The following is a 225,537-nucleotide window of genomic DNA, read 5'->3' on the forward strand; positions in this document are numbered from 1 at the left end:
CGCTCCACGCCGATGACCAGCACGTACTCCGCGCTGCCCTCGGCGATCATGCCCTTGGCGAGCGTGAGGCCGTAGCCGAAGCCCGCGCAGCCCGCCGAGATGTCGAACGCGGCGGCCTTGTCGGTGCCCAGCTTGTCGGCGATCTCGGTGGCGATCGCCGGCGTCTGCTTGAAGTGCGAGACGGTCGAGACGACCACCGCGCCGATCTGCGCGGCCGTGATGCCCGCGTCGGCGATCGCCTTGCCGGACGCCTCGACCGACATGGCGGCGACGGTCTCCTCGTCGTTCGCCCAGTGCCGGGTCTCGATGCCGGAACGCGATCGGATCCATTCGTCGGACGAGTCGATCGTCTCCAGGATGACCTCGTTGGGCACGACGCGGACGGGGCGGTAGCCGCCCACACCGAGGATGCGCGCGTACGGATGACCCTTGCCGGGCTTGATCTTCGCCATCGGGATCTCCTCTCAGGCGCCGTGTTCCGCGATCAGCTCGCGGGCCGCGTCGAGGTCGTCGGGGGTCTTCAGGGCCAGTCTCGGGACGTCGGGCAGCGCGCGCTTGGCCAGGCCGACGAGGGTGCCGCCGGGCGCGGCCTCGATGATCGCGGTGACGCCCAGCTCCTTGAACGTCTCCATGCACAGGTCCCAGCGCACCGGGTTCGCGACCTGGCCGACGAGGCGGCTCAGCACCTCGGCGCCGGACGCGACGGCCTCGCCGTCCTTGTTGGAGACGTAGGGCACCGTCGGGTCGGCCGGGTCGAGGCCGGACGCGGCCTCTTCCAGCACCGCCACGGCCGGGGCCATGTGCGACGTGTGGAAGGCGCCCGCGACCTTCAGCGCGACGACCTTGCGGACGCCCTCGGGCTTGTCCTCGGCCAGCGCCGCGAGCTGTTCGGCGGTACCGGCGGCCACGATCTGCCCCGCGCCGTTGATGTTCGCCGGGGTCAGCCCCAGCTTCTCCAGATGCGGGACGGTCGTCGCCGGGTCGCCCCCGAGCAGCGCCGCCATACCGGTCCGCGTGACGGCGGCGGCCTCGGCCATCGCCAGGCCGCGCTTGCGGACGAGGGACAGCGCGTCGTTCTCGCTGAGGACGCCCGCCCACGCGGCGGCGGTCAGCTCGCCGACGCTGTGACCGGCGACCGCGCCGGGCGTGACGTCACCCAGCGCCGCGCCGGAGACGAGGCCGGCGGCGACCAGCAGCGGCTGGGCGACGGACGTGTCACGGATCTCGTCCGCGTCGGCGTTCGTGCCGTAGTGCACCAGGTCGAGCCCGATGACGTCGGACCACGCACGGAGGCGGTCCTCGACACCGGGGAGGTCGAGCCAGGGGGTCAGGAAGCCGGGCGTCTGGGCGCCCTGGCCGGGAGCGACGAGTACGAGCACTCTCACACTCTCTCTTGGGGACGGCCAAGGCCGCCCGTGGGGACAGGGACGAAGAACAGCAGGGGGTTTTGTGGAGCCCCGACAAAAGCCTAGGTCTGGGGATCTCCGTCGGCCAGGCGCCCCAGGATCAGCGCGATCCGCAGAGTGAAGGCCGAGCGTACATCGGAGGGTGACCATCCGGTGACGTCAGTCACACGTCGGAGCCGGTAGCGCACGGTGTTCGGATGGACGAAGAGCATCCGGGCCGCGCCTTCGAGACTGCTGGCTTGTTCGAGATACACGGAGAGTGTTTCCAGCAGCGCGGAACCGGCCTCCTCCAGCGGTCTGTAGATCTCCTCCACCAGCTGACCGCGCGCGGTGGGATCGCCCGCGATCGCTCGTTCCGGAAGCAAATCGTCCGCCAGTACCGGCCGGGGAGCGTCCTGCCAGGCCGAACACGCCTTCAGCCCGGCGGCCGCGGCCTGCGCGGAGCGGGTCGCCGTCAGCAGGTCCGGTACGACGGGCCCCGCGACGACCGGTCCGGCCGCGAACGGTCCGATCAGCGACTTGGCGACGGCGACCGGGTTGTCGCTGCCACCCGCGATGACGACGAGACGGGAGCCCAGGACGCCCGTGAGGACCTGGAGCTTGGCGTGCCGGGAGGCCCGGCGGATCGCCTCGACAGTGAGCTCCGAGTCGCCGTCCGGAGCCGTACCCAGGACAACGCACACGTGCTCCGGGGAGTTCCAGCCCAGCGCGGCCGCTCTGGAAACCGCCCCTTCGTCGGCCTCGCCGCTCAGCACCGCGTTCACCACCAGCGACTCCAGGCGCGCGTCCCAGGCGCCCCGCGCCTCGGCGGCCTGGGCGTACACCTGCGCGGTAGCGAACGCGATCTCGCGGGCGTACACCAGCAGCGCCTCCCGGAGCACCTGCTCGTCACCGGGGGCCGCCACCTCGTCGATCGCGGACTCCATGACCTCGATGGTCGTGCGGACCATCTCGACCGTCTGCCGCAGGGTGATCGCCCGGGTCAGTTCGCGCGGCGCGGTGCCGAAGACGTCCGTCGAGATCGCCTGCGGGGCGTCCGGACGCCGGAACCACTCCGTGAACGCCGCGATGCCCGCCTGGGCGACCAGGCCGATCCAGGAACGGTTCTCCGGGGGCATCGCCCGGTACCACGACAGGCTCTCGTCCATCCTCGCGATGGCCTGCGCGGCCAGCGATCCGGACGACTTCTCCAGCCGCCGCAGCGTCGCGGAGTGCGGATGGGCCGAGGCCGAGGGCGGGGGGGTGGTGGGTCTGGGTTCGGGCACGGGACAAGGGTGCCTCATCGGAGCGGGGTCATGAGGCGTGGGGATACCTTGGTCAGGTGATGGACGTGCGGCGCGAGGACTCGCGGTACCGGGGTGGCGATGCCGCGCGGGGCATCGAGACTTTGCACTCTTTTTCCTTCGGGCCCCATTACGACCCCGGCAACCTCCGCTTCGGCGCGCTCATCGCCTGCAATGAGGAACGGCTCGCGCCCGGCGCCGGGTTCGACGAACACCCCCACTCCCACACCGAGATCGTCACCTGGGTCGTCTCCGGCGAACTCACCCACCGCGACTCCGCCGGGCACGAGACCGTCGTGCGGCCCGGTGACGTGCAGTGCCTCTCCGCCGCCGCCGGGGTCCGCCACGTCGAACGCAACGACGCGGACGTCCCCCTCGTCTTCCTCCAGATGTGGCTGGCCCCCCTCGAACCCGGGGGCGAGCCCTCCTACGACGTCGTCCACGGCATCGCCGACTCCACGCCGTACGCCGTTCCGCGCGCGGGGGCCATGCTGCACGTGCGGCGGCTGACCGCCGGGGAGCGGACGGCCGTACCCGAGGCGAAACTCGGGTACGTGCACGTCGTGCGTGGTGAAGTGCGGGTGGGGGACGTCGAGTTGGGCGCCGGGGACGCGCTGCGGCTGTCCGGGGAGGGGGAGTTGGAGCTGGTCGCCTCCGGCGGGGGTGCGGAGGTGTTGGTGTGGGAGCTGGGCGGTTAGGGCTCGGCGGTTCAGGTTTCCGCGTTTCGCCAGATCGTCACGTCGACCGTGATGTAGCGGCTCGGATCCGTCTTCGGGGAGGTTCCCCGGTACGTCACCAGCGCGATGTGCCCGGCCGCCGAGTGCACGCACATCCTTGTGCCGACCGGGACTTGGGGGAGCGGGAGTTCCCTCGTGAAGCGCGTCTCCGTCCGGCACGTCTGGAGCGTGCCCTGCTGGTTCGCCCCCAGCACGACGACCTCGCGGCCCACACTGCCGATCAGTTCGTCGTCGTTGCCCTGGAAGAAGTAGAAGTCCGAGTCCTCGCCGTTGCGCGTCGAGCCGCCGTCGTTCACGGGCTTCGGCGGGGTGTCGCCGAAGCGGATGAAGTAGTCGAGGGGGAGGTCGATGTCCTTGTAGGTGCGGGCAGTTGGAGGCGCGGTGGGGGTGGCGCTGACCGGGGTGTCATCACCCGAGTCCTCCGTGGTGCCCGTGGTGTCCGTGAGGCGGTTGACGCCCCACAGGGCCAGGGGGACGAGAAGGACAGCGGCGAGGGCCAGGCCGAGCGGGCGGGCGAGGGTGGTGCGGCGGGGGGCCGGGGGATGCCAGACCGGGGGCGGCGGCTGGGGCGGGTTGATGTGGGTGGGGGTGTAGGCGAGTTGGGGTGGGTGGTAGGCGGGGTGGGTCGGGGCTTGAGGGGCTGCCGGGCCGAACGGGGTTGGGGTGTCAGGGAGTTGAGAGGTTGGCGTACCCAACGCCCTCGCGGTGTCCGTGGGTTGAGGAGCCGCCGCCGGTTCAGGGGCGTGCGTCGGGATGTCCGCGCCGACCGCCGCCGGCAGCCACTCGCCGGACTGGCGCAGGGGAGTCGGGGACGCCTGCTGGCAGAGGGCGATCACCTCGGCCGGGGTGGGCCGGTTCGCGGGGTCCTTGTCCAGGCAGCGGGCGACGAAGGCGAGTTCGGCGGGGAGCCCGGTGAGATCCGGCGTCTCGTGGACGATGCGGTACAGCAGCGCGTGCGCGGAGCCGTCCCCGTACGCGCCCCTGCCCGTCGCCGCGAACACCGCGATCTGGCCCAGCGAGAACACGTCCGACGCCGGCGTCACCGGCCTGCCCGCCGCCTGCTCCGGCGACATGAACGCCGGGGTGCCCGGGGCGACCCCCGTCCCCGTCAGCGACGTCGCGTCCGACGCCCGCGCGATCCCGAAGTCGATCACTCGCGGGCCGTCCGCCGCGAGGAGGACGTTGGACGGCTTCAGGTCCCGGTGCACCACATCGGCGCCGTGGATCGCCGACAGCGCCTCCGCGACACCGGCGAGCAGCAGCAGGACCGACGGCACCGGCAGCGGGCCGTGCCTTCCGACGGCCTCGGCGAGACTCGGCCCGGCCACGTACGCCGTGACCAGCCAGGGGTGGGTGCCCTCGACGTCGTGGTCGAGCACCGGCGCCGTGTAGAACCCCTGCACCCGCCGGGCCGCCTCCACTTCCTGCCGGAACCGCCGCCTGAACTCCGCGTTCTCCGCCAGCTCCGGCCGCACGGTCTTCACCGCGACGGGATGCCCGCCGGGCGTGTGCGACAGATAGACGGCCCCCATCCCCCCGGCCCCCAGCTTCGCCACCAGCCGGTAGGGCCCCACCGTCCCCGGGTCCTCCACCCCCAACGCCCCGAAGACCCCGCCCGCTTGTGCCCCGCTCATCGCTCCCCCGAGATCACCGTGTGCCGTGGGGCACGAGATTAACCGAGGGGGTGTTCTCAGGCGCCCTGGATCTCCCTCAGAACGCCGTCCGTGAACGCGGGCCACGCCTCGATCGCCCACGGTCCGAAGGGGCGGTCGGTGAGGGCGACGCAGGACAGGCCGGCGTCCGGGTCGGTCCAGAGGAAGGTGCCGGACTGGCCGAAGTGGCCGAAGGTGCGGGGGGAGGAGGAAGTGCCGGTCCAGTGGGGGGACTTGGTGGCGCGGATCTCGAAGCCCAGGCCCCAGTCGTTGGGGTTGTGGTGCCCGTAGCCCGGCAACACGCCCTTGGTGCCGGGGTATTGGACGGTCATGGCGTCGAGGACCGTGCGGGGGTCCAGGAGTCGGGGTGCCTGGAGTTCGGCGGCGAAGAGGAGGAGGTCGGCGACGGTGGAGACGCCGTCCTTCGCCGGGGACCCGGCCAGCGTCGTCCGCTCCATGCCCAGCGGCTCGCACACCGCCTGGTGGAGGTATTCGGGGAACGGGATGTCCGTCGACTTGGCGATGTGGTCGCCGAGCTGTTCGAAACCGGCGTTGGAGTAGAGACGGCGGTCGCCGGGGGGCGCCATCACGCGGTGCTCGTCGAAGGCGAGGCCGGAGGTGTGGGCGAGGAGATGGCGGACGGTCGCGCCGGGCGGCCCGGCCGGTTCGTCGAGGTCGATCGCGCCCTCCTCGTACGCGACGAGCGCGGCGTACGCGGTGAGCGGCTTGGTCACCGAGGCGAGCGGGAAGAGGTGGTCGGTCGGCCCGTGGGTGCCGAGGACGGTGCCGTCGGCGCGGACGACGCCCGCCGCGGCCGTCGGGACCGGCCAGTTCTCGATCTGGGTGAGGCTGCTCAGCGACATACGACGAGCCTACCGTCGTCTTTCTTACCGTTTCCGCTTGCTTCGAGCCCACTCCAAGGTCTTAGCGTGGGACGCATGACGGTGATGCAGACCTCGTCCCTGGCCATCGAAGCCCCGCAAGCCCCCGCCGACGTCTGCGCAGCCCCGCCGCCGCCCCATCCCCGTCCGGACGGGAAGGACAGCTACACGATCAGCGAGGTCGTCGCGCTCACCGGGCTGACGGCCCACACGCTGCGCTGGTACGAGCGGATCGGGCTGCTGGACCACGTGGACCGCTCGCACACGGGCCAGCGCCGGTACTGCAACCGCGACCTGGACTGGCTGGACTTCGTGGGGAAGCTGCGGCTGACGGGGATGCCGGTCGCGGACATGGTCAGGTACGCGGAGCTGGCGCGGGAGGGCGAGCGGACCTTCGACGAGCGCCGGGAGCTGCTGGAGTCGACGCGCAGGGACGTCCAGGCGCGGATCGCGGAGCTGAACGGGACGCTGGCGGTACTGAACCGGAAGATCCAGTTCTACTCCGCGTAGGCCCGCCCCCCTACAGCTCCGCCAGCAGTTCCGCCTTCTTCGCGGAGAACTCCTCGTCCGTCACCAGCCCCGCCGCGTGCAGCTCGCCGAGGTGGCGGATCCGGTCGGCGACGTCGGCCGGGTCGCGCCGGGCCGGTGCCGGGACCAGGGCCGCCGTCCCCCGCTGCCCGCGCACGGCGGCGAGGACGGCCGCGGCGAACGGCAGGGACTCGTGGACGGGCCCGTACCCGAGCCCGAAGACGACGGAGGCGGGGTCCTGGTCGGGCTGCGCGGCCGGTGTCTCGCCCCGCAGCAGCCGCAGGTGCCCCTCGAAGACCTCCGGCGAGCGCCACTCGACGCCGGTCAGCTCGGCGACGTCGAAGCTCTGGTCGCCCGCCTTCCACTTCGCGGAGGACGCGCCCGTCCAGAACCAGCGGAAGCGGACGGTGCGGCCGTCGAAGGACGCCTTCGCGTCGTACGCCTTGAAGGCGAGCGGGACCTCGGGGGCGTCGATGAGGAACCGTTCCGCCGGGCCCGTGGCGGTGAGCAGGCCGCGCAGCTCCTCCGCGTAGTACTCGGCGAGGGCGTCGCGCTCGGCGGGCAGGACGAGCCGGTAGGGGTCGGCGCCCTCCTTGAGCTGGCCGTCGGCCGCGGCGAGCAGCGGATCGGCGCCTTCGCGCAGGTCGAGGCTCAGGACGACGGTCCCGCGTCTGCCGGGGGACAGGGACACGCCCTCGACCGCCGCGAGCGGGACACGCCGTTCACCGAGCGCCGCGAAGAGCTTCGGCGCCCGCATCCCCCGTTCGTAGCGGATGAGCACGGAGTCGGACTCGAACTCCCAGGCGGCATGCGAACCGGCCAGTACATCACCCATGCGGCTCATCGTATGCGGGACCCGCATCTTCGTCCCCTCCTCGCGCATACCGCACTTCCTGCTGTTTCTACGCGCGTCCGACCGTGGTAGTAGCGGACAAACCCGCCCTGCAGGCGCCGTCATCTCCGGCGCACCGCACCGCGTCATACGCGCCAGTGCCGATCTCGGCGAAGTTGCGCAGGCTGTCGGTGCCGGGCTCGAAGTACCCGGCGTGCCCGCGCGCCTCCTTCGCGGACAGGCGGCGCGCGCCGAACCCCGCCGAGACGGGGTCCTCGCCGTGCCCGAGCCCGCCGAGTTCGAGGTAGGGGACGTCCTGGATCCAGTCGTCCGCGTCCCGCATCGCCCATACGCGCGCGGACGTGTGCAGGTGGGACGCCTTCTCGACGCGCATCCCGGGGCTCCCGGCGACCGCTATGTCGGCCACGCGCGCGGGCATGGCGTGCGCGGCGACCCCGCAGACGACGGAGCCGTAGCTGTGGCAGAACAGCGACACCGGCGCCTTCCCGGGCAGCGCCCGCAGCAGGGCGTTCAGGCGGACGGCGCCGTCCTCGGCGCGCATCGCGGTCGCCGAGTCGATGCCGAGCCCGGCGGGGGCGGTGTAGTCGGCCCAGGCGATGACGGCCGTCCCGGTCCGCGGGCTCGCCTCGCGCTCGGCGGCGTACAGGGCCTGGGCCATGCCGACGGGGGCGGCGTACCTGCGGACCGTCCGCTCGAAGGTGAGCAGGTCGGTGTCGACTCCGGGGACGACGACGGAGACGCGGGCGGCGGTCGTCAGGTCGCCGAAGACCTCGGCGGCCCGGCCCTCGCCCTCGGGGTCGAAGGCGAGGATCTGCCGGCCGCCGGTCGCCATGCTCTCGAAGCGGTGCATGCGGCGGCCCGCCTCGCGCTGGCCGTCCTCGCTGAGCCTGCGGTCGTGCATGCGGGCGCGCTCGACGGCGATGGCCTGGCCGAGCGCGACGCGGTTGGCGCGGTAGCGGAGCTTGACCGGGGCGCCGTTCATGTTGCCGACGGCGAGCGGGTACGCGTGCGCGAGCGCGTTGCGCTGCGAGCCGGTGAGGGTGGCGAAGAAGCGGGCCAGGAGCGCGGGCGCCTGGTCGGGGTCCGGCAGGCTGTGGCCGTCCGCGAAACCGTGCCGCCAGGCGGAGCGGGAGGCTTCGAGGGCGCTGTCGGAGTGGTGGTTGCGCAGGGCGGTCCACCCGGTGGTCGACAGCATCACGAACACCACGGCCAGCGCGAGGAGTGCGCGCCAGACGCCGAGCTGGGGAGAGGAGTCGAAGGAAGTCACTGGGAGGACACACTAGGAGAACGGAAGGGTCTCGGGGGCTTTCAGTGACGGGGATCACGTTTTGATAAATAGGGGTGTGGGCAGCGGTCCGGTCAGCTCTCCCGCCGGATTCCCTCAGCTCTCGCGCCAGGTCCCGAAGAGTCCGGGTCCCACCTGATCGAGGTACAGCGCCGTCCGCTCCCGCATGTCCGCCAGGCTCACGCTCCCGCCGTGGGCCCAGCCGCGCTCCGCGACCCGGATCACCCCGCTGAACAGCGCGACCACCAGGCGCGGCCGCAGATCCTCGGCGAGGTCCACGCCCTCGCGCTCCGCGACGATCCCGGCGATCAGCTCCTCCAGCTCCGCCGAGCGCCGCAGATGGGCGGCGAACAGCGCGGGCGTCTCCTCGATCACGCGGTAGCCGTGGACGTACAGCTCCATCGGGACGACGCGCTCGATCGCCTCGTCCATGGTCCCGAGGCTTTCGCGCAGCGCCCGGCCCATCGCCTCGAACGGCGGCTCGTGGGGCGGGCGCGCGCGTAGGCACGCCACGAAGTGGTCCTCGGCGACGCGCGGGACGAACAGGGCGACCTCCTCCTTGCTCGCGAAGTAGCGGAAGAAGGTGCGCTGCGAGACCTCGACGGCGGCCACGATCTCGTCGACGGTCGTGTGTTCGTATCCCTGGGTCGTGAAGAGCGCGAGCGCGGCTCTGACCAGGGCGTCCCTGGTGTGTTGCTTCTTGCGTTCGCGCAGCGTCGGCATAGGTGTCAGTCACCGGCTTGTGTAAGGGTTCGTCAATTGTCAGTAGCTGTCACTAGCGTAGAAGGCATGACTAGTCAGACCACGTTAAAAACGGCGGGCCACGGGGACGGGGCGCCGCCACCGGGCGGGACACCGGGCGAGGGAGCGCGCGGCGAGGGGCTGCGCGGGCACCCCTGGTTCACGCTGATCACCGTCGCCGTCGGCGTCATGATGGTCGCCCTGGACGGCACCATCGTGGCCATCGCCAACCCGGCCATCCAGAAAGACCTCGGCGCCACGTTCGCGCAGGTGCAGTGGATCACCAACGGCTACTTCCTCGCCCTCGCGGTCTCCCTGATCACCGCGGGCAAGCTCGGCGACCGCTTCGGGCACCGCCAGACGTTCCTGATAGGCGTGGCCGGTTTCGCGCTCGCCTCGGGCGCGATCGGCCTCTCCTCCAGCGTCACCACGGTCGTCGTCTTCCGTGTCCTGCAAGGGCTGTTCGGGGCGCTGCTGATGCCGGCGGCGCTCGGGCTGCTGCGGGCGACGTTCCCCGCCGAGAAGCTGAACATGGCCATCGGGATCTGGGGCATGGTCGTCGGCGCGTCCACCGCGGGCGGGCCGATCCTCGGCGGGGTGCTCGTCGAGCACGTCAGCTGGCAGTCGGTGTTCTTCATCAACGTGCCGGTCGGTGTCCTCGCCGTCGCGCTCGGCGTGTGGATCCTGCTCGACCACCGCGCGGACAACGCGCCGCGCTCCTTCGACCTCCTCGGCATCGGGCTGCTGTCCGGCGCGGTGTTCTGTCTCGTCTGGGCCCTCATCAAGGCGCCCGAGTGGGGCTGGGGCGGCGGGCTGACCTGGACGTTCCTCGCGGTCTCGGTGGCCGGGTTCGGGGTGTTCGCGTTCTGGGAGACGAAGGTGAAGGAGCCGCTGATCCCGCTCGGGCTCTTCCGCTCGGTGCCGCTCTCCGCCGGTGTGGTCCTCATGGTCCTCATGGCCATCGCCTTCATGGGCGGGCTCTTCTTCGTGACGTTCTACCTCCAGAACGTCCATGGGCTCAGCCCCATCGACGCCGGCCTCCACCTCCTGCCGCTGACCGGCATGATGATCGTCGGCTCGCCGCTCGCGGGCGCGATGATCACGCGCTTCGGGCCGCGCGTCCCCCTCGCTGGGGGCATGGCCTGCACCGCCGTCGCCATGTACGGCGTCTCCACGCTCGACACGGACACCGGCAGCCTCGCCATGTCCATCTGGTTCGCCCTCCTCGGCCTCGGTCTCGCGCCGGTCATGGTCGGCGCGACCGAGGTCATCGTCGGCAACGCGGCCATGGAACTCTCCGGGGTCGCCGGCGGGCTCCAGCAGGCCGCCATGCAGATCGGCGGCAGCCTCGGGACGGCCGTCCTCGGCGCGATCATGGCCTCCAAGGTCGACAGCGCGCTGCCGGGGAACTGGAAGGCCGCGGGGCTGCCCGAGATGACGCCGGCCCAGCTCGACCAAGCCTCCGAGGCGGTGCAGGTCGGGGCGGCCCCGATCGCGCCGGGTACGCCTCCCGAGGTCGCCGCGAAGATCACCGGCGTCGCGCACGACACCTTCATCGCCGGGATGAGCCTCGCGTCGCTCGTGGCCACAGGGGTCGCCGTGTTCGCCGTGCTGGTGGCGTTCCTGACGAAACGGGGGCAGAACGCGGGGGGTTCGGGGGGCGGGGTGCACATCTGACCTGGCCGGGAGCGCCTGCACGTCGACCTCTTTTCTGACACCCCGTCAACTCGCCGCCTGTCAACGGAACTGACGGAACGTCAATGAAGTTCCCCAATCAGGGTGACTTCCCTAAAGGTTCCTCGCGCGGCGTTCCCGGCGCGCGTCACAGTGGGTCATGCCCAGGGCTGCGGCGCGCTGCCGGAGGGGGACAGCGCGCCGCGGCCCCGGGGATCCGCCGGCCTGAGCCGGCTCCGCCGTCAGGCGGGGAGCGGCCAGCTCGGTCCGTCCGGTCGGTTCGGGTTCGGTCGTCATCTGGCGACGGCCGGGTCCTCCGGTTCGACGTGTAGGGGCGCGAGGCGCGTACTCCCGTGTGAAACCGCCTCATTGGGTACCCGGCTCTGTGAAGTGCCCCCACGCGCAAGGGAGTCGACCCATGTCAGGGTTCGGGCGCGGAACACGTAGGAACCCCCGTCCACGTGGCCGGATGAGGTCAGGGGACAGGCTGGACCGTGGGACGCTCGGGATCGTCGGGGTGGTTTTCGCCGTCGCCGGTTTCTTTGTGCTGGGGATCCTGCTGGGGCCGGTGGCCGTGGTGTGCGGCTGGCTGGCGATGGGCCGCCGCTGGGCACCCCGCGCGGTCGCACCGCTGGTCGCGGTGGTACTGGGCGCCCTCGACACCCTGCTCGCCCTGCTGTGGCTCGCGGGGACGCCGGGGAGCGGATGGATGTAGCCCCCGGAACCTTGTAGACCCCGGGACCTACAAGGTCCCGGGGTCTACAAGGGGGTCTGCGGGCCCCCGTCGGAGGGCTCACGTGCCGGAGGGCTCACGTGCCGGAGGGCCTACGCGTCGCCCCCCGCCGCCCCCGGATCCGCCGCCGCGACGTCGAGCAGCTGGTACCGGTCGATCGCCTGCTTCAGTGCCGACCGGTCCACCTTCCCCTCCTTGGCGAGTTCCGTGAGGACGCCGAGGACGATCGACTGGGCGTCGATGTGGAAGAAGCGGCGGGCGGCGCCGCGGGTGTCGGCGAAGCCGAAGCCGTCGGCGCCGAGGGACTGGTAGGTGCCGGGCACCCAGCGGGCGATCTGGTCGGGAACGGACCGCATCCAGTCGGAGACGGCGATGAACGGCCCCTCGGCGCCGGAGAGTTTGCGGGTGACGTACGGGATCCGCTGGTCCTCCTCGGGGTGGAGGAGGTTGTGGCGCTCGACCTCGACGGCCTCGCGGCGCAGCTCGTTCCAGGAGGTCGCCGACCAGACGTCCGCCTTGACGTTCCACTCCTGCGCGAGGATCTTCTGGGCCTCCAGCGCCCAGGGGACCGCGACACCGGAGGCGAGGATCTGGGCCGGCGTCGAGCCCGCCGTGCCGGACGAGATCCGGTGGACGCCCTTGACGATGCCCTCGACGTCGACGTCCTCCGGCTCCGCCGGATGCTGGATCGGCTCGTTGTAGACGGTGAGGTAGTAGAAGACGTCCTCGCTGTCCGGGCCGTACATGCGCCGCAGGCCGTCCTGGACGATGTGGGCGATCTCGTACGCGTACGCGGGGTCGTAGGCGACGCAGCCGGGGTTCGTGGAGGCCAGCAACTGCGAGTGGCCGTCGGCGTGTTGAAGGCCCTCGCCGGTCAGCGTCGTGCGTCCGGCGGTCGCGCCGAGGACGAAGCCGCGCGCGAGCTGGTCGGACATCTGCCAGAACTGGTCGCCGGTGCGCTGGAAACCGAACATCGAGTAGAAGACGTAGACCGGGATGAGCGGTTCGCCGTGGGTCGCGTACGCCGAGCCCGCCGCGATCAGCGACGCCGTGCAGCCCGCCTCGGAGATGCCGTCGTGGAGCATCTGCCCGGTCGGCGACTCCTTGTAGGCGAGCAGGAGTTCACGGTCGACGGACTCGTACTGCTGGCCGAGCGGGTTGTAGATCTTCGCGCTCGGGAAGAAGGAGTCCATGCCGAACGTGCGGTACTCGTCGGGCGCGATCAGCACGAACCGGCGGCCCAACTCCTTGTCCCGCATGAGGTCCTTGAGCAGTCGGACGAACGCCATGGTGGTGGCGATGGACTGCTGCCCGGTACCCTTCTTCACGGTCGCGTACGCCTTGTCGTCCGGCAGGGAGAGAGGCTTCGCGCGGACGACCCGCGTGGGCACGTACCCGCCGAGCGAGGTGCGGCGGTCGTGCATGTACTGGATCTCCTCCGAGTCCCGCCCCGGGTGGTAGTACGGCGGCAGGCCGGACTCCAACTGCTGGTCGGAGATGGGGAGATGGAGGCGGTCACGGAAGCCCTTGAGGTCGGCGACCGTCAGCTTCTTCATCTGGTGCGTGGCGTTGCGGCCCTCGAAGTTGGGGCCCAGCGTCCAGCCCTTGACGGTCTTCGCGAGGATGACCGTCGGCTGCCCCTTGTGCTCGACGGCGGCCTTGAACGCCGCGTAGATCTTCTTGTGGTCGTGCCCGCCGCGCCCGAGGTGCAGGATCTGATCGTCCGTCATGCCATCGACCATCGCCCGCAGTCGCTGGTCGTCACCGAAGAAGTGGTCGCGGATGTAGGCGCCGGACTCGGTCGCGTACGTCTGGAACTGGCCGTCCGGCGTGGTGTTCATCCGGTTGACGAGGATGCCGTCGCGGTCCTGCGCGAGCAGCGGGTCCCAACTGCGGTCCCAGATCAGCTTGATGACGTTCCAGCCGGCGCCCCGGAACACGGACTCCAGCTCCTGGATCACCTTGCCGTTGCCGCGCACGGGCCCGTCGAGGCGCTGGAGGTTGCAGTTGACGACGAACGTGAGGTTGTCCAGGCCCTCGCGGGCGGCGATCGTCAACTGGCCCAGCGACTCCGGCTCGTCCATCTCGCCGTCGCCGAGGAACGCCCAGACGTGCGACTTCGAGGTGTCGGCGATCTCGCGGGCGTGCATGTAGCGGTTCATCCGGGCCTGGTAGATCGCGCCGATCGGGCCGAGGCCCATCGAGACGGTCGGGAACTCCCAGAAGTCCGGCATGAGACGCGGGTGCGGATACGAGGAAAGCCCGTACGGGGCCCGGGACTTCTCCTGGCGGAACGCGTCGAGGTGCTGCTCGGAGAGGCGGTCCAGGAGGAACGCGCGGGCGTAGATGCCGGGGGAGGCGTGGCCCTGGAAGAAGACCTGGTCGCCACCGTCGCCCTCGTCCTTGCCGCGGAAGAAATGGTTGAAGCCGACGTCGTACAGGGACGCGGACGACGCGAACGTCGCGATGTGGCCGCCGACGCCGATGCCGGGGCGCTGCGCGCGCGAGACCATCACGGCCGCGTTCCAGCGGGTCGCGTTGAGGATCCTGCGCTCGATCTCCTCGTTGCCCGGGAAGAACGGCTCGCTCTTGGTGGGGATCGTGTTGACGTAGTCCGTGCTGCGCATCTCGGGGACGGCGACGCGCTTCTCGCGGGCGCGCTCGATGAGCCTCAGCATCAGGTAGCGGGCACGTTCGCGGCCCCGCTCGTCGATGGCGGCGTCGAGGGAGTCGAGCCACTCCTGGGTTTCCTCGGGATCGAAGTCAGGAACCTGACTCGGAAGGCCGCCAATGATGATCGGATTGCGATCGGATCCGGAAGCCACGCTGTTCCTTACCTGTCAGAGGGCCGCCGGAGGCCCGTGAGGGCCCCGGGAGCCGCATATTCCGGTATGCCTGCTGCACCGTTCCCCATCGTGTACCTGGGGGCGTCAAACGTCACCTTCTGCGAGTCGGCGATTTCCAAACGCGCAAACGGGGCAGAAGGGTGTGGTGTGTGTCACCTTTGCTGTGGAAACCGTGCCTGGAGTTGCGGCGACACGGCCCGGATCGTCACCGTTTAGGCGGTCCGAACCGCCGGGTACTTGCGCGATCCGCCCCGCCCGTGTGGACTACGGCCAACACCACGCGCGTACGCGTGGCCGAGTTGTCATCGAAGGAAACATGATCAGGAGGCAGACCGTGAGCGCGACCGCGGACCACGCGGAGACGAGCCTGGCCGTACGGCTGGGTTTCCAGCCCGACCAGGTGGTCCAGGAGATCGGCTACGACGAGGACGTAGACCAGGAGCTCCGTGAGTCCATCGAGGAGACCGTCGGCAGTGAGCTGGTGGACGAGGACTACGACGATGTGGCAGACGCCGTCGTCCTCTGGTTCCGTGACGACGACGGCGACCTGACGGACGCCCTGGTCGACGCCCTCGGGCTCCTTGAGGAGGACGGCTCCATCCTCCTCCTCACCCCGAAGACCGGGCGGGACGGCTACATCGAGCCCAGCGACATCAACGACGCCGCCCAGACGGCCGGTCTCTCGCAGACCAAGAGCGTCAGCGCCGGCAAGGACTGGGTCGGCACCCGCCTCCTGAGCCCCAAGGCCGCGAAGCGGTAACCCCTTCCTCACCCGAAACGGCGGGCGCGCATCCCCCTCCGGGGAGAGCCGCACCCGCCGTTTCGCATTCCCCGCCCCTTACGCGCGCGTGCCGCCGTCTCGGGGGCGGGCTCTGCTCGGGCGACCAGCCCGGATACGTCCGGATGTCGGGGCGCGGCGTGACGGGATGACGGGCCCCACGTCCCGTCGGCGCGGACCGGCTCGCGCGTTGCCGTCCCGACGGCCGGCACGGGAGCACAGCAGCCGGACCGGGGCGCCTCGCGGGCGCGCGGTGGGGCTGGCCTTGCGCACCCACCGGGGCGGGCCGACGGGGAACGCCGAGGGGTTCAGCCAGTCCAGGAGGGGGCCCCACGGCTTCGGCCGGAACCGCGGGCGCGCGGGTGCTCTCGCCTCGGGGTGGGCCGCACGTCCGCTCCCGGGCGGGAGCCGTGTCCGATCGGGGCAGGGCCCGCGTCCGCTCCCGGGCGGGCCCGCTTCTGTGTGACACGGGGCGCGCGTGCCCATCGCCTCGACGCCGGCGCCCGAGCCCCGGCGCCCGCCTCCGCAGCGTTCCCGCCCACGCCCCGACCTTGTGCTTGCGGCCTGCCCCTGGCTCTGCGTCCATGCCCCCGGTGCCCCTGCCCGTTCCCCGGCGTCCGACGGCGCCCGGCCCCGCAGGCCCGGCCCTCTGCCCGTTACCCGGCCCTCGGCCCCGTAGGCCCGGCGTCCGCCCCCGCGCGTCCCGGAGCTGTGTCCGGTGCTGGGTCCGTGGCCCTGGTGCTACCTGGCCTCCGTGGGCCTTACCTGCTCCCCGTACGCTGTTCTCCCTCGAATGGGTCAGTGGAAGGGAAGGGACGCGATGGTGGTGCAGGTCGGGGACGAGGCGCCGGGGTTCGAGCTCAAGGACAACCACGGGGCGACGGTGCGGCTCTCGGATTTCCGGGGCGAGAAGAACGTCGTGCTGTTGTTCTACCCGTTCGCGTTCACCGGGGTGTGCACGGGGGAGCTGTGCGAGGTCAGGGACAACCTGCCGAAGTTCGAGGACCGGGACACGCAGGTGCTGGCGGTGTCGAACGACTCGATCCACACGCTGCGGGTGTTCGGGGAGCAGGAGGGGTTGGAGTACCCGCTGCTGAGCGACTTCTGGCCGCACGGCGAGGTCTCGCGCGCGTACGGCGTGTTCGCGGAGGACAAGGGCTGCGCGGTGCGCGGGACGTTCGTGATCGACAAGGCGGGCGTCGTCCGGTGGACCGTCGTGAACGCCCTGCCCGACGCGCGCGATCTTGAGGAGTACGTCAAGGCCCTCGACACCCTGTGATTCTTCGGGGTCACGGCCTGCGGGGTCCGGGAACCCGTCACTAGGATCGGAACGTTGATCCGACATCCGAAGCACGACGGGGCTCCCCGCCCCAGAAACCCAATGGAGGACTCGTGGGAGTCAGCCTCAGCAAGGGCGGCAACGTATCGCTGACCAAGGAGGCCCCCGGCCTGACCGCGGTCATCGTCGGTCTGGGCTGGGACGTCCGCACCACGACCGGCACGGACTTCGACCTGGACGCCAGCGCCCTGCTGGTCGACTCGTCCGGCAAGGTCGCCAGCGACGCGAACTTCGTCTTCTTCAACAACCTCAAGAGCCCGGACGGCTCCGTCGAGCACACCGGCGACAACATCACCGGTGAGGGCGAGGGCGACGACGAGCAGATCAAGGTCAACCTCGCCGGCGTCCCGGCCGACGTCGACAAGATCGTCTTCCCGGTCTCGATCTACGACGCCGAGAACCGCCAGCAGTCCTTCGGCCAGGTCCGCAACGCGTTCATCCGCGTCGTGAACCAGGCCGGCGAGGCCGAGATCGCCCGCTACGACCTCTCCGAGGACGCGTCGACGGAGACGGCGATGGTCTTCGGCGAGCTGTACCGGCACGGCGCCGAGTGGAAGTTCCGCGCGATCGGCCAGGGCTACGCCTCGGGCCTGCGCGGCATCGCCCAGGACTTCGGCGTCAACGTCTGACGCGCGTTTGCGCACCCCGGCGCCGTCGCCCGTTTAGCGGCGGCGCCGGGAGCGCAGGACAACCTCAGGAGCACCACCAGGGGAGGACCAGCAACATGGGCGTCACGCTCGCCAAGGGAGGAAACGTCTCCCTGTCCAAGGCCGCGCCGAACCTCACGCAAGTGCTGGTCGGCCTCGGCTGGGACGCGCGCTCCACCACCGGAGCCCCCTTCGACCTCGACGCCAGCGCCCTGCTGTGCAACAACGGCCGGGTCCTGGGCGACGAGTGGTTCGTCTTCTACAACCAGCTGACCAGCCCGGACGGCTCGGTGGAGCACACCGGCGACAACCTCACGGGCGAGGGCGACGGCGACGACGAGTCGCTGATCGTCGACCTCACGAAGGTCCCGGCGAACGTCGACAAGATCGTCTTCCCGGTCTCGATCCATATGGCCGACGAGCGCGGCCAGACCTTCGGCCAGGTCTCCAACGCGTTCATCCGCGTCGTCAACCAGGCCGACGGCCAGGAACTCGCCCGCTACGACCTCTCCGAGGACGCCTCCTCGGAGACCGCGATGATCTTCGGCGAGCTGTACCGCTACCAGGGGGAGTGGAAGTTCCGTGCGGTGGGTCAGGGGTACGCGTCGGGATTGCGGGGCATCGCTCTAGACTTCGGAGTCAACGTTTCGTAAAGCCGAGTACGGCGCGGGGGAGACCCGTACCTACGGATTGGGTAGCCAGTGCTTCTGAAAACCTTTGGCTGGTCGTTCGCGGTCACCGCGATCGGTCTGGTCGTCGGGGTCCTCTACGACGGATGGACCGGCCTCGGCGTCGTGGCGATCCTGTCCATCCTGGAGATCTCCCTGTCGTTCGACAACGCGGTGGTCAACGCCGGGATCCTGAAGAAGATGAACGCCTTCTGGCAGCGCATCTTCCTCACGGTCGGCGTGCTCATCGCCGTCTTCGGCATGCGGCTGGTGTTCCCGGTCGTGATCGTCGCGATCAGCGCCAAACTCGGCCCGATCGAAGCCGTCGACCTCGCCCTCAACGACAAGAACCGCTACCAGGAACTGGTCACCGACGCGCACGCGTCGATCGCCGCCTTCGGCGGCATGTTCCTGCTGATGATCTTCCTGGACTTCATCTTCGAGGACCGGGACATCAAGTGGCTGGGCTGGATCGAGCGCCCGCTCGCCAAACTCGGCAAGGTCGACATGCTGTCGGTCTGCATCGCCCTCGTCGTCCTGCTGATCGCCGCGGTCACGGTCGCCCCCAACGCCCACATCCACGGCGGCGGACACGTCGACAAATCCGAGACGGTCCTGCTCTCCGGCATCCTCGGCCTGATCACCTACCTCGTCGTCGGCGGGCTCTCCGGATACTTCGAGGGCAAGCTCGAAGAGGAGGAGGAACGCGAGCACGAGCAGGAGGAAGAGGCCAAGCGCTCGGGCAAGCAGAAGCCGGTCATCCTGCTCGCCGGCCGCGCCGCGTTCTTCATGTTCCTCTACCTCGAAGTCCTCGACGCGTCGTTCTCCTTCGACGGCGTCATCGGCGCCTTCGCCATCACCAACGACATCGTCCTGATGGCCGTCGGCCTCGGCGTCGGCGCCATGTACGTCCGGTCGCTGACCGTCTACCTGGTCCGCCAGGGCACCCTCGACGACTACGTCTACCTGGAGCACGGCGCGCACTACGCGATCGGCGCCCTCGCCGTCCTCCTCATGGTCACCATCCAGTACGAGATCCACGAGGTCATCACCGGCCTGATCGGCGTCTTCCTGATCGCCTGGTCCTTCTGGTCCTCGGTCCGCCGCAACCGCGCGCTGGCGGCCGAAGAGGGAAAAGGCTCTGACGAGAAGGCGGAGGTGCCCTCCGGCGTCTGAGACGTGAGACCGGAGTGTGATCACCTTCCGGATGAGGAAAGCTTCTGACGGGGCGGCTGTCCGTACGGCCGCCCCGTCGGGCTATCCCGGGCGGGGCTGGACGAGAGGGACATGAGGCGGGCGATGGGGTTCTTCGACGGGCTGCTGGGCAGCCGCGCGGCCGACTTCGACTCGGGCAGCGCGGCGAGCAACGCGATCGAGCTGAGCAAACGGCATCCGCAGGTCTCCCTGACGAAACAGGGCGCGGCCAGCGGCAACCTCCGCGTCAACCTGACCTGGCGGATGCGGACGTCCGACTTCGGCGGCATGCAGCGCGAGAGCCTGCTGCGCCACCCCTTCAAGGCGCTCAAGCCGCCGGAGGTCGTCGGGCACAGCCAGAGCATGGTCAACGTCGACCTCGACCTCGGCTGCCTGTACGAGCTCTCCGACGGCTCCCGGGGCGTCGTCCAGCCGCTCGGCGGCTTCCTCGGCGACGTCAACGGGCCGCCGTACGTCAAGCTCAGCGGCGACGACCGGTTCGGGTCGGCGTCCGGCGAGACCATGTACGTCAACCTCGACCACCGCGAGAACATCAGGCGGCTGCTGGTGTTCGTCTACATCTACGACCAGACGCCCGCGTTCGACCGTACGCACGCGATGGTCACGCTCTACCCGAGCAACGGGCCCCGAATAGAGGTCGGCCTCGACGAACGGCACCCGCAGGCGCGGTCCTGCGCGGTCGTGATGATCGAGAACGTCAAGGGGGAGCTGATGGTGCGCCGCGAGGTGAAGTTCGTGTACGGGTTCCAGGCGGAGCTGGACCGGCTGTACGGGTGGGGGCTGCAGTGGGGGCGGGGGTACAAGGCGAAGGCCGAGAAGTAGTCCACGCCTCAGCCCTCAGCCCCGTCACTCCGAGCCCCGTGAAAAGTCCTATCGTCCGATGAACTGCGGTCCCTGCGGCGGCATCCGGAACTCCTGCGGGTAGCCGTACGCCGGGGCCGCCTGCCCGTACGTCGGCAGGGACGCCGGGTAGCCGTAGGCCGGCTGCTGCGGGGGCGCCGGCGGGCGCTCCGGCGGGGTGGGCTGCTCCGGCGGGAGGGGCTGGGAGAAGGTCTGGTGGCTCGCGGGGGGCTCCTCTGCTGCGGGGGAGTCCGTCTCCGGCTCCCCCTCCGACTCGTCCACCGAGATGCCGTAGTTGACGGCGAGGCCCCGCAGCCCGTCCGAGTAGCCCTCGCCGATCGCGCGGAACTTCCACCCCTCGCCCCGGCGGTACAGCTCGCCGCAGATCAGCGCGGTCTCCTCGCCGGTCTCGGGGCGGATCTCGAAGACGGCGATCGGGTCGGCGCCGTCGAGGCTCGCGTCGTACAGCAGGATCTGCAGGGACCGGACCCGGTCGAAGGCGACCCCGTCGGCCGAGGCGACGAGCAGGATTTGGCCGACGGCGGACTCGACGCCGGTGAGATCCGTCTGGATGGTGTCCGTGAGGGCGTCGGCGACGCGTTTCTTGCCGAGCCGCCACACCGTGCCGGAAGGATGCCGGGGCTGGTTGTAGAAGACGAAGTCCTCGTCGGAGCGCACCCGTCCGCCGGGGCCCAGGAGAAGCGCGGAGGCATCGACGTCCGGCACGTCCTGCCCGGGGTTCCAGCGCAGCACGGCACGGACCGTGTCGGCTTCGAGCGGGACGTTCGACCCCTTCAGCATCGCGTGCGTCATGCGGTCATCCTGCCCTCTCGCCGCTGATCACGACAACCAAGGGCAAGGCGCACGCAAGAGTCCATCGCCGGGTCCCGGTGGGCGTTACCAGAAATTCATGCCCGGCGGGAACTTTTGAACCGATCGGTACGTACTATTACCGGTCACCTGTTTCACAGAATCCACCAGGTTTGTCGTCCGTCACGGGGAGAGACATGCGTCACTTTGGGCACATCGCCCCGGAGGAGAGGCGGCGCCTCTTCCACCAGGAACCGTGCGAGTTCGCCGCGGACTCCCCGGCCCGGCTCCTGTCCGCGGCCCTCGGCGCCACGCTCTACAGCCCCGCGACCCGCCCCCGCCTCGCGGACGACGTCCTCAAGCAGGCCGCCCAGGGCGTCGTCTCCATGGTCCTGTGCCTGGAGGACTCCATCGGGGACGAGGACGTCGAGGCCGGCGAGGCGAACCTGGTCCACCAGTTCGCCGACCTCGCGACCCGCCCCGAGGGCCTGCCCCTGCTCTTCATCCGGGTGCGGACGGCCGACCAGATCCCCGACCTCGTCCGCCGCCTCGGCGACTCCGCGCGGCTGCTCAGCGGGTTCGTGTTCCCCAAGTTCACCGAGGAACGCGGCACCGCCTTCCTCGAAGCCCTCACCGCCGCCGAACTGGCCGGCGGACGCCGCCTGTTCGGGATGCCGGTCCTGGAGACACCCGAGCTGATGTACCGGGAGACCCGCGTCGAGGCCCTGGAGGGCATCGCCCGCGCCGTCGACAAGTACCGCGACCGCGTCCTCGCCCTGCGCCTGGGCGTCACCGACTTCTGCTCCTCCTACGGCCTGCGCCGTGCCCCCGACATGACCGCGTACGACGTCCAGATCGTCGCCTCCGTGATCGCCGACGTCGTCAACATGCTCGGCCGCGCCGACGGCACCGGGTTCACCGTGACCGGGCCGGTGTGGGAGTACTTCCGGGTCCCGCAGCGCATGTTCAAACCGCAGCTGCGCGCCAGCCCCTTCTTCGAGGGAGAGGCCGTCGAGCTGCGCGAACGCCTCATCGAGCACGCGATGGACGGCCTGCTGCGCGAGATCTCCCTCGACCACGCCAACGGCCTGCTCGGCAAGACCTGCATCCACCCCTCGCACGTCCCGGCGGTCCACGCCCTCTCGGTCGTCAGTCACGAGGAGCACAGCGACGCCGTCGACATCCTGCGCCCCGAGCGCGGCGGCGGGGGCGTGCTGCGCTCGCAGTACACGAACAAGATGAACGAGGTGAAGCCGCACCGCGCCTGGGCCGAACGCACCATGCTGCGCGCCGAGGTCTTCGGCGTGGCCCGCGAGGACGTCAGCTTCGTCGACCTGCTCGCGGCCGGGATCCCCGCCTGAGTCCGTGCGATGCGTATCGGTGACGTCATGAGGAGCGAAGTGAACGACGCGGTCTGGTCCGGCGATTGGGTGGCCAAGCGGCTCGGGGTCGAACTGGCCGGCGATCCGGCCCTGCCCGGGATGCTGGGGCTCGCCCTGCGCCGCAACCCCAAACGCGCGCACCTCCTCGTCTCCAACGTCCTCGGCAAGCACGTCCCCCAACTGCCGTCGGTGGTCTACGGGCACGGCTTCGCCCTCGGCCGCCGGGTCCGTGAACTCCTGGGCGCCGACGCCGAGTCGGCGGTGGTGCTGGGGTACGCCGAGACCGCGACGGGGCTCGGGCACTCCGTCGCGGACGGGGTGGGGGACGTGACGTACCTGCACTCGACCCGGCGGCCGGTGGCGGGAGTCGAGCGGGCCGGGGGCTTCGAGGAGGCCCACTCGCACGCGACGTCCCACCTGTTGCTGCCGGAGGACCCCGAACTCCTCGCGGGCGAGGGGCCGTTGGTGCTGGTCGACGACGAGTTCTCCACGGGGAACACGGTGTTGAACACGATCAGGGACCTGCACGAGCGGTATCCGAGACGCCGGTATGTGGTGGTGGCGTTGGTGGATATGAGGTCGGAGGCGGATGCGGGGAGGCTGGACGCGTTCGCGGGGGAGATCGGCGCGAGGATCGACTTGGTGACGACGGCGTCGGGGACGGTGCTGCTGCCGGAGGGGGTGCTGGAGAAGGGGCAGGAGTTGGTGGGGCGGTACGAATCGATCGCCGCTGAGGGCAACCCCCTAGGGGCGCGGGGCTGTGTTGAATCTGCGGCTACCGCCGCGTGGGCGCGACCAGCCCCCACAGACCCGCACCCGACGAACAACATCACCAGGGTCGACCTGCACTGGCCCCCCGGCCTTCCCGACGGCGGCCGGCACGGCTTCACCGCCCACCACCGAATACGCCTGGACGCCGAAGTCCCGGCCATGGCCGCGAGGTTGGCCGAGGCGCTACCGGCGGACGCCACCCGCGTGCACGTCCTCGGCTTCGAAGAGCTGATGTACGCCCCCCTCCGCCTCGCCCACGAGCTGGAGCGCATCGCCGACGCCGAGATCCGCTACTCCACGACGACCCGCTCCCCGGTCCTCGCCGTGGACGACCCCGGCTACGCGATCCGCACCCGCCTCACCTTCCCGGCGCACGACAACCCAGCGGACGGCCCGGGGGACCGGTACGTGTACAACATCGCCGGCGCCGGTTTCGACGCGGTGATCGTGGTCGTCGACTCGACAGCGGACACGCCCGAACTCCACGCACCGGAGGGCCTGTTGGCCCAGTTGGCCCAGCACACCCCGCAGGTGATCCTCGCGGTGATCCCGTCGTACACGCCCCTTTCGCACGACCTTGAAAGGCCCCGCATGCTGCCAGAGCCCCTCAGAGGCCCCGCCTTCTCCTCGTACGCCCCCGACGAGGTCGGCTGGCTGCTCCAGGACCTCTCGGACGTCACGCTGGAGGCGCCGACGGAGGAACGCGAGGAGGCGGTGCAGAGCGGCGGCGCGCACTACGCGGAGTCGCTACCGATCGAGTACCAGCCGAGCGAGGCGTACCAGGCCCTGTTCCAGGACGCGTTGACGGAGTCGGCGGCGCGGCTCGCGCAGGCGGTCGGCGTCGTCACCGAGACCGTCCTCGCGGAACGGTCGCCACGCCCCGTCCTCGTCTCGCTGGCCCGCGCCGGGACCCCCGTCGGTGTCCTGATGCGCCGCTGGGCCCAGCACCGGCACGGTCTCGAACTCCCGCACTACGCCGTGTCGATCGTGCGCGGGCGGGGCATCGACGCGAACGCGCTGCGCTGGCTGGCCGCGCACCACGACCCGGCCGACGTCGTGTTCGTCGACGGCTGGACCGGCAAGGGGGCGATCACGCGTGAACTGGCCGCCGCGATCGAGGAGTTCGAGCGGGCGGGGGGTGCGGTCGGGTTCGATCCGGAGATCGCGGTGCTCGCCGACCCGGGGTCCTGTGTGCGGACGTACGGCACGCGCGAGGACTTCCTGATCCCGTCGGCGTGTCTCAACTCGACCGTCTCCGGGCTGATTTCACGCACCGTGCTGCGGGCGGACCTGGTGGGGCCGGACGACTTCCACGGGGCCAAGTTCTACCGGGAGTTGGCCGGGGCCGACGTCTCGGTCGGCTTCCTGGACGCCGTGTCCGCGCGGTTCGCCGAGGTGGGGGACGCGGTCGACACGGCCGTCAAGGAACTGCTCGCGAGCGACCGGACGCCGTCCTGGGAAGGGTGGGCGGCCGTCGAGCGGATCAGCGAGGAGTACGGCATCCACGACGTGAACCTCGTCAAGCCGGGGGTGGGGGAGACGACCCGGGTGCTGTTGCGGCGGGTGCCGTGGAAGATCCTCGCGCGCGCGGGGGCCGGGGACGATCTGCGGCACGTCCGGCTGCTCGCCGAGCAGCGGGGGGTGCCGGTCGAGGAGGTCGCCGAACTTCCCTACACCTGCGTCGGGTTGATCCATCCCCAGTACACGCGCGGGGCCACCGGCGCCGACGGGAAAGCGGTGAGTGTCTGATGCGGGTTCTCGTCGCCAGCGACCTCGACCGGACGCTGATCTACTCGCCGTCCGCCCTCGCCCTCACGATGCCGGACGCGCGTGCGCCCCGGCTGCTGTGTGTCGAGGTCCACGAGGCGCGTCCGCTGTCCTTCATGACCGAGACGGCCGCGCAGTTGCTCTCCGAGCTGGGGGACGCGGCCGTGTTCGTGCCGACGACGACGCGGACGCGCAAGCAGTACCTCCGCATCAACCTGCCTGGTCCCGCGCCCGAGTTCGCGATCTGTGCGAACGGGGGGCATCTGCTGGTCGACGGGGTCAGCGACCCCGACTGGCACGGGGTCGTCACCGCGCGGCTCGCCGAGGAGTGTGCGCCGCTCGCGGAGATCCAGGCGCATCTGACGGCTGTGGCCGATCCCGTCTGGCTGCGCAAGCAGCGTGTCGCCGAGGATCTGTTCGCCTACCTCGTCGTCGAGCGGGAACTTCTCCCCGGTGAGTGGGTCAAGGAACTCACCGCCTGGGCCGAGGAGTTGGGCTGGGGCGTGTCCCTCCAGGGGCGCAAGCTCTACGTCGTCCCCAAGCCGTTGCGCAAGAGCGCCGCCGTCCACGAAGTGCTCCGCCGGACCGGTGCGGAGCTGAGCCTCGGCGCCGGTGACTCCCTCCTCGACGCGGACCTCCTCCACGCCGTCGACCACGCCTGGCGCCCCGGCCACGGCGAACTCGCCGACACGGGCTGGCTCGAACCGGGCGTCACCGCCCTCCCCGAGCGGGGGGTCCTCGCCGGCGAACGAATCCTCCGCGAGTTCCTGAAGGCGGCGCGTTCGGGGGTGTGAGGATTCGGGGGGCGGCTGCGGGTCCGCTGTGGCTGGTCGCGCAGTTCCCCGCGCCCCTAAAGGACTTGGGTGCTGCGCGTGGTCGAGTGCGGGTGATTACGCCTACGCGGCGGTAGCCGGATACAGCGTTGCGCCCCTGGAGCAGGTGGCGCGCGCCGCTCTGCCGCGTAGGCGTGATCGCCCACGCACGGCCTGCACTCGGCCATGGATGGGAACCACCCCACCCCTTAGCCGCAGCAGCCTCCGCCGCAACATCCCCCGCCTCCTTGGGGCTTCGGGGTGGAGGCTGTGCCGCCGACGGCTACCGTCGACAGCAGCTTCACCGTGTCCGCGTGGCCGGCGGGGCACTGTGCCGGGGCGGCGGACTCGGCCATGGGGCGGGACAGCTCGAAGGTGTCGCCGCAGGACCGGCACCGGTACTCGTAGCGGGGCATGCGCACAAGGTTAATGGTTGGGTGGGGAGTGTGGGGTAGGTGTGGTCGGGCTCCTGACCCCTGGTACCTGTAGTGCCCATAGTGTCCGTAGCACCTCTGAAGTACCTCTGAAGTACCTCTGACGTAGGGGTACTACGGGTAACACCCGTGCCGTGGACGTGTCTTGGGCCGGGGACTGTGACGAAGTCGCCCTCGCCGGTTTCCGCCGTACGCAGTGATTGCGTTCATTTCTGTCACTTTCCTGTGTGGAGAACTTGCGAAGAGCACTGGTAATTTGAGTGGGCCGCGAGAGCCGCGAGGTCGGGGGGACGCGGGGGGCTTCGCAACCGTGACCGGGTGACGAAACACCTCCCCGTGCGCCCGGTGCGTTCTTCTGCGCGGGCAGCCACGAATGCGGAGGGAGACGCTGTCGTGACCAGGCGGGGGGAGGGGGAGGAGCCCCAGAGGCCGGACGAGACCATGCAGTTGAAGGTCCCCGCCTCCTTCCGGGCGGACGAGACCATGCAACTGCGGGTCGCCGACCTGGAGATACCCGGGGCCGGGCAGCCTTCCGACGGGTCCAGCAGACTGGCCCGCAAGAAGGAGCTCCGGCCCTCCCCCTTGCGCCGCCTCATCGGCGCCGCCGCCCCCTACGTCCGCCGCCACCGGCCCCGCTACCCGCGCCCCGACCGCGACGGCTGGCGCCGCTGGGTCCCGTCCTGGCGGCAGTCGGCCGGCGCCGTCCTCGCCGGCACCGGCCTGAGCGTCGTCCTCCTCGGCGTCGCCTACGCGGCCACCGACATCCCCGACCTCAACTCGTACGCCAAACAGCAGGACAACGTCTTCTTCTGGGCCAGCGGCGCCCCGATGGCCCGTACCGGCTGGGTACAGCGCCAGGACATGCCCCTCAAGGACGTCCCGGAGGACGTCCGCTGGGCCGTCATCGCCGCCGAGAACGCCAGCTTCTACAGCGACCCCGGTATCTCCCTCAAAGGTATTAGCCGCGCCCTGCTGCGCACGGTCGGCTCGGGTGACACCCAGGGCGGCTCGACCATCACCCAGCAGTACGTCAAGAACGTCTACCTCAACCAGGACCAGACCATCAGCCGCAAGTTCACCGAGGCGATGATCGCGCTCAAGCTGGACAACCAGATGAGCAAGGACGACATACTCCAGGGCTACCTGAACACCAGCTGGTTCGGCCGCGGGACGTACGGGATCCAGCGCGCGGCGCAGGCGTACTACGGGAAGGACGTCGGCGAACTCAACGCCAGCGAGGGCGCGATGCTCGCCTCGCTCCTCAAGGGCGCCGGCCTGTACGACCCGACGCTCGGCGCCGCCAACCACGCGCGCGCGGTGGAACGCTGGAAGTGGATCCTCGACCGGATGGTCGACATCGGCAAGCTGTCGAAGCAGGAGCGCGCGACATACACGGCGTTCCCGGAGCCCCTGAAGCGCAACCCGCTTTATGACACGGGTCAACAGACCGACTATCTCGTCGAGTTGGCGACCCAGTACGTGAAGAAGTCGGCGAACATCTCCGACAAGGAATTCGACCTCGGCGGCTTTCAGATCTACACGACCTTCGACAAGGGCCGCGAGACGAGGCTCACCGAAGAGGTCACCAAGGCCCGCAAGCAGGCCCAGAAGGACGACCCGAAGAACGCCAAGGCCGCCCACTACGGCGCCGCCTCGGTCGGCGCCGACGGCCGGATCATCGCCGTCTACGGGGGCCCCGACCACCGTACGCAGGGCTACAACGAGTCCAACGCGACGACGGTGCCCGCCGGTTCGGCGTTCCAGCCGTTCGTCTACGCCGCCGGTCTCGAACACGGCGTCCGCAAGACCCGGGAGGGGCCGATCGAGCAGGTCTCCCCGCAGAGCCTGTACGACGGGAACGACGGGGCGCTGATCAAGACGCCCGAGGGGCCGTACTGGGACCGCAGTGGCAAACCGGTCGCGGCGAAGAACGACGCGGGCAAGTCGTACGGGAGCATCAGCCTGCGCCGGGCCCTCGCACTCGGCGTCAACGGGCCTTTCATGCAACTGGGGATGGACACCGGCCTCGACAAGGTGCGCCGGACGGCGGAGAGTTCGGGCCTGCTGTCCTCCAGCATCGGCGCGATGGTGCCCGCCCTGACCACCGGCAGCTCCACGCCGAGCGCGATCCGGATGGCCAGCGGCTACTCCACGTTCGCCGCGGGCGGCACCCACACCGAGCCGTACTCGGTGCGCAAGCTCACCCGCAACGGCAGCCAGGTCGACCTGGCCGTCCCGGAGAAGCGGCGGGCCATGAGCGAGGAGGTCGCCGGGCAGGTGACCGACGCGCTCGGCGACGCCTACCGCGCCGCCAACCCCTCGGCACCCGCCTCCGCGAACGTCGCCGGCAAGCACGGGACGACCGACAAGGACACCGCCTCCTGGTACGTCGGCACGGCCGACCAGGTCTCCACGGCCGTCGTCGTCTACCGCATCGACCTCACCAAGAGCCTCGAACCCCTGCCGTTGGAGGGCATCGCCGGTACCGCCGGCGACAGCGTCCCGTACGGCATCTGGTCGCGGGCCATGGACCCGCTCGACTGACCACCGGGCGCCTCGCCGACCAGCCCCCGTCCCCCAGCAGAATGAGCAACCGCACATGAAGCAACCGTCGGGCCGCCGCCGCAAGGCCCCCGAGCCGCGCCCCAAGTCCACGGGCACGGCACGGCGTTCGGGGTTCCTGTCCCTGGCCGCCTTCCTCGTCGTCGCCTCCCTCGCCGCGGGCTACCTGGTGCTCTCCCGCACCGACCGCACCACGCCGACGGCCGCCGAGGGGCCCGGCGGCAGACAGACGGTGAAGGAGACCGAGGAGCCCTGGGACGGCAAGGTGAAGGTGCTCGGCGACGGCTCGACCTCCTACACCGGCCCGCAGCAAGGCCAGTTGAAGCCCGAACCGCTCAAGCCCGGTGAGAAACCTCCCCAGTTCGTCGTCTTCTCCTGGGACGGCGCGCTCCAGGGGGACGACCAGCTCTTCTCCCACTACCGGAGTCTGGCGCAGGAGTACAACGCGCACATGACGTTCTTCCTCACCGGTATCTACCTGCTGCCCAAGGACAAGAAGAACCTCTACAGCCCGCCCCAGCACCCGCGGGGCAGCGCGGCCATCAGCTACGCGACCGACGAACACATCCGCACCACGCTCGAACAGCTCGGCCGGGCCTGGGAGGAGGGCAACGAGATCGGCACCCACTTCAACGGCCACTTCTGCGACGCCAAGGGCGGCAAGGACTGGAGCGTCGAGGAGTGGAAGAGCGAGATCGACCAGTTCTACGAGTTCGCGGAGAAGTGGAAGACCAACACCGGCTTCGACGAGATGGACCCGCTGCCCTTCGACTTCCGCAAGGAGGTCACCGGCGGGCGCGCGCCCTGCCTGGAGGGGCAGCCCAACCTCCTGAAGGCGGCGAAGAGTTACGGCTGGCGCTATGACGCCAGCTCGCCCGGCAAGTTCCAGGTGTGGCCGGAGAAGAAGGACGGCATCTGGGACTTCCCGCTCCAGATGCTCCCCTACGAGGGCGGCAAGTACCAAGGTCTGTCGATGGACTTCAACTTCCTCTACAACCAGTCGGGCGGCGAGGTGAACGGCGACCCCGCCAAGTACCCGCAGTGGGAGAAGGAGACCCTGGACACCTACATGGCGGGCTTCAACCGGGTCTACTACGGCAGCCGCGCGCCCCTGTTCATCGGCAACCACTTCGAGGACTGGAACGGCGGCATCTACATGCGGGCCGTCGACCAGATGATCAGGAACGTGTGCGTCAAGAAGGACGTGAAGTGCGTGTCCTTCAAGGAGTTGGCGGACTGGATGGACGTCCAGAAGCCCGAGACCCTGAACCGGCTGCGAACCCTTGATCCTGCCCAGAGCCCGGACTGGTCAACCGTCGTCCAGTGACGGTCTCGTAACAGCTTGCCGCTCCGAAGCCAACTCCCTTCACAACAGCCACACATGGCATGCGAGGATTCCGCTACCCGGCATCCCTCCCCCGCCGGGCAAGAGGGGAACTATCAGTGAAGTCAAGGAAATTGAGCCGTTCGCGGCGTCGCGTCACGATACTCACGGCGACCGCCGCGTCGGTCGCCGCGGGCGTGGCGCTGCTGCCGAACTGGTCCGCCGGCGCCGCCACCCCGAGCGACCCCACGGTGGACGCCAAGACCAGGGCGACCTTCCAGAAGCTGGCCGACGCGGTCTTCACCGACCGCACCGACGCGCTGGTGGACGGCAACCGCAAGAAGCCCACGGCCAAGGGCTTCTCGGGCCGCGTCAAGATGTCCTCGAAGCAGAGCAGCACCGAGAGCAGCACCCTCGGCACCCTGACCCAGCGCAAGAACACGCTGGCCAAGCTCGGTGAGAAGTACAGCAAGGGCGCCACCAGCGTCAGCCTCGACACCGTCAAGGTCACCGGCCGCACCGCCAAGGCCCAGGTCACCGAGACCACGGTCCTCACCTATGAGAAGACCAGCGCCAAGGAGCCGAACACCACCGGCTTCCAGGCCCACCACGAGCTGACCTTCAAGGCCGACCACAGCGGCAACTGGCAGCTCTCCGGCGTCCGCGCGACCGACCAGGGCGGCACCACCGTCAACCAGGTCGCCGCCCCCGCCGTCGCCACCGTCAAGCCGGCCGCCGCCGCGACCGACATGCCAGCCGCGCCGCGCGCCGCGACCACCCGCAACCCGGCCGCCGTCCCGAAGGTCCTCACCGGCGGGACGTACGACTACAAGGCGATGGCCGCGTACGCCGAGAAGCACTGGAGCAACTACAACCCCGACTACCCGAACTTCAACGGGCAGGGCGCGGGCGGCGACTGCACCAACTTCGTCAGCCAGGCCCTGAAGGCGGGCGGCTGGAAGCACGCGCCGGGCTACGTGTACGACTACACGAAGTGGTTCGGCAACAGCGAGATCCAGTCGTACTCGTTCGTCGGCGTCAACGAGTGGTCCTGGTTCACCCAGAACGCCAAGCGCTCCACGCCGCTCGCGAACGTCTACCAGATGCAGGTCGGCGACGTCCTCCAGGTCGACTTCGACCGGGACGGCTCCAAGGACCACACGATGATCGTGTCGTACGTCGCCAACGGGATGCCGTACCTGACGTACCACTCGACGAACACCTACCGGCGGTCGCTGTCCAGCGTGCTCGCCTCGTACTCCAACGCGTACTACTACGCGTACCGCACCTGATGTAACCCTCAGGTACGACGGGGCCCGTCACCCTCCGAGGTGACGGGCCCTCGCGCGTTCAGTGCCCCGTAGTACCCGTAGTACCCCGCTCCTCCCGGATCTGCGAGACGACCCGCGCCACGGTCTGCCGCACCGCGTCCGTCTCCGTCAGGAAGTGCCAGTAGTCGGGGTGACGGCCCTCCAGACCCGCGACCGCCCGGTCCAGGCGGGCCACCGACTCGTCCAGCGGGCGCGCGTGGCGGGGGTCCGGGGTCGTCCGGCCCGTCATCGCCAGCCGCTGCGCGTCACGGATCGCGAACCGGGTCCGGTCGATCTCCTGCCGAGGGTCCTTCTGGACGGCGTTCAGCCTGGTCAGCCGGTCCCCGGCGGCCGACACCGACTCGTCCGTCGCGTTCAGCAGCGCCCGCACCGTCGACAGCAGCGACGTCGCGTCCGGCCAGCGCTGCTCCTCCCGCGCGGACCGCGCCTCGCGCAGCTTCGCCTCCGCCTGCCGGACGTTCGCGGCGGCCTGCTCCGGCACGCGCTGGAGGTCCTGCCAGCAGGCCGCGGTGAACCGGCGCCGCAGCTCGCTGAGGACCGGGTCGACCTGCTCGGCGCGGGTCGTCAGCGCCTGCGCGCGGGTTCGCAGCGACACCAGCCGGCGGTCGATCTCGGCGGCCCGCTCCGGCAGCCGCTCGGCCTCCGCCCGGATCGTCTCCGCCTCCCGCGCGACCCGCTCCGCGCGCTCCAGGGTCCGCGGCACGCCGTGCTGCCCCGCGCCCTGGTTCAGCTTCGTCAACTCGGGCGCCAGCGCCGCGAGTCGGGCCGCGAGGTCGTCCGCCTTCAGGCCGCTCGCCCGGACGGCGTCCAGGGCGTTGGAGGCGGCCAGCAGGGACTGGCGGGCGCGCTCCACCGCCGGGGCGAGGCGGGCCAGTTGGGTCTCGGCCTTGCCGAGCAGGGGGCCGAGGCCGCTCGCGAAGCGGTCCAACTCCTCCTTGGCCCGGGTGAGTTCGTCCTTCGCGCGGGTGAGTTGGGCGCGGGCCTGGGACGCCGCCGAGGTCTCCAGGTCGTCGCGGTCCAGGTCGTGCGCGTCGACGGCGGTGATGTACTGCTGGCTCACCTCGTCGATGCGGCGGCCGATGTCGGTGAACCGGTCGACGGCCCGGCGGGCGGCGGGGGAGTCGTCCACCGCCGTGATCGTCTCGATCGAGATCCGCAAGTCCCGTTGCGCGGTGTCCAGTTCGTAGAACGCCGCCGCTGCCGCGTCCTTCGCCGCCTGCGCCTCCACCCGCATGCTCTCCGACCGGCCGCCGAACCAGCGCCGGGTGCCGCCGCCGGCGAAGGCGGAGGGGAGGGCGAGCGTGGCGATCAGGGGGAGAGCGGTGAGGAGCGCCAGGGTGTCCCGCAGGGGGGTGAGGGCGGCGCCCAGGGGTGTGGGGGTACTACGGGTCGTACTGGGGGTACTACGGGTCGTACGGGCATCCCTCGGGGGCCGGTCCGGTCGACTCGCTTGTGAAGGTGTCGCCGTCACGTCCCTCTCCCGCGCTGTCGTCCGTCCTGCCTGGCCCGGTTTCCATTCTCCCACCGGTGAAGGACGAACACACGGGGCGGTCGGTTCGCACGGACGGCGCGGTGATCCCGGCGTGCGGGCGGGGCGGTGGTCTCAGCCGGCGGTGCGGACCGTGAGGTCGCCGTCCTTGACCCTGGCCGTGATCCCGTGCGCGCTGTCGTCGGCGCGCGGCACGGAGACCCGCCGGTCGCCGTCGTTCACCTTCTCCGTCACCTTGTACGTCGCCTTCGGCACCTCGATCGTGACGTTCCCGTCGTTCGTCTTCACGTCGACGCGGTCCGGCACGGCGGACAGGTTCAGGCGGACGGAGCCGTCGGATGAGCGGGTGGTGACCGTGCGCGAGGAGACGTCGGCGCGGACCGAGCCGTCCTTCGTGTCGAGGTCCAGCGGGCCCGAGGTGTCGGTGATCCGCACGGAGCCGTCGCTCGACCTGACGTCGAGCGCGTTCCGCAGGCCGCGTGCCTTGACGCTGCCGTCGTGCGAGACGACCTTCACCGCGACGCCCCGGGGGATCTCGACGCGGTGCTTCGACGAGCAGTTCGCGACGAGGCCGGTGCAGCGCATCCGCAGCTTCAGCCGGTCGTCCGACATCGACCACGTCAGCTTCGGGTCCTTGCCGACCGCCACGGAGCCGTCGAACCAGCGGGTCACCTCGACGCGGCCCGCCTTGTTGTCCTCGGCGGCGACGATCTCCAGCGCCGTGTTCTCCGAGTCGATCGTCAGGGTCGACCCCTCGAAGCCGAACCCCTTGCTCTCCGGGGCGGTGTCGTCCGAGGAGTTCGCGCACGCGGTGCCCAGGACGGCGACCAGGGCCACGCCGGAGGCGAGGAGCAGGCGGCGGGTGCGGGTCGTACGGGCCATGTCGGGGTCCCCCTGATCGGTCGCTGCGGACACCTTCGACGCTAGGGCCGCGGGGGGTCGCGATCGATCCGGCTCCCTCCCGGAACGGGGGTGGGGTTAACCCCCGGGAACTGCCTTCGGGGTAGCCCTCAAGAGGTACGGGTTTGCGGGGAAGCGCCCCTGACAAGGTAGGCTGTCGACTCGTTCTGGGTGCGTAGCTCAGGGGTAGAGCGCCTGCCTTACAAGCAGGATGTCGGCGGTTCGAAACCGTCCGCGCCCACGCAGGTCGAAGGCCCTCCAGGTGACCCCTAGGGGGCCTTCGTCGTACCCGGTCGGGAGATTTTCAGGAGGCCGCCTCAAGCGTCCCCCGGCTTCGCGGCCCCTCGTACCTCAAGCCCCTCCAGCAGTTCCGCCGTCGCCGCCTCGATCGCGGCCACCGCCCGGTCGAACACCTCCTTGTTGTGCGCGGCCGGGGTCCGGAAGCCGGAGACCTTGCGGACGTACTGGAGGGCGGCGGCGTGGAAGTCGTCGCCGGTGGCCTCGTGGGGGAGGGCCGGCGGGCGGAGGGTCTTGATGCTGCGGCACATGACGCCAGTGTCCACCCCTCGGGAGGATTCCGCCGGGCCTTGGCAGGTTCCGGGCCGGTTGGCATGATCATCGGCGTGGCGGCCACCGGTGTACGGGGCCGACCGGCGAAAGGAACATGTCATGGCGAACGACAGGCTCACCGTTGCCGTCCTCGGCCCCGGCGGGGTCGGCGGGCTGCTGGCCGCGCTGCTGGCGAAGGCCGGGCACCGGGTGATCTGCCTGGCCGGCGAGGAGACGGCGGCGACGCTGCGCGCGGACGGGATCCGGGTGCGCAGCGCGGCGTTCGGGGAGTTCACGGCCGAGGTCGAGGCGGACACGCGGCTCCGGGCCGACGCCGACGCCGTCCTCGTCACCGTCAAGCAGACGGCGCTGGACGACGCGCTGCTGCGGGCTCCCTCCGAAGTACTAGGGGACGCGCTTCTCGTCCCGTTCCTCAACGGCGTCGAGCACCCCGCGGCGCTGCGCGCCCACCACCGTCCCGAGCTGGTCGCGCCCGGGGTGATCCGCGTCGAGTCCACGCGCACGGCGCCCGGTGTCGTCGAACACGCCAGTCCGTTCACGGAGGTCGACCTGTCCGGCGACCCGGTGGACCCGGCTCGGCTGGACGCGCTGTCCGTCGTCCTGAACGAGGCCGGTGTCAAGACGCGGGTCCTCGCCGACGAGACCAAGGCGCTCTGGGCGAAGCTCTCCTTCCTGGCGCCCTTCGCGCTCCTCACCACGCGTCACGCTCTCCCCATCGGGCCCCTGCGCACCGCCCATCGCGCCGAACTCACCGCCCTGGTCACCGAGACCGCCGCCATCAGCACCGCCGCCGGTGCTCCCAGCGACCCCGCCCAGACCCTCGCCCGCTACGACTCCCTCCCGCCCACCATGAAGTCCTCCATGCAGCGCGACGCCGAAGCCGCCCGGCCCCTCGAACTCGACGCGATCGGCGGCGCGTTGCTGCGGGCGGCGCGTGAGCACGGGGTGCCTGCGCCGGTGGCTGAGCGGGTGGTTGGGGAGTTGCCGGGCTAGTCGTCAGAGAGACGCCTAGCGAAAACAGGGCATTTCCGACTTATAGTCCAACCCTTTAGTGTGCTTTTGAAGAAAGCAGTAAAGGCGAAATTGAACTGGGCCGAAGCTCCGTACATGTCCAAGACATCAGACGCCGCCAAGGCCCCCGCATTCGAACTCCGCTGCGGCGGACTCCACTTGACCATCCAACGCGTCCCCGGCTGGCTGCTGGCCACCCTCGCCACCGCAGCCAGCAGCGGCCTCGCCGCCTGGCTCACGTCCCGCTGACGCGTGGGGCCGCACATTGACGGTGTCCGCCGGGCGGTGATGCGGGGCCGCGGCGCGGGCTGGGTCCGTCGCGAGTCCGCTGTGCCGGTTCGTGGTTCCCCCTGCCTGTCGGTCGCCTCACCGGCCCGCCGAGTGGTGTAGCCGCTCGGCCGTCGCGGCTTCGCAGGTCGTGGCCGAGTTCCGCCCGGCAGTCCGGGGCCGGGTGGTCCCGCTGCGCCGGCCGGCTCACGCGGCGGTGCGGGCTTCGGTCGGGCCGGCGATCGGGGCGCTCGGGCGGGCGCGGTCCGGATGCTCCGCATCACTCGGCGGGGCGCCGCCATCGCACATGCGCGCCGCCGTCCGTGTTCGTCGGCACGGCTCGACGGCGACCCCCTACGGAGGCGGTCACGTGCGGCGGGTGTGGCCCCCGTGGGCTGCTCGCCGGTGCCGGTGCCGGTGCTCCGCCGGGATGTGCGGGCGCCGGCCCGGCGGGGCGTGATCCGAGGGCGGCGCTGAGAGGTGAGGGCGGGTGCTCGGTTCACCGCGAGTCCGCTGTGCCGGTTCGTGGTTCCGCCTGCCCGTCGGTCGCCTCGCTGGTCCGCCTGCCCCGCTGCCCCGTTCGTTGCCCAGCCCTCGGCCGTCAGTCGCCCGTCGGCTTCCGCCGGTCCGTGTGTCCGGTGGGGCGCCTTGCCTCGCCTGTAAATCGCACACACGTGCGGCTCACTCGTTCGTGTGGGACTCGTGCGGAACTCGCTTCGATAAATCGAACAGGCGTACCATTGGGGGTGTGGCTGAGAGGTATGACTTTCCGAGTGATCTGCGGGCTGGTCAGGAGGAGCTGCATCAGGTTCGGGCGGAGTTGGAGGCCCTGCTGAAGCGGCTGCCCTGGTCGGTCGTGCCGTTGGAGGGGTTCAGTGATGCGGAGGGGTGGCGGAGGGTGGAGCGGCCGGCCTCGCCGGGGTGGTCGCAGGACGAGCAGGCGGAGGTGGAGAAGCTGCGCCGCAGGGAGCACGAGCTGGCGGTGTTCGTGACGGGACACCGGTTCTGGACGGAGGTGGGGGTGGGGGAGCGGGTGGAGGCCCGTTCGCTGCTGAAGCACGCGCACGAGCCCCCACCGCCGCCGTGAGCTACTTCTTCGCGAGGTAGCCCTTCATCTCGGCGATCTCGGCCTGCTGCGCGGTGACGATCGCGTCGGACAGGGCGAGCGCGGGCGCGTAACTCCCCTTCGCCTTCTCGGTCTTGGCCATCTCGATCGCGCCCTCGTGGTGCTCGATCATCATCTCCATGAACAGGGAGTCGAACTCCGCCCCGGACGCCTTCTCCAGCTTGTCCATGTCGGCCTCGTCCATCATCCCGGCCATCCCGGAGTGCCCGGAGTGGTCCGTCCCGCCCTCGGCGGGCACCTCCTCACCCCACCCCTTGAGCCACCCGCTCATGGTCTCGATCTCCGGGTCCTGAGCCTTCTGGATCCGCCCGGACAGCGACGTGACCTGCGCGGACGACGCCCGGTCGGCGGCCAGCGCCGCCATCTCGACGGCCTGCCGGTGATGCGGGATCATCCCCTGCGCGAAGGCGACGTCCTGCGCGTTGTGCGCGGACGCGGACGCCGAGCCCCCGGCGGACGCCGACGCGGACGCCGACACCGACGGCGACGCCACCGAGTCCGCCCCGCTGCTCCCCTCGTCGTCCCCGCCGCCCCCACAGGCCGCGAGAAGAAGCGCGGCGGCGACGGCCACGACGGCGAAACGGGCAGGCCGAATACGGCCGATCTTGCTGTTCATTGCGTGAACTCCTGCGTACGGAAAGGTCTTTCGGACGCGGCAGCACCCCACGCCGGCGTACGACGCGGTGGCGCGGGCGCCTCTAGATCCGCAGGAGTTGGAGTTCGGCGAGCGACGGCGGAGCCCGCGCCGCCTCGGAGTCCGCACCGACCCGGCAGCGGACGATTTCGTCGGGGACGGCGACGGCGACCGGGTCGGGAACGGGCCCCGCCGGCACCGGCGTCCCGCTCACCTTCGCGGCGGCACACGTCGCGTCGGCATGCCGGGCGTGCCCACCGCAGTGTCCGTCCTCGGAACACCCGCTCAGCGTCTCGGTGTCGAAGGCGTGCGCCGCGACAGAAGCGGACGGCATATCCGAACCAGCGGGCTGCGTATCCGAACCGGCGGCCGGCGCACCCGCCCCCGCGCTCATCCCGCCCGCCCGCTCGTGCCCGACCGCATGCGCCCCACCAGGCGCCAGCCCATGCATCGCCAGCAGCCCCACGAGCACCCCGAGCAGGCACACCAGCGACGGCCATCCCCTGAGGGACGACCGCACGGCACGCGGCTCGGCTCGGTTCACGCCCGCCATCCTAGGGGGTACCCGTACATCCCCCAGGGGGGTACCCCGAAACCGACCTAGACAGCCTCCGGCACCGACCTCGGCAGTCCCGGCGGATCCAGCCGAGGCCCCGCCCGAGCCCGCCTTCAGCCCGTCTTCGTCGGACGCATCAGAAACGCCGCCCCCGCCCCCGCCCCGAACAACGCCACCACGGACACCCCCGTCGACAGCCAGCTCGCCCCCAGCCAGTGCGCCCCGTAGTACCCCAGAGCCACGCTGTACCCCGCCCACGCGAGGCTCGCGAGGACGGACCACGGCAGGAAGTCACGGACGCGCCGGTGCGCGGCACCGGCGATGAGGGAGACGGCGGAGCGCCCGGCGGGAGCGAAGCGGGCGAGGACCATGAGGGGCCCACCGCCCCGGGCGAGCGCGTCGCCGAGACGTTCCTGCGCGGTGGTGAGCCGCCGGGAGCGCGCGATCGCCCGGTCCAGCCGCTCGCCGCCGCGCCAGGCGAGCCGGAAGGCGACGAGGTCGCCGAGGACGGACGCCGTCGTCGCGGAGAGGATCAGGAAGAGGATGTCGGGCACGTGCTCGGGGACCTGTCCGGCCACCGCCGCGCCGGACCCGGCGGCAGCGGCCGTCGCCGCGGTGATCACGAGGACCCCGCTCGGCAGCACCGGCAGGAAGACGTCGAGCAGCACGGACACGGCCACGACCGCGTAGATCCATGGACCGCCGGTCAGCGATCCCAGACTCTCCAACACCACGACTCCTGTGACTCCCCCGATGACAGCCATACAGCGTACGCCTTGGGAGTGACAGGAGATCCAAGGGGGGTACGTACGACACCCACGGAATGTTCACCCGTCCGGCACGTTTCGAGCGGCGCTCAAGTCCCGGGTCCGTTAACAACGGAACAAGGGGGTAGCGATCGCGCCAGAGCGTGTGAAACGTCGAATATCGCCGAACATCTCGGAAATGGTGAGCATCCATGCTGGCAGCCATCTGCGCGGGAGCCGTCGCCGCGACCCTCGCGGCCGGGCCAGGCGCGGCGCGTGACGTGGTCCTGCGGGCCGACGCCCGGTTCGCGCCGCCGACCGCCTTCGTCCCGTCCGACGCCGTCACCTACGACCAGGACCTCGTTCCCGCGGGGGCGTCGATCGAGGTCGTGCAGCGGACGACGCCCGGCGGCGCCACCGTCGTAACCCTCCGGGTGGGTGGTCTGCCCTCCGGTCGCGCGTTCGGCGCGCATGTGCATCAGAAGGCGTGCGGGGCGGATCCGGCGGCGGCCGGCGGGCACTACCAGCACGTGCCGGGCACGGGTCCGGAGCACGTCGACGCCGAGAACGAGGTCTGGCTCGACTTCACGACGGGCGACGCCGGGTCGGGCGTCGGCGTCGCGGTCCACCCCTGGACCTTCCGGCCGGGCGAGGCCGCGTCCGTCGTGATCCATGACGAGCCCGGCCTGAAGGGCAAGCGCGTGGGCTGCTTCACGGTCCCGTTCACCTGGACCGACGCGAGCTGAGCGAGGGGGAGGGGCGCCCCTTGGACACCGCACTCAGGGGACGCCCCACCCCGTCATACCCGTAGTACTTCAGACCCCTCCGCCCCCGAACCCGCCTCCGAGTCCGCCCCCAAGCCCGCCCCCGCACCCTCTCCCGCCACCACCCGCAGCACCGCCCGAGCCACCGCGTCCGCGTCCGACAGCGTCACCGAGTCCACCCCCGGCCGGGCCCCCGCGGCCGTCACCCAGTGGACCCCCTCCGTCGGCACGCCGAAGGCGAACCGGCGGGGATGGGGTGTCCCGTCCCGGTCGAGGAGGTGGTAGGGCCGGGCGGAGACGTCGACACCCCCCGTGGTGTACCCGTCGACGACGTGGGCCCGGCACTGCCCGGTCTCCCGGAGGTGGGCCAGCAGCGCGTCCCCGGTGCCGTGCAGGTCGGGCTCCGGCAGCCGCGCCTCGACGAGCGTCGTCACCCGTACCTCCGAGCCGGGCACGTCGGGGGAGCGGGCGAGCCAGGCGCCGTCCTGCGCGGTGACCTCCAGCCGGGGCCCCAGCACCTCCACGACCCCCGCCTCGATCAGCGCGGTCAGCTCCTCGATGCGGCGCCGGGGCGGCCCGATGGACAGGAACGCGTTGAGCGGCGTGTACCAGCGGTCGAGATGGTCGCGCCGCGACTGTCCGCGCAGCCCGCCGTGCTCGACGACGAGCCTCAACTCGTTGCGCAGGTCCCGCAGTACGTCGAGGGCGGCCTTCAGCGGCCCGGCCACATTGCCCTCGGCGGCGGCAGCGGCGTCCGCGCGCAGGTACGCGAGCAGCCACTCCCGCCACTCGCCCCGATGCGTGAACTCCCGCTCCGCGTAAGGCCGCGAGACCCGCTCCCAGTCCCACCGGTCCGCCTCGCCGACCCCGAACTCCGCGAGCAGTTCGCCCTCTTGGGGATCCCCGTACGGCACGGCGAGGTAGCGCGGCGCGAAGTCGGCCCGCCGCACCAGCGCCGCGTAGTAGACGGTCTCGACCTCCTTCGCCACCAACGGCCAGACGTCGCGCAGGAAGTCGGGCGCCTCACCGGAGTCCGCCCGCTTGCGCAGCGCGGAGACGGCCTCGGGTGTGAGGACGGCGGGCAGGTGCCGCCCGTAGGGCCCCTTCGCGTTGTCGCCGCGCGCCTGGTACGGCAGCCCCCGCCGCGACCCGGCGTGGACGCGCGGCTCGCGCCCGGACGGCAGGTACCGCAGCCCGCGCTCGTCCCGGACGTACCGGCCGCCCCGCCCGGTCGTCAACAGGGCCATGTGGTCGAAGAAGTTGAGCCCGAGCCCGCGCAGCAGCACCGGCTCCCCGGGCCGGACGGCGCCGAGGTCGACGTCGGCCGGGTTGGCGGGCGGTATGTACCGCAGGCCGTGCTCCTCGGCGTGCCCGGCGTCGCGCCGCTCGGCCGGGGTGGGGCGCAGCGGCAGGTGGCCCTGCGCGAGGACGACGGCCGAAAGCCCGGTCAGCGTACGGCCGTTGTCGAGGACGAGATGCTGACGGCCGTCCGCGCGGTCGTCGAGGCGGATCGCGCGCGCCGCGTGGGTCTCGACGCGGACCGAGGAGGGGGCCGCGCGCAGGGTGCGGGCGAAGACCCACTCCAGGTAACGGCCGTACAAGGCGCGGGCCGGGTAGTCGTCGGGGCCTATCTCGCCGTCCGCCCACTCGTGCAGGCTCGGGCCCGGCAGGATCGGGCCGGAGCAGTTCACGCTGTCATCGGTGAACAGGGTCACCTGGGAGGCGACGGTGTTCATCAGCAGCTCCTGGGACTGCGCGGTGCGCCAGACGCGGCCGGGTCCGGGCGGGGCCGGGTCGACGACGTGCACGGTCAGCCGGGCGCCCGGCGCGAGCAGGTCCGGTACCGAGGCGCAGAGGCGTTCCAGGACGCTGGTGCCGCGCGGACCGGCGCCGACCAGGGCGACCGAGAGCGGCGCCGGTTCGGCGCCCCGTTGCTGCGGCACGGTGAACACAGTGGACAAAGGTGGACTCCCAGGCGTGTGGGGGCGCGAGTGGCCGCCTCATCATTGCCCCCGCTCGTCACGGAAGCCAACGCGGACCCCAGCGGTCACAGTTCCCCCACACCGAAACGGACGGGAAACCTTTACGGAACCGCGCCGCTCCCGCCGTACGATCACGCCGCTGCCCCCGCGCGGACCGCGCTGGTCAGGCCGCTCCGCCCGCGCCGCGCCCGCCGCCGGGCCCCCGCTGATCCGCAAGCGGAACCGCGCTGATCCGACGCTGATCGGCCCTTGATCGGCTGCTGTCAGGCTGAGCACCTGCCCGAAGTCGCGCTCACGCGGCCCGGACGACCCGGATGACCTGGACAGAACGGGAAGAGGCAAAGCACCCATGGCAGCTCCTGAGTTCCCGGCGGCCGTCAGGCCGATCCCGCCGGACGCGCGCCGCCGGGCGCCCGTGGCCCTGGACCTCGACGAGAGGCAGCGCAAGCTGATCGCCCTGCTGTACGCCGGGCACACCGATTCGAGCGCCGCCCACCGGCTGGGCATCAGCCCCCGGACGGTGACCAACATCCTGCGCGCCCTCATGGACCGGCTCGGCGTCGACAACCGCTTCCAGCTCGGCATGGTGCTCGGCTCCCGGCTGCGCGTACCGGAGCGCGGCGGCGCACCCGCGAGACCCGCGCCCGCGCGCCCCGCGAACGGCCAACTCCCGGCCCCCCGGCGACCCCAGGGCGGACCGGGCCGCACAGCGCCCGCGTCCGGACGCACCTGACGCCGGCGTCGCGACGCCGGTCCGGCAGGCGTTCACCGCGACGAGCAGAGCCAGGCCACGTACGGACGGCCTGCGCGGGCGGCCTCGTGCCGCCATGACGCCCGGCGAGCCCACGGGGAGGCTCGCGGGATCCGCACCGCCGTGAACCGAGAGGCCACAGTGACGAGTTCAGTGCAGAGCGACGAGACCATCCGCACGGGGGAGGAGGACGTCCCGGGACGTCTCTACGGCAGGCTCACCGACGCATTACTGTGGACCGCGCTGCAGCAGTCGGTGTTCTCACGGCTGCCGCACCCGTTCACCTTCGTGGACGTCTCGGCCCGCGCGGGCCGCTGGGCGCGCCGGATCGCCTCCGAGTACCCGCACAGCAGCGGCGTCCACATCGCCCCCACCGCGCAGGCCGCCCGCGAGGCCCGCGCCCGTTCGGCCCGCGCCGGCTGCGACGGCCGGGTCCGCCATCTCGCCGCGCGGCCGGGGGAGTTGGCCGAGCTGCGGGACGACGGCGGCTACGACCTCGTCTTCCACGACTGTTCGCCGCTCAGCGCGTTCTCCCAACCGGAGGCGGGCCTGAGGGAGTTGGCGGGGCTGATGGCGCCGCGCGGGCTCATGGTGTCCTTCCTGCCGAGCCGTTGGCACACCGCCCTCGAATACCTCGGCTCCGGCGACCTCCAGGCGGCCCTGCACAGCCTCGCCGGACACGACCCGGGCGGACCCGGCGCGCCGCACGCGCACCTGTTCACCCCGGGCCAGATCCGCCTGCTCTGCATGGCACTCGAGCTGCGCGTCGACGCCCTGACCGGCTTCCCCGGGCTCGTCCTGCCCGCCTCCACCTCCTACTACGAGCGGTTCCCCAACGAGGAGGCGACCTTCGCCAACGTCCTCAAGATGGAACGGGAGTTGCTGATCGACCCCGACTCCGGCGCGCGCGGCGCGCACCTGTTCGCGGTGACCTCGCGCCAGCCCGGCTCACCGTGACCCGCTCCCGCCGGACACCGACACCGGTACGGCCAGCAGGAGTTCGGCCGCCCGGTGCTCCTCGGGCAGCCGCAGCTCGGCCATCATGCGCCGGGCGTCGGTGAGGGCGCTGCGCGCGGCCTCCGCCTCGCCGAGGTCCAGCCTGATCCGGCCCAGGACCAGCAGCGCCTGCGCCAGATTGCGGACGTCGCGCGCCCGCTCGCACATCTCGACGGCGCGCACGGCCTCCGCGACCGCCGACTCGGCGTGCCCGAGCGCCCGCAGCGAGTCCGCGAGCCGGAACCGGGCGCTGGCCTCCCGGCTGGTGAGCCCCGCCTCCAGACAGACCGACAGACACCGCTCGTACCAGGTCACGGCGAGCTGGTGGGCGCCGCGCGTGTGGTGCGCGTACCCGAGGACGTAGAAGGCGTACGCCGCGCCCGCCGGGTTCCCGTACAGCGAGGGCGAGTCGCCCATGAGCTGTTCGCAGACGTCGATCGCCTTCTGCGGTTCGCCCGTGTTCACGTGCAGGAGCGCCAGGTTGAGGGTCGTGGCGACCTCGCCGGTGACGTGGCGCAGGCGCCGGGCCAGTTCGATCGCCTCGCCGTAGCAGGCGATGGCCTCCGGGAAGTCGCCCCGCAACTGGTGCGCGAGCCCCAGGTCGTTGAGGGCCTGGCGGAGGATGACGTGGTCCTCGGTGTGCCGGGTCAGGGCGACCGCGAGCGTGGAGTGCTCGACGGCGAACGCGAGCCGGGAGCGGGCGAGATGGATGTTCCCGCTGAGGAACCGGGCCCGCCCCTCGGCCCGTTCGTCGCCGGCCAGCACCGCGGCCCGGGTCAGCTCGTGGATCGTGGTGTTCCACGCGACGTGACTGGTCTCGCCCCAGTAGGCGCTGAGCGCGATCAGCAGATCGGCGGCCGGGGTCAGCCACACCCGGTGGTCGCAGTGCGAGACCTCGTCCTCCGAGCACTCGCGGGCGATCTGCGCGGCCACCGCGAGCGCCGTCGGCGCCTCGGCGACCGCCCAGGCGCGGGCGTCGGCGAGGTCGCTGAAGCGCCGGCCGGGCATCCGGGCGGGAGTCAGGGCGTCCTCGATCGGGTCGCCGGGCACGGCGTGCCGGAAGGCGTTCACCGCCGACGCCAGCAGCGAGTGCAGCAGCCGCCGCAGCGGCTCGTGGTAGAGGTCGCGCGAGAGCTTGTCCCGGGCGAAGGTGCGCAGCAGGCTGTGGAACCGGTAGCGGCCCGCGCAGGGCGCCTCCAGGACGGCCGCGTCGACCAGCGACTCCAGGAACTCCTCGGCGTCCAGCTCGTCCACGTCGAGCAGCGCGGCGGCGCTCGCGAGCGACAGGTCGGGGCTGTTCGCGCACGACAGCAGGCACAGCGCGTGCGCCTGGTCGGCCGGGAGCTGGCGGAACATCACGTCGAAGACGGCGGACACGGTCAGCTCGCCCGCCTTCAACTCGCTGAGCCTGCGCCGCTCGTCGGCCAGCCGCGCGGCCAGCGAGCGGATCGACCAGCGCGGCCGGGCCGCCAGCCGGGCCGCCACGATCCGCACGGCGAGCGGCAGGTACGCGCACGACTCCATCAGCGCGGCGGCGGCCTCCGGCTCCGCGCGCACCCGCTCGGCGCCGATCGCGTGGGTCAGCAGCTCCAGCGCCTCGTCGAGGTAGAACGCCTCCAGCTCGACCTGGAGCGAGGCGGGCAGGCCGCCGAGCCGGGTCCGGCTGGTGATCAGCACCCCGCAGTGCGCGCTGCCCGGCAGCAGCGGCTGGATCTGCGCGGCGTCGCGCGCGTCGTCCAGCACGATCAAAACCCTGCGGTCGTTCAGCATCGTGCGCAGCAGCGCCGTACGGGCCTCCAGCGCCTCCGGGACGTCCTCGGGGCGGGCGCCGAGCGCCTGGAGGAAGCCGGCCAGCACGCTCTCCGGGGCGGCCATCGCGCCGAGGTCGGCGTACAACTGCCCGTCGGGGTACGCCTCGCGGACCCGGTGCGCCACGTGCAGCGCGAGCGAGGACTTGCCGACGCCGCCCATCCCGGCCAGCACGACGACCGGCAGCGTCGGCCGGTTCTCCGCGTTCATCGCCGAGGTGAGCGCCTGGGCGACATGCGCGCGGCCGATGAAGTCGGCGGGCTCAGGCGGGAGTTGCGCGGGGGGCAGCGCGGCCGGGGGCGCCGTCCGGTCGTCCGCCGTCCACCCGCTGTCGGGCGGGTCCGGGACGGCGTCCAGCTCGCCGCTGAGTATCTGCCGGTGCACGGCGGTGAGTTCGGCGCCGGGCTCCACGCCGAGTTCGTCGACCAGGAGTCGGCGTGCCTCGTGATAGGTCGTCAGGGCGTCGGCGCGGCGGCCGGATTGGACCTGGGAGCGCATGAGGAGGGCGTACAGCCGTTCCCGTAAGGGATATCGGCCGACCAGTTCCACCAACTCGGGAATGCACAACTGGCCTTGGCCGAGCGCGATGACCGTGTCCAGCCGCTCTTCCTCAAGGGCGAGCCGGGTCTCGTTGATCCGCTCGCGCTGAAGTGCCGCGTACGGGCCGGGAATCCCCGCGAGGGGTTCTCCTTTCCACAGGGCGAGGGCCTGTTCCAAGGAGTCCAGCGCGTGGTGCGGACCATTGGCCGCGACGGCTTCTCGGCTGAATCGTTTCGCCTCGTACCAGTCGATGTGTTCGTCGTGCACGACGAGGCGGTATCCGTCGCCCACGGAGACCAGAAACTCGGGGGACTTGCTGTTGGTTTCCAGAATCTTGCGCAGCCGCCAGGCATACGTGCGCAAGGTGGTGAGCGCCGAGGCGGGGATCTCCTCGCCCCAGATCGACTCCATCAGGTCCGCCGCCGAGGCGGTTCTTCCCCGGCGCAGCAAGAGGGCGGTGAACAGGGCCTGCTGCTGTGGGTTTCCGAGGTCCAGGGGGGTCGAGTCCCGGCGTACTTCGAGAAAACCGAGGAGGGACACGTAGAGGACCGCCACCGGGCCACCTCTCTGGTCGGACCAAGCACCGCGCGGTCATCCTAGCCGAGCGCTTGCGACTTCAAGCAATCGAGGCCGGAGGTTTTTCATTCAGTGGATGAGACAGCCGCGGGATTACCGCTAAGCAGGACGGATTGTGGAACGCATGAACAGATGAACACGTCCCGTTCGGAATCTCGCACCGGGGGTGAATTGCCCGACCTTCGCAGGCGTAGATCCTCCGTCCATCCTCCGCTGATCCTGTGCTGACGCACGGCGGTGAGGCTGTTCCCGTCAGCGAGACCTTGAGCGACAGGAATACCCAAATGCACCGTCAGGTAAGCACGTTGAAGAGCGCCCTCTACCGCGCAGCCGTCCTCGCGGCCCCCTTCGCCGTCATGGCGCTCGCCCTCACGAGCGCGCTCGTGTACACGCCTGACTGGAACAGTACCGGTTCCTGAAATACCCACATTCCCGTGTCCACGGGGATCCGCGACCAAATGCACCAAATGGATCCCCGTGGTACGGAAAGTGGTGCGTTAAGAAACCGGGTAAGTGGCGGCTGAATATGCGAGGGGCACGAAACATGTCTTCGTGCTGTCGATAACGTTGTCAGCGCGGGGCGGTCACCCGCGCCGGACGCGCCGCACCGCCCGGTCGACCGCCCACACGTCCGCCACCGGACCGAGGTGGCCCAGCTTGTCGGGGTTGATCGTCAGGTGGATCGCCCGGATCCGCCCCTCGTGGATGTCCAGCGCCATGGTGTGCAGCACCCGGCCCCCGGCGTCGCGGAACAGCGCGCCCGGCGCCGAGTTGACCACCTCGCGCGCGAACGTCACGTCCGCACGCGCCATTTGAGGGAAGGCGACGGCGAACAGGCGGGCCACCTGCTCGGCGCCGGCGAGCGGACGGGACAGCTGGGGCGCCTTGCCGCCGCCGTCGCTCAGCACGGCGACGTCGGCCGCGAGCAGCCCTTGCAGACCGAGCACGTCGCCCTCGCGCAGGGCGTCGAAGAAGCGCGCCGCCAACTCTTCTTGTTCCGTACGGGTCGTGGTGAACCGGGGCCGGTCCGCGGCCATGTGCCGCCGGGCGCGGACGGCGAGCTGACGGCACGCGGACTCCGAGCGCCCCACCGCCTCGGCGACCTCGGGGAACGGGAAGTCGAACACGTCACGCAGCACGAACACCGCGCGCTCCAGCGGACTCAGCCGCTCCAGCAGCAACAAGGCCGCGAGCGACACCGAGTCGGCCAGCTCCGCCGCCCGCGCCGGGTCCTCGTAGGGGTCGGTGAGCAGCGGCTCCGGGAGCCAGGGGCCGACGTAGCTCTCACGGCGTACCCGGGCCGAGCGCAGCACGTCGAGCGCGATGCGCGTCACCGTCGTCGACAGGAACGCCTTGACCGAACGGGGTTCCACGGGCGAGGCCGCGTAGCGCAGCCACGTCTCCTGCACCGCGTCCTCCGCCTCGCTCACCGAGCCGAGGAGCCGGTACGCGAGGGAGAACAGCAGCGGGCGCAGCTCCTGGAACTCCTCGGCCTTGTCCATGGCCACCACGGCTCCCTCCCCGTCCGTGCCACGCCCCGGACGGGGAGGTGACACGGGCCCTCAGCCCGCGAACGGCGCCGGGCCGAACCTGCCCCACGCCACGAACACGGCGAGCGCGAGGTAGACCAGGTTCAGCGCCACGAGCGCGGACTCGCCCCGGCGTCCGTGGGTGATCATCGCGCCGATCATGAGGAGTGTCCAGCAGACAGCCGTGACCGGCACGAGAGTCGGTGCGATATCCAGCAGCGCGGGGAGCGACAGCCCGGCCGCCGCGAGGAGTTCGAGGACACCGAGCGACTTGACGAAGCCCGTGGTGGCGTCCCCGGTCCAGCCCCCGCCGTGCGCCGCGGCCAGCTTCTGACGGGGGACGAACGTCTTGGTGAGACCGCCGAAGAACGAGACGAACGCCAGCAGTCCGGCCGAGATCCACAGCGCGAGGTCCATCGTCCACTCCTTGATCGGGAAGCTCTGTCGCTCCCTGGGACGAGACAGCCCCTCGCGCTGTGACATCTCCCGCTGAAGTATCAGCAGTTGGCGAGGTAGCCGGTGAGCGCGGACTTCTCGGCGGAGTCGACGGACAGGTCGTAGTAGTACTTCACCTGCACCCACGCGCGGACGTACGTGCAGCGGTACGAGGTGACCGACGGCATCCAGGTCGCCGGGTCCTGGTCGCCCTTGGCCTGGTTGACGTTGTCGGTGACCGCGATGAGCTGCGGGCGGGTGAGGTCGTTGGCGAACGCCTGGCGCTGCGAGGTCGTCCAGGCGCTCGCGCCGGAGTCCCACGCCTCGGCGAGCGGCACGAGGTGGTCGATGTCGAGGTCGGAGGCGACGGTCCAGGTGGCTCCGTCGTAGGGGGAGTACCAGCTGCCGCTGGTGCTGGCGCAGGCGGAGTCGGTGACGACACCGGACCCGTCCCTCTTGAGTACGGTCTCGCGCGTGTTGCAGGTCCCGGAGACGGTGATCCAGTGCGGGAACAGGTCCCGGTCGTAGCCTGTCCGGTTCTCGGTGGCCACGGTGAGCTGGGACAGGTAGGTGCGGGCGGTGGCGGCGCTGACGGGGGTGGGGAGCGCGGCCGAGGCGGTCGGCGCGTTCAGGGCGCCGACGGAGGCTATGAGACCGGTGAGGGCGGCGAGTACGCTGAGCCGTCCACGCGCGTAGAACTTTCGCATGCGAACTCCCTGGTGGTGTGGGGGTGTTGGAGTGCGGGCGAGGGAATGCTCGCGAGGGCGTGTTGCCGTGGGGTGTGCGATCGGTAAGAAGTTAGTGACGCGAGCATGACAAAACAAGGTCCGCGGCGGGGGAAGAGTGTGAAGGGGCGGGGGCGTGGAGGCGGGGGACCTTCGGCCCTGGGGTGCGGTGCGCGGCGTCGCGTACGATGGACGGCGCAGAAGGGGAGTAGCTCTTCGCCGGACCGTCGACATACTGCTCAGCCCGCCTGAGCCGGCGCCCGGAGGTGACCCCTAGGGGTTCACCAGCGAGACCTTCGGCAAGCAGTGCACGTCCGTGTCGTACGACACGGGCCCCACGTGTGCTGTCTCGCCGAGGTGCCCTCGTACGAAGGCTCAGCACTCTCGGTGGGGCGGCCCCGACCGATTGAGGAACCCTTGATCAGCATCAGCGTGACGGCGCTCGTCTTCGGCGTCGTCTTCCTCGCGGAGCTGCCGGACAAGACGGCGCTCGCCGGGCTCGTCCTCGGCACCCGCTACCGCGCCTCGTACGTCTTCGCCGGTGTCGCCGCGGCCTTCCTGCTCCACGTCGTCCTCGCCGTGGCCGCCGGCAGCGTCCTCACGCTCCTGCCCCAGCAACTCGTCCACGCCCTCACCGGCGTCCTCTTCCTCGGCGGCGCCGCGATGCTGCTCATGAAGAAGGACGAGGACGAGGAAGAGGTCCGCCGGCCCGAGGACCAGTCCTTCCTCAAGGTCGCGGGCACCGGGTTCATGCTGATCCTCGTCGCCGAGTTCGGCGATCTCACCCAGATCATGACCGCGAACCTCGCCGCCCGCTACGACGACCCCCTCTCCGTCGGCCTCGGCGCCGTCCTCGGCCTCTGGGCCGTCGCCGCCCTCGGCATCGTCGGCGGCAAGGCCCTCATGAAGCGGGTCCCGCTGACCCTGATCACCAAGATCGCCGCCCTGCTGATGCTGGGGCTCGGGGTGTGGAGCCTTTGGGAGGCGGTGGCGGGGTGAGGGTTGGCGGGGGCGGTGGCTGTGGAGGGGGGAGGGCGGTGGTGGCTGTGGAGGGGTGAGGGGCCGCGGTGGCGGTGACGGCGAGGGGGTGGGTGTCGGTGGCGGGGTGAGGGCCGGTGATGGCGAGGTGAGGGCTGGCGCGGGGTGAGGCGCGGCCGTGGCGGTGGCGGTTTGCCGGACCGGCCCGCATCAGTCGTCGGACGTGGCGTGGCGCCGCACGGGGGCAGGCTCCGCCGACGCCCGACGCCCGACGCCCGACGCCCGACGCCCGACGCCCGACGCCCGACGCCCGACGCCCGACGCCCGACGCCCGATGCCCGATGCCCGATGCCCGACGCCCGACGAAACGGCGCGTCGCGCGGCCGTGGGCTCGGCGGCTGTCGCCGTCCGCCGTGCCCGCTGCGGCGATGGCGGTGCCGACCGGGGTGTCCGCTGTCGCGGTGACCGTGTCGGCCGAGGCGTCCGGGGTGTGCTGTGGGTTCAGGCCGGGGCGGTTGCCGCCGGTTCCGCTCGGCATGCGGCCTTTCGCCGGCCCGGTTCGCGGCGTGGGGTCGGCTCGGCTCGTGGTGTGGGTCTGCCGGGGGCGTGGGCTCGGCCGGGCGAGGTGTCCGCTGTCGCGGTGACTGTGCTGGCCGGGGTGTCCGGGGTGTGCTGTGGGTTCGGGTTGGGGTGGTTGTCGCCGGTTTCGTTCGGCGTGCGGCCTTTCGCCGGCCTGGTTCGCGGCGTGGGGTCGGTCCGGCTCGTGGTGTGGGTCTGCGGGGGGCGTGGGCCCGGCCGGGCGAGGTGTCCGCTGTCGCGGTGACTGTGCCGGCCGGGGTGTCCGGGGTGCGGTGCGGGTTCGGGTCGATGCCGGTCCGGGCCGGTGCGGCGGTCTCCGGTTCCGCTCGGCGGGCGGCTCTTCGCGGGTTCGGCTCGCGGCGTGGGGCTGCCGGGGTCAGCGGGCGCGGGCGGGGCGTGGGTCCGGGGGCGGGCGAGCTGAGCGGCTGGGCGAGCTGAACGGGCGGTGAAGTTTTCGGCGGGTGGTGGCGGGGAGCGGGGTTCGTTTTGTACCGTGGGGAAACAAAGTGGTTCCCGCTCGTTTTCCCTGACCGGCGGGCGGGGCCACCTTGGTCCTCGTATCCGGCGTCTGGAGTGATGCATGTCGGTCTCCGAGCCTGTCGTCCTCGCCGCCCGCGCCCTCCTGCTCGACATGGACGGGACGCTCGTCAACTCGGACGCGGTCGTCGAACGGATCTGGCGGCGCTGGGCCGAGCGCCACGGGCTCGACGGCGGCGAGGTGATGCGGGTGGTCCACGGCCGGCAGGGCCACGCGTCCATGGCCGTCCTCCTCCCCGACCGGCCCGTCGAGCAGAACCTCGCGGACAACGCGCGCATGCTCGCGGAGGAGACCGCCGACATGGACGGCGTCGTCCCCGTCCCCGGCGCGCCCCAGTTCCTCGCCGCGCTCGCCGGCGTCCCGCACGCGCTCGTGACCTCCGCGGACGTCCCCCTCTCCACCGCCCGCATGGCCGCCGCCGGCCTCCCGCTGCCCGCGCTGCGCATCACCGCCGAGTCCGTCGGCGCCAGCAAGCCCGACCCCGAGGGGTTCCTCAAGGCCGCCGCCGAACTCGGTGTCGCCCCCGCCGACTGCGTCGTCTTCGAGGACTCCGGCGCGGGCATCCAGGCCGGGAAGGCGGCGGGGATGCGTGTCGTGGGCGTCGGCGCACGGGCCGCCGCGCACGACGCGGACGTCGTCGTCCGGGATCTGCGGGAGGTCGCGGTGGAGGTGGGGGACGGCGGGATCCGGCTGCACTTCTGAGGAAGCGCATTTCGAGGAGGCGAGGCCGGTCGCCCACCTCACACGGCCGTCACGGCTCCTTCGTCTCCTTCTCCAGCCGCTCACGGGTGGCCGCTCCGTACACGCCCAGCTCGTCGCCCGTGATCTCGCGGGACCACTGGTAGTTCTTGAGCGCGCTCTCGACCTGCTCGTCGAAGACGCCGTCGGCTTCCTTGTCGTACAGGTACAACTGCGTGAGCCGGAGCTGGAGTTCCCGCACCTCGGGGCCCGTGTCACCGCGTCGCAGGGGCGCGACGGTGAGACTGGGTATCTGCCGCTGGTCACCCGCTTCGCCGACGGGGGACTCGGGGGCCGAGGGTGACGGGCTCGCGGAGGACGACGGGGACGGGGAACCGGCGGACGGAGTGGGGGAGGGCGAGGGCGCCGCGCTCGCGGACGGGGCCGGCTCGGCGGGCGTCGGAACGGGCTCGGCGGGACGCTTCGCGGGCGGCTCGGACGAGACCGCGACAGACGCGGCCGGCGCCGGAACCGCCGCCCGGATGTCCTCCGGCGGCGAAGCGTCACGGACAGGCGCGTCGTACGCGAACAGGCCCGTCCCGAAACCGGCGACGGCGAGGATCGCGACCACCGCACCGCTGGTCGCGAGGAGGACGGTCCTACGCCGCCGGTTACCGGACGACGCGCCGCCGTCCGCGTCCCCTACGCCCCGTACATCCCCTAGGTCCCCTACGGCCCCGGAAGCCGCCGTACCCTCCGCACCCCCTAGTACCTCGGAGCCACCCGCCCCCGTCCCCCCTGCGGGAACCGCCGGCAGCGGAGCCGTCGGCGCGTCCCCGGCCGGAAACGATTCAGCAGAGGTGGGAGCGGGCGGTACCGCCCGTAGGGGCATCGTCGCGTCGACCGGTGGTTTCACGCCGCCGGCGACAGGGGCACCCGCGGTACCCGCCAGCTCCACGTAGGGGCGGATCCGCAGGGGATCGAAGTCCTCGGCGGCGGCCGCGTCGGCGAGGCGCGCCTCGCGCAGCGCTTCCGTGGCCCGCTGGGCGCAGTCGCACGACGGCGTGCTGTCGGGCGCGCGCAGGGCGCCGCACTCCGGACAGGGATGCCCGTACGGCCCCCGCGGCGTGCGTGGCCCCTCACGCTCCTTCGGCTCGTTCATTTCTTCATCCCTCCCCGTTGGAACTCCGGAAATTATGCAGATCCCCCACAGTCATGGCACGCCTCCATCGCACCACACGCCACAGCCCGGTAATTGGCCGAAAACCCCCTCCCTCATGTCTCGACGGGCCGTTCCGGGTGACACCGACCACCATGGAAGGGACACGAGAGCCGAAGGAGGTCTCCATGGCCTTGGACGCACGGACGGCCGCGAAGGATCCACACCGAGAACACGTTGGCGCAAACGTCATGGTGTCGATCGGTGCCCTGCTGCTGGGCATGTTGCTCGCGGCCCTCGACCAGACGATCGTCTCGACGGCGCTCCCCACGATCGTCAGCGACCTCGGCGGCCTCGAACACCTCTCGTGGGTGGTCACCGCGTACCTGCTCGCATCCACCGCCGCGACACCCCTGTGGGGCAAACTCGGCGATCAGTACGGCCGAAAACGACTGTTCCAGACGGCGATCGTGCTCTTCCTGATCGGTTCCGCTCTCTGCGGAACCGCGCAGAACATGCCCCAGTTGATCGCGTTCCGGGCGGTGCAGGGCCTGGGCGGCGGCGGGTTGATGGTCCTGTCGATGGCGATCGTCGGCGACCTCGTCCCGCCCCGTGAACGTGGGCGCTACCAGGGCCTGTTCGGCGCGGTCTTCGGCGCGACCAGCGTCCTGGGCCCGCTGCTCGGCGGCCTGTTCACCGAACACCTCAGCTGGCGCTGGGTGTTCTACGTCAACCTGCCCGTCGGCGTCGTCGCGCTCGCCGTCATCGCCGCCGTCCTGCACATTCCGCGCCGCACCACCCGCCACGTCATCGACTACCTCGGCACTCTCCTGATCGCCTCGGTCGCCGCCTGCCTCGTCCTGGTCGCCTCCCTCGGCGGGACGACGTGGGCGTGGGGCTCGGTCCAGGTGATCGGCCTGCTGGTGCTGGGAGTTGGTCTCGCCGTCGCCTTCGTCGCGGTCGAACGCCGGGCCGCCGAACCGGTGTTGCCGCTGAAGCTGTTCGGCATCCGCACCTTCACCCTGTCCGCCGTCATCAGCTTTGTCGTCGGGTTCGCGATGTTCGGCGCGATGACCTACCTGCCGACGTTCCTCCAGGTCGTGCAGGGCGTCTCGCCGACGATGTCCGGCGTTCATATGCTGCCGATGGTCGCCGGGCTGCTGCTCTCGTCCACCCTGTCCGGGCAGATCGTCAGCCGCACCGGCCGCTGGAAGGTGTTCCCGATCGCCGGGACGGCCGTCACGACCGTCGGGCTGCTCCTGCTGCACCGCCTCGAACCGGGCACCTCGACCGGCGAGATGAGTGTCTGCTTCTTCGTGTTCGGGCTGGGGCTCGGGCTCGTCATGCAGGTCCTGGTGCTGATCGTCCAAAATGCCGTGTCCTACGAGGACTTGGGCGTCGCCACCTCCGGCGCGACCTTCTTCCGCTCGATCGGCGCGTCGTTCGGCGTGGCCGTCTTCGGCGCGATCTTCGCGAACCGCCTCTCGGACAAACTCGCCTCCGCCTTCAGGGGAGTTGACGGCCTCCCGGCGGGATTCGACGCCGGCGCGCTGACGTCGGACCCGCGCGGCATCGCCCAACTGCCCCCGGATCTGCGGCCGTCCGCGCTCCAGGCGTACGCGTCCGCCATCACCGACGTCTTCCTGTACGCCGTGCCCGTCGCCGTCGTCGGGTTCCTGCTCGCCTGGTTCCTCAAGGAGGACCGGCTGCGCGGCTCGGTGACCGCGCCCGACGTCACCCAGACCCTCGCCACCAACCCCGTCGAGCGCTCCTCCTACGACGAGGTGTGCCGGGCCCTCTCCGTCCTCGGCACCCGTGAGGGGCGCTGCGAGATCTACCGCACGATCACCGCCCGCGCGGGCTACGACCTTCTCCCGGCGGCCAGTTGGATCCTCCTGCGGATCCGCAAGTACGGCAGCGTCGAGCCCGGCAGGCTCGCCGAGCAGAGCCCCGTGCCGCTCGCCGTCGTCATCGAGGGCGCCCGGCAGGCCGAGGAGACCGGGCTCGCGCGCCGCGAAGGCCCCGACCTCCACCTCACCGCGCGGGGCCGCGAAGTCGCCGAACGGCTCGCGGAGGCCCGCGAGAAGTCCCTCGCCGAGCTGCTGGGGGACTGGTGGGGGCCCGACCGGCCGACCGATCTGACGCTGCTGGTACGGGAGTTGAACGGGGAGCTGTGCGGGTCGGTACGGGAGCGGCCGGAGGCGGTGCGGTGAGGTGAGGTGAGGGGCGTGGACGGGAGTTACCGTGCCAGTGGCTTCGTGAACCAGTGTTCCGCGTACACGTCGTCGTTGTGCCGGGCCGTCTCCGTGTAGCCCAGCCGCGCGTACAGCGCCCTCGCCTCGGTCAGGTCGCTGCGGGTGTCCAGGATCATGCGGGTGGCGCCCAACTCCCGTGCGGCGTGCTCCGCTTCGCTCACCAGGAGCGCCGCCCCGCCCCTGCCCCGCAGCGCCGGGAGCAGGAAGACGCGGGTCAACTCGGCGGTGTCCGCGTCCAGTAGGCGTACGCCCGCGGTGCCGGCCGCCTCACCCTCGTACCGGGCCACCAGCAACGTACCCTTCGGCGGGGCGAGTTCGGCTCCCGTCCGGGCGTCGATCTCGCGTTCCAGTTCGGCGGGGTCGGTGCGCCGGCCCTCGTGCAGGAGGTACCAGCGGTCGCTGACCTCGGTGTAGTACGCGCGCCAGAGGGCCGTGGCGGCGGGGGAGTCGGGGGACTCCGGGGTGATCGTCCAGGACATGGACGTCATTGTCCGGAGGGGGAGGGGTGGCGCAAGCGGAATACGTGGCGGGCGGGGTGTGCGGCGGCCGTTCGTGCCGGGGGCGTTCGTGCACGGGCCGTTCGTGCGCGGGCTGTTCGTGCACGGGCCGTTTGTGCGGGCGGTTACGGGCAACCCGGAGGGTGAACCGGCCCGCCTGGGCCGACACACCGGAAGGCAGCCATGTCCACAGGCGTGATCATCGCTCTGATCGTCATCGGCGCGGTCGTCGTTGTCGCGGCGGCTGTGCTGGGGATTCGTCGCACGCGGCACGGCGGGGGGTCGCTCAAGCGGCGGTTCGGGCCCGAGTACGGACGGGCCGTGGCCCGGCACGACGGGGATGTACGGGCGGCCGAGCGGGAGTTGACGACCCTCGTCGAACGACACGGAGGCTTGCGGGAACGGCCCCTCGAAGCCGGTGAGCGCGAGCGGTACCTGGCCCGGTGGCGGGCGGCGCAGGAGGACTTCGTGGAGTCGCCCCGCGAGGCCGCCGCCGAAGTCGACCAACTGCTCGGGGAGTTGGCGGGCGCACGCGGGTTCCCGCGCGCCGACGACTTCGACGAGCAGGTCGCCGCGCTCGCCGTGCACCACGCTCCGCACGTCGACGGGTACCGGCACGTCCGGCACGTGGTCGGCGAGGGCGGCGGCGACACGGAGGAGGCGCGCAAGGCCGTCCTGGAGGCGCGGGCGCTGTTCATGGAGCTGGTGGGCGAGCCCAAGCGGCCGTCGCGGATGGCGTCGCGGGGGACGGAGAAGGCCGGGAGCGGGCGCGTTCCGGCGATGTTCCAGCGGTCTCATGCCAAGTGAGCGAGTGAGGAGGGGCGAGCGATGAGTGAGAACACGGGAGCACAGGGGACGCCGGAGGCGCGGACGGGGGGTGCGGCCGGGGCGGCGCCGGCAGGCACGCCAGGCGGCGCGTCCGGGGGTGCGCCGCTCGCCGCCGGGCCGCAGGCTCGTGCGCGTGCCGGTTCGCCGATGCCCACGCCGACACCGGCCGGGGTGAAGGCGGAGGGCGCTCGCGGCCGTGACGGTCGGGACGGTCATGTCGAACAGGCCGGTCAGAGCGGTCAGTTCGGCCACACCGGCACCGGTCACACCGCCGGCACCGGGCAGGGCCGGCACGGGGCCCAGGCCGGCCGTGGTGCCCCGCTCCTCGCGCACGACGAGTGCGACAAGCTGGAGGAGCGGATGCGGCACGCGGTCGCCGAGTTCGTCGACCAGCCCCGCGAAGCCGTCGCCGAGGCGGACCAGGTGCTTGAGGAACTGGCGGCCCGGTTCACCGAGGCGGTCACCCGGCGGCGCCGGACCGTACGCGGCGCCTGGCAGTCGCCGGACGGCGACGGCGCGGCGTCCGGCGACACCGAACAACTCCGGCTGGCGCTACGGGACTACCGGGAGCTGTGCGAGCGGTTGCTGCACGTGTGAGTCGCCGCGTGTGAAGGGACGAGCGGGTCTGGTCCGTTGGGGAGGACCGGGCTCGCTCACTCCTGTGTCGACGCGCCGACGCGAGAAGGCCGGCGCGAGAAGCGGGCCCGCTCAACTCTCCCTGCCTCGCTCAACTCTCCCTGCGCGCACGCCACTCCGCCACGACCGCCTCCACGTCGTACGGCTTCTTGCCGAGCGGCGGGCCGGGCGGGGGACGGAACATCATGTCGCGGATCTTCGCGTTGACCTCCGTGAGGATCTTGCGGACCGTGTGCTCCGACGGGGCGTCGAGAGCGGCCTCCAGGGCGTCCTCCGCCTCCTTGCGCAGGGCCAGCGCCGGCGGGAGCGCGGACAGGCCCTCGCGCGCCATCTTCCGCTTGATCCACCACAGTTCGTCGTACGTCGACGTCAACTCCGTGGGGAGCGGCTGCCCCGAGCCCGTCAGGCCGTCGAAGTCCCCGCGTCTTTGCGCGTCCTGGATCTGCTTGTCCACCCAGGACTCGAACGGCACACCCGGTGGCTTTCGCTCGGTCATGCGTCCATTGTGCCGGACGCGCTGCCGCCGGGCGATTTATCATTTCCGCCGCTGTGCAATGCCGTTTCGGACGCCGTGTGTCCGGGGGGTTGGGACATGCCGGGCGGACGTCCGGCGTACACAAGGGGAGCGCACGTGCTCGAACTCACCATGGCCTCCGTCTCCGCGGTGGAGGAGGGGGCCACGGCAGGGATGCTCATGGCCGACGCGCCCAGTGAGCCGGGGACGGTGCTGCGTGTGGGCCGCGACACCTCCGTCTGCCGGCTCGTCACGCCGCAGGACTGGCTCTTCGTCTCCCGCGTCCACCTCGAATTCCTCTGCGGCCCCGAGAGCGTCTGGCAGGTCACCTGGCTCCGCGGCTCCCAGGACGACCCCTCCTCCGAGGTCCGCCTCCTCTCCGGCCAGTACGCCCAGCCCATCCCCTACGGCGGCACCGTCACCCTCCCGCGCGGCGGCTCCGGCGAGATCGTCGTCGCCGACCGCACAAGCCCGCGCAGTGTCAACGTCGGCTTCTACCACGAGGGCTGAGCCCGGCCGGGGGCACCGCGTGTGCCTGACGCGGGCCGGACAGGGCGCGGACCCGGGGGCGTCCCGGTGTACGCGCGGGGCTTTCCGGCCCCGGTCCTGTCCGGCGGCGTCATTCGTCCCCCCGCCCGTGTCGGCCCGTCGTCTCAGGACACGACCCGTGCGAGGGCGAAGCCGTCGTAGCCCTTGGTGCCGACTGTTTGGATGGCGGTGCCGGTGAGGCGGGGGTGGGTGGCGATGAGGTGGAGGGCGGCGCGGGTGCCCTGGACGTCGGACGCGGTGCTGTCGGCGTCGATGACCCGGCCGTCCCGGACGACGTTGTCGACGACGATGACGCTGCCCGCGCGCGTGAGCTTCAGGGCCCACTCGACGTAGTGCGGGTTGTTGGCCTTGTCGGCGTCGATGAAGACCAGGTCGAAGGGGTCCGGGTGCTCGTCGGCCAGGGCGGGCAGGGTGGTCAGGGCCTCGCCGACCCGGATCTCCACGACCTTGTCCAACCCGGCCCGCGCGATGTTCCGTTCGGCGACCTCGGCGTGCTTCTGGCTGTACTCCAGCGTGACCAGCCGGCCGTCCTCAGGGAGCGCGCGGGCCAGGCAGATCGTGCTGTAACCGCCCAGCGTCCCGACCTCCAGGATCCGCCGGGCGCCTTGGATCTCCGCCAGCATCCGCAGAAACTTGCCCTGCGCCGCCGACACGCTGATCGGCGGCAGCCCGGCGGCCTCGCTCTCGCGCAACACCGCCGCCAACACCTCGTCCCCCAGGCCCAGTTCCTCCTCGACGTACCCGTCCACCGCTGACCACACCTGCTCGTCGCTCACAGTCCCCTGCCTCTCCACGTCGTTGACCCCCCAACGCCTACCACGCCGCCCCCGGTTCCCACCCGTCCTCTCCAGCCCCCTGATTCACCCGATCGAGATGCCCGCTCACCCGGCCGTCCCCCTGCCGGGGCACCTGCTGCACGCGTCTGTGCTTCTGCCGGCTGCCGAAGGTGTCCCGGTTCAACGGCGGGGCACAGAAGGGGTACTTGTGGAGGTGCGACGACCCACCCGCGCGCGGGTCGTACGAGGGCACCGGCGGAACCACCGGCGGAACCACCGGCGGAACCACCGGCGGAACCGTCGGCGCCGCACTCGGCATCGGAGGCACGCGGGGCGTGGACCGGTCGGCCGAGGGAGCGTCGTACACCGCGAACCCCTCACCCGGCGCACCGATCACCGGCGCACCCTCGGGCATGGGCGGCACCCCCACCGTCGGCATCACCTCCGGCATCGGCGGAAAGCCGCCCGCCGGTGCCGTCCCCGGCCGGGGCGGAACCCCCACGGTCGGTGCCTGCGCCGGCATCGGTGGGATGCCGTTCGTGCCCGCGCGCAGGGCCCCGGTGTCCGACGGTTCGCTGCGCACGCGTGCGCGTAGCGCCTCCAGCGCGTCGGTCACGCGCGCGGTGAGGCCGGCCGGGCGGGGCTCCTCCGTGGTGGCGGTCATGGGTGCCGTGCTCCTTTCTTGAGGTCCTGGAGGGTTGAGGGTCGTCGACGTCCGCAGGGCTCCGCCCGTCCGCTCACCCCGGAGGGCGAGCCGGATCGCCGTCGCGGCCAGCGCGAGGATCACCGCCGCCACCGTGAGGAGCCACGCGGGGATGCCGGCGAATGTGCGGAGCTGGTCCGCGTAGACGGTCTGCCGGACGGGCGCGTCGGAGGGCGCGCGGTGGAGTGCGTGGTCGGTGGCGAGGGTCGCGGGGAGTTCCTGGGCGACCACCGTCAGGTAGGGGGTGCCGTTGACGCGGAGCCAGGCGGCGGGGTCGGCGGCGGAGAGGTGCGTCACGTCGAAGGGGCCGAGACGGCGGAGCCGCCGCTCACCGAGTTTGACCGTCGCGCGCGCGGGGACCGGTAACAACCAGGCCGCCCGCCCGGCGTCCCCGGCGACCGTGAGACGGGTCACGATCTGCTCCCGCGCGCCGTCCCAGCGGACGACGGACACCTCACGCGTCACGGTGAGCCGGCGGTCGGCAGGAACGATCAGCGCGCCACCGGCGTACGCGGGCGCCACCGGCAGGAGGACGGCCGGCAGCAGGAGGGCGGCGAGCGCACGCGCGCGTGCGGACGTGGACCCCTTTCTCGCCGCTGAGCCCCCTCCCGCCGCTGAACCTTTTCGCGATCCCAGCCGTCTCCACGGAAAACCGACCGCCATGCCAGAAGCCCTCCGTAGTCATCCGTCACTACTCGTAGTGCTGTGACCCGCGCGGGTCTACGACGGTACGGGCGGAGCGGGGCCCGCGTTCGGCGGCGGTTCAAATCACGTCCATGAAGAGCCGGAAAACGGCCCCCGAGGACGCGAGGGTCCCTCACACGCACTACTGTCTTCCGGACAAAAGGAGAAGGGCTGCCAGGTGAAGCGGGCGTGACCTGCGTCTCTGTCAGGGGGAGGGGCGTACCCGTAGGGTTCGTCCGGAAGAAACCCCTGGTGGGCCTCCGGGAGAACCACCAGACAAGCAGAACCGAACGAACGGGGCGGAGGCCAACCAGCCGTGGCGAATGCGGAGCACAGCGGGCGACCGGTGGAACCCTTCGGGGGGCCGTCGGACCCTGCGGACGCACGACAGGCGCGTCTGCGCGCGGCCCGCATCGGCCTGTGGCTGCTCGTGGCGGTCCTCGCCGTCCGGCAGATCGCGGTCGTCCTGTCCACCCCGCGCGGGGAGCGCCTGACCGACCTGGAGACCTGGGTCGGGCCCAACGGCGTGCTCCATGTCAACGGCTCGCTGTACGACTCCTCGCAGTTCACCGGCACCCCCTTCGGCGGCCTCGTCCTCAAGCCGCTCACCAAGTCCGCCGAACAGGCCCTGGGCTGGGGCTGGACGTTCGGGACGCTGCTGCTGGTCGTCGCCCTGGGCATCGTCGTCGCCCGCGCGCTCCCGCAGCCCGTGAGCCGCCGGACGGCCTTCCTCGCGGCGCCCGTCGCGATCAGCCTCCTGATGGTGTCGCTGCCGGTCCGCAACACCCTCTGGCTCGGGCAGACCAGCGTCATCCCGGTCCTGCTCGTCCTGCTCGGCTGCTTCGTCGCGCGCGGGCGCTACGCGGGCGGCGCGCTGATCGGCGTCGCGGCGGCCCTCCAGCCGACGGTGCTGCTGTTCGCCGCGCTCCTGTGGTTCACGCGCAGGCGCCGGGCCGCCGCGACGGCCGTCGGCACGTTCGTGGGGGCGACGGCGCTCGCGTGGGCGGCGATGCCGCACGACTCGTACACGTACTGGGTGCACCACATCGCCGGCACGGGCCTCGGCGGCAAGGCCGACGACCTCGCCAACCAGTCCCTGCACGGCGCGCTCCTGCGCCTGGGGATGACCGGGCCCCTCGAAATCGCCCTGTTCCTCGCGCTCGGCGCCACCGTCGCCGTCCTCGGCGTGCGCCGCGCCGTGCGGTACGCGCGCGACGGGCAGTTGCTGCTCGCCGTCGCGATCACCGGGTGCGCCGCCGTCGCCGTGTCGCCGACGACCTGGCAGCACCAGTTGCTGTGGGTGCTGCTCGCGGTCGTCGGGCGGGTCGGGAAGCGGGCCTCGGACCGGTACGTGTGGCCCGTCGCCGTCGTCCTGGTGATGACGCTTCCGGCCAAGATGATGCTGCCGAACATGGCCGCGCTGTACCCCGTCCGCGACAACATCGTCTTGTTCGCGGCCATCGCCGCGGCGACGTTCCTGCCGTTCCTGTCGCGCAAGGACCCGCTGTACGCCGCGCCGACGCCGACGGAGTACGCGGCGCCGGTGCCCGCGCGCTGGCGCTGGGTGCCGCTGCTGCCGTTCATGCGCCGCGTGCTGAGCCGCCCGAACCTGCTCCTGGAGCTGCTGCTCATCCGCGTCACGTACGCCGCGTACCAGAAGGTCCGCCTCGCGGCGACCGGCGGCAGCAACTCGGCGGGGCGCGTGCGCGCGGAGGAGCACGGGCAGCAGATCCTCGACATCGAGCGGTTCCTGCACATCGACATCGAGCACACGGTCAACCACTGGGTCGTCGGCGTCTCCTGGCTGCGCAACTACTTCGACTTCTACTACGAGTCCTTCCACTTCGTCGTCCCGCTGTCCGTCCTCGCGGTCCTGTACTGGCGCAGACCTGTCGACTACCGCTGGGCGCGCGCGTCCCTCGGCTTCGCGACGCTCCTGGCCCTCGTCGGCTTCTGGCTCTACCCCCTCGCCCCGCCGCGCCTGATGCCCACGCTCGGCATCATCGACACGGTCCACGGCGTCCAGGACTTCTCCAAGCCCGACTACGGCACCCTCACGGCCCTCACCAACCAGTACGCCGCCATGCCGTCCCTCCACTTCGGCTGGTCCCTCTGGTGCGGCCTCGTCATCGCCATCGTCGCCCCCAAGTGGTGGATGAAGGCCCTCGGCCTCCTCCACCCCCTCTTCACCGTCTCCGCCATCGTCGCCACCGGCAACCACTGGATCCTCGACGCGGTCGGCGGCGCGGCCGTCGTCCTCGCCGGCTTCGGCCTCTCCTACGCCCTCATGGGCCCCCGGGCGCGGACGGTGACGAAGACGGCGACGGACGAACCCGACAGGGAACCGGAGAAGACGACCACCGCACCTTCTCCTTCGCCGAGCTGAGCGGTGACCCGGTGGAAGTCGATCAGTTCTGGAACTTCTACAACGCGATGTGAGCGGCGAGCCGTGTCCGGACTGCGGTCGGCGTCGGCTTGAGATTCGATACGTCGTCGACGGCGACAGCGGTATCGGCTACGTGTTGTTCTGGTGCGGAGCGTGTCTTCATGGCATCTCGGTCTCCCGTGTCCGGACTCCGGAAGGCGTGCCGGCAAGGCTGCTCGATGATTCGTCCGCTGTCGCGGACGTTCCGAACTTCGTTCGCCACGACGTGGGATGAGGTCCGCGAACGCGGTAGCCGGAGGGCCTCGTGGCGGTTGCTGTGAGGCCCTCGGTGGGGTTCAGGGCATGTTGTCCAGGTCCATCGGCGTCGCGCACTCGAACCACACCGTCTTGCCCAGGTCGCGGATCGGGTCGGTGCCCCACTTGTCGGTGAGGGCGTCGACGAGGAGGAGGCCGCGGTCGGATTCGGGGTCGAGGGGCAAGCCCTTCCTGAACAAGGGGAGTTGGGGGCTCGGGTCGGTGACCTCGACGCGGATCGCGTTGGGCTGGCGGAGGATGAGGACCTGGCAGCGGCGTTCGGGGACGTGGCGGTGGACGTTCGTGACCAGTTCTGTCAGGGCCAGCTCGACCGTGTCCGTCACCTCCTCCGTGCCCCACTCCTTCAGGAGCGTGCGGACGATGCGCCGGATGTGCAGCGGGGAGTGGGTGCCGACCGTGAGGATCAGGCAGTACGTGGGAAAGAGGGGGCCACCCACTGGGATGGGGGGAAAGTGTTCGTTCACGGTACGAGCCTGGACCCTCTTCCCTACTCTGGGCTACCAGATGAATACAACCCGTCCCGTTGTTTGCGGGTTGTCGAAACTCTGTGCCAGAGAGGGGACTTGGGTGACCCACATCAACGTTCTCGACCCGGGGGCGTCGCCGCTCGACTACTACGGCTTCGAGCTGCGCCGATTCCGCGAGGCCGCTGGGCTCACACAGGGGCAGCTCGGCGACATCATCAACTTCACGGGCTCGTTGATCGGTCAGATCGAGAACGCGCGCAAGGTCCCCACGCTCGACTTCAGCCAGCGGATCGACGCCGCGCTGAACACGGACGGCTTCTTCTCGCGCCTCGTCATCCTCGTCCTGCGCTCACAACTCCCGGCGTGGTTCCAGCAGGTGGCGGAGCTCGAGGCGCGGGCCGTCGAGATCCTCACGTTCCAGATCGGCATGATCCACGGCCTCCTCCAGACCCCGGCGTACGCGCGCGCCACGCTCGGCACGATGGACCAGGTCGACCTCGACAACCGCACCACCGCCCGCCTCGCCCGCCAGCGCATCCTGGAGAAGGACGAACCCCCGGTCTTCTGGGCCATCGTCAGCGAGGCCGCCCTGTACCAGGAGATCGGCGGTCCGAACGTCATGCGGGAGCAACTGGCGCATCTGTTGTCCTTCGAGGACAACCCCAGGGTCAACATCCAGATCCTGCCGTTCGCGGCTGGCGCGCACGCGGGACTCACGGGGTCGTTCACGGTCTTCGGCTTCTCGGACGACCCCACCATCGTCTACACAGAGGGGTACGGCACCGGGCATCCCACCGCCAACCCGGACACCGTCAAAGACTGCTCGCTCCGTTACGATCATCTCCAGGCCGCCGCACACTCCATCAAGGACTCGGCGGAGTTGATTCGGCGGGTGATGGAGGAACGCTATGGCGCGGAGCGCGGAGATTCTGTGGCGTAAGTCCAGCTACAGCAGCGACCAGGGCGGCGAATGCGTCGAGGTCGCCTCAACTCCCCCCGCCCGCATCGCCGTCCGCGACTCCAAGAACCCCGCAGGTCCCCGACTCGCCTTCCGGCCCACGGTGTTCTCGGACTTCGTCGACTGGGCTCAGAGCCGCTGAAGGATCGTTCCGGTGGCCAGCGCGCCCCCCGCGCACATCACGACCAGCGCGAATTCCTTGTCGGAGCGCTCCAGTTCGTGAAGCGCGGTGGTGATGAGGCGGGCGCCCGTCGCGCCGACGGGATGGCCGAGGGCAATCGAACCGCCGTTGACGTTCACCTTCGCCAGGTCCTGGCCGAAGACCTTGGCCCAGCTCAACACCACTGACGCGAACGCCTCGTTGATCTCGACGAGGTCGATGTCCTTGAGTGACATCCCGGCCTTGCCCAGCACCGCGTGCGTCGCGTCGATCGGCCCGTCGAGGTGGTAGTGCGGGTCGGCCCCCACCAGCGCCTGCGCGACGATCCGGGCCCGGGGCCTCAACTTCAGCGCGCGGGCCATCCGTTTGGACGCCCACATGATCGCGGCGGCGCCGTCGCTGATCTGGGAGGAGTTCCCGGCGGTGTGGACGGCCGTCGGCATGATGGGCTTCAGGCCGGCCAGCGCCTCCAACGACGTGTCGCGCAGCCCCTCGTCACGGTCGACCAGCCGCCACATCCCCTGTCCGGCGGCCTGTTCCTCCTCCGTCGTGGGGACCTGCACGGCGAACGTCTCCCGCTTGAAGCGCTCCTCCGACCAGGCGGCGCCCGCCCGCTGCTGGGAGAGCACGCCCAGCCCGTCGACGTCCGCGCGCGTCAACTCCCGCCGCCGCGCGATCCGTTCGGCCGCCTCGAACTGGTTCGGCAGGTCGACGTTCCACTCGTCGGGGAACGGCTTCCCGGGCCCGTGCTTGGAGGCCGAGCCGAGCGGCACCCGGGACATCGCCTCGACGCCGCAGCTGACACCGACGTCGATGACGCCCGCGGCGATCATGTTGGCGGTCATGTGCGACGCCTGCTGGGAGGAACCGCACTGGCAGTTGACGGTCGTCGCGGCCGTCTCGTACGGCAGGCCCATGGTCAGCCAGGCCGTCCGCACGGGGTTGGCGGACTGCTCGCCGGCCTGGGTCACCGCGCCGCCGACGACCTGTTCGACCGCGTCGGCGGGAATGCCGGTGCGGCCCAGGAGTTCGCGGTACGTCTCACCCAGGAGATAGGCGGGGTGGAGGTTGGCGAGCGCGCCGCCGCGCTTGCCGATGGGGGTGCGGACTGCTTCCACGATCACGGGTTCGGCGGCCATGGGTGCGGATCCTTCCGGGGGCCGGGTGCGGAACCGGGGGTAACTAGTACGTGTTCTAGTTCCGCTGCCAGTCTGCGGATGTGGCGTACATCACCGCAAGGGTCTTGCAGCCTCAAGCGCCCTGAACTACGGTCACCGCACCTATTTCTGATCAGCCGTCAGATTGCGGGAGCTGTCTCATGCCCTGTCCAGCGCTTCCCGACGGGTTCGACTTCACCGACCCCGACCTGCTGCATCACCGAGTCCCCCTCCCGGAGTTCGCCGAGCTGCGCAGCGTCGAACCGGTGCGCTGGATACCGCAGTCCGGCAACGTCGCGGGTTTCCAGGACGACGGCTACTGGGCGGTCACCCGGCACGCCGACGTCCGGTACGTCTCGACCCACCCGGAGCTCTTCTCGTCCTCCGTCAACACCGCGATCATCCGTTTCAACGACCACATCGAGCGCGCGTCCATCGAGGCGCAGCGCCTGATCATGCTGAACATGGACCCGCCGGAGCACACCCGCGTCCGCCAGATCGTCCAGCGCGGCTTCACGCCCCGCTCGATCCGCGCGCTCGAAGAGCGGCTGCGCAACCGCGCGCACGACATCGTCGAGACCGTCCGGGGCAGCTCCGAACCCTTCGACTTCGTCACCGAGGTCGCCTGTGAACTGCCTCTCCAGGCCATCGCCGAGCTGATCGGCATCCCTCAGGCGGACCGGGCGCGGATCTTCGACTGGTCCAACAAGATGATCGCGTACGACGACCCCGAGTACGCCGTCACGGAGGAGGTCGGGCAGCAGTCCGCCGCCGAGATCATCTCCTACGCGATGACCATGGCCGGCGAGCGCAAGAAGTGCCCGGCGCACGACATCGTCTCCACCCTCGTCGCCGCCGAGGACGAAGGGAACCTGAACTCCGACGAGTTCGGCTTCTTCGTGCTGATGCTCGCCGTCGCCGGGAACGAGACGACGCGCAACGCCATCACCCACGGCATGCACGCGTTCCTGACGCACCCTCAGCAGTGGGAGCTGTACTGCCGCGAGCGGCCCTCGACCACCGCCGAGGAGATCGTCCGCTGGGCCACTCCGGTCGTGTCGTTCCAGCGAACGGCCACGCAGGACACGGAGTTGGGCGGCAAGCAGATCAAGAAGGGGGAGCGGGTGGGGCTGTTCTACGCCTCCGCCAACCACGACCCCGAAGTCTTCGAGCGGCCGGGCGAGTTCGACGTCACCAGAGACCCGAACCCCCACCTCGGGTTCGGAGGCGGGGGTCCGCATTACTGCCTGGGCAAGTCACTGGCCGTCCTGGAGATCGACCTCATCTTCAACGCGATCGCCGACGCACTGCCGGGTATTCGACTGGTCGAGGATCCCCGGCGGTTGAGGTCGGCGTGGATCAACGGCGTCAAGGAGCTGAAGGTCAGCGCCAGTTGACCGAAAAGTCGGCCGGGCGGGGGATCAGTACCAGCCGTTCGACTGCCAGAAGCTCCACGCGGCGGCCGGGCTGCCGTACCGCGAAGTCATGTAGTCCAGGCCCCACTTGATCTGCGTGGCGGCGTTGGTCTTCCAGTCGGAGCCGGCCGAGGCCATCTTCGAACCGGGCAGGGCCTGGACGAGGCCGTAGGCGCCGGAGGAGGAGTTCGTCGCGTCGACGTCCCAGCCGGACTCGTGCTCGACGATGTGCGCGAAGGCGTTGTACTGGGCCGAGTCCGGGATCAGCTGCTTGGCGATCGCCTTCGCCTCGGAGGCGGAGTCCACGGACGCGGACGCCGCGTGGGCGGGGGCCGCGGTGAGGGCCATGCCGACGGCGGCGGTGGCCACGGCGGCGGTGGAGAGGGCCTTCTTCGGGGACAGGGCGATGCGGCGGACGGCAGCGAAAGACACGGGAACCTTTTTCTTCGGGGACAGGGCGGTCGCTCGCACCGGGGGAGTCGCACCTCCGGCTCATGCGTCGGCGCCGAAGCCCGTGGGCTGTCGGCGCCGTGCGACGTCATCCAGAGAAGCAGGCGGAAGCGGTGCCCGCAAACACCCCCTTTACTAGTTCTCGTCGCATTTGGGGTGGGCGGGATTCGTGTGAGCTGGGTCTCAATCCGCAGGTCAGGGGCATGATTGGCGTGGGCATGACCCATGTCTGGGGCTACGAACCGGCTTCGTAGGTGACATGGGTCATGTGGGGTGGTTCACCGCTCAACGGCGCATTTCGGCTGTTTCTAGCTGAAAGTCACCGAACGGAACTCCGTGCGCTCGCCCCCGCCGGACTGCGGCACCAGCGCCGTCGCCTCGCCCGTGCAGTCGGGGTTCTCGAACACCACGGCCGTGGAGCCCGTGTCGTTGTACGCGTAGCGCGCGGGGGAGCTGGAGGAAGGGTTCGCCACCTCCGGCAGCGTGACGCAGCCCCGGCTCGGCGGGTCCACCAGGGTGGCCACCTGCGGGGAGCCGTCCAGGCCGGTGTAGGCGTAGAAGAAGGTGCCGTCGGCCGCCGACGCCGAGGTGGGAACGGCGACGAGCAGGGCCAGAGCGCCGGCCGCGGCGGCCAGGGTGGTGCGGATGCGCATGCGCGCGGTTCCTTTCCTGGGGCTCTCCGTAACTCATGGGAGGCATAAGGATCCGGAGAGTGATGAGTGTTACGGCACCAGCTCTGCCCAGGCGAACCGGGGTCATGCCGGTACTCACTCGGACGAAGGACCGCGCGCCAGTGCGTTTACGTGGCCCCCGCATTTATGCGAGCGCGGCAACGGACCTCTACTCGGCCACCGCGACGTACGTCACCGGATCGCTCCCCGGCACCGCCTCCACCCGCCCCAGCTTCACCAGCCGCCTGACGTGCGCCTCCGCCTCCGACACCGCGATGTTCCGGGAGCCGTACGGGATCTCCTCCCAGGGCCGGTTCCACTCCATGAGTTCCGCGAGCCGCCACGGGGTCAGGGGCGTTGTCAGTAGCGCGTGCAATGCTGAAAGCCGCTGGTCGTGGTGGTCCAGCAGGGCCCGGACGCGGGCCGGGGCGTCGGTGAACGGGTACTGGTGAGCGGGCAGGACCTCGGAGGGGGTGAGACGGGCCATACGTTCCAGGGAGTCGAGGTAGTCACCCAGCGGGTCCGTGACGGTCGCGTCGTCCGGGTCCTCGTACAGGCCGATGTGGGGAGTGATCTCGGGAAGGAGGTGGTCGCCGGAGAAGAGACGGCCCCTGCCGGGGAGGTTCTGCGGGTGGTCCTCCTCCAGGTGCAGGCAGACGTGGCCCGGAGTGTGGCCCGGCGTCCAGATCGCGCGCAGCCGCCGGCCCGCGAGGGGCAGAAGTTCGCCGGGGACGATCTCCCGGTCCGGGAGCGCCGGGGAGAAACCGGGGAGCGGGCGCCCAGGGGGCCGGCGCAGTGGCGCCACGTGCGACTCCGGCGCCCCCGCCGCCGTCAGCTTCGCCGCCATGTACGCGTACCAGCGCTCCGGCCGCGTCTCGCGCGTACGGCGGACGATCGCCGCGTCCGCCTCGTGCATCGCGATCCACGCGCCGGACGCTTCGCGGACCTTGCCGCACAGGCCGTGGTGGTCGGGGTGGTGGTGCGTGACGAGCACGCCGGTCAGCTCCTCGACCGACGTCCCGCACGCCGCGAGGCCCCGGACGAGGGTGTCCCACGACGCCGGGTCGTCCCAGCCGGTGTCCACCAGCACCGGGCCGCCGTCCGTGTCGATCACGTAGACCAGCGTGTACCCCAACGGGTTGTCCGGTATGGGGACTTGGAGGGAGCGGACACCGCCGCCATGGTCGTGACTCGTCGTCCCGGTCCCCGTCATGTGCCCTCCGATGCCCGGCGCCCCATGGCCATTGCCCACTATAACTAGAACTGGTATCAGTTCCTGAAACACCGTCAGAAACCGGGGCCGATACCGAGGGCGTGGTCGTGATGGGCGAGGTCGTGGAGTACGGGCAGCTGGTCGTCGGCGGGGAGTTGGTCGATCCGCTGGGGGACGGGGTCATCGAGGTGGTCTCGCCGCACACCGAGGAGGTCATCGGGCGGGTGCCGGACGCGTCCTTCGGGGACGTCGACCGGGCCGTCGGGGTGGCGCGGCGGGCGTTCGACGAGGGGCCCTGGCCGCGGCTGCCGCTGGAGGAGCGGATCGCCGTCGTCGCGCGGATCAAGGACGGGATCGCCGCGCGCCACGAGGAGCTGGCGCGGGTCATCTCCAGCGAGAACGGGTCGCCGTACTCCTGGAGCGTGCTCGGGCAGGCGCTCGCGTCGATGATGGTGTGGGACGCGGCGATCACCGTCGCGCGGGGGTTCGTGTTCGAGGAGCGGCGGGACGGGGTGCTCGGCAAGATCCTCGTCCGGCGGGAGCCCATGGGGGTCGTCGCCGCCGTCATCCCCTGGAACACGCCGCAGTTCGTCGCCGCGTCCAAGCTGGGTCCCGCGCTGCTGAGCGGGTGCGCGGTCGTGCTCAAGCCGTCGCCCGAGGCGCCGCTCGACAGTTACGTCCTCGCCGAGATCTGCCGGGACGCCGGGCTGCCCGAAGGGGTGTTGTCGATCCTGCCCGGCGGACGGGAGACGGGGGAGTACCTGGTCGGGCACGCCGACGTCGACAAGGTCGCGTTCACCGGGTCCGTCGCCGCCGGGAAGCGGGTCATGGAGGTGGCCGCGCGGAACCTGACGCGGGTCACGCTGGAGCTCGGGGGGAAGTCGGCGGCGATCGTCCTGCCCGACGCGGACGTCTCCGCCGCCGTCGCCGGGATCGGGCCCGCCGCCTGGATGAACAACGGACAGGCGTGCGTCGCGCAGACGCGGGTGCTGCTGCCCCGCGCGCGCTACGACGAGTTCGCCGAGGCGTTCGTCGCCGCCGTGCGCGAGCTGAAGGTCGGGGACCCGCTCGACCCCGCGACGCAGATCGGACCGCTGGTCGCCCGGCGGCAGCAGGAGCGGAGCTTCGAGTACATCCGGATCGGGCAGGAGGAGGGCGCCAAGGTGCTCGTCGGGGGCGGGCGGCCGGACGGGCTCGACCGGGGGTGGTACGTCCAGCCCACGCTGCTCGGCGGGGTCGACAACGGGATGCGGGTCGCCCGCGAGGAGATCTTCGGTCCAGTCATCTGCCTCATCCCCTACGGCGACGAGGACGAGGCCGTCCGGATCGCCAACGACTCCGAGTACGGGCTGAGCGGGAGCGTCTGGACCGGGGACGTCGAGCGCGGGATCGACATCGCCCGTCAGGTGCGGACCGGGACGTACAACGTGAACACGTTCAGCCTCGATATGCTCGGCCCTTTCGGCGGGTACAAGAACAGCGGCCTCGGTCGGGAATTCGGGCCCGAGGGATTCGGTGAATACCTCGAACACAAGATGATCCACCTGCCGGCCGGGGCCTAGCCGTGGGCGATCGCTGGCGGCTCGACGTGGACCGGTCCCTGTGTATCGGGTCCGCGCAGTGCGTCCACCGGACCCAGGGGTTCTTCCAGCTCGACGAGGGTCGGCAGGCCCGGCCCTCGGAGGCGGAGACCGACGCGAGCGAGATCATTCTGGAGGCGGCCGAGAACTGTCCCGTCGAGGCGATTTATATTTCCCTCGCGGAAAGCGGGGAGGTGGTTTTCCCGCCTGAGGATTAGAGGGCCTTTCTCCTCACTGCGGCGGCTGGTCCAGCAGTTTGCAGGCCGTTTCCAAGTCGATTTTCACCTGGGCGATCGAGGCCCGCCCCGAGAGCCAGGTGACCAGGGCCGAGTGCCAGGTGTGCTCGATCACCCGGACCGCGGAGAGCTGGGCCGGAGTCGGGTCCGGTTCGCGCATGGCGTCCAGGATGATGGCCGTCGTCCGGTGGGACACCTGGTCCACCTCGGGGCTCACGCTGCGGTCGGCGAAGGTGAGGGCGCGGACCATCGCGTCGGCCAGATGGGGTTCGCGCTGGAGCGCCCGGAACGCGCGCATGAGGGCTTCCGCGACCCGGGCGCCCGGGGACTCCGCCGTGGGGGGCTTCTTCTTCAGGGTCGTGTGCAGGTGGTCCAACTGGTCCTGCATGGTGGCCACCAGCAGGTGCACCTTCGAGGGGAAGTAGCGGTACAGCGTGCCCAGGGCCACCTGGGACGACTCCGCGACCTCGCGCATCTGGACCGCGTCGAAGCCGCCCCGGCCGGCCAGTTGGGCGGTGGTGTGGAGGATCCTGCGACGGCGGGCCTGCTGACGCTCCGTCAGGGAGGGGGGTTCCGGGGGCATGGGTACCGTCCGTGGTGCCGGGTGATCGTACGGTGGGCGGCCGTGGCGTGAATCACCTGATCCACTGCTCACAGGCCCCCTACCTGCCGGTAGATTCGGAGCCTCCCGGACGATCAAGTCTGAAACTTGTTCTAGATTACCGTCCCGGCGTAGTCTCACCCACGCGCAAGCAGAAGGGGGCCCGGAGTGACCGCTGAGGCCAGGCGGGCCGACTCGGCGGCCGACCGTGAGGGTCCGCTCGCGATCGCGCTGCTCACCTACAAGGGCAACCCGTTCTGCGGCGGCCAGGGCGTCTACGTGCGCCACCTCTCCCGCGAACTCGCCCGCCTCGGGCACCGCGTCGAGGTGATCGGCTCCCAGCCCTACCCCGTCCTCGACGAGGGCTTCGACGGCCTGAGCCTCACCGAACTCCCGAGCCTCGACCTGTACCGCTCGCCGGACCCCTTCCGCACCCCGAAGCGCGACGAGTACCGGGACTGGATCGACGCCCTCGAAGTCGGCACGATGTGGACCGGCGGCTTCCCCGAACCGCTCACCTTCTCCCTGCGCGCCCGCCGCCATCTGCGCGCGCGGCGCGGCGAGTTCGACGTCGTGCACGACAACCAGACGCTCGGCTACGGCCTGTTGGGCGACGTCGGCGCGCCGCTCGTCACCACCGTCCACCACCCCATCACCGTCGACCGGCAGTTGGAGCTGGACGCGGCCGAGGGCTGGCAGAAGCGGTACTCGGTGCGCCGCTGGTACGGGTTCACGCGGATGCAGAAGCGCGTCGCCCGCCGCCTCCCGTCCGTCCTCACCGTCTCCGGCACCTCGCGCCAGGAGATCGTCGACCATCTCGGCGTCCGCGACGACCGCGTCCACGTCGTCCACATCGGCGCCGACACGGACCTGTTCTCGCCGGACCCCTCCATACCCGTCGTCCCGGGGCGGATCGTGACGACGTCCAGCGCGGACGTTCCCCTCAAGGGGCTCGTCTTCCTCGTCGAGGCGCTGGCGAAGGTGCGCACCGAGCACGCCGACGCGCATCTGGTCGTCGTCGGCAAGAAGCCGGCCGAGGGGCCGGTCGCGCAGGCGATCGAGCGGTACGGGCTCGACGGCGCCGTCGAGTTCGTCAAGGGCATCTCGGACGACGAGCTGGTCGCCCTGGTGCGCTCGGCGGAGGTCGCGTGCGTGCCGTCGCTCTACGAGGGGTTCTCGCTGCCGGCCGCCGAGGCGATGGCCACGGGGACGCCGCTCGTCGCGACGACGGGCGGGGCGATCCCGGAGGTCGCCGGGCCCGACGGCGAGACGTGCGTGGCGGTGCCGCCCGGCGACGCGGGCGCGCTGGCCGCCGGACTCGGCCGGCTGCTGGGCGACCCGCAGCTGCGGGCGCGGCTCGGGGCGGCCGGCCGGGAGCGGGTGCTGTCCCGGTTCACCTGGGCGCGGGCCGCCGAGGGGACGGTCGCGCACTACCGCGAGGCGATCGCCAGGAGCCGGGGGCGCACGGAGGGCGCGCGGGACGGCGGACGCTGCGCGAGCGGCCGGTCCGGGCGCGCGGCCCCTGCGGACACCCCCGTCGAACCCTCTCCTTCCACCCTCACCCCCGAAAGCAGGACCACGTGCTGACCGTCGACTTCTCCCGGTTCCCGCTCGCCCCGGGGGACCGTGTGCTGGACCTCGGATGCGGAGCCGGACGGCACGCGTTCGAGTGTTACCGGCGGGGGGCGCAGGTCGTCGCGCTGGACCAGAACGCGGACGAAATCCGCGAGGTCGCCAAGTGGTTCGCGGCGATGAAGGAGGCCGGGGAGGCACCGGAGGGGGCCACCGCCACCGCGATGGAGGGCGACGCGCTCGCGCTGCCGTTCCCCGACGAGTCCTTCGACGTCGTCATCATCTCCGAGGTCATGGAGCACATCCCGGACGACAAGGGCGTACTCGCCGAAATGGTACGGGTGTTGAAGCCCGGCGGCCGGATCGCGATCACCGTCCCCCGGTACGGGCCGGAGAAGGTGTGCTGGGCGCTGTCCGACGCGTACCACGAGGTCGAGGGCGGCCACATCCGCATCTACAAGGCCGACGAACTGCTGGAGAGGATCCGCGAGGCCGGCCTCCAGCCGTACGGCACGCACCACGCGCACGCCCTGCACTCGCCCTACTGGTGGCTGAAGTGCGCGTTCGGCGTGGACAACGACCAGGCGCTGCCGGTGAAGGCGTACCACAAGCTGCTCGTCTGGGACATCATGAAGAAACCGCTGGCCACCCGGGTCGCCGAGCAGGCGCTGAACCCGCTGATCGGCAAGAGCTTCGTGGCGTACGCGACCAAGCCCCACCTGCCGCGGGTGGACGCCAGGTGACCGCTCCCCGGACAGAACACCTCGTCCTGCCCGGGGTCCTCACCGCCGAACAGGCCGTGGCGACCGTGCGCGGCATCCTCGCCGTGCAGCGCGAGGACGGGGCGATCCCCTGGTTCCGGGGACACCACCTCGACCCGTGGGACCACACCGAGGCCGCGATGGCGCTCGACGCGGCCGGCGAACACGCGGCGGCCGAACGCGCCTACCTGTGGCTCGCCCGCCACCAGAACGAGGACGGCTCCTGGTACGCCGCGTACGCCGACGGCGCCCACGACGACGTCACCGACCTGGCCCGCGAGTCCAACTTCGTCGCCTACGTCGCCGTCGGCGTCTGGCACCACTACCTCGCCACCGGCGACGACACGTTCCTCGACCGGATGTGGCCCGTCGTGTACGCGGCGATCGAGTGGGTGCTGCGGCTCCAGCAGGCCGGCGGGGAGATCGGGTGGCGCCGGGAGGACGACGGGACGCCGACCAACGACGCGCTGCTGACCGGGAGTTCGTCGGTCCACCACGCGCTGCGGTGCGCCCTCGCCATCGCGGAGCAGCGTGAAGAGCCGCAGCCCGACTGGGAGTTGGCGGTCGGGGCGCTGCGGCACGCGATACGCCGGCACCCCGAGCGGTTCCTCGACAAGGGGCGCTACTCCATGGACTGGTACTACCCCGTCCTGGGCGGCGCGTTGACCGGCGCCGAGGCCAAGTCCCGGGTGGAGGAGGGGTGGGAGCGGTTCGTCGTGCCCGAGTTCGGGGTGCGGTGCGTCGTCCCCAACCCCTGGGTCACCGGCGGCGAGTCCGCCGAACTCGCCCTGACGCTCTGGGCGATGGGCGAGTCCGACCGGGCGCTGTCGATCCTCCAGTCCATCCAGCACCTGCGCGACCCCGAGTCGGGGCTCTACTGGACGGGGTACGTCTTCTCCGACGACGCCGTCTGGCCACGGGAGTTGACGACGTGGACGGCGGGGTCGCTGCTGCTCGCCGTCGCGGCGCTGGGCGGGCACGAGGCGACGTGCGCGGTGTTCGGCGGGGAGCAGTTGCCGGTGGGGCTGGACCCGGACTGCTGCTGAGCCATGGGGATGTGACGGTGCGTCAGTGCCGTCGGCCCAGGTTCGCGATGGCGTGTCCGATCACCAGGTAGACGACGGCGGCGAGGCCGTACCCGGCCACCACCCGCGCCCACCTCTCGTCGAACGTGAACAGGTCGCGCGACCAGCCGGCCAGCCAGTTCGCCGCGTCGTGCACGAACCGCACGAAGTCGTTCGCCCGGTCCGCGTCCAGGAGGTCCAGCGCGATCCACAGGGCGAGGACGAGAGCCAGCACGTTGGCGAGGCCCGCCACGAGCGAGCCGACGCCGCCACTGCTTCGATCCGGAGACATGGATGCCGGGTATCCGGACGGGGCGGGATGAAACATACCGCCCTGACCTGCGGTTGTCGCTGTGCGTGACGGATTCCGGGTGGCGGGTCCGTACCTCTTCGGTGAGGCTGGGCGGGAAAGATCTGCTCGGGGAGGACATCCCGGAGGATTCCGTGGCCGTACCGATACGGCGCCTTCTTGTGGCGCTCAGCGTCTGTTGTGCCCTGCTGGCGGGTGGCGCCGCGTGTTCGGGCAAGGGGAGCGGGGCCGCGCAGGACACCGTGGCGGCGGCCGTCGCCGCGGGGGACCCCAGCCCGACGGCCACGGCCGAGCGGCAGCGGCTCGCCAAGACGCGGTTCGTCGCCAACGCGGGGCTCGCGGCGGGGGCCACCTACCAGTGGATCGTGAAGCCCTGGAAGGCCGGGAAGTTCAAGAAGGGCGCCAAGGGGCGGACGTTCGCGCTCATCAAGGCCGGGCTCGCCGGGACGTTCGCGTACAACCGGCTCAAGGCGGCGGGCCGCAACGCCGAGGGCGATCCCCTGCTCTCCAAGGCGATGGCACCGCTCACCTCCGGCATCGACGCGCTGAAGGACCTGCCGTCGAAGCTGCGCAAGGGCGACGACTCGGCGGCCGGCTCCTTCGACGACATCATCGGCAAGGTGAAGGACGCGGGGAAGAGCGCCGGGGCGACGGTGACGGACAAGGTGCCGTCGGCGGGGCAACTGGCGGGCGGGTGAGCGGGGTTGAGTGGAGTTGAGTGGAGGGGCTGAGCGGGGTCGCGCGGCGGGGCTGAGCGGGGTCGTGCGGTGGCCGACCCCGGCGGCCCAACTCCTTTGCCACTAACCCGCGTTGATTTCCGCCAGTGCGCGCAGGCTCTCCGGGTCCGGTGACATGGCCAGCAGGTCCGTCACCGGGCCCGCGCGCCACAACTCAAGTCGGCGTGCGACGCGTTGGCGTGGGCCGACGAGTGAGATCTCGTCGGCGAAGGCGTCGGGGACGGTGGCGATCGCCTCCTCGCGGCGCCCGGACAGGAACAACTCCTGGATGCGGCGGGCCTGTTGCCCGTACCCCATCCTCGCCATGAGGTCGGCGTGGAAGTTACGGGTCGCCGTGCCCATGCCCCCGATGTAGAAGCCGAGCATGGCCTTCACGGGCGCGAGCCCCGCCGCGACGTCCGCGCAGATCCGGACCTGCGCCATGGGGGCGACGATGAACCCCTCGGGCACGTCCAGCTTCCCGTACGCGTCGGGCCGGTCCGGCGACCAGTACAACGGCAGCCAGCCGTCCGCGAGTTGGAGGGTCTGGGCGACGTTCTTGGGCCCCTCGGCGCCGAGCAGGACCGGCAGGTCGGCCCGCAGCGGATGGGTGATCGGCTTGAGCGGTTTGCCCAGCCCCGTCGCACCGGCCCCCCGGTACGGGTGCGCGTGGTACCGCCCGTCCAGCTCCACCGCCCCCTCGCGGCGCAGGACTTGGCGCACGACGTCGACGTACTCCCGGGTCGCGGTCAGCGGCGATCCGGGGAACGGTCGCCCGTACCACCCCTCGACGACCTGTGGCCCGGAGAGCCCGAGCCCGAGCATCGCGCGCCCGCCGGAGAGGTGGTCCAGCGTGAGCGCGTGCATCGCGGTCGTCGTCGGCGGCCGGGCGGACATCTGCGCGACGGCCGTCCCCAGCCGGATCGTCGACGTGTGGGCGGCGAACCAGGCGAGCGGGGTGAACGCGTCCGAGCCCCAGGACTCCGCCGTCCACACCGAGGCGTAGCCGAGCCGTTCCGCCTCCCGGACCAGCGGCAGATGGCCGGGGTCGGGGCCCCGGCCCCAGTAGCCGAGCGCGAGACCGAGCCGCATGACGCCTCCTGACGGTTCGTCAGATAGGGGCAGGGTGCGACTGTACGGCAACGGCCCCCCGCCCGGAAGGGCGAGGGGCCGTGTGCGCGAAGGGCGTTCGGGTCAGCCGCGCTGGATGCCCGAGCTGTCGCGCAGGACGCCGCGACGGCCGTCCTGCGTCTGGGCGATGAGGCCCTGACCGCCCTGCTCGACCGCCAAGTACCAGGTACCGGGGGCGAGTTCGGCGATCGGGTTGGGCGAGCCGTCCTCCGGGAACAGCGGCCGGGGCACCGGCACCGCGAACCAGAACGGCGAGAACTCCGGCACCGGCTGCGCCGCCGGAGCGGGCGCGGGCTGACCGCCACCGAACGGCGGCTGCTGACCGCCGAACGCCGGCTGCTGCTGCGCGCCCGGGTAGCCGTAACCACCGGGCGGCTGGGCGCCGTAGGGCTGCGGGGCCGGCGGCTTCGGGGCCGGGACGAGACCCCCCTGGAGTGCCGGGACCAGCGGCGTCGCGATCGCGGCACCCGCCATCACCAGCGACGCGACGAGCAGCAGGATCAGCCCCGTGCCCGCGTCGATGGTGTCCCGCGAGCCCTCGAAGTTGTTCATGGCGCTCATCGGGTCGAACACGTTGCCCAGCGCGCTCCAGGCCGCGAACACCGTGAAGGCGATGCCGAACTGGCGCAGGTCGAGGCCCGCGACCTTCGGCACCTGCGGCAGCGCGCGCGAGACGACGACCAGTGCGGCCCCGATCAGTCCGGCCAGCACCACGCCCAGCAGGATCGGACCGCTCGCCCAAGCGCTCGGGAAGTCGAAGCCGTCCGGGGCCTGGTCGGCCGAGTAGACGTCGAGGAACGACGCGATGAACAGCAATACCGCTGCCCCGATCACCACGCCGTCGCCTCTAGTGAGGGAGCGGATATTCACTTCAGGTCCTTCGTCGGTCGTCAACGTAAGGACGACATTATCGTCCGCGCCGACGGCCTGTCCGCCCGGTGAGGTCCGGTGAAGCTACCCGCGCAGGAAACTCACGATTCCCTCAGAGATCCCCTGCGCGGCCTTCTGCCGCCACGCGCCGCTCGTGAGCTGCGCGGCGTCCTCGCGGTCGCGCATGTTGCCGCACTCGATGAACACCTTCGGGACCGTCGAGAGGTTGAGGCCGCCGAGGTCGGTGCGGGTGACCAGACCGGTGCCGGCGCCCACGTAGTTGGACGGCGCGCTGCCCGTCGTCCGGCGGAAACCGTTCGCCACGAATTCACCGAGCCGTTTCGAGGGGCCGACGATCGGACGGGTGTCCGCCGCGCCCTCGTGCACCGCGCCCGGCAGGATCACGTGGAAACCCCGGTTGCCCTTGGCCGAGCCGTCCGCGTGGATCGACACGACCGCGTCCGCGTTCGCCGCGTTGCCGATCCGTGCGCGTTCGTCGACGCAGGGGCCGAAGGGGCGGTCGGCGTCCTGCGTCAGCTTCACCTTCGCTCCCTCGCGCTCCAGGAGGGTGCGCATGCGGTGGGCGACGTCCAGGGTGAACTGGGCTTCCGCGTAAGCGGGGGCGGTGGAGGTGCTGTTGGTGGAGGCAGCGTTGGTGGAGGTGCCGGTGGTGTCGCACTCCTTCTTGGTGGTGCCGATGTCGACCTTGCGGTTGATCTCGGAGGGGTGCTGGTAGTTGGTGGGGTTGTGGCCGGGGTCGATGACGATCACCTTGCCGGTCAGGGGTTTCGCCGGGGTCTTCGCGTCGGCAGTCCCGGCGGAGGGGGGTGGGGACAGCGGGGCCGACGACGACGCTGCCGTTCTGGCGTTGCCGTCGCCCTTGCCGCTGCTGCCGCCGTCGTCGCCGGTCGCGCCGTATGCGAGCCAGCCCGCCACCACCGGGATCAGCACCGCCGGTACCACGACCAGGGGGCGGCGCAGCGGGGAGCGGCGTCGCTCGGGTTCGAATTCCGGGCCTGTGTACGACACGCCAGCCACCCTAGGCCCTGTCGCCGCCCGCGCGCGGCAGCCAGACCCACATCAGGGCGGCGCCCGCGATCAGGACGGCGGCGCTGGTGCGGAAGACGAGGGCGTAGCCGTCGGTCAGGGCGGCGGGGGTGGTGTGGTCGCCGGTGCGGGTGGCGGCGATGGTCGCCATGACGGCGAGGCCGAGGGCGCCGCCCATCGTGCGGGAGGTGTTGACGAGGCCGGAGACGACGCCCGAGTCGGCGCCGCCGACGCCCGAAGTGGCCAGTGCCGCCAGGGGGGTTGTGGCCAGGCCCGCGCCGAGCATCATCAGGATGCCGGGCAGCACGATGTCGGTCAGGAGCGTGCCGTCCGCGCTCATCGCCGACTGCCATCCGAAGCCGGCCGCCGCGATCAGCGCGCCCAGCACCGCGACCGCGCGCGGGGACGCCGTCCGCATCAGTCTCGGTGCCAGCTTCGAGCCGATGATCACGGCGAACGAGCTGGGCATCTGGGCGAGGCCCGCCTCCAGCGGGGTGTAGCCGAGGACGTTCTGCGCGTACAGGGTCATGAAGAACCACATGCAGAACGTCGCCGAGCCGCTGATGAACATCGCCACGTTCGCCGACGCGACCTGCCTCAGCTTCAGCAGTCGCAGCGGCATCAGCGGGCTCTTCGCCCGCGCCTCGACCGCGAGGAACGCCGCGATGAGGACGACGCCGGCGGCGAGCGGCAGCAGCGCCGAGGCCGCCGTCCAGCCCTCGGACTCGGTGCGGGAGATGCCGAACGCCAGTGTCGCGAGACCGGCCGTGACCAGGACCGCGCCGGGGACGTCGAGCCGGCGGCCCGCCGCCGCGCGGGTCTCCGGGAGCCAGGCGAGGGCGCCCGCGAGGACCAGGGCGCCGATCGGGACGTTGATCAGCAGGACCCAGCGCCAGGAGAGGGTGTCGACGAGGATCCCGCCGACCAGGCCGCCCGCCGAGCCGCCGCCCGCGCCGACCGCCGTCCATGTCGCTATCGCCCGCGCCCGCGCCGGGCCCTCGGGGACGGCCTCGGTGAGCAGCGTCAGCGTCGAGGGGGCGAGGATCGCGGCGCCGAGGCCCTGGACCGCGCGGGCCAGCAGCAGCTCCCATTCGGACTGGGCGAGGCCGCCGGCCAGCGAGGCCAGGGTGAACAGGGCGAGGCCGGTCAGGAACGTGCGCTTCCTGCCGTAGAGGTCGCCGGCCCGGCCGCCCAGCAGGAGGAAGCCGGCGAAGGTGATCGCGTACGCGTTCGCCACCCATTGCAGGCCCTCCGCGCTCAGGCCGAGGTCGGCGCGCATCGACGGGAGGGCGACGTTCACCACCGAGATGTCCAGCACGACCAGGAACTGTCCGGCGCAGGCGAGGGCGACGATCAGCCAGGCCGGGGGAGTGCGGCGGCCGGCCGGGGTCGGCGGGGGAGCGGTGGCGGGGGCCGTGGCGGGTTCGGGGGTGGAGGGCATGGTCGTCATGGTCGCAAGCGGTTTGTCGTCCGCACATCGGGTTTTCGGAGCAGTGCGGCTCGTGCGGAGGGCTTACGCCTTTGTGCGGGGGCCCGGTGTCGTGATTCCGTGAGGTCCACGGCGTGCAGCGGAGGCGTTCCTCCGGTTTCCCAAGAAATGGTCAAGGATTCGTTAGACGCGCAAAGCAACGGAATAGTTGCCTGTGCATACGTCGTTCTGGCTGCACGTACCCCTTTTCTCCGCTCTACCCGGCCCTTCCGTGGCCTTGGAGGCCCCAGCCCATGTCGCATACGCCGACCGACCGGACCACCCGCGAAGTGAGCGGTGCCGTCGTACCGGTCCTCGCCTTCGCGGGCATCGTGGTCGCGGTCATGCAGACCCTGCTCGTCCCCGTGATCAAGGACCTGCCCCAGCTCCTGAGCACCGCGCCCTCCGACGCGACCTGGGTCCTCACCTCCACCCTCCTCTCCGGCGCCGTCGCCACCCCGATCATGGGCCGCCTCGGCGACCTCTTCGGCAAGCGCCGGATGCTCGTCGCCAGCCTCTCCGTCATGGTCGTCGGCTCGCTGATCAGCGCCGTCACCAGCGATCTCCTCACCATGATCACCGGCCGCACCCTCCAGGGCTTCGCCATGGGCGCCATCCCGCTCGGCATCGGGCTCATGCGTGACATGCTGCCCCGCGAGAAGCTCGGCTCCGCCATGGCGCTCATGAGCTCGTCCATCGGCGTCGGCGGCGGCCTCGCGCTGCCCGCCGCCGCGCTCGTCGCCCAGCACGCCGACTGGCACGCCCTTTTCTACGGCTCCGCCGGCCTCGGCGCCCTCTCCATCGTGCTGACCCTGCTCGTCGTGCCGGAGTCCCCCATGCGCGCCGAAGGGTCCTTCGACCTGCCGGGCGCGATCGGACTGTCCGCCGGGCTCGTCCTGCTCCTGCTGCCCATCACCAAGGGCAGCGACTGGGGCTGGTCCTCCGGGACCACCCTCGGACTGTTCGCCGCGGCCGTCGTCGTCCTCGTACTGTGGGGGCTCTACGAGCTGCGGGCCGCGGCGCCCCTCGTCGACCTGCGCACCACCGCCCGGCGCGAGGTCCTGCTCACCAACCTCGCCTCGATCATGGTCGGCGTCAGCTTCTACGTCGTCTCCCTCGTCCTGCCCCAGCTGCTCCAGCTCCCCACCGCCACCGGGTACGGGCTCGGGCAGTCCATGGTCGTCGCCGGTCTGCTCGTCGCCCCGCTCGGGCTGACCATGATGTTCACCGCGCCCGTGTACGCGCGGATCTCCGCCAAGTACGGGCCCAAGGTCACCCTCATCCTCGGGCTGATGATCATCGCCGTCGGGTACGGGGCCGGGCTCGGGCTCATGAGCGCGGCCTGGCAGAGCCTCGTCATCGCCGTCGTCCTCGGTGCGGGGATCGGGCTCGCGTACTCCTCGCTGCCGGCGCTCATCGTCGGTGCCGTCCCCGCGTCCGAGACCGGGGCCGCCAATGGGCTCAACACGCTCATGCGGTCCATCGGGACGTCCGTCTCCAGCGCCGTGATCGGGATGGTCCTCGCGAACACCGCTAACCATGTGGGGGGCGTTGCCGTCCCGACGATGCATGGGTTCCGGGTGTCCTTCCTCATCGCCACGGCCGCTGTTGCCGTGGGGCTCGTGCTGGCGTTGTTCCTGCCGGGGCGGGGTGCTTCGCAGGACGGGGGGCATACCCAGCTGCGGGCCAGCAGTGAGGAAGAGGCCAATCTTGAGCGGGCCTCGGCTGTTCTCCAGGGCTTTCGGGGGCGGGTGTTGTCCGCTTCCGGGGAGCCTGTCGCCCGGGCCAAGGTGACGCTCATCGACCGGCGGGGGCGGCAGGCTGGGGCTGTTGTCTCCGGTGAGGACGGGGAGTACGTCGTCGCCGTGCCGGGGGAGGGGGCGTATGTGCTTGCCGCTAAGGCGGTGGGGCATGGGCCGCTGGCCTCGCCGGCCAGTCATGCGGGGGTGGACGTGGTCGAGGTGGATCTCGCGTTGCCCGCGAGTGAGGGGGTTGTTTCCTCCGTTCAGTAGGGGGTGGGCCGGGGCTGTGTGGCGGGCTGCGGGTTTGGTGTGGCTGGTCGCGCCCACGTGGCGGAGCCGCAAATCGACACAGCCCCGCGCCCCTGAGGGGGCGCGTTGTGGCTGGGGTGTTTTGAGGGTGGGGTGAGAAGAGGGCTCGTACGGTCGTGCGACAGCATGGGGGCGGCATCGTCGCGCTTTCGGAAGGAACCCCCCATGGACGCCCTCGCTGTTCTGCCCGAGCCGGAGGTTCTGGACGCCTTTCTCGGGGCCAAGGGGTTCATGCCCGAGGATGAGGGGCTGGCTCTGTACGCGGCCGCTGTCGAGGCGGGGGCGTTGGGGTTGCCGGTGCTTGAGGTGGGGACCTACTGCGGGCGGTCGGCGGTGTTGCTGGCCGGGGCCGCTCGGCGGGCGGGGGTCGTCGCGGTCACCGTCGACCATCACCGGGGCAGCGAGGAGCAGCAGCCGGGGTGGGAGTACCACGATCCCGAGACCGTCGACCCCGAGCTGGGCGTCATGGACACGTTGCCCACCTTCCGGCGGACCCTCCACAAGGCGGGGCTCGAAGAGCACGTCGTCGCCGTCGTCGGACGGTCCCCGCAGGTCGCCCGGCTGTGGAACTCGCCCCTCGGGCTCGTCTTCATCGACGGCGGCCACACCGACGAGCACGCCGGCGCCGACTACGAGGGGTGGGCGCCCCATGTCGCGCCGGGCGGGTTCCTCGTCATCCACGACGTCTTCCCCGAGCCCGAGGACGAGTTCACCGGGCAGGCGCCCTACCGGATCTACCTGCGGGCACTGGAGTCCGGGGCCTTCGAGGAAGTCGGTGTGCAGGGGTCGCTGAGGGTGCTCCGGAAACGGTGAAGTGACCTGGGAACCAGGGGGAGTTGACCCGGTTCGTCCCTGCGTGGGCCGGTAAAATGATCTCGTGGGGAAGGGGGCCGGATGGACCGGAACATACGTACCGTCGACGACGTGCTCGACCTGCTGGACAGCCTCTTCACGGCCGACGCCGACCGGTGGAGCGACGGCGCCGGCGGCGACTGGTGGGACCGCTTCTACGCGGACCGCTCGCGGTCCGTGCCGTTCTTCGTCGACAAGCCTGACGAAAACCTCGCCGACCTCGTCGAACGCGGGGTCCTGACCGGCGGGCGCGCCCTCGAACTCGGCTGCGGTCCCGGCCGCAACGCCCGCTACCTCGCCGCCCACGGCTACGAGGTCGACGCCGTCGACATCTCCCCGGCCGCCGTCCGCTGGGCCGGCGAACGGGCCCGCGAGGCGGGTGTGGACGTGCGCTTCCACCTCGGCGACGCGTTCAAGCTCGTCGGCACCGAGCTGACGGGGTCCTACGACCTCGTCTACGACTCCGGGTGTTTCCATCACCTGCCTCCTCATCGCCGTGTCTCCTATCTGGGTCTCCTCGACCGGGCGCTCGCACCCGGCGGGTACTTCGGACTGAACTGCTTCGCCGTCGGCGGGATGGGCTCCGAACTCCCCGACGCCGACTTCTACCGGGAAGGCGGCCTCCAGGGCGGCCTCGCCTACACCGACGCCTCCCTGCGGACGATCTTCGCCGGGCTGACCGAGGTCCAGCTGCGGCGTATGCGGAAGCTGGGGGAGGGGGCCTCCTGCTTCGGCGAGGACTTCCTGTGGACCGCGTTGTTCCGGCGGGGTGGGGCGTAGGCGGGGTGTGGGTAGGGCGGACGGGTGGGGTGGGCCGGTGGTTCGGGGGCGGGGCCTGTGCGGGCGGCCCTACCACGGGGTTGGTCGTCTGAGCCGGGGCTCGTGTGAACTGGTGGTCCGTGTGAGCCGGTGACTTGTGGGCGGGGTCGTGCGGGTGGACGGGGCTCGGCGGGGTTCGGGTTGGCCGGCGGTTCGTCGGCGGGGTTCGTGTGGCGGGTCCGTGTAGGCGGGGTCCGTGTGGGCGGCTCTCAGGGCTGGGTGGGTTTCTACAGCCAGCCCTGTTGTCTTGCCTCTCGGACCGCTTCCGTGCGGTTGCGGGTGCCCGTCTTGCCGATCGCCGCGGAGAGGTAGTTGCGGACCGTCGACTCCGACAGCCGCAGCCTCACCGCGATGTCCGCCACGGTCGCGCCGTCGGCCGACGCCTCCAGGACCCCTCGCTCACGGGTCGTCAACGGGTTCGGGCCGGCCGTCAGGGCTGCCGCCGCCAGCGCCGGGTCCACCACCGTCTCCCCGGTCAGGACCTTCCTGATCGCCTGCGCCAGCTCCTCCACCGGCCCGTCCTTGACCAGGAACCCCGCTGCCCCCGCCTCCATCGCCCGCCGCAGATACCCCGGCCGCCCGAACGTCGTCAGGATCAGCACCCGGCAGTCCGGCACCTCGTCCCGCAACTCCGCCGCCGCGTCGAGCCCGCTCTTGCCCGGCAGCTCGATGTCGAGGAGGGCCACATCGGGACGGCACACCAGCGCCGTGTCCACGATCACGTCCCCGGCGCCGATCTGCGCCACCACCTCGATGTCCGGCTCCATCCCCAGCAGCAGCGCCAGCGCGCCTCGCATCATGCCCTGGTCCTCCGCGAGGAGCACCCGGATCGACTTCGCGGGACGGTGACTGCTCGGCATCTCGCTCTCCGACGGGTCCATCGGGGAGTACGGCGAGTTCAGGGGGCTGCTGGTCACGGGGACAGCCTAGGGTCGGGGCCCGCCGACGGCGCGGTGTGGCAGGGCTCCTCGGCGGGGCGCACGGTATACACACCCGGCGCACACGCCTCCGGATGCCAACCGTCCAGACTCCCGGCGCCGTGCACGGGGTCCCGTCGGCCGGGGCCGCTTCCCGAGTAGTCCTCGGCCTCCGTCGGCAGCTCCGCCGTCACTGTGAACCCGCCTCGCGCACCCGGCCCGGCCTCCAGCGTGCCGCCGGCTGCGGCGAGGCGTTCACGGAGGCCGATGAGTCCGGTGCCGCGGGTTGGGGGAGTGAGGGGAGGGGCGGTTGGGGGAAGCGTGGTGGAGGGTTCGGGAGTGCTTGCCGGTGTGGCGGTGTCCGGGGCTTCGGTGCCGGTGCCGGTGCCGGTGGCTGTGTCCTTGGCCGTGTCCGTGGTGGGGGCGTCGGGTTTCGGGGCGGTGGTTCCCGGGATGCCTGCGTCCGGGGTGCCTGTGGAGTGGGCGCCGGTCGCTGGGGTGCTGGGGTCCTGGCTTGCCGCGTCCGCGTCCGTGGCTGAGTCTGTGGCCGAGTCCGTGGCCGTGGCGTCGCCGTCCAGGTCGGCGTCCGTTTCCGTCGCCCTTGCCAACGGGGCCGGGCCCTGTCCGGTCGGCCTCGCCGGTGGGCCGTCGTCCGTCACTGTCAGGCGGACCCGTTCCAGGGTTCCCGTGAGGGTCACGGTGCAGTGGGTCGCCTTGCTGTGGCGGACGATGTTGGTGACGGACTCGCGGACGACCCAGGCGAGGAGGGCGGCTGTCTGGGGGGAGAGGGGTGGGCCGGACTCGGTGACGGTGGGGGTGATGCCGGCGGTCGTGAGGGTGGAGCGGGCGCGGTCCAGTTCGGCGGTGAGGGTGCTCTCGCGGTAGCCGGTGACCGCCTCGCGGATCTCGGTGAGGGCCTGGCGGCCGACCGACTCGATGTCCGTGATCTGGGCGAGGGCCGCGTCCAGGTTCCTCGGGGCCAGGCGGCGGGCGGCCTCGGACTTCACGACGATCACGGAGAGGGTGTGGCCCAGCAGGTCGTGCAGGTCACGGGAGAACCGCAGGCGCTCCCGCTCCACCGCCCGCCTTGCCAGCTCCTCGCGGGCGGAGCGCAGCTCCCGCACGGTGTCGGCGAGGGAGAGGACCGCCGCCGTCACCAGCATCGAGATCCACGTCGCGTACGTCGTGTCCAGGCTGTCCCAGCCCTGGCGCAGGGCGCCGATCGCCGCCGCGAGCGCGGTCAGGACGAGGCCCACCCAGCGCAGGTGCGGCATCCTCACCGCCGCGCCCGTCGCGAGGCCGAGCAGCGGGAAGAAGAGGAGCCAGGCGCCGCCGTAGCCCAGGGCCAGCGCGCAGGTGATCAGGGTCAGCAGGGCGAGTGCGACCCTCGTCCGCCTCGATTCCCTGGTCTCCTGGAGGAAGGCGCGGAAGACGACGTAGATGTAGAGCGAGTTGAAGGCGAGCAGACCCAGGCCGCCGATCACCGGGTTCGGGGTCTCGGGACGGAAGAGGTTGGAGAAGGCGCCCAGGCCGATCAGCAGCCAGGGCAGCATGCTGAAGCCGCTGAGGGTGAGGGCTCCGGGCTCCTCGGCTTTCCCCGCCTCGCGTTTTCTGCGCATCCTGTGTTCCCCCGTCCGGTCGTGCCGTCGATCGCTGTGATCTCGAAGCTACGCGCCTCGCCACCTTGCACGGCAGATCCGTCCGTACCGACTCCAGCAGTACAAATGTCACAGCCTTCCGGCTTCTTCCGGACACCAGGATCTGATGACTCGTCAGGAGCCTTCACATTCAAACTGCCCTCGGCTATACCTAGGGCGCCGGACTGGAACAGGTTTCAATCCGGCCCGTGACGACCTCGGTGCGGCCGACGGTGCGGACAGCCGTGCCGAGGTCTTCGGCGCACCGAAGCCCCACCCCAGGGAGTCCCCTTGCCCATCGACGCCCGTGAAGCCCTCGCCGCCGCACCCCGCACCGGCGAGATCGCCTGGACCCGCAAGGACGTTCAGCTCTACCACCTCGGCATCGGCGCCGGCCGCCCCGCGACCGGCCCGGACGAGCTGCGCTACACCCTGGAGTCCCGCCTGCACGTTCTCCCGAGCTTCGCGACCGTCGCCGGAAACGGCTCGCCCGGGGTGATAAGTGGCCTGTCGATGCCGGGAGTCGACGTCGATCTGTCCCAAGTCCTGCACAGCGGACAGTCGTTGACGATCCACCGCCCGCTCCCCGTCGAGGGCACCGCCACCGCGACCGGCCGCATCGCCGCCGTGTACGACAAGGGCAAGGCCGCCGTCCTCGTCATGCGCACCGAAGTCACCGACGCCCAGGGCCCGTTGTGGACCGGCGACGCGCACATCTTCGTGCGGGGCGAGGGCGGCTGGGGCGGCGAGCGGGGACCCTCCGGACGCCTCGAACCCCCCACCGGGGACCCGGACTTGACCGTGGAGTGCCCGATCCGCGAGGACCAGGCGCTCCTGTACCGCCTGTCCGGCGACCTCAACCCCCTGCATGCCGACCCCGACTTCGCGAAGCGCGCCGGGTTCGAACGGCCCATCCTGCACGGCCTGTGCACGTACGGCATGACGCTGAAGGCCGTCGTGGACACGGTGTTGGGCGGCGACGTCGGCCAAGTCCGCGCCTACGACACGCGGTTCGCCGGAGTCGTGTACCCGGGGGAGACGCTGCGCGTCCGGATGTGGCGCGGCGAGGGCGCCGTGCGCGTCGCGGTGAGCGCCGTCGAGCGGGACGACGCGCCCGTCCTCGCCGACACGATCGTGCAACACACCTGATTTCGCGATGCCTTGAGGGGAGCCGCAGCCATGCGCGCAGCCGTACTGCACGAGATCGGTCAGGACAAGCTGGAGGTTCTCGACGACGTCGAGGCCGTGGGGTTCGGGCCCGGCCGGGTCAGGATCCGGGTGCGTGCGACGGGGCTGTGCCACTCGGACCTGTCCGCGATGAGCGGGGTACTGCCGCAGCCGGGGCCTTTCGTGCCGGGGCACGAGGGCGCGGGCGAGATCGTCGAAGTCGGGGAAGGAGTAAGCCACTTGAAGGCCGGGGACCGGGTCGTCGTCTGCTGGCTGCCGGCCTGCGGCGCCTGTCCCGCCTGCAAGCGCGGGCAGACCCAGCTGTGTCTCGCCGGGTTCATGAACGCGGGCACCCCCAACTTCCGCCGCCCCAGCGGCGATGTGTTCGGTTTCGCCGGGACCGGGACGTTCACCGAGGAGGTCGTCGTCGACGCCGGGTGCGCGGTGCCGATCCCCGACGACGTGCCTTTCGACATCGCCGCGCTCATCGGCTGCGGCGTGACGACCGGCCTCGGCGCCGCCCTCAACACCGCTGACGTGGAAGCCGGTTCGTCCGTCGCCGTGATCGGCTGCGGGGGCGTCGGGATCTCCGCGATCCAGGGGGCGCGGCTCAAGGGCGCCGCCGAGATCGTCGCCGTCGACCCCGTCGCCTCCCGCCGCGAGGCCGCTCTCAACTTCGGTGCCACGAAGGCGGTTTCGCCGGACGAGCTGCCCTCGGTCAAGCAAGAGGTCACCGGCGGCGAGGGGTTCGACTACGTCTTCGAGGTCGTCGGCCGCTCGGTCACCGCGCGCACCGCCTACGAGAACACCCGGCGCGGCGGCACCCTCGTCGTCGTCGGCGCGGGCGCGATGGACGACTACCTCCAACTCAGCATGTTCGAGCTGTTCTTCGACGAGAAGCGGATCCTGCCGTCCATGTACGGCGGCGGCGACGTCCTGCGGTCCTACGAGCGGACGATCGCCCTCTGGCGTGCCGGGCGCATCGACCTCGCCGGGCTCATCACGCACCGCGTCCCGCTCGCGGACGTCAACGAAGCCCTCGATCAGATGCGCACCGGGACCTCGCTGCGCACCTGCATCGAGATCTGAGGGGGCATCATGTCGCGTCCGCTGGAGGGGCTTTCGGCGATCGTCACCGGTGCCGGGCGCGGGCTCGGACGCGCGGAGGCGCTGGAGCTGGGGCGGCTCGGCGCGGCCGTCGTCGTCAACGACTACGGGCAGGCCGGGCGGGACGGCTCCGGCGAGGCGTCCGCGACGCCGGCCGAGGAGGTGGCCGCCGAGATCCGCGCCGCCGGGGGCGAGGCGAGCGCCCACACCGGGGACGTCTCCGACTTCCAACAGGCCCGCGAACTCGTCGAGTCGGCGATCGACAGGTACGGGAAGCTGGACGTCCTCGTCAACAACGCGGGCATCCTCCGGGACCGGATGGTGTTCTCCATGACCGAGGGGGAGTGGGACGCCGTCGTCCGCGTCCACCTCAAAGGGCACTTCAACACGATCCGGTTCGCCGCCGCGCACTGGCGTGAGCGGTCCAAGCGGGAGGGGGCCCCGGTGTACGGGCGGATCGTCAACACCTCCTCCGAGGCGTTCCTCGCGGGGTCTCCCGGGCAGCCCAACTACGCTGCCGCCAAAGGGGGGATCGTCGGTCTCACCGTCTCCACCGCCCTCGCCCTCACCCGCTACGGCGTCACCGCCAACGTCATCTGCCCCCGCGCCCGCACCCGCATGACCGAGGACGTCTTCGCCGCGGTCGACGAACCCGACCACGGCATCGACCCGCTCTCCCCCGGCCATGTCGCCCCACTCGTCGGCTACTTGGCGTCCCCGGCCGCCGCCCGCGTCAACGGCCAACTCCTCGTCGTCCACGGCGGCATGGTCGCCGTCATCGAACGCCCGCGCGTACGCGCCAAGTTCGACAGCAAGCAAGACGCCTTCACCTACGACGAGTTGGACGCGCTACTCACCCCGCACTATGCGGACCGGCCGCCCGGCGAGACGTTCGGAGCGACCGAAGTACTGGGGCTGCGCAGGGAGTGAGGGGACGCGGCAGCTCAACTCGCGCGGCAGCTCAACCCCCGTCCGCTCCACGGAAGTCGGCCCTCGCCACCTCCGTCCTGATCCGGTCCGCCACATCGTCGGGCGGCACCGGCCGGTCCGAAGGAGGCGGCCAGAGCGGGCCGAACGTGTCCCCGTGCCAGCGCGGCACCAGGTGCACATGAAGATGGAACACCGTCTGAGTGGCCGCCGCCCCAGCCGAGTTGACGACGTTCAGCCCGTCCGGGGAGAAGGCGCGGCGGACGGCCGGGGCGAGGGTGAGGAGTGCTGTCGTGAGGTGGTGCGCCTCGGGCGCCGGGAGGTCCCAGAGGTCGCGGACGTGGACGCGGGGGACGAGGAGGGTGTGGCCCACGGTGGCCGGGCGGCGTGGCAGGAACGCGAGGGTTCGGGCGTCCTCGTAGACGATCCGGGCGGGGGCGGTGCCCGCGGCGATGGCGCAGAAGACGCACGTCGGCATGGGGCCTCCGAGGGGGGAGAAGACAGGGGCCCCGTCGGTTGCCTTTCGGCGACCGACGGGGCCCCGCCGTGTGTGAACCGCCTTACGCGGCAGCCGATTCGGATTCCTCCGCCGGGCGGCGGTGGCGGCCGTGCGGTGCCGTGTGGCTGTCGTGGTCCGCCTGGGGACCGCGGTGCCGGCCGTGGCCGGTGACCTCGCGGGCCTGCGTGTCGGCGGACGGCGGCTGCGTGGTGATTGCGTCGCTCATCGGAAGTTTTCCACCCCGTCAACATGATCTCTTACAGGCCGGGGAGTCTACCGAGGGACACTGACAACGGGCCCAAGGGGCAGGCGGGGACGGCTACTTCGTTACAAGTTTGTCGAGTGGCGCCTGCTGGAGCGGAACCGGCCGCGGCGTCGTGACCGCGCGCGGCACCTCCGTCCCCTCCCACGCCCGCACCCGCGCCACCCCGCACGGCTCGCCCTCCGTCGAGTACGGCAACCCCAGCACCCCTTCCGCCGACCACCACCCGCTCCCCGTCAACCACCCCTCGGGCGCGACGACTTGACGCATCCGGCGATCCGCCGCCCGCCACGTCCCCACCCAGCTCCCGAACGCCCCCTCGACCCGCAGCGCCACCGCGCAGCTCTCCGGCAGCAGCACCTGCCCCGGCTGCACGGCGAACGGCGTCACCGAGCACCCCGGCAGCCGCAGCGACTCGGGGAAGCGGACCGGCAACGTGCTGCCCAACACGCCCCACCCGAGCCGGAGTTCACCGGGCGCGTCGGAGCGGATGAGAAGCAGCCCACTGTCCGGGTCGGCCAGCAGCAGCCGGTCGTCGCTGTCCTCGGCGATCTGCAGCAGCGGCGTCACACTGCCGTCCCGGCCGAGGTCCACCACAACCGCCTTGACCCGCCCGCCCAGTTCGCGGTCCACCGCCAGCAGCTGACCGGCCGGGTCCAGCCAGACCCCGCCGGCGCACCGGCCCGGCACCTCCGCCAGCCGCTCCGGACCGAAGGAACCGCCGGCCACCTGCCACACGGACGTCGACCCCGCCCCCGCCGCCAGCGCGAACACCCGCTTCCCGCACGGCGACGGCGGCAGCAGCGTCAGCTCCGGGCACTCCACCGCGCCGAGCTGCACCTCGCCGGTCCCGGGACCCGTCGGGTACAACAGGGAGAACAGGTGCCGTTCTTCGACCCTGCGGTGGATCAACACCCGCCCGTCCGCCAGGGGTTGGACCTCCGTCCCGGCCTCCTCCGGCTGCCCGCCGGGCAACGGCACGACGTACGCCTCCGGCCCGCCCAGCGACCATCTCTCCGGGAACCACGCGTCCCCGTTCCGCGCGAGCCGCGCCCCGTACCCCCCGTCCACAGTGATCACGCAACCCGCCCCCGTGGCCCCCTCCGCGTCCCCCGCGGCCGGTTCGATCACACAAGCCGTCATCGTCCGATCACCTCCGCCGCCGAAGCTAGTTTTCGCACGCGCGGTCGTGGGACGAGCGGGGCGGGCTTCGCTCGTACGAGTGGCGCAGAAGCGATTCCTCTGAGGCGGGGGCGGGTTTTGTGCCAGGGGGTGTGGCGGGGTGGGGGACGGCGGGGCGAGGCGGCGGTGGGAGCGGGGGTGCGGACGGTGGTGGCGAGCGCGGGGACGGGGGCGGGGCTGGCGGCCGAGGGCGGGGACGAGGGCAGGGACGGGGACGGGGCTGGCATCCGAGGGGTGGGGGAGGGGGCCGGCGGTCGGCGCACCGGGGACGGGGCTGCTCGGCGGCCGGGAGCCAGGTCGGCGGGCGCAGCGCCGTCACGCGCACACTGCGCACCTCGACGAAGCCGGCGCAGGAGGCGGGCGGGGCGCCGGCGATCGAGGCGCCGCGAGCCCTGCTCGCCCGGTCCGGAATGCCGCGCCCTCGACGGGGACACCGCATGCCCTGTCCGGGACGCCGGAATCACGCCCGCCCCGGAACACCGTGAGCCCCGCCCACCCCGACCGGAACACCGCGAGCCCTGCTCGCCGGTCCGGAACGCCGCGTCCTCGACAGGGGCGCCGTATGCCCCGACCGGGATGCCGGGAGTCGGGCCCGCCCCGACCGGAACACCGCGAGCCCGCTCACCCCGCCCGCGCGCCCCACCCCTCGCCCCGCGCACCCCACGCCCACCTCCCCGCCCCCACGCGCCCCCAACGCACTCCCACCCCCCTATACGCGCCCCCTCACCACCGTCCCGCCCCTCATGGCCGTCCCTCGTGAAACCGCCCGCCCCCGCCCCCTTCGTCCCCGTCTCCCCAGGCCGGTGTGTTCCCCGGGAACCGGCAGGTAGCCTTGGGGGTGTGCCCCGTCTGTCTGAAGTCATCGCCGCGCTGGAGAGTCTGTGGCCCGCCGAGCGGGCCGAGTCCTGGGACGCGGTCGGCACCGTCGTGGGCGATCCGGAGCAGGAGGTCGGGCGGGTGCTGTTCGCCGTCGACCCCGTCCAGGAGATCGTCGACGAGGCGGTGAAACTGGGCGCGGACCTGCTGGTCACGCACCACCCCCTGTACCTGCGGGGCACCACCACCGTCGCCGCGTCGACGTTCAAGGGCCGTGTCGTGCACACGCTCATCAAGAACGACATCGCGCTCCACGTCGCCCACACGAACGCCGACACCGCCGACCCCGGCGTCTCCGACGCCCTCGCCGGCGCGCTCGGCCTGCGCGTCGTGCGCCCCCTCGTGCCCGACACCACCGATCCGCACGGGCGGCGTGGCCTCGGGCGCGTCTGCGAACTCGACCACCCGCTGACCGTACGGGAGTTCGCCGCCCGCGCCGCCGAGCGGCTGCCCGCCACCGCGCAGGGGATCAGGGTGGCCGGCGACCCCGAGGCCGTCGTCCGCACGGTCGCCGTCAGCGGCGGCTCCGGCGACAGCCTCTTCGCGTACGTCCGCGCCGCGGGCGTCGACGCGTTCCTGACCGCGGACCTGCGCCACCACCCGGCGTCCGAGGCCCGCGCCGAACACCCCCTCGCGCTGGTCGACGCCGCGCACTGGGCCACCGAGTGGCCCTGGTGCGAGCAGGCCGCCGCCCAGCTCGACGCGGTCTCCGAGCGTGAGGGCTGGGGCCTGCGCACCCATGTCTCCGCCACGGTCACCGACCCCTGGACCAGCCATTCCGCATCCCCCTTTGGAGCCCCCAACTGAACGCCGCGCCCGCCGACCAGAACCGCCTTCTCGACGTCCAGGCCCTCGACGTCCGACTCCAGCAGCTCGCGCACAAGCGCCGGTCGCTGCCCGAGCACGCCGAGATCGAATCCCTCGGCAAGGACCTCACGCAGTTGCGTGACCTCCTTGTCGCCGCGACGACCGAGGAGAGCGACTGCTCCCGCGAGCAGACGAAGGCCGAGCAGGACGTCGACCAGGTGCGCCAGCGCGCCACGCGCGACCAGCAGCGGCTCGACTCCGGCGCCGTGACCTCGCCGAAGGACCTGGAGAACCTTCAGCGCGAGATCGTCTCCCTCGCCAAGCGGCAGAGCGACCTCGAAGACGTCGTCCTCGAGGTCATGGAGCGCCGCGAGTCCGCGCAGGAGCGGGTCGCCGAGCTGACCGAGCGCGTGGGCGCCGTCCAGGGCAAGATCGACGACGCGACCGCCCGGCGCGATGCCTCGTTCCAGGAGATCGACGGGGAGGCCGCGACCGTGACGAAGGAGCGCGCGGTCGTCGCCGGGTCCGTCCCCGCGGACCTCCTCAAGCTGTACGACAAGCTGCGCGAGCAGCAGGGGGGCATCGGGGCGGCGAAGCTCTACGCGCGCACGTGCCAGGGGTGCCGCCAGGAGCTGGCCGCCGCTGAGCTCGCCGAGATCCGTAAGGCGCCGGCGGACTCCGTCGTGCGGTGCGAGAACTGCCGGCGGATCCTGGTGCGTACGGTCGAGTCGGGGCTGTAGGAGGGGTGGGGATCCGGGAGGTTCCGGGGGCGGGGGAAGGGGCTGAACCGGGGGGTGGCTCGGGGTTGGGTGCGGGTTCCGGCCCGGGGGCTGGCTCGGGGCTGCGTGAGGGCCTGGGGTCGGGCTCGGGGCTGCGTGAGGGCTCCGGCTCAGGGGCGAGCGAGGGTTCGGGGACGGCGGGCTCAGGAGTGGGCGCGGGTTCCTCCGGCTCGGGGTCGGGCCTGGGTTCCGGCCCGGGTGCGGGCTCCGGGGCTGGTGCGGCGTCGGGGGCGGTGCGAGGGCTGGGCGCGGGAGCGGCTGGGGCTTCGGCGCCGGGTGCCGGTCCTGTCGTGGGTTCAGCGCCGGGTGCCGGTTCCGGCTCCACTGCGGTTCCCACGCCGCCGGACGCCGGTCCCGCCTCCACGGCAACTCCGACGCCGGACGCCGGTCCCGACGCCGCCGCGGCTCCGTCCTCCGTCCCCGCGTCACCTTCCGCCTCCCCTTCCGTCCCCGGTGAGCTCGTCGTCGAGGCCGACGGGGGGTCCCGGGGGAACCCCGGGCCCGCTGGGTACGGGGCTGTCGTCGCCGACGCCGTCACCGGGGAGCTGCTGGCCGAGCGGGCGGGGTTCCTCGGGGTCGCGACCAACAACGTGGCCGAGTACAGCGGGTTGCTGGCGGGGCTGCGGGCGGCGCGCCTGATCAACCCCGCGGCCTCCGTGCGCGTCCGCATGGACTCCAAGCTCGTCGTCGAGCAGATGTCCGGGCGGTGGCAGATCAAACACCCCGCCCTGCGGCCGCTCGCCGCGGAGGCCGCTCGGGTGCTGCCGGGGGCCCAGGTCGGGTACGAGTGGATCCCCCGGTCGCAGAACAAGCGCGCCGACCGCCTGGCGAACAAGGCGATGGACGCGGGGCAGCGCGGGGAGGTCGAGGCGGGGGAGGAGATCGCGGGGTACGGCGATGCCGAGGCGGGCGCGCGTACGCCGGTCGCCGGCACCACGCGCGCACCGGTCACCGCGAGCGCGCCCACACCGGCCGGCTCCGCCGCACTCGCCCCCGCCCGCCCCGGCGCTCTCCCCGAACCTGGTCCCGGCGGCCCTGCCGCCTCCGGCGCGGACACCCTCTTCGACTTCGACGCCAGTCCCGGCGCCCTCCCCGACGCCGGCCCTGCCGTCACCGACCCCGGCGCCCGCCCCGCCCCCACCGGCACACGCACGCCACCCCGCCCCCGCCCCGCCGCCGGCACCCCCACCCCGGACCACCGCGCTGCCCGCAACCTCGCCGCCCCCGACCTCGGCACCCCCGCCACCCTCGTCCTCCTGCGCCACGGCGAAACCCCCCTCACCCCGCAGAAGCGCTTCTCGGGGAGCGGAGGTTCGGACCCGGGCCTGTCGGAGGCCGGCCGGGAGCAGGCCGCCCGCGCCGCCGAGGCGCTGGCCCGCCGGGGCACGATCGAGGCCGTCGTCACGTCCCCGCTGGCCCGCACCCGCGAGACCGCCGAGGCCGCGGCCGTCCGCCTCGGCCTGGACGTCGTCGTCGAGGACGGCCTGCGCGAGACGGACTTCGGCGCGTGGGAGAGCCTGACCTTCGGGGAGGTCCGCGAGCGCTACCCGGACGACATGAACGCCTGGCTCGGCGACCCGCAGGCCCGTCCGACGGGCGGCGGCGAGAGCTTCGCCGAGGTGGCCGCACGCGTCGCGGCGGCCTGCGAGCGCCTGACCGCGGCGTACGCGGGCCGTACGGTCCTCGTCGTCAGCCACGTCACGCCGATCAAGACCCTGATCCGCCTCGCCCTGGGGGCCCCGCCCGAGGCCCTGTTCCGCCTGCACCTCGACGCCGCGTCCCTCTCGGCGGTCGCCTACTACGCGGACGGCAACGCGAGCGTGCGCCTGGTCAACGACACGTCGCACCTGCGCTGAGAGGCGCCCCTCAGGGGGCGGTACGAGGCTGCCGGGCGCTTCTCGGCACGCGGCCCCCGTGCCCGCCCGCCTCAGTGCACCTCGTCCACCAGCACATCCAGCCTCCCCGCCCCCGCGACCTCCACCACATACCCCAACGCCCGCAGCACCTCCGCGAGTTCCCCGGGCCCCGACGGCTCCGCCCCGGACGTCAGCAGACTCCGTACGATCCGCCCCTTGGTCGCCTTGTTGAAATGGCTGATGACCTTCCGCGTGGGCGCGTGCAGCACGCGTACGGTCGCCGTGCGCGCCGCGATCTCGCCCTTCGGCTTCCACGCGGCCGCGTACGCCGACGACCGCAGGTCGAGCACCAGCCTCTCGCCGGCCGCCTCCGGCATCACCTCGGCCATCGCGCCCCGCCAGTACGCCCCGAGCGCCCCGATCCCCGGTAGCTTGACGCCCATCGAGCACCGGTACGACGGAATCCTGTCGGTGACCCGGACGGCCCCCCAGAGCCCGGAGAAGATCAGCAGCGAACGCCCGGCACGCGTCACGGCGTCCGGATCGAGCGTGGCCAGCCCGAGCGCGTCGTACAGCACGCCCGTGTAGATCTCCCCGGCGGGCCGCGCCCCGGCCCCCGGCAACGCGGCGTTCTTCGCGACCTCGCCCCGAAGGCCCTCGCTGAGCCCGAGCACCTCCCGCGCCTTCTCCTCGTCCCCCGCGCACAGCTCGACGAGTTCCCCGAGCACCGCCTCCCGCGCCGCCCGCAACCCCGGAAGCGCCAACGCCTCCACCTTCACCGGCGCCCCCGTCCCGGACGAAGCCTTGCCCTCGGACGGCGGAAGCAGCACAAGCACGAACGATCCCCTTCTCGACAACTCCACCCAGCGTACGGCGCACCACACCCCACTCCGGCCACCCCACCCCACCGCCGCGCCCCACGCCGGCCTCCGCGCCCCGGCCCGACGCCGAACCCCGCACCCCGGCCACACCCGCACCCCCGGCCGGTACCGGCCCCCTGAACATGCCCCCGCCCCCGCCCCGCCCTACGCTCGACCCATGCCCCGTCGCCCCCTTCGTGTGACCGGCGCCCCCGAAGCCCCGCTCCGGGTCGCCCTCGCCGCGCTGCGTACGGAACTGGGTGTCCCGGACGGCTTCCCGCCGCAGGCGCTGGCAGAGGCGGAACGGGCCGCCGACGCGCCCGCGCTGCCGCAGGAGGACGCGACCGCGATCCCGTTCCTGACGATCGACCCGCCGGAGTCGACCGACCTCGACCAGGCGCTGCACCTGTCCCGACAGGGCACCGGGTACCGCGTCCGCTACGCGATCGCGGACGTCGCCGCGTTCGTCGTCCCGGGGAGCGCGCTGGACGAGGAGGCGGGGCGCAGGGTGACGACCCTGTACTTCCCGGACGGCAAGGTGCCCCTGCACCCGGCCGTCCTGAGCGAGGGCGCGGCCAGCCTGCTGCCGGACCAGGTGCGCCCGGCCGCGCTGTGGACGATCGACCTGGACGCGGAGGGCCGCACGATCGCGGTCGACGTCCGGCGTGCGCGCGTGCGGAGCAGGGCGAAACTCGACTACGCGGGCGTGCAGAAGCAGATCGACGAGGGCACCGCAGAGGAACCGCTCGCGCTCCTGAAAACCATCGGCGAGCTGCGCGAACGCCTGGAGGCCGAGCGCGGCGGCATCTCGCTGAACGTCCCGGAGCAGGAGATCGTCGAGCGGGACGGCGCGTACGAGCTGACCTACCGTGCGCCCCTCCCGGCGGACGGCTGGAACGCGCAGCTGTCCCTGCTGACCGGCATGGCCGCGGCCGACCTGATGCTGTCGTACGGCACGGGCGTCCTGCGCACGCTTCCCACCGCCCCGGACGGCGCGGTCGGCCGGCTGCGCAGGGTCGCGCAGGCGCTGCGCATCGACTGGCCCCACCACGTCCCGTACGCGCGCCTGATCCGCTCCCTCGACCCGCGCGACCCCCGCCACGCGGCCTTCCTCCAGGAGTGCACGAGCCTCCTGCGGGGCGCCGGCTACACCGTCTTCCGTGACGGCGCTCTCCCGGACCTCACCACGCACGCGGCCGTCGCCGCCCCGTACGCCCACTGCACGGCCCCGCTGCGCCGCCTCGCCGACCGCTACGCGACCGAGCTGTGCCTCGCCGCGTCGGCCGGTGACCCGCCGCCGGCGTGGGTGCTGGCCGCCCTGGACGCCCTCCCGGAGCGGATGGCCGAGGGCGGCCACCGCGCGAACGCCGTGGAGCGGGCCGCCGTGGACACCGTCGAGGCCGCTGTCCTGGCCGGTCACGTCGGCGAGACCTTCGACGCCTGCGTCATCGACCTGGACGGCCACCACGGCACCGTCCACCTGGAGTCCCCCGCGGTCGTGGGCCGCGTCGACGGCGACCATCTCCCGCTCGGCGAACGCCTCCGCGTCCGCCTCACCCGAGCGGATCCGGCGACACGAACCGTCCGCTTCGCTCCCGCGTGACCTCACCGCACTCCCTCCTCTCCCGGATCCCCTGGATCTTCCGGATCTCCCGGACGACCCCGTCGGCGTCGTCCGCGTGGAACCGCACCACCCGCACCTCCCGCGCCCGCCCCAGCAGCCCTGTATGGACGACCGGCTCGGCCAGCTCCAGCGAGACGGAGGTCTGCCCGCCCACCGGAAGGTCCAGCTCGCCCTCGGCACGTGGGTGCGAGAGCCGCGTCTCGCGCCGGACGCCGGAGATCCGGCCGTAGGGCACGCGCAGGTCCACCTGGCCGGCGTACCGGACCCGGAGCGCGCCGGGCTCCAGGACGTGCGGCCGGACCACACAGGACGCGTGCAGCCCGAGGACCAGGGCGAGGGTGTAGACGTCGAAGGCGAACACCACCCAGTGCGCGACGGGGTGGTCCCACAACAGGACGCTCACCCCGGCCGTCTCGACCAGGCACACGAACACGATCGCCGCCGTCATCGCCCCCTGCCCGCGCATGTACCCGAGGAGCCGTCCCTCCCCGGTGCGCCGCCGCCCGACCCAGCGCGCGAGGTCGGCCCACATCCGCCCCTGGTGCCGGGCCAGCGCCCGCACGGCCCTCACGTCGCCACCCCCAGAAGCTCCAGCGTCCGCCGGATCGCCGCCGCCTGGGCCGGCGGGAAGTCGGCGCAGAACGCCCGCAGGAACGTGCTGTCGGGCTCGCCCCGCTCCTCGGGCAGCAGCCCCGGCGGCACGCACGCGGCGAGCCGGTGCGCGGCGGCTTCCACGCGCGGGTCGTCCGGTTCGGCGTCGACGAGGTCGTCGAGCAGCGCGTACGCCTCGTTGGCCAGCGCGATCGTCTCCGGCGACTCGGTGACCGCCCCCACCGCCGCCAGCATCCGCTCCCGCACCTCCGGGGGCGCCGCCGTCTCGATCAGCGCCAGCACCTCGCGGTCCTTCGCGGCCATCGGCGAGTCGGCGAGCCCTGCGGACGTCCGCGCGAACAGCGCCGCCAGCTCCGGGGAGACGGGGCCCTCGGCTGACAGTTCCCCCGCCTCCAGCAGCACCCGCAGGCGCGCCCGCCGCTCCCGGATCGCCCCCTCCTGCCGGGCCAGGTCCTCGTCCAGCTCGCCCAGCACCTCGACCAGGTCCTTGCCGGCGTCGTCCGCCAGCACGTCCCGCACCTCCGCCAGGCCCACGCCCAGCTCGGTCAGCCGGCGGATCCTCGCGAGCGCGACCGCGTGGCGCAGGGTGTAGTCCCGGTAGCCGTTGGAGAGGCGGTCGGGCTCAGGGAGCAGGCCCAGGTGGTGGTAGTGGCGCACGGCCCGTGTGGTGACGCCGACGGTCTCGGCGAGTTCTCCGATCCTCATGGCCACCAGTACAGACGTTGACGTCGCGGCAAGGTCAAGTGTCGTCACGGGGCCCCCTTCCCGGGCCCTCGCCCGGTGCTCCGAACCACCGTTCCAGCGCCGCTTCCACCGGCTCGCCGCCCTCGCCCTCCGTGTCCGCCGCCCACGCCGTGAACCCGTCCGGCCGCACCAGCAGGGCCGCGAGGCCGGGGCGTTCGGGGCAGGCGGCCGTCAGGACGGTGACCCGGTCGCCGTAGCCCTCCGCGCGGGCGCGCAGCTTCGGGTCGCCGGTGAGGTCGAGGAGGAGGCCGCGCGCGCCGTGCAGGTGGTCGGCGAGGTGGGTGCCGTCGGACAGCTCCAGGTCGGGGGCGCTCGCGCCGACCAGGGGGTGGTCCCCGGGGAGGTCGTAGCGCTGCCAGACGCCGGAGATCCGCTTGACCAGGTGGGTCGTGCCGTCCACCGTGCGCGTGAGGTCGGTGACCACCGCGCGCAGTGCCCGCGCGTGGGACTCCGGGCGCATCAGGGCGATCTGCGCGCGCGTCCACTCCAGGACCCACGCCCCGATGGGGTGCCGTTCCGCCGTGTACGAGTCGAGGAGGCCCGGCGGGGCCCAGCCGCGCACGACCGCCGCGAGCTTCCAGCCGAGGTTCACCGCGTCCCCGATGCCGAGGTTCAGGCCCTGGCCGCCGAAGGGGGAGTGCACGTGCGCGGCGTCGCCCGCGAGGAGGACGCGGCCCTTGCGGTAGTCGCTCGCCTGGCGGCAGTTGTCCGTGAACCGGGTCACCGTGCGCACCTTCCCGACGGTGACCGGGGCCCCGGTCACCCGGCGCACGCTGCCCTGCAACTCCTCGGCCGTCACCGGCGACGTCCGGTCGGCCGGCGGGCCGTCGAACTCCACCGTGAGGATCCGGCCGGGCATCGGGCCGTACGCGTACGTGCCCGTCGCCGTCGTGTTCCAGCCGCTCGCCAACTCCTCCGTCCCCGTCATGTCCGCGACGGCCTGGTAGCCGGTGATCTCCGGCGGCGTGCCGGGGAAGTCGAACCCGGCGAGCTTGCGGACGGTGCTGCGACCGCCGTCGCATCCGACGAGCCAGGCGGCGCGGACGGTACGGGGCGCGCGGGCGCGGGCGTCGGTCTCGGGGGAGGGCGCGGTGCGGGAGGTACCGGCGCCGGTGCCGGTCCTGGTTTCGGCGGGCGGGACGGTGCGGGGCGTGCCGGGGGCGGCCGGGGCAGCGCCGTCGGCGTGGGCTGCGGCAGCGCTGCCCGTGCCGGTCCCGGCAACGCCTCCGGCGAGCGAGGTCCTGGCTTGGCCAAGGCTCCCCGCGCCGGCCTCGATCACGTCCCCGGCGCGCGAGGTCTCCGCCCTTGCGCGCGAGGCCCCGGCCAACCGCACCGTCACCCCGCCGGTCTCCCCCACCTCGCCCCCGTCCTCCTCGAACCCCGTGACCTCCACCCCGCGCCACACCTCGACCCCCAGCTCCCGTGCCCGCGCGGCGAGGACCCGCTCCAGTTCGGCCTGGGGGATCAGCCCTACTTGGTCCGCGCGCCCGGCGTCCGCCCAGGCCGGGTCGTCGGCGTCCAGGTAGGCCGCGTCGAGGGGGATGCCCGCGAAGTGGCCGGCGAACTTGGGGGGTTGGGCGAGGTCTTCGCCGCGTTCCTCGCGGAAGTGGCGGAACCGCTCCATGGCCTGTTCCTGGATCGCGGCGAGGGTGGGGAAGAAGCCGCGCCGGTAGAGGGCGACGGCGGAGGGGGTGTTGACCGACATCGCCTTGACCGTCTCGTCCACCTCCTCCCGTCGCTCCACGACCAGCACCTTCACCCCGCCGAGCCGCAGCTCGCAGGAGAGCAGCAGGCCGGTCGGTCCGGCCCCGGCGATCACCACGTCGAAATCCGTCATGCGAATACTGTAGCCACTCAAAGTTTGTTTCTGCTACAGTTTTTTGCATGGACTTTACGAACCCCGCCGAGGGCGGCCTCACGAAGCTGGAGCGCACGGTCGAGCTGTCCCTGCGCGAACGCAAGAAACGGGCGACGCGGCAGCGGATCTCCGACGTGGCGACGGGCCTGTTCGTGGCGCGCGGCTTCGACGAGGTCACCGTCGCCGAGGTGGCCCGCGCCGCCGACGTCTCGGCGATGACGGTCTTCAACTACTTCCCGCGCAAGGAAGACCTCTTCCTCGACCGAGTCCCCGAGGCCGTCGAGACCTTCACCGGCGCAGTCCGCCACCGCGCTCCGGGCACCACCCCGCTGACGGCCCTGCACGACCTGGCCCTCGCGCTCCTGGAGGACCACCACCCCCTCTCGGCCGTGGACGACGACTTCCCCGCCTTCTGGCAGGTCGTCGTCGACTCACCCGCCCTGCGCGCCCGCGCACGCGAGGGCGTCGAGGAACTGGAGACGGCCCTGGCCGACGTCCTCGCCGAGACCGCCCCCGAATACCCCGACCCGCCCCTCGCCGCCGCCCTCACGGTCGCCGCCTACCGCACGGTGTACGTCGCCTCCGCGCGCCGCCTCATGGCGGGCGAACCGGCGTCCACCGTGGCCGACGCCCACCGCGCGCACCTGCGCCGGGCGTTCACCGCCCTCGAAGCCGCCGTGGAGGCCGCCCGGGACTCCTGAGACCACAGGCCGGCGAGAGACCGGCGCACACACGGCCGCACACCGGAAACGGGCACCTCACCGGCGTACGGAATACGGAAACGAGACGCGAGGGTTGCCGGAACGGACCACGGAGGACGGGGGAGACGGGATGGGCGAGCAGGCGATCTGGACGAGAGCGCGGCTCGGGCTGGGCGGGCCACGGCTCGACCTGCTGACGGCACGGTTCGAGAAGCACGTCTACGCGCCGCACGCGCACGACGAGTTCACGGTCGGCGTGTGCGTCGGCGGCACCGAGGTCATCGCCTACCGGGGCGGACACATCAGCACGGGCCCCGGCACCATCGTCGTCCTGGCCCCCGGCGAAACCCACACCGGAGGCCCCGGAAACACCACCGACGGGTACGCCTACCGGGCCGTCTACGCCGAACCCGGCCTCCTCCAGGAAGGCACCCTGGGCGGCGTGCCGCACTTCCGCGAGCCGCTGATCCACGACCCGGAACTCGCGGCGGCCCTGCGCCGTACGCACGCGGGACTCAGCGCCCGCCCGGATCCTCTGGAGGCCGAGTCCACCGTCCCCTGGCTGCTCACCGCCCTCGCCCGCCGCCACTCCACCGCGCGCCCCACAGACGACCGCGTCCCCGGAGCCGCCGCGCTCGCCCACGCCGTACGGGACCGGCTCGCCGACGAACTCCTCGCGCCCCCGCCCCTGTCCCGGCTCGCCGCCGACCTGGGCCTGTCCCGCTACCAACTGCTGCGGGCGTTCCGCACGACGATGGGCCTCCCGCCGTACGCCTGGCTCGCCCAGCACCGCGTGCACCGCGCGCGTGGCCTGCTGGACGCCGGGGTGCGCCCCGCCGAGGCCGCCGCCCTCGTCGGCTTCGCGGACCAGGCGCACCTCACGCGCTGGTTCCGGCGCGTGCTCGGGGTCACGCCGGCGGCGTACCGCAACAGCGTTCAAGACGAGACCGGGGGAAGGGGCTGAGACTCGGCACATGACTGCACGCGGCTGGTTCCTGTTCTCCCTGATGGGAGTCGTCTGGGGCATCCCCTATCTGATGATCAAGGTGGCGGTGGAGGACCTTTCACCGACCATGGTGGTGTTCACGCGCTGCGCCCTCGGCGCCGCCCTCCTGCTCCCCTTCGCCCTCCGCCAGGGCGGCCTCCCGCGCGTGGTGCGCGCGCACTGGGTGCCGATGCTGGCGTTCGCGTGCATCGAGATCGTCGGCCCCTGGTTCACCCTCACCGACGCCGAACGCCACCTCTCCAGCTCGACGGCCGGCCTGCTCATCGCGGGCGTCCCGATCGTCGGCGTCGCCCTGGCCCGCTTCTTCGGCGACACCGAGCGGCTGGGTGTACGCCGTGTCGCCGGCCTCGCGCTCGGCCTCGCGGGCGTCGGCGTCCTCACCGTCCCGCACCTGACCGGCGGGGACGCGCGCTCGCTCGCCGAGGTGCTGGTGACGGTCGTCGGGTACGCGACCGCGCCCCTGATCGCCGCCCGCCACCTCAAGGACGTCCCGTCCCTGCACCTCACCGCCGCCTGCCTCGCGTTCGCGGCCCTCGTCTACGCGCCCTTCGCGGCGGCGACCTGGCCCTCGCGGATGCCGTCGGCGACCGTCCTGGCCTGCCTCGCGGGCCTCGGCGTGATCTGCACGGCGATCGCCTTCGTCGCCTTCCTGGAGCTGATCAAGGAGATCGGGCCGACGCGGTCCACGGTCATCACCTACGTCAACCCGGCGGTCGCGGTCGCCGCGGGCGCGCTGTTCCTCGACGAGAAGCTCACCCTGGGGATCGGCGTCGCCTTCACGCTGATCCTCGCGGGCTCGGTCCTGGCGACGGCCTCGGGCTCCACGGGCTCTGCGGACCCCGCCGGCGCCCCGGATTCCGCGGGACGGAAGCGCGACGCGCGCCCGGTAACATGGTCGACACGGCAGACGAGCCGGGCGGACGGCCGCGTGGACTCCCCCTAGGGGAATCCCCGAGGAACGTCCGGGCTCCACAGGGCAGGGTGATGGCTAACGGCCACCCGGGGTGACCCGCGGGACAGTGCCACAGAAAACAGACCGCCCGGCGCTCAGGCGCCGGGTAAGGGTGAAACGGTGGTGTAAGAGACCACCAGTGCTCGGGGTGACCCGAGCAGCTAGGTAAACCCCACCCGGAGCAAGGTCAAAAGGGAGCGCGCCTTTCCGAACAGGAAAGGACGCGACTGCGCGGACGTTCGAGGGCTGCCCGCCCGAGTCCGCGGGTAGACCGCACGAGGCCGACGGCAACGTCGGCCCTAGATGGATGGCCGTCGCCCCGAGGCCCGCGAGGACCCCGGGGAAACAGAACCCGGCGTACGGCCCGACTCGTCTGCTTTCAGGGCTCCGACCTGGGCTTATGCCCCGGTCGGAGCTGGCGCGCAACAGGCATCGGGACGCCGGCTCGGCTTCGCCGACCCGCTCCTGTACGCCCTCGCGTCCTCCGACGCCCACGTCTCCCACGACGTCACAGACTGCCCCGCGAACGCCGGCGCCGCGCCTCCAGCGTGGGCAGCGGGGACGCCTGATGCCCGGCACCGGGAGCGCCATCAACGTCCCGTCTCGGCAAGGAGCCGCGCGTGATGTCCTGCACAGGAGCGGCCGGGCGGAACTGCGCGGCAGGGTGGGATCTTCTACGGTGGGACCGGTTGCCCTCGGAGGGGCACAGGGCACGAAGGGGGCTCAGTGGAAGCCGAGTTGACGGCGCTCGCGACGACGGCGGTGACCGCGCTGACCGGGTTGATGGTGACGGAGTCGTGGGAGCAGGCCAAGCTGAGGCTGGCCCGGTGGTTCGGGCGCGGAGAGGCGGAGGGTAGGGCGCGGGACGAACTCGAGGCCGAGAGCGGTGAGTTGACGCGGGCCCGGGTGGAAGGGGACGAACGGGCCGCGGACCGGGTCGAGGAGCGGCTTCGGGAACGTCTGCTCCGCGTCCTGCGGGACGACCCCGAGGCGGCGGAGGAACTGGCGCGGCTGATCACCGAACTGGCCCCGGGCGCACACGTCAGTTCGGTGAGCGGGGGCGTGTACCAGGGCCCGTCCTTCCACGGCGCCCACTTCTACGGCGACATCGCCTTCACCGTGCCGACGCCGGTGTCGGTGCCGGCGGGAACGAGAGCGCGCCCGAACCAACTGCCGTCGCGGACCTATGAGTTCGTCAACAGGGACAAGGACATCGACGCCCTGCGCCGGGCGTTCCCGGCGGCCCGGACCGGCGCCGATCACGTCGACCTCGTCGTCATGTCGGGCGTCTCCGGCGTGGGAAAGACCGCGACGGCCATCCGGTTCGGGGAGACCGTCCGGGAGTGTTATCCGGACGGCCAGTTGTACGTGACGTTCGCCGACCGGCACGACCGTCCGGGCGCGCCTGCGATCGGCGTGGACAGCCCGGACGTCGCCGAGGCGCTTGCCACGTGTCTCATCGGGCTGGGCGTCGGCGAGGACGACATCCCGCGGACGCTCCCGGCGCGCGCCGGCCTGTACCGGTCCCGCACCGCCGACCTGCGCATCCTGCTCGTCCTCGACAACGTCACCGAACCCGCGCAGGTGCGCGCGCTCATTCCCCAGGGAACCGGCAGCGGGGTCCTGGTCACGGCCCACGCCCGGCTGGGGGAGCTGGCGGTCGCGGACGGCGCGAGACTGGTCGGCCTGAAGCCGCTCGACGAGCACGGCGCCCTGGCCCTGCTCGCCGTCCACTGCCCGCGGGTCCGGGACTGCGACCCGGCGGTCACCGGGCGGCTGGTGGAGCTGTGCGGCGGCCTGCCCGTCGCGCTGCGGATCGCGGCGGCCCGGCTGACGGAGGAAGACCTGACGGTGGCCGAGCTGGTCGAGGAACTGTCGAACGAGACGGACCGGCTGGCCGGTCTGTCCCTGTCTGCCGAGGAGATCTCCGTGTCCGCTGCGCTGGGACCGTCCTACCGACTGCTGCCGGGTGACGCGGCCCGCCTCTACCGCCTGCTCGGCCTGCTGCCGACCGGCCGTTTCGACGCGGGAGTGGCCGCCGCGGCGGCCGGCGTCGACACACGGGTGGCCAAGCGGCAGCTCGGAGTGCTGGCGAGCGCGGGCCTCGTGGAGAAGGGAGCGGACCGGCGGTACGTCATGCACGACCTCATCCGGCTGCACGCGCGCGAGTGCGCGGACCGGGAGGAATCCCCCGCCGAGGAAGCCGCGTTGATCGAGCGGGTGGGTACCCACTACCTCGTCCTCACCGCGTTCGCCGACCGGGCGATCAAGAAGAACCGGAAGCGGATCGCGGACCTGTCCGCGCTGCTCCAGGACGCCGTCGACCCCTTCGCCGCCCCCGACGGCCCGGCGCCGCTCGCGTGGCTGGACACCGAGCGCACCGCGATCCTGGGCGTCCTGCGGGCCGCTTCCCGGCACGAACACCATGCCTTGGTCTGGCCGTTGGCGGAGGCGTTCACGGCGCTGTTCCTCCACCGCCGCTACCTCGACATGTGGCGGGAGTCCCTGACACTGGGCGCGGAATCGGCCAGGGCCCAGGCTGAGTCGGCGTCTGGTGAACCGCAGCAGGCGCGGGTGGCCGAGGCCCGGCTGCGGAGTCTGCTGTCCCGTCCGCTGATGGACCTGGACCGCCACGACGAGGCCCGCGCCGCACTGGACCGTGCCCTCCAGTGCGCCGAGACGGTCACCGACCTCGTACTGCAGGCATCGGTCCTGGAGTTCGAAGGCCGGTACCGGGACAAGCACGATCCCCGGAACGCGGTGGCGGTGTACCGGCGTTCCCTCGCGCTCAACGAACAGGCGGGGGAGGCCCGTGGCGCGGCCATCGCCGCCTTCTTCCTCGGCAGCGCGCTGTCCGCGGACGGGAACCACGCCGAAGCCCTCGCCGTCCTGCGCCGCGCCCACGACGACCTGCTGGCCGACAAGGAGCCGGACGTCCGGATGGCGGCCCGCGCGCTGGGCGCGATCGGCCTCGTCCGCGACGGCCTGGGCGACACCGAGGCCGCCGAGCGTGACCTGCGGGAGGCGGTCGAGAAACTGCGGCAGCGGGACGCGATGCACTACGCGGCCGAGCCGCTGGTGGGCCTCGCGGACATCGCCCAGCGGACCGGTGCCGACGCCGATGCCGTCCGGGGCCACCTGACCGAAGCACTCGGGATCTACGAGCGTGAGGGGCATCCGGCGGCGGAGGAACTGCGCCGCCGGCTGGCGGAGTCGGACACCGATCGCTGAGACGGGCAGCGGCTCAGGAGACGGGCCGAACACGCAGGACGACGGCCCGGCCGCCCGTACGCACGGAGCCCTCCAGCGGCAGCTCGGCGAGCAGAGCGGCGTACACCACCGAGGCCGACACCCCGGGGTCGCCCGCTCCTGCGGCGTCCACCACCTCGACGATCCTGCTGTCCCGGAGCCCGACCAGGCACGCCTGTCCTTGGACGGCCGAGACGGCCAGGAGACTTCCCGGCAGCCGGACGAGCGTGTCCTCGATCCACGTCAGCGCCTCGCCGGCGTTCGGTGCGCAGTGGCGCCGGACGATCGTCGAGGCGCTTGCGGCGATCCTCCCGTCCCGTTCGTCGTCCGTGCAGGCGAGGTGGGAGACGACGCCGGGACGGACGGACACGGCGTCGGCGTGTCCGGCGACGGCCGCCGGGACGCGGCGCACGGTGACGGCCGGCCGCTCGGCGGTTCCGCCCACCTCGGTGGTCACCCGCCAGGACGTGACCCGCGCGGCGGGAGAAGCGGCCGGAGGCACGGCGAGCGAGTACGGCGGCTCGGTGCCGGGCTCGGAGAGTCCGAGCAGGCGGTAGAGGGTCGTGCGCAGCCGGGCCAGCGCGTGGCCCGGCTCGGCGAAGGCCCGCGCCGAGACCGAGGCGTAGCGTCCGGGGGAGTGTCCCCGCACGGCCGCGTCGATCTGACCGCGCAGGTCCCCTCGCGGGTCGAGCCGGGGTGCGAGGTCCGCCAGGGCCTGGACGGCGGTGCCCGGCACCGCGTCCGAGCCGAACGCGGCGAGCAGCAGCGGCGTGTCCAGACAAGCGCCGTACAGGGTGACCGACCCGTGGTCGCCGATCAGGACGTCGGCGGCGACCAGCGCGGGACGCCACGCGTGCACGGCGGGCATCAGCAGGAGCCCCGCGTCCAGGGCGGTCGCCTGGAGGGTGCGGAGCTGCCAGGCACCGTGCGCCGACCAGACGTTGGGGTGGACGATCGCGCCGACCTTGTAGTCGTCGTAGGGGAGTTGGGCGAGGAGACGGGCCGGTAGGTCCGGCTGCGTCCCGAGGAGGGAGGTCGGGCCCCAGGTCGAGCTGAGCATCACCAGCGACTGGTCCGGCCGGACGCCGAGTGCCGCCCGGTAGGCCGATCTCATCCGCCCACTGCTCATCAGCTCGTCGAGACAGGGGTCGCCCACCAGGAGGGTGCGCTCCGCCGTCTTCGGGTGGGTGGCGAGCAGTTGCTCTTCCTGCGACGGGTGGGAGACGGCCAGCCAGGCCCTCCCGGACTCCAGCAGCGAGTCGGGGACGACGCCGGAGAGCCGGTCGTGCGCGCCGCGCGAGTCCGGGACGAGTTTCTGGAACCCCACGCCGTGCGGCAGCACCAGGACCGGGCAGTTCCCCTCCGGCACGTCGATGTTCTCGCTGGCGGACAGGATGAGATCCGGGTCGACCTCACCCAGTTGCTCCCACGGCATGACCCGGCAGCCGGCCTCGCGCAGCAGGTCGAGGACTCCGGCGGCGAAGGCCGAGGTCGGGTCGTACGCGAAGACGACCGTGACACGGTGGTCGTCACGCAGCAGCGCCGGAAGCGATTCGAGGACCCGTACGGTCGACGTGACCGTGCGGGCCGCCACGACGAGGGTTCGCTCGCCGAGGAACGTGCCCCACCGGTGAGCGTCATGCCCTACCGGGACACGCAGCGGCTCCCTACCGAACACGGCATCGCCCTCGACCGCCCCCACGCCGCGCACCGCTCAACCGGCTCGCGGCTCGCGGCTCGCGGCTCGCGGCTCGCGGCTCGCGGCTCGCGGCTCGCGGCTCGCGGCTCGCGGCTCGCGGCTCGCGGCTCGCGGCTCGCGGCTCGCGGCTCGCGGCTCGCGGCTCGCGGCTCGCGGCTCGCGGGCCATGCTCTGTTATCACACATAAAGCCGAAGTTCCATCCCTCATGCGGATACCATCTCGTTGCTCGTGAACGGATACACGGTAACCAGAGCGGCGATGCCCTTCCGAAGCGGGGCAGGCACCCGTATCCCGGAGTTCACGGCGATCCGACGAGGTGGGGTGACCAAACGGCGATGGTGCCGGCTGAGCTTCCGTTACCTCGGGAAGCAAGCCGAGGGGAACAGAGCTGGACCCGGCGCTGGGGCCAGCATCTACGGGCGGGCCGCCAACTCGTCAGGTTCCGTGGGGATGATGGGGCGAGGCGGTCGAAGGACGTGGACATGCTCCAGGCCGCCGTGTGGGTCGCTCACCAGCCGCAGTGGGGGATGCGGCCAGGGGACTTGCCGACGATCGGAGGGTACCGCGCTGTTCAGCCCATCTGCTCACGGGCCGGCCTGGGCGAGCAGGGTTCGTTTCTCGGTTATGCGTGTTGCTTGGGTGACGACCCCTTTGGTATCGGCTCGGACCAGAGTCACGGTCTGGCCGCGCGAATCTCGGCATGTCGATCACCCTAGATCAGGTCGTGGAACATATCCGATGCCTCAAGCCCCGCATGGCTGGAAATGGCACGGGTGAAAGCCACTTCGAGCTCTTTCGGCCTGGTCCCTACGGGCCTACGACATGGTCGGCAACTCCGTCGCCTTACGCACACACGGGACGCACAGCTGAGCCCGGAGGCATCGCTGCGGTCGTTGCCCGACGCGTCCGCCTGGCCGGATGCCGTCGATCAGGATCCGCAGACCGGCGCCGAGGTCTTGTCCTGAGTCCACGCGCTGGTCCCCGTAGTCCGCGACGAACTCGCCGTCGCCTGGAACGGAAAAGGCGTCGCTTCCTGCCGCCGTCCAGGGCTTCGGAAGCGCCGTGGTCCGACTACCGGTAGTTCGTTAAATCCGGTAGTAGAGGTCAAGGCCGTGTCCGGCCGTGACTGCGTCGATCAGGGCCTGGAGCTCGGAGGGTGGGTCCTTGTCCGTCCAGGCTTGCCACCACCGGTGGAGGGTGACGGCGGGGGTGAGCCAGGAACGGACGGCCCGTAAGGCCCTGGGCCAGCAAGGCTGTTGGTGCTGGTGGGGTGCGGCTGGGCCCCCTCTCTGGCCCGTCATCAGGGCACGGATCCGGCGCGGTGGCATCAAGTGGTCCGGGCGGTGCGAACCACTGGTCCCAGCAGAAGGAGAAGGCGCAGTTGACCAGGGTCTGGTGGCGGCGGATGGCGCGGTCGGAGCGGACTTGGAAGTCGGCCCAGCCGAGTTCGTCCTTGATCTGCTTGTAGCTCTGCTCGATCCACGGCCGCAGCCCGTAGAGCCGCACGATTTCGGCGAGGTCGGCCGACGGGTGTGGGCTGGTGTCGGCGTGCGGGGCGTCGGGGTGGGGCAGGTTGGTGGCCAGGAACCAGGTGGCCTTCTCCGGCAGCACACCCGGATCGGTGGTGGCCACCACCAGGCGGCACGGGGAGTCGGGTCCGTAGCCGCCCAGGCGGGTATCCGCGGCCCACCAGGTCTCGGTGTGCCCGTCGCGGAAGTGGCGCTCAACTCGTGTCCAGTCACCCGGATGTTCCGGGTCGGTACCGGCCAGGGCGCGGGCGGCATCGATGGGGGTGTGCGGCTGGTCGGAGCGGGCCCAGGTGCCGCGGTGCGGCCTGAGTGCCACGACGTAGGGAAGGCCCGCGTCGCGCAGCGCGAGGTACCAGTCGTCGCTCACGGAGTAGGCGCAGTCGGCGACCACCGCCCGGCAGGCGAAGCCCGCCTCTTTGGCTCGGGCCGCGAGGGCGGCGGACAGCTGCGGTTTCGTGCGGAAAGCCGGGTCGGACCGGCCGCGGGCGAAGCGATGGGCGGGCGTGTAGGGCCGGGCGTGCAGCGGGTAGTACACGCGGCCGTCGGTCCACACCGTGGTCACCGTGACGATGCCGTTGTCCGTCTTGCCCAGCCGACCCAGCCACTGCCGGCCCACGTTGGCGGTAGCCGTGCCGTCCTTGCGGTCCCCTGAGTCGTCGATCACGATGACCCCGCCGTCATGCGGAGCGGTCGCCGGCTGCTCGCGCAGCAGCTCAAGCCGCCGGTCGTTGACCTCCTCGGCCTCCCAGGGCGACTCCGAGAGGAAGAACTGCAGCCGCTGCACCCCCGGCGTGCCCGCACCTGCCACCGGCTCCGCCCCGGCCAGGCAGGTGATCGTCTTGTTCCGCTCCCGCGGCGCCAGCAACCCGGTCAGATACTCACGAAAACCTCGCCGCTGAGCCAAGCTGAAGAAGAGGTCGTCGAACCGGGCCGCGTACTCCTCCAACGGCCCCGGCGCAGGCGGACACGGACGGCGAGCAGTCATCTCCAGCCCCCAACAGAGCAGTTGACTCCTACCACCGGCCTACGGGCGACCCGCCCCGTCGTCAACCCACATCACCGCCGGATTTAACGAACTACCGGTAGGTGTGCGTGTTGTCCAGATGCGCCCCGATGTAACCCACGTACACCAGCCCCGAGTTGGCCGTGTCGTCGTGGAAGTACAGGCGGGGGGAGACGGTGTTGCCGCTGCCGATGCGGAGGTGGGACTGCATGAAGAGGCGGGCGGTCGGGGTGATGGACTCGGGTACGGGGAAGGTGCGTTGGCGGCGCCAGTCGTGATGGTTGGCGACGGTCTCGGACTCGCGCATCGTCACTTTCCCTGAGGGAAAAGGGTGTTGGCAGGAGTCGGGGAGATTTTCGCACCAGCGGCGGAAGTCGCAGGACGTCCGGCTCGCGGCGTATTCCTCCAGGGCGCAGAGGGCGTCCCAGGCGACGGCGACCCAGTTGCCGATGCATTGGGCGTCCAGCTCCCTGGTCCGCTTGGCGTTCCCGGTGAAGCGGAGGTGAGGGAACTCGCCCATGCGGGCGAGGAGTTCGGCGAAGTTCACAGGCCGGCCGACGGCTATTTCACGGGATTTTCTTTTCTTCGGCGCAATTCGAATACCGCGCCTCTTGACCGGCTTTTCGCACGTCTTCAATACGTTCACGTGGTCCTCTTCATGACCGCGCCGAAGGGGACCCCATCACACCACCGTCAGTGAATCCAGTCAATCATCTTTTGCGATCGAATTCGAAAGCCGGGAAAGGGTGAGGAATTTGCAGCGACGTTCATGATGAAGCCAAATTCTGTCAGCCGTGGGCTTTCTGTGTCTCCTTGCGTGCTGCGTGCCCCGTACCCTCGTCCGTCACGCTCGCGCTGGTGGTGTCCCTCCACCCTCAACTCCCCGAGCGGACGGCGCCGGGGGCCGGTGATCACCGCAGGATCTCCATGGTGGAAGCTACCCCCGTAGTCATGTTCTCCAACTTTCAAGGAGGCGACCGGACATGACGAGGTTCGTGACACGCAGGGCGGTACTGGGCGGCATGGCCGCCGGGGCGGTGGCGGGCGCCGGGCTGGGCGGCAACGCCTGGGCGGCCAAGGGGACTTCGGCTTCGACGGCGGCGGAACCGTACGTCGCCTTCCCCGTCGGCGCCGGCGGCGGCCCCGCCGGGTCGGACCGGGTGCACGCACTCCAGATCGGCGACCCGGCCGCCGGCACCGTACTCGTCCTGGTCCCCGGCCAGTTCGGCGCGGCGAACGACTTCCGCCTCCTCGCCCGCGACCTCGTCGCGGCCGTACCCGGCGTACAGGTGTGGGCAGTTGACCGGCGCGAGGAGAACCTGGCCGACCGCGCCGGCTTCGCGACCGCCGACCCCCTCGCCTACTACCTCGACGGCCACTACCACAGCCAGGACCCGGCGGCCTCCGGATTCATGGCCGACTGGGGCCTGCCGCAGACCCTTTCGGACCTGCGGACGGTCGTCGAGGCGGCCTCCTGCTGCGGCCGGCGCAAGGTGATCCTCGGCGGCCACTCCTGGGGCGCGACCACCGCCGCCGTCTACGCCGCCTGGGACTTCGACGGCCGGCCCGGCCACCGCGACCTCGCGGGCCTCGCGCTCATCGACGGCGGTGTCCTCGGCGCGTTCAACGGCGGCGGCGAGGCTCCCGACAACTCGGCGGAGAAGGTCAGGCAGCGCCTCGACGCGATCTCCGGCGGCGCGGTGTTCGACATGTCGCTGGCCGCCGTCGGCGTCGGCACCCGCTCCGAGAGCACTCAGATCTGGTACCAACTCGCGGGCTGGTACGCCCACTTGGACCCCCACGGCACGTCGGTCCTCCAGCCGCGCCTGCCGGACGCGCTGCGCCCCGCCAACACCCTGACGAACGCAGCCCTGTTGGGCCTGCTCGTCGACCAGAGCTTCGGCTGGCCCAACGACATCAGCGTCCACTCGGGCACGTTCTCCGCCACCGGCGACTGGACCGACACGGGCATCACCCCCATCTCCCGCGTCGCCACCGCCTACGCCGGCCCCGAGCCGACCGTCTGGCAGTGGTACTGGCCCGCCCGCCTCTCCGTCGACCTCGACGCCGCGGACGTCTTCGCCGACACGGACGTCACCCGCTCCCTCGGCCTGCGCATCCAGCACGCCACCGGCATCGACGTCCCCCTCTTCGCCTTCCAGACCAGCGCCTACCAGGGCACGGCCGTCACCGCGGCCCAGAAACTCGCCTCCGCCTCCCGGGTACCCTTCACCTCCTTCCAGACGGACACGACCATGAACCACCTCGACCCGCTGTTCGCGGCGACCGCCAAGAACACGGCGACCCAGAGCCTCGCCACGTTCGTCCGACGCCTCGTCTGAACCCACGCCGACGGCCTGCCCGTTGCCCGGCACACGGGCAGGCCGCCACTCCGTCCAGGCCGCCAATACGTCGTTGACTCCGGTCAGTTGGCGAGCGGGATCCGCTGGACGTGGGCCACCCGGCAGTTCAGGAGCGCTTCTTCAACATGTCCGCCATCAGGGACAGTTCGGCCTTCTGGCCGTTCACCATGCCCTGGGCGAGACGGCGTACCTGTTCGGTTTCTGCTGACTGGGCGGCGCCCTGGGCCATGTCGATGCCGCCCTTGTGGTGGGCGGTCATGAGGGTGAGGTAGTAGGTCTCGGCCTGGGTGCCGGAGAGGGAACGGAGTTTGTTCAGTTGGGTGTTGGTGGCCATGCCGGGCATGAGGGAGCCGTCGTGTGCCGGGTAGGCGGGGTGGCCCATCCAGGACATGGGGGACGCCTGGGAGGACTTGGGCTCGTTCCAGGTGTCCAACCAGCCCAGGAGCATGCCGCGTTGGTTGGCCTGGGTGTTGATGATGTCGTAGGCGAGGCGCCGGACGTCGACGTCGGTCGTGCGGTCGCGGACGATGAAGGACATCTCCACGGCCTGCTGGTGATGGACGGCCATGTCGCGGGCGAAGCCCGAATCGACCGGTCCCACAGGGGCGTTGGCCTGCGCCGGGCGCAGGAACGTGACCGTGAGGGCGACCGCCGCGAGGAGGGCGACGAGGGCGCCGCCGATCAGGGCCCGGGAGAGGCGAGTTGATGAGGTGGCCGCGCTCATGCCGTCGCCTTGCCGCCCGTGCACGCCGCGCCCGGCTCCGGGGTCTGCGCGCCCTGGACGTACTTGTCGAAGAACTCGTTCACACGAGGGTCGGACGCCTTGTCGACGTTCAGCTGGTGGCCCCACGCGGAGAGGGTGAGGGGCGAGGACTGTGCGTCGTACGGGCTCATCATCGTGTACGACGTCTTCTTCACCTTCTCCGTCAGCGACTTGACGTCCGCCGCGGCGGCCTTGGCGTTGTACGTCACCCACACCGCGCCGTGCTCCAGCGAGTGCACGGCGTTCTCGTTCTGGAGCTGCTGCGTGTAGACCTGCGCGTCGCAGTTCTGCCAGACGCCGTTGTGGTCGCCGCCGACCGGCGGGGTCATCGGGTACTTGACCGTGCCCTCGACGTGGTTCTGCGACAGGTCCTTCCACGTCTTCTCGCCGGCGACCGGGGCCGCCTGCGCGGCCTCCTTCTTGTTCGCGTCGCTGATCAGCCAGGCGCCGGCGGCGACGACCGCGAGCACGATCACCGTCGACACGGAGATCGTCAGGATGCGGCTGCGGCGCTCACGCGCGCGTTCCGCCTTGCGCTGCTCCTCTATTCGGGCGCGGCGGGTGGCCGCCTTCTCGCTCGCGGACGGCTTGTTGCCGGGGCGCTTCTTCGGGGCGGGGGCGTTGGCGCTGGGCTTCGCCTTCGGGCTCTGCCTCGAACTGCTCGTCGGTTTCTTGGAGTTGCCTGCGGACATGGCGAAGTGCCTTTCGTACAGCGGGAATCGGCGGATGTGCCGGTGAACGGACGGAAAAGGGACGTCCGTTCTAGGTCCGCAGTACCTGGAGCACGTGCAGGTCGGGCGGGCGCGGGGCCGCCGGGTCCGCCTGCGCGGGGGTGGGGATCGTCGCCGGGCGGGCGTCCACCCTCGCCGGGAGCGCCTGGGGTGACGGGTGCGGGGTGGGGGCCGTCGTCCTCGCGATCACCCCACTGCTGCCGTGACACCGGTTGTGGCCGGGCACCGCGCACACGTGTTCCTTCGCCGGGGTCTGCGGGGCGTACGCGACGGCGACCAGATGCCGTACCGTCTCGGCCTCCGCCTCGGCGGGGTGCATCACGCATCCCCACAGGGTGGCTACCGCCAGCAACAGGCCCAGCACGACAGAGACGGCCCTGGTGGGGCCGCGCCTGGGGGTCGGGGGCCGGTTGAACACTCAAGGAGTGTATCGGCCGAATGGGGGAGTACGGGGGGAGGGGGAGCCGTGAGTACTACGGGGCCCGAATGCTGCGGGGCCCGGGTATTACGGGTGCTGCGGGCTCTGGGTATTACAGGGGTCGAGTATTACGGGATACCCCTACTCCCCGTACCTCCCGGCCTCCTCGTACCCCTCCTCCTCGAACAGCGCCTCCTGCACGGCGTCCCCCTCGTCGTACCCCCGTACCCGTCGGTTCCGTAGTCCCACCACCACCGAGGTCACCGCTGCCGTCACTCCCAGTGCCGCCGGGACCATCCACGCGCGGTTGGCCGTGTGGCCCAAGGCGTGGTCGACGGAGAGGCGGCCGCGCCCGCCGCGGGGGTCGCCAGGCCCAGGGCCAGCAGCGCCCCGCCGCCCGCCTCCGCGAGGCCCGCGGCCGTCGCCGACGCCTTGCCGGGGGTGTAGCCGACGGACTCCATGTACTGGCCGGTGCCCTCCAGGCCGTGCCCGCCGAACCAGCCGAACAGCTTCTGTGCGCCGTGCGCGGCCAGGATCCCGCCGGTGCCCAGCCGGAGCAGGAGCAGGCCCACGTCTCGGCGGCGATCGGTGCAACAGCTCACGGTGGCTCCCCAGGGTGACGACAGGTACGTCCACGGTCGCATCGGGGGTAGGGGGTGGCCCGTGGGGTGACGCCGTTCGAGTGACGGGCGATCGGCGGGAAGTGGTCACGGCCAGACGGGCAGCCGCTCGGGTGGGGCAGGTGGACGACACGGAGTCGACCCGGGCCATCCGTACGGCACTTGACCTCGGGGTCACGTTCTTCGACACGGCCGATACGTACGGCACGGGGCACAGCGAGCGGATTCTCAGGCGGGCGCTCGGCAAGCGGCGGGCGGATACCGTCATGGCCACCAAGTGGGGTTTCCGTCGACGGCGACACGTGCGTACACGTCATCGGTGAGGGTCGGATGACCGGTTTCGTTGTGGGTGGGCCGTTGCGGTGGCACGAGGACGAGGAGGGCTTCAGGGACCCTTCGTACTTTGGGGGTATCCCAGGTACCCCTTGAGGGGTAAGTCGCTGATGGGGTGTGTTTTTGGGTGGGGTTCGTGTTTTCTCACTCTTGTTCTGTACGGTCCCGTCGGTGAACATCACTGCTCGCGCCTGGGTCGTGGCTGACCACGACACGGGGAAGGTGCTCGCGGAGCACAACCCGCACCTGCGGCTGGCGCCCGCTTCGACGTTGAAGATGCTGTTCGCGGACACGTTGCTGGGGAAGTTCGCGCGGACGGAGCGGCATACGGTCACCGCGAGGGAGCTGGCGAGTGTGCCGGAGGGGTCGAGTGTGGTGGGGATCAGGGCGGGGGTGACGTACAGCGTCGAGGACCTGTGGCACGGGGTCTTCCTGAGGTCAGGGAACGACGCCGTGCGGGTGCTGGCCGCGATGAACGGGGGGATCGAGCGGTCGGTCGCCGAGATGCGGGCCAAGGCCGCCGATCTCCAGGCCCTCGATACCTACGTCGTAAGCCCCGACGGGTACGACCACCCCCGTCAGTACTCCTCCGCCTACGACCTCACCCTCATGGCCCGCAGCGGCCTCAGGAACGCCGACTTCCGGGCGTACTGCGGGACCAGGACCGCGCGGATCGGGAGCACCGGCATCGAGAACACCAACCGCCTGCTGTGCGGCTCGCACGGGGTGAAGCCGTACGCCGGGATGATCGGCGTCAAGAACGGCTACACCAGCAACGCGGGCAACACGTTCACCGGCGCGGCGACGAGGGACGGGCGGACCCTGATCGTCACCGTCCTGCACCCCAGGAGCGGCCTCAACGCCGTGTACGAGGAGACCCGCACCCTCCTTGACTGGGGCTTCACGCAAGGGAGTTCGGTGAAACCCGTCGGCACGCTCGCGGAACCGCTCAGCGAGGGCGGCGCCAGGGTCTCGCGCGACTCCCCGCACGGGGCGGCCGGTTCGGCGGGAGCGGCGGTCGACGACGCCAGTCTGGGGTGGACGCTGCCCGTCGGGGGAGTGGTGGCCGGGACGCTGCTGGGCGGGGTGTACGCGCTGCGCAACCGACGGACCAAGAAGGCTCCCGGCGAAGAGAGTTGATGCCCCGTCTGATGGCAGACGCCCCACGGCCCGGTGCGTACCTCGCGGTCCCACGCGAGGCCCACCCCCACCCGGTGCCGTGGGGCGACTACCTCTTCCCCCCTCGGAATGGCCTACGGAACTCCCTCACCCAAGTGTGAAGTTCCTGTGTAGAAGAGTTGAGCATAGTTCCGCCAACTCCCGCAATAGGGCGGACGACGTAATTCCGCTTGCGCGGATCACGCGTCTCGCCTCACCCCCGCCCCGCATACGGCATCCCCGTGGCCAGCACCGTCACGAACTGCATGTTCGCCTCCAAGGGCAGCTCCGCCATGTGCCGTACGGTGCGCGCCACATCGGCGACGTCCATCACCGGCTCCACCGCGACCTCGCCGTTCGCCTGGAGCACCCCCTGCCGCATCCGGTCCGTCATATCGGTCGCCGCGTTGCCGATGTCGATCTGGCTGACCGCGATGCCGTACGAACGCCCGTCCAGGGCAAGGGACTTGGTCAGCCCGGTCAGCGCGTGCTTGGTCGCGGTGTACGGCGCCGACCGCGGCCGGGGCGTGTGCGCGGAGATGGAACCGTTGTTGATGATCCGACCACCTCGCGGATCCTGGGACTTCATCATCCGGAACGCCGAACGCGCGCACAGGAACGCCCCGTTGAGATTGGTGTCGACGACATGCCGCCACGCCTTGTACGACAGCTCCTCGAACGGCACGCCCCCGGGTCCGAACGTCCCCGCGTTGTTGAACAGCAGATCCAGCCGCCCCGGCACGGCACCGAAGACGCGCTCCACGTCCTCCTCGCGCGACACGTCGGCCCGCAGGACGCGGCACGCGGCGTCCGGCGCCAGCGCCGCCGTCTCCTCAAGCTTCTCGGCGCGCCGCCCCACCAGCACCAACGACCAACCCGCGCCCGCCAGTTCGACGGCGACGGCCCGCCCGATGCCCGAACCGGCACCGGTCACCACTGCGACTTTGGAGTTCATGCCTCCGAAGCGTAGGCGGACGTCGCGCCGCCACCCGGCACGGCGGGCGCAGCGGCGGACGGCTCGGCGGGTGGCGGCCAGGCATCGCCCCACTCCGCGTCCCGCGCGGCCCTGTAGAGCCCACCATGCCGCTTGGTGACCGTACTCCGCCCCAACTCCCCGTCCGCCGCGCACAGTTCGAGCAGCACCTGCCCCTTGCGCAGCTGCGGACGCCGCACGACACGGGAGGCGGCCGGCGTCACCGGCACCCGTGTCGCCGCCACGTACGCGAACTTCTCGTCCTCGTACGGCAGCGAACCCCCCTTGACCTGCCGGTGCAGGGACGAGCGGCTGACCCGCGCCGAGAAGTGACACCAGTCGGCGCCGGGGACGATCGGGCAGGCGGCGCTGTGCGGACAGGGCGCGGCGACGGTGTGACCGCTCGCGATCAGCGCGTCCCGCGCCTCGATGATCCGCGCGTATCCGTCGGGCGTGCCCGGCTCGACGATCACGACGGAGGCGGCGGCGCTCACCCCGGCCAGCAGGGCGGAACGGTCGGCCGGCGTCAGCTCGTTGAGGACGTACGAGACGGTCACCAGGTCCGTGTCCTCGGGGATCCGGAGTGCCGACCCGATCCGCGCCCGCTCCCAACGCGCCTCGGACAGCGCGGAGTTGGCGGCGGCGATCTCACGGCCCAGGGCGAGCGCGGGCTCGGCCCAGTCCAGGACCGTCACCTCCCGCGCGCCGGGCCACACCGACTCCACCGCCCACGTCGCGGCGCCGGTGCCGCCGCCGACGTCCACATGGCGCCCCGGCGTCCACTCGGGGACCGTCTCGGCGAACGCCTCCAGGGCCGACCGGACGGCCTCGAAGGTCGCCGGCATGCGGTACGCGGCGTACGCGGCGACGTCCGCGCGGTCGCGCAGGATCGGGGTGTGCGTCGGGGTCGCGCCCCGGTAGCTGGCGATCAGCCGGTCCACCGCCTGGGCCGCCTGCCGGGGAGGCAGCCCGTCGAGGAGGGAGTCGAGGGCGGTACGGAGGGATTCGGCCGAGTTCACCCGGTGATTCTCTCAGGTCCCGGGTACCGCTCAGGTCGTACGGGTACGGGGTACCCGTAGACCCCGTAAGGGGCGGCCCGGCACCCGTACGAGACACCCCCTCCCCCCTACCCCCCGAACCCCCGCACCGCCCGAGCCACCCGTGTCCCCGCCCGTGCCCTGGGCCCGCTCCCGCCCTGCCGCCTCCGGGGATGCACGGTGTTCGCCAGCATCACCAGGAACGTGTCCGTGGCCCGGTCCACCACCAGCGAGGTCCCCGTGAACCCCGTGTGCCCGGCCGCCCCGCGCCCCGCCAACTCCCCCATGAACCAAGCCTGATCGACCGCGAACCCCAGCCCCGGCGGATCGAGCAGCAGGTCGACGTAGGCACCGCCGAGGATCCGCGCGGTCCCGTACGACCCCCCGTTCAGCAGCGTCCGGCAGAATACGGCCAGGTCCCGCGCCGTCGAGAACAGCCCGGCGTGACCGGCCACCCCGCCGAGCGCCCACGCGTTCTCGTCGTGCACCTCGCCCCGCAGCATCCCCCGGTCCACCTTTCCCCAGGGCCGCCGCTGGTCCTCGGTCGCGGCGGCGCCGGGGCAGGGCCCGAAGTCGGTGGACGCCATCCCCAGCGGCCGGGTGATCCCCTCGTGGACGAGGACGTCGAGGGTGCGCCCGGTGATCCGCTCCAGCACCTGCTGCAGGACCAGCATGTTCAGGTCGGAGTAGAGGTAGGCGCCGGGTTCGCCCACCGGCTCCTCCGCGCGCAGCGCCGCCAGCCGCTCGGTGTCGTCGGCGTACGCGTACAGGGGGAGTTCGGGGCGTAGTCCCGAAGTATGGGTGAGCAGGTGCCTGATCGTCGTCCCGTACCGCCGGACGCCCTCGAAGTCGGGCAGGTAACCGCTCACCGGCGCGTCGATCCCGAGCCGGCCCCGCTCGATCTGCTGGACCGCCGCGACCGACGTGAACAGCTTGGTCAGCGACGCGAGGTCGAACGGCGTCTCCAACGTCATCGGCACGCGCTCGTCCACCGGCAACTCGACGCCGGCGCCCCTGCCGCCGCCCCTCGCCTCACCACCGTCCCCCGCCTCACCACCGCCCCCCGCGTCACCCCCGTCCGCATCACCTTCGTCCGCGTCACCCCCCTCCGCAGCGCCCCCGGACACCTCACCCCCGTACGAAGCGAACCGGACCGCCCACCCCACGGCCTCCCGTACCGCCACCACCGGCCCCCGCCCCGCGAAGACCACCACGCCCGCCGCCCACGGATGCGGCCCGGCGACCAGCGCGTGGACCTCGTCGACGAGAAGCCCCAGCTCCCCCGCGTCCAGACAGGCACGCGCGGGGGCGTCGGGGCGAAGTCTCGGCGCGCTCAGCTGTCAGCTCCCTCGGCGTCAGAAGCATGCGTAGTACCCGTAGTACCCGCACTCGCGCCCGTAGTACCCGCACCCGTACCACCCGCGCCCGCACCGGCACCCGCACCACCCGTACCCGTACTACCCGTACTACCGGCACCGGCACCGGCACCCCCCGCCCACGGCCCGCACATCCCCACGAAGCACCCCAGCGCCACCACCGAAGCCACCACCTGCACCACCGCCATCGGCACGGCCGTATGCTCCCCCGCCACCCCCACCAACGGCGAGGCCACCGCCCCCACGAGGAACGACGACGTCCCGAGCAGCGCGGACGCCGACCCCGCGGAGTGCTTCGTCCGCAGCAACGCGAGCGTCTGCGCGTTCGGCAGCGCAAGACCCATCGCGGACATGAGGACGAACAGCGCGACGGCGACCGGCACGAGCCCGACGTCCCCGAAGACCCCCGACGTCATCAGCAGCAGCGCCACCGACGCCGCGGCGATCACCAGGAGCCCCGCCCCGAGCACCCGGTCCAGCCGCACCCGCCCGACCAGCACCTTCCCGTTGACCTGCCCGACGATCATCAGCCCGACCGAGTTGACCCCGAACAGCAGGCTGTACGTCTGCGGGGACGCCCCGTAGATCTCCTGGACCACGAACGGCGACGCCGAGATGTACGCGAACAGCGCGGCGAACGCGAAACCGCCGGTCAGCATGTACCCCGAGAACGGCGTGTCGGCGAGCAGCCCCCGCATCGAGCGCAGCGCCTCGCCCACCCCGCCCTCGTGCCGGTCGGCGGGCTCCAGCGTCTCCGGCAGCCGCACCCACACGACCGCCGTCAGCAGCACCCCGACCCCGATGAGGACGACGAACACGCCCCGCCAGTCCGTGAACCGCAGGATCTGCCCGCCGATCAGCGGCGCCACGATCGGGGCGATCCCCGAGATCAGCATCAGGGTCGAGAAGAACCGCGCCATCGCGTCGCCGTCGTACAGGTCACGTGTCACCGCCCGCGCGATGACGATCCCCGCCGCGCCCGCGAGCCCCTGGACGAGCCGGAAGGCGACCAGCGTCTCGACGTTCGGGGCGAGCGCGCACAGCGCGGTGGCGACGACGTACAGGACGAGCCCGGCCAGCAGCGGCCGGCGCCGCCCCCACCGGTCGCTCATCGGCCCGACGACCAGCTGCCCCAGCGCCATGCCCGCCAGACACGCGGTGAGCGTCAGCTGCACGGTCGCGGCCGGGGCGTGCAGCGAGTCGGTGACCTCCGGCAGCGCCGGCAGGTACATGTCCATCGACAGCGGGGGAGTGGCGGTCAGCCCGCCGAGGAGCAGCGTGACCAGCAGCCCCGTCCGGCGTCTGGCGGCAAGAGTCGGCGACGCGGACGTCCGCGCCGCCCTCGATATCGGTGCCCCGGTCTCGGGCATGTGCCCCTCCCTCTGATCCCTGTCCGCCGCCTATGCTCTCAGCTCGACGGAGCACCCGGACAGAACGTCCGGGCAGTGGACGGAAGCGTGGGTTCGATGACGGCGGACAGCGTGCGGTGGGGAATCCTGGCGACCGGCGGGATAGCCGCCGCCTTCACGGCGGATCTGATCGACCTGCCCGACGCGGAGGTCGTCGCGGTCGCCTCGCGGACGGAGGAGGGCGCGAAGACGTTCGCGGAGCGGTTCGGCATCCCGCGCGCGTACGGCGACTGGGCCTCGCTCGCCGCCGACGCGGACGTCGACGTCGTGTACGTCGCGACGCCGCACTCCGCGCACCGGGCCGCCGCCGGGCTCTGCCTGGAGGCCGGGCGGCACGTGCTGTGCGAGAAGCCGTTCACGCTGAACGTGCGCGAGGCCGAGGAACTGGTCGCCCTCGCGCGCGCCCACGACCGCTTCCTCATGGAGGCGATGTGGATGTACTGCAACCCGGTCATCCGCCGGCTCAAGGCCGTCGTGGACGACGGGACGATCGGCGAAGTCCGCACCGTCCAGGCCGACTTCGGGCTCGAAGGGCCCTTCTCGCCGGCCCACCGGCTGAGGGACCCCGCGCAGGGCGGCGGCGCGCTGCTCGACCTCGGCGTCTACCCCGTCTCCCTCGCGCACCTCTTCCTCGGCGAGCCCTCCGGCGTCTCCGCGCGCGCCGTCCTCTCGCCCGAGGGCGTCGACCTCCAGACCGCCCTCGCCCTCTCCTGGGACTCCGGCGCGCTCGCCGCGCTGCACTGCTCCGTCGTCGGCGGGACGCCCGTCTCGGCGTCCATCACCGGCACCAAGGGCCGCATCGACATCCCGAACGGCTTCTTCTACGCCGACCGCTTCGTCCTTCACCGCGTAGGCCGCGACCCCGAGGAGTTCACCCACGACCCCGCCGAGGGCCCCGCACAGAGCTTCCGCCACGAGGCCCGCGAAGTCATGCGCGCCCTCCGCGCCGACGAACGCGAATCCCCCCTCGTCCCCCTCGACGGCACCCTCGCGGTCATGCGCACCCTGGACGCGGCCCGCGCACAGACCGGCGTCCGCTACCCGGGCGAGCCGGCGTAGCCCGCCCGGCGGAGGGGCACTGGACCGGGGCGCGGGGCGGTGGGGCACCGCCCTGCCGGGGCCGGGAGGCCGAGAAGAGGGGACGAGGACCGAGGCCGGGAGCCGGCGACCGGGACCGCGAGGGCCGGAGCCGGGTCGCGCAGTCGCGGGGCGGAGGCGGGCGCCGACGCGGTGGGGCACTCCCGGCTGGGAACTGGGAGGCCGAGGAGAAAGGACGCCGGACCGGGGCGCGCGGTCGCGCGAAGGAGGGCGACGAGCCATACCGGTCCCGGAGGCCACGAGCCCAGTTCGGGCTCTACTCGAAAGGGAATGGGCGTGCCCGTCGCCGCCGCGATTCGTGCAGGCGTCGTGTCGTGGTGGGCTGCTCGCGCCAACTGGTGGGACGGCCGCTCGGGGACGGTCGAGGGCCGGGAGTCTGGGGCGTGGGCCGAGGGGTGGGAGCGTCGTGGGGGGTGTCTGGGCTCCGTGCGGAGCGACGGGGTGGACGGTTGCCCAGGCTCAGGACGTCGCTGCCCCCGCTCACCCGCACGCCGGGCGGATTTAATCTGGGCCCATGTCGCCCAGAACACCCGATGCCTCCCGGCGGAGTGAGACCTCGCGCCGTGCCATCTATGCCGCTGCCCTTGGGCTCGTCGCGGAGAGTGGTTACGCGAAGACGACCATTGAGGGGATCGCCGCGCGTGCCGGGGTCGGGAAGCAGACGATCTACCGCTGGTGGGGGTCGAAGGCGGACGTGTTGCTGGAGGCGTTCCTGGATCTGGGGGAGCAGCAGGTGGGGGAGGGGACCCTTCAGGGGACTACGGGTATGACAGGGGGAGCCTTGGATGGTCCTCAGGGGATTCCCGACACCGGTGACCTCTCCGCCGACCTCAAACTCGTCCTCCGCGCCACTGTCGACAACCTCCTCGACCCCCGCTTCGACGCCCCCGCCCGCGCCCTCACCGCCGAGGGCCTGGTCGACGAGAAACTGGGGCGGACCGTCGTAGCCAAGTTGCTGGAACCCAATTTCGAGTTGTACGTCGAGAGGCTGCGATCCGCGCGTGAGGCGGGCCAGTTGAGGCCGGAGATCGATCCCCGTATCGCCCTCGAACTCTTCGTCGCCCCGGTCGCCCAACGCTGGCTCCAGCGCACGGGAGAACTCACCCACACCTACACGGACACCCTCGTCGACTACGCCCTGCACGGCATCGCCCCGCGCTGAACCCGGCCTTGAGCCGCCCCTGAGTCACCCCTGAACCCGACCCTGAGCCACCCCCGAACCCGGCCCCGAGCCCACCCCTGAGCCGAACCCCGAGCCCACCCCGAACCGCCCCGAGCCTCCTCGTCCCACCGAGTGACACGGGCGGTCCACGACGACACCTCCGCAGGTCGCGGCGGCGACGCCCGGCGCCGCACACCCCACCCGCCGCCCTGCCCCGAGGCCGCGGCGGGGCGCGTCCGGCGCGGGCGTACCCACCCGTCGGCAACCCCGTCAACACCCCACCAACCTCACCCACCCCGGCGAGCCCCCGACACCACCCCCGACCACCCCGCTCCCCGTCCGCCAGCCCGACGGAACGCCCCCTCCGAACCAGGCCCGAGACCCGCCCCGGCCCCGACCTCACCCCGCCCCGGAGCCGTCACGACCCACCCCGACCCCCACCCTGGGGCTTATGTCCCGACAAGACCCCCCGGTTCCCCTCGCACCGGCACGATGAGGCATGCTGTGCCCACCACAGCGACGCGAGGGGACAGATGAGCGCGGAGGCGATCGGCAGGATCGGTCTGAGGGTCAGGCTGGCCCAGTGGCTGCGTAAGGACGTCCCCGAGACCGGCGCCGGCGGCGACCGCGAGGCGCTGCTGCTGGCCGCCGCAGGGGCGGGCCTCCCGCTGGCCCCCGCCGCGCACCCGGCCCCGGGCTACGGCTGTTCCTGCGACCGCGTGGGCTGTCCGACCCCCGCCCGCCACCCCGTCTCCTTCGCCTGGCAGACGCAGTCGACGACCGACCACGCGCAGATCGAACGCTGGGCCCGCCACCAGCCCCAGGCCAACTTCATCACCGCGACCGGCACGACCCACGACGTCCTGGACGTCCCCCTGGACGCCGGCCGCGACGCCCTGGACCGCCTGCTCGCCGCCGGTGTGGACGTCGGCCCGGTCGCCGAGTCCGACGACGGCCGCCTCCTGTTCTTCACCCTCACCCGGGGCACCCCCGAGGACGAGGACGAGTGGTGGCCCTGCGAACTCGACTGCCACCCCGAGACGATGGACGAACACCCCGGCCTGCGCTGGCACTGCCGCGGCTCCTACGTCCTGGTCCCCCCGGCCCGCCTCCCCGGCGACGACAGCCGCTCGGTCCACTGGGTACGCGGCCCGGAGTACACCCTCCCCGACCCGCTCAGCCTGCTGGAGGTCCTGACGGACGCCTGCGCGAGGTACGCCCCCGACGAAACCCCGGCGTCCTGGCCCCTGGGTACCTGAGTACTACGGGGCTCACTCCCCCTTCGCCCCGGTCAGCCCCTCCACCCGGCTCAGCAGCTTCACCTTCCCGTCCCCGACCCCCTTCATCGGATCGACGGCGACGACATTCGACACGAACTCCATCGTCAGCGACTGCTTGACCTCACCGGTCGTCAGAGCCTTCACGCTCGCGTTCGGCGCCGGCACGGCCGTCCCGGCGGCAGCCGTCTGCTTCGTGTAGTTGTGCCCGGAGAAGAAGACGACGGCACCGCCGTCGGCGGCCCGCAGTGCGACCGGCCGGTAGTCGCTGTCGTTCAGCGGCTCGTCGATGTACTGCGTCGCGAGCCCCGGCCGCGTGGCCTTCTCCCGCGCGCTCCGCAGCACGCTCGTGTACGCCCCGTCGGCGAACAACCCCTGCCCGGTCCCCAGGTACTCGGCGTACGACGCGCTCAACCTGCCCGGCGACACGGAGAGTTCGGGCGCGTCCAGGGAGACGGCCTCCGCGTAGCCGTCCGCGTCCCTCTTGAACGCGGGTAGCGCGTCCGGCGCGACGAGCGTCAGGTACGCCGCCTGCCAGGGCTCGGCGACGTCGTTGCGGGTGAACACCATCAGCCAGCGCGACGAACCGCCCCGGTTGGCCTGCGAGTCGGCGACGAACCAGCGCGGCCAGCCGGCCTTCTTGGGGATGGTGACCTTGACGTCCGACAGCGCCAGCGGCTGGTGGTTGGGGTTGCCGCCCGGGTCGGTGATCCTGCCGGCCTTGAGCCGCGCCGCGTCGATGACCCCGAGCGGCCCGGTCGTGTACGCCGCGTCCAGCGAACTGTCGTACGCCTTGTCGGCCTTGTTGTACGCCGCCGTGAACTCCCGCACCGCTTCGGCGGCTTCGGCCGGGGTGGTGGTCGGGACGACCTCGCGTTCCCCGTGGATCACCACACAACCGCTCGCCGAGAGGGACACACCGGTCAGCACGACCGCTATGAGCGCGTTCCGGTCACGCCTGCGCAGCCTGATCATCAGGTGACTTCACCTTCCTCTTCCCGGAGGCGAACCCTACCGGGGCGAGGAACAGGGCGAGCGTCGGGACCAGGTACAGCAGCCACACCGTGACCTGGAGGACGGTCGGGTCCGGCTGGAAGTTGAACACGCCCTTCAGCAGCGTCCCGTACCAGCTGTCCGGCGGGATCGCGTCGCTGATGTCGAACGCGAGCCGGGTCAGCCCCGGCACCCAGTCGGCCTCCTGCAGGTCGTGGACGCCGTAGGCGAGTACGCCCGCCGCGACGACGACCAGCATCCCGCCGGTCCAGGTGAAGAACCGCGCCAGATCGATCCGCAGCGCACCCCGGTAGAACAGCCACCCCAGCAGGACGGCCGTGGCGAGCCCGAGCCCCGCCCCGATCAGCGGACGCGGCGTCCCGTCCCCGGCCGCGTGCACGGACGTCCAGATGAACAGGGCCGTCTCCAGGCCCTCCCGGCCCACCGCGAGGAACGCCGTCGCGACCAGCGCGCCCGTGCCCATCGCGAGCGCGGCGTCCAGCTTGCCGTGCAGCTCGGCCTTCAGATGCCGCGCGGTGCGCCGCATCCAGAACACCATCCACGTCACGAGCCCCACCGACACGATCGACAGCGAGCCGCCCAGCGCCTCCTGCGCCTCGAACGTCAGCTCCTGCGACCCGAATTCGAGCGCGCACCCGAACCCGAGCGCGATCACGACGGCCGTGGCGACCCCGAGCCAGATCGGCCGCAGCGCGTCCCGCCGCCCGGTCTTCACCAGGTAGGCGATGAGGACGCAGACGACGAGGCTCGCCTCAAGCCCTTCCCGCAGCCCGATCAAGTAGTTGGAGAACACAGGTCACTTCCCCTCGAACAGGGCGCGGCCCCACCAGTCGTCCGCGTCCCGCACCCCCGGCGGCACGGCGAACACCGCCGAACCGACGTGCTGGATGTACTCGTTGAGCGCGTCGGTCGCCAAGTGCCGCTGGATCCTGACGAATCCGTCGCGCACGTCGCGCTGGTACGCGAGGAAGAACAGGCCCGCGTCGAGGCGCCCGAGCCCGTCGGTGCCGTCGGTGAAGGAGTAGCCCCGGCGCAGGATCGTCGAGCCGCCGTTGGAGTCGGGGTGCGCGAGCCGTACGTGCGCGTCGGGCTTCATCGCCTTCAGGAACGGCTCGTCGTGCTCGTTCGCCTTCCCGACGGGCGCGCCCTCGCCCTTGTCGCGGCCGAAGACGTCCTCCTGCTCCTGGAGCGAGGTGCGGTCCCATGTCTCGATGTGCATCCGGATCCGCCGGGCGACGAGGTAGGAGCCGCCGGCCATCCACGCCGGGCCGTCCTGCTCGGACGCCCACACGAACTTCTCCAGCCGGTCCGTCTCGGTGCCGGCGATGTTGCGGGTGCCGTCCTTGAACCCCATGAGATTGCGCGGGGTCTGCGCGTCCGGGGTCGTCGACGAGGTCTTCCCGAAGCCGAGTTGGGACCAGCGCACGACGACCTTGCCGAACCCGATGCGGGCGAGGTTGCGGATCGCGTGCACGGCGACCTGCGGATCGTCCGCGCACGCCTGCACGCACAGGTCGCCGTTCGAGCGCGCCAAGTCCAGTGCCTCGCCGGGGAATTGCGGCAGGTCGATCAGTGCCTCGGGCCGCTGGCCGGCGAGGCCGAACTTCGCGAACAGCGACGGCCCGAACCCGATCGTCAGCGTCAGCCGCGACGGCTTCAGCCCCAGCGCCTCGCCGGTGTCGTCCGGCGGAGCCTCCGCGAGCCCGCCGAACGCGCCCTCGCCGACCGGCCGTCCGGCGGCCATCCGGCGCGCGGCCTCGGTCCAGTCCTTCAACAGCCGGACGAACTCGGCGCGTTCGGTGGTGGTGACGTCGAACGCGGCGAAGTGCAGGCGGTCCTGGACCGGCGTGGCGATCCCGGCCTGGTGGGTGCCGTGGAACTCGACGGCGGTGGAAGGCTCGTGGTCGTCACCGCCGCTGTCGCTGACGGCGACGGCGCTCCCGGCGGCGACCGCGCCGAGCGCGAGACCGGCGCCGCCCCAGCCCAACAGGGCCCGGCGGGAAGGGGATTCGGTCATCGCCCGGCCCTACTTGACCACGGCCGCGGCGAGCTTGGACAGCGGCTCCGCGAGCGCGTTCACCGCGTCCGACAGCTCCTTGCGCTGCGCCTCGGTGACCTTGTCGTAGGAGACGAAGTCGTAGGACACCTTGTCCGCACGGTACTTGTCGAGGAGGGCGTTCAGCGCGGCGAACTGCCGGTCCAACTCCGTGACCAGAGCGGGGTCGTTCTTCTGGGCGATGGAGCGCAGCAGGGTGTACGCCTCCTGGGCGCCCTCGACGTTGGCCTTGAAGTCGACGAGGTCGGTGTGCGAGTAGCGGTCCTCCTCGCCGGTGACCTTGCCGGTGGCGACCTCGTCGAGGAGTTCCTTGGCGCCGTTGGCCATCGAGGTCGGGGTGATCTCGGCGGTGCCGACGCGCTTCTGCCAGTCGGTGAGGTCCTTGACGAGCTGCGCCGCGAGCGTCTTCTCCTCGGCGCCGATCCGCTTGTCCTGCCACAGGGCCTTCTCCAGCCGGTGCCAGCCCGTCCACTTCTGGCCCGGCTCCAGGCCGTCCGCGCGGGTGTCGACCAGCGGGTCGATGTCCCCGAACGACTCCGCGACCGGCTCGGTGCGCTCCCAGCCGATGCGCGAGGGGGCGTAGGCGGACTGCGCGGCGGCGAGGTTCCCGGCCTGGATCGCGTCCGTGAAGACCTTCACCTTCGGCAGCGTCGCGTCGGCCTGCTCCTGCGCGTAGCGGCGGTATTCGGCCACGGCCTTGTCGAGGGCCGGGTCGCGTTTCGCGGTGGTGGCGCCGGTCACCGACAGGGCCTGGCGGATGCCCTTGCCCTTCATGCCGGGCTTGCACGCGATGACGTACTCACCGGCCTTCACCTCGGCGGTCAGCCGCTGCCTGGTGCCCGCGCCGATGTTCTCCCGCTCCGAGACGATCCGGTCGTCCGGGAACAGCAGATAGACCTCGGTGACCTTCGATCCCTTGTTCTCGACGGCGAGTTCGACGTGCCCCGCGCCGACCGTCTTCCTCGACGTCTCGCACGCGTCGTCCGTCGCGGTCACCTTGATCACCCGGTCGCCGTCCCCGGCGCCGCTCTTCTCCGTACAGCCCGTGACGGCGGTCAGGGCCACGAGTGTCGCGGCTGCGGTGGCGACGGTGAGTCTGGCGGGGCGCATACGGGCACTCCTGTTGGGGTGTGGCTGAAAAAGGACGTGACAGGGCTCACAGGGCCTAGTGAGGCTCGCCTAACTTAACCGAGCCTTACCTAATGCGTGCGCCAATGGGAGTTCAAAGGGAACCCAAGGGTTAACGCTTGGGGGCGACCAGCAGGCTGCCGTTCCCCGGATGCCGGATCACCTCGATCGGCTGGTCGTACACCTCCGACAGCAGCGCGTCCGTGAACACCTCCTCCGGCGGGCCGTCCGCCGCGACCCTCCCCTCCCGCAGCACGGCCACCCGGTGCGCGTACGCTGCCGCGAGACCCAGGTCGTGCAGCACGACGACGACGGCGTCGCCCGCCGCCGCCCGCTCCCGGCAGATCCTCAGCACCAGCTCCTGATGCCGGAGGTCCAGCGCGGCCGTCGGCTCGTCGAGCAGCAGCAGCGGCGCCCGCTGCGCCAGCACCCTCGCCAGCGCCACCCTCGCCCGCTCGCCGCCGCTCAGCGCGGCGAACGGACGCCCCGCGAACCGCGTGACCTCCGTCGCGGCCATCGCCGTTCTCATGATCACCTCGTCCTCCGCCGGCGAGGTGTCGTGCGGCGCCCTCCCCATCCGGACGACGTCCTCGACGGGGAACGGGAACGAGACGGCCGCCTCCTGCGGCAACACCGCGCGCCGCAGGGCGAGTTCGGGGGTGGTCCACTCCTGCGCCGGGCGGCCGTGGACGCGGACGACGCCGTCGGCGGCGGGGAGATCGGCGGCCAGGGCCGCGAGCAGCGTCGACTTGCCGGCGCCGTTGGGGCCGACGAGCGCGAGGAGTTCGCCCGCGTGGACGGGGAGGGTGACGCCGTGGAGGACGCGGCGGGGGCCGAGGTCGAGATGGAGGCCGACGGCTTCGGCGAGGAGGGTGCCGGGGGTGGGGGGTGGTGGGGGAGTGGGGCGGGGGCGGGGGAGTCTCATGGGGGCCTTCGGGGTGGTGGGTGGATTTCCGACGGGGGGTTTCTGGCGGGGGTTTCCGGCGGGGTTTTTCGAGCCGAGGTCGGCGTGTTTCAAAGGGTCTTCAGACCCAGCCCCCTTGTCGCTGGCGAGTCCGGTGCAGCAGCCAGAAGAAGAACGGGCTCCCCAGCAGCCCCGTCAGCACCCCCAAAGGCAATTCCGCGGGCGCGGCGATGGTCCGCGACGACAGATCCGCGGCCAGCAGAACGAACGCCCCCAGCAACGCGCTCACCGGCACCAGGAACCGGTGCCCCGGCCCGGCGGCCATCCGCAGCAGATGCGGAATGACCAGGCCCACGAACCCGATGATCCCCGAAACGCTCACCGCGGCGGCCGTCAACAGTGCGATCACCAGGATCAGCACCACCCGAAGCCGCTCCACATCGACCCCGAGATGCCGGGCGGGCCGCTCCCCGAGGGCGAGGAGGTCGAGCCGGCGTGAGTAGAGCGGGGCCAGCGCCAGTCCCACGACCGTGCACGGCAGCACGGCCAGCACCTTGGGCCAGGTCGCCTGTGACAGCGATCCGAGCTGCCAGAACACGATCTGATTCACGGCGGCGGTGTCGGCGAAGAACAGGAACAGGCCGATGAGGGCACCGCCGAAGGCGTTGACGGCGATTCCGGTGAGAATGAGCGTCACCACCTCCGCTTTACCCCCGCTGCGGGACAACGCGTAAACCAGCAGAGCAGTCCCGAGTCCCCCGACGAAAGCGAACGCCGGAACAGTCCAGGTCCCCAGAAACCCCACCCCCAGGGAAATCGCGGCAACCGCCCCCACCGCCGCCCCGGAAGAAATCCCGATCACCCCGGGCTCGGCGAGCGGATTCCCGAAAACCCCCTGCATGAGCGCCCCCGCGCACCCCAAAGACGCCCCCACAAGCAACGCCAGCACAATCCGAGGAAACCGCACATTCCACAACACGGACTCCGCGACCCGATCCAATTCCCCGCCCCACAACCCCACCCGATGCCCCACCGACCCCACCACATCCCCCAACGGAATCGGATACGCCCCCGTCCCGGCGGCGACCGGCACCAGCGCGACCAACGCCACCACCAGCCCCGCCCCGAGCCACCACTCCCGCCGCCGCCCACCCCCCGACACCCTCTCCACCGGCTCAACACCCTTTTCCAGCAAGGCCATCCGACACCCTCCCCATCCATGTCCGACCACCAGATATTAGGTTAGCCTCACCTAATCAATCCACCCTCATCCCTCAAACTGCCCCCATGCCCCAACCCCACCGCGAACCCCTGGGCCCCCACGCCCTGACCCTGAACCACACCTCCCCCCCACCCCCGCCTCCGCTTCGAAACGGCTGACGGCGGCCGCATCCTCCTCCGCCAGAACGCCCGCGTCGTCCTGCTGGCGAAGGTCGAACGCCTCAACCAGGGCGTCCACTTGACCCGCCTCGACGGCGTACGTCTGGCACGCCCCCGACCTCGTCCGCACCTGGCCGGCGGCCCACCTCGACTGGTCCGCCCAGGGCTGGCACGGCGTCATCCCCCTGCGCCCCCTCTCCCCGCCGGACGCGCCCCGCGTCAAGGCGTACCGGAAGCGCGCCCGCGAAGGCACCCTCGCCCCGGTCCTCCTGTGGTGGGTCACGGCGTTCGACGGCTGGCTGCTGCTCGACGGCCACGACCGGGCGATCGCGGCGCTGGAGGAGGGCGGCACGCCGCCGTGCGTGGTGCTGGTGAGGGTCCCGGACGAGGAGGACTGGCGGAAGGAGGCGGCAGAGTTGACGGAGGGTCATGAAGCGGGAGGAGAGGGGCAGTTGGGGCGAAACCCAGGGTTGGACGCTCGTCTCGCCGACACCCTCGCCGCCCTCCCCTACGACCCCGCCCCCACCCGCGCCTGGCCCCTCCCCGGTGGAGTCGCCACCTGGGATCGGGAAGCCGCTCGGGCGGTGTTTCAATTCCCGGGTGACTGATTACGACGTCCTCCGCGTCTTCTGCGCCCCCGGCGGAGGGTATGGCAACGAACTCGGTGTGGTCCGCGACGGCTCGCGGGTGCCCGAGCGTGCGGAACGGCAGGAGCTGGCGGCCAAACTCGGCTTCAGCGAGACCGTGTTCGTGGACGACCCCGAGCGCGGGGTGATCGACATCTACACGCCCACGACCCGGCTCCCTTTCGCCGGCCACCCCTGCGTCGGCACGGCCTGGCTCCTGGACGTCCCGGAGCTGGTGACCCCGGCCGGGCTGGTCGGCGCGCGGCTGGACGGCGAGTTCAGCTGGGTCGAGGCGCGGGCGGAGTGGGCCCCGCCGAGGACCCTGCGCCGCTACGGCAGCGCCGCCGAGGTCGACGACCTGCCGATACCCCCGCCGGGGGAGTGGATCTACGCGTGGGCGTGGCTGGACGAGGCGGCGGGCCGCGTCCGCGCACGTGCCTTCCCCGGCCGCGGCGACGGCATCGACGAGGACGAGGCGACCGGTGCGGCCGCGATCCTCCTCACCGACCAGCTGGGCCGCGCGCTGAACATCACCCAGGGCGCCGGCTCCCAGATCCTGACGGCGCCGCAGCCGTACGGGTGGGTGGAGGTCGGGGGGCGGGTCTTCCTGGAACGGTGAGCCGAAGAGCGGTGAGCCGAAGTCGGACGATGTGACAAGCGAGGAACCGGTCCGTGAGCGGGGAAACGGCGGGATACTGGGGGTGACCGCCCGCCGGGAGTGAGGAGAGCCCATGAGTGCGCAGCACTCCGAGACACCCACGACACTTCCCCCGCTCAGGACCGTGGCCGACATCCGGGCCGCCCTGAGGGAGGGCCGGGGATTCCCCGGTGACAAGGAGGACTTCGAACTCGACCTCGCCCGCGCCCTGGACGCCTCCACGGCCGCCGACCTCGGCAAGGTCGCCGAAGTGATCGTCGACTACCGGGGCCGGATCCGGCTGTACTCGGACCCGGGGTTCGACGACGCCCTCCAGGAGGGCCTTGAGATCGCGGCGAAGATCAAGAAGGGCGAGCTGGGTTGAGCCATGTGGTAGCCGTCCTGTCGGACGTGGCGGCCCTGCGTCTGGAACAGCTCGGCCCGGTCGCCCGCCAGGCGGTCGAGGAGTTGCTGAAGGAGCTGGAGACGGCCCCGAGGCTCGGCGTCCTGCGGCATGTCGGGGCTGGCGGGCGTCAGGAGGTCTACAAGACCAAGCTCGAACCCCGCGAGGGGATGCCGGGGCTGGCGGTGGCGTACGTGTACCTGCCGGACCCGCCCCCCGCGGCGGTCGTGATCATAAGCGTCACCCCCGACGACCCCGCCGACGAACCCTGGTTCTGACCCCCGCCGTCACCCCCGCCGTCCGCGCACCCCGCGCCCCCACCCCTCACGCGCTCACCGCGAACTCCTCCCCCAACCCCCGGAACACCCCCGTGTTCAGCGCGAACGCGCGCTTGCACTCGCCCACGATCCGCTGCTTCTCCAGCTCGTCGGCGTGGACCGCGTCCAGCAGCTCCCGGTACCCCCGCTTGAAGGCGGCGGGATTCCCGATGCCCTCGAAGACGTAGAACCGGACGCCGTCGCCCTTCTTCTCGAACCCCCAGGTCCGCTCGGCCCTGTCGCGGATGATCTGCCCGCCGGAGAGATCGCCGAGGTAGCGGGTGTAGTGGTGGGCGACATACCCCGCGGGCCACTCCTCGGCGCACTCGCGGACGCGCTCCGCGTACGCCCGGGTCGCGGGCAGCGCGGACAGCCCCGCCCGCCAGCCGGGCCCCCGCAGGTGCGCGAGGTCCCGCTCCAGCGCGCCGAGCCGGAACAGCTCCGGCCGCACGAAGGGCCCCGCGACGGGATCGCCGGCCAGCCGCTGGGCGCCGGCCTCCAGCGCCTCGTACACGAACCACAGCTGCTCGGTGTAGCGCGCGTACGCGTCGACGCCGAGGCGTCCGCCGAGCATGTCGGCCATGAAGGTCGAGGTCTCGGCCTCTACGTGCGCCTCGTGGGACGCGGTGCGGATGACGGTCGAGAAGGAGTCCATGCCCGTATTTTGTTAGGTAAGCCTTACCTGGGTCAATAGGTTTACCGACAGGATGTCGGGAAAGAGGGCGAGAAAAAGACCCGGCCTCCGAAGAAGCCGGGTCCGGAAGAGGGTGCCTACGGAGGGCGCCTACGGAGGGCGCTTACGGCAGCGTCAGGATCTCCGCGCCGGTCTCCGTCACCACCAGCGTGTGCTCGAACTGCGCCGTCCGCCTGCGGTCCTTCGTGACGACCGTCCAGCCGTCGTCCCACATGTCGTACTCGTGCGTCCCCAGCGTCAGCATCGGCTCGATCGTGAACGTCATGCCGGGCTGGATGACGGTCGTCGCGTGCGGGCTGTCGTAGTGCGGGATGATCAGGCCCGAGTGGAACGACGAGTTGATGCCGTGCCCGGTGAAGTCCCGGACCACGCCGTACCCGAAGCGCTTCGCGTACGACTCGATGACCCGGCCGATGATGTTGATCTGCCGGCCCGGACGGACGGCCTTGATGGCGCGGTTCAGCGACTCGCGCGTGCGCTCCACCAGCAGCCGCGACTCCTCGTCGACGTCGCCGACCAGGTACGTCGCGTTGTTGTCCCCGTGCACGCCGCCGATGTACGCGGTGACGTCCAGGTTGACGATGTCGCCGTCCTTCAGGACCGTCGAGTCCGGGATGCCGTGGCAGATGACCTCGTTGACGCTGGTGCACAGGGACTTGGGGAAGCCGCGGTAGCCGAGCGTCGACGGATAGGCGCCGTGGTCGCACATGTAGTCGTGCGCCACCTTGTCCAGCAGGTCCGTCGTCACGCCCGGCGCGATGTGCTTCGCCGCCTCCTCCATCGCCCGCGCGGCGATCCGGCCCGCGACGCGCATCGCCTCCACGGTCTCCGGCGTCTGCACCTCCGGGCCGGTGTACGGCGTCGGCGCGGGCTTGCCGACGTACTCGGGGCGCCGGATGTTTCCGGGAACCGTGCGGGTGGGAGACAGCTCCCCTGGTACGAGCAGCGACTGGCCAGACATGCCCCCGAGTCTAACGATCGCCCGTGGGGCACCATGTCCCTGTCGAAAGGAGCCCTCCCATGGCCCTCTTCAAGAAGCGCCCGACCGGCAAGCCCGGCGAATGGTTCTACTGCCTCGAACACCGCACAGTCGAAGAAGGCCCCGACTGCCCCGGCAAGAACCGCTTCGGCCCCTACCCCACCCGCAAAGAAGCCGAACACGCCATGCAGACCGCCCGCGAACGCAACCTCGAATGGGAAACCGACACCAGGTGGAACGACGGCCCCACCACGGCCGACCCCACCGACACCAACGGCTGACCGGGCGACGGCCCACGGCATGACGGACGGCCGTGAGGCGCCCGGCCCCGGCCGACGAGGTGCCCGCGGGCCCGGCGGCAGACCCACCCGCCCCGGCACCACCGGCCCGACCGCGCCGCCCGCAGCCGACCCCGGTGAAGCCGGCCACCACCGCTCACGGCAACCCCCTACGGCCCCGAAACCCACACGGCCCCCACGGCGGCACCGGACGGCCACGACGCCCGCAGCCTCCGCCCGCCTCGGCACCGCCCCTTCACATCCCCCGAGCGGCCAGCCCGTGCGGGCGGTCGGCTCCGCCCGGCGCCGACGCGGCTGCCGCCGGCCTGCCGGTCTGGCTGACCAGCCGGATCACGGGCGTGGTTCGCGGCCCGGCACCACCCGGCCCGGACACGCCCGCCCACAGCCGACCCCGGCCGTCTCGCAGACCCGCCCCACCTCCCCGCTCCCGCCGCCCCCGCACCCCACACCACGCGGGCGCCCACACACCGCACCGGGCCCCCGACACCGAGCCTCGGCACCCCCGCCTCGGACACTCCCCCCTGGGCAGCCGCCCCCGGCACTCCCACCTCGGGCACCCTGAGCCGCTACGCCACCCCCTGGGCAACTCGGCCTCGACGCTCCACCCCGGGCATCGCCCTCTCCGGCAACCTCGCCTCCGGCGCCGGGCCCCTGGCAGCTTGCCCCGGAACCAAGCCCCGGGCGGCGAGCCTCGGCAACCTTGCCCCCGACACCCCGCCCCGGCACTCCACCCCGGCAACCTCGCCTCCGGCGCCGAGCCCTCGGCAACCTGCCCCGGCACCGGGCCCCCGGCAGCGAGCCTCGGCAACCCCGCCCCCGGCACCCAGCCCCCAGCCCCGCCCCCTCACCAAGCCCCCGGTGCCCCAGCCGTCAACGTCTCCGCGATGCGTGACAGCCGGTCCCGGAATCGGCCTCGGGGCCTTCCCGGTGTGGCCGCTCGTTCGCCGGCGCCGGCACTGATGAGGTGTTGGACGGTGTCGAGGTCGAGCTCGCGGCCTTCGGGGACGTCCAGGGTTTCGTGGGCCATCGCGCCCAGCTCGCCCCCGCCGGAACCGAGGGCGAGGACGGTGGCCCCGGACCGACGGGCGCTGTGGACGCGTTCGAGCAGGGGCTCGGGTTCTGTAGGGGCGACGACCAGCAAGGTTTCGCCGCGGCTGGCACTCTCGATCCGGCCGAGCCCGACCGCGAGGTGGGCGGGGTCGGAGGGCCGGGCGTCGTGGCGGACGAGGGTGGGCGCCAGTTCGGGCGTGCCGGACCACGCGGCCTCGTCGACGAGGTGCGCGGCGAGGTGCCACGGCTCGTACTCCGGCGTGCCGACGAGGAGCAGCCCGCCCCCGTGCGTCACGACCGACCCCCGTAGTACCTGGGCGAACCTCCGGGTCGTACTCAACCACTCGGTCCCGGCGAGCACTTCACGCAGCAAGGCGACTCGTACGGCGTCCATGGCCGCGCATCCTGCCGGAGCGGGCGGGGGCAGGTCCCGGGTACTACGGGTATTCACCCGTCCGAGGGGCGCCGACGTAAGGTCGAGCCCATGACCTCTACGGACAGTGCAGACAAGCCCGCCCCCAAGGACCCCTGGGACCTCCCCGACGTCTCCGGCCTGATCGTCGGCGTGCTGGGCGGGACGGGCCCGCAGGGCAAGGGGCTCGCGTACCGGCTCGCGAAGGCCGGCCAGAAGGTGATCATCGGCTCCCGTGCGGCGGACCGCGCGCAGGAGGCGGCGGCCGAACTGGGCCACGGCGTCAAGGGCGCGGACAACGCGGAGACCGCCCGCCGCAGCGACGTCGTCATCGTCGCGGTCCCGTGGGACGGCCACGGCAAGACCCTGGAGTCCCTGCGCACGGAACTCGCCGGCAAGCTGGTCGTGGACTGCGTCAACCCGCTCGGCTTCGACAAGAAGGGCGCGTACGCGCTGAAGCCGGAGGAGGGCAGCGCCGCCGAGCAGGCCGCCGCGCTGCTGCCGGACTCCCGGGTCACCGCCGCGTTCCACCACCTGTCCGCCGTCCTCCTCCAGGACCCGGAGATCGACGAGATCGACACGGACGTCATGGTGCTGGGCGAGGCGCGGGCCGACGTCGAGATCGTGCAGGCGCTGGCCGGCCGCATCCCCGGCATGCGGGGCGTCTTCGCGGGCCGGCTGCGCAACGCGCACCAGGTCGAGTCGCTGGTGGCGAACCTGATCTCCGTCAACCGCCGCTACAAGGCGCACGCGGGGCTGCGGGTCACCGACATCTGAGCGGACGGGGGAGACGGACGGGGGAGGAGACGGATGGGGGACACTGGACGACGCGCGCCCGGTGTCCCCGTGCCGCCCCCTAGTGGGTACCCCGAGTCTTCCCCGACAGGAGTCCGTTCCGATGCCCCGCCTGGCCCTCTACGCCCTCGCCGTCTGCCTGCTCTCCGTGGCCGCGGCCGTCGTCTCGTTCGTCCAGGGCAGCTTCCTGGGCATCGTGTGGGTGCTGCTCGCGGGCCTGTCGTCGAACATGACCTGGTACTACTACCGCAGGGGCAAGGCGACGGCCGGCCAGAAGCCGAACGCCGGCTAACCCCCGCCGGCTAACCCCCACGGATTACCCCTCGCCGGTTAACCCCCGTTGGTCAACCCTCGCCGGTTACCCCCCCGTCACCCCGAGCAACCGCAACACCGCCAGCACCCGGCGATGATCGGCCTCCGCCCGCGGCAGATCCAGTTTCGTGAAGATGCTGTTGATGTGCTTGGCGACCGCGCTGTCGCTGACGACCAGCTCCGCCGCGATCCCGGCGTTGGACCGCCCGCCCGCCATCAGCTCAAGCACCTCCCGCTCGCGCGGCGTCAACCGGTCGAGGGGATCGCGGTGCCGGCGCACCAGCAACTGCGCGACGACCTGCGGATCCAGCGCGGTCCCCCCGCCCGCCACCCGCCGCGCCGACTGCGCGAACTCCTCGACGTCGGCGATCCGCTCCTTGAGCAGGTAGCCGACGCCGGACGTGTGCGAGGCGAGGAGATCGGCCGCGTACCGCTCCTCCACGTACTGCGACAGCAGCAGCACGGCGGTGTCCGGCCACTGCCGGCGGATCACGAGCGCGGCCCGCACCCCCTCGTCGGTGAAGCCGGGCGGCATCCGGACGTCGATCACCGCGAGGTCCGGCCGGTGCTCCTCGACCGCCGCCAGCAGCCCGTGCGCGTCGGCCGTCTCCGCGCACACCTCGAACCCGGCCGCCTCCAGCACCTTGACCACCCCGATCCGCAGCAGGACGGAATCCTCGGCGATCACGGCACGCACGGCAGCTCCACGGTCACGACGGTCGGGCCCCCGACGGGACTCCGGCAGGAGAACACGCCGTCGACGGACGCGACGCGCTTGGCCAGCCCCGCGAGCCCGGTACCCGAACCCCCCGAGCCCCCCGAGGCGTCCGCCCCGCCCACTCCGTCGTCCGAGACGGCGACCACCAGTGTCCCCGCCCGCTCCTCGACCGTCACCTCCGCCCTCGACGCCCGCGCGTGCTTGACGACGTTCGTCAGCGCCTCGGAGACGACGAAGTAGGCGACCGCCTCGACCGTCGGCGAGGGACGCCGCGCCAGCCGCACCGCCAGCCGCACCGGCACCGGCAGCCGGGCGGCGACGCCGGAGAGCGCGGCGTCGAGCCCCCGGTCCTCCAGGACCGCCGGATGCAGGCCCCGTACCAGGTCGTTCAGCTCGGCGATCGCCTCCTTCGCCTCCCGGTGCGCCTCGTCGAGCACCGTCCGGACGTCCGCCGGCAGCTCGCCCAGCGTGGCCCTGGCCAGGCCGAGGTTGACGGCGAGCGCGACGAGCCGCTGCTGCACCCCGTCGTGCAGGTCCCGCTCGATCCGCCGTCGCTCGGCGTCCGCCGCGTCGACCACGGCGGCCCGGCTCTCCGCGAGGTCCGCGACCCGCCGCGTCAGCTCCTCCTCCCGGCTCGGCCCGAGCAGCGCCCGCGCGGCGCGGGCGTCCCGCCGGGCCAGCGCCTTCGCCAGCCAGGCCGCCGCGTACAGCAGGGCGGCGCCCGCGACGGTGACGTACGCCGCCTCCGCCGTGTAGCCCGCGTCGTGCACCCACCACTGCCACGGCGTCACCCACAGCCACACGTACACCGTGGCGGACGCGGCCCCCGCCGCCCACAGCGCCGCCACCAGCAGCCCGCCGAGCGCGCACAGCGGGGCGGCGAGCAGGTGGTAGCGCAGTTGACGGCGGCCCGGGGCCGAGCCCAGCCAGCGCCGCAGCCCGCGCGGGCCGGGGCGCTCCGCCAGGCCCACCGGCGCCGGCACGCGCACGCCGAGCCGGTCGCGGAACCGGGCCCGCTGCACCCTCGTCAGCAGCGGCCCGGCGAGCACCACGCCGGCCGCCGGCACCACGGCGGCCACGGCCACCGCCCACAGCGCGGTCGGCACGAAGTAGATCCACGGCGCCGCCAGGACCAGCACGACGCCGGCCTGGACCGCGACGCCGGCGCAGTGGAACACGGTCGCGCGGCCCGCGCCGGCGAACGGCCGCCGCAAGGGGCCCGTCTCGATCTGCATGCCCGAACCCTAGGACGGCGTCCGGCGGCCGGACCATGACGCCGGCCCCCGGGAGCGGGTGCACTTTTCTGCACCTCAGGTCGGGTACGCGGGTGACTGACGGGGGGTGGGGCGCGGCCGAGGCTGGGGTCATGAAGGGCGACACCGAGGGAGAGGGGAACCAGGGCATGCGACAACTGGCCGCGGACACGGGGGAGTTCGAGGGCGCGGAGGTCATCGCGCTGTACGGGGAGGACTGGACGTGGCGGGACGCCCCGGCCACTGGCGTCGGGGCTGGTGCGCGGACGGCCGTCCGGGGGTGCCGGGCCGGGTGGCTGCTGGTCGGCTGCGGTCTCGTCCTGCTGCCCTGGCTGTACGTCCTGGCGACTGAGCTGCCCGCCACCGCGACGGCGGCGCACTGGCCGCTCGCCTGGGTGGGGCTCGACGCGCTGGAGGCGGCGGGCCTGATCGCCACCGGGATCCTCGCGGCGCGCGGGCACCTGTGGCAGGTGCTGACGGCCGCCGCGACCGGGACGCTGCTGGTCGTCGACGCCTGGTTCGACACGACGACCGCCGCCGCGGGCGGTGACTTCGCGACGGCGGTGGCGATGGCGGTGGGTGTGGAACTGCCGCTCGCCGGGCTGTGCGGGTGGCTCGCGGTGCGGGCGCTGGAGAAGAGCCCTAGTTGACCGAGCAGAACTCGCTGTCGCCCTGCCAGAAGCGGTACAGCTCCTGTCCGCAGTACGTCGAGAAGTCGTCGATGCCCAGGCCGCGCAGGACCGCGTCGATCACGTCGAAGAAGGCGTGGTTGACGGCCGGCACCCACAGCACCGCGAACACGAACAGCAGGCCGAACGGGGCGAACGGCTCGACCTGGCGCTTCACGCTGTACGGCAGCCACGGCTCGATCACGCCGTACCCGTCGAGCCCCGGCACCGGCAGGAAGTTCAGGATCGCGGCCGTCACCTGGAGCAGCGCGAGGAACGCGAGCGCGAACCGGAAGTCGGCGGGGACGCCGTCGAGGGCGTCCAGCCAGAAGGGCGCGGTGCAGACGACGGCGAAGAGGACGTTGGTCAGCGGGCCCGCCGCCGAGATCAGGCTGTGCCGCCAGCGCCCCCGGATCCGGTTCCGCTCGATGAACACGGCTCCACCGGGCAGCCCGATCCCGCCCATGATCACGAACACCACCGGCAGCACGATGCTCAGCAGCGCGTGCGTGTACTTCAGCGGGTTCAGCGTCAGGTACCCCTTCGCCCCCACCGTGATGTCCCCGCCGTGCAGTGCCGTCCGGGCGTGCGCGTACTCGTGCAGACACAGCGACACGACCCACGCGGCGGTCACGAACAGGAACACCGCCACCCCGGGGTTCTCCGCGAACCCCGTCCACGTCGCCCACCCCGTGACCCCCGTGACCGCCACGATCCCCAGAAACACCGGGCTGATCCGCCGATCACTGTGACGCGAGGTCGTGCTGGTCATGGGGTCGGGCTCCTGGCTAGGGCGAGAGGTACGGGTAGACCGTACAGGTGATGTGTGACAAACGGTCCGCAGGTGGACGGGGTTCCTGAAGGGGGCGGGGCCGCCGGATCCGGGAGATCCGAAACCCGGAGGCGCGTCGGGGGCGTCCCCTAGGACAATGGAACCCGTGCGTTACTGCGTCCTCGGTCCAACTCAGGTACTACGTCCCGACGGCACCGCGCTCGCGGTGGGTGGGGCGCGGTTGCGCGCGTTGTTGACGGTGCTGGTGGTGAGGGCGGGGCGGACGGTGTCCGTGGGGTCGCTGGTGGAGGAGGTGTGGGCGGCGGGGGAGCCCCCGGCGGACGCGCAGGGCGCGTTGCAGGCGCTGGTGGGCCGGCTGCGCCGGACGCTGGGCGCGGACGCCATCGTCTCCGTGGCCGGCGGCTACCGGCTCGCCGTCGGCGTCGACGACGTCGACCTGTACCGCTTCGAACGCCTCACCGCCGACGGCACCCGCGCCCTCGCCGACGGCGACCCCGCGAAGGCGGCCGTCCTCCTCGACGACGCCCTCGCCCTGTGGCGCGGCCCCGCCCTCGCCGACCTCCCGGACCGCTCGGCGGAGGCCGCCCGCTGGGAGATGCGCCGTCTGGACGCCGTCCGCGCCCGCCACGCCGCGGCGCTCGCCCTCGGCCACGCGGAGCAGGTCCTCCCGGAACTCACCGCCCTGTGCGACAGCCACCCCCTCGACGAACCCCTCCAGGCCCTGCGCCTGCGCGCCCTGCGCGACGCCGGCCGCACCGCCGAGGCACTGGCCGCGTACGACGAGGTCCGCCACACCCTCGCGGACCGCCTCGGCACCGATCCCGGCGCCGAACTCCGCGCCCTGCACCTGGAGTTGCTGACCCCGACGCCGGTGGAACGTCCGTCGGTGGAGCGCCCGTCCGCCCCGCACGGACAGGCCCCCGCCGGCCATGACGCGCGAACCCCCGGGCCCCACTCCGGTCACCCGGCCCACCCCGACGCCCTGGGCCGTCCCGTACCTCTCAGGTATCCCGGCACCTCCGGCCACCCGGCGCCTTCACCGCACCCCGAGACGCCCCCGTACGACCCGTACACCCCGTACTCCCAGCGGCGGCCCGGCGCCGAGCCCGCCCCGGAGCCGGCCCCGTACGACCCGTACACCCCGTACCCCCAGCGACAGCCCGGCGCCGAGCCCGGCCCGGAGGCCGCCCCGGAGTCGGCCCCGTACACCCCCTCCTACCACCGCCCCACCCCAGCCTCAGCCCCCGCTTCCGCCCGCAGCACCCCGCAGTCCCCGACCCCGACCCCACCCCCGCCCGGCAACCTCCGTGCCCGGCTCACCTCCTTCGTGGGCCGCGAGGCCGACATCGAGGCCATCCGGGGTGACCTGGCGACCGCCCGTCTGGTCACCCTCCTCGGTCCCGGCGGCGCGGGGAAGACCCGGCTCTCGCAGGAGGCCGCCGAGACGGTCGACGCCCGCGACGGAGTGTGGCTGGCCGAACTCGCCCCCGTCTCCGACCCGGCCGCCGTCGCGCAGGCCGTGGTGACGGCGGTCGGCGCGCGGGAGACGGTGCTGTACGGGGCCGGCGCGGAGGAGTTCCGGGCGGTGGGGGAGCGGCACGACGACCCGGTGGAGCGCCTGATCGACCACTGCGCACGGCGCCGCATGCTGATCATCCTGGACAACTGCGAGCACGTCGTCGCGGCGGCGGCCCACCTCGCGGAGGAACTGCTCGCCCACTGCCCGGAGTTGACGATCCTCGCGACGAGCCGCGAACCCCTGGGCGTGCCCGGCGAGCTGCTGCGCCCGGTCGAACCCCTCCCGGAACCGGTCGCGTTGCGCCTGCTCGCCGACCGGGGCGCGGCGGCCCGCCCGGGTTTCCGCACCGCCGACGACCCGGCGGCCTGCGCCGAGATCTGCCGCAGACTGGACGGCCTCCCCCTCGCGATCGAACTGGCGGCGGCCCGACTACGCATACTGACGCCCCGTCAGATAGCGGACCGCCTCGACGACAGGTTCCGCCTGCTGACCTCGGGCAGCCGCACGGTCCTGCCCCGACAGCAGACGCTCAGAGCCGTCGTCGACTGGTCCTGGGACCTGCTGGACGAGCCCGAGCGGGACGTCCTGGGCCGGCTGTCGGTCTTCGCGGGCGGCTGCGACCTGCCCGCCGCCGAGGCGGTCTGCGGCCCCGTGGCCCTGGACGCGCTCGCCTCCCTGGTCGACAAGTCCCTCGTCGTGGCCGCCCCCTCGGCCGACGGCGCGATGCGCTACCGCCTCCTGGAGACCGTCGCCGAGTACGCGGGCGAACGCCTCACCGAGTCCGGCCGGCGCGCCGACGCCGAGCGCGCGCACCTGACGTACTACCGCGAACTCGCCCGCACCAACGAGCCGTTGCTGCGCGGCCCGCGCCAGGTCGAGGCGATCCAGCGCTTCCAGACGGAGTACGAGAACCTGCGCACGGCGCTGCGCAGGGCGGTCGACGCGCCCGACGAGCAGGAGGCGCTGAGCCTGGCCCACTCCCTGCTGTGGTACTGGCAGATGCGTGATATGCGCATCGAGGCCCGGAACTGGTTCAAGGCGGTCATGGAGCTGGCCCCCGACCCCTTCGCGGGCCCCGAACCGGTCCCCGCGCAGCCGGTGTGGCAGCGCGTCACCGCCCTGCCGCCGCCGTTCACCGGCGAGTTCCTGGCCGAGGCCAGACGCGGCGCCCATCTCACCCATCTCGCCTACATGGACACCGAGTTGGAGATGTGGCAGACCCCGGAGGCGGAACGCAGGCTCCGGCTCATCAAGGACACCTACCGCCCGGGGCTGCCCCAACTGTGCTGGATACCGGGCCTGCACGCGTTCTACGCCGTGATGCTGAGCGGCGACATGGCGATGGTGCGGGACGTCCTCGACGACAACATCCGCATCTGCCGTGAACATCCCTCCCTGGAATGGGACTTGGCGTTCTGTCTCCAGTTGCGCGGCAACTTCCTCGCCAACCGCAGCGACTGGGCCGGCGACGGCGCCCGCGACGCCGCCGAGGCCCTGGACGTCTTCCGCCGCCTCGGCGACTCCTGGGGCGCCGCCGAGGCGCTGTCCGCCCGCGCGGAGGCGTACGAACGGCTCGGCCGGCACGACCAGGCCGCCGCCGACTACCGCGAGGCCATGGTCCACGCCGAACGCATGGGCGCCCGCGCCCAGTTGACGATCCTGCGGGTGCGCTACGCCAATGTCCTGCTGGAGGGCGACCCGGCCGGGCGCGCGGAGGGCGAGGCCATCCTGCGCGAGGCCATCACCGAGGCCGAGGGCTATCTGAACGAGGCCAGGCCCGCCGCCCGCCTCTTCCTCGCCGCCTGGCTCGGCGAGACCGGCCGCCGCACCGAGGCACGCGACCAACTCCGGGAGCTGCGCGAGGAGTTCGCGCTGGCCCAGTTCATGGTCTTCGAGGCGTTCATCGACGGCCTCGAAGCCTGGCTGGACGCCTGCGACGGCCTGTTCGACTCCGCGCTGGCGGCCGTCCGCCGGGCCCTGACCGCCTCCGGGGCGCCGCTGTCGATGGTCATCGCCCCGCACATGCGGGCCCTGTACCTGTGCACGGCCGCGTTCGTGCTGGCCGGCTCCGGGGATCTGGCGCGCGCCGCCGACGCCGCCCGCTGCCTGGCCGTCAGCGACGCCATGCTGCCGCCCGGCCACATCGCGATGCGCGCCGAACGCATGCAGCGCGGCGAGGCCGAGACACGGGCGCGCGAACTGCTCGGCGACGCCGCGTACGAGACGGCGTACGCGCAGGGCGCCGGCCTCGGTTACGAGGAGGCCGTCGCCCTGATCTGACCCGGCGTCACCGTCAGGTCTTGGTGCGGAACTTGTGGATCGCGACCGGCGCCATCACCGCGGTGATCGCCGCCGACCAGCCGAGTGTGACCCACAGGTCGTGCGCGACCGGGCCGCCCACCATCAGTCCGCGCGCCGCGTCGGCGAGGGTGGAGAGCGGGTTGTAGTCGGTGAACGTCTGGAGCCAGCCCGGCATCGACGCGGTCGGGGTGAAGATCGACGAGCCGAACTGGAGCGGGAACAGCACCAGGAAGCCCATCGCCTGCACCGACTGGGCGTTCTTCATGATCACGCCCAGGGTGAGGAACACCCACATGATCGACGACGCGAACACGGTCGCCAGGCCCACCGCCGCCAGCAGCCCGCCCCAACTGGTGATGTCGAAGCCGACCAGGACCGCGACGATCATCAGGACGGCCGTCGCGAACAGCATCCGCACGACCTCCACCGCGATCTTCGCGAAGAGCACCGAGCCCCGGCCGATCGGCAGCGAGCGGAACCGGTCCATGACACCGGAGTTGAAGTCCTGGCTGAAGCCGGTGCCGACGCCCTGCGACAGCGTCATCGACATCATCGCGATCATGCCCGGGATGACGTACTGCACGTACTGGTCCTGACCGCCGCCCAGCGCCTGCCCGATCGAGCCGCCGAAGACGTACACGAACAACAGCGTGAAGATGACCGGCATCAGCAGCGCGTCGGCCATCGACTCCGGGTCCTGGCGGATCCACAGCAGGTTGCGGCGGACCAGCGCGCCCGTGTGCCGCAGGTGCGAGCGCAACGGGATGCGGTCGTCGGTGAGTTGAACGGTGGTGGCGGCGCTCATACGGCGACCTCCTCGCGGGTCTCGGCGGGCGTGCTGTCCTCGACGGCACTGGCGCGGTGGCCGGTGAGCGAGAGGAACACCTCGTCCAGGCTGGGAAGTTCGGTGGAGATGGCGGAGATGGTGATGCCACGCGCGGTCACCGCGCCCACCACGGCGGTGAGTTGTTCGTCGCTGAGCACCGGGACGAGCAGCGTGCCGGAGCCGGCGTCGACGGTCGTCTGGGCGAGACCGGTGATGCCGAGGTCGTCGAGCATCCGCGCGAGCGGCGTCAACTCCGCCCGGTCCAGGGGCTTCACGCGCAGGGTCCGGCCGCCGACCTTCGCCTTCAGCTCGTCCACCTGGCCCTCCGCGACGACCTTCCCCCGGTCGACGACGGTCAGCTCGGACGCCAACTGCTCGGCCTCCTCCATGTACTGGGTGGTGAGCAGGACGGTGACGCCGTCGCCGACCATCCGCTTCACCTCGTCCCACACCTCGTTGCGGGTGCGCGGGTCGAGGCCGGTCGTCGGCTCGTCGAGGAACAGGACGTCGGGCCGGCCGATCATCGACGCGGCCAGGTCGAGGCGGCGGCGCATACCGCCGGAGTACGTCTTCGCGGGGCGCTTCGCGGCCTCCGTCAGCGAGAAACGCTCCAGCAGCTCGTCGGCCCTCGCGCGAGCGTCCTTGCGGGACAGGTCGAGCAGCCGGCCGATCATGTAAAGGTTCTCCCAGCCCGGCAGCTTCTCGTCCACGGACGCGTACTGGCCGGTCAGACCGATCACCCGGCGCAGTTGCCGGGGCTGGCGCAGCACGTCGTACCCGGCGACGGCGGCCTCGCCCGCGTCGGGCCGCAGCAGCGTCGAGAGGATCCTGACCAGGGTGGTCTTCCCGGCGCCGTTCGGCCCGAGCACCCCCATCACGGTCCCCTCGCGCACCTCCAGATCGACCCCGTCCAGCGCCCTGGTCTCGCCGTAGTGCTTGACCAGCCCCCGCACGGTGACGGCGCTTCCCCCGCCGCTGGGGTTGATGTCGGTTCGCTTCATGCCCTCCACACTGACAGGGGGCACTGACAAAGCACCGACAGACGACCGACAGGGGGCTGTCGGCGAGGCTATCGGCGGGTGTAACGGGTCAGCGTCACACCGTTCGTGAACGCCGTCCGCTCGGCCGCCTCGAACACCGTCGGGTCGAACTCCCCGTCGAACGCCGGGATGCCGGCCCCGGCGACCACCGGATAGCTCTTGACGATCAACTCGTCCAGCTCCGGCAGGAGTTGGCCCGCGAGCTTGCCGCCGCCGCACAGCCAGATGTCCAGTTCGCCGTCCTCCTGCTTCAACTCCCGCACGAGTGCCAGGGGTTCGCCGGGGACGACGGTGACGTCCGGGTACGCCGCCGGGTCGAGGCTGCTCGACACGACGTACTGGCGCAGGTGGGCGTACGGGTTCGTGATGCCCTCGTCCAGCGCCGGGCGGTAGGTGCCGAGGCCCATCACGACCGTGTCGTACTTCCGGTTGGGGGTGTCCGTGAGGCCGACCGCCGCGCGCATCGCCGTCGGGACGGTGTCGGGGTACAGCGTGGTCGTCCCCGCCGTGTACGCGGCGGCCTGCTCGGCGTCGCCGAAGGGGTAGAAGTCGTACTCGCCGCCGGGGCCCGCGATGCGGCCGTCGAGGGAGATACCGACGTAGTAGGAGAGCTTGCGCAACTTGATCAACTCCACCCGTAGTACTCTGACCGTAGTGATATGAAAGTAGTACTACACCTGGAGTGGTGTCAATGGCGAGACGGAACGACGAACGCCGCGTGGCCCTCACGGACGCCGCGCTGGAAGTCCTCGCGCGCGACGGCGCCCGCGGGCTCACTTTCCGCGCGGTCGACAAGGAGGCCGCCGTACCCCCTGGCACGACCTCCAACTACTTCCTCAACCGCGACGACCTCCTCACCCAGTCCGGCGCCCGCGTCTACGAACGCCTCCAGCCGGACGAGGCGACGATCGCGCGCCAACGCGAGGCGTCCCGCGACCGCGAGACGTACGCCGCCCTCATGCGTGAACTCGTCACCCGGGTCTCCTCGTTCCGCACGGGCTACCTCGCCCTCCTGGAACTCCGCCTCGAATCAACCCGCCGCCCGGCTCTCCGCGCCCTCTTGACGGACCGCGTCCGCGCGGACGTCGAAGCGAACATCGCCTACCACGAAGCCTCCGGCCTCCCCGGCGACGCGATGGCCGTCAAGCTCCTGATACTCACCCTCAACTGGCTGATCGTCGAACAGCTCACACTGCCGGACGTGTTCAGCGAGGAGGAGAGGGAGGAGTTGGTGACGGCGGCGGTGGAGCGGATCGTGAGGGAGGAGTAGGGGCGGGCGCGGGGAGCGGGGGCCGTTGATCGCTGGAGCGTTGGGCGAGGTGCGTGCGCCTGCCACACGCCGGGCGACTCGTGTGCTTTAGGGGCGCGGGGCTGTATCGATTTGCGGCTCCGCCGCGCGGGCGCGATCAGCCACGACGAACCCGCACCCGGCCTCAGTGCTGCACAGCCTCCACCCGCTCCGGCACATGCCCAGCCACGATCCGCTCGCGCCCGACCGAAGACCCCCGCCGCACATCCACCACATACGCGACCCCGGCAACCCCCAGCCCCAGCACCGCCAGCATCGCCCCCGAGACCGCCGGCGACGTGACCCCGAAGCCCGCGGCGAGGGTGAGACCCCCGATCCAAGCGCCGCCGGCATTCGCGAGGTTGAAGGCGGCCTGGTTGGCGGAGGAGGCGAGGGAGGGTGCCGTGGCCGCCTTCTCCATGACCATCAGCTGGAGCGGCGAGCCGGTGACGAACGCGGCGACCCCGAGCAGCGTCACCGCGAGCGCCGCACTCCACTGGGCCGACATCAGCACCGGGAAGAGAGCGAGGACGGCGGCCAGCGAGGCCATCCCGCCGAAGAGGGTCTTGCGCAGGGAGTGGTCCGCGAGCCGTCCGCCCACCAGGTTCCCCACCGTCGCCCCGACCCCGAACAGCGCCAGCAGCAGCGTCACACTGGCCTCGGCGAACCCGGCGGAGTCCGTCAGCATCGGCGTGACATAGCTGTACGCGGAGAACAGCGCCCCGAACCCGGCGACGGTCGTTCCGAGGGCGAGCCAGACGGGGAGGGACCTGAGCGCGGCGAGCTCACCCCGCAGCCCGCCCCCGGCGGTCGGCCGCTGACGGTCGTGGGGGATGAGCACCGCGAGCGACGCGATCGCCGCGAGCCCGATCACGCTGACCCCGAGGAACGTGGCCCGCCAGCCGAGGTGCTGCCCGACGAGCGTGGCGACGGGCACCCCGGCGACGTTCGCGATGGTGAGCCCCAGGAACATCAGCGACACGGAACGGGCCTTGCGCTCGGGCGCGACGAGGTTCGTCGCGACGACGGCGCCGACGCCGAAGAACGCCCCGTGCGGCAGCCCGCTGAGGAACCGCGCGACGAGCAGCGAGTCGTACCCCGGCGCGAACGCGGACAGCGCGTTGCCGGCGACGAAGAGGACCATGAGCCCGATCAGCACCGCGCGGCGCGACATCCGCGAGGTGACCGCCGCGAGCAGCGGAGCGCCGATGACGACGCCGAGCGCGTACGCGGAGACCAGGTGACCGGCGCTGGGGACGGAGACGCCGAGGTCGTCGGCGACGTCGGGCAGCAGGCCCATCATCACGAACTCGGTGGTGCCGATGCCGAACGCGCCGATGGCGAGGGCGAGCAGGGCGAGGGGCATGACGGGGCAACCTTTGCGAAGGGGGGGCGGGGAGGCGCACGGGAGCGGTACGTTCATCGTACCGCTACTTTGTTCGCCTAAGAAACAAAGCCCCCGAGCTCGCTATTCCTTCGTCAGATCCACCCGCGCCGCCACCGGCAGATGATCACTCGGCGTCTTCGGCAGCGTCCACGACGACACCGGCTCCACCCCCTGCACCATGATCTGGTCGATCCGGGCCATCGGGAACGACGCCGGCCAGCTGAACCCGAACCCGTTGCCCGAGGCCCCCTGCGTGGACCGCATCTGGGACGTCACCGCGTTGAGCGACCGGTCGTTCATGGTCCCGTTGAGATCCCCCAGCAGGATCTTGCGCGGCAGCCGCTCGTCGGAGATCGCCTCCCCGAGCGCGTCGGCGCTCTTGTCCCGCTGCCGCGCCGTGAACCCGGCCTCCAGCTTGACCCGCACGGACGGCAGGTGCGCGACGAAGAACGCGACCTCGCCCTCGGGCGTGGCCACCGTCGCCCGCATCGCCCGCGTCCACCCCAACTTGATGTCCACGGCGGACACTTGACTGATCGGATACTTGCTCCACAGCCCCACCGTGCCCTGCACCGCGTGGTACCGGTACGTCGGCGCGAGCGCCTTCGTGTACGTCGACACCGCCGACGCCTTCAACTCCTCAAGCGCCAGGACGTCCGCCCCCGCCGCCGCGACGTCCCGCGCCGTGCCCGCCGGGTCCGCGTTGTCCGCGTTGACGTTGTGCGTGGCGACCGTCAGGTCACCGCCCGCGCTGCCGCGGTCGAGCACGAGCCCGCCGAAGAGGTTCAGCCACACCGCGACCGGCAGGACGGCGGCGATCAGCGCCGTCGCCGACCTGCGCACCAGCGCCAGCACCAGCAGCACCGGCACGAACACCCCGAGCCAGGGCAGGAACGTCTCCGTGAGGCTGCCGAGGTTGCCGTACCGGTTGGGGATGTGGGAGTGGAACGCCATGACGCCCGCGAGGATCACCGCGACCACCGCGAGGATGATGCCCCGGCGCCAGATCCGCCGGTCCCCGCGCCACCCCGAGGTGAAGCGGCTCGCCAGGCGCCGGATCCGGTTTCCCCGACGTTCGGGCCCAGGCCCGCCGTCCGCCGTCTCCGTCAAGTACGCCTGCTGCGCCATACCGTGTCGCCTCACTGCCTGCCGTGCACACCGTCCGTCCCCCGTGTGTATGACCCTAGGGGATGTTCGGCTCCGATCCCGCCGTCCCATGACGACCGTATGGAGACTTGGACGAGGGCGGGGGCGCCGGGAGTTCCGTTCCCGCTGTTCGGGGCGGGGTCTGTGACGGAATGCGGACATTCCGAATTCTCATCGGGGCCCGGCCGGACGTGTCGCTGTGTGCGGGTCGCTTTCCGGCTTTTTCTCCGGTGAGCTGACGGGTCGTAGCCCTTCGAGCAGAGTGTCCACGACGTGCTCCGGCAAACCCTCCGGGAGGTCCGCGTCGGGGCGCAGGATCGCGCGGACCAGCAGGGGGCCGACGAACAGGTCGTTGAGCAGGTCCAGGTCGAGATCGGCGCGCAGGTCGCCGTCACGCTGGCCCCGGCGCAGCACGTCGAGGGCCAGCCGGCGCCGGGGCTCGATGACGACGCCGTGGTAGAACGCCCACAGTTTCGGACTGCTCTTCATCTGCGCGTGCACGCTGTAGAGGAGCGCCGAGGACCGGTTCGCCAGCCCCCTCCTGCGCAGCGCCTCCAGCAGGGCCACCAGGTCGTCACGCATCGACGTGCCGGGGAGCGGGGGGTCCGCCGGCTCCGTCGTCCGGATCACGTCGACCAGCAGTTCCTCCTTGTTGGTCCAGCGGCGGTAGATCGCCGCCTTGCCGACGCCGGCGGTGCGGGCGATGCGCTCGATGGACAGCTCGGCGATGGAGACGCCGTCCTCCAGGAGCTTCATCGTGCCGTCGATGATGGCCCGCTCGACCGCTTCACTGCGGGGTCGCCCGCGAGGTGGGGGGGCTTGGTCCGTGTCAGTCGTCATCCGTCGATCTTCGTTCATGCGGGGGAGGGCGTGGGGGAGGGCACGGGGACGGGTCCGGCTCAGCCGTTCCTCGTCAACTCGCCCTCGTGTCGCTCGCCTTCCGGGTCCGGCTGCGGCTTTCCCGGCAGGAACAGGGCGACGATGATCGCGCCGATCGCCGCGACTCCCGCTCCCCACAGGGCCGTCACGTGCATCGCGTGCAGGAACGCGTCGTTGGCAGGGTCCACCAACTCCCGTCCGCGTGGCCCGAGTTTGGACGCCACCGCGAGCGTCGCCTCGATGGACTCGCCCGCCGTCTCGCGCAACGGGCCGGGAACCGCGCCGAGATGGCCCTCGATGCCGTCGCGGTAGGACGTCGAGAGGACCGAGCCGAGGACGGCGATGCCGAGCGCGCCGCCGACCTGGCGGAAGGTGTTGCTGATCGCCGACGCGGAGCCCGCCTTCTCGCGGGGGAGGGCCTGCATGATGACGACGGACGTCGGGGTCATGATGTGGGCCATGCCGGCGCCCATGAGGAAGAACACGACCTCCAGGAGCCAGATCGGCGTGTCCCGGTCGAACGTGGCGAACGCCACCAGCGTCCCCGCGATCACGACGAGCCCGCCGGTCGTCGTCGCCTTGTTGCCGAACCGCTCGACGACCAGCCGGGCGCGCGGCGCGAAGACCATCTGCGCGGCGGCCAGCGGCAGCATCAGCAGGCCCGTCTCCAGCGGGGAGTAGCCGCGCACGCTCTGCGTGTAGAACACCGAGAAGAACGTCACGCCCATCAGCGCGAAGAAGACGAGCGCGATGGCCGCGATGGCCGCCGAGAACACCTTGTTCCCGAAGTACGCGATGTCGATCGACGGGTGGTCGCTGCGCTTCTCGTGCACCACGAAGGCGGTCAGCACCGCGAGCCCCCCGACGATCGTCACCAGCACCGTCGGATCGGTGAAGTCCGCCAGCTCGCCACCCTTGATGATCCCGTACACCAGAAGGACCAGTCCGACGACCGACAGCACGACCCCTACGGGATCGATCCGGCCCGGGTTCGGGTCGCGGGAGTCGGGGACCAGCCAGATCATCAGCGCCACCGCGACGAGTACGATCGGCACGTTGATCAGGAACACCGAGCCCCACCAGAAGTGGTCCAGCAGCACCCCGCCCGTGATCGGCCCGATGGCGATCGCGAGACCGACCCCGCCGGCCCAGATCCCGATCGCCTTGGGCTGCTCCTCGCGCTCGAAGACGTTCATGAGGACGGCCAGTGTCGCGGGCATCACGAACGCCGCGCCCAGCGCCATCACCGCGCGGAACGCGATGAGTTGGGCGGGGGAGCCGGACTCGGCGGCGAGCGCGGAGCCGATGCCGAACACCGCGAGGCCGCCGAGGAGCACCCTCTTGCGGCCGAGCCGGTCGCCCAACAGCCCGGCGGAGAACAGGAGTCCGGCGAAGACGAGGGTGTAGGCGTTGATCGCCCACTCCAACTCGCTCTGCGTCGCGCCGAGTCCGACCGGGGCCGGGGTCGAGATGGTCTTGATGGCGACGTTCAGGATCGAGTTGTCCAGCACGACGATCAGCAGGCTCAGCATGAGGACGCCGAGGATCGCCCAGCGCCTTCGGTGCACGGCTTCCGGTACGTGGGGTTGCGGCGGTGCGGTGGGAGTGGTCATGCCGTCGAGCGTAGGCCGAATTCCGATACGGTACCGATCCGTATCGTAAAGATTTACCCGGCTCTTACCCGTAGGGGGCGGGCCCCGAGGGAGACCGGGGGTGCCCTGGCCCCCGGTGGCGCGAAGTGCGACCATGGGAGTGATCCGGGGACGCCGTAAGGGCGCTTCGAGATGACATGAAGGAGCCGTTGCCATGACGCAGCTTTCGGCTGCCCAGAACAAGCCCTCCGACGGCAGCAAAGCGCTGTACGGGGGGAAGGGCACCCGCCGCATCACGGTCCGTGACATCGCCCTCGCCAAGGAGCGCGGCGAGAAGTGGCCCATGCTCACCGCCTACGACGCCATGACCGCGTCCGTCTTCGACGAGGCCGGGATCCCCGTGATCCTCGTCGGCGACTCGGCGGGCAACTGTCACCTGGGCTACGAGACGACCGTCCCCGTCACGCTCGACCAGATGACGATGCTCTCCGCGGCCGTCGTGCGCGGCACGACCCGCCCCCTCATCGTCGGCGACCTCCCCTTCGGCTCCTACCAGGAAGGTCCCGTCCAGGCCCTGCGCTCGGCGACCCGCCTGGTCAAGGAGGCCGGCGTGGGCGCGGTCAAGCTGGAGGGCGGCGAGCGGTCCCACGCCCAGATCCGCCTCCTCGTCGAGTCCGGCATCCCCGTCATGGCCCACATCGGCCTCACCCCCCAGTCCGTCCACGCCATGGGCTACCGCGTCCAGGGCCGAGGCGAAGAAGCCGCCGCCCAACTCCTCCGCGACGCCAAGTCCGTCCAGGACGCCGGCGCCTTCGCCGTGGTCCTCGAACTGGTCCCCGCCGCCCTGGCCGCCGAAGTGACCCGCACCCTCCACATCCCCACCATCGGCATCGGCGCCGGCCCCGACACCGACGCGCAAGTTTTGGTCTGGACCGACATGCTCGGCCTGACCCCCGGCCGCGTCCCCAAGTTCGTCAAGCAGTACGCCGACCTCCGCGAGGTCATGACCAACGCGGCCCGCGCCTACGCGGACGACGTGGTCGCCGGGACGTTCCCCCAGCCGGAACACTCGGTCCACTGACCGACCCGGGCGGGGCCGACCGGCGCTGCTGGCAGGGTCCAGCGGGTTACCGCAGGTCACTGCGGCGAGCCGGGCCGGGCCTTGGCTGTGGTGCTGAGCCGGGTCGGGCGGCACCGGTCGCGAGCGGGCATCGGGTGGTGTGAAGGCGGTCGTCGTACCGGAGCGGGTCGCGAGGCCGGAGTGCCGGGCCCGCGCCGGTGGCTCAGCCGTGTCGGGCTGGCCTGCGCCGCCGGGCCGGCTGGCGCCGCCGGGCTGGGCTGGTCGTCGTACGTGGCGGTGCCCGGCCGGGCGGGGGCGTGGTCGGAGGCGCTGAACCGGTCCGGGACGGCCAGCGCTGCTGGTCGGGTCCAGCGGGTTACCGCAGGTCACTGCGGCGAGCCGGGTCGGGCCTTGGCTGTGGTGCTGAGCTGGGTCGGGCCCACGGTCGCGGTGCTGAGCCGGGTCGGGCGGTATCGGTCGCGAGCGGGCGCCGGGTGGTGTGAAGGTGGTCGTCGTACCGGAGCGGGTCGCGCGGCCGGAGTGCCGGGCTCGCGCCGGTGGCTCAGCCGTGTCGCGCTGGCCGGGCCGGTCGTCGCGCGTGGCGGTGCCCGGCCGGGCGGGGGCGAGCCGGTTCCCGTCCGTGGCACGCGGAGTCGTCCGTGTCGGCTGGCGCGCCGAAGCGTCGGTTCGCCCAGGTCACGTCGGCCAGGGCCGGGCCGGTGGCCGTCGCGCCAGGCCGAGCCGGTCGCCTTCGCCGGGCCGGGTTCCGGTGGCGCCCGGTGCCGCCCACCCGGTGTCGCCCGCCCCGGTGATGGCCCGCACTGCCCCGGCCGTCTCTCCGCCAGTGCCGGGCTCAGCACCGTCCGCCCGGTCCTGTCCCCAAGCTGCCTCCCAAACCGCCCCCGAACCACTCCCGGCACAACACAGCAGCCCGCCGAACGTCCCCCTTCGGCGGGCTGCTGTCATGCGTGGCGGGGGCCGGGGTTACACCGATTCCCGCCAGCCGTTGGTGATCGGGAGGCGGCGGTCCTTGCCGAAGCCCTTGGCGGAGATTTTGGTGCCCGGGGGGTACTGGCGGCGCTTGTACTCGGCGGTGTCGACCATGCGGAGGGTTTTGGTGACGAGGGCGGGGTCGTAGCCGGCGGCGATGATGGCGTCGGCGCCCTGGTCGCGGTCGACGTAGAGGTCGAGGATGGCGTCGAGGACGGGGTAGTCGGGGAGGGAGTCCGTGTCGACCTGGCCGGGGCGGAGTTCGGCGCTGGGGGGTTTGGTGATGGAGTTCTCGGGGATCGGGGGAGTTTGGCCGCGTTCGGTCGCCGCGCGGTTGCGCCATTCCGCGAGGCGGAAGATCGAGGTCTTGTAGACGTCCTTGATGGGACCGTACGCGCCGACGGAGTCGCCGTAGAGGGTGGAGTACCCCACCGCCAGTTCCGACTTGTTGCCGGGGGCCAGCACGATGTGGCCCTCCTGGTTGGAGATGGCCATGAGGAGGGTGCCGCGCAGCCGGGACTGGAGGTTCTCCTCGGCGAGCCCGGTCAGCTCGGTGGACGCCATGTACGCGTCGAACATCGGCGCGATCGGCACCGTACGGAAGTTGAGCCCGGTCCGCCGGGCCAGCTCGGCGGCGTCGTCCTTGGAGTGGTCCGAGGAGTACTTGGACGGCATGGAGACGCCGTACACGTTGGCCGCGCCGACCGCGTCGCAGGCGATCGCCGCGACGAGCGCGGAGTCGATGCCGCCGGAGAGGCCGATGAGGACGGACCTGAAGCCGTTCTTCTCGACGTACGCGCGCAACCCGACGACCAGCGCCGAGTACACCTCCTCGTCGTCGTCCAGCCGCTCCGCGTACGCGCCGTGCATCGTCGCCTCGTACGGGGCGACGGGCTCCTCGGTGAGGACGACACGGTCGATGCGCAGTCCGTCGTCCACCCCACCCACAGGCGCGTCCGCCGATGCCGCCGGCAGGTCGAGGTCGAGGACGACGCAGCCCTCGGAGAACTGGGGCGCGCGCGCGATGACCTCGCCGCTCGCGTCGACCACGATGGAGTCGCCGTCGAAGACCAGCTCGTCCTGGCCGCCCGTCATCGCGAGGTAGGCGGTCGTGCAGCCGGCCTCCTGCGCGCGCTTGCGGACGAGTTCGAGCCGCGTGTCGTCCTTGTCGCGCTCGTAGGGCGAGGCGTTGATGGACAGCAGCAGCCCCGCCTCGGCGGACCGCGCCGCCGGCACCCGGCCGCCGTCCTGCCACAGGTCCTCGCAGATCGCGAGCGCGACGTCCACCCCGCGCACCCGGATCACCGGCATCGTGTCGCCGGGCACGAAGTAGCGGAACTCGTCGAAGACGCCGTAGTTGGGGAGGTGGTGCTTGGCGTACGACAGGGCCACCTCACCCCCGTACAGGACCGCGCCCGCGTTGCGCGGGGCGCCCGCCGGCTGGCCGAAGCGCGGCCGGTCCGTGTCGGAGCGGTCGAGGTAGCCGACGACGACCGGGAGGTCGCCGAACCCCTCCTCGGCGAGGCGCGCGGCGAGCGTGCGCAGCGCCGCGCGGGACGCCTCGACGAACGAGGTGCGCAGCGCGAGGTCTTCGACGGGGTAGCCGGTCAGCACCATCTCGGGGAACGCCACGAGGTGCGCCCCCTGCTCGGCGGAGTGCCGGGTCCAGCGGAGGACCGCCTCGGCGTTCCCGGTGAGGTCACCGACGCGGGAGTCGATCTGGTTCAGGGCGAGACGAAGTTGAGGCACGCCGCCCAGTGTAATCGTCAGACCGACGCGATGGGGTGTCGGGCGCCTCACGCGGCGCCCGGCACCCCGGCCGTCACTTCTTCTTGTACGACTCCACGTAACCCTTGGCGGGCGTGCCCACCCCGGTCACGTCGTCGTAGCCCTTCACGGCCGACAGCGAGCTGTCGGCGCCGAGCGTGCGGACGGACGTCAGCAGCCCCTCGGACGCGTCGTACTGGTTCTTGTAGTCGACGCGGGCGACGGCGAGCCCGGTACCGGTCGGGTTGTCGGTGACGTCGTGCAGGACCCGCGTCCCGTACCTGGCGTAGATCGCCGGGTTCGCGAAGCCGATCGGCTTGCCGCCGCGCGCCTGCTGGGCGAGCGCCTGGACGGCGGCGACGACCGGCGCGGCCAGCGAGGTGCCGCCGATGCGGTACTCGCTGTAGCGCTGCGAGCCGTCCGGGAACGTCTGCGTCTGGCCGACCTTGAAGCCGGTGTTCGGGTCGGCGAGCGCGGCGATGTCCGGGACGACGCGGTTGCCGGCCGCGTTGTTGGCCTGCGCGAGCGCGTTCGGGACGACGCCCCGCTGGTAGAAGGGCTCGGGGACGGTCTTGCTGGTGCCGCCGCCCGCGCCGCCGTTGAACGTGCCCGGGAAGTCCGTCCAGCTCGTGCCGTCCGCCGACAGGGCCGCCTTCTGGGTGCCCCAGCCGGTCTCCCACAGGTACCTGTCGCCCTTGCCGACCGCGAGGGAGGTGCCGCCGACGGCCGTCACCCACGCGGAGCTCGCGGGGACGTCGACCTGCTTGGTGCCGGAGTTGGCGACCTCGTCGCCGTCGTCCCCGGAGGAGACGTAGAAGCCGATGCCCTGGACCGCGCCGAGCTGGAACGTCTGGTCGTAGGCCGCCGCGAGGTCCGGCGTCTCGCTGGACTCCAGGTCGCCCCAGGAGTTGGAGACGATGTCGGCGAGGTGGTTGTCGACGACCTTGTTCAGCGCGTCGAGCAGGTCGTCGTCGTGGCAGGACGCGGAGCCGACGTAGGTGACGTGCGCGTCCGGCGCGACCGCGTGCACGGCCTCGACGTCCAGCGTCTCCTCGCCGTACCAGCCGGCCGCCTTGCAGTCGGTGGTGTGCGTGTACGTCTTCGGCAGCACCTGCGTGAGCTGGCCGGTCTTCCAGCGCGCGTCGCCGTGCGCCTTGGCGTAGGTCGCCGCGTCGAAGGCGATCGTCGGGGAGGCGTAGGCGTCGGTGATGGCGACGCGCACGCCCTTGCCGGTGTAGGCGCCGGCGCCGTACGCGGCGCGCAACTGCCTGCCGGTGTACCCCTGTACGGCGTAGGGGACCTTCCCGCCGTACGCGTCCGGCAGGGTCGAGGCGGTGCGGGAGCCGTAGTACGAGGAGAACGGGCCCGCGTTCCTGAACACCGCCGACGGGACCGGGAGTTGGTCCTTCGCGGTGGCCTGGTGGGGCGCGTTGTCGAGGCCCGTGACGGTCAGGACCGCGCCGTTCAGGCTCGCCGGGACGGTGGCCGCCTTCGCGGGGGCGCGGTAGGTGCGGCCGTTCTTCACGAAGTCGTGCAGCTGCGTCCCGAACGCCCGCTCGGCGGAGGCGACATCGCCGCTCACCGAGACGTAGTGCTGGGTGGTGCCGGTGACTTGGAGACCGGCCTGGGCCAACCACGCCTTGACGGCGGCCACTTGGGCCGGGGTCGCGCCGAAGCGGGACTGCGCCTGACGGGTGCTCAGGTACCGGCCGTACGACGCCGAGGCCGGGTCGGAGACGGCCTTCGCGAGGGCGGCGAGACCCTGGGCGTCGCGGCCGGCGAGGTAGACGCGGGCGGTCACCTGGGCGGCGTCCGGGGTCGCGCCCTGGTCGGCGCGGGGGGTGGCCCAGGCCGGCTTGGTCCCGGCCAGCGTGGCGCGGGCCGGGGTGTCCGCGGCGTGGGCGGCGGGGACGCCGAGCGCGAGCGCGCCGGCGATCATCGGCAGCGTCGCCGCCATGCTCACCCCGGCGCGCAGCGCGGTGCGGTTGGATCTCACAGGGACCCCCTGGTTCATGAGGTTCGCCGAGAGCCGTTCACTCGACGTGCCGGTCACTCTCGTGATGAACGGTTCATGTCAGGGGAATGCGCGACCCAAGAAGGGCCCAAGCAGGCGAACTCTGGGGGGATTTGACGGAAATCTCCGCCAACTGTAGGGAAAACCCTACGGACGTGCCGCCGCGCCCCTCTCCTTCAGCATCCCCGCCATCAGCTGGATCTCCGACTCCTGCGCCGCGACCATGCCCTGGGCCAGCCGCTTCTCCACGCCCACCGCGCACTTGGAGACACAGCCCTCGGCCATGTGGACGCCGCCCTTGTGGTGGTCGGTCATCAACTGGAGGAAGAACACCTCGGCTTGCTTCCCGCTGAGCGAACGCAGCTTGTCCAGCTCGGTGTTGGTCGCCATGCCGGGCATCAGCGCGCCGTCCTTCGCCTCCGCCATGCCGCCCATGCCCATCCAGGTCATCGGCGCCCGCGCCGACACCTTCGGCAGCCCCCACAGGTCCAGCCAGCCGATCAGCATGCCCCGCTGGTTGGCCTGCGTCTGCGCGATGTCGTACGCGAGCCGCCGCACCTCCTCGTCGGTCGTGCGGTCCCGCACGATGTACGACATCTCGACGGCCTGCTGGTGGTGGACGGCCATGTCGCGCGCGAACCCGGCGTCGGCGGAGTCGGCGGACGGGGTCTTCGAACTGTCGGAGCCGCTGTCCTGCGCCACCGCGTACGTGATCCCGCCGGCCGCGAGCAGCGCGGTCACCGCCGCGCCGGTGACCAGTCCCGCGCCGAGCCTCACTTGTCCAGCCCGCCCGTGCACGCGGCGCCCGGCTCCGGGGTCTGCTCGCCCTGGACGAACTTCTCGAAGAACTTGTCCACGTTCGGGTCGGTCGCCGAGGTCACCGTCCGCTGGTGGCCCCACGCCGTCAGCATGATCGGGTCGGCCTGCTTGTCGTCCGGGCTCATCAGCGTGTACGGGGTCTTCTTGACCTTCGCCGCGAGCGCGTCGACGTCCGCCTTCGGGGCCTTGCTGTTGTACGTCACCCAGACCGCGCCGTGCTCCAGCGAGTGCACGGCGTTCATGTCGTTGACGGCCTTCCCGTACACGTCGCCGTTGCAGTTCATCCACACCGCGGCGTGGTCCCCGCCGACCGGGGGCACCGTCGGGTACGTCACCTTCTTCGTCACGTGGGTGCGCCCCAGCGTGCCCTTCCACGTCTTGACGCCGTCCGAGCCGACCTCGAACTTCCCCGACGCCTTCGCGTCCGCGACGGCCTTCGCGTCGTTGTCGTCCTTGTTCTTCTGGATCACGAACACACCGCCCGCGACCAGCGCGGCGACGGCCACCACGCTCCCGGCGATCGTCAGCAGCCGAGTGCGCCGCTCCCGCGCCTGCTCGGCCCTGCGCATCTCCTCTATTCGCGCCTTGCGCTCAGCACTGCCGGTCTTCTTAGCGGAACCCATGGCTCTGTAGTCCTTCTCCGGGCGGGGACGGTGGGGGGTGTTCGAGGCGTTCGAGTGGGCTGATCGTAATGCGGGAGGAGGGGGGTGGTGTAGAGCGATCCCGGCGAAGGGGAGGGTTGGCGGGGAAGTGGGGGTGTGAAATGCGGGTTATCTGGCCATTCGCGGATTATGAAACCGGTGCCCTCAGGGCTGACGCCCCCGCCCGCACCACAGCAGCATCCGCTCCGGCAGCCCCGTCCCCGTCCCGGGCAGCCGCCACCCGTCGGACCCCTCCCACAGCGAGAACGCCGCGCCGAACGGGTCCAGCAGCGTCGCGATCGCGCCGCCGTCCCCCAGCTCGAACGGCTCGACGACGATCCGCGCGCCGCCGTCGACCGCTGCCGTGACCCTCGTCCCGATGTCGTCCACGGCGATGTAGTAGGCGACGTGGGGCGGTGTGCCCGGCGGGTACACCGGGTTCGCGAGGTCGCTGAGGCCGCCGATCGGATGCCCGGACGCGTGGACGCGGCGGCCGTCGACCGTCCAGCCCAGCGTGGCCGCGAGGTGTGCGGCGGTGTCGTGCGGGGTGCGTGTCTTGATGTCCATCCAGCCGAACTCTCCGAGGTCGCCGAGGCGGCCGGTCATGGTGTCTCTCCTCTCGTTCTCCGGGGTGACTGCATACCGGACGGCGGCACGGCGGGCGAGGGGGTTTTCGGGGAGTCGGTGGGGCTGGGCATTACGGATGCCGGTTCGAGCAGGCAAGATGGGTGGCGCAGCGGTACACCTGACGTGCATGAGGCGTTCAGGTGGGGGCCGGATGGGTGATCATGGTCCGCAACGCGTACGAAATGGTGTTGTGGTGTGATGCTCGGGTGCCCGACCGCCTCTCGAAGGGACGCGGGGCCGGCGGCCTGACCAGCAAGGATGGGGAAGCGGAAGATGGACAAGCAGCAGGAGTTCGTGCTCCGGACGTTGGAGGAGCGCGACATCCGGTTCGTACGCCTGTGGTTCACGGACGTGCTGGGCTTCCTCAAGTCCGTCGCCGTGGCCCCGGCCGAGCTGGAGCAGGCGTTCGACGAGGGCATCGGCTTCGACGGCTCCGCCATCGAGGGCTTCGCCCGCGTGTACGAGTCCGACATGATCGCCAAGCCGGACCCGTCCACCTTCCAGGTCCTGCCCTGGCGCGCGGAGGCGCCCGGCACGGCGCGGATGTTCTGCGACATCCTCATGCCCGACGGCTCCCCGTCCTTCGCGGACCCCCGCTACGTCCTCAAGCGCGCCCTCGCCCGCGCCTCCGACCTGGGCTTCACCTTCTACACCCACCCCGAGATCGAGTTCTTCCTCCTGAAGGACCGCCCCCTCGACGGCTCCCGCCCCACCCCCGCCGACAACTCCGGCTACTTCGACCACACGCCCCAGAACATCGGCATGGACTTCCGCCGCCAGGCGATCACCATGCTGGAGTCCATGGGCATCTCCGTCGAGTTCTCCCACCACGAGGGCGCCCCCGGCCAGCAGGAGATCGACCTCCGCTACGCCGACGCGCTCTCCACCGCCGACAACATCATGACGTTCCGCCTCGTCATGAAGCAGGTCGCGCTGGAGCAGGGCGTGCAGGCGACGTTCATGCCGAAGCCGTTCTCGGAACACCCGGGGTCGGGCATGCACACGCACCTCTCGCTCTTCGAGGGCGACCGCAACGCGTTCTACGAGTCCGGCTCCGAGTACCAGCTCTCCAAGGTCGGCCGCTCCTTCATCGCGGGCCTGCTGAAGCACGCCGCCGAGGTGTCCGCCGTCACCAACCAGTGGGTCAACAGCTACAAGCGGATCTGGGGCGGCACCGAACGCACCGCCGGCGCCGGCGGTGAGGCCCCCTCCTACATCTGCTGGGGCCACAACAACCGCAGCGCCCTCGTCCGCGTCCCCATGTACAAGCCCGGCAAGACCGGCTCCGCCCGCATCGAGGTCCGCTCCCTCGACTCCGGCGCGAACCCCTACCTGGCGTACGCCCTCCTGCTGGCGGCCGGCCTCAAGGGCGTCGAGGAGGGCTACGAACTCCCCGCCGGCGCGGAAGACGACGTCTGGGCCCTCTCCGACGCCGAACGCCGCGCCATGGGCATCGAACCCCTCCCCCAGAACCTCGGCGAAGCCCTCACCCTCATGGAACGCTCCGACCTCGTCGCCGACACCCTCGGCGAACACGTCTTCGACTTCTTCCTGCGCAACAAGCGCCAGGAGTGGGAGGAGTACCGCAGCGAGGTCACGGCGTTCGAGCTGCGGAAGAACCTGCCGGTGCTGTAGGCGGTGCCGGATCGGTCGAGGGGCTGACGGTGCACGGTCGTCCGCCCCTCTGACTACCCTGGACTCATGACGACACGGGAAGAGCTCCACGCGCTCATCGACCGCGTGCCGGACGACGACATCGACGCCGTGGCGCAGAGCCTGCGCCCGTTCATAGGGCCGGCCGGCCGTCCGGGACGCCCCGCATTCATCGGCATGGGCCGCTCGGGACACTCCGACACGTCCACCCGCGCGGACGAGATCCTCCGGGAGACGGGGTTCGGCGAGTGATCGTGGTGGACACGGGCCCTCTCGTGGCCCTCGCGGACGCCGACGACGCCCACCACGAGGCGTGCGTCCGCTGGTACGACACCGTCCACCCGCGCAACCTCGTCATCCCCGCGCCGGTCATCGCGGAAGCCTGTCACCTGATCGGCACCCGCTGTGGCGCCCAGGTCGAGGGGGCGTTCCTCGACGCGCTCGCGGCCGGGGATCTCGGTACCGTCACGAACGTCATGCCCGAGGACATCCAGCGCATGGCCCACCTCGTGAGGCAGTACGCCACCCTCCCCCTCGGCGGCACCGACGCCTGCGTCGTGGCGATCGCCGAACGCTGGCGGGCCAAGGAAGTGGCAACGGTCGACCGCCGCCACTTCAGCGTCGTACGCCCCTCTCACGTGCCCGCTTTCGAACTGCTTCCCTACGACTTGTGAGGCCCGCGCCGGTCAGCCGACGAACGCCGGCGACACCATCGCCGCGCTGATGCGCCGCGGCGTGCCCGTCCCGTTCGCCGGCTGAGACGCCGTCCCCGGACCGGCGCCCGGGTCCACCCCGAGGGTTAGTCTCGAAGTCTCGTACGACCTTGATCAGACGGAGGAGGCCGGGGATGACGGGGCCGGGGATGGCGGGGCGCAGGAGCAGTACTTTTTCTCGCCTGCTGCGGCACGGGTTCACCGATCCCTCGGCCGCCGAGCGCCTGCTGGACGGCGCCGAACTGACCGGCGTGCGCAACGACCCGGTGCTCCTGGAGGCGCTGGGCGCCACCGCGGACCCCGACCTCGCGCTGCATGGCCTCGTCCGCCTGTTGGAGGCACAGCCGGGTGCCACCGCCCGCCGGGAACTCCTCGACACGGTGATAGCGGCCAAACCCCTGCGGGACCGCCTCCTCGGGGTACTCGGGGCCTCGGCCGCCCTCGCCGACCACCTCGCCAGACACCCCCGCGACTGGGAGGCCCTGGTCACCTACGAACCCAGGGATCTCCACCCCGGGGTGGAGGAGTTCGAGCGCGGCCTCGCGGAGGCGACCGACCCCGTCTCCCTGCGCGTCGCCTACCGCCGCTGCCTCCTGTCGATCGCCGCCCGTGACGTCTGCGGCACCACCGACATCACCGAGACCGCCGCCGAACTCGCCGACCTCGCCACCGCCACCCTGCGCGCCGCCCTCGCCCTGGCCCGCGCCGCCGCCCCCGGCGACGCCGCCGCCTGCCGCCTCGCCGTCATCGCGATGGGCAAGTGCGGCGGCCACGAGCTGAACTACGTCTCGGACGTCGACGTCATCTTCGTCGGCGAGGCCGCCGAGGGCGCCGACGAGGGCAAGGCCCTCAGGTCCGCCACCAAACTCGCCTCGCACATGATGCGGATCTGCTCCGAGACGACCGTCGAGGGCACGATCTGGCCCGTCGACGCCAACCTGCGCCCCGAGGGCCGCAACGGCCCCCTCGTCCGCACCCTCAGCAGCCACCTCGCCTACTACCAGCGCTGGGCCAAGACCTGGGAGTTCCAGGCCCTCCTGAAGGCCCGCCCCGTCGCGGGCGACCTCGACCTCGGCCGCCAGTACGTCGACGCGCTCGCCCCCATGGTGTGGCAGGCGTCGCAGCGCGAGAACTTCGTCACCGACGTCCAGAAGATGCGCCGCCGCGTCGTCGAGAACATCCCCGCCGCCGAGGTCGAACGCGAGCTGAAACTCGGCCCCGGCGGCCTGCGCGACGTCGAATTCGCCGTCCAGATGCTCCAGTTGGTGCACGGCAGGGCCGACGCCTCGCTGCGCAGCGGGACGACCCTGGACGCGCTGCGGGCGCTCGCCGAGGGCGGGTACGTCGGCCGCGCCGACGCCGAACAGCTCGACGCCGCCTACCGGTTCCTGCGCTCCATGGAGCACCGCATCCAGCTGTACCGGCTGCGCCGCACCCACCTCGTCCCCGAAGGCGAGGAGGACCAGCGGAGGTTGGGCCGTTCCCTCGGGATGCGTGCCGAGCCGGTCACCGAGCTGAACCAGGAGTGGAAGCGCCACTCCGGCGTCGTCCGCCGCCTGCACGAGAAGCTGTTCTACCGGCCGCTGCTCGACGCCTTCGCCCAACTCGGGCCCGGAGAGGCCAGGTTGAGTCCCGAGGCGGCCCGCGAACGGATGGTGGCCCTCGGCTACGCCGACCCGGCCGCCGCCCTCAGGCACCTGGAGGCGCTGGCCTCCGGCGTCTCCCGCAAGGCGGCCATCCAACGCACGCTGCTGCCCGTCCTGTTGGGCTGGTTCGCCGACTCCGCCGACCCGGACGCCGGACTCCTCAACTTCCGCAAGGTCTCCGACGCCCTCGGCAAGACCCCTTGGTACCTGCGCCTGTTGCGGGACGAGGGCGCCGCCGCCGAGAACCTGGCCCGCGTCCTGTCCGCCGGCCGCCTCGCCCCCGACCTCCTCATGCGGGCCCCCGAAGCGGTCGCCCTCCTCGGCGACGGCGACGACCTGGAGCCGCGCGGGCGGGCCCAGTTGGAGCAGGAAGTGCTCGCCGCCGTCGGCCGCGCCGAGAGCGGCGAGGCCGGGGTGTACGCGGCGCGCGGGGTCCGCCGCCGCGAGCTGTTCCGCACGGCCGCCGCCGACATCGTCCACTCCTACGGCACCGAGACCAAGCCCGCCGAGGCCGACCAGGGCGCCCTGGTCGACGAGGTCGGCGCCGCCGTCTCCGACCTCACCGCCGCCACCCTCGCCGGCACCCTGCGCTCGGTCGTCCGCGACGGCTGGGGCGACACCCTGCCGACCCGGTTCGCCGTCATCGGCATGGGCCGGTTCGGCGGCCACGAACTGGGCTACGGCTCCGACGCCGACGTCCTGTTCGTGCACGAACCCCGCGAGGGCGTCGAGGAGCGCGAAGCGTCCGAGGCCGCGAACCGGGTCGTCGCCGAGATGCGCCGGCTCCTCCAAGTGCCCAGCGCCGACCCGCCGTTGCTCATCGACGCCGACCTGCGCCCCGAGGGCAAGTCGGGCCCGCTGGTCCGCACCCTCAAGTCGTACGAGGCGTACTACCGGCGCTGGTCGCTCGTCTGGGAGTCCCAGGCGCTGCTGCGGGCCGAACCGGTCGCCGGGGACGAGGAGTTGGGGCGCCGGTTCATCGAGCTGATCGACCCGCTGCGCTACCCCGCCGAAGGGCTCGGCGAGGACGCCGTGCGCGAGATCCGGCGCCTCAAGGCCCGCATGGAGTCCGAGCGGCTGCCACGCGGCGCCGACCCGAAGCTGCACGCCAAGCTGGGCCCCGGCGGGCTGTCGGACGTCGAGTGGACCGTGCAGCTCCTCCAGATGCGGCACGGCTGGGCCGAGCCCGGCCTCAGGACCACCCGCACCCGCCAGGCCCTCGCCGCAGCCCGCGCCGCCGGCCTCCTCGGCACCGAGGAGACCGAGATCCTGGACGAGGCATGGGTGCTGGCCTCCCGCGTCCGCAACGCCGTGATGCTGGTCCGGGGCCGGGCCGGCGACACCTTCCCCACCGAGGTCAGGGAACTCGCCGCCGTGGGACGGTACTTGGGCTACGCGGCCGGACACGTGGGCGACATGCTCGACGCCTACCGCCGAACCACCCGCCGGGCGAGGGCAGTTGTGGAGGAGCTGTTCTACGGCGGGTGAGGGCGACCCCGGCGTGGCGAGTGGCCCGGACCCTGCCCCGACGCCCAGCCCGCCGTGTTGGAGGGGCCGGGCCGCGGACGTTCGGCCGGGTGCTCAGACGGGCCGCTGGGCCTCGGCGGGACTGTCGAGACGGGGATCGGGGGACTGCCGGGGTGCAGGGTTCTCGGGGTTCTCAGGGGTGGACCCCGTAGGGAACCGTGGCAGCCGGTGCGGCAGCGCCCCGTACACCGTCCACGCCACGACGTACCCGAACGCGAGGCACAGCATTCCGCCCACCGCGTCGAGCCAGAAGTGGTTGGCGGTGGAGACGATGACGACGAGTGTCGCCGCCGGGTAGAGGAGCCCGAGGATCCGTACCCACGGCAGCCGCGCCAGCGCGAAGATGGTCAGCCCGCACCACAGTGACCACCCGATGTGCATGGACGGCATCGCGGCGTACTGGTTGGACATGTTCTTGAGGTCACCGGAGGCCATCGACCCCCAGGTCTCGTGCACGACGACCGTGTCGATGAAGTCGCCGCCGGTCATGAGCCGGGGCGGCGCGAGCGGATACAGGTAGTAACCCACGAGAGCTACTGCCGTCGTTGCGAAAAGGACCAGCCGGGTCGCCGCATAGCGCCCGGGGTGGCTGCGGTACAGCCACACCAGCACCCCGAGCGTGACGACGAAGTGCAGTGTGGCGTAGTAGTAGTTCATGCCCACGATCAGCCAAGTCACCGAGTTCACGGTGTGGTTGACCGACTCCTCGACCGCGATGCCGAGATGGTGCTCCATCCGCCAGATCCAGTCGGCGTTGCGCAGCGCCTCGGACTTCTGCTCCGGGACCGCGTTGCGGATCAGCGAGTACGTCCAGTAACTCACCGCGATCAGAAGGATCTCGAACCACAGACGCGGTCGCCTGGGCCTGCGCACACGGCGGGACGCGGCCGTGACGGATGGCGGAACGGCCTTTTCCCGGCCTTCCGAAGATGTCACGGTTACGTCACCCATAGACATGAAGTCTGCCAGAAAAGCGCTGTCCCCCCGATCATCCCCTGGGCTGGTCCGACCCGCATGTTCTACCGCCCACGCACCGGGTCGCCCTCCACCTCAGGGACGAGTCGTACGGTCCCCCGGTACCGATGCGGTAGACCCGCGTACGACGAGTTCCGGCATGAAGACGAACTCGCTGTGCGGGGCCGGGGTGCCCCCGATCTCCTCCAGCAGGGTACGCACGGCCGCCTGCCCCATCGCGGGGACCGGCTTGCGGATCGTGGTGAGCGGCGGATCGGTGAACGCGATCAGGACGGAGTCGTCGAAACCGACCACGGAGACATCCCCGGGGACGGTCAGCCCGAGCTGGCGGGCGGCCCGGATCGCGCCGAGCGCCATCATGTCGCTCGCGCACACCACGGCCGTGCACGACCGCTCGATGAGCGCGGTCGCCGCCGCCTGCCCGCCCTCCAGGGTGTAGAGGGAGTGCTGCACCAACTCGGTCTCGACCTGCTGCGCGGGCAGCCCGAACCGGTCCTGCATCGCCCGCGTGAACCCCTCGATCTTGCGCTGCACCGGCACGAACCGCTTGGGCCCGAGGGCGAGTCCGATCCGGGTGTGGCCGAGGGAGGCGAGGTGAGTGACCGCGAGGGCCATCGCCGCGCGGTCGTCCGGCGAGATGAACGGCGCCTGCACCTTGGGCGAGAACCCGTCGACGAGCACGAACGGCACGCCCTGGGCGCGCAGTTGCTCGTAGCGCTGCATGTCGGCGGTGGTGTCCGCGTGCAGCCCGGAGACGTAGATGATGCCGGCCACACCCCGGTCGACCAGCATCTCCGTCAGCTCGTCCTCGGTGGAGCCGCCCGGCGTCTGCGTCGCGAGGACCGGGGTGTAACCCTGGCGGGTGAGGGCCTGGCCGATGACCTGGGCGAGCGCCGGGAAGATCGGGTTCTCCAGCTCCGGGGTGATCAGGCCGACCAGACCGGCGCTGCGCTGCCGCAGCCGTACCGGGCGCTCGTAGCCGAGGACGTCCAGGGCGGCGAGCACGGACTCGCGGGTGGTGGCGGCGACGCCCGGCTTTCCGTTGAGGACCCGGCTGACCGTCGCTTCGCTCACCCCCGCCTGCGCGGCGATGTCGGCCAGCCGTGTGGTCACAGGGGTGGACTGTACCGGGCGGCCTGGCGGACGCGGACGCCCGCGTCCCGGCTGCTGTGTCATCGGGCCCCCTCGGGAAGGTGTCAGCAAGAGCTTGCAGAGTCTTTCATACGGCACGACCGTCCGTGAGACCCCTGGAAACAAGGGTCTCACAGGGATCGCCGCCGGGTCACGCCACGATAACTTCGCCGGTTTCTTGCATTTTTTTGCAGCAAGACCTTTCGCAACGCTTGCAGCCTTGTTACGTTCCCTGACGCCCGGCAGGCACGGGCTTCGACCCAAGGAGAGACACATGCGGCGTGGCATAGCGGCCACCGCGCTGGCGGCGTCGATCGCCCTCACAGCGACGGCGTGCGGCGGGGACGACAGCGGCAGCGACAACGGCGGCCCGACCACCATCACCTGGTGGGACACCTCGAACGCCACCAACGAGGCGCCCACCTACCAGGCGCTGATCAAGCAGTTCGAGGCCGCGAACAAGGACGTCAAGGTCAAGTACGTCAACGTCCCCTTCGACCAGGCGCAGAACAAGTTCGACACCGCCGCCGGTGCCTCCGGCGCCCCCGACGTGCTGCGCTCCGAGGTCGGCTGGACCCCCGCCTTCGCCAAGAAGGGCTACTTCCTCCCCCTCGACGGCACCGAAGCCCTCGCCGACCAGGCGAAGTTCAAGCCCAACCTCCTCGAACAGGCCAAGTACGACGGCAAGACGTACGGCGTCCCCCTGGTCACCGACACCCTCGCCCTCGTCTACAACAAGGGCCTCTTCGCCAAGGCCGGCGTCGCCGCGCCGAAGACCTGGGACGAGCTGAAGGCCGCCGCCGCGACCATCAAGGACAAGACCGGCGTCGACGGCTACTGGGGCTCCACCCAGGCGTACTACGCCCAGACCTTCCTGTACGGCGAGGGCACCGACACCGTCGACGCCGCCGCCAAGAAGATCACCGTCAACTCCCCGGCGGCGAAGAAGGGTTACGGCACCTGGCTCTCCCTCTTCGACGGCAAGGGCCTGCACAAGGCCGACACCACCGCCGACGCCTACGCCCACATCCAGGACGCGTTCGTGGGCGGCAAGGTCGCCGCCATCATCCAGGGCCCCTGGGAGATCACCAACTTCTACAAGGGCACCGCGTTCAAGGACAAGGCCAATCTCGGCATCGCCACCGTCCCGGCCGGCTCCACCGGCAAGGCGGGCGCCCCGACCGGCGGCCACAACCTCTCCGTGTACGCCGGCTCCGACAAGTCCCACCAGGCCGCCGCGCTCAAGTTCGTCCACTTCATGACGTCCGCCGCCGCCCAGGCCACCATCGCCCAGAAGAACTCGACGCTCCCCACGCGCGACGACGCCTACACCGCCGCCGTCAAGGCCGACCCCGGCATCGCCGGCTTCCAGACGGTCCTCTCCGCCGCCCAGCCCCGGCCCGCGCTCCCCGAGTACAGCTCCCTGTGGGGCCCCCTCGACACCGAACTCCCCAAGATCGCGGGCGGCAAGGAATCCCTGGACGACGGCCTCTCCACCGCCGAGACCTCCATCGCCAAGCTGGTCCCCGACTTCGGCAAGTGAGCCCCCGCGTGGCCGCCGGATCCCCGCGTACGCGAGTCGCGGGGGAGGGATCCGGCGGCCACCGGTATGCCGTCCGTCTGCCCCATGAAACCCAGAAGGTGTCGAAATGACAGTCGCCATCGACCGCGCGACCGGCCGCAAACGGCCCGGTGAACCGAAGCCGGGACTGGGCAGGCGTCTGAAACGCGGCTACGACCGGCACTGGTACGCGTACGCCATGATCGCCCCCGTCGCGATCGTCCTCGGCGTCCTCGTCGTCTACCCCCTCGGCTACGGCTTCTACCTCACCCTCACCGACGCCAACAGCCTCAACACCGCCCGCACCATCGGCGCCAACCACATCGACGCCACCTACCAGTTCATCGGCCTCGACAACTACGCCGACATCCTGTGGGGCGACACCGCCTACGACCGCTTCTGGTCGCACTTCCTGTGGACGATCGTCTGGACGGCCCTCTGCGTCGCCCTGCACTACACGATCGGCCTCGCCCTCGCCCTCCTGCTCAACCAGAAACGCCGGGGACGCACCCTCTACCGGCTGCTCCTCGTCCTGCCCTGGGCGGTGCCGACGTTCGTCACGGTCTTCGGCTGGCGCTTCATGCTCGCCGACAGCGGCATCATCAACTCCGCCCTGGACGCCCTGCACCTGCCGACCCCGCAGTGGCTGGAGGACACCTTCTGGCAGCGGTTCGCCGCCATCATGGTCAACACCTGGTGCGGCGTCCCCTTCATGATGATCTCCCTCCTCGGCGGCCTCCAGTCCATCGACAACACCCTCTACGAAGCAGCCGAGATGGACGGCGCGAACCCCTGGCAGCGCTTCCGCTACGTCACCCTGCCCGGCCTGCGCGCGGTCAGCTCCACCGTCGTACTCCTCGGCGTCATCTGGACGTTCAACCAGTTCGCCGTCATCTTCCTGCTGTTCGGCACCACCGCGCCCGACGCGCAGATCCTCGTCACCTGGGCCTACTACCTCGGCTTCGGCCAACAGCCGCGCGACTTCGCCCAGTCGGCCGCCTACGGGATCCTGCTGCTCGCCATCCTCGTCGTGTTCACCTCGTTCTACCGGCGCTGGCTGAACCGCAACGAGCCCGACGTCGCGATCTGAGAGGAGAGTTCACCGTGACCGCAACCGTGCCCACGAAGGCCCGCCCCCGGGGGAAGGGCAGCCCGCTCGCCTCCCTCGCCTCGCACACCGTCCTGATCCTGGCGAGCCTGATCGCCCTGTTCCCCGTCGCCTGGCTGGTGTTCCTCTCACTCGGCCCCGACAAGGACGACTACCTCCACCCCGGGCGCATCTGGTCCAAGATGACGCTCGACAACTACAGCTTCGTCCTCCAACACACCAGCTTCTTCGACTGGTTGAAGAGCTCGCTGATCGTCTCCCTCGGCACCACCCTCATCGGCGTCTTCGTCGCCGCCACCACCGGGTACGCCGTCTCCCGCATGCGCTTCCCCGGCTACCGCAAGTTCATGTGGCTGCTGCTGCTCACCCAGATGTTCCCGGTCGCGGTGCTGATGGTGCCGATGTACCAGATCCTCGCCGACCTCCAGCTCATCGACACCTACCTCGGCCTGATCCTCGTCTACTGCACGACGGCCGTCCCGTACTCGGCGTGGCTGCTCAAGGGCTACTTCGACACGATCCCCTTCGAGATCGACGAGGCCGGACGCGTCGACGGACTCAGCCCGTTCGGCACCTTCGCGCGGCTCATCCTGCCGCTGGCCCGCCCCGGCCTCGCCGTCGCCGCGTTCTACAGCTTCATCACCGCGTTCGGCGAGGTCGCCTTCGCGACGACGTTCATGCTGGACGACAAGAAGTACACGCTCGCCGTCGGCCTGCAGAGCTTCATCAGCGAACACGACGCCCAGCGCAACCTGATGGCCGCCACCGCCGTCCTCGTCGCCGTCCCGGTCTCGGCGTTCTTCTATCTCGTCCAGAAGAACCTGGTCACCGGTCTCACCGCGGGCGGTACAAAGGGCTGATCTTCAGCGAAACTCCCGCTCTTTTCCGAAAACTCCCGCCCGTGGCCCGACCGTTGTCGGTCACCATGGTCACGAGCGGGGCGGCGGCCGTGCGGTCCCTCCGACCCCGCCGACCGCACGGCCGCCGCTTACCTCCGTACGACCTCTGCCCGATCGACCAGCACAAGGACGCCATGAGCCAGCAGCACTCCGCAGCCGACCAGGCCCAGGTCACCGTCACCGCCGAGGCGAGCCGCCCCGACTGGTGGCGGGAGGCCGTGATCTACCAGGTCTACCCGCGCAGTTTCGCCGACGGCGACGGCGACGGCATGGGCGACCTGGCCGGCGTCCGCGCCCGCCTCCCGCACCTGCGCGACCTCGGCGTGGACGCCGTGTGGCTCAGCCCCTTCTACGCCTCCCCGCAGGCCGACGCCGGCTACGACGTCGCCGACTACCGCGCCGTCGACCCCATGTTCGGCACGCTCCTCGACGCCGACGCACTGATCCGCGACGCCCACGACCTCGGGCTGCGGATCATCGTCGACCTCGTCCCCAACCACTCCTCCGACCAGCACGAGTGGTTCAAGCGGGCGGTCGCGGAGGGGCCCGGCTCGCCGCTGCGCGAGCGCTACCACTTCCGGCCCGGAAAGGGGGAGAACGGCGAACTCCCGCCCAACGACTGGGAGTCCGTCTTCGGCGGGCCCGCCTGGACCCGGCTCCCGGACGGCGAGTGGTACCTCCACCTCTTCGCGCCCGAGCAGCCCGACTTCAACTGGGACCACCCCGCCGTCGGCGACGAGTTCCGCTCCATCCTGCGGTTCTGGCTCGACATGGGCGTCGACGGCTTCCGCATCGACGTCGCCCACGGCATGGTCAAGGCCCCCGGCCTCCCCGACATCGGCGGCGCCGATCAGGTCAAGCTGCTGGGCAACGATGTCATGCCGTTCTTCGACCAGGACGGCGTCCACGACATCTACCGCGCCTGGCGCAAGGTCCTCGACGAGTACTCCGGCGAGCGGATCTTCGTCGCCGAGGCATGGACGCCGACCGTGCAGCGCACGGCCAACTACGTCCGCCCCGACGAACTCCACCAGGCGTTCAACTTCCAGTACCTCAGCACCGATTGGGACGCCGCGAAGCTCCGCGAGATCATCGACCTGACCCTGGAGTCGATGCGCCCGGTCGGCGCCCCGGCGACCTGGGTCCTCTCCAACCACGACGTCACCCGCCACGCCACCCGCTTCGCCAACGAGCCCGGCCTCGGCACCCAGATCCGCCTCGCCGGCGACCGCGAACTCGGCCTGCGCCGCGCCCGCGCGGCCACCCTCCTCATGCTCGCGCTCCCCGGCTCCTCCTACGTCTACCAGGGCGAGGAGCTGGGCCTGCCCGACGTCGTCGACCTCCCCGACGAGGTCCGCCAGGACCCCGCCTACTTCCGGGGCGCCGGCCAGGACGGCTTCCGCGACGGCTGCCGCGTCCCCATCCCCTGGACCCGTGAAGGGAGTTCGTACGGGTTCGGCGCGGGCGGCAGCTGGCTCCCGCAGCCCGCGAACTGGGGCGAGCTGAGCGTCGAGGCGCAGACCGGCGTGGCCGGTTCGACGCTGGAGCTGTACCGCTCGGCGCTGGCCGTCCGGCGCGCGCACCCCGACCTCGGGGCGGGGGAGTCGGTCGAGTGGCTGCCGTCCCCGGAGGGCGTACTCGCCTTCCGGCGGGGGGAGTTCGTGGCCTTCACCAACACCACGGGGGAAGCGGTCGCCGTTCCCGAGTACGGGCAAGTGCTGCTGGCCAGTGGGGAGTTCGACGGGGTGAGCGTCCCGGCGGACACGACGGTGTGGTTCACGGCCTGAGGTCATCATGAGTAGGCCGGCCCTCTGGCAGAGAGGGCCGGCCCGTGTTCACTTCCAGGTGTCGCTGATCGTGTATCCCGACGAACTTCCCGTCGTGTAGGTCCTGTTGGTCCCCGACTCCCACGTCACCGTGCCGGAGCCGTCCTTCTTGATGTACTTGTACTCGAAGGTCGTGTTCGCCGGGACCGACACTGTGCCCGACCAGACCGGGTACCCGGCGGAGGAGAGGGCGACCGCCTTCGAGGTGTCCCAACTGCCCAGCGCGGCAAGGGAACCGGCGACGTAGACGTTGGTGCCGAACGACGTGGTGGCGTACGCGTCGAAGGTCACGTTCACCGTCGTGGAGCCCCCGCCCCCGCCACCGCCGCCACCACCGTCTCCGGCGTGGAAGGCGACCGCGTTCTTCGCCGGGATCGTCAGCGTCGCGTTGCCGCCCGAGACGGTGACCGTGCTGTTCCCGCCGTCGATGACGTTCTTGTACGTCCCGTCGGCCATCCCCGTCGCGAACGTGTAAGTCGCCGCCGAGGAACCGTTGTTGAGGGCGAAGAACCCGGCACCGCCGCGCCCGAAGCCGATCACGGACGACGACTTGGTCTGCCAGTCGGAGACGGCGGCGGTGTCGACGGCGTTGTGCCAGGCGACCATGCCGAGCACGGCGGGGTCGCGGTCGAGGCAGTACCAGCCGTTGGCGCAGTCCGTGTCGGTGACGAACCCGCCCGAGTTCGGGGGCGCTTGGTCGCTCTGGCTGAACTGCCAGCCGGCGTAGACCGTCGGCGTCGACCACTTGTAGGCGAGCTGGAAGAGGTTCGCGAGCCGGTACGCGTCGCCGTCCTTGTACGACAGGTGCAGCCCGTTGCGCTCGGTGTCGTGGTTCGTCACGAACGACACCGAGTTGGCGGCGGGCAGGATGCCGGAGGACGGCAGGGACTCCAGGTCGCTGACGTTGCCCTGGAACGCGGACTTCAGCTTGCTCGCGTAGGTGAAGTCGAGGACGTCGCCGGAGGCGTAGTAGTCGGCGGGCTGGGGAGTCGAGCCGGGGTACACCTCCTGGAAGACGTACGGGTCGGTGCCCGAGGTCGTGTCCGTCAGCTTCGACTCGATCGCCGCGAGGTCGGCCGCGGGGATGTGCTTGGCCGCGTCGATCCGGAACCCGTCGACGCCCAGGGCGAGTTGGGAGTTGAGGAAGTTCGCGATGCCGGTGCGGACGTGGTCCGTGCCGGTCTTCAGGTCGGGCAGGCCGAGGAGTTCGCAGTTCTGGACCTGGGTGAGGTTCCCGTAGTCCTGGATGGTGAGGTCGGCGGTGGGGCAGCTCGACGCGTCGTGGTAGTCGGCGCGGTCCCACTCGGGAGTGTCGTACTTGCTGGTGAGCGTCGTGCCGTTGTAGCCCGTGCCGGTCTGCGCGGCGGTGTGGTTGATGACCGCGTCCGTGTAGACCTTCACGCCGGCCGTGTGACAGGCGTCGATCATCGCCTTGAACTTCGCGGCCGTGCCGAACCGGCTGTTGAGGCCGTAGGAGTAGGGCTGGTAGACGTCCCACCAGTAGGCCGACGCCTGCTTCAGCGACTCCGAGGGCGGCGCCACCTGCACCGCGCCGTACCCGGCGGGGCCCAGGACGTCCGTGCACTCGGCGGCCACCGAATCCCAGTTCCACTCCCACAGGTTGGCGATGACGTCGCCCTTCCTGGTGGGGTCGGCGTGGGCGGAGGCGGCGGGCAGGGCGACCACACCGGCGAGGGCGAGCGCGCTCGCGGCGGTGAGGCGGAGGGTGCGGTGGAGTGTGCGGTGGGGGACACCTGGGGGGTGGTGTCGGTTCATGTCGCGGCTCCGGAACATGAGGGATCACTGTTCAACAATTCGTGAGACTGAGGCAGTTGAGACGGGCACGTCAAGGTGCTGATGCAAATTCTTTCTGACGATTGCAAGACTCTTGCTGTAAACCTTGCGTGAGCGATACGGTCCACGCGGGGTCGGACCCGCCGTAACCGTCAGGCAAGCGCTAGGAGTTCCCGCCCGTGAAACCGAGATGGCCCCGGACGCCGCTGTCCGTGACTGCGCGACGGCCCCGGCGGATCGCCGCCGCCTCTCTCGCCGCCCTCACGGCTGCCCTCGTCCCGCCCGTCACTGCCCACGCGTCCACCCCGCCCGCCCCGCCCTCGGACGCGAGACTCGCCGCCGAACCCGCCCGGCACGACGCGACCCGCGAGCAGTTCTACTTCGTCCTCCCGGACCGCTTCGCCAATGGCGACACCGCCAACGACCGCGGCGGCCTCACGGGTTCACGCCTGAGCACCGGCTACGACCCCACGGACAAGGGCTTCTACCAGGGCGGCGACCTCAAGGGCCTCACCCAACGCCTCGACTACATCAAGGGGTTGGGCACGACGGCGATCTGGCTGGCGCCGATCTTCAAGAACCGCCCGGTGCAGGGCACGGGCAACGACGTGTCGGCGGGCTACCACGGCTACTGGATCACCGACTTCACCCAGGTCGACCCCCACTTCGGCACCAACCAGGACCTCGAAACCCTCATCTCCAAGGCTCACGCCAAGGGCATGAAGGTGTTCTTCGACGTCATCACCAACCACACCGCCGACGTCGTCGACTACGACCCCAAGTCCTACAACTACCTCTCCAAGGGCGCCTTCCCGTACCTCACGAAGGACGGCCGCCCCTTCGATGACGCCGATTACGCGGACGGCAAGCGCAAGTTCCCCCCGGTGAACGCCCGTTCGTTCCCGCGCACCCCGAAACCCGCGAGCACCGCCAAGGTCCCCGCCTGGCTCAACGACCCCACGATGTACCACAACCGGGGCGACTCCACCTACGCCGGCGAGTCCACCACCTACGGCGACTTCTCCGGCCTCGACGACCTGTGGACCGAGCGCCCCGAGGTCGTCACCGGCATGGAGAGGATCTACGAACGCTGGGTGCGGGACTTCGACATCGACGGCTTCCGGATCGACACCGTGAAGCACGTGAACATGGAGTTCTGGACGCGGTGGGCGACCGCCCTCGACGCCTACGCCGCCCGGCACGGCCGCGCCGACTTCTTCATGTTCGGCGAGGTCTACTCGGCCGACCCCGCCCTCACCTCCCCGTACGTCACCCAGGGCCGCCTCGACGCCACCCTCGACTTCCCCTTCCAGGAAGCGGCCCGCCAGTACGCCTCCCAGGGCGGCAGCGCGCAAGCCCTTGCGCAAGTTTTCGGCGCCGATTACCGATACACGACCGACAAGGCCAACGCCTACGAACAAGTCACCTTCCTCGGCAACCACGACATGGGCCGCATCGGCCACTTCCTGAAGCGGGACAACCCGAACGCCACCGACGCCGAACTCCTCGCCAAGGACACCTTCGCCAACGAGCTGATGTTCCTCAGCCGGGGCAACCCGGTGATCTACTACGGCGACGAACAGGGCTTCACCGGCGCGGGCGGCGACAAGGACGCCCGCCAGCCGATGTTCGCCTCCCGCACCCCCGACTACCTCGACGACGACCAGATCGGCACCGCCCGCACCCACGCGAGCGCCGCCTACGACCCGACGTCCCCCCTCTACCGCCGGATCGCCGAACTCGCCCGCCTCCGCAAGGCCAACCCCGCCCTCACGGACGGCGTCCAGACCGAGCGCTACGCCGCGACCGGCCCCGGCGTCTACGCCTTCACCCGCACCGACCGGCACACCGAGTACGTCGTCGCCCTCAACAACGCGACCACTCCCCAGACCGCGACCTTCGCGACTACCTCACCCGGCATGACCTTCCGGGGGATCCACGGCACGCAGGACACCGTCCGCTCCGACGCCTCCGGACGTGTCACCCTCACCGTCCCGCCCGGCAAGGCCCTCGTCCTCAAGGGCGGCCTGGCGAAGCCGACTTCAGCCCCGCAACTCACCCTGACGGCACCCCCGGCCGGCGCCACCGGCACCGTAGAACTCACCGCGAACGTCACCGGCGGACAGCTCAACCGCGTGATCTTCGCCGCCCAGACCGGCAACGGCCCCTGGCGCACCCTGGGTTCGGCCGACCACGCCCCGTACAAGGTCACGCAGACGATCCCCAAAGAAACAGCCCCGACAACTCCCGTCCGCTACAAGGCGGTTGTCGTCGACTCGGAAGGCCGCACAGCCTCCACGACCGCCTCCACCACCACCGGCACCCCGCCCACGGACACACCCCCCACCGCGACGAGCCGCGACTACGCGATCGTCCACTACCACCGCCCCGACGGCGACTACGCGAACTGGGGCCTCTACGCCTGGGGCGACCTCGCGGACGGCGAGGCGACGACCTGGCCCGCCGGTCACCCCTTCACCGGCCGTGACGCCTACGGCGCCTTCGCCTACGTCAAGTTGAAGCCCGGCGCCTCGAACGTCGGCTTCCTCGTCGTCGACAAGGACGGCGACAAGGACGTGGCGACCGACCGCACGATCGACGTCACGAAGACCGGCGAGGTCTGGATCGAGCAGGGCAAGCCGGACGTCACCACCGAACGCCCCGACTACCCGGCCCAGGACAAGGCGAAGGCCGTCCTGCACTACCACCGGGCCGACGGGAACTACGACGGCTGGGGCCTGCACGTGTGGACCGGCGCCGCCAACCCCACCGACTGGTCGGCCCCGTTGAAACCGGCCCGCACCGACGCGTACGGCGCGGTCTTCGAGGTACCCCTCAACACCGGGGCCACCAGCCTCAGTTACATCCTCCACAAGGGCGACGAGAAGGACCTCCCCACCGACCAGTCGCTCGACCTCACGGCCGACGGACACGAGGTGTGGCTCTTGAACGGCCAGGAGAAGTACCTCCTCCCGCAACCGGCGGGCAGCGCGGCGGCCCTCGACCTGACCACCTCCAAGGCGATCTGGCTCGACCGGAACACCGTCGCCTGGAACAGCGGCGACGCCGCCGCCTCCACCCAGCTCCTCTACTCCCGCACCGGCTCGATCAAGGTCGAGAACGCCACCCTCACCAGCGACGACGAACGCTGGCTCCGCCTCACGAAGACCACCCTCACCGACGCCCAGAAGGCCAAGTACCCCCACCTCAAGGACTACACGGCCTGGACGATCGACCCCCGCGACCGACCCCGCGTCCGCGAGGCCCTACGGGGTCAACTCGTCGCCTCCCAACGGGCGGTTGGGGGTACCTCCCAGGCTTTCGGCACTGGGGGAGGTGCTGTTCTCGCCGCGACCGGCGTCCAGCTCGCCGGCGCCCTGGACGACCTGTACGACGCGACCAAGGAGAAACTGGGCCCGACGTTCACCAAAGGCTCCGTGAGGCTCGCCGTCTGGGCCCCCACCGCCCAGACCGTCGCCCTCGACCTCGACGGCAAGACCGTCCCCATGAAGCGCGACGACACCACCGGCGTCTGGTCAGTCACCGGCCCGCGCGCCTGGCAGAACAAGCCCTACCGGTACTCGGTAAAGGTCTGGGCCCCGAGCGTCCGGCAGCTCGTCACCAACCACGTCACCGACCCCTACTCCCTCGCCCTGACCGCCGACTCCGAACGCAGCCTGATCGTCGACCTGAACGACAACTCCCTCGCCCCGCAAGGCTGGAGGACCTACACCAAGCCCAAGGCCGCCCCCATGAGCGGCGCCCAGATCCAGGAGCTCCACATCCGGGACTTCTCGATCGCCGACCGCACCTCTCGACACCCCGGCCAGTACCTCGCGTTCACCGACAAGAACAGCGACGGCTCCAAGCACCTGCGGGAGTTGGCGAAGTCCGGCGCCGGCTACGTCCACCTGCTCCCCGCGTTCGACATCGCCACCATCCCCGAACGCCGCGCCGACCAGGCCACCCCGGACTGCGACCTCGCCGCCCTGCCCGCCGACTCGGAGAAACAGCAGGAGTGCGTGGGCAGGGCCGCCGCGCGGGACGCCTACAACTGGGGCTACGACCCGTACCACTACACGGTCCCGGAAGGGTCGTACGCGTCGGACCCCGACGGCACCGCCCGCACGGTCGAGTTCCGCCGGATGGTGAAGGCGCTCAACGACGACGGTCTACGGGTCGTCATGGACGTCGTCTACAACCACACGGCCGCCGCCGGACAGGCCGACACCAGCGTCCTCGACCAGGTCGTACCCGGGTACTACCAGAGGCTGATGCCCGACGGCAGCGTCGCGAACAGCACCTGCTGCGCGAACACCGCGCCCGAGAACGCCATGATGGGCAAGCTCGTCGTCGACTCGGTCGTCACCTGGGCCAAGGAGTACAAGGTCGACGGCTTCCGCTTCGACCTGATGGGCCACCACCCCAAGGCCAACATCCTGGCCGTCCGTAAGGCCCTCGACGCCCTCACCCCTGAGAGGGACGGGGTGGACGGCAAGAAGGTCGTCCTCTACGGCGAGGGCTGGAACTTCGGCGAGGTCGCCGACGACGCCCGGTTCACGCAGGCCACGCAGCGGAACATGGCCGGCACCGGCATCGCCACCTTCTCCGACCGGGCCCGGGACGCCGTGCGCGGCGGCGGCCCCTTCGACGCCGACCCCGGCGTCCAGGGCTTCGCCTCCGGCCTCTACACCGACCCCAACTCCTCGACGGCGAACGGCACCCCCGCCCAGCAGAAGGCCCGCCTCCTGCACTACCAGGACCTCATCAAGGTCGGCCTGACCGGCAACCTCGCCGGATACCGCTTCACCGACACCGACGGCCGCGAGGTCACCGGCGCCCAGGTCGACTACAACGGACAGCCCGCCGGCTACGCGTCCGCCCCCGGCGACGCCCTCGCCTACGCCGACGCCCACGACAACGAGTCCCTGTTCGACGCCCTCGCGTTCAAACTCCCCGCCCGCACCGGCCCCGACGACCGCGCCCGCATGCAGGTCCTCGCGCTGGCGACGGCCCTCCTCTCCCAGGGCCCCGCCCTCTCCCAAGCCGGCACCGACCTGCTGCGCTCGAAGTCGCTGGACCGCAACTCCTACGACAGCGGCGACTGGTTCAACGCGATCCACTGGAACTGCGCCGACGGCAACGGCTTCGGCCGTGGCCTGCCACCCGCCGCCGACAACGCCGACAAGTGGCCCTACGCGAAACCCCTGTTGACGAGCGTCGAGGTCGGCTGCCCCCAGATCGAGGGAGCGTCCGCCGCCTACCGCGACCTGCTGAGGATCCGTACGACGGACGAGGCGTTCTCCCTCACCACGACAGCGCAGGTCCAGTCGGCCCTGTCGTTCCCGCTGTCCGGCCCCGGAGAGACACCCGGCGTGATCACCATGCGCCTCGGTGACCTGGTCGTCGTCTTCAACGCGACCCCGCACGTCCAGGACCAGAAGGTGGCCGAACTCGCCGGTGCCGACTACCGGTTGCACCCTGTTCAGCGCGCGGGCGCGGACCCTACCGTGAAGGGGGCGCGCTACGAGCGGGTTTCGGGCACGTTCGCCGTTCCGGGGCGCACGGTAGCGATTTTCTCCCGTACGGCTTGACGGCGCAGTAAGTTGTTGAACGCAAGGGATCGGTAAGTGCGGCTCGCCTCACGCATGTGCAGGGAGAGGAGACGGCCGTCGACGCTCAGCGGATCACCGAGGACGACGCCGGCGCGACCGTGCTGGTGGTCGACGACGTGGCGGCCAGCCGCTACGCCATGGGCGCCGTGCTGCGCCGCGCCGGACACCGCGTCGTGGACGCGGCGAGCGGCCGTGACGCCCTGCGCGAGGTCGACGTACGGCTGAGCGAGGGCGACCGGTTCGACGTAGCGCTGGTCGACGTCGGCCTGCCGGACATGAGCGGCTTCGAGCTGTGCCGGCGGCTCAAGGCGGCGCCGCGCACGGCCACGCTGCCCGTCGTCCACTTCTCCGCCGCCGTCGCGCCCCTCGACCGGTGCAAGGGGCTCGACGCGGGCGGCGAGGCGTATCTCACCGTCCCCGCCGACCCGATGGAGATCCAGGCCGTCGTCCGCGCGGCCCTGCGCGGGGCGCGCAAGCGCGGGGACGCCGAACAGGCGGCCCGGCGGCTGGCGTTGCTCACGGAGGCGATCGTCACCGTGCAGAGCGCGCGCGACGTGCAGGAGTTGGCCGACGCGGCGGCCGAGGGCGCGGCCCGGTTGACCGGCACGCCGGCCGTCGTCCTCGTCGTCGGCTCGCAGGGGCGGGTGTACCGGGGGCTGCCGCGCGGGCGGGCGCTGGTCGTGCCGCCGGACGAGGGGGCCGACGGGACGGTCGTCCGGCTGGTGAACCGGCTCGTGGAGGGGCGGGCCGGGACGCGGAACGTGGTCGTGCCCGCCGCGCTGTGGCCGCCCGGCTACTTCCGGCGCGGCGTCCGCGACGACGCCCGCCTCGTCCTCGCGCCCGCGCGCGACGGCGGTACGTCGGTGTGCCTGGCGACGCCCGCGCCGTCGGTCCACGACCTCGACCCCGGCGACGACGACCTGCTCGCCCGGCTCGCCCAGGCGACCGCGCTGGCCGCCGAGCCGCTGCTGATGTACCAGATCGAGCGGCATGTCGCGCTCACCCTCCAGCACAGCTTCCTGCCCCGCCCCGACACGCTGCCCAAGCTGCCCGGCGTCGACGTCGAGGTGCGGTACGTGCCCGCCTCGATGGAGGCCGAGATCGGCGGCGACTTCTACGCCGCGCTGTCCACCGACGCCGGCGCGCTCGTCGCCGTCGGGGACGTCGTCGGGCACTCGCTGGACGCGGCGACGGTCATGGTCGAGCTGCGGCACGCGTTGCGCGCGTACTGCATCGAGGACAGCGACCCGGGCGTCCTCGCCGCCCGCCTCGACCACATGCTCCAGCGCTACCACCCCGAACTCACCGCGACGCTCTGCCTGATGCTGGTCGACGCGGACGCCGGACGGGTCCGGGTCGCCAACGCCGGGCACATCCCGCCGCTGCTGATCGGCGACGGCACCGCCGAGTACGTCGACGCGGCCGGTCCGCTGCTCGGCCTCGGCCTGCCCCGCCCCGAGCCCGCCGAGTTCCGACTCGCCGCAGGACAGCGCCTGTTGATGGTCACCGACGGCCTCATCGAGACCCGGGGCACCGACCTCGCCGTCTCCCTCGGCCGCCTCCGCCAGGCCGCCGCCGGCGCCCCCGAGGGCCTGGACACCCTCTGCGACCTCCTCCTCGGCTGCTTCGCCGACGGCCGCGAGGACGACATCGCGATGCTGGCCCTGCAACTGCGGTGAGCGCTCACCCCCTTGGTTAGGGTGGCGTGACCCGCACCTACCGAGGAGCCCGCATGCCCCAGATCACCGTCGACCACTCGGCCACCCTCACCCCGTCCTTCGACCGCGCCGCCTTCGCCCGCGACCTGCACGCCGCGACCGTCGAGATCGCCGCCGCCCGCCCCGAGGCGTGCAAGACCCAGTTCCGCGCCGCTGAGCACACCGCCTTCGGGTACGAGGACGGCGGCCACGCGGTCGTCCACGTGACCATCGGCCTCCTCGCCGGCCGCACCCCCGAGGTCAAGTCCGAACTGACCGCCGCCGTGCTGGAGTTGCTGAAGAAGCATCTCGCCGGCCTGGGGGCCGACGGCCTCGTCCTGCACGCCTCCGCCGAAGTCCGCGACCTGGACCCGTCGTACACGAAGTTCGAGCGGTAAGTCCCTTACCGGTAACGGGACTTACGTCTAACGGGGTTTACGTCGCGAGCGCGATGAGCCGGGTCACCAGCAGCCCGAACGGGCCGTCGGCCGGCTCCCCGCCCAGCACCGGGCGCAGCAGCTCCTTCAGCTCCTCGTCGTACGCGGCGGTCACGGCCGTCAACGCGGCGAAGTCGTGGACGAGTTGGAGCTGAAGCTCCTCGCGCGGGATGCGCTTGCCGTCCAGCCAGATGAGGGCCGTGGACTCGGCGAGGGAGATCCAGGAGCGGACGAGGAGTTCGAGCCGGGGCGGCGGGTCGGTGATCTCCAGGTGGGACAGGATGTGCTCGTACGCCTTCTGGCGCACGGAGTTGATGAGCGCGTTGGTCGTCGAGGACCCCACCGCGGGGCCGCCCCGCAGGAGGGCGGCGAACCCGGGGCCGTGGTCGTCGACGAAGTCGAAGTACCGGCGCATGACCCGCAGCAGACGGGTGCCGAGCGGCCCTTCGTGCGGCTCCGCGAACCGGCTCGCCAGATCCTCCGACGCCCGCTTCAACGCGGCCTCGTACAGGCTGAGTTTGCCGGGGAAGTAGTGGTACACGAGCGGCCGCGAGATGCCGGCCGCCGCCGCTATCTCGTCGATCGAGACCTCGTCGGGGGAGCGCTGGGCGAACAGTTCGAGCGCGACCCCGATCAGCTGCTGCCGCCGCTCCTCCACGCCCATTCTCCGCCGCACCCCGGTTGTCATGCCGACAACTTTACCGAGCGGTACCCCACTTCAACCGCCCCACTCGGCAAGGTCGTTCACATGTCGAGCACCAGCCGCCCACCGCGCGCCCGCGAGACGCAGATCAGCATCGAGTCGCCGCGCTCCTGATCGGTGAGCAGTTCGTCCCGGTGGTCCACCTCCCCCTCCAGCACCCGCTGCCGGCACGTCCCGCAGAAACCCTGCTCGCACGAGTAGAGCGTGTCCGGCAGCTCCGCGCGGACGGCGGCCAGCACCGAGGAGTCCGCCCCGACCGTCAACACCCGCCCACTGCGCCGGAGTTCGACCTCGAAGGCGGACCCGGCGGAACCGACCGCCCCGAACCGTTCGAGCCGCACGCCGGGCACCAGCTCCTCGACCGCCCGCGCCAACCCCTCGGGCCCACAGCAGTAGACGGCCGTCCCCTCCGCCAACTCACCGAGCAGCCCGCCGAGTTCGGCCCTGCCCTCGACGACCGATACTCGGTCCGGCCCGAACTTCTCGACCTCCTCCAGGAACGGCATCGACGCCCGCGACCGCCCGCAGTACAGCAGCCGCCACGCGGCACCCTCCGGCAGCGCCCGCAGCATCGGCAGGATCGGCGTGATCCCGATACCGCCCGCGACGAACACGTACGCGGGCGCCCCGGACACCAGCGGGAACCGGTTGCGCGGCCCCCGCACCTCGACCTCCATGCCCTCCCGCAGCTCCTCGTGCACCTCGCGCGACCCGCCGCGCCCGTCCTCGACGAGCCGCACGGCGACCGTGTACGACGAGGCGTCCCCGGGGTCCCCGCACAGCGAGTACTGCCGCACCAGCCCCGACGGCAGCACCAGATCGAGGTGCGCCCCCGCCTCCCAGCGCGGCAACTCCCGACCTTCGAGCCGCAGTTGGACGACGCCGTCGGCGACCGTCTCGCGCGCCGCGACCGTCAGCCGCAGCCCGCGCGTGCGGGGCCGCCCGGAGATCGGCTCCTCCAGCGCCGGCATCGGCCACAGCGGGGACGCCTGGATCCGCCGCCGCAGCGCGCGCTTCACCAGCAGCGCGGCCCCGGCGACCGCGAGGACCGTCCGCACCCGGGGCGCCATCAGGCGGCCCGCTTCTCGGCGGCGAGCGCGGCGGGGGAGGTGGCGAGATACGCGACGGCCTGCGCCGTCGACGCCTCCTGCGAGGGGTGGTAGGCGTGGCTGAGGTAGCGGGGGATCGACTTCAGCAGGTCGCCGGTGGCCGGGAGGGTGCCCTGCCGGCCGCTCAGGTAGAACGCCTTCACGCTCGCCTTGCCGTCCAGGACGGTCGGGTCGTTCTCCATGAAGTACCGGGCCCCGCGCTGCCACAGGAACACCAGCGTCGCGAAAGCCGTCGCCCAGGTCCGCACCCGGCGCCGGTAGCCGCCGTCGACGTGCATGAACAGGTCGAAGGCGACCGAGCGGTGCTCGACCTCCTCGGCGCCGTGCCAGCGCAGCAGGTCCAGCATCATCGGGTCGGCGCCGCGCCGGTCCAGCTCGCCGGCGTTGAGCACCCAGTCCCCGAGGAACGCCGTGTAGTGCTCGATCGCCGCGATCAGCGCCACCCGCTCCATCAGCCACCAGCGCCGCGCCCGTCCCGGCGGCAGGGTGCGGTCGCCGAGCAGCTTCTCGAACATCCAGTCGACCTGTGCGGTGTACGGCGTCGGGTCGAGGCCCTGTTCCCGCAGGTGGGGGAGGACTTCGTCGTGGGCCTGGGAGTGCATGGCCTCCTGCCCGATGAACCCGACGACGTCCGAGCGCAGCCGCTCGTCGCGGATGTACGGCAGCACCTGCCGGTAGACGTGCACGAACCAGCGCTCGCCCGCCGGTAGCAGGAGGTGCAGCACGTTGATGGTGTGCGTGGTGAAGGGGTCCCCGGGCACCCAGTGCAGCGGGGTCTCCTCCCAGGAGAACGACACCTTCCGCGCCTTGAGGTCGACCTGCTCGCCCTCGACCGGCCGGGGTGCCCGTGCGGCCTTCTTGTTAGACATAATGTCAATGTACTGACGGGTAGAGCGGGGGTGAACCCCCGTGCACGACCGAATTCCGACGCCCGGGACCCATCGGACGGCCCCTAGTGGAGCACCTTGACCGGCTTCCCGCCCTTCAGCGTCCCCTCCAGCGTGGCCTGCACGCCCTGCTCGGTCCGCACGGTCAGCAGGTTGCCCTCCGCCGCCACGTTGACCCCGCCCGCCGTCCGCACCGACCGCGTGTCCTTGTCCCCGGCGGCCATCAGGAACCAGTGCCCCTTCTTCGACTTCCACAGCGCCCCGGCCAGCACGTGCGGATCACGCGGACCGCACGCCGGCACGTCCGCCGCCTTCGCCACGACCGCCCCGAACAGCCCGCCCGGCGTGTGGAACTGGGCGCTCGCCCGCGTCCCGTCACCCCGCCAGGTCTCCGCACGCGTGCACACCCACTGCGCCGACCCGCTCCCGTCCGGCAGCGGCTGGCGCGCGAACTGCCAGGCGTTCACGGCCCGGACGCCCGCCGCGCGCAGGTCCGCGAGCGAACACGCGTACGGCGCCCAGGTCTTGAGGGCGTCCACGCCGGTCACGTCCCGCCCGGCGCCCGGCTTGCCCGACGTCAGCCGCGCCGGCACCAACTCGCCGAGGTCGCTGAGGAGTTGACGGCCCTGCCCGCCGGTCAGCTGGAGGACGTTCCAGCCCGTGCAGGCGCCCGTCCGCGTCGCCGGACTGCCCATCGGCGACGTCACCCCACCGGTGAGCGTCAGATCCATCACCCCGGCGCTCGGCTTCGACAGGTCCCGCTCACCGGCCCCGGTCACCCAAGGCGCCGTCAGATAACGGACGTTGCCGTCGGCGCGGCTCAGCACCACCGCGCCCGCCTCCGCGCCGGACGCCCCGTCCACCCGCGCGAAGTCCAGCGCGGCCCCGGCCGTCCCGTCCTTCGGCTCGGCGTACCGGACGATCCGCAGCCCGTCGTACAGGATCACCACGCGGACGTTGTCCACGGCACCCGCGTACAGGAGTTGGGGCGGGCCAGACGGACCGCCGGCCGGGGTGGCGGGGGTCGCGGAGACGTGGACCTTCTCGCCGGGGCGCGCCCACACCGCGAGCGCGCGGCGCAACAGGGCCTCGTCACCGGTGAGTTCACCGCGCGCGGGCCACGCCGAGAAATCCGTGCGGGCCGACGTCCGCCACGCGACCGGGGAGACCTTCAGCAGCCGTCCGGGATCCAGCGCGGCCTCGGCCGCCGGATTCTTCGCGTACGCCGGGGCCGCCGCGCCGTCCGGGCCCCAGCCGCCGCCGGGCAGCGCGACCAGCGCCCCGCACACCACCAGCGCGGCCCCCGCCGCGAGCGCCGCCCTGCCGTGCTGGCGGCGGCGCATCAGATCCGTCGGACGGGCCTGGAGCACGCAGGGGTCGAACCCGGGGGAGTCGAGCAGCGCGTACTCCGCGTCCACCTCGCCCGCCTCGCGCAGCGCCGCGTCGACCGCGACGACCCCGCACTCCCCGAGCACCTTGCGGACGTCGGCGTCCGCCAGCTTCTCCAGCCCGCGCAGCGCGTACGCCGCCCGCGCCGGCCCGTCCAGCTCCGACAGCCGCTGCTCCAGGGCGAGTTCGTCGGCCCCGCCCGCCCGCGGGAGCAGCCGCAGCCCCCATACGCGGGGGAGCGGCGACGGCAGCCCGGCCCGCTTCGGCCACGCCCGCCGCCGCAGCGGCAGACCCGCCTCCAGCGCCGTCCGCACGACCCGCAGCCGCACGTACGCGTACCCCGGATCGCCGTCCCGCCCCGCCGACTGCGCCGGGATCACCGGGGCCGAGGCCCGCCTGCGCGGCAGGGCACGCTGCACGAGCGCGTGCGCGGTCAGGACGCGCCGGCCCCTCGGGAGCGACGGCGGCAGCACCACGTAGGCGAGCCGCACCAGGCGCGGATAGTGCTCGACGAGCGCGGCCTCGGCCTGCTCCACGTCGAGAGCCGGCCCGGCGGAACCGGGGCGGGGGGAGCGGGAGGCGGGGCGCTGGGCGACATCCTGTGACTGCACGTCCGGGAGAACGAGCGGCCCGGCGACAGGTCACCGCCGGGCGGGTGAATCCCCCCTGCGGGGACGGCTGTTCGAGGAACGATTCAGCGCGGCCTCACCCGGCCGGTGCCACCAGCGCCCGCGCGTAGTTCGCCATCGACCGCTGGTAGCGCGGCAGATGGGGCGCCAGCGCCGCAAGGACCAGCGCGAGACCTTCCCGGTCCCGGCCCAGGCTCGACAGGCACAGCGCGAGACACGCGCGCACGGCGTCGTCCAACTCGTCGGACGGCGCGTCCAGTTCGGGCGTCAGCAGTTTCACCGCCTCCTCGGCCCGGCCGACGTTGCGCAGCGAACTCGCCAGCTGGATCTTCGTCCGCCGCTTCCGGTAGCCGTCGAGACCCAGCGCCAGCGCCTCCTCGTACAGGGGAACGGCCTTGTCGGAGTGGCCCGTCGAGTCCCAGGCGCACGCCTGCTCGAACGGGGCCAGCGGGCTGCCCGGGGGCAACTCGGCGGCCAGCGCGCCGATCACGGCCCGGAAGTCGGCGCCCTGCTCCTCGGTGTACTCGTCGTAGCTCGCCCACGCGGCGGCGATGCGGTCTTCCCAGTCCCGGTTCATGAAGATCACGATGGCATGCGGGGGTTACGGGGACCACAGAAAAAGATGACCGGTTGAGTGGTTCGCGTGCCGGGGGCCGTATCGAGGGGGAGGTCTCTCAGGGAGGAACTGGACAGATGAAGCTGACCCGACCGACGCTCGCGGCAGTGGCCGCCGTGGCGGCGCTGACCCTGGCCGGCTGCGGGGCCGGCGGGGACGACACGGACACGGCCGCCGACGCCGTCCCCGTCGCGGCGACCGGGAGCCTGGAGCAGCTTGCCGCGCAGGTCAAGTGCGAGCCGAACATGCAGACCGACGCGGACGAACTGCGGCAGGCGATCTGCAAGACCGCCGACGGCAAGTACATCCTCCTCACCTTCGCCACCGACCGCGGCCAGCGCGAGTGGATCAACGGCGCGAAGGACTACGGCGGCCACTACCTCGTCGGCCGCAAGTGGATCGCGGTGGGGGAGACCACCAAGACGGTCGAGACGCTGCGCAAGACCCTCGGCGGGGACATCGAGGAGGGCATCGACCACTCGGGCGGCGGACACACCAGTCACTGAAGTTTTTTCCGGTCGTACACGACAGAGCCGGCGGTGGGAATCCCACCGCCGGCTCTGTCGTCGAACTAGGCCCGTACTACTGGCACTTGCGGCCGGTGTTGATGCAGTTGACCATCTGGTTCATCGTGTTCTGCGAGAAGAAGTTGATGAAGTCGTTGTGGTCGGTGATCGGCTTGTGCAGGTTCTCCGGGAAGGAGTCCACCGCGTAGGCGTTCTTCACCTGGCCGTTCTGGATCTGCGGGCGCGGAACGTTGTAGACGAGGCGGACCTGGAGCTGCGGGATCGCCTTGAAGCCGTTGGCGCACTGGCCGTTGCCCTGGACGAACGAGACGTGTGTCCGGTGGTTGGCGGAGTCGATGTTCTGGCCGTCCCAGCAGCTCTGGAAGAAGGACGTGCGGACGACCTGGCTGCCCTGCGGGCAGATCGGGTACTTGTCCTTCAGCTGCACCTTGTTCTCGAAGCCGGTGCAGGACCAGTTGACGTTGGCGTTGGCGTTGCCGTTGACGAACGCCTTGGCGTCACCGGTGATGATGCGCAGCGCGGTCGGCATGGCGACGACGTTGCCCGCCTTGTTGCCGACGAACTTCAGCTGGGCCTGGGCCGGCTGGAGGATCCGGCCGACGTTGCCCTCCTTGCCGCCGCCGTCGTTGTTCTGGTCGAAGTCCTGGGTGCCGTCCTGGACCCGCAGGACCGGCCAGAAGTACGAGGACTTGTCGCCCTGGTTCTGGCAGCTCGTCTGCGCGCCGGCCAGCTCCTGGTCGCTCGCGAAGGCGTCGTTCGACTGGTTGCCGACGTAGTCGTGCAGGTGGTGGGCGCCGTTGGCGACACCGGGGGCCACGATCACGTTGTCCGTGTTGTGGTTGTCGTTGCCGTTGGTGCCGCACTTGGTGGTGAAGGAACCACGCGAACCGCTGTTGCCGTTCGCGGCGAGACCGTTGTTGCCCACGCCGAACTGGGCGTTGTTGCCGGCCTTCGTGATGTCCACGAAGTCCGCGGCCACCGGGCCGTTGCCGCCCTGGCCGCCGCCGGCCTGCTGACCGCCGTTGTTCTGGCCGCCGTTGTTCTGACCGTTGCCGCCCTGGCCGTTGCCGTTCTGGCCGTTCTGACCGTTGCCGTTCTGACCGTTGTTGTTGCCGCCGTTGTTGTTCTGGCCACCGTTGTTCTGGTTGCCGTTGTTGTTGCCGCCGTTGTTGTTCTGGCCGCCGTTGTTGCCACCGGCGTTGGTCTGGGCGGTCTGCGGCGTGCACGCGGCGAGCTGGCTGAGCGAGTTGTCGAACTGCCCGCCCACCCGCTGGATGTTGATGCGGATGCGGTCGATCGTCGCGGCCCGCTTCTCCTTCAGCGGACCGGTGATCGCGTTCTGCACGAAGCCCGCGTCCTGCGCCTGCGCCTGCCTGGTGGAGGCGAGCCGGGCGTAAGCCTCGGTGATCTGCTTGTCGAGCAGCGCCAACTCCCTGTCGACGCCCTGGCGCGCGCGCTGCGGCACGTTCGTCAGCCGCTGGCCGACGTCCGGGCAGGCGATCGTCGCGACCTGGGCACCTGCGGCCTTGACCTGGTTCTGCCCCGAGTTGTGCGACTCGCCGGCAGACGCGTAGAAGTTAGCCCAGATCAGCCCGCCCCCACCGAGCGCTAGGGCCGCCGACGCGGCTATGGCCTTGTTGGCCATCGACGAACGGCGTTTACGTGTGTTGCGTCCCATGGAACTCCTCTGACTTCCTTGCGGGGCAGCATCGAGGCGCCCGACAGGAGTGAAGCGGCGCCGTTCATTACGCACGCCGGCTCAGAGGTGTTCAGCCGTCTCAGAAATTCCTGAGAGTTTCGTGGGAGAGCGAAAGCGGGCTATTCACCCAACACCCGCACAACCAACACGAGTTGCCTCGATCAACGATCTCGGTCCAGGAACGCCAGCACCGCCAGTACCCTGCGGTTGTCGTCGTCCGAGACCTCCAGACCCAGTTTGGTGAAGATGTTCGCTGTGTGCTTCGCCACAGCCCGCTCGGTCACCACGAGCTTCCCCGCGATCGCCGCGTTCGACCGCCCCTGCGCCATCAGCTCCAGCACCTCAAGCTCCCTCGGCGTCAGCCGCGCGGGCAACCTGTCCTTCCCGCGCCGGGCCAGCAGCTGCTGGATCACCTGCGGGTCCATCGCCGTGCCGCCCGCCGCGACCCGGCGCACCGCGTCCACGAACTGCTCCGCGTCGAACACCCGGTCCTTCAGCAGGTACCCGACCCCGCCGGTGCCGTCCGCCAGCAACTCCCGCGCGTACAACTGCTCGACGTGCTGCGACAGCACCAACACCGGGAAACCCGGACGCTCCTGGCGCGCCCGCAGCGCGCACTGCAGGCCCTCGTCCGTGAGCGTCGGCGGGAGCCGGACGTCGACCACCGCGACGTCCGGCTTCAACTCCCGCAGGGCCCGCTCCAGTTCGGGGCCGGTCTCGACCGCCGCCGCGATCTCGAACCCGAACGCCTCCAGCAGGCGGACGAGGCCGTCCCGCAGCAGGAACAGGTCTTCGGCTAGGACAACGCGCACGGGATCTCCAGCGTGGCCATCGTGGGGCCGCCCACCGGGGAGCTGACGGCCAGGACGCCGTCGAATGTACCCAGCCGCCGCTCCACCCCGGCCAGCCCCGAGCCGGCGCCGACGGCCGCGCCGCCCCGGCCGTCGTCCGTGACGGAGATCCGCAGGACGCCGTCCGCGTGACACAGGTCCACCCAGACGCGGTCCGCGCCCGCGTGCTTCACCGCGTTCGTCAGCAGCTCGCTCACCGCGAAGTACGCCGCCGACTCCACCGGCGCGTCAAGGCGGCCCCCTAGGTCCACGTCCACCTCCACCGGCAGCGGCATCCGCAGCGCCAACGCCCGTACGGCGTCGCTGAGTCCGCGTTCCGCCAGCACCGGCGGGTGGATGCCCCGCACCAGGTCCCGCAACTCCTCAAGCGCCTCGGCGGAGTTGCGGCGCGCCTGCGACAGCAACGCCTTCGCCCTCGCCGGGTCCTGTTCGATCAGCGCCTCGATCGTCCCCAGGTCCATGCCCATCGCGACGAGCCTCGCCTGGGCGCCGTCGTGCAAGTCCCGCTCGATGCGGCGGAGTTCGGCCGCCGAGGTGTCCACGGCGGCACGCCTGGTCTCCGTCAACACGCGGACGCGGCGCGTGAGTTCGTCGTGGCTGGAGCCCAACAGGGCCCTCGTCAGGCGGAAGTGGGCCATCAGCAGCGCCTGGTTGTAGCGCAGGGCGAGCGCCAGGCAACCGGCGCCCAGCACTGCGGCGGCCAGCGCCGACGCCGTTCCCGACACCGGCACGAACGCGTACCAGTACGGGTCGTCGCCGTACGCCTTCCACAGCCCGAACGGCATCGTCAACCCCTCCAGCGCGTACACCGCCAGCAGCGCGGGCAGCAGCGCGCTGGCGAACCCCGGCAGGAGATCCGCCCCCAGCCAGCGCAGGTCCCTGCACGTCTGCGGATCACTGATCATCGTCAACGTCCGCCGCCAAGGCCCCGCCCCTTCCGGCACCTCCCTGTACACCCCGACGATTCTCACCCCACCCCACTCCTCCGCGATCTCCCTCCGCTTGTCCGCGTACCCCCGCACCGCCCCCAGCACCGCCGGCGTGGTCAAGAACCCCACCCCGAGCGGCAACAACGCGACGGAAACCACCACAAACACCAGACACACGACACTCACCGGCAACATCGCCACCGCGATCGCCAGCCCCCGCACAGCCGCCAACAGGGCTTCCCTCGGCCGCCACTTCGACGCGTTGATATCCATACCCTCAGTCTTCCGGCCCTCGGGGGCCTGGTCACGGGGGTGAGGGCCCGAGCCGGGGGGTGGTGCCAGGTACACCCCCGAGGGGCGGACGGACGATCCACGGGCCGACGAGCGGCCCGTGTCGCGCCGGGCCTGGCTGGGCAGCGCCGGTGTTCCGCCGGGGGGGCGGACGCGGGCTGGGGTGGGGCCGCCGCCCCCTCGGCCTCGCTCCCCGGATGCCGCCCCTCTTGATGCGGGACGACCACGCCGGCCGGCCCGGCGATCCTGGACCCCGCGCGGCGGTGATGTCCCGCCGGGTGGTGGACGGGCGCGGAGTCGGTGACTCGGCGGGTCAGCCCGCCGGGGCTGTCGTCGGCGGATCGCATCGGGGTGCCGACGCCTGTGCGCAGCACGCGTTGCGGCTGGACGGGCAGACCCGCAGCAGCCACCCCGGCTCCGGGCACAGGCCGACGGCCCCGCAGGGGCACACCGCCCGACGGGACACCGCGCCCGGCACCGCACCGCACCCCGCCCAGCCCGCCCCGCCCGAGCGCAGGGCGAGCCTCCCCGCGGAGCCCCCCTCGTCTGCTCTCGGCAGAGCCGCGTTCCCTTGGGCCGGAACGGCGGGCAGAGTCGGGGGCATGAGACTTCTGGTGCTGGGTGGGACGCAGTTCGTGGGACGGGCCGTTGTGGAGGCGGCGTTGGCGCGGGGATGGGAGGTGACGGTGTTCAACAGGGGGTCGGTGGGGGCGTTGCCGGGGGCTCGGGCGGTCGTGGGGGACCGGACCGCCGAGGGGGGTATGTCCGCGTTGGGGGAGGGGAGTTGGGACGCCGTCGTCGATACCTGGGCTCGGGAGCCGAGGGCCGTGCAGAGTGCCGCGCGGCTGCTGCGGGGGAGGGCCGGGCGGTACGCGTACGTGTCCAGTCTGTCCGTGTACGAGTGGGCGCCGCCCGCGGGGTACGACGAGGGCGCGAAGGTCGTCGACGGGGCGAGTCCAGGCGCCGGTCGGACCGAGTACGCGCAGGACAAGCGGGGCGGTGAACTGGCCGTGCTGGAGTCGTTCGGCGAGGAACGTTCCCTGTTCGCGCGGGCGGGACTGATCCTCGGCCCGTACGAGAACGTCGGCCGGCTCCCGTGGTGGCTCACCCGCGTCGCCCGGGGCGGCCCCGTACTCGCCCCCGGCCCACGGGAGTTGCCGGTGCAGTACATCGACGCACGCGACCTGGCCGAGTGGACCCTGGGCGCGCTGGAACGCGAGGTGAGCGGCCCCGTCAACCTCGTCAGCCCCCAAGGCCACACGACGATGGGGGAGTTGCTGGACGCCTGCGTGAACACCACCGCCTCCACCGCCGACCTCCGCTGGACCGCCCCCGAGACCGTCCTCGCGGCCGGCGTCAAACCGTGGACCGAACTGCCGGTCTGGGTCCCCCCGGGCTCGGACATGCACGACGCCCTCCACTCCGCCGACGTCTCAAGGGCGTTGGCGACGGGCCTGTCCTGCCGTCCGGTCACGGAGACCGTCGCGGACACCTGGACCTGGCTGAAGCAGCTCGACGAGGCACCCCAACGCCCCGACCTCCCGATCGGGTTGGACCCGGAGGCAGAGGCGCGAGTGCTGGCGGGGTGAGGAAGAGGGGGAAGGGAGGGGGGAAGGGAGGGGGGACCGTCAACGCCCCCTCGGCGGCGTGTACTTGTACCCCACCCTCCGCACCGTCTGGATCGCCTGCCGGTGCTCCCCCAGCTTCCGCCGCAGCCGCGCCACATGGACGTCGACGGTACGGCCGTCACCGACATGCCCGTACCCCCACACGGTGGTGACGAGCTGATCGCGGGTGTGCACCCGTCCCGGATGGGCCACGAGATGCGCGAGGAGTTCGAACTCCAGGTAGGTCAGGTCGAGTTCGGCCCCGTCGACGGACGCGGTCCGCTGCACGGGATCGACACGGACGACCGCGTCCACGTCCCCGCGTCCGGCCTCCGCGTCCGGCACCGCCACCGGCGGGAACGGCGGCTGCTGGTCCGCCGGGACGAGCACCAGGTACCCGATCATGGGCGGCTGGCCGGGGAGCGCGGGCAGCGTGTGCTGCGGCGCCGGAAGCCAAGTGGCCCCCGGCGGAAGGAAGTCCGCGATCTCCACGACCTCGTCCCGGTCGACGGCGCGCAGCCGGTGCCGGGGGGAGGGGGTGGGCGCGGAGGTCAGGGAACGAGTGGTGGTCGCCATGAGACGTCAGCTCTTTCGCGCGAGAAGTTCGTCAGGGGGGACGTACCTGTCTCGCGCCGACCGAAGGCCGGGATGTACGGCTTTAGAGGGCCGGCGCGTTCACCGCGCGACAACACACCCGATCGAAGTCGTGATGCTGACGGGAGGGCCAGAACGGCTCCAGGTCATGGCGACCCATCGCATCGGACTTCTGGAAGCTGGCCATGCGGACATTGAAGCAGACGCGGGCCCGCCGGAGCACCCCACTCTCACTGATTGGACACCCGTCTCACGACCGCACGGCAAGGAAACCGGCAGCACGCCAAGGGCGCCCCCGGAAACCCCAGGAGCGCCCCACAAGACGTCAGACGATCGAACCGACCGGACGGATCAGACCTGCCCGGCCTTCTCCAGCGCCGAGCAGCACGTGTCGACCAGCAGCCGCGTCACCACGTACGGGTCCACGTTCGCGTTCGGACGGCGGTCCTCGATGTACCCCTTGCCGTCCTTCTCGACCTGCCACGGGATCCGGACGGACGCGCCGCGGTCGGAGACGCCGTACGAGTACTCGTTCCACGGCGCCGTCTCGTGCAGGCCGGTGAGGCGGTCGTCGATGCCCGCGCCGTAGTTCTTGACGTGGTCCAGCGGCTTCGAGCCCTCGCCCAGCGACTCGGCGGCGGTGATGATCGCCTCGTAGGTCTCGCGCATCGCCTTCGTGGAGAAGTTGGTGTGCGCGCCGGCGCCGTTCCAGTCGCCCTTCACCGGCTTCGGGTCCAGCGTCGCGGAGACGCCGAAGTCCTCGGCGGTGCGGTAGAGCAGCCAGCGGGCGATCCACAGCTGGTCGGCGACGACGGTCGGGGCGAGCGGGCCGACCTGGAACTCCCACTGGCCCGGCATGACCTCGGCGTTGATGCCGGAGATGCCGAGACCGGCCTTGAGGCAGTTCTCCAGGTGCGCCTCGACGACGTCACGGCCGAAGATCTCGTCCGCGCCGACGCCGCAGTAGTAGCCGCCCTGCGGAGCCGGGAAGCCGCCCTTCGGGAAGCCGAGGGGGTAGCCGTCCTTGAAGAACGTGTACTCCTGCTCGATGCCGAAGATCGGCTCCTGCGCGGCGAACTTCGTCGCTACCTCGACGAGCGCGGCGCGCGTGTTCGAGGAGTGCGGCGTCATGTCGATGTCCAGGACCTCGCACAGGACGAGGAGGTCGTCGCCCCCGCGGATCGGGTCCGGACACGTGAAGACCGGCTTCAGCACACGGTCCGAGGAGTGCCCCTCGGCCTGGTTCGTGGACGACCCGTCGAAGCCCCAGATCGGCAGCGACTCAAGCCCGGCGAACGCGTCCGTGACGATCTTCGTCTTCGAACGAAGCTTGGCCGTCGGCTCGGTGCCGTCGATCCAGATGTACTCAGCCTTGAAGGTCACGGGGCCACATCCTTCGGGGTGTGTCTTGGCGCACTTGCGGGTGCTGCGGCACTACGGCACTGGGGCACCGCGTTCGAATACCCGCACCATGTCAACACCCGATTTCCCGCCCATTGCTCGTTTGTGAACCCCGTGTTACCTGCCCCCACCTGTGACCCGACTCACCCACCGAGACGCAAGTCCCACGATGTGACCAGCGCGGCCGCCGCGGCCCGCCCCCGCCACTCGCATGCGAGGCGATCCCCCCTCAGACCTACCCCCTCAGACCTACCCCCTCAGATCCACCGCCGGGCCCGCTCCCGTTGGTACCTCCGTTCCCAGCGAGCCTGCCGGTCCCGGCGCCAGCGGTACGCCTGGTAGGTGCCGGGCCGTCCGTGCTGGGAGTTCTGGGGGTTCTCGGGGTTCTCGGAGGGGCGGCTGGCGTAGAGGTAGAGGGCGGCTGCGGCGAGCCACCAGATGTGGTTGCCGAAGCCGAGGACGACGAGGACGACGATCCCGACGACGGAGAGGTATCCCATGGCGGCCTCCTTCGAGGTGTGACGCGGGAGTACGGTCCGGGTTCCCCGCAACGGCGGATGTATCAATGGGCGCATGTCTGTGCTGACCTCTTTCGCGTACGACCACGGCGACGACGTGCTGAGCGGGGTGCGCGGAGGCCCACCCGACGCCCCCGTCACCGCCGTCCTGCTGCACGGCGCCGGCAAGGGATCCAAGGCCCGACTCCTCCCGCTGGCCCAGGAGTTCACCCACCACGGCTGCCGCGCCCTCGCCTTCGACTTCTCCGGCCACGGCGAAAGCACCGGCGAGCTACGGGACTTGAGCCTGAGACGCCGCTTCGAGCAGGCGACCGCCGTGATCGACACCCACGCCCCCGACGGCCGCCTGATCCTCGTCGGCTTCAGCATGAGCGGCCAGACGGTCGCCGACCTCCTCGCGCACTACGGAGAACGGGTCACGGCGATCGCCCTCGCCGCCCCGGCGGTGTACGCCCCCGAAGCGTGGGACGAGCGATTCGGCGACGGCGACGCCGAGTTCACGCGGATCATCCGCACGAAGGACTCCTGGCGCACCTCGCCCGCCCTGACCGCCCTGCGCGCCTACGAGGGCCGAGCCGTCCTCCTCGTCCCCGGCACGGACGACGTGATCCCCCCGGAGGTCACGGAGTCGATCGAAGACGCCCTGACCACAAGCGCGCAATACACCCGCCTCGAACTCCCCGACGCCACCCACCAACTGGGCCTCTGGTACCGCGACCACCCCGAATCCGCCCGCCAGTTGACCCACCACCTCCTCACCGGCCAGAACTGGACCGCCACCTGGAACTGGCTGGCCGACGAGACACGAAGCCCTCTGCGCTGAGGGGCGGTTGGACCTCCCAGATGCGCTGAGTAACCCTGGACGAAACCGGCGAGTTCGCCCGCTGCCGCTGCCGCTGCCGCTGCCGCTGCCGCTGCCGCTGCCGCTGCCGCTGCCGCTGCCGCTGCCGCTGCCGCTGCCGCTGCCGCTGCCGCTGCCGCTGCCGCTGCCGCTGCCGCTGCCGCTGCCGCTGCCGCTGCCGCTGCCGCTGCCGCTGCCGCTGCCGCTGCCGACACGCCCGCAGTTCCACCCCCCCCACGTAGCTGCGGGCAGTCGTGCCGCTGGGGCGGCACGGGTGGGCGCAGCGGCACCCCGCCAGCGCGGGCAAGCACCAAGGCCCCCACCCCAGCCACCCACCGGACCCGCACCAGCCCCCCGGCAACCACCGCCTCGTCCACATCCACGATGTCGCCCCCACCAAGCGCCCCCGCACCTACCAGCCATGGCTCTCCCCGGACACCGTCCGCCTCCCCCCAGAACGCCCCGGCGCTGTGAGCCCGAGCCCTGGACGTCGTCAGCCAGACCCCCCGCTCCACGAACCCCGCTTTCTCCACTGGGACTTCCACCCCGGCAACGCCCTCTTCACGAGCCCGGCCGATCTGGACGTGGCGCACTGCTCCACCGCCCTCGCCCTCCTGCACGGCCCCGAAGCGGGCCTGGCCTTCCGGGCCCGCTACGAGGCACAGGGCGGACACGGCCTGGCGACCGGCGAGGCCCACCTCTACTGGCGCCTCCTGGACGCCCTCCCGTACGCCGCCGACGCGACGAAACTCGCCCGCCCCTGGCACGAATCGGGCCGCACGGACCTGACCCCGGCCCTGCTGAACACCCGCATGACGGCCTACGTACGCGCACTCATGACGACGTACGCCTGAAAAGGGAAAGGGGCCGGACGCCCAGCGCGCGTCCGGCCCCGAACTCGGCTCACCTCACCGCGAGTACCGCATCAACGCCCGCACCATGTGACACGTCGTGTCCGACGGCGGGTGGATCCCGATCCGCTCCGCCGTGGACCGGATCCGCTCGTTACGGGCCTGGTTGGGGACGAACACCCCCGAGTCGAGGAGGGCGATGGCGAGGCGCATGGCCTTGAGGCGACGATTGTGCGAGATGTACCACTCACGCGGGCGGCCCGCCGGCAGCGGGTGCTTCTCGACAGGGGCGTACGGCAGGTCGAACAGGACAGCGGGCACAGGCAACCTCCTGTTGCGGTCAGGAAGCCACCGAGGAAGCGTGCACATCCCCCGGTGACACCCTCGAACACTGCTTCTATTCTACCGCCCCCCACTGACAATCGCCCCTGATCAAAGGCCGTTTGCGCACCCCCGGCCGCCCCTCGGACGCTACCGTTGGCGGCATGGAGATCTGGATCAACCCCGCCTGTTCCAAGTGCCGCGGCGCCCTCACGATCCTCGACGCGGAGGGCGCCGAGTACACCGTCCGCCGCTACCTGGACGACGTCCCGAGCGAGGACGAGATCCGGGACGTACTGGGACGCCTCGGACTCGAACCCTGGGACATCACCCGCACCCAGGAGGCGGACGCGAAGGAGCTGGGCCTGAAGGAGTGGCCGCGCGACGCCACCGCCCGCGACCGCTGGATCACCGCCCTCGCCACCCACCCCAAACTGATCCAGCGCCCCATCATCACGGCCGACGACGGCACGGCGGTCGTCGCCCGCACCGAGGACGCCGTACGCGGCACCCTCCCGAACTGAGCGATCCGGCAACTGAGCGAACCGGCACCGGAATCCGTACCGACAGGCAACACAACCTCATAGGTCCCGTCGCTCGCGGCCACGAGCGGCGGGACCCTCCCTTTTTGGGCGCCCCCCTTTACACCCCCGGCTTCACACCCCCGGCGCACCCCACAGCGGAAACCACCGACCGAGGTCCGACTCGACCCGCAGATCGTTCACGAGCACCGCCTTGACCCTCAACTCCAGCGCGTTGTCCCGGCGTTGGGCGGTCCCCAGCGGCGCGAACGGATAGAACGTGCCCCGCTTGTAGAGGTACACCAGCGCCAGCCGCCGCCCCTCCCGGTCCGTGAACCCGGCCAGCGAGCACAGCAGTTGCGGCCCGAACCCGTTGACCTCCATCGAACTGTTCACCGCGTGCAGGTCGTTGACGAGCGCGGCGAGATCGTCGGGGGAGCGGCGCGAGACGAGCCAGGAGTACCCGTACCCGTCACGCGTCAACTCGACCGGCGGCCCGGTGCGTTCGGTGTCCGCGTCGAGCAGCGCCTGGACCTCGCGGTGCGTCTGGTCGAACGCCGAGCCCTCGACCGTCGCGAAGCACACCGCGCCCACCCCGGTCGGCGTCAGTCCGGCCGCCGCCTCCAGCGTCACCGCCGCCGACGGCAGCGCGAACAGCTGGTCCAGATCGGGGGCGACCGGCTTCGTCCGGCCGAGCAGGATGTCCAGCAGGCCCATTCAGTCCCCCTTCCCCACCGGCTCGCCCAACTCGGCGGAGATCCGCCCCAGTTGATCGAGCCGCTGGTCCAGGCTCGGGTGGGTGGAGAAGTACCGGGCGAGGCCCGGCTCGGCGCCGAGCGCCGGGGTGAAGTAGAACGCGCTGAACGCCTGCGCCGTCCGCAGGTCCTTCGACGGGATCCGCGCGATGTCGCCGTCCACCTTCGTCAGCGCCGACGCGAGCGCCGAGGGGCGGCCGGTCAGCAGGGCGGCGGCGCGGTCGGCGGCGAGTTCGCGGTAGCGCGACAGCGCGCGGATGAGCAGGAAACTCAAGCCGTACACCGCCATCGAGACACCGAGGACGGCCGCGAACACGGCGATCGTGTTCTGGTCCTTGCGGTCCCGCCCGCCGAACACCTGCGAGTAGAACGCGAACCGCACGATCAGCCCCGCCAGCACACCCAGGAACGAGGCGATCGTGATCACCGCGACGTCCTTGTGCGCCACGTGCGACAACTCGTGCGCCAGCACCCCCTCCAACTCCGCCGGATCGAGACGCCGCAACAGCCCCGTCGTCACACACACCACCGCGTTGTCGGGGTTGCGCCCCGTAGCGAACGCGTTCGGCATCTCCATGTCGGACACGGCGACGACGGGCTTCGGCATGTCGGCGAGCGCACACAGCCGGTCCACGACGGCGTGCAGCTCGGGATACTCCTCCCGCTCCACCACCCGCCCCCGCATCGCGAACAGCGCGATCCGGTCCGAGAACCAGAACTGGGCGCCCAGCATCGCCGCCACGACCACCACGACCAGCACCCACGACTTCAGCAGCACGATCAGGGCGGCGACGAACCCCACATACAGCGACCCCAGCAGAAACATCGTGACCGTCATCCGTACGGTCAACTGCCGGTCACTCCGAAAACGGCTCCGCATCCACATCACCCCGCAGTCAGGCACTCGCCCCCACTGCCCAGTCTGCTCGCGCCCACCCCATGAACAGTCCCCGAACAACCCCACTCCAGGCAAAAGCTCCCGGATGAACCCTTCAGAACCCCTGAACCCCGCTGTACCCCAGCACCACGATCAACAACGCGACGATCCCGAACACCAACACCACCGACCGCCACGGCGACCCCGCCCCCCACCTCACCCGAGGCACCCGAACCCTCCGCCGACGCCCCACCGGCTCCCCCCGGAACGGCACCGCCTCCGGCGGCTCCTCCTTCCACCTCGCCGCCAGCATCCTCGCCCGAGCCGACGGCTCCTTGTGCTCAGCCCCCTCAGCCCACCGAAGATCGAACTCCCGCTCTTCCTCGCCCTTTTCGTTCTTGTCGGCCATACATCTCACGATACGACGACGCCCCCGCCCCGCAGAACGGGACGAGGGCGCCGGACGGCTCACAGTCCGATCACACGTCGTAGTACAGCTCGAACTCGTGCGGGTGCGGGCGCAGCTGGAGCGGGGCGATCTCGTTCGTGCGCTTGAAGTCGATCCACGTCTCGATGAGGTCGGACGTGAAGACGTCGCCGGCGAGGAGGAACTCGTGGTCGGACTCAAGGGCGTCGAGGACGGCGTTGAGGGAGGTCGGGACCTGGGCGACGCCCGCGTGCTCCTCGGGGGCCAGCTCGTAGAGGTCCTTGTCGATCGGCTCGGCCGGCTCGATCTTGTTCTTGATGCCGTCGAGGCCCGCGAGGAGGAGCGCGGAGAAGGCGAGGTACGGGTTGCCGGAGGAGTCGGGCGCGCGGAACTCGACGCGCTTGGCCTTCGGGTTGGAGCCCGTGATCGGGATACGCATCGCGGCGGAGCGGTTGCGCTGCGAGTACACCAGGTTGATCGGGGCCTCGAAGCCCGGGACCAGACGGTGGTAGGAGTTCACCGTCGGGTTGGTGAACGCGAGCAGCGACGGCGCGTGCTTGAGGATGCCGCCGATGTAGTACCGCGCCGTGTCCGACAGGCCCGCGTAACCGGCCTCGTCGTAGAACAGCGGGTCACCGTTCGCCCACAGCGACTGGTGGACGTGCATGCCCGAACCGTTGTCACCGAAGATCGGCTTCGGCATGAACGTCGCGGTCTTGCCGTTGCGCCAGGCCACGTTCTTCACGATGTACTTGAAGAGCTGGAGGTCGTCGGCCGCGGCGAGCAGCGTGTTGAACTTGTAGTTGATCTCCGCCTGACCGGCGGTGCCCACCTCGTGGTGCTGACGCTCGACCTTGAGGCCGGACTTCTCCAGCTCCAGGGAGATCTCCGCACGCAGGTCGGCGAAGTGGTCCACCGGGGCGACCGGGAAGTACCCGCCCTTGTAGCGGACCTTGTAGCCGCGGTTGTTCTCGACCGCACCGGTGTTCCAGGCGCCCGCCTCGGAGTCGATGTGGTAGAAGCTCTCGTTCGCGGCGGTGGAGAAGCGCACCGAGTCGAAGACGTAGAACTCGGCCTCGGGACCGAAGTACGCGGTGTCCGCGATACCGGTCGACGCGAGGTACGCCTCCGCCTTCTTGGCCACGTTGCGCGGGTCACGGGAGTACTGCTCGCCCGTGATCGGGTCGTGGATGAAGAAGTTGATGTTCAGCGTGGTGTCACGGCGGAACGGGTCGATCTTCGCGGTGTCGAGGTCGGCGCGCAGCGCCATGTCCGACTCGTGGATCGCCTGGAACCCGCGGATCGACGAGCCGTCGAACGCCAGCTCCTCGTCCGGGTCGAACGCATCGACGGGCACCGTGAAGTGCTGCATCACGCCCGGCAGGTCGCAGAAGCGGACATCGACGAACTTGACTTGCTTGTCCGCGATCAGCTTCTTGATGTCGTCGGCGTTCTGGGACATCCAGCTCCTCCTACTCCCGGCCGTATCCCGGGCCGGGGTGGTAGTTCGTTCGTGCGGCCAGTGCGGTGGCACACGCTCGTCCCGACCCTAGGGACGGGTGATTTCTCGGGCGTGACCCATTTGTTTCGCAGAAGTTAACCGGACCCCGCCCGCCCCACCCCGCCTGTCGGCACCGCCCGGCGCGCCCAGTACCGTGGACGGGTGGACAAAAGGCAAGCACTCGGATCGTGGCTCTCCGGACCCCGCGCGGCCATGGAAGAAGCCGGTGCGGACTTCGGCTACCGGGGCCGGGACCTCGGCCTCCCGGAGGAGGGTCCGAACTCGCTGGCCCGCCCCGGCCGCCGCCTCGGCGCACTCGTCGTCGACTGGGGCCTCAGTGTGTTGATCGCATACGGCCTCATCACGGACGGCTACACGCCGGCCACCAGCAACTGGGCCCTGCTGGTCTTCTTCGTGATGAGCGCCCTCACGGTCACGACCATCGGCTTCACCCCCGGCAAGCGCCTCTTCGGCATCCGGGTCCTCTACCTTCCCACAGGGACGGTCAACCCCCTGCGCGCCCTGATCCGCACGGTCCTCCTGTGCCTCGCGATCCCGGCACTGGTCTGGGACAAGGACGGACGCGGCCTGCACGACCGCCTGGCGCAAACCGTCGAGGTACGGCTCTGAGCCACACGCCCGAACACGAATAAAGAAACCCCGGAGACTCGGTCTCCGGGGTTTCTCACGTCTCACGCCTCAGCCCGCCTCAGCGGCCCTTCGGCCCGCCCTTCGGCAGCTTCATGCCCTTCGGCATCGGCCCCTTGGGCAGCGGCATGTTCGACATCAGGTCGCCCATCGCCTTGAGCCGGTCGTTCGTCGCCGTCACCTGCGGCCCGGTCAGCACCCGCGGGTACTTCAGCAGCGTCGTCCGCAGCTTCTTCAGCGCGGTCTGCCCCTCACCGGTGCCCACGATCACGTCGTGCACGGGCACGTCCGCGACGATCCGGTTCATCTTCTTCTTCTCGGCCGCCAGCAGCGTCTTGACCCGGTTCGGGTTGCCCTCGGCGATGAGGACGATGCCGGCCTTGCCGACCGCGCGGTGGACGACGTCCTGGCTGCGGTTCATGGCGACCGCCGGGGTCGTCGTCCAGCCGCGTCCGATGTTGTCCAGGACCGCGGCGGCGGCGCCGGGCTGGCCCTCCATCTGCCCGAACGCGGCCCGCTCGGCGCGGCGGCCGAACACGATCGCCGTCCCGAGGAGGGCGAGCAGGAAGCCGAGGATCCCGAGCAGGATCGGGTGGTCGATCAGGAAACCGACCGCGAGAAAGACACCGAAGATGAGGAGGAAGACGCCCGTGAGCACCAGGCCGATCGTCTTGTCGGCCTTGCGGGTCATCTTGTACGTCAGGGCGATCTGCTTCAGTCGCCCGGGGTTCGCGGAGTCTGCCGCGCTGTCACTTCTCGCCATGCCGGAAAGTCTACGTGCCCGCCCGGGGGCACTCTCGCTCAGGGAGCGATGGAGCTGACCGAGCTGACCGCTTCGAGGACGCGCTCGGCCTCGACCCGGTCCTTGGCGCGGCGGCGGTCCTCCAGGACGGAGGTCCAGGCGTTGCGGCGGGCGGTGCGCTGTCCGCTGCTCAGCAGCAGCGACTCGACGGCGCGCAGGGCGTCGGTGAACGTCGGGATGGCGGTGGCGCGGACGGGTGCTGCCTGCATGTGGAGGTCCCCCCTCGGAGCGGCTTTGGGTATGGGCCTACGTGACGTGACATCAGAGTCACTGATTGGTGTTACCAGGGCGTGACCGACCGGTCAAACGCCCATGAAACCTTGAGGCGGGCCCGAAAACTTTCAACGCGGCCCCGGCGTCCGCGTGAACTGCGCGAACGTCCGGGACCGCGTCGTCTCGGCCATTACCGGCCGGTAGCTCTTTGTGCGTGAATTCACACGGCCTGATCAGACGGCCTGACTCGCCACGTACGAGCCCCGCTTCTCCACGGCCATCTGGTACAGCCGCCCCGCGCGGTACGACGAGCGCACCAGCGGCCCCGACATCACCCCGGAGAACCCGATCTGCTCGGCCTCCTCCTTCAGCTCCACGAACTCGTGCGGCTTCACCCACCGCTCGACGGGGTGGTGGCGCACGGACGGCCGCAGGTACTGCGTGATCGTCACCAGCTCGCACCCCGCGTCGTGCATCTGCTTCAGCGCGTCGGTGATCTCCTCACGGGTCTCGCCCATGCCGAGGATCAGGTTCGACTTGGTGACGAGGCCGTAGTCGCGGGCGGCCGTGATCACCTTCAGGGAGCGGTCGTAGCGGAAGCCGGGCCGGATCCGCTTGAAGATCCGCGGCACGGTCTCGACGTTGTGCGCGAAGACCTCCGGGCGGGACGCGAAGACCTCCTCCAGCAGCTCCGGCACGGCGTTGAAGTCCGGCGCCAGCAGCTCGACCTTGGTCCGGCCCTCCGCACGGCCCGCCGTCTGCTCGTGGATCTGCCGCACGGTCTCGGCGTACAGCCACGCCCCGCCGTCCTCCAGGTCGTCACGCGCGACGCCGGTGATGGTGGCGTAGTTCAGATCCATCGTGACGACGGACTCGCCGACGCGCCTCGGCTCGTCCCGGTCCAGCGCCTCCGGCTTGCCGGTGTCGATCTGGCAGAAGTCACACCGCCGCGTGCACTGGTCGCCGCCGATGAGGAACGTCGCCTCCCGGTCCTCCCAGCACTCGTAGATGTTGGGACAGCCGGCCTCCTGGCACACCGTGTGCAGCCCCTCGCTCTTCACGAGCCCCTGCATCTTCGTGTACTCGGGACCCATTTTCGCCCGGGTCTTGATCCACTCGGGCTTGCGCTCGATGGGGGTCTGAGCGTTACGGACCTCCAGGCGCAGCATCTTGCGTCCGTCGGGTGCGACTGCGGACACGACCGGCTCCCTGTGCTTCGATTCTTCGGCGTACACCAGGGTACGCCCGTGATTGATGGGCCCCGCGATGAGGCCAACCCCGGGGTTGAGGGGTGCATTCCCTCGTCAGGCCGTGACCTTCTCGATCTCCCGCGGCTTCGGCTCCGCCCCCTCCAGCACATCCCGCAGATGCCGCTCCACCACCGGCAGCACCTCCTCGACCGTGACGTCACGCCCGATCTCCTCGGCCAGCGACGCCACCCCCGCGTCCCGGATCCCGCACGGGATGATCCGGTCGTACCACTTGTTGTCGGGGTTCACGTTGAACGAGAAGCCGTGCATGGTGACCCCCTTGGCCACCCGGATCCCGATCGCCGCGATCTTTCGGTCCTCCCGCCGCTGCCCCGCGTTGGACGGCGCGTACTCGGGCCCGTTGAGCCGGGGATCGAACTCCTCGTCGGTCAGCCGGGGATCGAAGTCCAGCGAGAGCCCTCCGAGCGACGGCCGTTCCTCGACGGGATCGCCCAGCACCCACACCCCGCTGCGCCCCTCGACCCGGCTGGTCTCGACGCCGAACTCCGCGCACACCCGGATCAGCGCGTCCTCAAGACGCCGGACATGCGCGACGACGTCCACCGGCCGGGGCAGCTTCTGGATCGGGTACCCGACGAGCTGACCGGGCCCGTGCCAGGTGATCTTTCCGCCGCGGTCCACGTCGATCACCGGCGTCCCGTCGAGCGGCCGCTCGTTCTCGGCGGTCCGCCGCCCGGCTGTGTAGACCGGCGGATGTTCGAGCAGCAGCACGGTGTCCGGCACCTCGTCCAGGAACCGAGCCGCGTGCACCCGCCGCTGCTCGTCCCAGGCGACCTGGTACTCGACCGCGTTCTCCCCGAACCCCATGCGGACGAACCGCAGCTCACTCACGGCAAACGCCTCCTCGACGTGGTAAGGCACGAAACGCCTCTACGCCACTGTACGACTGCCCCGGCGACGTCAGCCGGGCGGCCAATCCTCACACGATCGGATGAATGGGCGCCGGATTGTGCGATCGCATGCTTACGCTCCGCTACATTCGCGCCGTTCACGAGGCCGACCGGGCTGCTCACCGACAGTCCGGGCACTTCATCCGGGCACGTCAGCCGCCCCGGAAGGCAGGAGACCGCACCGCAGATGACCGACCGACCCGCGCCGCGCACACCCAACCGCCAGCTCGCCGCGCTCATCGCAGAAGCGGGGTTCTCCAACGCAGGACTGGCCCGCAGGGTCGACCAGCTCGGGCTCGAACACGGCCTGGACCTCAGATACGACAAGACGTCCGTCACGCGCTGGCTGCGCGGCCAGCAGCCGAGGGGGACGACGCCGGCGCTGATCGCCGAGGTCTTCACCCGGCGCCTGGGCCGCCGTCTCACCGCCCAGGACCTCGGCCTCGACGCGTGCGCGCCCGTGTACGCCGGGCTGGAGTTCGCCGGCACCCCCGAGGAGGCCGTCGACATCGTCAGCGGGCTGTGGCGCAAGGACTCCGGCAGCCACGCGGAGCTGCGCAAGATCGCCTTCACGCCCGCCGGGCTCGTCGTCCCCAGCCGGGACTGGCTGATCGGACGCGCAGACGAACGCGTCGCGCGCGCCGAGCCGCACCCCCGGATCCCCCCGCAGGGGCGCGCCACGCTGCCCCGCCAGCGTGCGCAGGGGGAACGCGGCGTGCGCGTCACCGGCGGCGACATCTCCGCGCTGCGCTCCGTCGGCGACCTCTTCCGCGCGCTCGACAGCCGGTACGGCGGCGGGCACGCCCGCCAGGCCCTCGTCCGCTACCTGGAGCACGAGTGCGAGCCGATGCTCCGGGGCGTCTACGGCGAGCAGACCGGACGGCGGCTGTTCGCGGCGGCGGCCGATCTGACGCGGCTCGCGGGCTGGACGTCGTACGACATCGCCGCGCACGGGCTCGCCCAGCGCTACTTCGTCCAGGCACTGCGGCTGTCGCAGGCGGCCGGGGACCGCGCGTACGGCGCGTACGTCCTCGTCACGATGAGCCGTCAGGCGGTGTACCTGGGCCACGGCCGCGAGGCGGTCCAGCTGGCCCGCGTCGCCCAGCAGGGCGTGGGCGCGGCCGCGGCGCCCACCGTGCAGGCCCTCCTGCACGCGGCCGAGGCCCGCGGGCACGGCGTCCTGGGTGAAGTCCGCGCCTGCACGACATCACTGGTCCGCGCGGAACGAGCCCTGGAAGCCTCCAAGCACACCGGCGCCGAGGAAGTCCCCTACTGGGCCCGCTTCTTCGACGACGCCCAGCTCGCCGACGAGTTCGCCCACTGCCACCGCGACCTCCACCAGTTCCGCGCCGCCGCCCAGCACGCCGAACGCTCCCTCCACCTCCGCCCCGCCACCCAGGCCCGCAGCCGCCTCTTCTGTCGCGTCGTCCTCGCCACCGCCCGCCTCTCCCTCGGCGAACTCGACCAAGCCTGCCGCCACGCCGCCGAAGCCGCCGGCCAAGCCGCCGAAATGCGCTCCGCCCGCGCCCTCGAATACGTCCGCGACTTCGAACGCCGCCTCGAACCATACAAGGACGCGGCAGCGGTCCGCGGCTACCGAGAGAAGGTAGCGACCTTGGGCTGAACGAACACCGGGCCCGGACGAGGGACGTGGCCACCGGGAGGGACGGGGCGCATGTGAGGCGGACGCCGCGAGAGGCCCCGAGCCCTCCCGGCGCGCCCCCTCCCCGCCCGGCCCTCGGCCACCCGACGCCAGCCCCCCCCCGCGGCCCACCGGCACCCCGGACCTCAGCCGGTCCCGGGGGAGCCGGCGGTGCGACACCCCGACCTTGCGACGCCCCGGCCCTTTCGCCCCTGCGGCACTCCCCGCGGCGCCTCCCCTGCGGCGCTTCTCCGCGCTACCCCTCCCCGCACGGCGCCCGATCATCTGACGCCAGCCCTTCTACGGCCCGCTGGTTCCCCGACTTTCGGTCGGCTCCGAGGGCTGGTGGTGTGACGCCCCCGGTCCCCTCGGCCCTGCGGCGCCCCCGCGCGGCGCCCGGTCACCTGACGCCCGCCCTCCTGCGGCCCGCCGACTCCCCGCCCTTCGGCCGACCCCGGGGGAGTCGGCGGCGCGACGCCCCCGGCCCTGCGGCCCGCCAGCTCCTTGGCCCGCGGGTTTCCCCGGCCCTCGGGCCCCAGCCCCTCGGCCCTGCCGCCCGCCGGTTCCCCGGCCCTTCGGCTCTGCGGCCCCGGGCCCCGCCGGATCCCCGGCCCGGCGGCCCCCCCGGCTCTGCCGCCCCGTCGGCCCCGTCCCCGGATCGGTCCGAGGGCCGACGTCCGCGTCCAGTTACCCCCTGCCGCCGTCCAGCAACTCCGTCGCCTCCCGGAGGTCGGTGTGGGCCTCTCGGTGGTGGTGGGTGGCGATGAGGAAGGTGGCGCGGTCGGTGAGGGTGGTGGTGAGCCAGGTGGGGTCGGGGAGTTGGCGGGAGAGGGTGATGGAGTGGTCGAAGAGGGGGCGGAGGGTTTGGTGCAGGGAGTGGGGGCGGTTGTTGTGGCGGAGGGCGGAGCGGATTGTCAGGCGGTGGTGGGCCAAGGTGCGTTCGGCCAGTGGGGTGGAGGGGGCTGTGGCGGTGTGTGAGAGGTGGGCGAGGTCGGCGAAGTAGGCGTGGCGGACGTCGGGGGACCAGAGGGTGAGGTCGGCGCCGAACGCGGGGGCGGGGGAGGTGGGGGAGCCGGCGGGTTCCAGGGGGCGGGAGGAGAGGGCGAGGAGGGTCTTCCAGGAGGCGACGAGGTCGCTGCGGCTGCGGCGTTCCCCCGTTTCGCTCAACTCCTTGAGCAGCCCGAGGGCTTCCGCGCGCACGGCGCCCGCACCACCCGTCCCGGTCATCCGGGCGTAGTGCACCAGCACCCAGACGGCAAGCGCCAACGACCCTTCACGGACGGCGAGTTCCCCCCGCCGCGCATCGACGACCCGCCCGAACACCTCGGACGCGACCCCATGACTCCCCGCCGCCTCCAGTGCCCCCGCATGCCGCACCAACTCCCAGAACGACGCCCCGAGTTCACCCCCGCCGACCGAGGCCGCCGCCGCGTACCGCCCCTCCTCGGCGAGCACGACCGCGAGCCGCCCGCTCCCGTACCCGGCGCTGTCGACCTGCCCCCGGTCGAACCCCTCCCGCCCGACGGCCGCAGCCTCTTCGCACACGGCAAGCCCCTCGCCCCGCCGCCCCGCCGCGAACAGTTCCCTTTCGTACGCCCCGAGCGCCCGCACCAGCACCTCGGTCCGCCGTACTTCCTCAGCGCCCATTCCCCGCGCCGCCTCGACCGCTTCCCCGCACAGGGAAAGCACGATTTCCGGCCGCCCCTGGAATTCCGCCGAGTACGCGTACGAGACCAACGCGGTGGCCAGCTTCCCCCGATAGGCCGAAGGACTCACCCGGGCCCTCAACACAGCGTCCTGATCAACCGAATTGGTGTTCGCCATGCGGAAGATTCTGGACGTGCGAATTACCTCGAACAAGCCAGAGCAAATGTGCTTTCCGCCCTAGGGGAAAACCCGCTGACCTGTCATGATGGTGACGGTTCACTTTTCGTGCCGGAGTGAACCGGAAGCACTGAGGTTCAACTGGTCGGCGCGCAGGACCGCCGCCGCGGCCGTCATGACGGCGGCGATGGCGGTGGCTCCGTTGATCGCGGTCTCCGAGGCCCAGGCGCTGGGCAACAACCGCGAGGTCTCCCGCGGTTGCGGCTCCAACCGGATCTCCAGCGGCTTCACCGGCTCGCAGAGCTGGGCCCAGACCGTGAAGGCGTCCGGCACCTGCGCCGGCCGGCTGAGCGCGGCCCTGGAGCGCACCAACGGCACGTGGACGACCCGCTGCCCGGCCGGCGCTGGGCACTGGGCGACGGCCGGGTCAGCGAGACGGAGTACCGCACGGCGATGAACAGGTTCATCTCCTGCGTACGGAACGCCGGTTACGCCACGACAACCCCGGTGCTCAGCCCCGCCGACAACCTGACGCTGGTCCACGACATCACCCCCGACGGCGACCCGGACACGTACAACGAGGCCGTGCAGACCTGCAACCTCGCCGACTTCGCCGCCTCCGCCGGGGACGAGACGGCGGTCGTCGACGGCGTGACGAGCCAACGGGCGCGCGTCTCCCCGAAGTTGCCGGCGTTCATGCCCCTGCGCTTCTGACGGCTCACGCCGCCTTCGGCACCGACGCAGGCGGATCGGCGGGCCGCGCCGCCGCCGCGACCCCGAGATCCGCGATCAGCGCCGTCGCCGCCCGGTGCGCGGAGTGCAGGGCGCCCTGGACGGTGCTGGTGTCGCGGTGGTCGCCGCAGACGTACAGCCCGGCGAGGAGCCGGACGGACCGGCGCAGGTCGTGGGGCGGGCGCATCGCGGGCACCGCCTCGGCGGTGTGGTGGACGGCGAGGGTCTCCCAGCGGGACGTCGACGTCCCGTACAGGCGGGCGAGGTGGGCGCGGACGGCGTCGTCGAGACCGTCCGGGGGAGTGCCGAGGACGGTCGAGGAGATCAACGCCCGTCCGGCGGGCGCCCGTCCGGGATCGACCTCGCTCATGACCGCCGTGTGCGCGACGGGCCCGCCCCGCTCGGCGTCGAGCAGCAACGACCCCCCGGTGTCGGGGAGTTCGTCGGTCGTGTGGTGGACGACCGTCACGGGGTGGAACTCCGGCACCCGTAACCCGGGCAGCAGTTCCGCCGCCGTCCGCGCGTCGGTGGCGACGAGCACGGCCCGGCACCTGAACTCCCCGTGCTCGGCGGTCGTCACGGACGTGGTGGAGACGGACGTGACGTGAACTCCCGTACGCAGCACGCCGGTCGGCAGGGTGGCGGCGAGGAGTTCGGGCAGCGCGTCGGCCCCGCCCTCGGGCACGCAGAGCCGCCCGCCCACGAACGCCCGCAGCGCGAGGTCCGCGCACCGGCTGGACGTCGTCAGCGAGGGATCGCAGAGCAGCGCGGCGAGCAGCGGCCGCAGGAACGCGTCGACGGTCCGCGCGGGCAGCCCCCGGGCCGCCAGCGCCTCCCCGGCGGACGACTCGGCGCGCGCGAGCAGCCGCTCGACCGGGACGGACGCCAGCCGCGCGAGCGCGCCCCGCAGCCGCGCCTGGTCCATGGCGGACCCGAGCGGCCCGTACCGACCCTTGGCGGCCCCGGCGTCGTCCCGAGGGGCGCTCGCCAGGGCGCGCACCACGTCGAATGCGCCCCTCGCGCCCCCCACGACGGACCCCCCGACGACCGTCCCCAGCGCACCCCCCACGACGGCGACCCGCGAACCCCCCGAACCGGCGGCCGCGACCCCCGCCACATCGAACCCGTCACCCCCGCGCGCACCGAACCCGTCACCCCCGCGCGCACCGAAGCCGCGCGCTCCGCGCACACCCCCCGCTCCGGGGCCCCGCACCCCTCCCGCATCAACCCCGCGCCCCCGCCGAACTCCCCTTGCCGCGACGGGAGTCGACACCCGCACCCGCCGCCCCTCCCCGTGCACCAGCACCCCCGGCGCGAAGGACCGCAGCACCAGCCCCTCAAGACCCGGCGTCAGCGTCAGCTCCGGATACGCCGTGGACAGCAGCTGCCCGATCCGGTCCAGCCGGAACCCGTCGACCTTCTCGGTCGCCATCCGCCCCCCGGCCTGGGGAGCGGCCTCCAGTACGCACACCGTCAGTCCTGCGCCGGTCAGCCGCTGTGCCGCGGACAGCCCGGACACCCCGGCCCCCACGATGACGACGTCCACCTTGTTCGCGGGCTCAAGCACGTGCCCCTCCTCGCGGATTGCGCCGGGTCGAGGACGTCATGCCCTCAACTCGCCGTAGAGATACCCGAGTTCCGCTTGAGGGTAGGTCTACGCACGCGAGCGGTCAGCTCGCGCACACACCGGGCACGGGCGCACGCAGGTCGCATACCCGGCCGGGGTTCAGCGCGGGTGGGCCGGACGGGGGCGTAGGGGGCCGTGATGCGCCGGCCGGCCCCGTTCCAGTACCGGCCTCACCCCAGCGCCGCCCGCACGGCGTCGTCGATCCCCGGGAACGCGAACCGGAACCCGGAGTCGAGCAGCCGCCCCGGCACGACGCGGGCGCTGCCGAGGACGTCCCCGGCCATCTCGCCGAGCACGACGCGCAGGACGGGCGCGGGCACGGTGAACACCTTGGGCCGGTGCAGCACCCGCGCCATGGCGTCGGTGATCTGACGGTTCGTCAGCGGCTCGGGCGCGGTGAGGTTGAACGCCCCCTCCAGATCGTCCCGTTCGAGCAGGTGCCGGATCGCCGCGACCTCGTCGTGCAGCGCGATGTACGACCAGTACTGCCGCCCGTCGCCCATCCGCCCGCCAAGTCCCGCCCGGAACAAGGGGAACAGCTTCCCCCAGGCGCCCCCGCCCTTCGCGACGACCAGCCCCGTCCGCGCGAACACCGTCCGCACACCGGCGAGTTGAGCGGGCCCGGCGGCCCCCTCCCACTCCACGCACAGCTCCGGCAGGAACCCGGACGCGGCCGGCGCGCTCTCGTCGACGACCCGCTCCCCGGTCTCCCCGTAGATCCCGATCGCGCTCCCGTTGACGAACACCCGGGGCGGCCGGTCCATCCCGGCGACGGCCTCGGCGAGCGCCCGCGTCCCGTTGACCCGCCCGTCCCGGATCGTCCGCTTGTACGCCGCCGTCCACCGTCGGTCACCGACGCCCGCCCCGGCGAGGTTGACGACGGCGTCCGCGCCGTCGAGCCCGGCGGCGTCGACCCGACCGGCTTCCGGTTCCCACGCCACCTCCAGCGGACCGGCGGCGGCCCGCCGCACCAGCCGCACCACCTCGTACCCGTCGGCCTCGAGGGACCGGACCAACGCGCTCCCGATCAGGCCGGAGGCCCCGGCCACCACAATTCGTCGCATGTACCCATCCTGCCCCGCACCCCTGTAAAGCCCGCGTTTGAATATTCAAGCAAGGGGTGTCCCGCGCCCTGGCGCCGCCCCTAAAGTGCCCCCATGCCCACCCTCCGCATCCGCCCCGCCACCCCCGCCGACGCCCCCTCCCTCGCCCGCCTCGACCACCACACCTGGTCCCGCCTCCACGCGGTCATGCCCCGCCCCGCGCCCGACGCCCCCTTCTTCGACGACCGCCACCACCCCGACGACCACCTGATCGCCACCCTCGACGGCGTCCTCGTCGGCTACCTCCGCCTCGTCCCGGCGCCGCTCGCGGTCAGCGCGCACGTCCGCCAGATCCAAGGGCTGGCCGTCGCGGACGAGGCCCGCGGCGCCGGTGTCGGCCGGGCCCTGATCCGCGCGGCACTGACCAAGGCCCGCGGGGACGGCGCCCGCCGGGTCACCCTGCGCGTCCTGGGTCACAACACGCCGGCCCGCAAGCTGTACGAGGCGGAGGGGTTCGTGGTGGAGGGGGTGCTGCCGGGGGAGTTCCTGTTGGACGGTGAGTATGTGGACGACGTGGTGATGGGCCGGGCGGTGTGACGCGAGGTCATCTCAACCTGCGTCTGTGGCAGTCGAGTTGGTCGAGCAGCCCGTCAGCTTGAGCACGGCCCACACGACCTTCCCCACGCCCTCCCGGGGCCCCACCCCCCACTCCGACGCCAGCGCCTCGACGAGGATCAGCCCCCGCCCGTCCTCGTCCCACTCGCCGGCGTGCCTCACCACGGGCAACTCCTCGCAGGCGTCGGCGACTTCGAGGCGCAGTTCGGTCTCGGTCAACGTGACCTCGACGCGGACCTCCTTGTCGGGCCGGGCCTTCGCCTTCACCGCGTTCGTGACCAGCTCCGACAGCAACAGCTCGGCGTCGTCGACGAGTTCGCCCCCGGCCCGCCACCGCGTCAACTGCCGCCGCAGGTCGTCCCGGGCCCGGCCGACGCTGCGGCGCGTCCGGGGGTACTGGTGGGCGGCGGACTGAGAGACGGCGTTCGCGGGCATGAGGCATCCCCTTTGTTCCGTGTGGCTTGCGCTACGCAGCGAAGCTAGTCGTGTTCGAATCGTGTCTGCAATGCATTCGCCTCACAAATTTGCGTCAGAACTGGTGTTCCCTCTGTACCCGCCTTGCATCAACGAGGCAGACTCTCCAGCACAGTTGAGAGGAGACGCGACATGCCCGTAGGGGGAAAGCCGACCGTCCGCAGTCGCAGGCTCGGCGTAGCACTCCGCCGCCACCGCGAAGCAGCCGGCCTCGACCAGGCCGCCGCAGCCGAGGCGATCATCAAGTCCGTCAGCAAGGTCAGCCGCGCGGAGAGCGGCCATGTGTCGGTGTCGGCGCTGGAGGTACGGACGCTGCTGGACCGGTATGGGGTGACGGACGAGAACGAGCGGGCGCGGTTGGTGGGTTGGGCGCGCACGAGTAACGAGCGGGGATGGTGGGTCGATTACGAGGAGACGCTGCGGCCCTATTACGCCGACCACATCACGCTGGAGAGCGACGCGACGTACATCCTGTCCTGGGACCCGGTGTTGATTCCCGGCCTGTTGCAGACGGCGCAGTACGCGGAGAAGGTCATCACAGTCGGACCGACCTTCGTCGGGGAGGCCGAGGCGGCTGAACTGGTCGAGGTCCGGATGCAGCGTCAGCGCAGGATAGACGAAGGGACGGTGCAGTACACGGCGATCATCTGGGAGCCTGCGATCAATGCGCTCGCTGATGGTTCCGAGGTGTATACGGACCAGTTGCAGCATTTGCTGAAGGTCGGGCGCCGCCAGAACGTGACGCTTCAGATCCTCCCGGCATCGGCCTTCCTGACGGCGACGATGTCCGATGCGTTCACGGCCTTCTCGTACGGCGTGGAGCCCTATGCGGAGGTTGTGACCCTCCGAACTCCCGTGAATACGGCCGTTATCGAGACTCCCGACGACCTGGCCATCTACGCCAACGTCTTCAATCGGCTACGCTCGGCAGCACTGTCGCCGACGCAGTCCGCCCGCCGGATCCGTCAGGCGCTGGACAACAAGGACCAGCAGACGTAAGAGGAATCGTGACCCCCGACATCGAGATCGTCAGCCCGTTCCGCAAGTCGTCGTACTCCGCCCAGCACAACGACTGCGTCGAACTCGCCCACACCTCCGTCGGGGGTCACGCAGTCCGCGACAGCAAGTACCCTTCCGGCCCCGTCCAGTTCCACGGCGCCGAGGCATGGACCGCGTTCCTCCAGAACCTGTCCGGAAGGCCCCGCGTATGACCGTCGAGGTCGTCAGCCCGTTCCGCAAGTCGTCGTACTCGGCTCAGAGTAACGACTGCGTCGAACTCGCCCGCACCTCCGTCGGGGGTCACGCGGTCCGCGACACCAAGCACTCCTCCGGCCCCGTCCAGTTCCACGGCCCGGACGCCTGGTCCCGCTTCCTCACCGCCCTGAAGTCGGGCGACCTGCCGACCACTTGAGAGGTACCGTGCCCCCCGAGTCCGAGATCGTCAGCCCGTTCCGCAAGTCGTCGTACTCGGCCCAGCAGGACGACTGCGTCGAACTCGCCCACACCTCCCTCGGGGGCCGCGCGGTCCGCGACAGCAAGTACTCCTCCGGCCCCGTCCAGTTCCACGGCCCGGACGCCTGGTCCCGTTTCCTCGCCGCGTTGAAGTAGGCGTCGGGCTCGTTGTCAGTGGCCCCCGGCATCATGGCCGTATGCGTGCTGCCCGTTTGATCAAGATGGTGTTGCTGCTCCAGGGACACCACTCCATGAGCGCTGCCGAGCTGGCGAGGGAGCTGGAGGTCTCGGAGCGGACGGTCACGCGGGATGCGCAGGCGTTGTCGGAGGCGGGGGTTCCGGTGTACGCGGAGCGGGGAAGGGGCGGGGGATATCGGCTCGTCGGGGGGTATCGGACGAGGCTGACGGGGCTGGGGAGGAGCGAGGCGGAGGCGTTGTTCCTGAGCGGGGTGCCGGAGGCCCTGCGGGGGATGGGGCTGGAGGACGCGGCGTCGGCGGCGCGGATGAAGGTGGCCGCCGCGCTGGTGCCGTCGATACAGGACGCCCCCGTCGTCGCCGCGCAGCGGTTCCATCTGGACGCGCCCGCGTGGTTCCGGGAGCCGGCGGTGCCGGACGTGCTGGGGGCCGTGGCGGACGGGGTGTGGGGGGACCGCCGGGTCAGGGGGACGTACCGGCGCGCGGGGGACGTCGTCGAGCGGGAGCTGGAACCGTACGGGCTCGTGCTGAAGGCCGGCGTCTGGTACCTGTGCGCCCGCGTGGGCGACGGGTTCCGGGTCTACCGGGTCGAGCGGTTCGAGTCCGTCGACCTGCTCGACGAGGGGTTCGAGCGGGACCCCGCCTTCGAGCTGCCCGCGTTCTGGGAGGCGCAGGGGAAGCTGTTCGAGCGGTCGCTGCGCCGCGAGGAGATCGTCGTCCGGCTCTCTCCCGAGGGGGTGCGTCGGCTGCCCCACGTCGTCGACCCCTTCGCGGCCCGGGAGGCGCTGGCGGAGACCGGCGAGCCGCGGGGGTGGGTGACGGTCACGCTGGGCGTCGAGTCGCAGGACGTCGCGTTCGCGCAGCTCCTCGGCCTCGGCGCGGAGGCGGAGGTGGTGGCGCCCGGTGAGCTGCGGGAGCGGTTCGTGGGGGTGGCGAGGAGTCTGGGGGTGATGTACGGAGACGGGTGAAAGCCCTGCACTCCGGGTGCGTCCCGCCCCGCGAAGCACGATGCTGGAGCGGTGATGGACGAGACGGAGTTCTGGGAGCTGGTGGACGCCGCCCGCGAGGGTGCCGAGGGGGACCCGGAGGAGCAGGCGGATCTGCTGGTCGCGCGGCTGCTGGAGCGTGATCCGGAGTCGGTGCTGGACTTCGCGCGCCATTTCGAGGCCCGCTACAACCGCGCGTACCGCTGGGACCTGTGGGGCGCCGCGTGGGTCCTCCTCGACGGCGTCAGCGACGACGCCTTCGACTACTTCCGCTGCTGGCTGATCGGCCAGGGCCGGGACGTCTTCGAGGGCGCCCTCCACGACCCGGACTCCCTCGCGGAGCTGGCCGCCGACTTCGACGAGGAGATCGACGGCGACGGCGAGGAGCTGGGCTACGCGGCGGACGAGGCGTACGAACAGCTCACCGGCGTCGTCGCCCCCGACCTCGGTATTCCCCCCGCCCCGCCGGAACCGGAGGGCACCCCGATCGACTTCGAGAACGAGGCGGCGCTGGCGGAGCGGTACCCGAAGCTGTGGGAGCGGTTCAAGGAGTGAGGGAGGGGTGAGGGGGTGAGGGAGCGGGGTCCACCCTCCTCAAACCCCCGCCCGCCTCCGGCTCCCCGGGTCCGCCGGAATGTACCCCTGCTGCGCATCCGCCTTCACCACGGCGTGATGCAGAGGCGCCCGATTCGCCTGATCCAGCGCGGACGCGGTCACCGCCGCCGGGCCCAGGACGACGGCGACGACGGCACACAGCACCGTCCACGGACTACGGACCCAACTCGCGCGCTGCGTACGGTTCATGTCCCCGGCCTCCCTGGCCTCCGTCGGCTTGTCTCGTCCACGACGTTAGGACGCGGTGATGGGAGAAGCCTGAACCCCGGCTGAGGTGTTCCTGTGAACGCGGCCCTGCAACTCGGCCGCGCGGGACCGGATGTGAGGCAGGCGCGCCATGAGCGCGAGGCCGGGACAGGACGTCATGTACCCGTCCTTGTGCCCCGCGACGGCGGGCAGCGCGGCCGTCGCCCCGGCGGCGAACCGGCTGAGCCCGCTCGTGGAGGTGAGGCGCGCGAGCCCGCGGGGGTCGACGTCGGCCAGGCCCAGCTTCCACGCGGCGAGCGCGGCGATCGCCTCGGTCATGGCGGGCGGGACCTCGTTGCCCGAGGTGAACGTGCCGAGCGCGGCGATCCCGGCCGTCCGGTGGTTGAAACCCTGCGTGTGCGCCCCGGTCACGGCCCGCTCGACGCCGCCCGCACGCCCCTCGTAGATCGTCCCGCAGCGGTCGACGAGGAAGTTGTAGCCGATGTCGTCCCAGTCCCGGACGCCCGTCTGGCCCGCGCGCAGGTAGCGGATGATGCGGGGCGCGTCGGCGCAGTCGTACCGGTTGGGCGAGTCGGTGTGGTGGACGAAGACGGCCACGACCTTGTCGTCGTAGCGGGGCGGCGGCTGGAGGCGGGGTTCGTCCAGCCAGACGGTGCGGGGGACGATCCGGGGGCGGGGCGCGGTGTGCGCGCCGGACTGGACGGCCGTCCGCACGGGGGCGGCTCCCCTGTCGACGCCGGACGCGCACAGCGGGAGCGCGGCGACCGCCGCGAGCCCCGGGAGGCAGGCGAGGAGCAGGGCGGGTCTGAGACGGCGTCCGATGCGCATGGTCTTACTGTCGGTTCGTCGGACTCCGGGCGCGATGTGCGGTGTGCCACTCGGTGGAACCATCGTCCCGGTCCGGGCGTTTCCCGAGGTAGACGCGTGTGTGGCCGGTCTCGGCCACTCGTGTGGTCGCGGCTGATCAAAAGGACCCTTCCCCCACGTATTCATGGGTTCGAGAGAAAGGCGGCTCCGTGGACCTGCTCGACATCCTGCTGGTGCTGGTCGTACTCGCGTACGCCGGCTCCGGCTACCGGCGTGGCCTCGTGGCCGGCTGCGTCTCGCTGGCCGGCTTCGTCGGCGGCGCGGTGATCGGCGTCTGGGTCCTGCCGTGGGTGATGGACCTGGTGACGCCGGGTACGACGGCGGCGACGATCACCGCGGTCTGTACGGTGCTGCTCCCCGCCGTCATCGCGCACAGCCTCGCCGGCCGCCTCGCGCTGCGGCTGCGCCGCGAGCTGGACCAAGGGCCCCTCCGCGTCGCCGACGGCATAGGCGGGGCCGCCGCCAACGCGGTGGCCGTCCTCATCGTCGCCTGGGTCGCGGCGAGCGTCCTCGGCGCGTCGTCCTCGACGGTCGTCACCTCGGCGATCCGTGACTCCAAGCTCCTCGGCACCGTTCAGGACGCCATGCCGGACACGACACCGGCCTGGTTCTCCGACGCGACCTCCGCGCTCACCCAGGCCGGGTTCCCCCAGGTCTTCAACCCCTTCGAGAACGAGTCGACGGCCGAGGTCGCCAAGCCGACCGGCGACAGCGTCACCGCCAGCGCCACCAACGCGGCCAAACTGAGCACCGTCAAGATCGAGGGCTCCTCCGGCGATCAGGGCCGCGAGGGCAGCGGCTTCGTCTACGCCCGCGAGCGCGTCATGACCAACGCCCACGTCGTCGCCGGCATCGACCGCCCCACCGTCCGCATCGGCGGCGTCGGCCGCTCCTACGACGCCCGCGTCGTCCTCTTCGACCCCGACAAGGACGTCGCCGTCCTCTACGTCCCCGGCCTGCGCGCCCCGATCCTCCGCTTCGACGACGACGCGAACCGGGGCGACCAAGCCGTCGTCGCCGGCTACCCCCAGGACGGCGACCTCAACCTCCAGGCCGCCACAGTCGCCAACCGCGTCAACGCAACCGGCCGCAACATCTACAACGACGCCACCGTCACCCGCGAGATCTACTCCATCCGCTCCACCGTCCGCCCCGGCAACTCCGGCGGCCCCCTCCTCACCACCAACGGCCGCGTCTTCGGCGTCGTCTTCGCCCGCTCCACCTCCGACGACGAAACGGGCTACGTCCTCACCGCGGCAGAGGTGGCCCCCGACGCGGAGAGGGGCGTGGGAGCGACGGAACGGGTATCGACCGGGGAGCTGATCACGTCCTGACCACGCCTGCTTCTCGGAGGCCCCGCATGCCTGTGACACAGATCGATGCCGGGGCCGTCGCGTCCACGACGACGCCGACTATCGCGCCATCGCCCGGCACGCGTCCGAGCTGAGCGAACACAACGTCCACGACATCGCCTGAGCCGAGGCCGGATGACACGTACGGGTGATTTCCAGTGGGGCCGGGTCCCGGAGCGTGTGCATGGCCACCGGGAGTTCCGCACCGCTCCGGACGCGTTCGTGGACGGCGTCAGCCTGCACAACGACATCGTGTCCTACGACCGGGAGGCCGAGGAGGGCACGCTCGGCAACAACGGCGTCGAGGTGACCCGCAAGGCCCTCGGCACTGGCCGGCTCCTAACGCTGGCACGACCTGACCGGCCGTTTCGACCGCATCACCACCTTCCAACGCACCACCGCCTTCGAAGCCCTCGCCAAGCCCCGCGGACTGGGCACCTCGGCGGCCCACCTCTTCTGACACCACCCCCGGGGGTTCTCCCCACCCCCGGACGGGGGTTGGCGTGATGGTGTCGGGGCTGCCTTGTCGGACACGCTGGGCAGTATGAGGAAACGGTTGGTGAAGACCTTCGCGGCCCTGTGTACGGCGGTGCTCTGTGGGAGCGTCGCAGTGGGCGCCCCGGCTCAAGCGGGCCAGCAGAAGGGGAAGTTGAGTCAGCGGGAGTTGAGGGAGGAGGTCGAGCGGACGCTGGCGCGGGCCGGGCTCGTGGGGATGTCCGTCGAGGTGCGGGACGGCGGGAAGCGGATCAGGGCGAGGGCGGGCGAGGCGGTGCTGGGGACCGGCATGCCGGTCCCGTACGGCGCGAGCTTCAGGGCGGACAGCGTGACCAAGCCGTTCGTCGCCACCGTCGTCCTGCAACTGGCCGCGGAGGGACGGCTGTCGCTGGACGACACCGTCGAGAAGTGGCTGCCCGGCGTCGTCCAGGGGAACGGGAACGACGGCCGGCGGATCACCCTCCGCCACCTCCTCCAGCACACCAGCGGCATCCACAACTACGACTACACGGACGACGTCGGCTACACGGCGGAGGCGTTCGAGAAGCACCGCTACGACCACCTGTCGCCGGAACAGATCGTCGCGGGCGCGATGCGCAGCGCACCGGACTTCCCCCCGGCCGACCCCGACGACCCCGCGCCGAGGTGGAACTACACCAACCCGGGGTACATCCTCGCCGGCATGGTGATCCAGAAGGTCACCGGCCGCACCTGGGCGCAGGAGGTCCACGACAGGATCGTCGAACCCCTGGGCCTCACCCACACCTACGCCCCCGGTGACGACCCCGTCCTCCCCGCACCCCACGCCCGCAACTACCACCGCTTCCCCGGCTCGACGGCCTGGACCGACACCACCGAGCGGAACATGTCCTGGGCCGGCGCGGCGGGCGAACTGATCAGCGGCAAACGGGACGTGGACAAGTTCTTCACCGCGCTGCTCACCGGCCGCCTGCTCCCGCCGGCCCAGCTCGCACAGATGCGGCACGCCGTCCCGGTCGGCCCCGACTTCGACGCCGTGTTCCCCGGCCTGCACTACGGCCTCGGCCTGATGCGTCAGCCCCTGACCTGCGGAGGCTACCGCTGGGGCCACGGAGGAGACGGCGACGGCGACTTCGTCCGCACCGGCTTCACGGCGGACGGCCGACGCTCCGTCGTCATCACGGCCTCGGGCAAGACCTCCCAGGAGGACCAGCTGTTGAGGGTCGAGGCACTGTTCCAGAAACTGACCGACACCGCGCTCTGCGAAGGAACACGCTGACCACGCCCGCACGCAAGAACACCGGCCCCGGCGGAACGAGAACTCCGCCGGGGCCGGTGTCACAAACTCAGCCTCAGAGCCCGTACCGCTCCCGGGCCTCCTTCACGGCCGTCGCCTTGATCTCCCCCCGCCGCGCCAGCTGCGCCAGCGCCGCGACGACGATCGACTGCGCGTCGACCCCGAAGTGACGCCGGGCCGCCTCACGCGTGTCGGAGAGCCCGAAGCCGTCCGCACCGAGCGAGGTGTAGTCCTGCTCGACCCACTGCGCGATCTGGTCCGGCACCTGACGCATGTAGTCGGAGACGGCCAGGACGGGCCCCTCGGCCCCCTGGAGCGCCTGCCGGACGTACGGGACGCGGTCCTCACCGCGCAGCAGCGCGGCGTCCGCCTCCAGCGCGTCGCGCCGCAGCTCGGTCCAGGACGTCGCGGACCAGACGTCGGCCGCGACCCCCCACTCCTCGCCGAGCAGCTTCTGCGCCTCAAGGGCCCAGTGGATCGCCGTACCGGAACCGAGGAGCTGGATGCGGGCGGCGTTCGCGGCCGGCGAAAGACCCGCCGACTCCGCCGTGTTGAACCGGTACAGCCCCTTGACGATGCCCTCGTCGATGCCGAGCCCGGCGGGCTTGGCGGGCTGCGGGAGCGGCTCGT

General features: G+C 71.5%; 208 protein-coding genes, 1 tRNA gene, 1 other RNA gene and 3 pseudogenes (2 of these 213 cut by a window edge). 100 read left to right on the forward strand and 113 right to left on the reverse strand.

The annotated features are described in order from the left end of the window. The 3 genes from IAG44_RS28190 to IAG44_RS28200 all read right to left on the reverse strand — a co-directional run. Positions 1 to 452 carry the beginning of a ketoacyl-ACP synthase III gene (locus tag IAG44_RS28190; RefSeq protein WP_187749876.1) on the reverse strand. The gene continues 550 nt to the left of window position 1, outside the view, so only the first 452 of its 1,002 coding nucleotides appear in the window; it begins with the start codon at positions 450 to 452; its stop codon lies off the left edge, out of view. Between the two features lie 12 nt (positions 453 to 464). After that, positions 465 to 1,379 carry an ACP S-malonyltransferase gene (locus IAG44_RS28195; protein ID WP_187749877.1) on the reverse strand — a complete coding sequence of 305 codons (915 nt, stop codon included), beginning with the start codon at positions 1,377 to 1,379 and terminating at the stop codon, positions 465 to 467. Between the two features lie 89 nt (positions 1,380 to 1,468). After that, positions 1,469 to 2,689, reverse strand: coding sequence for a PucR family transcriptional regulator (locus IAG44_RS28200; protein WP_187749878.1), 1,221 nt, complete (start codon positions 2,687 to 2,689; stop codon positions 1,469 to 1,471). A 38-nt stretch (positions 2,690 to 2,727) separates the two neighbouring features. Here IAG44_RS28200 and IAG44_RS28205 point away from each other — a divergent pair, with 38 nt between their 5' ends. Then, positions 2,728 to 3,387, forward strand: a complete 660-nt coding sequence (locus tag IAG44_RS28205) for a pirin family protein (protein ID WP_484603596.1) — start codon at positions 2,728 to 2,730, stop codon at positions 3,385 to 3,387. 11 nt (positions 3,388 to 3,398) lie between these two features. On the opposite strand, the gene IAG44_RS28210 is transcribed toward IAG44_RS28205, so the two are convergent. Both IAG44_RS28210 and IAG44_RS28215 read right to left on the reverse strand, forming a co-directional pair. Next, on the reverse strand, positions 3,399 to 5,060 hold the full coding sequence (locus IAG44_RS28210) for a serine/threonine-protein kinase (RefSeq protein WP_187749879.1): 1,662 nt from the start codon (positions 5,058 to 5,060) through the stop codon (positions 3,399 to 3,401). Positions 5,061 to 5,116: 56 nt separating this feature from the next. Beyond that, complete coding sequence (locus tag IAG44_RS28215) at positions 5,117 to 5,941, reverse strand: serine hydrolase domain-containing protein (protein ID WP_187749880.1); 825 nt, start codon at positions 5,939 to 5,941, stop codon at positions 5,117 to 5,119. Between the two features lie 75 nt (positions 5,942 to 6,016). On the opposite strand from IAG44_RS28215, the gene IAG44_RS28220 reads away from it, so the two are divergent. Further along, the gene (locus IAG44_RS28220) at positions 6,017 to 6,469 is read left to right on the forward strand and encodes a MerR family transcriptional regulator (RefSeq protein ID WP_187749881.1); all 453 of its coding nucleotides are present in this window, start codon (positions 6,017 to 6,019) and stop codon (positions 6,467 to 6,469) included. 10 nt (positions 6,470 to 6,479) lie between these two features. Here the strand turns inward: IAG44_RS28220 and IAG44_RS28225 are convergent, their stop codons facing one another. The 3 genes from IAG44_RS28225 to IAG44_RS28235 all read right to left on the reverse strand — a co-directional run bounded on the left by IAG44_RS28225 (position 6,480) and on the right by IAG44_RS28235 (position 9,348). Then, complete coding sequence (locus tag IAG44_RS28225) at positions 6,480 to 7,322, reverse strand: DUF4429 domain-containing protein (protein WP_187749882.1); 843 nt, start codon at positions 7,320 to 7,322, stop codon at positions 6,480 to 6,482. Positions 7,323 to 7,389: 67 nt separating this feature from the next. Beyond that, complete coding sequence (locus IAG44_RS28230) at positions 7,390 to 8,607, reverse strand: alpha/beta hydrolase (protein ID WP_187749883.1); 1,218 nt, start codon at positions 8,605 to 8,607, stop codon at positions 7,390 to 7,392. A gap of 114 nt (positions 8,608 to 8,721) precedes the next feature. Next, positions 8,722 to 9,348: a TetR family transcriptional regulator gene (locus tag IAG44_RS28235; RefSeq protein WP_187749884.1), complete on the reverse strand. Its 627-nt coding sequence runs from the start codon at positions 9,346 to 9,348 to the stop codon at positions 8,722 to 8,724. 66 nt (positions 9,349 to 9,414) lie between these two features. On the opposite strand from IAG44_RS28235, the gene IAG44_RS28240 reads away from it, so the two are divergent. Both IAG44_RS28240 and IAG44_RS28245 read left to right on the forward strand, forming a co-directional pair. Beyond that, positions 9,415 to 11,043 (forward strand): MFS transporter, encoded by a 1,629-nt coding sequence (locus IAG44_RS28240; protein ID WP_187749885.1) that lies wholly within the window; start codon positions 9,415 to 9,417, stop codon positions 11,041 to 11,043. Positions 11,044 to 11,458: 415 nt separating this feature from the next. Next, a complete protein-coding gene (locus IAG44_RS28245) occupies positions 11,459 to 11,755 on the forward strand; it encodes a small hydrophobic protein (RefSeq protein WP_187749886.1) in 297 nt (98 codons plus the stop codon). Between the two features lie 110 nt (positions 11,756 to 11,865). Here IAG44_RS28245 and aceE (IAG44_RS28250) read toward each other — a convergent pair whose 3' ends face one another. Further along, entirely contained in the window at positions 11,866 to 14,598 is a 2,733-nt protein-coding gene (aceE, locus tag IAG44_RS28250) for a pyruvate dehydrogenase (acetyl-transferring), homodimeric type (RefSeq protein ID WP_187749887.1), read from the reverse strand. Between the two features lie 355 nt (positions 14,599 to 14,953). Between aceE (IAG44_RS28250) and IAG44_RS28255 the strand changes: the two genes are divergently transcribed. From IAG44_RS28255 to IAG44_RS28280, 6 genes are all read left to right on the forward strand, one after another. Then, positions 14,954 to 15,379 carry a DUF3052 domain-containing protein gene (locus IAG44_RS28255; RefSeq protein WP_187749888.1) on the forward strand — a complete coding sequence of 142 codons (426 nt, stop codon included), beginning with the start codon at positions 14,954 to 14,956 and terminating at the stop codon, positions 15,377 to 15,379. 838 nt (positions 15,380 to 16,217) lie between these two features. After that, entirely contained in the window at positions 16,218 to 16,676 is a 459-nt protein-coding gene (locus IAG44_RS28260) for a peroxiredoxin (RefSeq protein ID WP_187749889.1), read from the forward strand. A gap of 113 nt (positions 16,677 to 16,789) precedes the next feature. After that, entirely contained in the window at positions 16,790 to 17,365 is a 576-nt protein-coding gene (locus IAG44_RS28265; protein ID WP_055719212.1) for a calcium homeostasis/redox stress adaptation protein, read from the forward strand. A 95-nt stretch (positions 17,366 to 17,460) separates the two neighbouring features. Beyond that, positions 17,461 to 18,036, forward strand: a complete 576-nt coding sequence (locus tag IAG44_RS28270) for a TerD family protein (protein WP_187749890.1) — start codon at positions 17,461 to 17,463, stop codon at positions 18,034 to 18,036. Between the two features lie 48 nt (positions 18,037 to 18,084). Next, positions 18,085 to 19,227: a DUF475 domain-containing protein gene (locus IAG44_RS28275; RefSeq protein WP_187749891.1), complete on the forward strand. Its 1,143-nt coding sequence runs from the start codon at positions 18,085 to 18,087 to the stop codon at positions 19,225 to 19,227. 123 nt (positions 19,228 to 19,350) lie between these two features. Further along, positions 19,351 to 20,088 (forward strand): TerD family protein, encoded by a 738-nt coding sequence (locus IAG44_RS28280; RefSeq protein WP_187752891.1) that lies wholly within the window; start codon positions 19,351 to 19,353, stop codon positions 20,086 to 20,088. A 48-nt stretch (positions 20,089 to 20,136) separates the two neighbouring features. Here IAG44_RS28280 and IAG44_RS28285 read toward each other — a convergent pair whose 3' ends face one another. Next, positions 20,137 to 20,919, reverse strand: coding sequence for a TerD family protein (locus IAG44_RS28285; RefSeq protein ID WP_187749892.1), 783 nt, complete (start codon positions 20,917 to 20,919; stop codon positions 20,137 to 20,139). 194 nt (positions 20,920 to 21,113) lie between these two features. Between IAG44_RS28285 and IAG44_RS28290 the strand changes: the two genes are divergently transcribed. From IAG44_RS28290 to IAG44_RS28300, 3 genes are read left to right on the forward strand one after another with little or no spacing between them, the layout of a single operon-like run. After that, complete coding sequence (locus tag IAG44_RS28290; RefSeq protein WP_187749893.1) at positions 21,114 to 22,277, forward strand: HpcH/HpaI aldolase/citrate lyase family protein; 1,164 nt, start codon at positions 21,114 to 21,116, stop codon at positions 22,275 to 22,277. A gap of 27 nt (positions 22,278 to 22,304) precedes the next feature. Next, positions 22,305 to 24,818, forward strand: coding sequence for a phosphoribosyltransferase (locus tag IAG44_RS28295; protein ID WP_187749894.1), 2,514 nt, complete (start codon positions 22,305 to 22,307; stop codon positions 24,816 to 24,818). Continuing rightward, positions 24,818 to 25,630: an HAD family hydrolase gene (locus IAG44_RS28300; protein ID WP_187749895.1), complete on the forward strand. Its 813-nt coding sequence runs from the start codon at positions 24,818 to 24,820 to the stop codon at positions 25,628 to 25,630. The genes IAG44_RS28295 and IAG44_RS28300 overlap by 1 nt, the downstream gene beginning before the upstream one ends. 227 nt (positions 25,631 to 25,857) lie before the next feature. Here IAG44_RS28300 and IAG44_RS28305 read toward each other — a convergent pair whose 3' ends face one another. After that, positions 25,858 to 26,064 carry an FmdB family zinc ribbon protein gene (locus IAG44_RS28305; RefSeq protein ID WP_187749896.1) on the reverse strand — a complete coding sequence of 69 codons (207 nt, stop codon included), beginning with the start codon at positions 26,062 to 26,064 and terminating at the stop codon, positions 25,858 to 25,860. Between the two features lie 411 nt (positions 26,065 to 26,475). Here IAG44_RS28305 and IAG44_RS28310 point away from each other — a divergent pair, with 411 nt between their 5' ends. The 3 genes from IAG44_RS28310 to IAG44_RS28320 all read left to right on the forward strand — a co-directional run bounded on the left by IAG44_RS28310 (position 26,476) and on the right by IAG44_RS28320 (position 31,260). After that, positions 26,476 to 28,626 carry a transglycosylase domain-containing protein gene (locus IAG44_RS28310; protein ID WP_425508475.1) on the forward strand — a complete coding sequence of 717 codons (2,151 nt, stop codon included), beginning with the start codon at positions 26,476 to 26,478 and terminating at the stop codon, positions 28,624 to 28,626. A gap of 55 nt (positions 28,627 to 28,681) precedes the next feature. After that, a complete protein-coding gene (locus IAG44_RS28315; protein ID WP_187749897.1) occupies positions 28,682 to 29,971 on the forward strand; it encodes a polysaccharide deacetylase family protein in 1,290 nt (429 codons plus the stop codon). Between the two features lie 131 nt (positions 29,972 to 30,102). Next, the gene (locus tag IAG44_RS28320) at positions 30,103 to 31,260 is read left to right on the forward strand and encodes an amidase domain-containing protein (protein WP_246562145.1); all 1,158 of its coding nucleotides are present in this window, start codon (positions 30,103 to 30,105) and stop codon (positions 31,258 to 31,260) included. Between the two features lie 58 nt (positions 31,261 to 31,318). On the opposite strand, the gene IAG44_RS42990 is transcribed toward IAG44_RS28320, so the two are convergent. Continuing rightward, on the reverse strand, positions 31,319 to 32,770 hold the full coding sequence (locus tag IAG44_RS42990; protein WP_223006807.1) for a coiled-coil domain-containing protein: 1,452 nt from the start codon (positions 32,768 to 32,770) through the stop codon (positions 31,319 to 31,321). A 132-nt stretch (positions 32,771 to 32,902) separates the two neighbouring features. Further along, positions 32,903 to 33,670, reverse strand: coding sequence for a DUF4097 family beta strand repeat-containing protein (locus IAG44_RS28330; protein WP_187749899.1), 768 nt, complete (start codon positions 33,668 to 33,670; stop codon positions 32,903 to 32,905). 187 nt (positions 33,671 to 33,857) lie between these two features. On the opposite strand from IAG44_RS28330, the gene IAG44_RS28335 reads away from it, so the two are divergent. Next, positions 33,858 to 33,929, forward strand: a tRNA-Val gene (locus IAG44_RS28335). Between the two features lie 76 nt (positions 33,930 to 34,005). Here IAG44_RS28335 and IAG44_RS28340 read toward each other — a convergent pair. Further along, positions 34,006 to 34,236, reverse strand: a complete 231-nt coding sequence (locus IAG44_RS28340; RefSeq protein ID WP_187749900.1) for a DUF2277 domain-containing protein — start codon at positions 34,234 to 34,236, stop codon at positions 34,006 to 34,008. Positions 34,237 to 34,357: 121 nt separating this feature from the next. Here IAG44_RS28340 and IAG44_RS28345 point away from each other — a divergent pair, with 121 nt between their 5' ends. From IAG44_RS28345 to IAG44_RS28355, 3 genes are all read left to right on the forward strand, one after another. After that, positions 34,358 to 35,251 carry a ketopantoate reductase family protein gene (locus IAG44_RS28345; protein ID WP_187749901.1) on the forward strand — a complete coding sequence of 298 codons (894 nt, stop codon included), beginning with the start codon at positions 34,358 to 34,360 and terminating at the stop codon, positions 35,249 to 35,251. A 114-nt stretch (positions 35,252 to 35,365) separates the two neighbouring features. Then, entirely contained in the window at positions 35,366 to 35,518 is a 153-nt protein-coding gene (locus tag IAG44_RS28350) for a hypothetical protein (RefSeq protein WP_187749902.1), read from the forward strand. A gap of 766 nt (positions 35,519 to 36,284) precedes the next feature. Beyond that, positions 36,285 to 36,623: a hypothetical protein gene (locus IAG44_RS28355; protein WP_187749903.1), complete on the forward strand. Its 339-nt coding sequence runs from the start codon at positions 36,285 to 36,287 to the stop codon at positions 36,621 to 36,623. 1 nt (position 36,624) lies between these two features. On the opposite strand, the gene IAG44_RS28360 is transcribed toward IAG44_RS28355, so the two are convergent. The 3 genes from IAG44_RS28360 to IAG44_RS28370 form a co-directional block, all read right to left on the reverse strand. Then, positions 36,625 to 37,278: a DUF305 domain-containing protein gene (locus tag IAG44_RS28360; RefSeq protein ID WP_187749904.1), complete on the reverse strand. Its 654-nt coding sequence runs from the start codon at positions 37,276 to 37,278 to the stop codon at positions 36,625 to 36,627. Between the two features lie 82 nt (positions 37,279 to 37,360). Beyond that, positions 37,361 to 37,849, reverse strand: a complete 489-nt coding sequence (locus IAG44_RS28365; protein ID WP_187749905.1) for a DUF6153 family protein — start codon at positions 37,847 to 37,849, stop codon at positions 37,361 to 37,363. Between the two features lie 116 nt (positions 37,850 to 37,965). Continuing rightward, positions 37,966 to 38,583: a DedA family protein gene (locus IAG44_RS28370; RefSeq protein ID WP_187749906.1), complete on the reverse strand. Its 618-nt coding sequence runs from the start codon at positions 38,581 to 38,583 to the stop codon at positions 37,966 to 37,968. A gap of 227 nt (positions 38,584 to 38,810) precedes the next feature. Between IAG44_RS28370 and IAG44_RS28375 the strand changes: the two genes are divergently transcribed. Continuing rightward, positions 38,811 to 39,344 (forward strand): superoxide dismutase family protein, encoded by a 534-nt coding sequence (locus tag IAG44_RS28375; protein ID WP_187749907.1) that lies wholly within the window; start codon positions 38,811 to 38,813, stop codon positions 39,342 to 39,344. Positions 39,345 to 39,397: 53 nt separating this feature from the next. Here IAG44_RS28375 and IAG44_RS28380 read toward each other — a convergent pair whose 3' ends face one another. Then, positions 39,398 to 41,314, reverse strand: coding sequence for an FAD/NAD(P)-binding protein (locus tag IAG44_RS28380; protein WP_246564539.1), 1,917 nt, complete (start codon positions 41,312 to 41,314; stop codon positions 39,398 to 39,400). A 379-nt stretch (positions 41,315 to 41,693) separates the two neighbouring features. On the opposite strand from IAG44_RS28380, the gene IAG44_RS28385 reads away from it, so the two are divergent. Beyond that, the gene (locus IAG44_RS28385) at positions 41,694 to 42,077 is read left to right on the forward strand and encodes a helix-turn-helix domain-containing protein (RefSeq protein ID WP_187749909.1); all 384 of its coding nucleotides are present in this window, start codon (positions 41,694 to 41,696) and stop codon (positions 42,075 to 42,077) included. Positions 42,078 to 42,236: 159 nt separating this feature from the next. Continuing rightward, a complete protein-coding gene (locus IAG44_RS28390; RefSeq protein WP_187749910.1) occupies positions 42,237 to 43,052 on the forward strand; it encodes a hypothetical protein in 816 nt (271 codons plus the stop codon). On the opposite strand, the gene IAG44_RS28395 is transcribed toward IAG44_RS28390, so the two are convergent. After that, on the reverse strand, positions 43,044 to 45,995 hold the full coding sequence (locus IAG44_RS28395; protein WP_187749911.1) for an AfsR/SARP family transcriptional regulator: 2,952 nt from the start codon (positions 45,993 to 45,995) through the stop codon (positions 43,044 to 43,046). The two genes, IAG44_RS28390 and IAG44_RS28395, sit on opposite strands and share 9 nt — an antisense overlap. Positions 45,996 to 46,300: 305 nt before the next feature. On the opposite strand from IAG44_RS28395, the gene IAG44_RS44355 reads away from it, so the two are divergent. Beyond that, positions 46,301 to 46,435, forward strand: a complete 135-nt coding sequence (locus IAG44_RS44355; protein ID WP_281404307.1) for a hypothetical protein — start codon at positions 46,301 to 46,303, stop codon at positions 46,433 to 46,435. Between the two features lie 165 nt (positions 46,436 to 46,600). Here IAG44_RS44355 and IAG44_RS28400 read toward each other — a convergent pair whose 3' ends face one another. The 3 genes from IAG44_RS28400 to IAG44_RS28410 form a co-directional block, all read right to left on the reverse strand. Continuing rightward, complete coding sequence (locus tag IAG44_RS28400) at positions 46,601 to 47,518, reverse strand: RNA polymerase sigma-70 factor (RefSeq protein WP_187752893.1); 918 nt, start codon at positions 47,516 to 47,518, stop codon at positions 46,601 to 46,603. Positions 47,519 to 47,578: 60 nt separating this feature from the next. Further along, positions 47,579 to 47,962, reverse strand: coding sequence for a DoxX family protein (locus IAG44_RS28405; protein WP_187749912.1), 384 nt, complete (start codon positions 47,960 to 47,962; stop codon positions 47,579 to 47,581). 80 nt (positions 47,963 to 48,042) lie between these two features. Further along, positions 48,043 to 48,687 carry an HNH endonuclease family protein gene (locus tag IAG44_RS28410; protein WP_187749913.1) on the reverse strand — a complete coding sequence of 215 codons (645 nt, stop codon included), beginning with the start codon at positions 48,685 to 48,687 and terminating at the stop codon, positions 48,043 to 48,045. Between the two features lie 435 nt (positions 48,688 to 49,122). On the opposite strand from IAG44_RS28410, the gene IAG44_RS28415 reads away from it, so the two are divergent. Together IAG44_RS28415 and IAG44_RS28420 are read left to right on the forward strand one after the other, a co-directional pair. After that, positions 49,123 to 49,704, forward strand: a complete 582-nt coding sequence (locus tag IAG44_RS28415; RefSeq protein WP_187749914.1) for a TMEM165/GDT1 family protein — start codon at positions 49,123 to 49,125, stop codon at positions 49,702 to 49,704. 1,138 nt (positions 49,705 to 50,842) lie between these two features. Continuing rightward, positions 50,843 to 51,502: an HAD-IA family hydrolase gene (locus IAG44_RS28420; RefSeq protein ID WP_187749915.1), complete on the forward strand. Its 660-nt coding sequence runs from the start codon at positions 50,843 to 50,845 to the stop codon at positions 51,500 to 51,502. A gap of 49 nt (positions 51,503 to 51,551) precedes the next feature. Here IAG44_RS28420 and IAG44_RS28425 read toward each other — a convergent pair whose 3' ends face one another. Next, positions 51,552 to 52,640: a peptidoglycan-binding domain-containing protein gene (locus tag IAG44_RS28425; RefSeq protein WP_187749916.1), complete on the reverse strand. Its 1,089-nt coding sequence runs from the start codon at positions 52,638 to 52,640 to the stop codon at positions 51,552 to 51,554. A 185-nt stretch (positions 52,641 to 52,825) separates the two neighbouring features. On the opposite strand from IAG44_RS28425, the gene IAG44_RS28430 reads away from it, so the two are divergent. Further along, a complete protein-coding gene (locus IAG44_RS28430) occupies positions 52,826 to 54,850 on the forward strand; it encodes an MDR family MFS transporter (RefSeq protein WP_187749917.1) in 2,025 nt (674 codons plus the stop codon). A 26-nt stretch (positions 54,851 to 54,876) separates the two neighbouring features. Here the strand turns inward: IAG44_RS28430 and IAG44_RS28435 are convergent, their stop codons facing one another. Next, the gene (locus IAG44_RS28435) at positions 54,877 to 55,371 is read right to left on the reverse strand and encodes a GNAT family N-acetyltransferase (protein ID WP_187749918.1); all 495 of its coding nucleotides are present in this window, start codon (positions 55,369 to 55,371) and stop codon (positions 54,877 to 54,879) included. 201 nt (positions 55,372 to 55,572) lie between these two features. Here IAG44_RS28435 and IAG44_RS28440 point away from each other — a divergent pair, with 201 nt between their 5' ends. Both IAG44_RS28440 and IAG44_RS28445 read left to right on the forward strand, forming a co-directional pair. Beyond that, positions 55,573 to 56,196 (forward strand): hypothetical protein, encoded by a 624-nt coding sequence (locus tag IAG44_RS28440; RefSeq protein WP_187749919.1) that lies wholly within the window; start codon positions 55,573 to 55,575, stop codon positions 56,194 to 56,196. Positions 56,197 to 56,217: 21 nt separating this feature from the next. Continuing rightward, a complete protein-coding gene (locus tag IAG44_RS28445; RefSeq protein WP_187749920.1) occupies positions 56,218 to 56,814 on the forward strand; it encodes a hypothetical protein in 597 nt (198 codons plus the stop codon). A gap of 130 nt (positions 56,815 to 56,944) precedes the next feature. Here the strand turns inward: IAG44_RS28445 and IAG44_RS28450 are convergent, their stop codons facing one another. Continuing rightward, a complete protein-coding gene (locus IAG44_RS28450; protein ID WP_187749921.1) occupies positions 56,945 to 57,349 on the reverse strand; it encodes a DnaJ family domain-containing protein in 405 nt (134 codons plus the stop codon). Between the two features lie 135 nt (positions 57,350 to 57,484). Here IAG44_RS28450 and IAG44_RS28455 point away from each other — a divergent pair, with 135 nt between their 5' ends. Continuing rightward, a complete protein-coding gene (locus IAG44_RS28455; RefSeq protein WP_187749922.1) occupies positions 57,485 to 57,877 on the forward strand; it encodes a hypothetical protein in 393 nt (130 codons plus the stop codon). Positions 57,878 to 58,020: 143 nt separating this feature from the next. Here the strand turns inward: IAG44_RS28455 and IAG44_RS28460 are convergent, their stop codons facing one another. Next, entirely contained in the window at positions 58,021 to 58,692 is a 672-nt protein-coding gene (locus IAG44_RS28460; protein WP_187749923.1) for an O-methyltransferase, read from the reverse strand. Between the two features lie 37 nt (positions 58,693 to 58,729). Next, positions 58,730 to 59,917 (reverse strand): DUF2330 domain-containing protein, encoded by a 1,188-nt coding sequence (locus IAG44_RS42995; RefSeq protein ID WP_246562146.1) that lies wholly within the window; start codon positions 59,915 to 59,917, stop codon positions 58,730 to 58,732. A 478-nt stretch (positions 59,918 to 60,395) separates the two neighbouring features. On the opposite strand from IAG44_RS42995, the gene IAG44_RS28470 reads away from it, so the two are divergent. Next, positions 60,396 to 62,465: a bifunctional glycosyltransferase 87/phosphatase PAP2 family protein gene (locus IAG44_RS28470; protein WP_187749924.1), complete on the forward strand. Its 2,070-nt coding sequence runs from the start codon at positions 60,396 to 60,398 to the stop codon at positions 62,463 to 62,465. Between the two features lie 335 nt (positions 62,466 to 62,800). Here the strand turns inward: IAG44_RS28470 and IAG44_RS28475 are convergent, their stop codons facing one another. Next, the gene (locus tag IAG44_RS28475) at positions 62,801 to 63,217 is read right to left on the reverse strand and encodes an ATP-binding protein (RefSeq protein ID WP_246562147.1); all 417 of its coding nucleotides are present in this window, start codon (positions 63,215 to 63,217) and stop codon (positions 62,801 to 62,803) included. A gap of 130 nt (positions 63,218 to 63,347) precedes the next feature. Here IAG44_RS28475 and IAG44_RS28480 point away from each other — a divergent pair, with 130 nt between their 5' ends. Together IAG44_RS28480 and IAG44_RS28485 are read left to right on the forward strand one after the other, a co-directional pair. Further along, positions 63,348 to 64,187, forward strand: a complete 840-nt coding sequence (locus IAG44_RS28480) for a helix-turn-helix domain-containing protein (protein WP_187749926.1) — start codon at positions 63,348 to 63,350, stop codon at positions 64,185 to 64,187. Then, on the forward strand, positions 64,156 to 64,347 hold the full coding sequence (locus IAG44_RS28485) for a DUF397 domain-containing protein (RefSeq protein WP_187749927.1): 192 nt from the start codon (positions 64,156 to 64,158) through the stop codon (positions 64,345 to 64,347). The genes IAG44_RS28480 and IAG44_RS28485 overlap by 32 nt, the downstream gene beginning before the upstream one ends. Here the strand turns inward: IAG44_RS28485 and IAG44_RS28490 are convergent. After that, positions 64,335 to 65,504: a steroid 3-ketoacyl-CoA thiolase gene (locus IAG44_RS28490; protein ID WP_187749928.1), complete on the reverse strand. Its 1,170-nt coding sequence runs from the start codon at positions 65,502 to 65,504 to the stop codon at positions 64,335 to 64,337. The genes IAG44_RS28485 and IAG44_RS28490 overlap by 13 nt on opposite strands. A gap of 179 nt (positions 65,505 to 65,683) precedes the next feature. Between IAG44_RS28490 and IAG44_RS28495 the strand changes: the two genes are divergently transcribed. Next, a complete protein-coding gene (locus IAG44_RS28495; RefSeq protein ID WP_187749929.1) occupies positions 65,684 to 66,919 on the forward strand; it encodes a cytochrome P450 in 1,236 nt (411 codons plus the stop codon). A 24-nt stretch (positions 66,920 to 66,943) separates the two neighbouring features. On the opposite strand, the gene IAG44_RS28500 is transcribed toward IAG44_RS28495, so the two are convergent. The 3 genes from IAG44_RS28500 to IAG44_RS28510 all read right to left on the reverse strand — a co-directional run bounded on the left by IAG44_RS28500 (position 66,944) and on the right by IAG44_RS28510 (position 69,271). Then, complete coding sequence (locus IAG44_RS28500; RefSeq protein WP_187749930.1) at positions 66,944 to 67,369, reverse strand: aggregation-promoting factor C-terminal-like domain-containing protein; 426 nt, start codon at positions 67,367 to 67,369, stop codon at positions 66,944 to 66,946. Between the two features lie 326 nt (positions 67,370 to 67,695). Further along, positions 67,696 to 68,040, reverse strand: a complete 345-nt coding sequence (locus IAG44_RS28505) for a hypothetical protein (RefSeq protein ID WP_187749931.1) — start codon at positions 68,038 to 68,040, stop codon at positions 67,696 to 67,698. Between the two features lie 187 nt (positions 68,041 to 68,227). Continuing rightward, positions 68,228 to 69,271 (reverse strand): Strvi_7410 family MBL fold metallo-hydrolase, encoded by a 1,044-nt coding sequence (locus tag IAG44_RS28510; protein WP_187749932.1) that lies wholly within the window; start codon positions 69,269 to 69,271, stop codon positions 68,228 to 68,230. Between the two features lie 110 nt (positions 69,272 to 69,381). Between IAG44_RS28510 and IAG44_RS28515 the strand changes: the two genes are divergently transcribed. Continuing rightward, positions 69,382 to 70,833 (forward strand): aldehyde dehydrogenase, encoded by a 1,452-nt coding sequence (locus IAG44_RS28515; RefSeq protein WP_187749933.1) that lies wholly within the window; start codon positions 69,382 to 69,384, stop codon positions 70,831 to 70,833. A 2-nt stretch (positions 70,834 to 70,835) separates the two neighbouring features. Next, the gene (locus IAG44_RS28520; protein ID WP_187749934.1) at positions 70,836 to 71,069 is read left to right on the forward strand and encodes a ferredoxin; all 234 of its coding nucleotides are present in this window, start codon (positions 70,836 to 70,838) and stop codon (positions 71,067 to 71,069) included. Positions 71,070 to 71,082: 13 nt separating this feature from the next. On the opposite strand, the gene IAG44_RS28525 is transcribed toward IAG44_RS28520, so the two are convergent. Further along, positions 71,083 to 71,670 carry a TetR family transcriptional regulator gene (locus IAG44_RS28525; protein WP_187749935.1) on the reverse strand — a complete coding sequence of 196 codons (588 nt, stop codon included), beginning with the start codon at positions 71,668 to 71,670 and terminating at the stop codon, positions 71,083 to 71,085. 186 nt (positions 71,671 to 71,856) lie between these two features. Between IAG44_RS28525 and IAG44_RS28530 the strand changes: the two genes are divergently transcribed. From IAG44_RS28530 to IAG44_RS28540, 3 genes are read left to right on the forward strand one after another with little or no spacing between them, the layout of a single operon-like run. After that, positions 71,857 to 73,275, forward strand: a complete 1,419-nt coding sequence (locus IAG44_RS28530) for a glycosyltransferase family 4 protein (RefSeq protein ID WP_187749936.1) — start codon at positions 71,857 to 71,859, stop codon at positions 73,273 to 73,275. Continuing rightward, positions 73,269 to 74,003: a class I SAM-dependent methyltransferase gene (locus IAG44_RS28535; RefSeq protein WP_187749937.1), complete on the forward strand. Its 735-nt coding sequence runs from the start codon at positions 73,269 to 73,271 to the stop codon at positions 74,001 to 74,003. The genes IAG44_RS28530 and IAG44_RS28535 overlap by 7 nt, the downstream gene beginning before the upstream one ends. Continuing rightward, positions 74,000 to 75,067, forward strand: a complete 1,068-nt coding sequence (locus IAG44_RS28540) for a prenyltransferase/squalene oxidase repeat-containing protein (protein ID WP_187749938.1) — start codon at positions 74,000 to 74,002, stop codon at positions 75,065 to 75,067. The genes IAG44_RS28535 and IAG44_RS28540 overlap by 4 nt, the downstream gene beginning before the upstream one ends. Before the next feature lie 22 nt (positions 75,068 to 75,089). Here the strand turns inward: IAG44_RS28540 and IAG44_RS28545 are convergent, their stop codons facing one another. After that, complete coding sequence (locus tag IAG44_RS28545) at positions 75,090 to 75,377, reverse strand: hypothetical protein (protein WP_187749939.1); 288 nt, start codon at positions 75,375 to 75,377, stop codon at positions 75,090 to 75,092. A gap of 152 nt (positions 75,378 to 75,529) precedes the next feature. On the opposite strand from IAG44_RS28545, the gene IAG44_RS28550 reads away from it, so the two are divergent. Then, positions 75,530 to 76,093 (forward strand): hypothetical protein, encoded by a 564-nt coding sequence (locus IAG44_RS28550; protein WP_187749940.1) that lies wholly within the window; start codon positions 75,530 to 75,532, stop codon positions 76,091 to 76,093. Between the two features lie 102 nt (positions 76,094 to 76,195). On the opposite strand, the gene IAG44_RS28555 is transcribed toward IAG44_RS28550, so the two are convergent. From IAG44_RS28555 to IAG44_RS28570, 4 genes are all read right to left on the reverse strand, one after another. Next, on the reverse strand, positions 76,196 to 77,203 hold the full coding sequence (locus IAG44_RS28555; protein WP_187749941.1) for an LLM class F420-dependent oxidoreductase: 1,008 nt from the start codon (positions 77,201 to 77,203) through the stop codon (positions 76,196 to 76,198). Between the two features lie 102 nt (positions 77,204 to 77,305). Continuing rightward, a complete protein-coding gene (locus tag IAG44_RS28560; protein ID WP_187749942.1) occupies positions 77,306 to 78,112 on the reverse strand; it encodes a DUF5336 domain-containing protein in 807 nt (268 codons plus the stop codon). Positions 78,113 to 78,196: 84 nt separating this feature from the next. Continuing rightward, positions 78,197 to 79,141: an N-acetylmuramoyl-L-alanine amidase gene (locus IAG44_RS28565; RefSeq protein ID WP_187749943.1), complete on the reverse strand. Its 945-nt coding sequence runs from the start codon at positions 79,139 to 79,141 to the stop codon at positions 78,197 to 78,199. Positions 79,142 to 79,151: 10 nt separating this feature from the next. Further along, positions 79,152 to 80,609, reverse strand: a complete 1,458-nt coding sequence (locus IAG44_RS28570; protein ID WP_187749944.1) for an MFS transporter — start codon at positions 80,607 to 80,609, stop codon at positions 79,152 to 79,154. A 272-nt stretch (positions 80,610 to 80,881) separates the two neighbouring features. Between IAG44_RS28570 and IAG44_RS28575 the strand changes: the two genes are divergently transcribed. From IAG44_RS28575 to IAG44_RS28585, 3 genes are all read left to right on the forward strand, one after another. Further along, positions 80,882 to 82,639, forward strand: coding sequence for an MFS transporter (locus IAG44_RS28575; protein WP_187749945.1), 1,758 nt, complete (start codon positions 80,882 to 80,884; stop codon positions 82,637 to 82,639). 204 nt (positions 82,640 to 82,843) lie between these two features. Beyond that, on the forward strand, positions 82,844 to 83,491 hold the full coding sequence (locus IAG44_RS28580) for a class I SAM-dependent methyltransferase (RefSeq protein WP_187749946.1): 648 nt from the start codon (positions 82,844 to 82,846) through the stop codon (positions 83,489 to 83,491). Positions 83,492 to 83,572: 81 nt separating this feature from the next. After that, positions 83,573 to 84,310: a class I SAM-dependent methyltransferase gene (locus IAG44_RS28585; RefSeq protein WP_187749947.1), complete on the forward strand. Its 738-nt coding sequence runs from the start codon at positions 83,573 to 83,575 to the stop codon at positions 84,308 to 84,310. A gap of 266 nt (positions 84,311 to 84,576) precedes the next feature. Here IAG44_RS28585 and IAG44_RS28590 read toward each other — a convergent pair whose 3' ends face one another. Next, entirely contained in the window at positions 84,577 to 85,209 is a 633-nt protein-coding gene (locus tag IAG44_RS28590; protein ID WP_187752894.1) for a response regulator transcription factor, read from the reverse strand. A 53-nt stretch (positions 85,210 to 85,262) separates the two neighbouring features. After that, positions 85,263 to 86,885 carry an ATP-binding protein gene (locus tag IAG44_RS28595; RefSeq protein ID WP_187749948.1) on the reverse strand — a complete coding sequence of 541 codons (1,623 nt, stop codon included), beginning with the start codon at positions 86,883 to 86,885 and terminating at the stop codon, positions 85,263 to 85,265. Positions 86,886 to 87,194: 309 nt separating this feature from the next. Between IAG44_RS28595 and IAG44_RS28600 the strand changes: the two genes are divergently transcribed. Genes IAG44_RS28600 through IAG44_RS28610 form a run of 3 tightly spaced genes read left to right on the forward strand, consistent with a single transcriptional unit; the run spans position 87,195 to position 90,107 of the window. Continuing rightward, positions 87,195 to 88,052 carry a MaoC/PaaZ C-terminal domain-containing protein gene (locus IAG44_RS28600; protein WP_187749949.1) on the forward strand — a complete coding sequence of 286 codons (858 nt, stop codon included), beginning with the start codon at positions 87,195 to 87,197 and terminating at the stop codon, positions 88,050 to 88,052. A gap of 30 nt (positions 88,053 to 88,082) precedes the next feature. Continuing rightward, positions 88,083 to 89,159, forward strand: a complete 1,077-nt coding sequence (locus IAG44_RS28605) for a Zn-dependent alcohol dehydrogenase (protein ID WP_187749950.1) — start codon at positions 88,083 to 88,085, stop codon at positions 89,157 to 89,159. Positions 89,160 to 89,168: 9 nt separating this feature from the next. Continuing rightward, positions 89,169 to 90,107, forward strand: coding sequence for a 3-oxoacyl-ACP reductase (locus IAG44_RS28610; RefSeq protein ID WP_187749951.1), 939 nt, complete (start codon positions 89,169 to 89,171; stop codon positions 90,105 to 90,107). A 31-nt stretch (positions 90,108 to 90,138) separates the two neighbouring features. Here the strand turns inward: IAG44_RS28610 and IAG44_RS28615 are convergent, their stop codons facing one another. The 3 genes from IAG44_RS28615 to IAG44_RS28625 all read right to left on the reverse strand — a co-directional run bounded on the left by IAG44_RS28615 (position 90,139) and on the right by IAG44_RS28625 (position 92,008). Next, positions 90,139 to 90,582, reverse strand: coding sequence for an HIT family protein (locus tag IAG44_RS28615; protein ID WP_187749952.1), 444 nt, complete (start codon positions 90,580 to 90,582; stop codon positions 90,139 to 90,141). An 82-nt stretch (positions 90,583 to 90,664) separates the two neighbouring features. Further along, positions 90,665 to 90,829: a hypothetical protein gene (locus IAG44_RS28620; RefSeq protein WP_187749953.1), complete on the reverse strand. Its 165-nt coding sequence runs from the start codon at positions 90,827 to 90,829 to the stop codon at positions 90,665 to 90,667. Between the two features lie 93 nt (positions 90,830 to 90,922). After that, positions 90,923 to 92,008 carry a hypothetical protein gene (locus tag IAG44_RS28625; RefSeq protein WP_187749954.1) on the reverse strand — a complete coding sequence of 362 codons (1,086 nt, stop codon included), beginning with the start codon at positions 92,006 to 92,008 and terminating at the stop codon, positions 90,923 to 90,925. Between the two features lie 879 nt (positions 92,009 to 92,887). On the opposite strand from IAG44_RS28625, the gene IAG44_RS28630 reads away from it, so the two are divergent. The 3 genes from IAG44_RS28630 (at position 92,888) to IAG44_RS28640 (ending at position 96,365) form a co-directional block, all read left to right on the forward strand. Further along, positions 92,888 to 93,730, forward strand: a complete 843-nt coding sequence (locus IAG44_RS28630) for a Nif3-like dinuclear metal center hexameric protein (protein WP_187749955.1) — start codon at positions 92,888 to 92,890, stop codon at positions 93,728 to 93,730. Further along, complete coding sequence (locus tag IAG44_RS28635) at positions 93,727 to 94,470, forward strand: zinc ribbon domain-containing protein (protein WP_187752895.1); 744 nt, start codon at positions 93,727 to 93,729, stop codon at positions 94,468 to 94,470. Before IAG44_RS28630 ends, IAG44_RS28635 begins: the two co-directional genes overlap by 4 nt. 329 nt (positions 94,471 to 94,799) lie before the next feature. Next, positions 94,800 to 96,365, forward strand: a complete 1,566-nt coding sequence (locus IAG44_RS28640; RefSeq protein WP_187749956.1) for a bifunctional RNase H/acid phosphatase — start codon at positions 94,800 to 94,802, stop codon at positions 96,363 to 96,365. Between the two features lie 71 nt (positions 96,366 to 96,436). On the opposite strand, the gene yaaA is transcribed toward IAG44_RS28640, so the two are convergent. Beyond that, positions 96,437 to 97,201, reverse strand: coding sequence for a peroxide stress protein YaaA (gene yaaA, locus IAG44_RS28645; RefSeq protein WP_187749957.1), 765 nt, complete (start codon positions 97,199 to 97,201; stop codon positions 96,437 to 96,439). Between the two features lie 202 nt (positions 97,202 to 97,403). Between yaaA and IAG44_RS28650 the strand changes: the two genes are divergently transcribed. Beyond that, positions 97,404 to 98,828, forward strand: a complete 1,425-nt coding sequence (locus tag IAG44_RS28650; RefSeq protein ID WP_187749958.1) for an RNB domain-containing ribonuclease — start codon at positions 97,404 to 97,406, stop codon at positions 98,826 to 98,828. On the opposite strand, the gene IAG44_RS28655 is transcribed toward IAG44_RS28650, so the two are convergent. From IAG44_RS28655 to IAG44_RS28665, 3 genes are read right to left on the reverse strand one after another with little or no spacing between them, the layout of a single operon-like run. Next, positions 98,779 to 99,420 carry a hypothetical protein gene (locus IAG44_RS28655; protein WP_246562149.1) on the reverse strand — a complete coding sequence of 214 codons (642 nt, stop codon included), beginning with the start codon at positions 99,418 to 99,420 and terminating at the stop codon, positions 98,779 to 98,781. The two genes, IAG44_RS28650 and IAG44_RS28655, sit on opposite strands and share 50 nt — an antisense overlap. Next, complete coding sequence (locus IAG44_RS28660; RefSeq protein WP_187749959.1) at positions 99,417 to 100,166, reverse strand: MerR family transcriptional regulator; 750 nt, start codon at positions 100,164 to 100,166, stop codon at positions 99,417 to 99,419. Before IAG44_RS28660 ends, IAG44_RS28655 begins: the two co-directional genes overlap by 4 nt. Before the next feature lie 34 nt (positions 100,167 to 100,200). Then, positions 100,201 to 102,042: an FAD-dependent monooxygenase gene (locus IAG44_RS28665; protein ID WP_187749960.1), complete on the reverse strand. Its 1,842-nt coding sequence runs from the start codon at positions 102,040 to 102,042 to the stop codon at positions 100,201 to 100,203. 47 nt (positions 102,043 to 102,089) lie between these two features. On the opposite strand from IAG44_RS28665, the gene IAG44_RS28670 reads away from it, so the two are divergent. From IAG44_RS28670 to IAG44_RS28695, 5 genes and pseudogenes are all read left to right on the forward strand, one after another. Beyond that, positions 102,090 to 102,764: a TetR/AcrR family transcriptional regulator gene (locus IAG44_RS28670; RefSeq protein ID WP_187749961.1), complete on the forward strand. Its 675-nt coding sequence runs from the start codon at positions 102,090 to 102,092 to the stop codon at positions 102,762 to 102,764. A gap of 130 nt (positions 102,765 to 102,894) precedes the next feature. Next, on the forward strand, positions 102,895 to 103,728 hold the full coding sequence (locus IAG44_RS28675; RefSeq protein ID WP_187749962.1) for a helix-turn-helix domain-containing protein: 834 nt from the start codon (positions 102,895 to 102,897) through the stop codon (positions 103,726 to 103,728). Positions 103,729 to 103,801: 73 nt separating this feature from the next. Further along, positions 103,802 to 104,518: pseudogene (locus tag IAG44_RS44815) on the forward strand (DMT family transporter); the annotation flags it as partial. A 160-nt stretch (positions 104,519 to 104,678) separates the two neighbouring features. Beyond that, positions 104,679 to 105,098, forward strand: an RNA gene (gene rnpB / locus IAG44_RS28690) — RNase P RNA component class A. Between the two features lie 350 nt (positions 105,099 to 105,448). After that, positions 105,449 to 107,953: a tetratricopeptide repeat protein gene (locus tag IAG44_RS28695; RefSeq protein WP_246562152.1), complete on the forward strand. Its 2,505-nt coding sequence runs from the start codon at positions 105,449 to 105,451 to the stop codon at positions 107,951 to 107,953. 13 nt (positions 107,954 to 107,966) lie between these two features. On the opposite strand, the gene IAG44_RS28700 is transcribed toward IAG44_RS28695, so the two are convergent. The 3 genes from IAG44_RS28700 to IAG44_RS28710 all read right to left on the reverse strand — a co-directional run bounded on the left by IAG44_RS28700 (position 107,967) and on the right by IAG44_RS28710 (position 112,750). Next, positions 107,967 to 109,565: a hypothetical protein gene (locus tag IAG44_RS28700; RefSeq protein WP_246562154.1), complete on the reverse strand. Its 1,599-nt coding sequence runs from the start codon at positions 109,563 to 109,565 to the stop codon at positions 107,967 to 107,969. A 1,210-nt stretch (positions 109,566 to 110,775) separates the two neighbouring features. Further along, positions 110,776 to 112,185: an IS701 family transposase gene (locus IAG44_RS28705; protein WP_187748242.1), complete on the reverse strand. Its 1,410-nt coding sequence runs from the start codon at positions 112,183 to 112,185 to the stop codon at positions 110,776 to 110,778. Between the two features lie 91 nt (positions 112,186 to 112,276). Beyond that, positions 112,277 to 112,750, reverse strand: a complete 474-nt coding sequence (locus IAG44_RS28710) for a hypothetical protein (protein ID WP_187749965.1) — start codon at positions 112,748 to 112,750, stop codon at positions 112,277 to 112,279. Between the two features lie 436 nt (positions 112,751 to 113,186). On the opposite strand from IAG44_RS28710, the gene IAG44_RS28715 reads away from it, so the two are divergent. Beyond that, positions 113,187 to 114,545 (forward strand): alpha/beta hydrolase, encoded by a 1,359-nt coding sequence (locus tag IAG44_RS28715; protein ID WP_187749966.1) that lies wholly within the window; start codon positions 113,187 to 113,189, stop codon positions 114,543 to 114,545. A 127-nt stretch (positions 114,546 to 114,672) separates the two neighbouring features. Here IAG44_RS28715 and IAG44_RS28720 read toward each other — a convergent pair whose 3' ends face one another. The 4 genes and pseudogenes from IAG44_RS28720 to IAG44_RS28735 all read right to left on the reverse strand — a co-directional run bounded on the left by IAG44_RS28720 (position 114,673) and on the right by IAG44_RS28735 (position 117,122). Next, positions 114,673 to 115,290: a DUF305 domain-containing protein gene (locus IAG44_RS28720; RefSeq protein WP_187749967.1), complete on the reverse strand. Its 618-nt coding sequence runs from the start codon at positions 115,288 to 115,290 to the stop codon at positions 114,673 to 114,675. Beyond that, positions 115,287 to 116,021 (reverse strand): thioredoxin-like domain-containing protein, encoded by a 735-nt coding sequence (locus IAG44_RS28725; protein WP_187749968.1) that lies wholly within the window; start codon positions 116,019 to 116,021, stop codon positions 115,287 to 115,289. The genes IAG44_RS28720 and IAG44_RS28725 overlap by 4 nt, the downstream gene beginning before the upstream one ends. Before the next feature lie 70 nt (positions 116,022 to 116,091). After that, positions 116,092 to 116,478 (reverse strand): hypothetical protein, encoded by a 387-nt coding sequence (locus IAG44_RS28730; RefSeq protein ID WP_187749969.1) that lies wholly within the window; start codon positions 116,476 to 116,478, stop codon positions 116,092 to 116,094. 141 nt (positions 116,479 to 116,619) lie between these two features. Then, positions 116,620 to 117,122 (reverse strand): annotated as a pseudogene (locus IAG44_RS28735) (DoxX family membrane protein). A gap of 48 nt (positions 117,123 to 117,170) precedes the next feature. On the opposite strand from IAG44_RS28735, the pseudogene IAG44_RS28740 reads away from it, so the two are divergent. Together IAG44_RS28740 and IAG44_RS28745 are read left to right on the forward strand one after the other, a co-directional pair. Further along, a pseudogene (locus IAG44_RS28740) lies at positions 117,171 to 117,382 on the forward strand (aldo/keto reductase); the annotation flags it as partial. A gap of 220 nt (positions 117,383 to 117,602) precedes the next feature. Beyond that, positions 117,603 to 118,571 (forward strand): D-alanyl-D-alanine carboxypeptidase family protein, encoded by a 969-nt coding sequence (locus tag IAG44_RS28745; RefSeq protein ID WP_187749970.1) that lies wholly within the window; start codon positions 117,603 to 117,605, stop codon positions 118,569 to 118,571. A gap of 232 nt (positions 118,572 to 118,803) precedes the next feature. Here the strand turns inward: IAG44_RS28745 and IAG44_RS28750 are convergent, their stop codons facing one another. From IAG44_RS28750 to IAG44_RS28770, 4 genes are all read right to left on the reverse strand, one after another. Continuing rightward, positions 118,804 to 119,544, reverse strand: a complete 741-nt coding sequence (locus IAG44_RS28750) for an SDR family oxidoreductase (protein WP_187749971.1) — start codon at positions 119,542 to 119,544, stop codon at positions 118,804 to 118,806. After that, positions 119,541 to 120,581: a small ribosomal subunit Rsm22 family protein gene (locus IAG44_RS28755; protein ID WP_187749972.1), complete on the reverse strand. Its 1,041-nt coding sequence runs from the start codon at positions 120,579 to 120,581 to the stop codon at positions 119,541 to 119,543. The genes IAG44_RS28750 and IAG44_RS28755 overlap by 4 nt, the downstream gene beginning before the upstream one ends. A gap of 107 nt (positions 120,582 to 120,688) precedes the next feature. After that, a complete protein-coding gene (locus tag IAG44_RS28760; RefSeq protein ID WP_246564552.1) occupies positions 120,689 to 121,891 on the reverse strand; it encodes a serine hydrolase domain-containing protein in 1,203 nt (400 codons plus the stop codon). A gap of 41 nt (positions 121,892 to 121,932) precedes the next feature. Further along, positions 121,933 to 123,345: a multidrug effflux MFS transporter gene (locus tag IAG44_RS28770; protein WP_246562155.1), complete on the reverse strand. Its 1,413-nt coding sequence runs from the start codon at positions 123,343 to 123,345 to the stop codon at positions 121,933 to 121,935. 96 nt (positions 123,346 to 123,441) lie between these two features. On the opposite strand from IAG44_RS28770, the gene IAG44_RS28775 reads away from it, so the two are divergent. From IAG44_RS28775 to IAG44_RS28785, 3 genes are all read left to right on the forward strand, one after another. Beyond that, positions 123,442 to 124,443, forward strand: a complete 1,002-nt coding sequence (locus IAG44_RS28775) for a Gfo/Idh/MocA family protein (RefSeq protein WP_187749973.1) — start codon at positions 123,442 to 123,444, stop codon at positions 124,441 to 124,443. 553 nt (positions 124,444 to 124,996) lie between these two features. After that, positions 124,997 to 125,644: a TetR/AcrR family transcriptional regulator gene (locus tag IAG44_RS28780; RefSeq protein ID WP_187749974.1), complete on the forward strand. Its 648-nt coding sequence runs from the start codon at positions 124,997 to 124,999 to the stop codon at positions 125,642 to 125,644. A 533-nt stretch (positions 125,645 to 126,177) separates the two neighbouring features. After that, on the forward strand, positions 126,178 to 126,903 hold the full coding sequence (locus IAG44_RS28785) for a bifunctional DNA primase/polymerase (RefSeq protein WP_187749975.1): 726 nt from the start codon (positions 126,178 to 126,180) through the stop codon (positions 126,901 to 126,903). 12 nt (positions 126,904 to 126,915) lie between these two features. Here IAG44_RS28785 and IAG44_RS28790 read toward each other — a convergent pair whose 3' ends face one another. From IAG44_RS28790 to IAG44_RS28815, 6 genes are all read right to left on the reverse strand, one after another. Continuing rightward, the gene (locus IAG44_RS28790; RefSeq protein ID WP_187749976.1) at positions 126,916 to 127,896 is read right to left on the reverse strand and encodes an SCO2278 family lipoprotein; all 981 of its coding nucleotides are present in this window, start codon (positions 127,894 to 127,896) and stop codon (positions 126,916 to 126,918) included. Beyond that, positions 127,874 to 128,728: an iron uptake transporter permease EfeU gene (gene efeU / locus IAG44_RS28795; RefSeq protein WP_187749977.1), complete on the reverse strand. Its 855-nt coding sequence runs from the start codon at positions 128,726 to 128,728 to the stop codon at positions 127,874 to 127,876. The genes IAG44_RS28790 and efeU overlap by 23 nt, the downstream gene beginning before the upstream one ends. Before the next feature lie 3 nt (positions 128,729 to 128,731). Continuing rightward, on the reverse strand, positions 128,732 to 129,952 hold the full coding sequence (gene efeB, locus IAG44_RS28800; protein WP_187749978.1) for an iron uptake transporter deferrochelatase/peroxidase subunit: 1,221 nt from the start codon (positions 129,950 to 129,952) through the stop codon (positions 128,732 to 128,734). Positions 129,953 to 129,961: 9 nt separating this feature from the next. Continuing rightward, positions 129,962 to 131,101, reverse strand: a complete 1,140-nt coding sequence (gene efeO / locus IAG44_RS28805) for an iron uptake system protein EfeO (protein WP_187749979.1) — start codon at positions 131,099 to 131,101, stop codon at positions 129,962 to 129,964. Between the two features lie 130 nt (positions 131,102 to 131,231). Further along, positions 131,232 to 132,044 carry a heme ABC transporter ATP-binding protein gene (locus IAG44_RS28810; protein WP_187749980.1) on the reverse strand — a complete coding sequence of 271 codons (813 nt, stop codon included), beginning with the start codon at positions 132,042 to 132,044 and terminating at the stop codon, positions 131,232 to 131,234. Between the two features lie 100 nt (positions 132,045 to 132,144). Then, on the reverse strand, positions 132,145 to 133,224 hold the full coding sequence (locus tag IAG44_RS28815; RefSeq protein ID WP_187749981.1) for a FecCD family ABC transporter permease: 1,080 nt from the start codon (positions 133,222 to 133,224) through the stop codon (positions 132,145 to 132,147). A 779-nt stretch (positions 133,225 to 134,003) separates the two neighbouring features. On the opposite strand from IAG44_RS28815, the gene IAG44_RS28820 reads away from it, so the two are divergent. The 3 genes from IAG44_RS28820 to IAG44_RS28830 all read left to right on the forward strand — a co-directional run bounded on the left by IAG44_RS28820 (position 134,004) and on the right by IAG44_RS28830 (position 135,347). Next, positions 134,004 to 134,648, forward strand: a complete 645-nt coding sequence (locus tag IAG44_RS28820) for a PhzF family phenazine biosynthesis protein (protein ID WP_187749982.1) — start codon at positions 134,004 to 134,006, stop codon at positions 134,646 to 134,648. Positions 134,649 to 134,760: 112 nt separating this feature from the next. Beyond that, positions 134,761 to 135,051: a DUF6247 family protein gene (locus IAG44_RS28825; protein ID WP_187749983.1), complete on the forward strand. Its 291-nt coding sequence runs from the start codon at positions 134,761 to 134,763 to the stop codon at positions 135,049 to 135,051. Further along, positions 135,048 to 135,347: a hypothetical protein gene (locus tag IAG44_RS28830; protein WP_187749984.1), complete on the forward strand. Its 300-nt coding sequence runs from the start codon at positions 135,048 to 135,050 to the stop codon at positions 135,345 to 135,347. Before IAG44_RS28825 ends, IAG44_RS28830 begins: the two co-directional genes overlap by 4 nt. 46 nt (positions 135,348 to 135,393) lie before the next feature. On the opposite strand, the gene IAG44_RS28835 is transcribed toward IAG44_RS28830, so the two are convergent. Beyond that, a complete protein-coding gene (locus tag IAG44_RS28835) occupies positions 135,394 to 136,041 on the reverse strand; it encodes a biliverdin-producing heme oxygenase (protein WP_187749985.1) in 648 nt (215 codons plus the stop codon). A 142-nt stretch (positions 136,042 to 136,183) separates the two neighbouring features. Then, the gene (map, locus tag IAG44_RS28840; RefSeq protein ID WP_187749986.1) at positions 136,184 to 137,041 is read right to left on the reverse strand and encodes a type I methionyl aminopeptidase; all 858 of its coding nucleotides are present in this window, start codon (positions 137,039 to 137,041) and stop codon (positions 136,184 to 136,186) included. Between the two features lie 59 nt (positions 137,042 to 137,100). Between map and IAG44_RS28845 the strand changes: the two genes are divergently transcribed. Further along, a complete protein-coding gene (locus tag IAG44_RS28845) occupies positions 137,101 to 137,340 on the forward strand; it encodes a hypothetical protein (protein ID WP_187749987.1) in 240 nt (79 codons plus the stop codon). A gap of 862 nt (positions 137,341 to 138,202) precedes the next feature. Here IAG44_RS28845 and IAG44_RS28850 read toward each other — a convergent pair. Beyond that, positions 138,203 to 138,802: a hypothetical protein gene (locus IAG44_RS28850; RefSeq protein WP_187749988.1), complete on the reverse strand. Its 600-nt coding sequence runs from the start codon at positions 138,800 to 138,802 to the stop codon at positions 138,203 to 138,205. 90 nt (positions 138,803 to 138,892) lie between these two features. Here IAG44_RS28850 and npdG point away from each other — a divergent pair, with 90 nt between their 5' ends. Together npdG and IAG44_RS28860 are read left to right on the forward strand one after the other, a co-directional pair. Continuing rightward, positions 138,893 to 139,597, forward strand: coding sequence for an NADPH-dependent F420 reductase (gene npdG / locus IAG44_RS28855; RefSeq protein WP_187749989.1), 705 nt, complete (start codon positions 138,893 to 138,895; stop codon positions 139,595 to 139,597). 121 nt (positions 139,598 to 139,718) lie between these two features. Then, positions 139,719 to 139,907 (forward strand): hypothetical protein, encoded by a 189-nt coding sequence (locus tag IAG44_RS28860; RefSeq protein WP_187749990.1) that lies wholly within the window; start codon positions 139,719 to 139,721, stop codon positions 139,905 to 139,907. A 66-nt stretch (positions 139,908 to 139,973) separates the two neighbouring features. On the opposite strand, the gene IAG44_RS28865 is transcribed toward IAG44_RS28860, so the two are convergent. Continuing rightward, positions 139,974 to 140,624, reverse strand: coding sequence for a response regulator transcription factor (locus tag IAG44_RS28865; RefSeq protein WP_187749991.1), 651 nt, complete (start codon positions 140,622 to 140,624; stop codon positions 139,974 to 139,976). Beyond that, a complete protein-coding gene (locus IAG44_RS28870; protein WP_187749992.1) occupies positions 140,612 to 141,880 on the reverse strand; it encodes a sensor histidine kinase in 1,269 nt (422 codons plus the stop codon). The genes IAG44_RS28865 and IAG44_RS28870 overlap by 13 nt, the downstream gene beginning before the upstream one ends. Before the next feature lie 131 nt (positions 141,881 to 142,011). Between IAG44_RS28870 and IAG44_RS28875 the strand changes: the two genes are divergently transcribed. After that, positions 142,012 to 142,548 carry a hypothetical protein gene (locus tag IAG44_RS28875; RefSeq protein WP_187749993.1) on the forward strand — a complete coding sequence of 179 codons (537 nt, stop codon included), beginning with the start codon at positions 142,012 to 142,014 and terminating at the stop codon, positions 142,546 to 142,548. On the opposite strand, the gene IAG44_RS28880 is transcribed toward IAG44_RS28875, so the two are convergent. Further along, complete coding sequence (locus IAG44_RS28880; protein WP_187749994.1) at positions 142,541 to 143,338, reverse strand: site-2 protease family protein; 798 nt, start codon at positions 143,336 to 143,338, stop codon at positions 142,541 to 142,543. The two genes, IAG44_RS28875 and IAG44_RS28880, sit on opposite strands and share 8 nt — an antisense overlap. 157 nt (positions 143,339 to 143,495) lie before the next feature. Between IAG44_RS28880 and IAG44_RS28885 the strand changes: the two genes are divergently transcribed. After that, entirely contained in the window at positions 143,496 to 147,158 is a 3,663-nt protein-coding gene (locus IAG44_RS28885; protein ID WP_187749995.1) for an AfsR/SARP family transcriptional regulator, read from the forward strand. A 13-nt stretch (positions 147,159 to 147,171) separates the two neighbouring features. Here the strand turns inward: IAG44_RS28885 and IAG44_RS28890 are convergent, their stop codons facing one another. The 3 genes from IAG44_RS28890 to IAG44_RS28900 form a co-directional block, all read right to left on the reverse strand. Then, complete coding sequence (locus IAG44_RS28890; RefSeq protein ID WP_187749996.1) at positions 147,172 to 147,984, reverse strand: ABC transporter permease; 813 nt, start codon at positions 147,982 to 147,984, stop codon at positions 147,172 to 147,174. Further along, positions 147,981 to 149,006, reverse strand: coding sequence for an ATP-binding cassette domain-containing protein (locus IAG44_RS28895; RefSeq protein WP_187749997.1), 1,026 nt, complete (start codon positions 149,004 to 149,006; stop codon positions 147,981 to 147,983). Before IAG44_RS28895 ends, IAG44_RS28890 begins: the two co-directional genes overlap by 4 nt. Positions 149,007 to 149,074: 68 nt before the next feature. After that, positions 149,075 to 149,665, reverse strand: a complete 591-nt coding sequence (locus tag IAG44_RS28900; protein WP_187752898.1) for a dihydrofolate reductase family protein — start codon at positions 149,663 to 149,665, stop codon at positions 149,075 to 149,077. Between the two features lie 71 nt (positions 149,666 to 149,736). Here IAG44_RS28900 and IAG44_RS28905 point away from each other — a divergent pair, with 71 nt between their 5' ends. Further along, a complete protein-coding gene (locus tag IAG44_RS28905; RefSeq protein ID WP_187749998.1) occupies positions 149,737 to 150,315 on the forward strand; it encodes a TetR/AcrR family transcriptional regulator in 579 nt (192 codons plus the stop codon). Between the two features lie 163 nt (positions 150,316 to 150,478). On the opposite strand, the gene IAG44_RS28910 is transcribed toward IAG44_RS28905, so the two are convergent. The 4 genes from IAG44_RS28910 to IAG44_RS28925 all read right to left on the reverse strand — a co-directional run bounded on the left by IAG44_RS28910 (position 150,479) and on the right by IAG44_RS28925 (position 155,358). Further along, a complete protein-coding gene (locus IAG44_RS28910) occupies positions 150,479 to 151,699 on the reverse strand; it encodes an MFS transporter (protein ID WP_187749999.1) in 1,221 nt (406 codons plus the stop codon). Positions 151,700 to 151,801: 102 nt separating this feature from the next. Beyond that, positions 151,802 to 152,848, reverse strand: a complete 1,047-nt coding sequence (locus tag IAG44_RS28915; RefSeq protein ID WP_187750000.1) for an endonuclease/exonuclease/phosphatase family protein — start codon at positions 152,846 to 152,848, stop codon at positions 151,802 to 151,804. 189 nt (positions 152,849 to 153,037) lie between these two features. After that, positions 153,038 to 153,706, reverse strand: a complete 669-nt coding sequence (locus IAG44_RS28920) for a TetR/AcrR family transcriptional regulator (RefSeq protein ID WP_187750001.1) — start codon at positions 153,704 to 153,706, stop codon at positions 153,038 to 153,040. 59 nt (positions 153,707 to 153,765) lie between these two features. Continuing rightward, the gene (locus IAG44_RS28925) at positions 153,766 to 155,358 is read right to left on the reverse strand and encodes an MFS transporter (protein WP_187750002.1); all 1,593 of its coding nucleotides are present in this window, start codon (positions 155,356 to 155,358) and stop codon (positions 153,766 to 153,768) included. A 193-nt stretch (positions 155,359 to 155,551) separates the two neighbouring features. Here IAG44_RS28925 and panB point away from each other — a divergent pair, with 193 nt between their 5' ends. Further along, on the forward strand, positions 155,552 to 156,418 hold the full coding sequence (gene panB / locus IAG44_RS28930; RefSeq protein ID WP_187750003.1) for a 3-methyl-2-oxobutanoate hydroxymethyltransferase: 867 nt from the start codon (positions 155,552 to 155,554) through the stop codon (positions 156,416 to 156,418). 963 nt (positions 156,419 to 157,381) lie between these two features. On the opposite strand, the gene IAG44_RS28935 is transcribed toward panB, so the two are convergent. From IAG44_RS28935 to IAG44_RS28955, 5 genes are all read right to left on the reverse strand, one after another. Beyond that, a complete protein-coding gene (locus IAG44_RS28935; RefSeq protein ID WP_187750004.1) occupies positions 157,382 to 159,136 on the reverse strand; it encodes an NAD+ synthase in 1,755 nt (584 codons plus the stop codon). A gap of 73 nt (positions 159,137 to 159,209) precedes the next feature. Then, positions 159,210 to 161,111, reverse strand: a complete 1,902-nt coding sequence (locus IAG44_RS28940; RefSeq protein ID WP_187752899.1) for a S53 family peptidase — start codon at positions 161,109 to 161,111, stop codon at positions 159,210 to 159,212. Positions 161,112 to 161,315: 204 nt separating this feature from the next. Then, entirely contained in the window at positions 161,316 to 161,945 is a 630-nt protein-coding gene (locus tag IAG44_RS28945) for a DUF305 domain-containing protein (protein ID WP_246562157.1), read from the reverse strand. Further along, positions 161,942 to 162,610: a thioredoxin-like domain-containing protein gene (locus IAG44_RS28950; protein ID WP_187750006.1), complete on the reverse strand. Its 669-nt coding sequence runs from the start codon at positions 162,608 to 162,610 to the stop codon at positions 161,942 to 161,944. The genes IAG44_RS28945 and IAG44_RS28950 overlap by 4 nt, the downstream gene beginning before the upstream one ends. Positions 162,611 to 162,793: 183 nt before the next feature. Then, on the reverse strand, positions 162,794 to 163,234 hold the full coding sequence (locus IAG44_RS28955; protein ID WP_187750007.1) for a VOC family protein: 441 nt from the start codon (positions 163,232 to 163,234) through the stop codon (positions 162,794 to 162,796). A gap of 294 nt (positions 163,235 to 163,528) precedes the next feature. On the opposite strand from IAG44_RS28955, the gene glnA (IAG44_RS28960) reads away from it, so the two are divergent. From glnA (IAG44_RS28960) to IAG44_RS28975, 4 genes are all read left to right on the forward strand, one after another. Then, on the forward strand, positions 163,529 to 164,890 hold the full coding sequence (glnA, locus tag IAG44_RS28960) for a type I glutamate--ammonia ligase (protein ID WP_187750008.1): 1,362 nt from the start codon (positions 163,529 to 163,531) through the stop codon (positions 164,888 to 164,890). A gap of 66 nt (positions 164,891 to 164,956) precedes the next feature. Further along, positions 164,957 to 165,160 (forward strand): hypothetical protein, encoded by a 204-nt coding sequence (locus tag IAG44_RS28965; protein WP_187750009.1) that lies wholly within the window; start codon positions 164,957 to 164,959, stop codon positions 165,158 to 165,160. Between the two features lie 5 nt (positions 165,161 to 165,165). After that, the gene (locus IAG44_RS28970; RefSeq protein ID WP_246562158.1) at positions 165,166 to 165,582 is read left to right on the forward strand and encodes a type II toxin-antitoxin system VapC family toxin; all 417 of its coding nucleotides are present in this window, start codon (positions 165,166 to 165,168) and stop codon (positions 165,580 to 165,582) included. Positions 165,583 to 165,755: 173 nt separating this feature from the next. Then, positions 165,756 to 168,755, forward strand: a complete 3,000-nt coding sequence (locus tag IAG44_RS28975) for a bifunctional [glutamine synthetase] adenylyltransferase/[glutamine synthetase]-adenylyl-L-tyrosine phosphorylase (RefSeq protein ID WP_187750011.1) — start codon at positions 165,756 to 165,758, stop codon at positions 168,753 to 168,755. A 93-nt stretch (positions 168,756 to 168,848) separates the two neighbouring features. Here IAG44_RS28975 and IAG44_RS28980 read toward each other — a convergent pair whose 3' ends face one another. Both IAG44_RS28980 and IAG44_RS28985 read right to left on the reverse strand, forming a co-directional pair. Next, complete coding sequence (locus IAG44_RS28980) at positions 168,849 to 169,745, reverse strand: phosphatase PAP2 family protein (protein WP_187750012.1); 897 nt, start codon at positions 169,743 to 169,745, stop codon at positions 168,849 to 168,851. Between the two features lie 99 nt (positions 169,746 to 169,844). Then, a complete protein-coding gene (locus tag IAG44_RS28985) occupies positions 169,845 to 170,882 on the reverse strand; it encodes a LacI family DNA-binding transcriptional regulator (protein WP_281404308.1) in 1,038 nt (345 codons plus the stop codon). A 292-nt stretch (positions 170,883 to 171,174) separates the two neighbouring features. On the opposite strand from IAG44_RS28985, the gene IAG44_RS28990 reads away from it, so the two are divergent. The 4 genes from IAG44_RS28990 (at position 171,175) to IAG44_RS29005 (ending at position 176,255) form a co-directional block, all read left to right on the forward strand. Continuing rightward, a complete protein-coding gene (locus IAG44_RS28990) occupies positions 171,175 to 172,443 on the forward strand; it encodes an extracellular solute-binding protein (protein ID WP_187750014.1) in 1,269 nt (422 codons plus the stop codon). A gap of 106 nt (positions 172,444 to 172,549) precedes the next feature. Then, complete coding sequence (locus IAG44_RS28995) at positions 172,550 to 173,551, forward strand: carbohydrate ABC transporter permease (protein ID WP_187750015.1); 1,002 nt, start codon at positions 172,550 to 172,552, stop codon at positions 173,549 to 173,551. A gap of 14 nt (positions 173,552 to 173,565) precedes the next feature. Beyond that, a complete protein-coding gene (locus tag IAG44_RS29000; protein WP_187750016.1) occupies positions 173,566 to 174,429 on the forward strand; it encodes a sugar ABC transporter permease in 864 nt (287 codons plus the stop codon). A gap of 173 nt (positions 174,430 to 174,602) precedes the next feature. After that, positions 174,603 to 176,255, forward strand: coding sequence for a glycoside hydrolase family 13 protein (locus IAG44_RS29005; RefSeq protein WP_187750017.1), 1,653 nt, complete (start codon positions 174,603 to 174,605; stop codon positions 176,253 to 176,255). 48 nt (positions 176,256 to 176,303) lie between these two features. Here IAG44_RS29005 and IAG44_RS29010 read toward each other — a convergent pair whose 3' ends face one another. Beyond that, entirely contained in the window at positions 176,304 to 178,070 is a 1,767-nt protein-coding gene (locus tag IAG44_RS29010) for a carbohydrate-binding module family 20 domain-containing protein (RefSeq protein WP_187750018.1), read from the reverse strand. 197 nt (positions 178,071 to 178,267) lie between these two features. On the opposite strand from IAG44_RS29010, the gene pulA reads away from it, so the two are divergent. The 3 genes from pulA (at position 178,268) to IAG44_RS29025 (ending at position 185,798) form a co-directional block, all read left to right on the forward strand. Next, positions 178,268 to 183,682, forward strand: coding sequence for a pullulanase-type alpha-1,6-glucosidase (gene pulA, locus IAG44_RS29015; RefSeq protein ID WP_425508476.1), 5,415 nt, complete (start codon positions 178,268 to 178,270; stop codon positions 183,680 to 183,682). Positions 183,683 to 183,840: 158 nt separating this feature from the next. Next, positions 183,841 to 185,382 (forward strand): fused response regulator/phosphatase, encoded by a 1,542-nt coding sequence (locus IAG44_RS29020; protein ID WP_246564568.1) that lies wholly within the window; start codon positions 183,841 to 183,843, stop codon positions 185,380 to 185,382. Positions 185,383 to 185,435: 53 nt separating this feature from the next. After that, positions 185,436 to 185,798 carry a 5-carboxymethyl-2-hydroxymuconate Delta-isomerase gene (locus tag IAG44_RS29025; protein WP_187750020.1) on the forward strand — a complete coding sequence of 121 codons (363 nt, stop codon included), beginning with the start codon at positions 185,436 to 185,438 and terminating at the stop codon, positions 185,796 to 185,798. Between the two features lie 37 nt (positions 185,799 to 185,835). On the opposite strand, the gene IAG44_RS29030 is transcribed toward IAG44_RS29025, so the two are convergent. The 5 genes from IAG44_RS29030 to IAG44_RS29050 form a co-directional block, all read right to left on the reverse strand. Continuing rightward, positions 185,836 to 186,525, reverse strand: a complete 690-nt coding sequence (locus IAG44_RS29030) for a TetR/AcrR family transcriptional regulator (RefSeq protein WP_187750021.1) — start codon at positions 186,523 to 186,525, stop codon at positions 185,836 to 185,838. A gap of 56 nt (positions 186,526 to 186,581) precedes the next feature. Then, positions 186,582 to 187,610: a PDR/VanB family oxidoreductase gene (locus IAG44_RS29035; protein WP_187750022.1), complete on the reverse strand. Its 1,029-nt coding sequence runs from the start codon at positions 187,608 to 187,610 to the stop codon at positions 186,582 to 186,584. Beyond that, entirely contained in the window at positions 187,610 to 188,518 is a 909-nt protein-coding gene (locus tag IAG44_RS29040) for a metal-dependent hydrolase (RefSeq protein WP_187750023.1), read from the reverse strand. The genes IAG44_RS29035 and IAG44_RS29040 overlap by 1 nt, the downstream gene beginning before the upstream one ends. Before the next feature lie 83 nt (positions 188,519 to 188,601). Next, positions 188,602 to 190,536 (reverse strand): hypothetical protein, encoded by a 1,935-nt coding sequence (locus IAG44_RS29045; RefSeq protein WP_187750024.1) that lies wholly within the window; start codon positions 190,534 to 190,536, stop codon positions 188,602 to 188,604. Between the two features lie 94 nt (positions 190,537 to 190,630). After that, positions 190,631 to 191,131 carry a tetratricopeptide repeat protein gene (locus tag IAG44_RS29050; protein WP_187750025.1) on the reverse strand — a complete coding sequence of 167 codons (501 nt, stop codon included), beginning with the start codon at positions 191,129 to 191,131 and terminating at the stop codon, positions 190,631 to 190,633. Between the two features lie 116 nt (positions 191,132 to 191,247). Between IAG44_RS29050 and IAG44_RS29055 the strand changes: the two genes are divergently transcribed. Beyond that, complete coding sequence (locus IAG44_RS29055; protein ID WP_187750026.1) at positions 191,248 to 191,676, forward strand: hypothetical protein; 429 nt, start codon at positions 191,248 to 191,250, stop codon at positions 191,674 to 191,676. Between the two features lie 76 nt (positions 191,677 to 191,752). Here the strand turns inward: IAG44_RS29055 and IAG44_RS29060 are convergent, their stop codons facing one another. From IAG44_RS29060 to IAG44_RS29070, 3 genes are all read right to left on the reverse strand, one after another. Continuing rightward, the gene (locus IAG44_RS29060) at positions 191,753 to 193,375 is read right to left on the reverse strand and encodes a DUF1996 domain-containing protein (protein ID WP_187750027.1); all 1,623 of its coding nucleotides are present in this window, start codon (positions 193,373 to 193,375) and stop codon (positions 191,753 to 191,755) included. A 182-nt stretch (positions 193,376 to 193,557) separates the two neighbouring features. After that, complete coding sequence (locus IAG44_RS29065; RefSeq protein ID WP_187750028.1) at positions 193,558 to 194,208, reverse strand: LuxR C-terminal-related transcriptional regulator; 651 nt, start codon at positions 194,206 to 194,208, stop codon at positions 193,558 to 193,560. After that, complete coding sequence (locus tag IAG44_RS29070; protein WP_187750029.1) at positions 194,193 to 195,449, reverse strand: sensor histidine kinase; 1,257 nt, start codon at positions 195,447 to 195,449, stop codon at positions 194,193 to 194,195. The genes IAG44_RS29065 and IAG44_RS29070 overlap by 16 nt, the downstream gene beginning before the upstream one ends. A 620-nt stretch (positions 195,450 to 196,069) precedes the next feature. On the opposite strand from IAG44_RS29070, the gene IAG44_RS29075 reads away from it, so the two are divergent. After that, positions 196,070 to 197,056, forward strand: a complete 987-nt coding sequence (locus tag IAG44_RS29075) for an NAD-dependent epimerase/dehydratase family protein (RefSeq protein ID WP_187750030.1) — start codon at positions 196,070 to 196,072, stop codon at positions 197,054 to 197,056. Positions 197,057 to 197,095: 39 nt separating this feature from the next. On the opposite strand, the gene IAG44_RS29080 is transcribed toward IAG44_RS29075, so the two are convergent. The 3 genes from IAG44_RS29080 to IAG44_RS29090 form a co-directional block, all read right to left on the reverse strand. Continuing rightward, positions 197,096 to 197,650: a winged helix-turn-helix domain-containing protein gene (locus tag IAG44_RS29080; protein WP_187750031.1), complete on the reverse strand. Its 555-nt coding sequence runs from the start codon at positions 197,648 to 197,650 to the stop codon at positions 197,096 to 197,098. 369 nt (positions 197,651 to 198,019) lie between these two features. Then, positions 198,020 to 199,051 (reverse strand): glutamine synthetase, encoded by a 1,032-nt coding sequence (gene glnII, locus IAG44_RS29085; RefSeq protein ID WP_187750032.1) that lies wholly within the window; start codon positions 199,049 to 199,051, stop codon positions 198,020 to 198,022. 275 nt (positions 199,052 to 199,326) lie between these two features. Continuing rightward, the gene (locus IAG44_RS29090) at positions 199,327 to 199,569 is read right to left on the reverse strand and encodes a hypothetical protein (RefSeq protein ID WP_187750033.1); all 243 of its coding nucleotides are present in this window, start codon (positions 199,567 to 199,569) and stop codon (positions 199,327 to 199,329) included. A gap of 73 nt (positions 199,570 to 199,642) precedes the next feature. Here IAG44_RS29090 and IAG44_RS29095 point away from each other — a divergent pair, with 73 nt between their 5' ends. Continuing rightward, complete coding sequence (locus IAG44_RS29095) at positions 199,643 to 200,410, forward strand: alpha/beta hydrolase (protein WP_246562162.1); 768 nt, start codon at positions 199,643 to 199,645, stop codon at positions 200,408 to 200,410. Between the two features lie 272 nt (positions 200,411 to 200,682). After that, a complete protein-coding gene (locus IAG44_RS29100; RefSeq protein WP_187750034.1) occupies positions 200,683 to 201,282 on the forward strand; it encodes a hypothetical protein in 600 nt (199 codons plus the stop codon). 54 nt (positions 201,283 to 201,336) lie between these two features. Here IAG44_RS29100 and IAG44_RS29105 read toward each other — a convergent pair whose 3' ends face one another. Then, the gene (locus tag IAG44_RS29105; RefSeq protein WP_187750035.1) at positions 201,337 to 201,648 is read right to left on the reverse strand and encodes a hypothetical protein; all 312 of its coding nucleotides are present in this window, start codon (positions 201,646 to 201,648) and stop codon (positions 201,337 to 201,339) included. Positions 201,649 to 201,764: 116 nt separating this feature from the next. Between IAG44_RS29105 and IAG44_RS29110 the strand changes: the two genes are divergently transcribed. Next, a complete protein-coding gene (locus tag IAG44_RS29110; RefSeq protein WP_187750036.1) occupies positions 201,765 to 202,124 on the forward strand; it encodes an arsenate reductase family protein in 360 nt (119 codons plus the stop codon). Between the two features lie 132 nt (positions 202,125 to 202,256). Here IAG44_RS29110 and pspAB read toward each other — a convergent pair whose 3' ends face one another. From pspAB to glnA (IAG44_RS29130), 4 genes are all read right to left on the reverse strand, one after another. Further along, on the reverse strand, positions 202,257 to 202,838 hold the full coding sequence (gene pspAB / locus IAG44_RS29115; protein ID WP_187750037.1) for a PspA-associated protein PspAB: 582 nt from the start codon (positions 202,836 to 202,838) through the stop codon (positions 202,257 to 202,259). Continuing rightward, positions 202,839 to 203,756 carry a zinc metalloprotease HtpX gene (gene htpX, locus IAG44_RS29120; protein WP_187750038.1) on the reverse strand — a complete coding sequence of 306 codons (918 nt, stop codon included), beginning with the start codon at positions 203,754 to 203,756 and terminating at the stop codon, positions 202,839 to 202,841. Between the two features lie 112 nt (positions 203,757 to 203,868). Further along, positions 203,869 to 204,162 (reverse strand): SCO2583/SCO2584 N-terminal domain-containing protein, encoded by a 294-nt coding sequence (locus tag IAG44_RS29125; protein ID WP_187750039.1) that lies wholly within the window; start codon positions 204,160 to 204,162, stop codon positions 203,869 to 203,871. A gap of 70 nt (positions 204,163 to 204,232) precedes the next feature. Further along, positions 204,233 to 205,642 (reverse strand): type I glutamate--ammonia ligase, encoded by a 1,410-nt coding sequence (gene glnA / locus IAG44_RS29130; protein ID WP_187750040.1) that lies wholly within the window; start codon positions 205,640 to 205,642, stop codon positions 204,233 to 204,235. A gap of 201 nt (positions 205,643 to 205,843) precedes the next feature. On the opposite strand from glnA (IAG44_RS29130), the gene IAG44_RS29135 reads away from it, so the two are divergent. Next, the gene (locus IAG44_RS29135; protein ID WP_187750041.1) at positions 205,844 to 206,311 is read left to right on the forward strand and encodes an RDD family protein; all 468 of its coding nucleotides are present in this window, start codon (positions 205,844 to 205,846) and stop codon (positions 206,309 to 206,311) included. 79 nt (positions 206,312 to 206,390) lie between these two features. On the opposite strand, the gene IAG44_RS29140 is transcribed toward IAG44_RS29135, so the two are convergent. From IAG44_RS29140 to lipB, 4 genes are all read right to left on the reverse strand, one after another. After that, a complete protein-coding gene (locus tag IAG44_RS29140; protein WP_187750042.1) occupies positions 206,391 to 207,092 on the reverse strand; it encodes a DUF4191 domain-containing protein in 702 nt (233 codons plus the stop codon). A gap of 38 nt (positions 207,093 to 207,130) precedes the next feature. Continuing rightward, positions 207,131 to 207,340, reverse strand: a complete 210-nt coding sequence (locus tag IAG44_RS29145; RefSeq protein WP_187750043.1) for an SCO2195 family GlnR-regulated protein — start codon at positions 207,338 to 207,340, stop codon at positions 207,131 to 207,133. A gap of 237 nt (positions 207,341 to 207,577) precedes the next feature. Further along, positions 207,578 to 208,543, reverse strand: a complete 966-nt coding sequence (lipA, locus tag IAG44_RS29150) for a lipoyl synthase (RefSeq protein WP_187750044.1) — start codon at positions 208,541 to 208,543, stop codon at positions 207,578 to 207,580. 105 nt (positions 208,544 to 208,648) lie between these two features. Continuing rightward, positions 208,649 to 209,446, reverse strand: a complete 798-nt coding sequence (gene lipB, locus IAG44_RS29155; protein WP_187750045.1) for a lipoyl(octanoyl) transferase LipB — start codon at positions 209,444 to 209,446, stop codon at positions 208,649 to 208,651. Positions 209,447 to 209,692: 246 nt separating this feature from the next. Here lipB and IAG44_RS29160 point away from each other — a divergent pair, with 246 nt between their 5' ends. Next, positions 209,693 to 211,129, forward strand: coding sequence for an NsdA family TPR-like regulatory protein (locus tag IAG44_RS29160; protein WP_187750046.1), 1,437 nt, complete (start codon positions 209,693 to 209,695; stop codon positions 211,127 to 211,129). Positions 211,130 to 211,834: 705 nt separating this feature from the next. Here the strand turns inward: IAG44_RS29160 and IAG44_RS29165 are convergent. Further along, on the reverse strand, positions 211,835 to 212,971 hold the full coding sequence (locus tag IAG44_RS29165) for a hypothetical protein (RefSeq protein ID WP_187750047.1): 1,137 nt from the start codon (positions 212,969 to 212,971) through the stop codon (positions 211,835 to 211,837). Positions 212,972 to 213,070: 99 nt separating this feature from the next. Continuing rightward, the gene (locus IAG44_RS29170; RefSeq protein WP_187750048.1) at positions 213,071 to 213,349 is read right to left on the reverse strand and encodes a hypothetical protein; all 279 of its coding nucleotides are present in this window, start codon (positions 213,347 to 213,349) and stop codon (positions 213,071 to 213,073) included. On the opposite strand from IAG44_RS29170, the gene IAG44_RS29175 reads away from it, so the two are divergent. After that, on the forward strand, positions 213,350 to 213,685 hold the full coding sequence (locus IAG44_RS29175) for a hypothetical protein (RefSeq protein ID WP_187750049.1): 336 nt from the start codon (positions 213,350 to 213,352) through the stop codon (positions 213,683 to 213,685). 4 nt (positions 213,686 to 213,689) lie between these two features. Here IAG44_RS29175 and IAG44_RS29180 read toward each other — a convergent pair whose 3' ends face one another. After that, positions 213,690 to 215,270, reverse strand: coding sequence for an NAD(P)/FAD-dependent oxidoreductase (locus IAG44_RS29180; protein ID WP_187750050.1), 1,581 nt, complete (start codon positions 215,268 to 215,270; stop codon positions 213,690 to 213,692). A 230-nt stretch (positions 215,271 to 215,500) separates the two neighbouring features. Continuing rightward, positions 215,501 to 216,394 carry a TIGR01777 family oxidoreductase gene (locus IAG44_RS29185; RefSeq protein ID WP_187750051.1) on the reverse strand — a complete coding sequence of 298 codons (894 nt, stop codon included), beginning with the start codon at positions 216,392 to 216,394 and terminating at the stop codon, positions 215,501 to 215,503. Between the two features lie 93 nt (positions 216,395 to 216,487). On the opposite strand from IAG44_RS29185, the gene IAG44_RS29190 reads away from it, so the two are divergent. After that, positions 216,488 to 216,970, forward strand: coding sequence for a GNAT family N-acetyltransferase (locus tag IAG44_RS29190; RefSeq protein WP_187750052.1), 483 nt, complete (start codon positions 216,488 to 216,490; stop codon positions 216,968 to 216,970). A 12-nt stretch (positions 216,971 to 216,982) separates the two neighbouring features. Here the strand turns inward: IAG44_RS29190 and IAG44_RS29195 are convergent, their stop codons facing one another. Further along, positions 216,983 to 217,423, reverse strand: a complete 441-nt coding sequence (locus IAG44_RS29195; protein ID WP_187750053.1) for an ATP-binding protein — start codon at positions 217,421 to 217,423, stop codon at positions 216,983 to 216,985. A gap of 171 nt (positions 217,424 to 217,594) precedes the next feature. Here IAG44_RS29195 and IAG44_RS29200 point away from each other — a divergent pair, with 171 nt between their 5' ends. The 6 genes from IAG44_RS29200 to IAG44_RS29225 are packed head-to-tail and all read left to right on the forward strand — an operon-like array spanning position 217,595 to position 220,650. Beyond that, positions 217,595 to 218,461 carry a helix-turn-helix domain-containing protein gene (locus IAG44_RS29200; RefSeq protein WP_187750054.1) on the forward strand — a complete coding sequence of 289 codons (867 nt, stop codon included), beginning with the start codon at positions 217,595 to 217,597 and terminating at the stop codon, positions 218,459 to 218,461. An 8-nt stretch (positions 218,462 to 218,469) separates the two neighbouring features. Beyond that, positions 218,470 to 218,673, forward strand: a complete 204-nt coding sequence (locus IAG44_RS29205) for a DUF397 domain-containing protein (protein ID WP_187750055.1) — start codon at positions 218,470 to 218,472, stop codon at positions 218,671 to 218,673. Beyond that, on the forward strand, positions 218,670 to 218,873 hold the full coding sequence (locus IAG44_RS29210; protein WP_187750056.1) for a DUF397 domain-containing protein: 204 nt from the start codon (positions 218,670 to 218,672) through the stop codon (positions 218,871 to 218,873). Before IAG44_RS29205 ends, IAG44_RS29210 begins: the two co-directional genes overlap by 4 nt. Positions 218,874 to 218,881: 8 nt before the next feature. Next, entirely contained in the window at positions 218,882 to 219,070 is a 189-nt protein-coding gene (locus IAG44_RS29215; RefSeq protein WP_187750057.1) for a DUF397 domain-containing protein, read from the forward strand. Between the two features lie 41 nt (positions 219,071 to 219,111). Next, positions 219,112 to 220,077, forward strand: a complete 966-nt coding sequence (locus tag IAG44_RS29220) for a helix-turn-helix transcriptional regulator (RefSeq protein WP_187750058.1) — start codon at positions 219,112 to 219,114, stop codon at positions 220,075 to 220,077. 54 nt (positions 220,078 to 220,131) lie between these two features. Next, the gene (locus tag IAG44_RS29225; RefSeq protein ID WP_187750059.1) at positions 220,132 to 220,650 is read left to right on the forward strand and encodes a DUF4240 domain-containing protein; all 519 of its coding nucleotides are present in this window, start codon (positions 220,132 to 220,134) and stop codon (positions 220,648 to 220,650) included. Between the two features lie 39 nt (positions 220,651 to 220,689). Here IAG44_RS29225 and IAG44_RS29230 read toward each other — a convergent pair whose 3' ends face one another. Together IAG44_RS29230 and IAG44_RS29235 are read right to left on the reverse strand one after the other, a co-directional pair. Next, complete coding sequence (locus IAG44_RS29230; RefSeq protein ID WP_187750060.1) at positions 220,690 to 220,899, reverse strand: hypothetical protein; 210 nt, start codon at positions 220,897 to 220,899, stop codon at positions 220,690 to 220,692. A gap of 45 nt (positions 220,900 to 220,944) precedes the next feature. Further along, positions 220,945 to 221,745 (reverse strand): peptidoglycan recognition protein family protein, encoded by an 801-nt coding sequence (locus IAG44_RS29235; RefSeq protein WP_246562164.1) that lies wholly within the window; start codon positions 221,743 to 221,745, stop codon positions 220,945 to 220,947. Between the two features lie 188 nt (positions 221,746 to 221,933). Between IAG44_RS29235 and IAG44_RS29240 the strand changes: the two genes are divergently transcribed. From IAG44_RS29240 to IAG44_RS29245, 3 genes are all read left to right on the forward strand, one after another. Further along, positions 221,934 to 223,118 (forward strand): MarP family serine protease, encoded by a 1,185-nt coding sequence (locus IAG44_RS29240; protein ID WP_187750062.1) that lies wholly within the window; start codon positions 221,934 to 221,936, stop codon positions 223,116 to 223,118. A 153-nt stretch (positions 223,119 to 223,271) separates the two neighbouring features. Then, positions 223,272 to 223,643 carry a terpene synthase family protein gene (locus tag IAG44_RS44580; protein ID WP_343075754.1) on the forward strand — a complete coding sequence of 124 codons (372 nt, stop codon included), beginning with the start codon at positions 223,272 to 223,274 and terminating at the stop codon, positions 223,641 to 223,643. Between the two features lie 37 nt (positions 223,644 to 223,680). Then, complete coding sequence (locus IAG44_RS29245; RefSeq protein ID WP_187750063.1) at positions 223,681 to 224,889, forward strand: serine hydrolase domain-containing protein; 1,209 nt, start codon at positions 223,681 to 223,683, stop codon at positions 224,887 to 224,889. A gap of 73 nt (positions 224,890 to 224,962) precedes the next feature. On the opposite strand, the gene aceE (IAG44_RS29250) is transcribed toward IAG44_RS29245, so the two are convergent. Continuing rightward, positions 224,963 to 225,537: the 3' portion of a pyruvate dehydrogenase (acetyl-transferring), homodimeric type gene (gene aceE / locus IAG44_RS29250; protein ID WP_187750064.1), read on the reverse strand. The gene runs 2,128 nt beyond the window's last position; 575 of the gene's 2,703 nt are visible here — the last part of the coding sequence; its start codon lies beyond the right edge, outside the window; its stop codon occupies positions 224,963 to 224,965.

The sequence above is a fragment of the Streptomyces roseirectus genome, assembly GCF_014489635.1.
Classification (GTDB): domain Bacteria; phylum Actinomycetota; class Actinomycetes; order Streptomycetales; family Streptomycetaceae; genus Streptomyces; species Streptomyces roseirectus.

Excerpts from the sequence above, each read along its gene's own strand:
- IAG44_RS28200 (WP_187749878.1), bottom strand. The coding sequence starts at position 2,689 with ATGAGGCACCCTTGTCCCGTGCCCGAACCCAGACCCACCACCCCCCCG.
- IAG44_RS28210 (WP_187749879.1), bottom strand. The coding sequence starts at position 5,060 with ATGAGCGGGGCACAAGCGGGCGGGGTCTTCGGGGCGTTGGGGGTGGAG.
- IAG44_RS28215 (WP_187749880.1), bottom strand. The coding sequence starts at position 5,941 with ATGTCGCTGAGCAGCCTCACCCAGATCGAGAACTGGCCGGTCCCGACG.
- IAG44_RS28220 (WP_187749881.1), top strand. The coding sequence starts at position 6,017 with ATGACGGTGATGCAGACCTCGTCCCTGGCCATCGAAGCCCCGCAAGCC.
- IAG44_RS28225 (WP_187749882.1), bottom strand. The coding sequence starts at position 7,322 with ATGGGTGATGTACTGGCCGGTTCGCATGCCGCCTGGGAGTTCGAGTCC.
- IAG44_RS28235 (WP_187749884.1), bottom strand. The coding sequence starts at position 9,348 with ATGCCGACGCTGCGCGAACGCAAGAAGCAACACACCAGGGACGCCCTG.
- IAG44_RS28240 (WP_187749885.1), top strand. The coding sequence starts at position 9,415 with ATGACTAGTCAGACCACGTTAAAAACGGCGGGCCACGGGGACGGGGCG.
- IAG44_RS28245 (WP_187749886.1), top strand. The coding sequence starts at position 11,459 with ATGTCAGGGTTCGGGCGCGGAACACGTAGGAACCCCCGTCCACGTGGC.
- IAG44_RS28260 (WP_187749889.1), top strand. The coding sequence starts at position 16,218 with ATGGTGGTGCAGGTCGGGGACGAGGCGCCGGGGTTCGAGCTCAAGGAC.
- IAG44_RS28270 (WP_187749890.1), top strand. The coding sequence starts at position 17,461 with ATGGGCGTCACGCTCGCCAAGGGAGGAAACGTCTCCCTGTCCAAGGCC.
- IAG44_RS28280 (WP_187752891.1), top strand. The coding sequence starts at position 19,351 with ATGGGGTTCTTCGACGGGCTGCTGGGCAGCCGCGCGGCCGACTTCGAC.
- IAG44_RS28285 (WP_187749892.1), bottom strand. The coding sequence starts at position 20,919 with ATGACGCACGCGATGCTGAAGGGGTCGAACGTCCCGCTCGAAGCCGAC.
- IAG44_RS28290 (WP_187749893.1), top strand. The coding sequence starts at position 21,114 with ATGCGTCACTTTGGGCACATCGCCCCGGAGGAGAGGCGGCGCCTCTTC.
- IAG44_RS28295 (WP_187749894.1), top strand. The coding sequence starts at position 22,305 with ATGAGGAGCGAAGTGAACGACGCGGTCTGGTCCGGCGATTGGGTGGCC.
- IAG44_RS28300 (WP_187749895.1), top strand. The coding sequence starts at position 24,818 with ATGCGGGTTCTCGTCGCCAGCGACCTCGACCGGACGCTGATCTACTCG.
- IAG44_RS28305 (WP_187749896.1), bottom strand. The coding sequence starts at position 26,064 with ATGCCCCGCTACGAGTACCGGTGCCGGTCCTGCGGCGACACCTTCGAG.
- IAG44_RS28315 (WP_187749897.1), top strand. The coding sequence starts at position 28,682 with ATGAAGCAACCGTCGGGCCGCCGCCGCAAGGCCCCCGAGCCGCGCCCC.
- IAG44_RS28330 (WP_187749899.1), bottom strand. The coding sequence starts at position 33,670 with ATGGCCCGTACGACCCGCACCCGCCGCCTGCTCCTCGCCTCCGGCGTG.
- IAG44_RS28340 (WP_187749900.1), bottom strand. The coding sequence starts at position 34,236 with ATGTGCCGCAGCATCAAGACCCTCCGCCCGCCGGCCCTCCCCCACGAG.
- IAG44_RS28345 (WP_187749901.1), top strand. The coding sequence starts at position 34,358 with ATGGCGAACGACAGGCTCACCGTTGCCGTCCTCGGCCCCGGCGGGGTC.
- IAG44_RS28350 (WP_187749902.1), top strand. The coding sequence starts at position 35,366 with ATGTCCAAGACATCAGACGCCGCCAAGGCCCCCGCATTCGAACTCCGC.
- IAG44_RS28360 (WP_187749904.1), bottom strand. The coding sequence starts at position 37,278 with ATGAACAGCAAGATCGGCCGTATTCGGCCTGCCCGTTTCGCCGTCGTG.
- IAG44_RS28365 (WP_187749905.1), bottom strand. The coding sequence starts at position 37,849 with ATGGCGGGCGTGAACCGAGCCGAGCCGCGTGCCGTGCGGTCGTCCCTC.
- IAG44_RS28375 (WP_187749907.1), top strand. The coding sequence starts at position 38,811 with ATGCTGGCAGCCATCTGCGCGGGAGCCGTCGCCGCGACCCTCGCGGCC.
- IAG44_RS28385 (WP_187749909.1), top strand. The coding sequence starts at position 41,694 with ATGGCAGCTCCTGAGTTCCCGGCGGCCGTCAGGCCGATCCCGCCGGAC.
- IAG44_RS44355 (WP_281404307.1), top strand. The coding sequence starts at position 46,301 with ATGCACCGTCAGGTAAGCACGTTGAAGAGCGCCCTCTACCGCGCAGCC.
- IAG44_RS28400 (WP_187752893.1), bottom strand. The coding sequence starts at position 47,518 with ATGGACAAGGCCGAGGAGTTCCAGGAGCTGCGCCCGCTGCTGTTCTCC.
- IAG44_RS28405 (WP_187749912.1), bottom strand. The coding sequence starts at position 47,962 with ATGGACCTCGCGCTGTGGATCTCGGCCGGACTGCTGGCGTTCGTCTCG.
- IAG44_RS28410 (WP_187749913.1), bottom strand. The coding sequence starts at position 48,687 with ATGCGAAAGTTCTACGCGCGTGGACGGCTCAGCGTACTCGCCGCCCTC.
- IAG44_RS28420 (WP_187749915.1), top strand. The coding sequence starts at position 50,843 with ATGTCGGTCTCCGAGCCTGTCGTCCTCGCCGCCCGCGCCCTCCTGCTC.
- IAG44_RS28425 (WP_187749916.1), bottom strand. The coding sequence starts at position 52,640 with ATGAACGAGCCGAAGGAGCGTGAGGGGCCACGCACGCCGCGGGGGCCG.
- IAG44_RS28430 (WP_187749917.1), top strand. The coding sequence starts at position 52,826 with ATGGCCTTGGACGCACGGACGGCCGCGAAGGATCCACACCGAGAACAC.
- IAG44_RS28435 (WP_187749918.1), bottom strand. The coding sequence starts at position 55,371 with ATGTCCTGGACGATCACCCCGGAGTCCCCCGACTCCCCCGCCGCCACG.
- IAG44_RS28440 (WP_187749919.1), top strand. The coding sequence starts at position 55,573 with ATGTCCACAGGCGTGATCATCGCTCTGATCGTCATCGGCGCGGTCGTC.
- IAG44_RS28445 (WP_187749920.1), top strand. The coding sequence starts at position 56,218 with ATGAGTGAGAACACGGGAGCACAGGGGACGCCGGAGGCGCGGACGGGG.
- IAG44_RS28450 (WP_187749921.1), bottom strand. The coding sequence starts at position 57,349 with ATGACCGAGCGAAAGCCACCGGGTGTGCCGTTCGAGTCCTGGGTGGAC.
- IAG44_RS28485 (WP_187749927.1), top strand. The coding sequence starts at position 64,156 with ATGGCGCGGAGCGCGGAGATTCTGTGGCGTAAGTCCAGCTACAGCAGC.
- IAG44_RS28490 (WP_187749928.1), bottom strand. The coding sequence starts at position 65,504 with ATGGCCGCCGAACCCGTGATCGTGGAAGCAGTCCGCACCCCCATCGGC.
- IAG44_RS28495 (WP_187749929.1), top strand. The coding sequence starts at position 65,684 with ATGCCCTGTCCAGCGCTTCCCGACGGGTTCGACTTCACCGACCCCGAC.
- IAG44_RS28505 (WP_187749931.1), bottom strand. The coding sequence starts at position 68,040 with ATGCGCATCCGCACCACCCTGGCCGCCGCGGCCGGCGCTCTGGCCCTG.
- IAG44_RS28510 (WP_187749932.1), bottom strand. The coding sequence starts at position 69,271 with ATGACGGGGACCGGGACGACGAGTCACGACCATGGCGGCGGTGTCCGC.
- IAG44_RS28515 (WP_187749933.1), top strand. The coding sequence starts at position 69,382 with ATGGGCGAGGTCGTGGAGTACGGGCAGCTGGTCGTCGGCGGGGAGTTG.
- IAG44_RS28525 (WP_187749935.1), bottom strand. The coding sequence starts at position 71,670 with ATGCCCCCGGAACCCCCCTCCCTGACGGAGCGTCAGCAGGCCCGCCGT.
- IAG44_RS28545 (WP_187749939.1), bottom strand. The coding sequence starts at position 75,377 with ATGTCTCCGGATCGAAGCAGTGGCGGCGTCGGCTCGCTCGTGGCGGGC.
- IAG44_RS28555 (WP_187749941.1), bottom strand. The coding sequence starts at position 77,203 with ATGCGGCTCGGTCTCGCGCTCGGCTACTGGGGCCGGGGCCCCGACCCC.
- IAG44_RS28570 (WP_187749944.1), bottom strand. The coding sequence starts at position 80,609 with ATGACGACCATGCCCTCCACCCCCGAACCCGCCACGGCCCCCGCCACC.
- IAG44_RS28575 (WP_187749945.1), top strand. The coding sequence starts at position 80,882 with ATGTCGCATACGCCGACCGACCGGACCACCCGCGAAGTGAGCGGTGCC.
- IAG44_RS28580 (WP_187749946.1), top strand. The coding sequence starts at position 82,844 with ATGGACGCCCTCGCTGTTCTGCCCGAGCCGGAGGTTCTGGACGCCTTT.
- IAG44_RS28585 (WP_187749947.1), top strand. The coding sequence starts at position 83,573 with ATGGACCGGAACATACGTACCGTCGACGACGTGCTCGACCTGCTGGAC.
- IAG44_RS28590 (WP_187752894.1), bottom strand. The coding sequence starts at position 85,209 with ATGCCGAGCAGTCACCGTCCCGCGAAGTCGATCCGGGTGCTCCTCGCG.
- IAG44_RS28595 (WP_187749948.1), bottom strand. The coding sequence starts at position 86,885 with ATGCGCAGAAAACGCGAGGCGGGGAAAGCCGAGGAGCCCGGAGCCCTC.
- IAG44_RS28605 (WP_187749950.1), top strand. The coding sequence starts at position 88,083 with ATGCGCGCAGCCGTACTGCACGAGATCGGTCAGGACAAGCTGGAGGTT.
- IAG44_RS28610 (WP_187749951.1), top strand. The coding sequence starts at position 89,169 with ATGTCGCGTCCGCTGGAGGGGCTTTCGGCGATCGTCACCGGTGCCGGG.
- IAG44_RS28615 (WP_187749952.1), bottom strand. The coding sequence starts at position 90,582 with ATGCCGACGTGCGTCTTCTGCGCCATCGCCGCGGGCACCGCCCCCGCC.
- IAG44_RS28620 (WP_187749953.1), bottom strand. The coding sequence starts at position 90,829 with ATGAGCGACGCAATCACCACGCAGCCGCCGTCCGCCGACACGCAGGCC.
- IAG44_RS28625 (WP_187749954.1), bottom strand. The coding sequence starts at position 92,008 with ATGACGGCTTGTGTGATCGAACCGGCCGCGGGGGACGCGGAGGGGGCC.
- IAG44_RS28650 (WP_187749958.1), top strand. The coding sequence starts at position 97,404 with ATGCCCCGTCGCCCCCTTCGTGTGACCGGCGCCCCCGAAGCCCCGCTC.
- IAG44_RS28660 (WP_187749959.1), bottom strand. The coding sequence starts at position 100,166 with ATGAGGATCGGAGAACTCGCCGAGACCGTCGGCGTCACCACACGGGCC.
- IAG44_RS28665 (WP_187749960.1), bottom strand. The coding sequence starts at position 102,042 with ATGACGGATTTCGACGTGGTGATCGCCGGGGCCGGACCGACCGGCCTG.
- IAG44_RS28670 (WP_187749961.1), top strand. The coding sequence starts at position 102,090 with ATGGACTTTACGAACCCCGCCGAGGGCGGCCTCACGAAGCTGGAGCGC.
- IAG44_RS28675 (WP_187749962.1), top strand. The coding sequence starts at position 102,895 with ATGGGCGAGCAGGCGATCTGGACGAGAGCGCGGCTCGGGCTGGGCGGG.
- IAG44_RS28705 (WP_187748242.1), bottom strand. The coding sequence starts at position 112,185 with ATGACTGCTCGCCGTCCGTGTCCGCCTGCGCCGGGGCCGTTGGAGGAG.
- IAG44_RS28715 (WP_187749966.1), top strand. The coding sequence starts at position 113,187 with ATGACGAGGTTCGTGACACGCAGGGCGGTACTGGGCGGCATGGCCGCC.
- IAG44_RS28720 (WP_187749967.1), bottom strand. The coding sequence starts at position 115,290 with ATGAGCGCGGCCACCTCATCAACTCGCCTCTCCCGGGCCCTGATCGGC.
- IAG44_RS28725 (WP_187749968.1), bottom strand. The coding sequence starts at position 116,021 with ATGTCCGCAGGCAACTCCAAGAAACCGACGAGCAGTTCGAGGCAGAGC.
- IAG44_RS28750 (WP_187749971.1), bottom strand. The coding sequence starts at position 119,544 with ATGAACTCCAAAGTCGCAGTGGTGACCGGTGCCGGTTCGGGCATCGGG.
- IAG44_RS28770 (WP_246562155.1), bottom strand. The coding sequence starts at position 123,345 with ATGCCCGAGACCGGGGCACCGATATCGAGGGCGGCGCGGACGTCCGCG.
- IAG44_RS28775 (WP_187749973.1), top strand. The coding sequence starts at position 123,442 with ATGACGGCGGACAGCGTGCGGTGGGGAATCCTGGCGACCGGCGGGATA.
- IAG44_RS28780 (WP_187749974.1), top strand. The coding sequence starts at position 124,997 with ATGTCGCCCAGAACACCCGATGCCTCCCGGCGGAGTGAGACCTCGCGC.
- IAG44_RS28785 (WP_187749975.1), top strand. The coding sequence starts at position 126,178 with ATGAGCGCGGAGGCGATCGGCAGGATCGGTCTGAGGGTCAGGCTGGCC.
- IAG44_RS28790 (WP_187749976.1), bottom strand. The coding sequence starts at position 127,896 with ATGATCAGGCTGCGCAGGCGTGACCGGAACGCGCTCATAGCGGTCGTG.
- efeB (WP_187749978.1), bottom strand. The coding sequence starts at position 129,952 with ATGACCGAATCCCCTTCCCGCCGGGCCCTGTTGGGCTGGGGCGGCGCC.
- efeO (WP_187749979.1), bottom strand. The coding sequence starts at position 131,101 with ATGCGCCCCGCCAGACTCACCGTCGCCACCGCAGCCGCGACACTCGTG.
- IAG44_RS28810 (WP_187749980.1), bottom strand. The coding sequence starts at position 132,044 with ATGAGACTCCCCCGCCCCCGCCCCACTCCCCCACCACCCCCCACCCCC.
- IAG44_RS28815 (WP_187749981.1), bottom strand. The coding sequence starts at position 133,224 with ATGGCCTTGCTGGAAAAGGGTGTTGAGCCGGTGGAGAGGGTGTCGGGG.
- IAG44_RS28825 (WP_187749983.1), top strand. The coding sequence starts at position 134,761 with ATGAGTGCGCAGCACTCCGAGACACCCACGACACTTCCCCCGCTCAGG.
- IAG44_RS28835 (WP_187749985.1), bottom strand. The coding sequence starts at position 136,041 with ATGGACTCCTTCTCGACCGTCATCCGCACCGCGTCCCACGAGGCGCAC.
- map (WP_187749986.1), bottom strand. The coding sequence starts at position 137,041 with ATGTCTGGCCAGTCGCTGCTCGTACCAGGGGAGCTGTCTCCCACCCGC.
- IAG44_RS28845 (WP_187749987.1), top strand. The coding sequence starts at position 137,101 with ATGGCCCTCTTCAAGAAGCGCCCGACCGGCAAGCCCGGCGAATGGTTC.
- IAG44_RS28850 (WP_187749988.1), bottom strand. The coding sequence starts at position 138,802 with ATGGACGCCGTACGAGTCGCCTTGCTGCGTGAAGTGCTCGCCGGGACC.
- npdG (WP_187749989.1), top strand. The coding sequence starts at position 138,893 with ATGACCTCTACGGACAGTGCAGACAAGCCCGCCCCCAAGGACCCCTGG.
- IAG44_RS28860 (WP_187749990.1), top strand. The coding sequence starts at position 139,719 with ATGCCCCGCCTGGCCCTCTACGCCCTCGCCGTCTGCCTGCTCTCCGTG.
- IAG44_RS28870 (WP_187749992.1), bottom strand. The coding sequence starts at position 141,880 with ATGCAGATCGAGACGGGCCCCTTGCGGCGGCCGTTCGCCGGCGCGGGC.
- IAG44_RS28875 (WP_187749993.1), top strand. The coding sequence starts at position 142,012 with ATGAAGGGCGACACCGAGGGAGAGGGGAACCAGGGCATGCGACAACTG.
- IAG44_RS28880 (WP_187749994.1), bottom strand. The coding sequence starts at position 143,338 with ATGACCAGCACGACCTCGCGTCACAGTGATCGGCGGATCAGCCCGGTG.
- IAG44_RS28885 (WP_187749995.1), top strand. The coding sequence starts at position 143,496 with ATGGAACCCGTGCGTTACTGCGTCCTCGGTCCAACTCAGGTACTACGT.
- IAG44_RS28890 (WP_187749996.1), bottom strand. The coding sequence starts at position 147,984 with ATGAGCGCCGCCACCACCGTTCAACTCACCGACGACCGCATCCCGTTG.
- IAG44_RS28895 (WP_187749997.1), bottom strand. The coding sequence starts at position 149,006 with ATGAAGCGAACCGACATCAACCCCAGCGGCGGGGGAAGCGCCGTCACC.
- IAG44_RS28905 (WP_187749998.1), top strand. The coding sequence starts at position 149,737 with ATGGCGAGACGGAACGACGAACGCCGCGTGGCCCTCACGGACGCCGCG.
- IAG44_RS28910 (WP_187749999.1), bottom strand. The coding sequence starts at position 151,699 with ATGCCCCTCGCCCTGCTCGCCCTCGCCATCGGCGCGTTCGGCATCGGC.
- IAG44_RS28915 (WP_187750000.1), bottom strand. The coding sequence starts at position 152,848 with ATGGCGCAGCAGGCGTACTTGACGGAGACGGCGGACGGCGGGCCTGGG.
- IAG44_RS28920 (WP_187750001.1), bottom strand. The coding sequence starts at position 153,706 with ATGACGACTGACACGGACCAAGCCCCCCCACCTCGCGGGCGACCCCGC.
- IAG44_RS28925 (WP_187750002.1), bottom strand. The coding sequence starts at position 155,358 with ATGACCACTCCCACCGCACCGCCGCAACCCCACGTACCGGAAGCCGTG.
- panB (WP_187750003.1), top strand. The coding sequence starts at position 155,552 with ATGACGCAGCTTTCGGCTGCCCAGAACAAGCCCTCCGACGGCAGCAAA.
- IAG44_RS28940 (WP_187752899.1), bottom strand. The coding sequence starts at position 161,111 with ATGGCGGCGACGCTGCCGATGATCGCCGGCGCGCTCGCGCTCGGCGTC.
- IAG44_RS28950 (WP_187750006.1), bottom strand. The coding sequence starts at position 162,610 with ATGGGTTCCGCTAAGAAGACCGGCAGTGCTGAGCGCAAGGCGCGAATA.
- IAG44_RS28955 (WP_187750007.1), bottom strand. The coding sequence starts at position 163,234 with ATGACCGGCCGCCTCGGCGACCTCGGAGAGTTCGGCTGGATGGACATC.
- glnA (WP_187750008.1), top strand. The coding sequence starts at position 163,529 with ATGGACAAGCAGCAGGAGTTCGTGCTCCGGACGTTGGAGGAGCGCGAC.
- IAG44_RS28965 (WP_187750009.1), top strand. The coding sequence starts at position 164,957 with ATGACGACACGGGAAGAGCTCCACGCGCTCATCGACCGCGTGCCGGAC.
- IAG44_RS28975 (WP_187750011.1), top strand. The coding sequence starts at position 165,756 with ATGACGGGGCCGGGGATGGCGGGGCGCAGGAGCAGTACTTTTTCTCGC.
- IAG44_RS28980 (WP_187750012.1), bottom strand. The coding sequence starts at position 169,745 with ATGGGTGACGTAACCGTGACATCTTCGGAAGGCCGGGAAAAGGCCGTT.
- IAG44_RS28990 (WP_187750014.1), top strand. The coding sequence starts at position 171,175 with ATGCGGCGTGGCATAGCGGCCACCGCGCTGGCGGCGTCGATCGCCCTC.
- IAG44_RS28995 (WP_187750015.1), top strand. The coding sequence starts at position 172,550 with ATGACAGTCGCCATCGACCGCGCGACCGGCCGCAAACGGCCCGGTGAA.
- IAG44_RS29005 (WP_187750017.1), top strand. The coding sequence starts at position 174,603 with ATGAGCCAGCAGCACTCCGCAGCCGACCAGGCCCAGGTCACCGTCACC.
- IAG44_RS29010 (WP_187750018.1), bottom strand. The coding sequence starts at position 178,070 with ATGAACCGACACCACCCCCCAGGTGTCCCCCACCGCACACTCCACCGC.
- IAG44_RS29020 (WP_246564568.1), top strand. The coding sequence starts at position 183,841 with ATGGGCGCCGTGCTGCGCCGCGCCGGACACCGCGTCGTGGACGCGGCG.
- IAG44_RS29025 (WP_187750020.1), top strand. The coding sequence starts at position 185,436 with ATGCCCCAGATCACCGTCGACCACTCGGCCACCCTCACCCCGTCCTTC.
- IAG44_RS29030 (WP_187750021.1), bottom strand. The coding sequence starts at position 186,525 with ATGACAACCGGGGTGCGGCGGAGAATGGGCGTGGAGGAGCGGCGGCAG.
- IAG44_RS29035 (WP_187750022.1), bottom strand. The coding sequence starts at position 187,610 with ATGGCGCCCCGGGTGCGGACGGTCCTCGCGGTCGCCGGGGCCGCGCTG.
- IAG44_RS29040 (WP_187750023.1), bottom strand. The coding sequence starts at position 188,518 with ATGTCTAACAAGAAGGCCGCACGGGCACCCCGGCCGGTCGAGGGCGAG.
- IAG44_RS29050 (WP_187750025.1), bottom strand. The coding sequence starts at position 191,131 with ATGAACCGGGACTGGGAAGACCGCATCGCCGCCGCGTGGGCGAGCTAC.
- IAG44_RS29055 (WP_187750026.1), top strand. The coding sequence starts at position 191,248 with ATGAAGCTGACCCGACCGACGCTCGCGGCAGTGGCCGCCGTGGCGGCG.
- IAG44_RS29060 (WP_187750027.1), bottom strand. The coding sequence starts at position 193,375 with ATGGGACGCAACACACGTAAACGCCGTTCGTCGATGGCCAACAAGGCC.
- IAG44_RS29070 (WP_187750029.1), bottom strand. The coding sequence starts at position 195,449 with ATGGATATCAACGCGTCGAAGTGGCGGCCGAGGGAAGCCCTGTTGGCG.
- IAG44_RS29075 (WP_187750030.1), top strand. The coding sequence starts at position 196,070 with ATGAGACTTCTGGTGCTGGGTGGGACGCAGTTCGTGGGACGGGCCGTT.
- IAG44_RS29080 (WP_187750031.1), bottom strand. The coding sequence starts at position 197,650 with ATGGCGACCACCACTCGTTCCCTGACCTCCGCGCCCACCCCCTCCCCC.
- IAG44_RS29090 (WP_187750033.1), bottom strand. The coding sequence starts at position 199,569 with ATGGGATACCTCTCCGTCGTCGGGATCGTCGTCCTCGTCGTCCTCGGC.
- IAG44_RS29095 (WP_246562162.1), top strand. The coding sequence starts at position 199,643 with ATGTCTGTGCTGACCTCTTTCGCGTACGACCACGGCGACGACGTGCTG.
- IAG44_RS29105 (WP_187750035.1), bottom strand. The coding sequence starts at position 201,648 with ATGTGCACGCTTCCTCGGTGGCTTCCTGACCGCAACAGGAGGTTGCCT.
- IAG44_RS29110 (WP_187750036.1), top strand. The coding sequence starts at position 201,765 with ATGGAGATCTGGATCAACCCCGCCTGTTCCAAGTGCCGCGGCGCCCTC.
- pspAB (WP_187750037.1), bottom strand. The coding sequence starts at position 202,838 with ATGGGCCTGCTGGACATCCTGCTCGGCCGGACGAAGCCGGTCGCCCCC.
- htpX (WP_187750038.1), bottom strand. The coding sequence starts at position 203,756 with ATGCGGAGCCGTTTTCGGAGTGACCGGCAGTTGACCGTACGGATGACG.
- IAG44_RS29125 (WP_187750039.1), bottom strand. The coding sequence starts at position 204,162 with ATGGCCGACAAGAACGAAAAGGGCGAGGAAGAGCGGGAGTTCGATCTT.
- glnA (WP_187750040.1), bottom strand. The coding sequence starts at position 205,642 with ATGTCCCAGAACGCCGACGACATCAAGAAGCTGATCGCGGACAAGCAA.
- IAG44_RS29140 (WP_187750042.1), bottom strand. The coding sequence starts at position 207,092 with ATGGCGAGAAGTGACAGCGCGGCAGACTCCGCGAACCCCGGGCGACTG.
- IAG44_RS29145 (WP_187750043.1), bottom strand. The coding sequence starts at position 207,340 with ATGCAGGCAGCACCCGTCCGCGCCACCGCCATCCCGACGTTCACCGAC.
- IAG44_RS29160 (WP_187750046.1), top strand. The coding sequence starts at position 209,693 with ATGACCGACCGACCCGCGCCGCGCACACCCAACCGCCAGCTCGCCGCG.
- IAG44_RS29165 (WP_187750047.1), bottom strand. The coding sequence starts at position 212,971 with ATGGCGAACACCAATTCGGTTGATCAGGACGCTGTGTTGAGGGCCCGG.
- IAG44_RS29185 (WP_187750051.1), bottom strand. The coding sequence starts at position 216,394 with ATGCGACGAATTGTGGTGGCCGGGGCCTCCGGCCTGATCGGGAGCGCG.
- IAG44_RS29190 (WP_187750052.1), top strand. The coding sequence starts at position 216,488 with ATGCCCACCCTCCGCATCCGCCCCGCCACCCCCGCCGACGCCCCCTCC.
- IAG44_RS29195 (WP_187750053.1), bottom strand. The coding sequence starts at position 217,423 with ATGCCCGCGAACGCCGTCTCTCAGTCCGCCGCCCACCAGTACCCCCGG.
- IAG44_RS29200 (WP_187750054.1), top strand. The coding sequence starts at position 217,595 with ATGCCCGTAGGGGGAAAGCCGACCGTCCGCAGTCGCAGGCTCGGCGTA.
- IAG44_RS29210 (WP_187750056.1), top strand. The coding sequence starts at position 218,670 with ATGACCGTCGAGGTCGTCAGCCCGTTCCGCAAGTCGTCGTACTCGGCT.
- IAG44_RS29220 (WP_187750058.1), top strand. The coding sequence starts at position 219,112 with ATGCGTGCTGCCCGTTTGATCAAGATGGTGTTGCTGCTCCAGGGACAC.
- IAG44_RS29225 (WP_187750059.1), top strand. The coding sequence starts at position 220,132 with ATGGACGAGACGGAGTTCTGGGAGCTGGTGGACGCCGCCCGCGAGGGT.
- IAG44_RS29230 (WP_187750060.1), bottom strand. The coding sequence starts at position 220,899 with ATGAACCGTACGCAGCGCGCGAGTTGGGTCCGTAGTCCGTGGACGGTG.
- IAG44_RS29235 (WP_246562164.1), bottom strand. The coding sequence starts at position 221,745 with ATGCGCATCGGACGCCGTCTCAGACCCGCCCTGCTCCTCGCCTGCCTC.
- IAG44_RS44580 (WP_343075754.1), top strand. The coding sequence starts at position 223,272 with ATGACACGTACGGGTGATTTCCAGTGGGGCCGGGTCCCGGAGCGTGTG.
- IAG44_RS29245 (WP_187750063.1), top strand. The coding sequence starts at position 223,681 with ATGAGGAAACGGTTGGTGAAGACCTTCGCGGCCCTGTGTACGGCGGTG.